Source organism: Cupriavidus sp. 21MJTG02-4, assembly GCF_057798975.1.
The window spans coordinates 1-212,620 of the sequence record NZ_JBYOJP010000014.1 but is presented as its reverse complement, the minus strand read 5'-3'; the positions used below and the strand labels follow the sequence as shown (position 1 = coordinate 212,620).

At 64.8% G+C, this 212,620-nt stretch carries 209 protein-coding genes, 2 tRNA genes, 1 rRNA gene and 1 pseudogene; 154 read left to right on the top strand and 59 right to left on the bottom strand.

Going from position 1 to position 212,620, the window contains the following annotated elements:
- From tuf (AC3FKH_RS25365) to dsbD, 45 genes are all read left to right on the top strand, one after another.
- The coding region (gene tuf, locus AC3FKH_RS25365; protein ID WP_488678481.1) for an elongation factor Tu at positions 1-1,095 on the top strand (1,095 nt) is incomplete at its 5' end.
- A gap of 86 nt (positions 1,096-1,181) precedes the next feature.
- Positions 1,182-1,257, top strand: a tRNA-Trp gene (locus AC3FKH_RS25360).
- A 59-nt stretch (positions 1,258-1,316) separates the two neighbouring features.
- Positions 1,317-1,697, top strand: a complete 381-nt coding sequence (gene secE / locus AC3FKH_RS25355; RefSeq protein WP_483709659.1) for a preprotein translocase subunit SecE — start codon at positions 1,317-1,319, stop codon at positions 1,695-1,697.
- A 10-nt stretch (positions 1,698-1,707) separates the two neighbouring features.
- Complete coding sequence (gene nusG, locus AC3FKH_RS25350) at positions 1,708-2,289, top strand: transcription termination/antitermination protein NusG (protein WP_039011257.1); 582 nt, start codon at positions 1,708-1,710, stop codon at positions 2,287-2,289.
- 160 nt (positions 2,290-2,449) lie between these two features.
- Positions 2,450-2,881, top strand: coding sequence for a 50S ribosomal protein L11 (gene rplK / locus AC3FKH_RS25345; RefSeq protein WP_010810467.1), 432 nt, complete (start codon positions 2,450-2,452; stop codon positions 2,879-2,881).
- The gene (gene rplA, locus AC3FKH_RS25340; RefSeq protein ID WP_483709657.1) at positions 2,882-3,577 is read left to right on the top strand and encodes a 50S ribosomal protein L1; all 696 of its coding nucleotides are present in this window, start codon (positions 2,882-2,884) and stop codon (positions 3,575-3,577) included.
- Positions 3,578-3,967: 390 nt separating this feature from the next.
- Positions 3,968-4,489: a 50S ribosomal protein L10 gene (gene rplJ / locus AC3FKH_RS25335; RefSeq protein ID WP_483709656.1), complete on the top strand. Its 522-nt coding sequence runs from the start codon at positions 3,968-3,970 to the stop codon at positions 4,487-4,489.
- 66 nt (positions 4,490-4,555) lie between these two features.
- A complete protein-coding gene (gene rplL / locus AC3FKH_RS25330) occupies positions 4,556-4,930 on the top strand; it encodes a 50S ribosomal protein L7/L12 (protein ID WP_011299320.1) in 375 nt (124 codons plus the stop codon).
- A 418-nt stretch (positions 4,931-5,348) separates the two neighbouring features.
- Positions 5,349-9,455 carry a DNA-directed RNA polymerase subunit beta gene (rpoB, locus tag AC3FKH_RS25325; protein ID WP_483730596.1) on the top strand — a complete coding sequence of 1,369 codons (4,107 nt, stop codon included), beginning with the start codon at positions 5,349-5,351 and terminating at the stop codon, positions 9,453-9,455.
- A gap of 114 nt (positions 9,456-9,569) precedes the next feature.
- Entirely contained in the window at positions 9,570-13,814 is a 4,245-nt protein-coding gene (rpoC, locus tag AC3FKH_RS25320) for a DNA-directed RNA polymerase subunit beta' (protein WP_488678480.1), read from the top strand.
- Positions 13,815-14,102: 288 nt separating this feature from the next.
- Entirely contained in the window at positions 14,103-15,950 is a 1,848-nt protein-coding gene (recQ, locus tag AC3FKH_RS25315; RefSeq protein WP_488678479.1) for a DNA helicase RecQ, read from the top strand.
- A 330-nt stretch (positions 15,951-16,280) separates the two neighbouring features.
- Positions 16,281-16,658 carry a 30S ribosomal protein S12 gene (gene rpsL / locus AC3FKH_RS25310; protein ID WP_006576501.1) on the top strand — a complete coding sequence of 126 codons (378 nt, stop codon included), beginning with the start codon at positions 16,281-16,283 and terminating at the stop codon, positions 16,656-16,658.
- Between the two features lie 204 nt (positions 16,659-16,862).
- The gene (rpsG, locus tag AC3FKH_RS25305) at positions 16,863-17,333 is read left to right on the top strand and encodes a 30S ribosomal protein S7 (RefSeq protein WP_010810459.1); all 471 of its coding nucleotides are present in this window, start codon (positions 16,863-16,865) and stop codon (positions 17,331-17,333) included.
- A 117-nt stretch (positions 17,334-17,450) separates the two neighbouring features.
- Entirely contained in the window at positions 17,451-19,559 is a 2,109-nt protein-coding gene (gene fusA / locus AC3FKH_RS25300) for an elongation factor G (RefSeq protein WP_483709650.1), read from the top strand.
- A gap of 78 nt (positions 19,560-19,637) precedes the next feature.
- Positions 19,638-20,828: an elongation factor Tu gene (gene tuf / locus AC3FKH_RS25295; RefSeq protein WP_464221500.1), complete on the top strand. Its 1,191-nt coding sequence runs from the start codon at positions 19,638-19,640 to the stop codon at positions 20,826-20,828.
- A 78-nt stretch (positions 20,829-20,906) separates the two neighbouring features.
- Positions 20,907-21,215, top strand: coding sequence for a 30S ribosomal protein S10 (gene rpsJ, locus AC3FKH_RS25290; protein ID WP_006160488.1), 309 nt, complete (start codon positions 20,907-20,909; stop codon positions 21,213-21,215).
- 548 nt (positions 21,216-21,763) lie between these two features.
- Complete coding sequence (rplC, locus tag AC3FKH_RS25285) at positions 21,764-22,414, top strand: 50S ribosomal protein L3 (protein ID WP_483711562.1); 651 nt, start codon at positions 21,764-21,766, stop codon at positions 22,412-22,414.
- Between the two features lie 12 nt (positions 22,415-22,426).
- Positions 22,427-23,047, top strand: coding sequence for a 50S ribosomal protein L4 (rplD, locus tag AC3FKH_RS25280; RefSeq protein WP_483730593.1), 621 nt, complete (start codon positions 22,427-22,429; stop codon positions 23,045-23,047).
- Positions 23,044-23,358, top strand: coding sequence for a 50S ribosomal protein L23 (gene rplW, locus AC3FKH_RS25275; RefSeq protein ID WP_006576245.1), 315 nt, complete (start codon positions 23,044-23,046; stop codon positions 23,356-23,358). Before rplD ends, rplW begins: the two co-directional genes overlap by 4 nt.
- 2 nt (positions 23,359-23,360) lie before the next feature.
- Positions 23,361-24,191: a 50S ribosomal protein L2 gene (gene rplB, locus AC3FKH_RS25270; protein WP_483709648.1), complete on the top strand. Its 831-nt coding sequence runs from the start codon at positions 23,361-23,363 to the stop codon at positions 24,189-24,191.
- A 22-nt stretch (positions 24,192-24,213) separates the two neighbouring features.
- Entirely contained in the window at positions 24,214-24,489 is a 276-nt protein-coding gene (gene rpsS, locus AC3FKH_RS25265; RefSeq protein WP_483709647.1) for a 30S ribosomal protein S19, read from the top strand.
- A 9-nt stretch (positions 24,490-24,498) separates the two neighbouring features.
- The gene (gene rplV / locus AC3FKH_RS25260; protein ID WP_224081396.1) at positions 24,499-24,828 is read left to right on the top strand and encodes a 50S ribosomal protein L22; all 330 of its coding nucleotides are present in this window, start codon (positions 24,499-24,501) and stop codon (positions 24,826-24,828) included.
- A 9-nt stretch (positions 24,829-24,837) separates the two neighbouring features.
- Complete coding sequence (gene rpsC / locus AC3FKH_RS25255) at positions 24,838-25,635, top strand: 30S ribosomal protein S3 (protein ID WP_483709646.1); 798 nt, start codon at positions 24,838-24,840, stop codon at positions 25,633-25,635.
- Positions 25,636-25,637: 2 nt separating this feature from the next.
- A complete protein-coding gene (gene rplP / locus AC3FKH_RS25250; protein WP_010812391.1) occupies positions 25,638-26,054 on the top strand; it encodes a 50S ribosomal protein L16 in 417 nt (138 codons plus the stop codon).
- Between the two features lie 11 nt (positions 26,055-26,065).
- Positions 26,066-26,260, top strand: a complete 195-nt coding sequence (gene rpmC / locus AC3FKH_RS25245) for a 50S ribosomal protein L29 (protein ID WP_483709644.1) — start codon at positions 26,066-26,068, stop codon at positions 26,258-26,260.
- A complete protein-coding gene (gene rpsQ, locus AC3FKH_RS25240; RefSeq protein ID WP_011299307.1) occupies positions 26,257-26,535 on the top strand; it encodes a 30S ribosomal protein S17 in 279 nt (92 codons plus the stop codon). Before rpmC ends, rpsQ begins: the two co-directional genes overlap by 4 nt.
- 275 nt (positions 26,536-26,810) lie before the next feature.
- Positions 26,811-27,179 carry a 50S ribosomal protein L14 gene (gene rplN / locus AC3FKH_RS25235; protein WP_019451025.1) on the top strand — a complete coding sequence of 123 codons (369 nt, stop codon included), beginning with the start codon at positions 26,811-26,813 and terminating at the stop codon, positions 27,177-27,179.
- 9 nt (positions 27,180-27,188) lie between these two features.
- Entirely contained in the window at positions 27,189-27,497 is a 309-nt protein-coding gene (gene rplX / locus AC3FKH_RS25230) for a 50S ribosomal protein L24 (protein WP_011299306.1), read from the top strand.
- A gap of 25 nt (positions 27,498-27,522) precedes the next feature.
- Positions 27,523-28,065, top strand: a complete 543-nt coding sequence (gene rplE / locus AC3FKH_RS25225) for a 50S ribosomal protein L5 (RefSeq protein ID WP_211949839.1) — start codon at positions 27,523-27,525, stop codon at positions 28,063-28,065.
- A 9-nt stretch (positions 28,066-28,074) separates the two neighbouring features.
- Positions 28,075-28,380, top strand: coding sequence for a 30S ribosomal protein S14 (gene rpsN, locus AC3FKH_RS25220; protein ID WP_483709643.1), 306 nt, complete (start codon positions 28,075-28,077; stop codon positions 28,378-28,380).
- 27 nt (positions 28,381-28,407) lie between these two features.
- Positions 28,408-28,803 (top strand): 30S ribosomal protein S8, encoded by a 396-nt coding sequence (gene rpsH / locus AC3FKH_RS25215; RefSeq protein WP_010812384.1) that lies wholly within the window; start codon positions 28,408-28,410, stop codon positions 28,801-28,803.
- A gap of 9 nt (positions 28,804-28,812) precedes the next feature.
- Positions 28,813-29,346, top strand: a complete 534-nt coding sequence (rplF, locus tag AC3FKH_RS25210; RefSeq protein ID WP_171516800.1) for a 50S ribosomal protein L6 — start codon at positions 28,813-28,815, stop codon at positions 29,344-29,346.
- 11 nt (positions 29,347-29,357) lie between these two features.
- Positions 29,358-29,714, top strand: coding sequence for a 50S ribosomal protein L18 (rplR, locus tag AC3FKH_RS25205; protein WP_211949841.1), 357 nt, complete (start codon positions 29,358-29,360; stop codon positions 29,712-29,714).
- Positions 29,715-29,735: 21 nt separating this feature from the next.
- Positions 29,736-30,254, top strand: coding sequence for a 30S ribosomal protein S5 (rpsE, locus tag AC3FKH_RS25200; RefSeq protein WP_006160449.1), 519 nt, complete (start codon positions 29,736-29,738; stop codon positions 30,252-30,254).
- 10 nt (positions 30,255-30,264) lie between these two features.
- A complete protein-coding gene (rpmD, locus tag AC3FKH_RS25195) occupies positions 30,265-30,447 on the top strand; it encodes a 50S ribosomal protein L30 (protein ID WP_010812381.1) in 183 nt (60 codons plus the stop codon).
- A 22-nt stretch (positions 30,448-30,469) separates the two neighbouring features.
- Positions 30,470-30,904 (top strand): 50S ribosomal protein L15, encoded by a 435-nt coding sequence (rplO, locus tag AC3FKH_RS25190; RefSeq protein ID WP_483709640.1) that lies wholly within the window; start codon positions 30,470-30,472, stop codon positions 30,902-30,904.
- Between the two features lie 43 nt (positions 30,905-30,947).
- On the top strand, positions 30,948-32,291 hold the full coding sequence (gene secY, locus AC3FKH_RS25185; RefSeq protein ID WP_488678478.1) for a preprotein translocase subunit SecY: 1,344 nt from the start codon (positions 30,948-30,950) through the stop codon (positions 32,289-32,291).
- An 87-nt stretch (positions 32,292-32,378) separates the two neighbouring features.
- A complete protein-coding gene (gene rpmJ, locus AC3FKH_RS25180) occupies positions 32,379-32,495 on the top strand; it encodes a 50S ribosomal protein L36 (protein WP_008642959.1) in 117 nt (38 codons plus the stop codon).
- 19 nt (positions 32,496-32,514) lie between these two features.
- Entirely contained in the window at positions 32,515-32,880 is a 366-nt protein-coding gene (rpsM, locus tag AC3FKH_RS25175; RefSeq protein ID WP_010812377.1) for a 30S ribosomal protein S13, read from the top strand.
- A gap of 24 nt (positions 32,881-32,904) precedes the next feature.
- On the top strand, positions 32,905-33,303 hold the full coding sequence (gene rpsK, locus AC3FKH_RS25170; protein WP_010812376.1) for a 30S ribosomal protein S11: 399 nt from the start codon (positions 32,905-32,907) through the stop codon (positions 33,301-33,303).
- Between the two features lie 292 nt (positions 33,304-33,595).
- Entirely contained in the window at positions 33,596-34,219 is a 624-nt protein-coding gene (rpsD, locus tag AC3FKH_RS25165) for a 30S ribosomal protein S4 (protein WP_483709637.1), read from the top strand.
- A gap of 176 nt (positions 34,220-34,395) precedes the next feature.
- Positions 34,396-35,376 carry a DNA-directed RNA polymerase subunit alpha gene (locus AC3FKH_RS25160; protein WP_011299297.1) on the top strand — a complete coding sequence of 327 codons (981 nt, stop codon included), beginning with the start codon at positions 34,396-34,398 and terminating at the stop codon, positions 35,374-35,376.
- Positions 35,377-35,519: 143 nt separating this feature from the next.
- Complete coding sequence (gene rplQ / locus AC3FKH_RS25155; RefSeq protein WP_130393142.1) at positions 35,520-35,915, top strand: 50S ribosomal protein L17; 396 nt, start codon at positions 35,520-35,522, stop codon at positions 35,913-35,915.
- Positions 35,916-36,023: 108 nt separating this feature from the next.
- Entirely contained in the window at positions 36,024-36,404 is a 381-nt protein-coding gene (gene cutA, locus AC3FKH_RS25150) for a divalent-cation tolerance protein CutA (RefSeq protein WP_488678477.1), read from the top strand.
- Between the two features lie 49 nt (positions 36,405-36,453).
- Positions 36,454-38,370 (top strand): protein-disulfide reductase DsbD, encoded by a 1,917-nt coding sequence (gene dsbD / locus AC3FKH_RS25145; RefSeq protein WP_488678476.1) that lies wholly within the window; start codon positions 36,454-36,456, stop codon positions 38,368-38,370.
- Between the two features lie 3 nt (positions 38,371-38,373).
- Here dsbD and AC3FKH_RS25140 read toward each other — a convergent pair whose 3' ends face one another.
- The 3 genes from AC3FKH_RS25140 to yihA all read right to left on the bottom strand — a co-directional run bounded on the left by AC3FKH_RS25140 (position 38,374) and on the right by yihA (position 41,528).
- On the bottom strand, positions 38,374-39,567 hold the full coding sequence (locus tag AC3FKH_RS25140) for a magnesium transporter CorA family protein (protein ID WP_488678475.1): 1,194 nt from the start codon (positions 39,565-39,567) through the stop codon (positions 38,374-38,376).
- A gap of 15 nt (positions 39,568-39,582) precedes the next feature.
- Positions 39,583-40,575, bottom strand: coding sequence for a porphobilinogen synthase (hemB, locus tag AC3FKH_RS25135; protein WP_488678474.1), 993 nt, complete (start codon positions 40,573-40,575; stop codon positions 39,583-39,585).
- A 266-nt stretch (positions 40,576-40,841) separates the two neighbouring features.
- Positions 40,842-41,528: a ribosome biogenesis GTP-binding protein YihA/YsxC gene (yihA, locus tag AC3FKH_RS25130; RefSeq protein WP_488678473.1), complete on the bottom strand. Its 687-nt coding sequence runs from the start codon at positions 41,526-41,528 to the stop codon at positions 40,842-40,844.
- Positions 41,529-41,977: 449 nt separating this feature from the next.
- Here yihA and AC3FKH_RS25125 point away from each other — a divergent pair, with 449 nt between their 5' ends.
- The 8 genes from AC3FKH_RS25125 to msrQ all read left to right on the top strand — a co-directional run bounded on the left by AC3FKH_RS25125 (position 41,978) and on the right by msrQ (position 50,078).
- Positions 41,978-42,637 carry a c-type cytochrome gene (locus AC3FKH_RS25125; RefSeq protein ID WP_483730586.1) on the top strand — a complete coding sequence of 220 codons (660 nt, stop codon included), beginning with the start codon at positions 41,978-41,980 and terminating at the stop codon, positions 42,635-42,637.
- A 156-nt stretch (positions 42,638-42,793) separates the two neighbouring features.
- The gene (locus AC3FKH_RS25120; protein WP_488678472.1) at positions 42,794-45,013 is read left to right on the top strand and encodes a cytochrome c biogenesis protein ResB; all 2,220 of its coding nucleotides are present in this window, start codon (positions 42,794-42,796) and stop codon (positions 45,011-45,013) included.
- 91 nt (positions 45,014-45,104) lie between these two features.
- Positions 45,105-46,310, top strand: coding sequence for a c-type cytochrome biogenesis protein CcsB (gene ccsB, locus AC3FKH_RS25115; RefSeq protein ID WP_488678471.1), 1,206 nt, complete (start codon positions 45,105-45,107; stop codon positions 46,308-46,310).
- 142 nt (positions 46,311-46,452) lie between these two features.
- Positions 46,453-46,887, top strand: a complete 435-nt coding sequence (locus AC3FKH_RS25110) for a COG4315 family predicted lipoprotein (RefSeq protein WP_488678470.1) — start codon at positions 46,453-46,455, stop codon at positions 46,885-46,887.
- 30 nt (positions 46,888-46,917) lie between these two features.
- Complete coding sequence (locus AC3FKH_RS25105) at positions 46,918-47,460, top strand: RNA polymerase sigma factor (RefSeq protein WP_488678469.1); 543 nt, start codon at positions 46,918-46,920, stop codon at positions 47,458-47,460.
- Entirely contained in the window at positions 47,457-48,290 is an 834-nt protein-coding gene (locus AC3FKH_RS25100) for an anti-sigma factor family protein (protein WP_488678468.1), read from the top strand. Before AC3FKH_RS25105 ends, AC3FKH_RS25100 begins: the two co-directional genes overlap by 4 nt.
- 106 nt (positions 48,291-48,396) lie before the next feature.
- Positions 48,397-49,404, top strand: coding sequence for a protein-methionine-sulfoxide reductase catalytic subunit MsrP (gene msrP / locus AC3FKH_RS25095; protein WP_488678467.1), 1,008 nt, complete (start codon positions 48,397-48,399; stop codon positions 49,402-49,404).
- Between the two features lie 14 nt (positions 49,405-49,418).
- Complete coding sequence (msrQ, locus tag AC3FKH_RS25090; protein WP_488678492.1) at positions 49,419-50,078, top strand: protein-methionine-sulfoxide reductase heme-binding subunit MsrQ; 660 nt, start codon at positions 49,419-49,421, stop codon at positions 50,076-50,078.
- 27 nt (positions 50,079-50,105) lie between these two features.
- On the opposite strand, the gene lysA is transcribed toward msrQ, so the two are convergent.
- Positions 50,106-51,365: a diaminopimelate decarboxylase gene (gene lysA, locus AC3FKH_RS25085; protein WP_488678466.1), complete on the bottom strand. Its 1,260-nt coding sequence runs from the start codon at positions 51,363-51,365 to the stop codon at positions 50,106-50,108.
- 2 nt (positions 51,366-51,367) lie between these two features.
- Positions 51,368-51,598, bottom strand: coding sequence for a hypothetical protein (locus tag AC3FKH_RS25080; protein ID WP_483709619.1), 231 nt, complete (start codon positions 51,596-51,598; stop codon positions 51,368-51,370).
- Between the two features lie 200 nt (positions 51,599-51,798).
- On the opposite strand from AC3FKH_RS25080, the gene cyaY reads away from it, so the two are divergent.
- Positions 51,799-52,134, top strand: a complete 336-nt coding sequence (gene cyaY / locus AC3FKH_RS25075; protein ID WP_488678465.1) for an iron donor protein CyaY — start codon at positions 51,799-51,801, stop codon at positions 52,132-52,134.
- 75 nt (positions 52,135-52,209) lie between these two features.
- Here cyaY and AC3FKH_RS25070 read toward each other — a convergent pair whose 3' ends face one another.
- Positions 52,210-54,585 carry a penicillin-binding protein 1A gene (locus AC3FKH_RS25070; RefSeq protein WP_488678464.1) on the bottom strand — a complete coding sequence of 792 codons (2,376 nt, stop codon included), beginning with the start codon at positions 54,583-54,585 and terminating at the stop codon, positions 52,210-52,212.
- Positions 54,586-54,965: 380 nt separating this feature from the next.
- Here AC3FKH_RS25070 and pilM point away from each other — a divergent pair, with 380 nt between their 5' ends.
- The 11 genes from pilM (at position 54,966) to AC3FKH_RS25015 (ending at position 70,691) form a co-directional block, all read left to right on the top strand.
- A complete protein-coding gene (pilM, locus tag AC3FKH_RS25065) occupies positions 54,966-56,036 on the top strand; it encodes a type IV pilus assembly protein PilM (protein ID WP_488678491.1) in 1,071 nt (356 codons plus the stop codon).
- A 20-nt stretch (positions 56,037-56,056) separates the two neighbouring features.
- The gene (locus tag AC3FKH_RS25060; RefSeq protein ID WP_488678463.1) at positions 56,057-56,698 is read left to right on the top strand and encodes a PilN domain-containing protein; all 642 of its coding nucleotides are present in this window, start codon (positions 56,057-56,059) and stop codon (positions 56,696-56,698) included.
- A 2-nt stretch (positions 56,699-56,700) separates the two neighbouring features.
- On the top strand, positions 56,701-57,369 hold the full coding sequence (locus tag AC3FKH_RS25055) for a type IV pilus inner membrane component PilO (RefSeq protein ID WP_488678462.1): 669 nt from the start codon (positions 56,701-56,703) through the stop codon (positions 57,367-57,369).
- Complete coding sequence (locus AC3FKH_RS25050) at positions 57,366-57,905, top strand: pilus assembly protein PilP (RefSeq protein WP_488678461.1); 540 nt, start codon at positions 57,366-57,368, stop codon at positions 57,903-57,905. Before AC3FKH_RS25055 ends, AC3FKH_RS25050 begins: the two co-directional genes overlap by 4 nt.
- Positions 57,902-60,022 carry a type IV pilus secretin PilQ gene (locus tag AC3FKH_RS25045; protein WP_488678460.1) on the top strand — a complete coding sequence of 707 codons (2,121 nt, stop codon included), beginning with the start codon at positions 57,902-57,904 and terminating at the stop codon, positions 60,020-60,022. The genes AC3FKH_RS25050 and AC3FKH_RS25045 overlap by 4 nt, the downstream gene beginning before the upstream one ends.
- A 280-nt stretch (positions 60,023-60,302) precedes the next feature.
- The gene (locus AC3FKH_RS25040) at positions 60,303-60,845 is read left to right on the top strand and encodes a shikimate kinase (protein WP_488678490.1); all 543 of its coding nucleotides are present in this window, start codon (positions 60,303-60,305) and stop codon (positions 60,843-60,845) included.
- Complete coding sequence (gene aroB, locus AC3FKH_RS25035) at positions 60,842-61,948, top strand: 3-dehydroquinate synthase (RefSeq protein WP_488678459.1); 1,107 nt, start codon at positions 60,842-60,844, stop codon at positions 61,946-61,948. The genes AC3FKH_RS25040 and aroB overlap by 4 nt, the downstream gene beginning before the upstream one ends.
- Before the next feature lie 47 nt (positions 61,949-61,995).
- Positions 61,996-63,132, top strand: coding sequence for a deoxyguanosinetriphosphate triphosphohydrolase (locus AC3FKH_RS25030; protein ID WP_483709605.1), 1,137 nt, complete (start codon positions 61,996-61,998; stop codon positions 63,130-63,132).
- A 105-nt stretch (positions 63,133-63,237) separates the two neighbouring features.
- Positions 63,238-63,963 carry a transposase gene (locus tag AC3FKH_RS25025; RefSeq protein WP_488678458.1) on the top strand — a complete coding sequence of 242 codons (726 nt, stop codon included), beginning with the start codon at positions 63,238-63,240 and terminating at the stop codon, positions 63,961-63,963.
- A 341-nt stretch (positions 63,964-64,304) separates the two neighbouring features.
- A complete protein-coding gene (locus AC3FKH_RS25020) occupies positions 64,305-69,107 on the top strand; it encodes a glutamate synthase-related protein (protein WP_488678457.1) in 4,803 nt (1,600 codons plus the stop codon).
- Positions 69,108-69,227: 120 nt separating this feature from the next.
- Positions 69,228-70,691, top strand: coding sequence for a glutamate synthase subunit beta (locus tag AC3FKH_RS25015; protein ID WP_488678456.1), 1,464 nt, complete (start codon positions 69,228-69,230; stop codon positions 70,689-70,691).
- Between the two features lie 74 nt (positions 70,692-70,765).
- Here AC3FKH_RS25015 and AC3FKH_RS25010 read toward each other — a convergent pair whose 3' ends face one another.
- Entirely contained in the window at positions 70,766-71,299 is a 534-nt protein-coding gene (locus tag AC3FKH_RS25010; RefSeq protein ID WP_488678455.1) for a GNAT family N-acetyltransferase, read from the bottom strand.
- A 274-nt stretch (positions 71,300-71,573) separates the two neighbouring features.
- On the opposite strand from AC3FKH_RS25010, the gene AC3FKH_RS25005 reads away from it, so the two are divergent.
- The 27 genes from AC3FKH_RS25005 (at position 71,574) to AC3FKH_RS24875 (ending at position 92,401) form a co-directional block, all read left to right on the top strand.
- Positions 71,574-72,608, top strand: a complete 1,035-nt coding sequence (locus AC3FKH_RS25005) for a Bug family tripartite tricarboxylate transporter substrate binding protein (RefSeq protein WP_488678454.1) — start codon at positions 71,574-71,576, stop codon at positions 72,606-72,608.
- A 96-nt stretch (positions 72,609-72,704) separates the two neighbouring features.
- Positions 72,705-73,526, top strand: coding sequence for an ABC transporter ATP-binding protein (locus AC3FKH_RS25000; RefSeq protein WP_488678453.1), 822 nt, complete (start codon positions 72,705-72,707; stop codon positions 73,524-73,526).
- A complete protein-coding gene (mlaE, locus tag AC3FKH_RS24995; RefSeq protein ID WP_488678452.1) occupies positions 73,523-74,299 on the top strand; it encodes a lipid asymmetry maintenance ABC transporter permease subunit MlaE in 777 nt (258 codons plus the stop codon). The genes AC3FKH_RS25000 and mlaE overlap by 4 nt, the downstream gene beginning before the upstream one ends.
- Before the next feature lie 52 nt (positions 74,300-74,351).
- Positions 74,352-74,873 carry an outer membrane lipid asymmetry maintenance protein MlaD gene (mlaD, locus tag AC3FKH_RS24990; protein WP_488678451.1) on the top strand — a complete coding sequence of 174 codons (522 nt, stop codon included), beginning with the start codon at positions 74,352-74,354 and terminating at the stop codon, positions 74,871-74,873.
- Positions 74,870-75,781, top strand: coding sequence for an MlaA family lipoprotein (locus AC3FKH_RS24985; protein ID WP_488678450.1), 912 nt, complete (start codon positions 74,870-74,872; stop codon positions 75,779-75,781). The genes mlaD and AC3FKH_RS24985 overlap by 4 nt, the downstream gene beginning before the upstream one ends.
- Before the next feature lie 201 nt (positions 75,782-75,982).
- Positions 75,983-76,612, top strand: a complete 630-nt coding sequence (locus tag AC3FKH_RS24980) for an MlaC/ttg2D family ABC transporter substrate-binding protein (protein WP_488678449.1) — start codon at positions 75,983-75,985, stop codon at positions 76,610-76,612.
- Between the two features lie 135 nt (positions 76,613-76,747).
- Positions 76,748-77,032, top strand: a complete 285-nt coding sequence (locus tag AC3FKH_RS24975) for an STAS domain-containing protein (protein ID WP_488678448.1) — start codon at positions 76,748-76,750, stop codon at positions 77,030-77,032.
- A gap of 245 nt (positions 77,033-77,277) precedes the next feature.
- Positions 77,278-78,228, top strand: a complete 951-nt coding sequence (locus AC3FKH_RS24970; protein WP_211949882.1) for an ABC transporter ATP-binding protein — start codon at positions 77,278-77,280, stop codon at positions 78,226-78,228.
- Positions 78,225-79,046, top strand: coding sequence for an ABC transporter permease (locus AC3FKH_RS24965; protein WP_483709591.1), 822 nt, complete (start codon positions 78,225-78,227; stop codon positions 79,044-79,046). Before AC3FKH_RS24970 ends, AC3FKH_RS24965 begins: the two co-directional genes overlap by 4 nt.
- A gap of 33 nt (positions 79,047-79,079) precedes the next feature.
- A complete protein-coding gene (locus AC3FKH_RS24960; RefSeq protein WP_211949884.1) occupies positions 79,080-79,328 on the top strand; it encodes a BolA family protein in 249 nt (82 codons plus the stop codon).
- 104 nt (positions 79,329-79,432) lie between these two features.
- A complete protein-coding gene (gene murA, locus AC3FKH_RS24955; RefSeq protein WP_488678447.1) occupies positions 79,433-80,683 on the top strand; it encodes a UDP-N-acetylglucosamine 1-carboxyvinyltransferase in 1,251 nt (416 codons plus the stop codon).
- An 8-nt stretch (positions 80,684-80,691) separates the two neighbouring features.
- A complete protein-coding gene (gene hisG / locus AC3FKH_RS24950; RefSeq protein ID WP_483709588.1) occupies positions 80,692-81,366 on the top strand; it encodes an ATP phosphoribosyltransferase in 675 nt (224 codons plus the stop codon).
- Between the two features lie 28 nt (positions 81,367-81,394).
- A complete protein-coding gene (gene hisD, locus AC3FKH_RS24945; RefSeq protein WP_488678446.1) occupies positions 81,395-82,732 on the top strand; it encodes a histidinol dehydrogenase in 1,338 nt (445 codons plus the stop codon).
- 45 nt (positions 82,733-82,777) lie between these two features.
- Complete coding sequence (gene hisC, locus AC3FKH_RS24940) at positions 82,778-83,878, top strand: histidinol-phosphate transaminase (protein ID WP_488678445.1); 1,101 nt, start codon at positions 82,778-82,780, stop codon at positions 83,876-83,878.
- 4 nt (positions 83,879-83,882) lie between these two features.
- Positions 83,883-84,470, top strand: a complete 588-nt coding sequence (gene hisB, locus AC3FKH_RS24935) for an imidazoleglycerol-phosphate dehydratase HisB (protein ID WP_483730556.1) — start codon at positions 83,883-83,885, stop codon at positions 84,468-84,470.
- Between the two features lie 93 nt (positions 84,471-84,563).
- The gene (locus tag AC3FKH_RS24930; RefSeq protein WP_211949890.1) at positions 84,564-85,187 is read left to right on the top strand and encodes a YchE family NAAT transporter; all 624 of its coding nucleotides are present in this window, start codon (positions 84,564-84,566) and stop codon (positions 85,185-85,187) included.
- Positions 85,184-85,837: an imidazole glycerol phosphate synthase subunit HisH gene (gene hisH, locus AC3FKH_RS24925; RefSeq protein WP_488678444.1), complete on the top strand. Its 654-nt coding sequence runs from the start codon at positions 85,184-85,186 to the stop codon at positions 85,835-85,837. Before AC3FKH_RS24930 ends, hisH begins: the two co-directional genes overlap by 4 nt.
- A 115-nt stretch (positions 85,838-85,952) precedes the next feature.
- A complete protein-coding gene (hisA, locus tag AC3FKH_RS24920) occupies positions 85,953-86,699 on the top strand; it encodes a 1-(5-phosphoribosyl)-5-[(5-phosphoribosylamino)methylideneamino]imidazole-4-carboxamide isomerase (RefSeq protein WP_488678443.1) in 747 nt (248 codons plus the stop codon).
- Between the two features lie 67 nt (positions 86,700-86,766).
- Positions 86,767-87,537, top strand: a complete 771-nt coding sequence (gene hisF / locus AC3FKH_RS24915; RefSeq protein WP_211949893.1) for an imidazole glycerol phosphate synthase subunit HisF — start codon at positions 86,767-86,769, stop codon at positions 87,535-87,537.
- A 2-nt stretch (positions 87,538-87,539) separates the two neighbouring features.
- Positions 87,540-87,947 carry a phosphoribosyl-AMP cyclohydrolase gene (gene hisI, locus AC3FKH_RS24910; RefSeq protein WP_483709579.1) on the top strand — a complete coding sequence of 136 codons (408 nt, stop codon included), beginning with the start codon at positions 87,540-87,542 and terminating at the stop codon, positions 87,945-87,947.
- Entirely contained in the window at positions 87,944-88,321 is a 378-nt protein-coding gene (locus tag AC3FKH_RS24905; RefSeq protein ID WP_483730553.1) for a phosphoribosyl-ATP diphosphatase, read from the top strand. Before hisI ends, AC3FKH_RS24905 begins: the two co-directional genes overlap by 4 nt.
- A gap of 34 nt (positions 88,322-88,355) precedes the next feature.
- Complete coding sequence (locus tag AC3FKH_RS24900; RefSeq protein ID WP_488678442.1) at positions 88,356-88,745, top strand: DUF4870 family protein; 390 nt, start codon at positions 88,356-88,358, stop codon at positions 88,743-88,745.
- Between the two features lie 54 nt (positions 88,746-88,799).
- Positions 88,800-89,156: a histidine triad nucleotide-binding protein gene (locus AC3FKH_RS24895; protein ID WP_483709575.1), complete on the top strand. Its 357-nt coding sequence runs from the start codon at positions 88,800-88,802 to the stop codon at positions 89,154-89,156.
- A gap of 144 nt (positions 89,157-89,300) precedes the next feature.
- A complete protein-coding gene (gene tatA, locus AC3FKH_RS24890) occupies positions 89,301-89,525 on the top strand; it encodes a Sec-independent protein translocase subunit TatA (protein ID WP_483709574.1) in 225 nt (74 codons plus the stop codon).
- 99 nt (positions 89,526-89,624) lie between these two features.
- Entirely contained in the window at positions 89,625-90,131 is a 507-nt protein-coding gene (gene tatB, locus AC3FKH_RS24885; protein ID WP_488678441.1) for a Sec-independent protein translocase protein TatB, read from the top strand.
- Positions 90,132-90,238: 107 nt separating this feature from the next.
- Positions 90,239-91,027 carry a twin-arginine translocase subunit TatC gene (tatC, locus tag AC3FKH_RS24880; RefSeq protein ID WP_483709571.1) on the top strand — a complete coding sequence of 263 codons (789 nt, stop codon included), beginning with the start codon at positions 90,239-90,241 and terminating at the stop codon, positions 91,025-91,027.
- Between the two features lie 228 nt (positions 91,028-91,255).
- On the top strand, positions 91,256-92,401 hold the full coding sequence (locus AC3FKH_RS24875; RefSeq protein ID WP_488678440.1) for a porin: 1,146 nt from the start codon (positions 91,256-91,258) through the stop codon (positions 92,399-92,401).
- 453 nt (positions 92,402-92,854) lie between these two features.
- Here the strand turns inward: AC3FKH_RS24875 and AC3FKH_RS24870 are convergent, their stop codons facing one another.
- Positions 92,855-94,048, bottom strand: coding sequence for a Do family serine endopeptidase (locus AC3FKH_RS24870; RefSeq protein ID WP_488678439.1), 1,194 nt, complete (start codon positions 94,046-94,048; stop codon positions 92,855-92,857).
- A 19-nt stretch (positions 94,049-94,067) separates the two neighbouring features.
- On the opposite strand from AC3FKH_RS24870, the gene AC3FKH_RS24865 reads away from it, so the two are divergent.
- Complete coding sequence (locus AC3FKH_RS24865; RefSeq protein ID WP_483711555.1) at positions 94,068-94,814, top strand: Nif3-like dinuclear metal center hexameric protein; 747 nt, start codon at positions 94,068-94,070, stop codon at positions 94,812-94,814.
- 64 nt (positions 94,815-94,878) lie between these two features.
- Here AC3FKH_RS24865 and mscL read toward each other — a convergent pair whose 3' ends face one another.
- The gene (gene mscL / locus AC3FKH_RS24860) at positions 94,879-95,316 is read right to left on the bottom strand and encodes a large conductance mechanosensitive channel protein MscL (protein WP_488678489.1); all 438 of its coding nucleotides are present in this window, start codon (positions 95,314-95,316) and stop codon (positions 94,879-94,881) included.
- Positions 95,317-95,530: 214 nt separating this feature from the next.
- Between mscL and petA the strand changes: the two genes are divergently transcribed.
- The 6 genes from petA to AC3FKH_RS24830 all read left to right on the top strand — a co-directional run bounded on the left by petA (position 95,531) and on the right by AC3FKH_RS24830 (position 99,837).
- Positions 95,531-96,148 (top strand): ubiquinol-cytochrome c reductase iron-sulfur subunit, encoded by a 618-nt coding sequence (gene petA, locus AC3FKH_RS24855; protein WP_483709566.1) that lies wholly within the window; start codon positions 95,531-95,533, stop codon positions 96,146-96,148.
- Positions 96,149-96,150: 2 nt separating this feature from the next.
- Positions 96,151-97,554: a cytochrome b gene (locus tag AC3FKH_RS24850; RefSeq protein ID WP_483709565.1), complete on the top strand. Its 1,404-nt coding sequence runs from the start codon at positions 96,151-96,153 to the stop codon at positions 97,552-97,554.
- A gap of 38 nt (positions 97,555-97,592) precedes the next feature.
- Positions 97,593-98,336 carry a cytochrome c1 gene (locus tag AC3FKH_RS24845; RefSeq protein WP_488678438.1) on the top strand — a complete coding sequence of 248 codons (744 nt, stop codon included), beginning with the start codon at positions 97,593-97,595 and terminating at the stop codon, positions 98,334-98,336.
- 205 nt (positions 98,337-98,541) lie between these two features.
- On the top strand, positions 98,542-99,153 hold the full coding sequence (locus AC3FKH_RS24840; protein WP_008643086.1) for a glutathione S-transferase N-terminal domain-containing protein: 612 nt from the start codon (positions 98,542-98,544) through the stop codon (positions 99,151-99,153).
- 58 nt (positions 99,154-99,211) lie between these two features.
- Positions 99,212-99,700: a ClpXP protease specificity-enhancing factor gene (locus tag AC3FKH_RS24835; RefSeq protein WP_488678437.1), complete on the top strand. Its 489-nt coding sequence runs from the start codon at positions 99,212-99,214 to the stop codon at positions 99,698-99,700.
- A gap of 61 nt (positions 99,701-99,761) precedes the next feature.
- Positions 99,762-99,837 (top strand) — tRNA-Thr (locus tag AC3FKH_RS24830).
- Between the two features lie 80 nt (positions 99,838-99,917).
- Here the strand turns inward: AC3FKH_RS24830 and AC3FKH_RS24825 are convergent.
- From AC3FKH_RS24825 to AC3FKH_RS24815, 3 genes are read right to left on the bottom strand one after another with little or no spacing between them, the layout of a single operon-like run.
- Positions 99,918-100,688: an enoyl-CoA hydratase/isomerase family protein gene (locus tag AC3FKH_RS24825; protein WP_488678436.1), complete on the bottom strand. Its 771-nt coding sequence runs from the start codon at positions 100,686-100,688 to the stop codon at positions 99,918-99,920.
- Between the two features lie 14 nt (positions 100,689-100,702).
- Positions 100,703-101,941, bottom strand: coding sequence for a CaiB/BaiF CoA transferase family protein (locus AC3FKH_RS24820; RefSeq protein WP_488678435.1), 1,239 nt, complete (start codon positions 101,939-101,941; stop codon positions 100,703-100,705).
- A gap of 60 nt (positions 101,942-102,001) precedes the next feature.
- Positions 102,002-102,976 (bottom strand): Bug family tripartite tricarboxylate transporter substrate binding protein, encoded by a 975-nt coding sequence (locus AC3FKH_RS24815; RefSeq protein ID WP_488678434.1) that lies wholly within the window; start codon positions 102,974-102,976, stop codon positions 102,002-102,004.
- 164 nt (positions 102,977-103,140) lie between these two features.
- Here AC3FKH_RS24815 and AC3FKH_RS24810 point away from each other — a divergent pair, with 164 nt between their 5' ends.
- A complete protein-coding gene (locus AC3FKH_RS24810) occupies positions 103,141-104,109 on the top strand; it encodes a LysR family transcriptional regulator (RefSeq protein WP_488678433.1) in 969 nt (322 codons plus the stop codon).
- Between the two features lie 18 nt (positions 104,110-104,127).
- On the opposite strand, the gene AC3FKH_RS24805 is transcribed toward AC3FKH_RS24810, so the two are convergent.
- Together AC3FKH_RS24805 and AC3FKH_RS24800 are read right to left on the bottom strand one after the other, a co-directional pair.
- Positions 104,128-105,180, bottom strand: a complete 1,053-nt coding sequence (locus AC3FKH_RS24805) for a phytoene/squalene synthase family protein (RefSeq protein WP_488678432.1) — start codon at positions 105,178-105,180, stop codon at positions 104,128-104,130.
- Between the two features lie 71 nt (positions 105,181-105,251).
- A complete protein-coding gene (locus AC3FKH_RS24800) occupies positions 105,252-107,081 on the bottom strand; it encodes a DEAD/DEAH box helicase (protein WP_488678431.1) in 1,830 nt (609 codons plus the stop codon).
- A gap of 308 nt (positions 107,082-107,389) precedes the next feature.
- Here AC3FKH_RS24800 and sorA point away from each other — a divergent pair, with 308 nt between their 5' ends.
- Positions 107,390-108,646 (top strand): SorA family sulfite dehydrogenase catalytic subunit, encoded by a 1,257-nt coding sequence (sorA, locus tag AC3FKH_RS24795; RefSeq protein WP_488678430.1) that lies wholly within the window; start codon positions 107,390-107,392, stop codon positions 108,644-108,646.
- A 19-nt stretch (positions 108,647-108,665) separates the two neighbouring features.
- Positions 108,666-109,283, top strand: a complete 618-nt coding sequence (gene sorB, locus AC3FKH_RS24790) for a SorB family sulfite dehydrogenase c-type cytochrome subunit (protein WP_488678429.1) — start codon at positions 108,666-108,668, stop codon at positions 109,281-109,283.
- 73 nt (positions 109,284-109,356) lie between these two features.
- Here the strand turns inward: sorB and AC3FKH_RS24785 are convergent, their stop codons facing one another.
- The 5 genes from AC3FKH_RS24785 to manD form a co-directional block, all read right to left on the bottom strand.
- Positions 109,357-109,827, bottom strand: coding sequence for a hypothetical protein (locus AC3FKH_RS24785; protein ID WP_488678428.1), 471 nt, complete (start codon positions 109,825-109,827; stop codon positions 109,357-109,359).
- Positions 109,828-109,832: 5 nt separating this feature from the next.
- A complete protein-coding gene (locus AC3FKH_RS24780; RefSeq protein WP_488678427.1) occupies positions 109,833-110,141 on the bottom strand; it encodes a DUF4258 domain-containing protein in 309 nt (102 codons plus the stop codon).
- Between the two features lie 185 nt (positions 110,142-110,326).
- Positions 110,327-110,515 (bottom strand): hypothetical protein, encoded by a 189-nt coding sequence (locus tag AC3FKH_RS24775; RefSeq protein WP_483709550.1) that lies wholly within the window; start codon positions 110,513-110,515, stop codon positions 110,327-110,329.
- Between the two features lie 370 nt (positions 110,516-110,885).
- Complete coding sequence (locus tag AC3FKH_RS24770; RefSeq protein ID WP_488678426.1) at positions 110,886-111,920, bottom strand: Zn-dependent oxidoreductase; 1,035 nt, start codon at positions 111,918-111,920, stop codon at positions 110,886-110,888.
- A gap of 18 nt (positions 111,921-111,938) precedes the next feature.
- A complete protein-coding gene (gene manD / locus AC3FKH_RS24765; RefSeq protein ID WP_488678425.1) occupies positions 111,939-113,147 on the bottom strand; it encodes a D-mannonate dehydratase ManD in 1,209 nt (402 codons plus the stop codon).
- A gap of 227 nt (positions 113,148-113,374) precedes the next feature.
- On the opposite strand from manD, the gene AC3FKH_RS24760 reads away from it, so the two are divergent.
- The 3 genes from AC3FKH_RS24760 to AC3FKH_RS24750 are packed head-to-tail and all read left to right on the top strand — an operon-like array spanning position 113,375 to position 117,807.
- Complete coding sequence (locus AC3FKH_RS24760) at positions 113,375-114,835, top strand: mannitol dehydrogenase family protein (RefSeq protein WP_488678488.1); 1,461 nt, start codon at positions 113,375-113,377, stop codon at positions 114,833-114,835.
- A gap of 45 nt (positions 114,836-114,880) precedes the next feature.
- Positions 114,881-115,900, top strand: coding sequence for a TRAP transporter substrate-binding protein (locus AC3FKH_RS24755; protein WP_488678424.1), 1,020 nt, complete (start codon positions 114,881-114,883; stop codon positions 115,898-115,900).
- A gap of 38 nt (positions 115,901-115,938) precedes the next feature.
- Positions 115,939-117,807, top strand: coding sequence for a TRAP transporter large permease (locus AC3FKH_RS24750; protein WP_488678423.1), 1,869 nt, complete (start codon positions 115,939-115,941; stop codon positions 117,805-117,807).
- 14 nt (positions 117,808-117,821) lie between these two features.
- On the opposite strand, the gene AC3FKH_RS24745 is transcribed toward AC3FKH_RS24750, so the two are convergent.
- Positions 117,822-118,301: a M48 metallopeptidase family protein gene (locus AC3FKH_RS24745; RefSeq protein ID WP_488678487.1), complete on the bottom strand. Its 480-nt coding sequence runs from the start codon at positions 118,299-118,301 to the stop codon at positions 117,822-117,824.
- A 49-nt stretch (positions 118,302-118,350) separates the two neighbouring features.
- Positions 118,351-118,572 (bottom strand): hypothetical protein, encoded by a 222-nt coding sequence (locus AC3FKH_RS24740; protein ID WP_483730526.1) that lies wholly within the window; start codon positions 118,570-118,572, stop codon positions 118,351-118,353.
- A gap of 141 nt (positions 118,573-118,713) precedes the next feature.
- On the opposite strand from AC3FKH_RS24740, the gene ettA reads away from it, so the two are divergent.
- A complete protein-coding gene (gene ettA, locus AC3FKH_RS24735) occupies positions 118,714-120,381 on the top strand; it encodes an energy-dependent translational throttle protein EttA (protein ID WP_483709541.1) in 1,668 nt (555 codons plus the stop codon).
- 75 nt (positions 120,382-120,456) lie between these two features.
- On the opposite strand, the gene AC3FKH_RS24730 is transcribed toward ettA, so the two are convergent.
- From AC3FKH_RS24730 to AC3FKH_RS24720, 3 genes are all read right to left on the bottom strand, one after another.
- Positions 120,457-120,870 carry a type II toxin-antitoxin system VapC family toxin gene (locus AC3FKH_RS24730; RefSeq protein WP_488678422.1) on the bottom strand — a complete coding sequence of 138 codons (414 nt, stop codon included), beginning with the start codon at positions 120,868-120,870 and terminating at the stop codon, positions 120,457-120,459.
- Complete coding sequence (locus tag AC3FKH_RS24725; protein ID WP_488678421.1) at positions 120,870-121,109, bottom strand: antitoxin; 240 nt, start codon at positions 121,107-121,109, stop codon at positions 120,870-120,872. Before AC3FKH_RS24725 ends, AC3FKH_RS24730 begins: the two co-directional genes overlap by 1 nt.
- Before the next feature lie 71 nt (positions 121,110-121,180).
- Positions 121,181-122,317: a metallophosphoesterase gene (locus AC3FKH_RS24720; RefSeq protein ID WP_488678420.1), complete on the bottom strand. Its 1,137-nt coding sequence runs from the start codon at positions 122,315-122,317 to the stop codon at positions 121,181-121,183.
- 350 nt (positions 122,318-122,667) lie between these two features.
- On the opposite strand from AC3FKH_RS24720, the gene AC3FKH_RS24715 reads away from it, so the two are divergent.
- The 4 genes from AC3FKH_RS24715 to AC3FKH_RS24700 all read left to right on the top strand — a co-directional run bounded on the left by AC3FKH_RS24715 (position 122,668) and on the right by AC3FKH_RS24700 (position 131,096).
- Positions 122,668-125,052 (top strand): carbohydrate-binding family V/XII, encoded by a 2,385-nt coding sequence (locus AC3FKH_RS24715; protein WP_488678419.1) that lies wholly within the window; start codon positions 122,668-122,670, stop codon positions 125,050-125,052.
- Between the two features lie 208 nt (positions 125,053-125,260).
- Complete coding sequence (locus tag AC3FKH_RS24710) at positions 125,261-126,481, top strand: efflux RND transporter periplasmic adaptor subunit (protein ID WP_488678486.1); 1,221 nt, start codon at positions 125,261-125,263, stop codon at positions 126,479-126,481.
- Positions 126,478-129,651 carry an efflux RND transporter permease subunit gene (locus AC3FKH_RS24705; RefSeq protein WP_488678418.1) on the top strand — a complete coding sequence of 1,058 codons (3,174 nt, stop codon included), beginning with the start codon at positions 126,478-126,480 and terminating at the stop codon, positions 129,649-129,651. Before AC3FKH_RS24710 ends, AC3FKH_RS24705 begins: the two co-directional genes overlap by 4 nt.
- Entirely contained in the window at positions 129,648-131,096 is a 1,449-nt protein-coding gene (locus AC3FKH_RS24700; protein WP_488678417.1) for an efflux transporter outer membrane subunit, read from the top strand. Before AC3FKH_RS24705 ends, AC3FKH_RS24700 begins: the two co-directional genes overlap by 4 nt.
- Here AC3FKH_RS24700 and AC3FKH_RS24695 read toward each other — a convergent pair.
- From AC3FKH_RS24695 to AC3FKH_RS24685, 3 genes are all read right to left on the bottom strand, one after another.
- The gene (locus tag AC3FKH_RS24695) at positions 131,085-132,440 is read right to left on the bottom strand and encodes an MATE family efflux transporter (RefSeq protein WP_488678416.1); all 1,356 of its coding nucleotides are present in this window, start codon (positions 132,438-132,440) and stop codon (positions 131,085-131,087) included. The two genes, AC3FKH_RS24700 and AC3FKH_RS24695, sit on opposite strands and share 12 nt — an antisense overlap.
- A gap of 10 nt (positions 132,441-132,450) precedes the next feature.
- A complete protein-coding gene (locus AC3FKH_RS24690) occupies positions 132,451-132,960 on the bottom strand; it encodes a winged helix-turn-helix transcriptional regulator (RefSeq protein WP_488678415.1) in 510 nt (169 codons plus the stop codon).
- A 126-nt stretch (positions 132,961-133,086) separates the two neighbouring features.
- Positions 133,087-133,989: a LysR family transcriptional regulator gene (locus AC3FKH_RS24685; RefSeq protein WP_488678414.1), complete on the bottom strand. Its 903-nt coding sequence runs from the start codon at positions 133,987-133,989 to the stop codon at positions 133,087-133,089.
- A gap of 54 nt (positions 133,990-134,043) precedes the next feature.
- Here AC3FKH_RS24685 and AC3FKH_RS24680 point away from each other — a divergent pair, with 54 nt between their 5' ends.
- The 4 genes from AC3FKH_RS24680 to AC3FKH_RS24665 all read left to right on the top strand — a co-directional run bounded on the left by AC3FKH_RS24680 (position 134,044) and on the right by AC3FKH_RS24665 (position 139,204).
- Positions 134,044-135,618, top strand: coding sequence for an acyl-CoA synthetase (locus AC3FKH_RS24680; protein ID WP_488678413.1), 1,575 nt, complete (start codon positions 134,044-134,046; stop codon positions 135,616-135,618).
- 76 nt (positions 135,619-135,694) lie between these two features.
- The gene (locus tag AC3FKH_RS24675; RefSeq protein ID WP_488678412.1) at positions 135,695-136,690 is read left to right on the top strand and encodes a Bug family tripartite tricarboxylate transporter substrate binding protein; all 996 of its coding nucleotides are present in this window, start codon (positions 135,695-135,697) and stop codon (positions 136,688-136,690) included.
- Between the two features lie 160 nt (positions 136,691-136,850).
- Entirely contained in the window at positions 136,851-138,347 is a 1,497-nt protein-coding gene (locus tag AC3FKH_RS24670) for a chloride channel protein (RefSeq protein WP_488678411.1), read from the top strand.
- A gap of 137 nt (positions 138,348-138,484) precedes the next feature.
- Complete coding sequence (locus tag AC3FKH_RS24665) at positions 138,485-139,204, top strand: hypothetical protein (RefSeq protein ID WP_488678410.1); 720 nt, start codon at positions 138,485-138,487, stop codon at positions 139,202-139,204.
- A gap of 39 nt (positions 139,205-139,243) precedes the next feature.
- On the opposite strand, the gene dapB is transcribed toward AC3FKH_RS24665, so the two are convergent.
- Together dapB and AC3FKH_RS24655 are read right to left on the bottom strand one after the other, a co-directional pair.
- A complete protein-coding gene (gene dapB / locus AC3FKH_RS24660) occupies positions 139,244-140,053 on the bottom strand; it encodes a 4-hydroxy-tetrahydrodipicolinate reductase (RefSeq protein ID WP_483730514.1) in 810 nt (269 codons plus the stop codon).
- A gap of 56 nt (positions 140,054-140,109) precedes the next feature.
- Complete coding sequence (locus AC3FKH_RS24655; protein ID WP_488678409.1) at positions 140,110-140,568, bottom strand: Lrp/AsnC family transcriptional regulator; 459 nt, start codon at positions 140,566-140,568, stop codon at positions 140,110-140,112.
- 138 nt (positions 140,569-140,706) lie between these two features.
- Between AC3FKH_RS24655 and AC3FKH_RS24650 the strand changes: the two genes are divergently transcribed.
- The 3 genes from AC3FKH_RS24650 (at position 140,707) to AC3FKH_RS24640 (ending at position 143,759) form a co-directional block, all read left to right on the top strand.
- Complete coding sequence (locus AC3FKH_RS24650) at positions 140,707-141,888, top strand: saccharopine dehydrogenase family protein (RefSeq protein ID WP_488678408.1); 1,182 nt, start codon at positions 140,707-140,709, stop codon at positions 141,886-141,888.
- Positions 141,885-143,402, top strand: coding sequence for an L-piperidine-6-carboxylate dehydrogenase (gene amaB, locus AC3FKH_RS24645; RefSeq protein ID WP_488678407.1), 1,518 nt, complete (start codon positions 141,885-141,887; stop codon positions 143,400-143,402). Before AC3FKH_RS24650 ends, amaB begins: the two co-directional genes overlap by 4 nt.
- Before the next feature lie 144 nt (positions 143,403-143,546).
- Positions 143,547-143,759: a hypothetical protein gene (locus AC3FKH_RS24640; protein WP_488678406.1), complete on the top strand. Its 213-nt coding sequence runs from the start codon at positions 143,547-143,549 to the stop codon at positions 143,757-143,759.
- A 21-nt stretch (positions 143,760-143,780) separates the two neighbouring features.
- Here AC3FKH_RS24640 and AC3FKH_RS24635 read toward each other — a convergent pair whose 3' ends face one another.
- The 6 genes from AC3FKH_RS24635 to hemA form a co-directional block, all read right to left on the bottom strand.
- On the bottom strand, positions 143,781-144,413 hold the full coding sequence (locus AC3FKH_RS24635; RefSeq protein ID WP_488678405.1) for a UbiX family flavin prenyltransferase: 633 nt from the start codon (positions 144,411-144,413) through the stop codon (positions 143,781-143,783).
- Positions 144,414-144,421: 8 nt separating this feature from the next.
- Complete coding sequence (gene grxD / locus AC3FKH_RS24630) at positions 144,422-144,733, bottom strand: Grx4 family monothiol glutaredoxin (protein WP_483709514.1); 312 nt, start codon at positions 144,731-144,733, stop codon at positions 144,422-144,424.
- A 132-nt stretch (positions 144,734-144,865) separates the two neighbouring features.
- Complete coding sequence (gene prmC / locus AC3FKH_RS24625; RefSeq protein WP_488678404.1) at positions 144,866-145,735, bottom strand: peptide chain release factor N(5)-glutamine methyltransferase; 870 nt, start codon at positions 145,733-145,735, stop codon at positions 144,866-144,868.
- Between the two features lie 157 nt (positions 145,736-145,892).
- Positions 145,893-146,219 carry a hypothetical protein gene (locus AC3FKH_RS24620; RefSeq protein ID WP_488678403.1) on the bottom strand — a complete coding sequence of 109 codons (327 nt, stop codon included), beginning with the start codon at positions 146,217-146,219 and terminating at the stop codon, positions 145,893-145,895.
- 195 nt (positions 146,220-146,414) lie between these two features.
- Entirely contained in the window at positions 146,415-147,497 is a 1,083-nt protein-coding gene (gene prfA, locus AC3FKH_RS24615; protein ID WP_488678402.1) for a peptide chain release factor 1, read from the bottom strand.
- Positions 147,498-147,600: 103 nt separating this feature from the next.
- Positions 147,601-148,905, bottom strand: coding sequence for a glutamyl-tRNA reductase (hemA, locus tag AC3FKH_RS24610; protein WP_488678401.1), 1,305 nt, complete (start codon positions 148,903-148,905; stop codon positions 147,601-147,603).
- Between the two features lie 157 nt (positions 148,906-149,062).
- Between hemA and AC3FKH_RS24605 the strand changes: the two genes are divergently transcribed.
- Positions 149,063-149,308, top strand: a complete 246-nt coding sequence (locus AC3FKH_RS24605) for a GlsB/YeaQ/YmgE family stress response membrane protein (RefSeq protein WP_488678400.1) — start codon at positions 149,063-149,065, stop codon at positions 149,306-149,308.
- A gap of 48 nt (positions 149,309-149,356) precedes the next feature.
- On the opposite strand, the gene AC3FKH_RS24600 is transcribed toward AC3FKH_RS24605, so the two are convergent.
- Positions 149,357-150,124 carry a 5'-methylthioadenosine/adenosylhomocysteine nucleosidase gene (locus AC3FKH_RS24600; protein WP_488678399.1) on the bottom strand — a complete coding sequence of 256 codons (768 nt, stop codon included), beginning with the start codon at positions 150,122-150,124 and terminating at the stop codon, positions 149,357-149,359.
- A gap of 133 nt (positions 150,125-150,257) precedes the next feature.
- On the opposite strand from AC3FKH_RS24600, the gene AC3FKH_RS24595 reads away from it, so the two are divergent.
- The 3 genes from AC3FKH_RS24595 to AC3FKH_RS24585 are packed head-to-tail and all read left to right on the top strand — an operon-like array spanning position 150,258 to position 152,898.
- A complete protein-coding gene (locus tag AC3FKH_RS24595; RefSeq protein ID WP_488678398.1) occupies positions 150,258-151,286 on the top strand; it encodes a DUF2157 domain-containing protein in 1,029 nt (342 codons plus the stop codon).
- The gene (locus AC3FKH_RS24590; protein ID WP_488678397.1) at positions 151,283-152,407 is read left to right on the top strand and encodes a DUF4401 domain-containing protein; all 1,125 of its coding nucleotides are present in this window, start codon (positions 151,283-151,285) and stop codon (positions 152,405-152,407) included. The genes AC3FKH_RS24595 and AC3FKH_RS24590 overlap by 4 nt, the downstream gene beginning before the upstream one ends.
- Positions 152,404-152,898 (top strand): GDYXXLXY domain-containing protein, encoded by a 495-nt coding sequence (locus AC3FKH_RS24585; RefSeq protein ID WP_488678396.1) that lies wholly within the window; start codon positions 152,404-152,406, stop codon positions 152,896-152,898. Before AC3FKH_RS24590 ends, AC3FKH_RS24585 begins: the two co-directional genes overlap by 4 nt.
- 36 nt (positions 152,899-152,934) lie before the next feature.
- On the opposite strand, the gene AC3FKH_RS24580 is transcribed toward AC3FKH_RS24585, so the two are convergent.
- Both AC3FKH_RS24580 and ychF read right to left on the bottom strand, forming a co-directional pair.
- Positions 152,935-153,576: a LysE family translocator gene (locus AC3FKH_RS24580; protein WP_488678395.1), complete on the bottom strand. Its 642-nt coding sequence runs from the start codon at positions 153,574-153,576 to the stop codon at positions 152,935-152,937.
- A 268-nt stretch (positions 153,577-153,844) separates the two neighbouring features.
- Positions 153,845-154,936, bottom strand: a complete 1,092-nt coding sequence (gene ychF, locus AC3FKH_RS24575; RefSeq protein ID WP_488678394.1) for a redox-regulated ATPase YchF — start codon at positions 154,934-154,936, stop codon at positions 153,845-153,847.
- A 116-nt stretch (positions 154,937-155,052) separates the two neighbouring features.
- Here ychF and AC3FKH_RS24570 point away from each other — a divergent pair, with 116 nt between their 5' ends.
- The 5 genes from AC3FKH_RS24570 to AC3FKH_RS24550 all read left to right on the top strand — a co-directional run bounded on the left by AC3FKH_RS24570 (position 155,053) and on the right by AC3FKH_RS24550 (position 162,513).
- Positions 155,053-156,324 carry a UbiH/UbiF family hydroxylase gene (locus tag AC3FKH_RS24570; RefSeq protein WP_488678393.1) on the top strand — a complete coding sequence of 424 codons (1,272 nt, stop codon included), beginning with the start codon at positions 155,053-155,055 and terminating at the stop codon, positions 156,322-156,324.
- 39 nt (positions 156,325-156,363) lie between these two features.
- Positions 156,364-157,113, top strand: a complete 750-nt coding sequence (locus tag AC3FKH_RS24565) for a DsbC family protein (protein ID WP_483709491.1) — start codon at positions 156,364-156,366, stop codon at positions 157,111-157,113.
- Positions 157,114-157,238: 125 nt separating this feature from the next.
- Positions 157,239-158,243, top strand: a complete 1,005-nt coding sequence (gene acuI / locus AC3FKH_RS24560; protein WP_488678392.1) for an acrylyl-CoA reductase (NADPH) — start codon at positions 157,239-157,241, stop codon at positions 158,241-158,243.
- 77 nt (positions 158,244-158,320) lie between these two features.
- Positions 158,321-160,135, top strand: coding sequence for a M61 family metallopeptidase (locus AC3FKH_RS24555; protein WP_488678485.1), 1,815 nt, complete (start codon positions 158,321-158,323; stop codon positions 160,133-160,135).
- A 50-nt stretch (positions 160,136-160,185) separates the two neighbouring features.
- Positions 160,186-162,513: an FUSC family protein gene (locus AC3FKH_RS24550; RefSeq protein ID WP_488678391.1), complete on the top strand. Its 2,328-nt coding sequence runs from the start codon at positions 160,186-160,188 to the stop codon at positions 162,511-162,513.
- A gap of 141 nt (positions 162,514-162,654) precedes the next feature.
- Here the strand turns inward: AC3FKH_RS24550 and AC3FKH_RS24545 are convergent, their stop codons facing one another.
- Positions 162,655-164,007, bottom strand: coding sequence for an ABC transporter ATP-binding protein (locus AC3FKH_RS24545; protein WP_488678390.1), 1,353 nt, complete (start codon positions 164,005-164,007; stop codon positions 162,655-162,657).
- A gap of 7 nt (positions 164,008-164,014) precedes the next feature.
- A complete protein-coding gene (locus AC3FKH_RS24540; protein WP_488678484.1) occupies positions 164,015-165,766 on the bottom strand; it encodes an ABC transporter permease in 1,752 nt (583 codons plus the stop codon).
- 216 nt (positions 165,767-165,982) lie between these two features.
- Between AC3FKH_RS24540 and AC3FKH_RS24535 the strand changes: the two genes are divergently transcribed.
- Entirely contained in the window at positions 165,983-166,255 is a 273-nt protein-coding gene (locus AC3FKH_RS24535) for an acylphosphatase (protein WP_488678389.1), read from the top strand.
- A 49-nt stretch (positions 166,256-166,304) separates the two neighbouring features.
- Here the strand turns inward: AC3FKH_RS24535 and AC3FKH_RS24530 are convergent.
- The 14 genes and pseudogenes from AC3FKH_RS24530 to rpe all read right to left on the bottom strand — a co-directional run.
- Positions 166,305-168,125 (bottom strand): annotated as a pseudogene (locus tag AC3FKH_RS24530) (ImcF-related family protein); the annotation flags it as partial.
- 99 nt (positions 168,126-168,224) lie between these two features.
- A complete protein-coding gene (locus tag AC3FKH_RS24525) occupies positions 168,225-169,454 on the bottom strand; it encodes a hypothetical protein (protein ID WP_488678388.1) in 1,230 nt (409 codons plus the stop codon).
- Complete coding sequence (locus AC3FKH_RS24520) at positions 169,455-169,712, bottom strand: PAAR domain-containing protein (RefSeq protein WP_488678387.1); 258 nt, start codon at positions 169,710-169,712, stop codon at positions 169,455-169,457.
- Between the two features lie 145 nt (positions 169,713-169,857).
- Positions 169,858-170,256, bottom strand: coding sequence for a hypothetical protein (locus AC3FKH_RS24515; RefSeq protein ID WP_488678386.1), 399 nt, complete (start codon positions 170,254-170,256; stop codon positions 169,858-169,860).
- Positions 170,257-170,260: 4 nt separating this feature from the next.
- Positions 170,261-172,627: a glycosyl hydrolase 108 family protein gene (locus AC3FKH_RS24510; protein ID WP_488678385.1), complete on the bottom strand. Its 2,367-nt coding sequence runs from the start codon at positions 172,625-172,627 to the stop codon at positions 170,261-170,263.
- An 8-nt stretch (positions 172,628-172,635) separates the two neighbouring features.
- On the bottom strand, positions 172,636-174,954 hold the full coding sequence (locus AC3FKH_RS24505) for a type VI secretion system Vgr family protein (RefSeq protein ID WP_488678384.1): 2,319 nt from the start codon (positions 174,952-174,954) through the stop codon (positions 172,636-172,638).
- Positions 174,955-175,197: 243 nt separating this feature from the next.
- Positions 175,198-175,968 carry a uracil-DNA glycosylase gene (locus AC3FKH_RS24500; RefSeq protein WP_488678383.1) on the bottom strand — a complete coding sequence of 257 codons (771 nt, stop codon included), beginning with the start codon at positions 175,966-175,968 and terminating at the stop codon, positions 175,198-175,200.
- 41 nt (positions 175,969-176,009) lie between these two features.
- Positions 176,010-176,630 (bottom strand): CYTH domain-containing protein, encoded by a 621-nt coding sequence (locus tag AC3FKH_RS24495; RefSeq protein WP_488678382.1) that lies wholly within the window; start codon positions 176,628-176,630, stop codon positions 176,010-176,012.
- Between the two features lie 16 nt (positions 176,631-176,646).
- Complete coding sequence (gene trpC, locus AC3FKH_RS24490) at positions 176,647-177,450, bottom strand: indole-3-glycerol phosphate synthase TrpC (RefSeq protein WP_483730488.1); 804 nt, start codon at positions 177,448-177,450, stop codon at positions 176,647-176,649.
- A gap of 26 nt (positions 177,451-177,476) precedes the next feature.
- Positions 177,477-178,508 carry an anthranilate phosphoribosyltransferase gene (gene trpD, locus AC3FKH_RS24485; protein WP_488678381.1) on the bottom strand — a complete coding sequence of 344 codons (1,032 nt, stop codon included), beginning with the start codon at positions 178,506-178,508 and terminating at the stop codon, positions 177,477-177,479.
- A gap of 68 nt (positions 178,509-178,576) precedes the next feature.
- A complete protein-coding gene (locus AC3FKH_RS24480) occupies positions 178,577-179,146 on the bottom strand; it encodes an aminodeoxychorismate/anthranilate synthase component II (protein ID WP_488678380.1) in 570 nt (189 codons plus the stop codon).
- 17 nt (positions 179,147-179,163) lie between these two features.
- The gene (gene trpE, locus AC3FKH_RS24475) at positions 179,164-180,681 is read right to left on the bottom strand and encodes an anthranilate synthase component I (RefSeq protein WP_488678379.1); all 1,518 of its coding nucleotides are present in this window, start codon (positions 180,679-180,681) and stop codon (positions 179,164-179,166) included.
- 435 nt (positions 180,682-181,116) lie between these two features.
- The gene (gene gph / locus AC3FKH_RS24470) at positions 181,117-181,851 is read right to left on the bottom strand and encodes a phosphoglycolate phosphatase (protein WP_488678378.1); all 735 of its coding nucleotides are present in this window, start codon (positions 181,849-181,851) and stop codon (positions 181,117-181,119) included.
- Positions 181,848-182,549, bottom strand: coding sequence for a ribulose-phosphate 3-epimerase (rpe, locus tag AC3FKH_RS24465; protein ID WP_488678377.1), 702 nt, complete (start codon positions 182,547-182,549; stop codon positions 181,848-181,850). The genes gph and rpe overlap by 4 nt, the downstream gene beginning before the upstream one ends.
- Before the next feature lie 246 nt (positions 182,550-182,795).
- Between rpe and apaG the strand changes: the two genes are divergently transcribed.
- Entirely contained in the window at positions 182,796-183,170 is a 375-nt protein-coding gene (gene apaG / locus AC3FKH_RS24460; protein ID WP_483730482.1) for a Co2+/Mg2+ efflux protein ApaG, read from the top strand.
- Between the two features lie 38 nt (positions 183,171-183,208).
- Here apaG and AC3FKH_RS24455 read toward each other — a convergent pair whose 3' ends face one another.
- On the bottom strand, positions 183,209-183,421 hold the full coding sequence (locus AC3FKH_RS24455) for a hypothetical protein (RefSeq protein WP_483730481.1): 213 nt from the start codon (positions 183,419-183,421) through the stop codon (positions 183,209-183,211).
- 116 nt (positions 183,422-183,537) lie between these two features.
- Between AC3FKH_RS24455 and mltA the strand changes: the two genes are divergently transcribed.
- Positions 183,538-184,686 (top strand): murein transglycosylase A, encoded by a 1,149-nt coding sequence (mltA, locus tag AC3FKH_RS24450; RefSeq protein WP_488678376.1) that lies wholly within the window; start codon positions 183,538-183,540, stop codon positions 184,684-184,686.
- Positions 184,687-184,704: 18 nt separating this feature from the next.
- Here the strand turns inward: mltA and paaK are convergent, their stop codons facing one another.
- From paaK to AC3FKH_RS24430, 4 genes are all read right to left on the bottom strand, one after another.
- A complete protein-coding gene (gene paaK / locus AC3FKH_RS24445) occupies positions 184,705-186,009 on the bottom strand; it encodes a phenylacetate--CoA ligase PaaK (protein WP_488678375.1) in 1,305 nt (434 codons plus the stop codon).
- Positions 186,010-186,085: 76 nt separating this feature from the next.
- On the bottom strand, positions 186,086-186,529 hold the full coding sequence (paaI, locus tag AC3FKH_RS24440; protein WP_488678374.1) for a hydroxyphenylacetyl-CoA thioesterase PaaI: 444 nt from the start codon (positions 186,527-186,529) through the stop codon (positions 186,086-186,088).
- Positions 186,530-186,584: 55 nt separating this feature from the next.
- Entirely contained in the window at positions 186,585-187,409 is an 825-nt protein-coding gene (gene paaG, locus AC3FKH_RS24435) for a 2-(1,2-epoxy-1,2-dihydrophenyl)acetyl-CoA isomerase PaaG (RefSeq protein WP_488678373.1), read from the bottom strand.
- A 136-nt stretch (positions 187,410-187,545) separates the two neighbouring features.
- Positions 187,546-188,055 (bottom strand): MarR family winged helix-turn-helix transcriptional regulator, encoded by a 510-nt coding sequence (locus AC3FKH_RS24430; RefSeq protein WP_488678372.1) that lies wholly within the window; start codon positions 188,053-188,055, stop codon positions 187,546-187,548.
- 141 nt (positions 188,056-188,196) lie between these two features.
- Here AC3FKH_RS24430 and AC3FKH_RS24425 point away from each other — a divergent pair, with 141 nt between their 5' ends.
- The 25 genes from AC3FKH_RS24425 to AC3FKH_RS24305 all read left to right on the top strand — a co-directional run.
- Positions 188,197-189,873 carry an AMP-binding protein gene (locus AC3FKH_RS24425; RefSeq protein ID WP_488678371.1) on the top strand — a complete coding sequence of 559 codons (1,677 nt, stop codon included), beginning with the start codon at positions 188,197-188,199 and terminating at the stop codon, positions 189,871-189,873.
- Positions 189,874-189,893: 20 nt separating this feature from the next.
- On the top strand, positions 189,894-191,066 hold the full coding sequence (locus AC3FKH_RS24420) for a thiolase family protein (RefSeq protein ID WP_488678370.1): 1,173 nt from the start codon (positions 189,894-189,896) through the stop codon (positions 191,064-191,066).
- A complete protein-coding gene (locus tag AC3FKH_RS24415) occupies positions 191,063-191,488 on the top strand; it encodes a Zn-ribbon domain-containing OB-fold protein (protein WP_488678369.1) in 426 nt (141 codons plus the stop codon). Before AC3FKH_RS24420 ends, AC3FKH_RS24415 begins: the two co-directional genes overlap by 4 nt.
- Positions 191,485-192,243 (top strand): SDR family NAD(P)-dependent oxidoreductase, encoded by a 759-nt coding sequence (locus AC3FKH_RS24410; protein ID WP_488678368.1) that lies wholly within the window; start codon positions 191,485-191,487, stop codon positions 192,241-192,243. Before AC3FKH_RS24415 ends, AC3FKH_RS24410 begins: the two co-directional genes overlap by 4 nt.
- Positions 192,177-192,710, top strand: a complete 534-nt coding sequence (locus tag AC3FKH_RS24405) for a cupin domain-containing protein (RefSeq protein ID WP_488678483.1) — start codon at positions 192,177-192,179, stop codon at positions 192,708-192,710. Before AC3FKH_RS24410 ends, AC3FKH_RS24405 begins: the two co-directional genes overlap by 67 nt.
- Positions 192,700-193,824 carry an Ldh family oxidoreductase gene (locus tag AC3FKH_RS24400; protein ID WP_488678367.1) on the top strand — a complete coding sequence of 375 codons (1,125 nt, stop codon included), beginning with the start codon at positions 192,700-192,702 and terminating at the stop codon, positions 193,822-193,824. Before AC3FKH_RS24405 ends, AC3FKH_RS24400 begins: the two co-directional genes overlap by 11 nt.
- A complete protein-coding gene (locus AC3FKH_RS24395) occupies positions 193,821-194,219 on the top strand; it encodes a RidA family protein (protein WP_488678366.1) in 399 nt (132 codons plus the stop codon). Before AC3FKH_RS24400 ends, AC3FKH_RS24395 begins: the two co-directional genes overlap by 4 nt.
- Positions 194,220-194,243: 24 nt before the next feature.
- Complete coding sequence (locus AC3FKH_RS24390) at positions 194,244-195,161, top strand: fumarylacetoacetate hydrolase family protein (RefSeq protein WP_488678365.1); 918 nt, start codon at positions 194,244-194,246, stop codon at positions 195,159-195,161.
- Entirely contained in the window at positions 195,158-195,913 is a 756-nt protein-coding gene (locus tag AC3FKH_RS24385) for an SDR family NAD(P)-dependent oxidoreductase (protein WP_488678364.1), read from the top strand. The genes AC3FKH_RS24390 and AC3FKH_RS24385 overlap by 4 nt, the downstream gene beginning before the upstream one ends.
- A gap of 20 nt (positions 195,914-195,933) precedes the next feature.
- A complete protein-coding gene (locus tag AC3FKH_RS24380) occupies positions 195,934-197,514 on the top strand; it encodes an FAD-dependent monooxygenase (protein ID WP_488678363.1) in 1,581 nt (526 codons plus the stop codon).
- Entirely contained in the window at positions 197,514-198,446 is a 933-nt protein-coding gene (locus tag AC3FKH_RS24375; RefSeq protein WP_488678362.1) for a VOC family protein, read from the top strand. The genes AC3FKH_RS24380 and AC3FKH_RS24375 overlap by 1 nt, the downstream gene beginning before the upstream one ends.
- An 8-nt stretch (positions 198,447-198,454) precedes the next feature.
- Positions 198,455-199,411, top strand: coding sequence for an amidohydrolase family protein (locus AC3FKH_RS24370; RefSeq protein WP_488678361.1), 957 nt, complete (start codon positions 198,455-198,457; stop codon positions 199,409-199,411).
- 48 nt (positions 199,412-199,459) lie between these two features.
- On the top strand, positions 199,460-200,797 hold the full coding sequence (locus AC3FKH_RS24365; RefSeq protein WP_488678360.1) for an MFS transporter: 1,338 nt from the start codon (positions 199,460-199,462) through the stop codon (positions 200,795-200,797).
- A 4-nt stretch (positions 200,798-200,801) separates the two neighbouring features.
- Positions 200,802-201,410: a V4R domain-containing protein gene (locus AC3FKH_RS24360; protein ID WP_488678359.1), complete on the top strand. Its 609-nt coding sequence runs from the start codon at positions 200,802-200,804 to the stop codon at positions 201,408-201,410.
- A complete protein-coding gene (locus AC3FKH_RS24355) occupies positions 201,407-202,771 on the top strand; it encodes an aromatic ring-hydroxylating dioxygenase subunit alpha (protein WP_488678358.1) in 1,365 nt (454 codons plus the stop codon). The genes AC3FKH_RS24360 and AC3FKH_RS24355 overlap by 4 nt, the downstream gene beginning before the upstream one ends.
- Positions 202,768-203,757, top strand: a complete 990-nt coding sequence (locus tag AC3FKH_RS24350) for a PDR/VanB family oxidoreductase (protein ID WP_488678357.1) — start codon at positions 202,768-202,770, stop codon at positions 203,755-203,757. The genes AC3FKH_RS24355 and AC3FKH_RS24350 overlap by 4 nt, the downstream gene beginning before the upstream one ends.
- 19 nt (positions 203,758-203,776) lie before the next feature.
- Positions 203,777-205,111 (top strand): aromatic ring-hydroxylating dioxygenase subunit alpha, encoded by a 1,335-nt coding sequence (locus AC3FKH_RS24345; protein ID WP_488678356.1) that lies wholly within the window; start codon positions 203,777-203,779, stop codon positions 205,109-205,111.
- Complete coding sequence (locus tag AC3FKH_RS24340; RefSeq protein ID WP_488678355.1) at positions 205,108-205,608, top strand: aromatic-ring-hydroxylating dioxygenase subunit beta; 501 nt, start codon at positions 205,108-205,110, stop codon at positions 205,606-205,608. Before AC3FKH_RS24345 ends, AC3FKH_RS24340 begins: the two co-directional genes overlap by 4 nt.
- A 185-nt stretch (positions 205,609-205,793) precedes the next feature.
- Positions 205,794-206,933, top strand: coding sequence for a porin (locus AC3FKH_RS24335; protein ID WP_488678354.1), 1,140 nt, complete (start codon positions 205,794-205,796; stop codon positions 206,931-206,933).
- A 339-nt stretch (positions 206,934-207,272) separates the two neighbouring features.
- Positions 207,273-208,070 (top strand): amino acid ABC transporter substrate-binding protein, encoded by a 798-nt coding sequence (locus AC3FKH_RS24330; protein ID WP_488678353.1) that lies wholly within the window; start codon positions 207,273-207,275, stop codon positions 208,068-208,070.
- A 122-nt stretch (positions 208,071-208,192) separates the two neighbouring features.
- On the top strand, positions 208,193-208,846 hold the full coding sequence (locus AC3FKH_RS24325) for an amino acid ABC transporter permease (RefSeq protein ID WP_488678352.1): 654 nt from the start codon (positions 208,193-208,195) through the stop codon (positions 208,844-208,846).
- 37 nt (positions 208,847-208,883) lie between these two features.
- Positions 208,884-209,636 (top strand): amino acid ABC transporter ATP-binding protein, encoded by a 753-nt coding sequence (locus tag AC3FKH_RS24320; RefSeq protein WP_488678482.1) that lies wholly within the window; start codon positions 208,884-208,886, stop codon positions 209,634-209,636.
- Between the two features lie 409 nt (positions 209,637-210,045).
- A complete protein-coding gene (locus tag AC3FKH_RS24315; RefSeq protein ID WP_488678351.1) occupies positions 210,046-211,233 on the top strand; it encodes a glycosyltransferase family 9 protein in 1,188 nt (395 codons plus the stop codon).
- Entirely contained in the window at positions 211,158-211,934 is a 777-nt protein-coding gene (locus AC3FKH_RS24310; RefSeq protein WP_488678350.1) for an enoyl-CoA hydratase, read from the top strand. The genes AC3FKH_RS24315 and AC3FKH_RS24310 overlap by 76 nt, the downstream gene beginning before the upstream one ends.
- 572 nt (positions 211,935-212,506) lie before the next feature.
- Positions 212,507-212,620 (top strand): 16S ribosomal RNA (locus AC3FKH_RS24305); the annotation flags it as partial.

Sequence of the window (212,620 nt, the reverse complement as noted above, 5' to 3'; positions counted from 1 at the left end):
GCCACGGTGCTGGCAGCGAAGTTTGGCGGTGCCGCCAAGAAGTACGACGAAATCGACGCAGCGCCGGAAGAAAAGGCACGCGGTATTACCATCAATACCGCCCACGTCGAGTACGAAACGGCCAACCGCCACTACGCGCACGTTGACTGCCCGGGCCACGCCGACTACGTGAAGAACATGATCACGGGTGCTGCCCAGATGGACGGCGCGATCCTGGTTTGCTCGGCCGCTGACGGCCCGATGCCGCAAACGCGCGAGCACATCCTGCTGGCCCGCCAGGTTGGCGTGCCGTACATCATCGTGTTCCTGAACAAGTGCGACATGGTGGACGACGCTGAACTGCTCGAGCTGGTCGAGATGGAAGTTCGCGAGCTGCTGTCGAAGTACGAGTTCCCCGGCGACGACACCCCGATCATCAAGGGTTCGGCCAAGCTGGCGCTGGAAGGCGACAAGGGCGAGCTGGGCGAAGTGGCCATCATGAACCTGGCCGACGCGCTGGACACCTACATCCCGACGCCGGAGCGCGCCGTGGACGGTACGTTCCTGATGCCGGTGGAAGACGTGTTCTCGATCTCGGGTCGCGGCACCGTGGTGACCGGCCGTATCGAGCGTGGCGTGATCAAGGTCGGCGAAGAAATCGAAATCGTTGGTATCAAGCCGACGGTCAAGACCACCTGCACCGGCGTGGAAATGTTCCGCAAGCTGCTGGACCAGGGCCAGGCTGGCGACAACGTCGGTCTGCTGCTGCGCGGCACCAAGCGTGAAGACGTCGAGCGCGGCCAGGTGCTGTGCAAGCCGGGTTCGATCAAGCCGCACACCCACTTCACCGGCGAGGTGTACATTCTGTCGAAGGACGAAGGTGGCCGTCACACCCCGTTCTTCAACAACTACCGCCCGCAGTTCTACTTCCGTACCACCGACGTGACCGGCTCGATCGAGCTGCCGGCGGACAAGGAAATGGTGATGCCGGGTGACAACGTGTCGATCACCGTCAAGCTGATCGCCCCGATCGCCATGGAAGAAGGCCTGCGCTTCGCAATCCGCGAAGGTGGCCGTACCGTCGGCGCCGGCGTCGTGGCAAAGATCCTCGACTAAGCACGCAGTATCAGGCGAGCGCGACACCAACCGGTCGTGCTCGTTGCCAGAGGGGTTGGCTTCGCCGCTGACCCCACAGAAGTTTTAGGGGTATAGCTCAACTGGCAGAGCGTCGGTCTCCAAAACCGAAGGTTGGGGGTTCGATTCCCTCTGCCCCTGCCAAATCAATCAGCCGCGTCGCGAAAATCATTCGTGACGCGGCTTAGTCTCGTTTGCGAAACATGGCCAATCCCAATGTCGAAACCGTAAACGCCAATAGCGGCAAGTGGTTGCTTGGCGTCGCGGTCCTGCTTGTGGTTGCCGGCGTCATCGGTTTCTATGCACTGGCACAGCAACCGTCTTATGTGCGTGGCGCCGCGCTGTTCGCGGGCATCGCGCTGGGCGTTGTCGTGGCGCTGGTGTCGGTGCCGGGTAAGGATTTCATCGGCTTCGCCAAGGAATCGTACCGGGAAGTTCGCAAGGTCGTCTGGCCGACGCGCAAGGAAGCAGGGCAAATGACAGGCCTGGTGTTTGCCTTCGTCGTTGTCATGGCCTTGTTCCTGTGGTCGGCAGACAAGCTCATCGAGTGGGTCATCTTTTCGCTCGTACTGGGCTGGAAATAAGAGGTAGCGCATGACGGATAACGTCCAGCAGGAAACCACCGCCGCGGAATCGCCTTCGTCGAAGAAGCGCTGGTATGTCGTGCACGCATACTCCGGTATGGAGAAGAGCGTGCAGCGCGCGCTGCAGGAACGCATCGAGCGCGCCGAGATGCAGGACAAGTTTGGCCGCATCCTGGTGCCTTCGGAAGAAGTCGTGGAAATCAAGGGTGGCCATAAGTCGGTCACCGAGCGTCGTTTCTTCCCGGGCTACGTCCTGGTCGAGATGGAAATGACCGACGAAACCTGGCACCTGGTGAAGAACACCAGCAAGGTGACCGGTTTTGTGGGCGGTGCCCGCAACCGCCCGAGCCCGATCTCGCAGCGCGAAGTCGACAAGATCATGACCCAGATGCAGGAAGGGGTCGAGAAGCCGCGTCCCAAGACGCTGTTCGAAGTGGGCGAAATGGTGCGCGTCAAGGACGGCCCGTTCACCGACTTCAACGGCAACGTGGAAGAAGTGAACTACGAGAAATCGCGCCTGCGCGTCTCGGTCACGATCTTCGGGCGTGCCACGCCGGTCGAGCTGGAGTTCGGCCAGGTCGAGAAGGTGTAAGGAATTTGCCGGTTGCCCGCCGCAAGGCGAGCAACTGGCAAAGGCGCAGCCAAACGGCTGAGCCAAGAGGAGCGTGAGGCCGCGCGATAGTGCGGCGACAGCGCGTTACGACTCAACAGGATCATCTCCGTGAAACGGAGTGATCTGGATTGGAGTAGAAATGGCCAAGAAGATTATTGGCTTTATCAAGCTGCAAATTCCGGCTGGTAAGGCAAATCCCTCCCCGCCCGTTGGTCCCGCACTGGGTCAGCGTGGTCTGAACATCATGGAGTTCTGCAAGGCGTTCAACGCCCAGACCCAGGGTATGGAACCCGGTCTGCCGGTGCCGGTGGTGATTACCGCCTTCGCCGACAAGAGCTTCACCTTCGTGATGAAGTCGCCGCCCGCGACCGTGCTGATCAAGAAGGCCGCCGGCATCACCAAGGGTTCGCCGAAGCCGCACACCGACAAGGTTGGCAAGATCACCCGCGCCCAGGCTGAAGAAATCGCCAAGGCCAAGAACGCTGACCTGACCGCTGCCGATCTGGACGCCGCCGTGCGTACCATCGCCGGTTCGGCTCGCTCGATGGGCATCACCGTGGAGGGTCTGTAAATGGCTAAGGTTTCCAAGCGCGTCGCTGCCAACAAGGCAAAGATCGAGCGTACCAAGTTCTACCCGATCGACGAGGCCCTGGGCCTGGTAAAGGGCTGCGCCTCGGCGAAGTTCGACGAATCGATCGATGTGGCCGTGCAACTCGGCATCGACGCCAAGAAGTCGGACCAGGTTGTTCGTGGCTCCGTGGTGCTGCCTGCCGGTACCGGCAAGTCGGTGCGCGTGGCTGTGTTCGCCCAGGGCGACAAGGCCGAGGCCGCCAAGGCTGCTGGTGCTGACATCGTTGGCATGGAAGACCTGGCTGAGCAAGTCAAGGCCGGCAACCTGAACTTCGACGTCGTGATCGCTTCGCCGGACACGATGCGTATCGTCGGTACGCTGGGCCAGATCCTGGGCCCGCGCGGCCTGATGCCGAACCCGAAGGTTGGCACCGTGACCCCGGACGTCGCCCAGGCAGTGAAGAACGCCAAGGCTGGTCAGGTTCAGTTCCGCGTCGACAAGGCCGGTATCATCCACGCCACCATCGGTCGTCGTTCGTTTGAAGACACCGCCCTGAAGAGCAACCTGGCAGCACTGCTGGAAGCTCTGGTCAAGGCCAAGCCGGCTACGAGCAAGGGCGTGTACCTGCGCAAGATCGCCGTGTCGTCGACCATGGGCGTTGGCGTGCGTGTCGAGCAGGCTTCGCTGTCGGCCTGAGCTGACAGCACTCTGTTGATCGGAACCCGATAACGCCGGTCAGCAAAAGAATTGAAGGTTCCTGCCGACGGCAGGGACTGTCTCCGGACCGCAAGGAATGGAGCAAGGCTTTGGGCAGTGGTGCCCGTCGCAGGCGCAAGCCGCGGCAGGCATCGCTGGTTATCAAAGACCGCTGGTGTCCGCGTTGCTGCTGTCAGGGAGCGTAGGCTTAATCGGGCGGACCGTGCGCAATGGGGCAACCCGCTGCGACGACTTCCGTCCCGCCAGCGCAGATGGCGCACCCGAAGGGATTGATGAAGCCGGGCCAGACCCGGGTGATTCGGGCCAATCGGTCGCCGTTCGTATGGACTGATGCGCGTCGCAAGACAAGCATCGTTTTGGAGCTAAACCGTGCCACTCAATATTGAAGATAAGAAGGCCGTCGTTGCTGAGGTTTCGGCGCAAGTCGCCAAAGCCCAGACCATCGTCGTCGCCGAATATCGCGGCATCGCGGTTGGCGATCTGACCAAGCTGCGTGCGACCGCCCGCCAGCAAGGCGTCTACCTGCGCGTTCTGAAGAACACGCTGGCCCGCCGCGCTGTGGAAGGTACGCCGTTTGCTGGCCTCGCAGAGCAAATGACCGGTCCGCTGATCTACGGTATTTCCGAAGATGCAGTGGCTTCGGCCAAGGTTCTCAACGACTTTGCCAAGACCAACGACAAGCTGGTCCTGCGCGCTGGGTCGTATGACGGCCGTGTGCTCGATGCTGCCGCCGTCAAGGCGCTGGCCTCGATCCCGAGCCGCGACGAACTGATTGCTCAGTTGCTTGGCGTGATGCAGGCACCGGTGTCGGGCTTTGCCCGTCTGCTGGCCGCCCTGGCCGCCAAGAATAGCGAAGGCGCTCCCGCGGAAGCGGAAGCCCCGGCTGCTTAAGGCTGCGTACAGATCGGGCATACCGATCGCAATACCGATACCGAATCAAATTTAGGAGTAATCCAAATGGCAATCACTAAAGACGACATCCTGGAAGCCGTTGGCGCGATGTCCGTGATGGAACTGAACGACCTGGTCAAGGCGTTCGAAGAAAAGTTTGGCGTGTCCGCCGCTGCGATGGCCGTGGCTGCTGCCCCGGGCGCTGGCGGTGCTGCCGCTGCCGAAGAGCAGACCGAGTTCAACGTGATCCTGGCCGAAGTCGGCGCTAACAAGGTTGGCGTGATTAAGGCTGTTCGCGAAATCACCGGCCTGGGCCTGAAGGAAGCCAAGGACCTGGTCGATGGCGCACCGAAGGCCGTCAAGGAAGGCGTGGACAAGGCTGCTGCTGCCGAAGCCAAGAAGAAGCTGGAAGACGCTGGCGCGAAGGTCGACGTCAAGTAATGCATCGCTCGCGTGCCTTTTTGGCACGCGAATGGGGCTGGCAAAGGGAAACTCCCGGCGCCAGCCTTTTTGCGCTTGTGCGAGTGTGTTTGATTAGCCACTCGTGGCGGCGAAATGTGATGTGAAAGGTGCGTGAGGCGGGTTAAAACCCCGATGTCTCAGCAGACGCCAAACATCAGTGGCAAACTACCGTGTTGCTGCTGATGTTTGTCTTCTGAACCGACTGCAGAAGACAAGTTTGGTCGGGTGTCCCCCGGGCGAGTGCAGGCTTTGCGCTAATGGCATTGACCACACCGCCCGCAGCGTGCGGACACCGTCAGCCAGAGGTTGGTAGCGGCCAACCGCCAAATCCCCTCCCAGTCGCTGAACACCTCAGGCGCGGCCAGGTCCAGCTGCCCTGCGATGATTCGGAGATCCCATGGCGTACAGCTTCACCGAAAAGAAGCGCATTCGCAAATCCTTTGCGAAGCGCGCGACGGTTCATCAGGTTCCATTCCTGCTTGCAACCCAGATTGAATCCTACACCCAGTTCTTGCAAGCGGAAACGCCGACCGCGCGTCGCAAGACCGAAGGCCTGCAGGCCGCTTTCAACGCGATTTTCCCGATTGCCTCCCATAACGGGCTTGCCCGTATGGAGTTTGTCTCGTATCACCTGTCCAACCCGCCGTTCGACGTCAAGGAATGCCAGCAGCGTGGCCTGACGTTCCACTCGGCCCTGCGCGCCAAGGTTCGCCTGATCATCAACGATCGCGAGAACCCCGGCAAGGTGAAGGAAGTGAAGGAGCAGGAAGTCTACATGGGCGAAATTCCGCTCATGACTTCCACCGGTTCGTTTGTGATCAACGGCACCGAGCGTGTCATCGTGTCGCAGCTGCACCGCTCGCCGGGCGTGTTCTTCGAGCACGACAAGGGCAAGACCCACAGCTCGGGCAAGCTGCTGTTCTCGGCCCGTATCATTCCCTACCGCGGTTCGTGGCTGGACTTCGAGTTTGACCCGAAGGACATCCTGTACTTCCGCGTCGACCGCCGCCGCAAGATGCCGGTGACGATCCTGCTGAAGTCGATCGGCCTGACGCCGGAGCAGATCCTCGCGCACTTCTTCGTGTTCGACAACTTCACGCTGCAGTCGGAAGGCGCGCAGCTGGAGTTCGTGCCCGAGCGCCTGCGCGGTGAAGTCGCGCGCTTTGACATCGCCGACAAGAACGGCCGTGTCGTGGTCGAGAAGGACAAGCGGATCAACGCCAAGCATATCCGTGACCTGGATTCGGCTGGCACCAAGCTGATCAGCGTGCCCGAAGACTACCTGGTGGGCCGCGTGCTGGCGAAGAACATCATCGACCCGGATACCGGCGAGGTGATCGCCAACGCTAATGACGAGCTGACCGAGACGGTCCTCGAAAACCTGCGTGAAGCCGGCGTCAAGCAGATCCAGACGCTGTACACCAACGACCTGGACCAGGGCCCGTACATGTCGCAGACCCTGCGCGTGGACGAGACCGCCGACCAGACCGCTGCGCGTATCGCGATCTACCGCATGATGCGCCCGGGCGAGCCGCCGACCGAAGACGCCGTGGAAGCGCTGTTCCAGCGCCTGTTCTACAGCGAAGAGTCGTATGACCTGTCGCGCGTTGGCCGCATGAAGGTCAACAGCCGTCTGTCGCGCCCGACCGGCGAAGGTAGCATGGTGCTGCAGGACGAGGACATCCTCGAAACCATCAAGATCCTGGTCAATCTGCGCAACGGCAAGGGTGAGGTCGATGACATCGACCACCTGGGCAACCGCCGCGTGCGTTGCGTCGGCGAACTGGCGGAGAACCAGTTCCGTGCCGGCCTGTCGCGCGTGGAGCGCGCCGTCAAGGAACGTCTGGGCCAGGCCGAGACCGAGAACCTGATGCCGCACGACCTGATCAACTCGAAGCCGATTTCGTCGGCGATTCGCGAGTTCTTCGGTTCGTCGCAGCTGTCGCAGTTCATGGACCAGACCAATCCGCTGTCGGAAATCACCCACAAGCGCCGTGTTTCGGCTCTTGGTCCGGGCGGTCTGACGCGCGAGCGCGCCGGCTTTGAAGTCCGCGACGTGCACCCGACCCACTATGGCCGCGTGTGCCCGATCGAAACGCCGGAAGGTCCGAACATTGGCCTGATCAACTCGCTGGCACTGTACGCCCGCCTGAACGAGTACGGTTTCCTGGAAACCCCGTACCGCAAGGTCGAGAACAGCAAGCTGACCGACCAGGTCGACTACCTGTCGGCGATCGAGGAAGGCAAGTACGTGGTGGCCCAGGCCAACGCGACCGTGGACGGCGAAGGCAACCTGACCGACGAACTGGTGTCGGCGCGTGAAGGCTCCGAGCGTGAAACCCGTATGGTGACGCCGGACCGCGTGCAGTACATCGACGTGGCGCCGTCGCAGATCGTGTCGGCCGCGGCCTCGCTGGTGCCGTTCCTGGAACACGATGACGCGAACCGTGCACTGATGGGCGCGAACATGCAGCGTCAGGCCGTGCCTTGCCTGCGTCCGGACAAGCCCCTGGTCGGTACCGGCATCGAGCGCACCGTTGCGGTCGACTCGGGCACCGCCGTGCAGGCCATGCGCGGTGGCGTGGTCGACTACGTCGACGCGATGCGTATCGTGATCCGCGTGAACGACGACGAAGCCGTGGCCGGTGAAGTCGGCGTGGACATCTACAACCTGATCAAGTACACGCGTTCGAACCAGAACACGAACATCAACCAGCGTCCGATGGTCAAGGTGGGCGACCACGTGGCCCGCGGCGACGTCGTGGCCGATGGCGCCTCGACCGACCTGGGCGAGCTTGCGCTCGGCCAGAACATGCTGGTCGCGTTCATGCCCTGGAACGGCTACAACTTCGAGGATTCGATCCTGATCTCGGAGCGCGTGGTGGCCGAAGACCGCTACACCTCGATCCACATCGAGGAACTGTCGGTCGTTGCCCGCGACACCAAGCTCGGACCTGAAGAAATCACGCGCGACATCTCGAACCTGGCCGAAGCCCAGCTGGCTCGTCTGGACGAGTCGGGTATCACCTACATCGGCGCCGAAGTCGAAGCCGGCGACGTGCTGGTGGGCAAGGTCACGCCGAAGGGCGAGACCCAGCTGACGCCGGAAGAGAAGCTGCTGCGCGCGATCTTCGGCGAGAAGGCTTCGGACGTGAAGGACACCTCGCTGCGCGTGCCGTCGGGCATGAGCGGCATCGTGATCGACGTCCAGGTCTTCACCCGCGAAGGCGTGACCCGCGACAAGCGTGCCCAGTCGATCATCGACGATGAACTGAAGCGCTACCGCCTGGACCTGAACGACCAGCTGCGTATCGTGGAAGGCGACGCGTTCCAGCGTCTGGAGCGCCTGCTCGTCGACAAGACCGTCAATGGCGGTCCGAAGAAGCTGGCCAAGGGTGCGAAGCTGACCAAGGAATACCTGGCGGAAATCGACAAGTACCACTGGTTCGACATCCGTCCGGCCGACGAGGAAGTTGCTGCCCAGCTGGAAGCCGTCAAGGAAGCCATCGAGCAGAAGCGTCACGAGTTCGACCTGGCCTTCGAAGAGAAGCGCAAGAAGCTCACGCAGGGCGACGAACTGCCGCCGGGCGTGATCAAGATGGTCAAGGTGTACCTGGCCGTCAAGCGCCGCCTGCAGCCTGGCGACAAGATGGCAGGCCGTCACGGTAACAAGGGTGTCGTGTCCAAGATCACGCCGATCGAAGACATGCCTTACATGGCCGACGGTACGCCGGCCGACATCGTGCTGAACCCGCTGGGCGTGCCTTCGCGGATGAACGTGGGCCAGATTCTCGAGACCCACCTGGGCTGGGCCGCGCGCGGTCTGGGCGAGCGCATCGGCAACATGCTGAAGGCGCAAGCCAAGGCAGCCGAACTGCGCAAGCTGCTCACGCAGATCTACAACGAGAGCGGCAAGGTCGAAGACCTCGACAGCCTGTCGGATTCGGAAGTGCTGGAACTCGCCGAGAACCTGAAGAAGGGCGTGCCGTTCGCGACGCCGGTGTTCGACGGTGCGCATGAGGACGAAATCCGCCGCATGCTGGACCTCGCCTATCCGGAAGAGATCGCGAAGGAGAAGGGCCTGACCGCTTCCAAGCAGCAGGTCACGCTGTTCGACGGCCGCACCGGTGAAGCGTTCGAGCGTCCGGTCACGCTGGGTGTGATGCACATGCTGAAGCTGCACCACCTGGTCGACGACAAGATGCACGCGCGTTCGACCGGCCCGTACTCGCTCGTCACGCAGCAGCCGCTGGGTGGTAAGGCGCAGTTCGGTGGCCAGCGTTTCGGTGAGATGGAAGTGTGGGCGCTGGAAGCCTACGGCGCATCGTACGTGCTGCAGGAAATGCTGACGGTCAAGTCCGATGACGTGAACGGCCGTACCAAGGTGTACGAAAACATCGTCAAGGGCGAGCACTCGATCGATGCCGGCATGCCGGAATCGTTCAACGTGCTGGTGAAGGAAATCCGCTCGCTGGGTATCGACATCGACCTCGATCGCTATTGATCGAGACGATCGGGCGCCGGCCACGGCGGGCGCCCACCAGCGCAGGATTTCCCACAGGATTGAATGCCGCTACACCGGACAGACTCCGGTGCAGCGGCGAAACAAGGAGTTGCAATGAAAGCATTGCTCGATCTCTTTAAGCAGGTACAGCAGGAAGAGCAGTTCGACGCGATCAAGATCGGCCTGGCATCGCCCGACAAGATCCGTTCGTGGTCGTACGGCGAAGTGAAGAAGCCGGAAACGATCAACTACCGTACGTTCAAGCCGGAACGCGACGGCCTGTTCTGCGCCAAGATCTTTGGCCCGATCAAGGACTACGAGTGCCTGTGCGGCAAGTACAAGCGCCTGAAGCACCGCGGCGTGATCTGCGAGAAGTGCGGCGTTGAAGTGACGCTGGCCAAGGTGCGCCGCGAGCGCATGGGCCACATCGAACTGGCCGCGCCGACCGCGCACATCTGGTTCCTGAAGTCGCTGCCGTCGCGTCTGGGCATGGTCCTGGACATGACGCTGCGCGACATCGAGCGCGTGCTGTACTTCGAGGCTTTCGTGGTGCTCGAACCCGGCATGACCCCGCTCAAGAAGAGCCAGATCATGTCGGAAGACGACTACCTGGCGAAGTGCGACGAGTACGGCGAGGGCGAGTTCGTCGCCATGATGGGTGCCGAGGGCATCCGTGAACTGCTGCGCGGCATCGACATCGAGAAGCAGATCGAACAGATCCGCGCCGAGCTGCAGGCCACCGGCTCCGAAGCCAAGATCAAGAAGTTCGCCAAGCGCCTGAAGGTGCTCGAGGCCTTCCAGCGTTCGGGCATCAAGCCCGAGTGGATGATCCTCGAAGTGCTGCCGGTGCTGCCGCCCGAGCTGCGCCCGCTGGTGCCGCTGGACGGCGGCCGCTTCGCGACCTCGGACCTGAACGATCTGTATCGCCGCGTCATCAACCGTAACAACCGCCTGAAGCGCCTGCTGGAGCTGAAGGCCCCTGAAATCATCGTGCGCAACGAAAAGCGCATGCTGCAGGAAGCGGTTGACTCGCTGCTGGACAACGGCCGTCGCGGCAAGGCGATGACCGGTGCCAACAAGCGTCCGCTGAAGTCCCTGGCCGAAATGATCAAGGGCAAGGGCGGCCGTTTCCGTCAGAACCTGCTGGGCAAGCGCGTCGACTACTCGGGCCGTTCGGTCATCGTGGTGGGCCCGACGCTCAAGCTGCATCAGTGCGGCCTGCCCAAGCTGATGGCGCTCGAGCTGTTCAAGCCGTTCATCTTCCACAAGCTGGAAACGATGGGCATCGCCACCACCATCAAGGCGGCGAAGAAGGAAGTGGAAAGCCAGACGCCGGTGGTGTGGGACATCCTCGAAGAGGTGATCCGCGAGCACCCGGTGATGCTGAACCGCGCGCCGACGCTGCACCGCCTGGGCATTCAGGCGTTCGAGCCGGTGCTGATCGAAGGCAAGGCCATCCAGCTGCATCCGCTGGTCTGCGCAGCGTTCAACGCTGACTTCGACGGTGACCAGATGGCTGTTCACGTCCCGCTGTCGCTGGAAGCGCAAATGGAAGCCCGCACGCTGATGCTGGCCTCCAACAACGTGCTGTTCCCGGCCAACGGCGATCCGTCGATCGTGCCGTCGCAAGACGTGGTGCTGGGCCTGTACTACACGACCCGCGACAAGATCAACGGCAAGGGCGAGGGCATGACCTTCGCCGACATCAGCGAAGTGATCCGCGCCTACGAGAACAAGGAAGTCGAACTGGCTTCCCGCGTGAACGTGCGTATCACCGAGTATGAGCTGGTCGACAAGGACGCCGAGGGCGACGCGCGTTTCGCACCGAAGATCACGCTGCAGGCCACCACGGTCGGCCGCTCGATCCTGTCGGAGATCCTGCCGAAGGGCCTGCCGTTCTCGGTGCTGAACAAGCCGCTGAAGAAGAAGGAAATCTCGCGCCTGATCAACACCGCGTTCCGCAAGTGCGGCCTGCGCGAGACCGTGATCTTCGCCGACAAGCTGCTGCAGTCGGGCTTCCGCCTGGCTACGCGCGCCGGTATCTCGATCGCGATCGACGACATGCTGGTGCCGCCGCTGAAGGAGAAGATCATCTCCGAGGCTTCGGCCAAGGTGAAGGAATACGACAAGCAGTACATGTCGGGTCTGGTGACGGACCAGGAGCGTTACAACAACGTCGTGGACATCTGGGGCGCCGCCGGCGACCAGGTGGGCAAGGCGATGATGGAACAGCTCCAGCACGAAGACGTGGTCGACCGCAACGGCAACACCGTCAAGCAAGAGTCGTTCAACTCCATCTACATGATGGCCGACTCGGGCGCACGGGGTTCCGCCGCGCAGATCCGCCAGCTGGCCGGTATGCGTGGCCTGATGGCCAAGCCGGATGGCTCGATCATTGAAACGCCGATTACGGCGAACTTCCGTGAAGGCCTGAACGTTCTGCAGTACTTCATCTCGACCCACGGCGCTCGTAAGGGCTTGGCCGATACGGCACTGAAGACCGCGAACTCGGGTTACCTGACCCGTCGTCTGGTCGACGTGACGCAGGATCTGGTCGTGGTGGAAGATGATTGCGGCACCTCCAACGGCGTGGCCATGAAGGCCCTGGTCGAAGGCGGTGAAGTGATCGAAGCCCTGCGCGACCGTATTCTGGGCCGTGTGACCGTGGCCGACGTGGTGAATCCTGAAACCCAGGAAACCGCGATCGAGACCGGCACGCTGCTGGACGAAGACCTGGTCGACCTGATCGACGCGCTCGGCGTGGACGAAGTCAAGGTGCGCACGCCGCTGTCGTGCGATACGCGCTACGGCCTGTGCGGCAAGTGCTATGGCCGTGACCTGGGCCGCGGCGTACTGGTGAACTCCGGCGAAGCGGTTGGCGTGATTGCCGCCCAGTCGATCGGTGAGCCGGGCACGCAGCTGACCATGCGTACGTTCCACATCGGTGGTGCGGCATCGCGTGCGGCAGTGGCATCGAGCGTGGAAGCGAAGGCAACCGGTACCGTGCGTTTCACGGCGACCATGCGCTATGTGACCAATGCGAAGGGCGAGCTGATCGTCATCTCGCGTTCGGGCGAAGCGCTGATCACCGACGACCACGGCCGCGAGCGCGAGCGCCACAAGATCCCGTACGGCGCCACGCTGCTGGTGCAGGATGGCCAGGCCATCAAGGCTGGCACGCAGCTGGCCACGTGGGACGCACTGACTCGCCCGATCGTTTCGGAATACACCGGCACGACCAAGTTCGAGAACGTGGAAGAAGGCGTGACCGTCGCCAAGCAGATGGACGAAGTCACCGGCCTGTCGACCCTCGTGGTGATCGACGCCAAGCGCCGCACGGCTGCCACCAAGGGCATTCGCCCGCAGGTCAAGCTGCTCGACGCGAACGGCCAGGAAGTGAAGATCCCGGGCACGGACCACTCCGTGACCATCGGCTTCCAGGTTGGCGCGCTGATTACCGTGAAGGACGGCCAGCAGGTTCACGTCGGTGAAGTGCTCGCACGTATCCCGACCGAATCGCAGAAGACCCGTGACATTACCGGTGGTCTGCCGCGTGTGGCCGAGCTGTTCGAAGCGCGTTCGCCGAAGGACGCCGCCGTGCTGGCGGAAGTCACCGGCACGACCTCGTTCGGCAAGGACACCAAGGGCAAGCAGCGCCTGGTCATCACCGACCTGGACGGCAATGCCCACGAGTTCCTGATCGCGAAGGAAAAGCAGGTGCTGGTGCACGACGGCCAGGTGGTGAACAAGGGCGAAATGATCGTGGAAGGTCCGGCGGATCCGCACGACATCCTGCGCCTGAAGGGCATCGAAGAGCTGGCGCACTACATCGTGGACGAAGTCCAGGACGTGTACCGTCTGCAGGGCGTGAAGATCAACGACAAGCACATCGAAGTGATTGTTCGTCAGATGCTGCGCCGTGTGCAGGTGGCCGACGTGGGCGACACCAAGTTCATCCCGGGTGAACAGGTGGAGCGCTCGGAGCTGCTCGACGAGAACGATCGCGTGATCGCCGAAGGCAAGCGTCCGGCGACCTACGAGAACCTGCTGCTGGGTATTACCAAGGCGTCGCTGTCGACCGACAGCTTCATCTCGGCGGCATCGTTCCAGGAAACCACGCGCGTGCTGACCGAAGCCGCGATCATGGGCAAGACCGACGACCTGCGTGGTCTGAAGGAAAACGTGATCGTTGGCCGTCTGATCCCGGCCGGTACCGGCCTGGCTTACCACCGTGCCCGCAAGGCACGCGAGTCTGCCGAACGCGAACGCGCCCAGGCGATCTCCGAAGAAGAGCAGTCGCTCTTCATCGAGCCGCCGCCGGTGGTGCAGGCGACCGAGGGTGAAGGCGACAACGCCTGATCCATGCAGTAGCGCTCCGCCGCAAGGCGGAACAGAAGCCCGGCTGATCCAGCCGGGCTTTTTTTCGTCTGGATCCGGCGTGCCCCCCCTGGTAACAGGATCACGGAACGCTCCCCGCTACCGTGCGCATTGCGTTACGGCGTAAGGAAGCGGGCCTGGAGGAGGCGGCCTTCCATCGCAGTGTCGCGACAGACGTAAGAAACGTCCGACAGTTGGTCACGCCAGGGCGGTCCGCTGCGTTCTTAGTGTATGGTTACGGCTTTTCCGGCTACCGCTATTCCGTTGTCCATGTCGCAAGCACTGGCGATCCTCAAGGATGTCTTCGGCTACCACGCCTTCCGCGGACGCCAGGGCGAAATCATCGATCATGTTGCGTCGGGTGGCGATTGCCTCGTCCTGATGCCGACCGGCGGCGGCAAGTCGCTTTGCTACCAGATCCCGGCGCTGCTAAGGCAGCGCGCCGGCCAGGGCGTCGGTATCGTGGTATCGCCGCTGATCGCGCTGATGCAGGACCAGGTTGCCGCGCTGACCGAAGCCGGCGTGCGTGCCTCCGCACTCAATTCCACGCTGACCGGGTCAGAGGCTTCCGCGCTCGAGCGCGACCTGCTGGCGGGCCGCCTCGAAGTTCTCTACGTCGCGCCGGAACGCCTGATGACGCCGCGCTTTCTCGATCTGCTTGAACGTACGCGTGTCGGACTGTTCGCGATCGACGAGGCGCACTGCGTGTCGCAGTGGGGCCATGATTTCCGGCCCGAATATATCCAGCTGTCGGTGCTGCATGAGCGTTTCCCGCACGTGCCGCGCATCGCTCTGACCGCCACGGCCGACGCGGTTACACGCGACGAGATCATCGAACGCCTGGCGCTGGACGATGCGCGGGTCTTCGTCTCAAGCTTCGACCGCCCGAATATCCGCTACCGGATCGTCGAGAAGGACAATGCCCGGCAGCAGTTGCTGGGCTTCATCAAGGCCGAGCACACAGCAGGGGACGGCACGCACGACAGCGGCATCGTCTATTGCCTGTCGCGCAAGAAAGTCGAGGACACCGCCGAGTGGCTGAAGGGCCATGGCGTCAATGCGCTGCCGTATCACGCCGGCATGGACCCGGCCACGCGACAGCGTCACCAGTCGCGCTTTCGCGAAGAGGAAGGCGTGGTGATGGTCGCTACGATTGCCTTTGGCATGGGCATTGACAAGCCGGACGTACGCTTCGTCGCTCACCTGGACCTGCCCAAGAGCATGGAAGGCTACTACCAGGAAACCGGCCGCGCCGGTCGTGACGGGCTGCCGGCCAATGCCTGGATGGCCTACGGTCTCGGCGACGTGGTGCAGCAGAAGCGCATGATCGACGAATCCGAAGCCGACGACGCCTTCAAACGCGTGTCATCGGCGAAGCTCGATGCGCTACTGGGATTGTGCGAGACGGCGGGCTGCCGGCGCGTGCGCATCCTGGCCTACTTCGACGAGGCCAGCGAACCTTGCGGCAACTGCGATACCTGCCTGGAGCCGCCCGCTACCTGGGACGGCACGCGGGAGGCGCAGATGGCGCTGTCATGCGTCTACCGTACGGCGCAGGCCAGCCGGCTGCATTTCGGCGCTACCCACCTGATCGATGTGCTGCGCGGCAATGCCTCGGAAAAGATCAGGCAGTGGGGCCATGACAAGGTCTCGACCTTCGGCATCGGCAAGGACCGCTCGGTCCATGAATGGCACACCGTCTTCCGCCAGCTGATCGCCCAGGGTTTGCTGGTGATCGACCATGGCGGCCACGGCGCGCTGCTGCTGGGGGAGGGCGCGCGCGAAGTGCTCAAGGGCGGGCGGCAGATCATCCTGCGCCGGCAGGCTACGAAGCCTGGCAAATCCGGCGAGCGCGCCGCGCGTGGCACCCGCCCCGACCACACCGCGGACATGGACGCCGATACGCTGGCCAACTGGGAGGCGCTGCGTCGCTGGCGTACCGAGGCGGCGCGCGAGCATGGTGTGCCGGCCTACGTCATCTTCCATGACGCCACGCTGGCCGAGCTGGCCCGAACGGCGCCGGATTCCCTGTCGGCCATGGAGGGCATTCCGGGGATTGGTGCCTCCAAGCTCGAGCGCTACGGCCAGGCCATCGTCGATACGCTGAACCGGGTTTAGAGCAGCGGACAGCATCGGGTATACGGCTTGACCGTATACGATTCCGCTGGTACCATGCCAGATTCGAGTTTTTGGCTTTGGATTTCGCTCGCCCGTCGGCTATGTGGATATTGATCCGCTGCCCGGCAAGCCTTCCGGATGGCTCCATGCAGTCCGGCGGCGGTAGATGCGGGATCCGGGTGCAGGCTCGCGCTCTTTGGAATGCTGTTACCGCACAGTCCCCTCCCTTGAGCGCCCGCTCACCTCTCCCGCCCAAAACCCGTAGTTGCCTCTTTCCCCGGTCCTGCCGGCGTGAGAGGTGTTTTTCGTAAAACCAAGCTGGATTGAACAATGCCAACTATCAACCAACTGGTTCGCAAGCCGCGCGTCTCTGAAGTCATCAAGAGCAAGAGCCCGGCACTTGAGAACTGCCCGCAGCGTCGCGGCGTGTGCACCCGCGTGTACACCACGACGCCGAAGAAGCCGAACTCGGCACTGCGTAAGGTCGCAAAGGTGCGCCTGACCAACGGTTTCGAAGTCATTTCGTACATCGGCGGTGAAGGCCACAACCTGCAGGAACACTCGGTCGTGCTGATCCGCGGCGGCCGTGTGAAGGACTTGCCGGGTGTGCGTTACCACATCGTCCGTGGCTCGCTGGACTTGCAAGGCGTGAAGGACCGCAAGCAGGCCCGTTCGAAGTACGGTGCGAAGCGTCCGAAGGCTGCCTAAGCTTTTATCGCAAGCAACAAGCGACAGTCGGTGGCAAGTGTCACGGAACTGTCAAAAGGCGGCGGTACAACGGAGCGTTTTTGTGCGCCGTGCCGTCGAGTAAGTGGTCACCCGGCGAATTTGCTGTTCATGCATGCAAGCTAGTTGGTGGCCGGAGAGCGGAGACAACAAACCGCGCTCTCAACTGAATCTAAAGGAAAGAAGATGCCACGTCGTCGTGAAGTCCCCAAGCGGGACGTTCTGCCTGATCCGAAGTTCGGTAACGTTGAAGTTGCCAAGTTCATGAACGTGCTGATGCTGGACGGCAAGAAGTCGGTTGCCGAACGTATCGTGTACGGCGCGTTCGACCAGATCGAAAAGAAGGCAGGCAAGGCCCCCATCGAAGTGTTCTCCGTTGCGATCAACAACGTGAAGCCGGTGGTGGAAGTGAAGAGCCGTCGCGTGGGCGGCGCCAACTATCAGGTTCCGGTCGAAGTCCGTCCGTCGCGTCGTTTGGCATTGGCGATGCGTTGGCTGCGCGAGGCCGCGAAGAAACGCAGCGAGAAGTCGATGGCGCTGCGCCTGGCAGGTGAGCTGCTGGAAGCATCGGAAGGCCGTGGCGGCGCGATGAAGAAGCGCGACGAAGTGCACCGCATGGCCGAAGCCAACAAGGCGTTCTCGCACTTCCGCTTCTAAAGCGCGCGAAAACACTGTTGGTTGCCGGGCGGGCTGTGTTTTTACACATCTCGCCCGTTTGTGTTAAGGGCGCGCGGCATGAGATGCCGGCGCCTCACGAACGAATAGAGGATTAAAGTGGCTCGTAAGACTCCTATTGAGCGCTACCGCAATATCGGTATTTCCGCTCACATTGACGCGGGTAAAACCACCACGACCGAACGTATCCTGTTCTACACCGGTGTGAACCACAAGATCGGTGAAGTGCACGACGGCGCGGCCACCATGGACTGGATGGAGCAGGAGCAGGAGCGTGGCATCACGATCACCTCCGCTGCGACGACTGCCTTCTGGAAGGGCATGGCGGGTAACTACCCCGAACACCGCTTCAACATCATCGACACCCCGGGACACGTGGACTTCACCATCGAGGTGGAGCGTTCCATGCGCGTGCTGGACGGCGCTTGCATGGTGTACTGCGCAGTGGGTGGCGTGCAGCCGCAGTCGGAAACCGTGTGGCGTCAGGCCAACAAGTACAAGGTTCCGCGTCTGGCGTTCGTCAACAAGATGGACCGTACCGGCGCGAACTTCTTCAAGGTCTACGACCAGCTGAAGACCCGCCTGAAGGCCAACCCGGTGCCCGTCGTGGTGCCGATCGGCGCTGAAGACGGCTTCCAGGGCGTTGTCGATCTGCTGGAAATGAAGGCGATCGTCTGGGACGAAGCCAGCCAGGGCGTGAAGTTCGAATACCAGGACATCCCGGCCGAGCTGCAGGACACCGCTGCCGAATGGCGCGAGAAGATGGTCGAGTCCGCCGCCGAAGCCAGCGAAGAGCTGATGGAAAAGTACCTGGGCGGCGAAGAGCTGACCCGCGCCGAGATCGTCAAGGCGCTGCGTGACCGTACCATCGCCTGCGAAATCCAGCCGATGCTGTGCGGCACCGCGTTCAAGAACAAGGGCGTGCAGCGTATGCTCGACGCCGTCATCGACTTCCTGCCGTCGCCGGTCGACATTCCGCCGGTTACGGGCACGGACGAAGACGACAGCGAGAAGAAGCTCGAGCGCAAGGCTGACGACACCGAAAAGTTCTCGGCACTGGCGTTCAAGATCATGACCGACCCGTTCGTGGGTCAGCTGATCTTCTTCCGCGTCTATTCGGGCAAGATCAACTCGGGCGACACCGTCTACAACCCGGTCAAGGGCAAGAAGGAACGCCTGGGTCGTATTCTGCAGATGCACGCCAACCAGCGCGAAGAAATCAAGGAAGTGCTGGCCGGCGACATCGCCGCTGCAGTGGGTCTGAAGGACGCCACCACGGGCGACACGCTGTGCGATCCGGCTGCACCGATCGTGCTCGAGCGCATGGTGTTCCCGGAGCCGGTGATCTCGCAGGCTGTCGAGCCGAAGACCAAGGCTGACCAGGAAAAGATGGGCATCGCCCTGAACCGCCTGGCCGCTGAAGATCCGTCGTTCCGCGTGCGTACCGATGAAGAATCGGGCCAGACCATCATTTCGGGCATGGGCGAGCTCCACCTCGAAATTCTGGTCGACCGCATGAAGCGCGAATTCGGCGTGGAAGCCAACATCGGCGCGCCGCAAGTGGCCTACCGCGAAACCATTCGCAAGACGGCCGAAGGCGTCGAAGGCAAGTTCGTCAAGCAGTCGGGCGGCCGCGGCCAGTACGGTCACGCTGTCATCACGCTGGAACCGCAAGAGCCGGGCAAGGGCTTCGAGTTCATCGACGCCATCAAGGGCGGTGTGATTCCTCGCGAGTACATCCCGGCAGTCGAAAAGGGTATCGTCGACACGCTGCCGAACGGCATCCTGGCCGGCTTCCCGGTGGTGGACGTGAAGGTCACGCTGACGTTCGGTTCGTACCACGACGTGGACTCGAACGAAAACGCGTTCCGCATGGCCGGCTCGATGGCTTTCAAGGAAGCCATGCGCAAGGCCAGCCCGGTTCTGCTCGAGCCGATGATGGCCGTGGAAGTGGAAACGCCGGAAGACTACACCGGTACCGTGATGGGCGACCTGTCGTCCCGCCGCGGCATCGTGCAGGGCATGGACGACATGGTGGGCGGCGGCAAGATCATCAAGGCCGAAGTCCCGCTGTCGGAAATGTTCGGTTATTCCACGTCGCTGCGCTCGGCCACGCAAGGCCGCGCCACGTACACGATGGAATTCAAGCACTACGCTGAAGCACCGAAGAACATCGCCGAAGCCGTGATGACGGCCAAGGGCAAGTAATTGGAAGTTCGCCGCCGCGCCAGCCGGTGCGGCGGCGCGATGAAACAACAAGATTGCATTCCTATCAGGAGCTGAAAAATGGCAAAGGAAAAGTTCGAGCGGACCAAGCCGCACGTGAACGTTGGTACGATTGGTCACGTTGACCATGGCAAGACCACGCTGACCGCAGCGATTGCCACGGTGCTGGCAGCGAAGTTTGGCGGTGCCGCCAAGAAGTACGACGAAATCGACGCAGCGCCGGAAGAAAAGGCACGCGGTATTACCATCAATACCGCCCACGTCGAGTACGAAACGGCCAACCGCCACTACGCGCACGTTGACTGCCCGGGCCACGCCGACTACGTGAAGAACATGATCACGGGTGCTGCCCAGATGGACGGCGCGATCCTGGTTTGCTCGGCCGCTGACGGCCCGATGCCGCAAACGCGCGAGCACATCCTGCTGGCCCGCCAGGTTGGCGTGCCGTACATCATCGTGTTCCTGAACAAGTGCGACATGGTGGACGACGCTGAACTGCTCGAGCTGGTCGAGATGGAAGTTCGCGAGCTGCTGTCGAAGTACGAGTTCCCCGGCGACGACACCCCGATCATCAAGGGTTCGGCCAAGCTGGCGCTGGAAGGCGACAAGGGCGAGCTGGGCGAAGTGGCCATCATGAACCTGGCCGACGCGCTGGACACCTACATCCCGACGCCGGAGCGCGCCGTGGACGGTACGTTCCTGATGCCGGTGGAAGACGTGTTCTCGATCTCGGGTCGCGGCACCGTGGTGACCGGCCGTATCGAGCGTGGCGTGATCAAGGTCGGCGAAGAAATCGAAATCGTTGGTATCAAGCCGACGGTCAAGACCACCTGCACCGGCGTGGAAATGTTCCGCAAGCTGCTGGACCAGGGCCAGGCTGGCGACAACGTCGGTCTGCTGCTGCGCGGCACCAAGCGTGAAGACGTCGAGCGCGGCCAGGTGCTGTGCAAGCCGGGTTCGATCAAGCCGCACACCCACTTCACCGGCGAGGTGTACATTCTGTCGAAGGACGAAGGTGGCCGTCACACCCCGTTCTTCAACAACTACCGCCCGCAGTTCTACTTCCGTACCACCGACGTGACCGGCTCGATCGAGCTGCCGGCGGACAAGGAAATGGTGATGCCGGGTGACAACGTGTCGATCACCGTCAAGCTGATCGCCCCGATCGCCATGGAAGAAGGCCTGCGCTTCGCAATCCGCGAAGGTGGCCGTACCGTCGGCGCCGGCGTCGTGGCAAAGATCCTCGACTAAGCAACTTCCTGGGACATGCCCGCGGGCATGTCCCCTTTGATCCGGGCACATTGCCCATCGCTCTTTTAAGGAAATATCATGCAGAACCAGAAGATTCGTATCCGCCTGAAGGCTTTCGACTATCGCCTGATCGACCAGTCGGCAGCCGAAATCGTGGATACCGCCAAGCGTACCGGCGCGATCGTCAAGGGCCCGGTGCCCCTGCCGACCCGCATCCAGCGCTTTGACATCCTGCGTTCGCCGCACGTCAACAAGACCAGCCGTGATCAGTTCGAGATCCGCACTCACCAGCGCCTGATGGACATCGTCGACCCGACCGACAAGACCGTCGACGCGCTGATGAAGCTCGACCTGCCGGCAGGTGTGGACGTCGAGATCAAGGTGTAATGGCTTCGGGCCGCCCGCGGCCCGGTGCAGAAAGAAACGGCGAACTTCGGTTCGCCGTTTTTGTTTCTCGGGACGGCAGCGCCCCTTGCCTGAGAGCCGCCGGTGGACATCTGTCATCATGAAGGGCAGGGGTAGCCGCGCACGGCGACGCTGATGGCACGTTGGACCGAAAGCGAAGGCAAGTAAAGGCCCGCGCTTGCCCTGGTATCACTTGTTCCAGGGCGGAGATTTCGGCGCCCTCGCCGCCTGAACGGAGCGCTTCGGCGGCTATCGCGCCTTAGAAAGTCTGCTTCGCGACGCAATTTCCCCGGATACTGTGGTTGAAGCCGCAATTCCCGGCGGAATTCGGCAATTCATGTTGCCCTTTCCAAGGCAGTGGGATATAGTGTAAGGCTACCCGTTTATCCGGGTGGTGGGTTGGCCGTGTTGGCCTCGCGCAGTCTTCTTTAGCGCAGCCCTTTTTAAGCGCAAATGCAGCGCAACTGCGCAAACACAGTTTTCGTGTATCAATCAGCCCCGGCCAATCGCAGCTGGGAATGGAGCAAACCATGAGCCTAGGCCTTGTAGGTCGCAAGGTTGGCATGACCCGTATTTTCACGGACGACGGTGATTCGATTCCCGTTACCGTGGTCGAGGTCGGCGACAACCGCGTGACGCAAATCAAGACGGACGAGACCGACGGTTATACCGCCGTTCAAGTCACCTTCGGCGCCCGACGCGCAAGCCGCGTTACCAAGCCGCTGGCGGGTCACCTCGCCAAAGCCGGTGTGGAAGCTGGCGAAATCATCCGCGAATTCCGTATCGATGCAGCCAAGGCTGCCGAACTGCAAGCTGGCGGTTCGCTGTCGGTCGACCTGTTCGAAGTCGGTCAGAAGATCGACGTGCAGGGTGTGACGATCGGTAAGGGCTACGCCGGTACCATCAAGCGTCACCACTTCGCATCCGGCCGTGCCACCCACGGTAACTCGCGCTCGCACAACGTGCCGGGCTCGATCGGTATGGCGCAGGATCCGGGCCGCGTGTTCCCGGGTAAGCGCATGACCGGTCACCTGGGCGATGCCACCCGCACCGTGCAGAACCTGGAGATCGCCAAGATCGACGCAGAGCGCAAGCTGCTGCTGGTCAAGGGCGCGATCCCTGGCTCCAAGGGCGGCAAGGTCATCGTTACCCCGGCCGTCAAGGCCAAAGCCAAAGCTTAAGGAGCGGAAGCAATGGAACTCAAGCTCCTCCAGGACAATGGCCAGATCGGCGCGGGCGTAGACGCCTCTGCCGAAGTGTTCGGCCGTGACTACAACGAGGCCCTCGTTCACCAGATCGTCGTCGCTTACCAGGCCAACGCTCGCAGCGGTAACCGTAAGCAGAAGGATCGTGAAGAGGTCAAGCACACGACCAAGAAGCCGTGGCGCCAGAAGGGTACGGGCCGTGCTCGTGCCGGTATGTCGTCCTCGCCGCTGTGGCGTGGGGGTGGTCGTATCTTCCCGAATTCGCCGGAAGAGAACTTCACCCAGAAGGTCAACAAGAAGATGTTCCGTGCCGGTATGCGCTCGATTTACTCGCAGCTCGCACGTGAAGGCCGTATCAATGTGGTGGACGGTTTCACCGTCGACGCGCCCAAGACCAAGCTCTTGGCCGACAAGTTCAAGGCCATGGGCCTGGACTCGGTGCTGATCATCACCGACAGCCTCGACGAAAACCTCTACCTGGCTTCGCGCAACCTGCCGCACGTGGCAGTTGTCGAGCCGCGCCAGGCTGACCCGCTGTCGCTCGTGCACTACAAGAAAGTGCTGGTGACCAAGGCGGCCGTCGCGCAGATCGAGGAGTTGCTGAAATGACGCAAGTAGCCAAGAACGATCATCGTTTGATGCAGGTGCTGCTCGCGCCGGTGGTTTCCGAAAAGGCAACCCTGGTCGCCGACAAGAACGAACAAGTCGTGTTCGAAGTGGCTCGCGATGCCAACAAGGCAGAAGTGAAGGCCGCCGTCGAACTGCTGTTCAAGGTCGAGGTGCAGTCCGTTCAGATCCTGAACCAGAAGGGCAAGCAAAAGCGCTTTGGCCGTTTCATGGGGCGTCGCAACCACGTGAAGAAGGCCTACGTTTCGCTGAAGCCGGGTCAGGAAATCAATTTTGAAGCGGAGGCCAAGTAATCATGGCACTCGTCAAGACCAAGCCGACTTCCCCGGGTCGTCGCTCGATGGTGAAGGTGGTCAACAAAGACCTTCACAAGGGCGCACCCCACGCTCCGCTGCTGGAAAAGCAATTCCAGAAGTCGGGCCGTAACAACAACGGTCATATCACCACCCGCCACAAGGGCGGTGGTCATAAGCACCACTACCGCGTGGTCGACTTCAAGCGCAACGACAAGGACGGCATCGCCGCCAAGGTCGAGCGCCTGGAATACGATCCGAACCGCAGCGCGAACATTGCGCTGGTGCTGTTCGCCGACGGCGAGCGCCGCTACATCATCGCGACCAAGGGCATGATTGCCGGTCAGGCGCTGATGAACGGTGCAGAAGCCCCGATCAAGGCTGGCAACAACCTGCCGATCCGCAACATTCCGGTTGGTACCACGATCAACAACGTGGAAATCATGCCGGGCAAGGGCGCTCAGGTTGCCCGTGCCGCTGGCGGCTCCGCCGTGCTGCTGGCTCGTGAAGGTCTGTACGCCCAGGTGCGTCTGCGCTCCGGTGAAGTGCGTCGCGTGCATATCGAATGCCGCGCCACCATCGGTGAAGTGGGCAACGAAGAGCACAGCCTGCGCGTCATCGGCAAGGCCGGTGCGACCCGTTGGCGCGGTATCCGCCCGACGGTCCGCGGCGTTGTGATGAACCCGGTCGACCACCCGCACGGTGGTGGTGAGGGCAAGACCGCTGCTGGTCGCGATCCTGTGTCGCCGTGGGGTACCCCGGCCAAGGGCTACCGCACCCGCAGCAACAAGCGCACGGACAGCATGATCGTCCAGAAGCGCCACAAGCGCTAATCGGTAGGTAGGAGCTAAAGATATGACTCGTTCCGCTAAAAAGGGTCCGTTCTGCGACGCCCACCTGCTGAAGAAGGTGGAAGCGGCTGTAGGCGGCAAGGACAAGAAGCCCATTAAGACATGGTCGCGCCGCTCGACCATCATGCCGGATTTCATTGGCCTGACGATCGCCGTGCACAACGGCCGTCAACACGTGCCGGTGTATGTCACGGAAAACATGGTTGGCCACAAGCTCGGCGAATTTGCGCTCACCCGCACGTTCAAGGGCCACGCGGCTGACAAGAAAGCGAAGAGGTAAGGTGCCATCATGGAAGTGAAAGCGATTCATCGCGGTGCCCGCATCTCCGCCCAGAAGACGCGCCTGGTCGCTGACCAGATCCGTGGTCTGCCGATCGAGCGCGCGCTCAACGTCCTGGCCTTCAGCCCGAAAAAGGCTGCCGGGATCGTGAAGAAGGTGGTCGAATCGGCCATCGCCAACGCCGAGCACAACGAAGGCGCCGACATCGACGAACTCAAGGTCAAATCGATCTACGTCGACAAGGCAACCTCGCTCAAGCGCTTCACGGCACGGGCTAAGGGCCGCGGCAACCGCATCGAGAAACAAACTTGTCACATCACTGTGACGCTCGGCAACTAAGGAGTCACGATGGGACAGAAGATTCATCCGACTGGCTTCCGTCTGGCCGTCAGCCGTAACTGGGCTTCGCGTTGGTACGCCAACAACACGAAGTTCGCCGGCATGCTGAAGGAAGACATCGAAGTTCGGGACTTCCTGAAGAAGAAGCTGAAGAACGCATCGGTTGGCCGCGTGGTCATCGAGCGTCCGGCCCGCAATGCACGCATCACCATTTACAGCTCGCGTCCGGGCGTGGTGATCGGCAAGAAGGGCGAGGACATCGAACTGCTGAAGGCTGAACTGCAGCGTCGCATGGGCGTGCCCGTGCACGTGAACATCGAGGAAATCCGCAAGCCGGAAACCGATGCTCAGCTGATCGCTGACTCGATCACCCAGCAGCTCGAACGCCGCATCATGTTCCGCCGCGCCATGAAGCGCGCCATGCAGAACGCCATGCGTCTGGGCGCCCAGGGCATCAAGATCATGAGCGCCGGCCGTCTGAACGGTATCGAAATCGCACGTACCGAGTGGTACCGCGAAGGCCGTGTGCCCCTGCACACCCTGCGCGCCGACATCGACTACGGCTTCTCCGAAGCAGAAACCACCTACGGCATCATCGGTGTCAAGGTGTGGGTCTACAAGGGTGATCACCTCGGCCGCAATGACGCGCCGGTGGTGGAAGAGCCGCAAGACGACCGTCGTCGTCGTCCGGGTCGTCCGGAAGGCCGCCGCCGTGAAGGCGAAGGCCGCCCGGGTGGCAACCGTCGCGGTGGCGCCGGTGCCGGTCGCCGCGCTGCGCCTGGCGCAGATGCGAAGAGTGGAGAATAACGATGCTGCAACCTAAGCGCAGAAAGTACCGCAAGGAGCAGAAAGGCCGCAACACGGGTAAGGCTACCCGTGGCAACGCCGTGTCTTTCGGCGAATTCGGCCTGAAGGCCATGGGCCGTGGCCGCCTGACCGCTCGTCAGATCGAGTCGGCACGTCGTGCGATGACCCGTCACATCAAGCGTGGCGGCCGCATCTGGATCCGTATCTTCCCGGACAAGCCGATCTCGAAGAAGCCCGCCGAAGTCCGTATGGGTAACGGCAAGGGCAATCCGGAGTACTACGTGGCTGAAATCCAGCCGGGCAAGATGCTCTACGAGATGGATGGTGTGAGCGAAGATCTGGCACGTGAGGCGTTCCGCCTCGCCGCTGCCAAGCTGCCGATCGCCACCAATTTCGTGGTGCGCCAGGTCGGGACGTAAGGAGAGCAGGGATGAAAGCATCCGAACTTCGCGGCAAGGACGCCGCAGGCCTGAACCAGGAGCTCTCCGAGCTGCTGAAGGCCCAATTTAGCCTGCGCATGCAAAAGGCAACCCAACAGCTGCAGAATTCCAGCCAGCTGAAGAAGGTTCGCAAGGACATCGCGCGAGTGCAAACCGTGCTGACTGAAAAGGCGAACGCGAAATGACTGAAGCTGCAAAAACGGAAACGTCGCTTCGCCGCACCCTCGTCGGTCGTGTGGTAAGCGACAAGATGGACAAGACCGTCACGGTCTTGGTTGAAAACCGCGTCAAGCACCCCCTGTACGGCAAGTACGTGCTGCGTTCCAAGAAGTACCACGCACACGACGAAGCCAACCAGTACAAGGAAGGCGACAAGGTCGAAATCCAGGAAGGCCGTCCGCTGTCGCGGACCAAGTCCTGGGTGGTTTCCCGGCTGGTAGAGGCTGCACGCGTCATCTAAGAACCACACGTTCTTAGCTTGACTTGCAAGTCCAGGATTATGTAGCTATAATCCTGGACTTCCGCTTTATTGCGTTCGCCTTAGTTGTACCACCCGGGCGGACCTGTTGAGCGAGCCAGGGCCAGGTGGCCCGACGTCAGTCGGGAGTGCCAGGTTCCTACCGACTCAAAGTTGATCAACCCATACGGAGCTGGCGCAAAGCCGGAGCCTACGGGACCAAGACTGACCGGCAGGCGCTTTTGCACCTGGCGGATTAAGTTGGGAAGACAAACACCATGATTCAGACAGAAAGCCGGCTCGAAGTGGCCGATAACACTGGTGCGCGCGAAGTGCTGTGCATCAAAGTGCTGGGTGGGTCCAAGCGCCGCTACGCGAGCGTGGGCGACATCATCAAGGTGACCGTCAAGGACGCAGCGCCTCGCGGTCGCGTGAAGAAGGGCGACATCTACAACGCCGTTGTCGTGCGTACTGCCAAGGGCGTCCGCCGTGCAGACGGTTCGCTCGTCAAGTTCGACAGCAATGCCGCCGTCCTGCTGAACAACAAGCTCGAGCCGATCGGCACCCGTATCTTCGGGCCGGTGACTCGTGAACTCCGTACCGAGCGCTTCATGAAGATCGTGTCGCTCGCTCCGGAAGTGCTGTAAGGAGCCGACATGAACAAGATTCGCAAGGGCGACGAAGTCATCGTCCTGACCGGCAAAGACAAGGGCAAGCGCGGTACCGTGCAAGCCGTGCTCGGCGACAAGGTTGCAGTGGAAGGCGTGAACGTTGCGAAGAAGCACGCCCGCCCGAACCCGATGCTGGGCACCACCGGTGGCGTGGTCGACAAGGTCATGCCGCTGCATATTTCCAACGTTGCGCTCGTGGATGCCAATGGCAAGCCGTCGCGCGTCGGCATCAAGGTGGAAGACGGCAAGCGCGTGCGCGTGCTGAAGACCACCGGCGCCGTCGTGGCAGCTTGATTCTGGGCACGTTTAGGAGTTGAGCATGGCAGCACGTCTGCAAGAGTTCTACAAAGATAAGGTTGTGCCGAAGCTGATCGAGCAGTTCGGTTACAAGTCGGTCATGGAAGTGCCGCGCATCACCAAGATCACCCTGAACATGGGTCTTGGCGAAGCCATCAATGACAAGAAGATCATTGAAAACGCCGTTGGCGACCTGACCAAGATCGCTGGTCAGAAGCCCGTGGTGACGAAGGCCAAGAAGGCCATCGCCGGCTTCAAGATCCGCCAGGGCTACCCCATCGGTGCGATGGTGACCCTGCGTGGCGAGCGCATGTTCGAATTCCTCGATCGTTTCGTCACCGTGGCCCTGCCGCGCGTGCGTGACTTCCGTGGTGTGTCGGGCCGTTCGTTCGACGGTCGTGGCAACTACAACATCGGTGTGAAAGAGCAGATCATTTTCCCCGAAATCGAGTACGACAAGATCGACGCACTGCGTGGTCTGAACATCAGCATCACGACGACGGCAAAGAACGACGAGGAAGCCAAGGCACTCCTCGGTGCGTTCAAGTTCCCGTTCCGCAATTAAGGGGTAACCGTGGCTAAACTGGCTCTGATTGAACGTGAGAAGAAGCGCGCCAAGCTGGTGGCGAAGTATGCCGCCAAGCGCGCCAACCTCAAGGCCATTATTGACGACCAAGAAAAGTCGGAAGAAGAGCGTTATATGGCGCGCCTGGAGCTGCAACAGCTCCCGCGCAACGCGAACCCGACCCGCCAGCGTAACCGCTGCGCGATCACCGGTCGTCCCCGCGGTACCTTCCGCAAGTTTGGCCTGGCGCGTAACAAGATCCGCGAAATCGCCTTCAAGGGCGAAATCCCGGGTCTGACGAAAGCCAGCTGGTAATTACGCACAGGCTACAGGAGAAACAGTATGAGCATGAGCGATCCTATCGCCGATATGCTGACGCGCATCCGCAACGCCCAGGGCGTGCAGAAAGCGTCGGTTGTCATGCCGTCGTCGAAGCTGAAAGTGGCAATCGCCAAGGTCCTGAAGGACGAAGGCTACATCGACGACTACGCCGTCCAGGAAGATGGCGGCAAGGCACAACTGAGCATCGGCCTCAAGTACTACGCCGGCCGTCCGGTGATCGAGCGCATCGAACGCGTCTCGAAGCCCGGCCTGCGCGTGTACAAGGGCCGCAGCGACATCCCGCAAGTGATGAACGGCCTCGGTGTGGCGATCATCTCGACCCCGCAGGGTCTGATGACCGACCGCAAGGCTCGCGCCACTGGCGTGGGTGGCGAAGTTCTCTGCTACGTCGCTTAAGGAGAGAACATGTCCCGTGTAGGTAAGGCTCCCATCGCGCTGCCCAAAGGCGCGGAAGTGAATGTGGCAGCTGGCGTGCTCTCCGTGAAGGGTCCGCTGGGTACGCTGTCGCAACCGATTCACAGCCTGGTCAAGGTCAATGTCGAGAACGACACGCTGACCTTCGCACCGGCTGACGAGTCGCGTGAAGCAAACGCCCTGCAAGGCACCATGCGCGCCCTGGCGGCAAACATGGTCAAGGGTGTGACCACCGGTTTCGAGCGCAAGCTGAACCTCGTTGGCGTGGGCTACCGTGCCCAGCTGCAAGGCGCTGCGCTGAAGCTCCAGCTTGGTTTCTCGCACGACGTGATCCATGAGATGCCGGAAGGCGTAACGGCTACGACGCCGACGCAGACCGAGATCATCATCAAGGGTGCGGACAAGCAGAAAGTCGGTCAGGTTGCCGCGGAAGTTCGCGCGTACCGTCCGCCTGAGCCCTACAAGGGCAAGGGTGTTCGCTACAGCGACGAGCGCGTCATCCTGAAGGAAACCAAGAAGAAGTAAGGGGTGCAATGATGAACAAGAAAGACGCTCGTTTGCGCCGTGCACGTCAGACCCGCGCCAAGATCGCGGAGATGAAAGTCAATCGTCTGACCGTGTTCCGTACGAATTCGCATATTTACGCCCAGGTCTTCTCGGAGTGCGGCACCAAGGTGCTGGCTTCGGCTTCGACCGCAGAGGTGGAAGTGCGCAAGGAACTGGATGGCAAGGGCGCTACCGCCGCTGCCGCTACCGCAGTGGGCAAGCGCATCGCCGAGAAGGCGAAGGCTGCCGGCGTGGAAACCGTCGCGTTCGATCGCGCCGGCTTCCGTTTCCATGGCCGCGTGAAGGCCCTGGCAGACGCCGCCCGCGAAGCCGGCCTGAAGTTCTAAGCGCATAAAGAGAGATACGTCATGGCAAAGATGCAAGCAAAAGTCCAACAGGACGAACGCGACGACGGCCTCCGCGAGAAGATGATCTCGGTCAACCGTGTCACCAAGGTGGTGAAGGGTGGCCGGATTCTCGGTTTCGCAGCGCTGACCGTGGTTGGTGACGGCGATGGCCGCATCGGCATGGGCAAGGGCAAGGCCAAGGAAGTGCCGGTGGCAGTTCAGAAGGCAATGGACGAAGCCCGTCGCAAGATGGTCAAGGTCTCGCTGAAGAACGGCACGCTGCAACACGAAGTCGTTGGCAAGCATGGCGCCGCCAAGGTGCTGATGATGCCCGCGAAGGAAGGTACCGGCGTGATCGCCGGTGGCCCGATGCGCGCGATCTTCGAAGTGATGGGCGTCACCAACGTGGTGACCAAGTCGCACGGCTCCACCAACCCGTACAACATGGTTCGCGCCACGCTGGACGGCCTTCAGAAGATGAGCACGCCGGGCGAAATCGCCGCCAAGCGTGGCAAGTCGGTCGAAGACATCCTGGGTTAAGGTGAACGCAATGTCGCAGAAAACCGTAAAAGTGCAACTCGTGCGCAGCCTCATCGGCACGCGCGAGGATCATCGCGCCACCGTGCGTGGTCTGGGCCTGCGCCGCATCAACTCGGTGTCGGAGCTGCAGGACACGCCCGCCGTGCGCGGCATGATCAACAAGGTCTCGTACCTGGTCAAGGTTCTGGCCTGATACCGGGACTTCGGAGAGCAAGATGCAACTGAACAACCTGAAACCGGCCGCCGGTTCGAAGCACGCCAAGCGTCGCGTCGGCCGCGGTATCGGCTCCGGCCTGGGCAAGACTGCCGGTCGCGGTCACAAGGGTCAGAAGTCGCGTTCGGGCGGCTTCCACAAGGTGGGCTTCGAAGGCGGTCAAATGCCGCTGTATCGTCGTCTGCCGAAGCGCGGCTTCACGTCGCTGACCAAGGCCTTCACGGCCGAAGTCTCGCTGCGTGACATCGAGCGCCTGGAAGCGACCGAAGTCGACCTGCTGGTCCTGAAGCAAGCTGGCCTGGTAGGCGAGCTGGTCAAGAGCGCCAAGGTCATCAAGGCCGGTGAACTGACCCGCAAGGTGTCGATCAAGGGTCTGGGCGCCACCGCTGGCGCCAAGGCAGCGATCGAAGCCGCCGGCGGCCAGATCGCAGCCTGACAGGCATTTATCGCAGCATAGGCAGTCATAGTCGGAGCATCGTTTGGCCACGGCGAAACCCAATGCAAGCGCGCAAGCCCGGAACACGGCGAAGTACGGCGACCTCAAGCGCCGGCTGATGTTCCTGGTGATGGCCCTGATCGTTTACCGCATCGGTGCACATATTCCGGTGCCGGGAATCGATCCGGATCAGCTCGCGAGGCTTTTCCAGAGTCAGTCGGGTGGCATCCTCGGGATGTTCAACCTGTTCTCGGGCGGGGCGCTGTCGCGCTTTACCGTCTTCGCGCTCGGCATCATGCCGTACATCTCGGCGTCGATCATCATGCAATTGCTGACGATCGTGCTGCCGCAGCTGGAGTCGTTGAAGAAGGAAGGGCAGGCAGGGCAGCGCAAGATCACGCAATACACGCGTTACGGCACTGTGGTTCTGGCCACGTTCCAGGCGCTGTCGATTGCGGTCGCACTGGAGTCGCAGCCAGGGTTGGTGATCGATCCGGGCCTGATGTTCCGGGCTACGGCGGTGATCACGCTGGTGACCGGCACGATGTTCCTGATGTGGCTGGGCGAGCAGATCACTGAACGTGGTCTGGGCAACGGCATCTCGATCATCATTTTCGGCGGTATCGCGGCGGGCTTGCCCAATGCGATCGGCGGGCTGTTTGAACTGGTCCGCACAGGTTCCATGAGCATCATCGCGGCGATCTTCATCGTGGCGATCGTGATCGCTGTGACCTTCGCCGTGGTGTTTGTCGAGCGTGGCCAGCGCAAGATCCTGGTGAACTATGCCAAGCGTCAGGTCGGCAACAAGGTGTACGGCGGTCAGTCGTCGCACCTGCCGCTGAAGCTGAACATGGCAGGGGTGATTCCGCCGATCTTCGCATCGTCGATCATTCTGTTCCCGGCGACGATTGCGGGCTGGTTCACGTCCCAGTCGACCGGTGCGGTTGGCAGGTTCATCAAGGACCTGGCTGCCACGCTGTCGCCGGGCCAGCCGGTCTACATCCTGCTGTACGCTGCTGCGATTATATTTTTCTGCTTCTTCTATACGGCTCTGGTGTACAACAGTCGTGAAGTGGCGGACAACCTGAAGAAAAGCGGTGCCTTCATTCCGGGCATTCGTCCGGGCGAGCAGACGACGCGCTACATCGACAAGATTCTGGTGCGTCTGACGCTGGCTGGTGCGATCTACATCACACTGGTCTGCCTGTTGCCGGAATTCCTGGTGCTGCGCTGGAACGTTCCGTTCTATTTTGGCGGGACTTCGCTGCTGATCATCGTGGTCGTCACGATGGACTTCATGGCCCAGGTTCAGTCCTACGTCATGTCGCAGCAGTATGAATCGTTGCTGAAGAAAGCGAACTTTAAGGGCAACCTGACCCTGCGCTGATTCAGATCGGGACAGACAAGGTATGGCGCGCACGGATCGTCTTCCGGACGAAGTGAGCGAACAGGAATTGAAGGAAGAGGAAATATTATGAAAGTGCTGGCTTCTGTTAAGCGCATTTGCCGCAACTGCAAAATCATCAAGCGCAACGGTGTCGTGCGCGTGATCTGCTCGTCGGATCCCCGCCACAAGCAACGCCAAGGCTAATCGGAAAGAGGATTGACGAATGGCACGTATCGCAGGGGTTAACATCCCGAACCACAAGCACACCGAAATCGGCCTGACGGCTATTTATGGTGTCGGCCGCTCGCGCGCTCGCAAGATTTGCGAGGCCACCGGTGTACCGTTTGACAAGAAGGTCAAGGATCTGACCGACGCCGACCTGGAAAAGCTTCGTGACGAAGTGGGCAAGGTCACGGTCGAGGGTGACCTGCGTCGTGAAACCACGATGAACATCAAGCGTCTCATGGACCTTGGTTGCTATCGTGGCATGCGTCACCGCAAGGGCCTGCCCATGCGCGGTCAGCGTACCCGTACCAACGCACGTACCCGCAAGGGTCCGCGCAAGGCCGGCGTGGCTCTGAAGAAGTAAAGCCGAAGGCAGAGGAAGAAACTAATGGCAAAAGGTCCGAATAACGCCGCTCGCGCGCGTAAAAAGGTCAAGAAGAACGTTGCCGACGGCATTGCGCACGTCCACGCTTCGTTCAACAACACCATCATCACGATCACCGACCGCCAGGGCAACGCCCTGTCGTGGGCGACCGCCGGTGGCCAGGGCTTCAAGGGTTCGCGCAAGTCGACCCCGTTCGCTGCCCAGGTCGCTGCCGAAAACGCCGGCCGCGTGGCGCAAGACCAGGGTATCAAGAACCTGGAAGTGCGCATCAAGGGCCCCGGCCCGGGTCGTGAATCGGCTGTCCGCGCGCTGAACGCGCTGGGCATCAAGATCGCTATCATCGAAGACGTCACGCCGATTCCGCACAACGGCTGCCGTCCGCCGAAGCGCCGCCGCATCTAAGCGTTGGCGTGTCCGGGCCGGCGGGTTTACCTTCCGGTTTCGGATATGGTAGTATCGCGCGTTGACCTGCTGCATCTGATGCGGCAGGTTTTCGTTTTGCGCGGCTAGAATGTTGCATTCAGCGCATTCAGAATGCCTGCGCATTGGAAAATGCTTTTTGCGTCGTACCCGGCAACGGGGCGCGCGTCATAAGCCCACCGTCCGTCACGGTCTCCGGGATTCCCGGTAGCACAGCGTTGGCGGACTCGCGGCGCGTCAAGACAGGCGCCGTGATCGAACAAAGGAAGACAACGTGGCACGTTATACCGGCCCGAAGGCCAAACTTTCCCGCCGTGAAGGCACCGACCTGTTCCTGAAGAGCTCGCGCCGTTCGCTGGCCGACAAGTGCAAGCTGGACAGCAAGCCGGGCCAGCATGGCCGCACCTCGGGTGCCCGCACCTCCGACTACGGCAACCAGCTGCGCGAAAAGCAGAAGGTCAAGCGCATCTACGGTGTGCTCGAGCGCCAGTTCCGCCGCTACTTCGCTGAAGCCGACCGCCGCAAGGGCAACACCGGCGAAAAGCTGCTGCAACTGCTGGAATCGCGTCTGGACAACGTGGTGTACCGCATGGGCTTCGGCTCGACCCGCGCTGAAGCGCGTCAGCTGGTGTCGCACAAGGCGATCCTGGTGAACGGCCAGGCCCTGAACGTGCCGTCGGCCCAGGTCAAGTCGGGCGACGTGATCTCCATCCGCGAGCAGTCGAAGAAGCAAGTGCGTATCGCTGAAGCGCTGTCGCTGGCCGAGCAGTCGGGCTTCCCGACCTGGGTTGCCGTGGACGCCAAGAAGTTCGAAGGTACCTTCAAGCAGGCTCCGGATCGCGCCGACATCGCCGGCGACATCAACGAAAGCCTGATCGTCGAACTGTACTCGCGTTAATCCGCCGGACCGCCGAACAGAACGGTTCGAGCTTGCGATTCCCGCAAGGCCTCTCTTACAGCCCGCCGCGCTATACGCGCGGTCGGGCTTATTGCCCATCGCGCGATGGGTCTTTCAGGTTCCAAACGTCAGCCTTATCGGTGTAACGAGCCGAGGGTATTGAAAAGGACAACCTAATGCAAACAGCACTCCTCAAGCCAAAAATCATCGCCGTCGAGCCGTTGGGCGATCATCACGCCAAAGTCGTGATGGAGCCGTTCGAGCGCGGCTACGGCCATACGCTCGGTAACGCCCTGCGTCGCGTGCTGCTGTCATCGATGGTCGGCTATGCCCCGACCGAAGTGACGATCGCTGGGGTGGTCCATGAATATTCCACCATCGATGGTGTGCAGGAAGACGTCGTCAACCTGCTGCTCAACCTGAAGGGTGTCGTGTTCAAGCTGCACAACCGCGATGAAGTCACGGTTTCGCTGCGCAAGGACGGTGAAGGCATCGTAACGGCGGCCGATATCGAGCTGCCGCACGATGTCGAGATCATCAACCCGAACCACGTCATCGCCCACCTGTCTGCCGGCGGCAAGCTGGACATGCAGATCAAGGTCGAGCAAGGCCGCGGCTACGTGCCGGGCAACGTGCGCAAGTTCGGCGACGAGTCGAGCAAGGTGATCGGCCGTATCGTGCTGGACGCCTCGTTCTCGCCGGTGCGCCGCGTGTCGTACGCCGTCGAGTCCGCTCGCGTGGAGCAGCGTACCGACCTGGACAAGCTGGTGATGAACATCGAAACCGACGGCGTGATCTCGCCCGAGGAAGCGATTCGCCAGTCGGCCCGTATCCTGGTTGACCAGCTGTCGGTGTTCGCCGCGCTGGAAGGCACCGAGTCCGCCGCCGAGGCCGCTTCGAGCCGCGCACCGCAGATCGATCCGATCCTGCTGCGCCCGGTCGACGACCTGGAGCTGACGGTGCGTTCGGCCAACTGCCTGAAGGCCGAAAACATCTACTACATCGGCGACCTGATCCAGCGTACCGAAAACGAGCTGCTCAAGACCCCGAACCTGGGTCGCAAGTCGCTCAACGAGATCAAGGAAGTCCTCGCCTCGCGTGGCCTGACTCTGGGCATGAAGCTCGAGAACTGGCCGCCTGCAGGGCTGGACAAGTAATTGCGGCGCGAGGCCCTGGCCTCGCGTAGCGGTAACCGCTCCGGTTTCGGCCGGGGCATGTATGACTACCGGCCCGCGTCCCGAGGTTTGCGCCAGGGGGCGATAGAAGAGCTGGTCAAACACTTCATCTGAAAGGAATCATCATGCGTCACCGTCATGGTTTGCGGAAACTGAACCGCACCTCGTCGCACCGTCTCGCGATGCTGCGCAACATGTCCAACTCGCTGTTCCAGCACGAGCTGATCAAGACCACCCTGCCCAAGGCCAAGGAACTGCGCAAGGTTGTCGAGCCGCTCATCACGCTGGCCAAGAAGGACACCGTTGCCAATCGCCGTCTGGCTTTCGCCCGTCTGCGCGACCGCGACATGGTCACGAAGCTGTTCAACGAACTGGGCCCGCGCTACAACGCTCGTCCGGGCGGCTACACGCGTATCCTGAAGTTCGGCTTCCGTCAGGGCGACAACGCGCCGATGGCGCTGGTCGAACTGGTGGATCGTCCGGAAATCACCGAAGCTCCGGCCGAAGAAGCCGCTGAGTAAGGTTGAGTTCCAGCCCGTCTTCCGACGGGTTCGGACACACCGCTTACAATCGAGCCAGGCAATTTGCCTGGCTCTTTTGTTTTGTGCGCCAGGATTCGGAGGGGCCGCATGCAAGCCAGTGCCAGTTCACAACACGCCGCCGAGAGCGACGATGCGGCGGTCATCGCCGTGCTGACCAACCTGCCCGATGCGGACACCGCGACGCGGCTTTCACGGGCCTTGCTCGAGGCGCGTGCGTGCGCGTGCGTGAACCGTCTTGCGCCGGTGCAATCCGAGTACTGGTGGCAGGGCAAGCTGGAGCAGACGACGGAATGGCCGCTGCTGGCCAAGACGACGCGGGCGCGCTATGCGGCGCTTGAGGCGGTCATCCGGGCGAACCATCCCTATGATGTGCCCGAGATCATTGCGTGGCCCATCAGCCAGGGTTTCGGCCCTTATCTGGCGTGGGTGCGTGACGAAGTCGCCAGCGCCGTGGATGGTGCGGAATGAAAGCAGCGCCCCGCGTTACGGAAGCGACTGAAAGGATTCGGGACGGTCTATGAATATGGGTTTTGCTCTCTCCGAGCGATCAAACCGGTTGAGCTGGGCGCGGCATATTGCCGCAGTGCTGGCGATGATGGTGGCCTGGCTGTGCCTGGCTGCCGGTGCCAACGCGGCCACGGAAGAGGATTTCCTGCCGCCCGAGCAGGCCTTCCGCTTCGCCGCCCGGCAAGTGGACGCACGGACCATCGAAGTCCGCTTCGACGTGGCCAGCGGTTACTACCTGTACCGCGAGCGCTTCGCCTTTGCCGTCCAGCCCGAAGCCGTACGCCTGGGCCAGCCCGAATTTCCACCCGGCAAGGTCAAGTTCGATGAGACCTTCGGCAAGGAGATGGAAACCTATCGCGACACTGTCGTCATCCGCGTGCCGGTGCAGTCTGCGCCCGCCGATGGCAAGTGGTCGCTGGTCGTGACGTCTCAGGGCTGCGCCGACAAGGGGCTGTGCTATCCGCCGATGGAGAGCGTCTACAAAGTGGGCGCCGTGTCGCTGGGCAGCCTGTTCGGCGGCAGCCCGCGCAGCGAAGCGACGACCCCGCCGTCGTCGGTTGGTCCGGGTACCGCCGGTGCCGCGCCCGCCGCACGCCTTGACGAGAGCGACCGCATTGCCGGCGTGCTTGCCAGCCGCAACCTCGGCATCGTCGCAGCGCTCTTCTTCGGCCTGGGCCTGCTACTGACCTTCACGCCCTGCGTCCTGCCGATGGTACCGATCCTGTCGTCCATCGTTGTCGGCGAGCACGCCACGCGCAGCCGGGCACTGGTGGTATCGCTGGCTTATGTCCTCGGCATGGCCGTGGTCTACACGGCGATCGGCGTGGCCGCTGGCCTGCTGGGCGAAGGCCTGGCCGCCGCCCTGCAGACGCCCGCGGTGCTTGTCGCGTTTGCCGGGCTGATGGTGGCACTCTCGCTGTCGATGTTTGGCCTCTACGAACTCCAGCTGCCGCAGCGGTGGCAGAACCGCCTGACGGCTACGTCGAATCGCCGGCGCGGCGGCCAGGTGGTCGGAGCCGCGGCCATGGGCGCGATCTCCGCGCTGATCGTGGGCCCTTGCGTGACGGCGCCACTGGCTGGTGCGCTGGCCTATATCGCCCAGACGCGCGACGCGCTGACCGGCGGCAGCGCGCTGCTGGCCATGGCGCTGGGCATGGGGGTTCCGCTGGTACTGGTCGGGGTCGGCGCGGGCAACCTGCTGCCGCGCGCGGGGCGCTGGATGGAAGCCACCAAGCGCTTCTTCGGATTCCTGCTGCTGGGTGTGGCGATCTGGATGGTGACGCCCGTGCTGCCAGCATGGCTGATCATGGCGTTGTGGGCGGCGCTGTTGCTCGTGGCGGCGGTATTCCTTGGCGCGTTTGATGCACTGGGTGCCGAAGCGCGCGGCGTCGCACGGCTCGGAAAGGGGCTTGGCGTGTTGGCGGCGCTCGCTGGCGCCATCTTGCTACTGGGACTGGCCTCTGGCGGACGCGATCCGCTGCAGCCGCTGGCGCATCTGAACCTGGCGCGCGTGACCGGCGCCGCGGCCGAAGCGACGGCTGGTACTCAGGCGGTGCGTTTCGAGCGCGTCCGAAGCGTGGCGGAACTCGATGCGCGCGTGGCGCAGGCGGCGGCTGCCGGCAAGCCGGTGCTGCTCGATTTCTACGCGGACTGGTGTGTGAGCTGCAAGGAGATGGAGCGCATGACGTTCACCGATACCCGGGTGCGTTCGCGCATGTCGGAGATCGTGCTGCTGCAGGCCGATGTCACGGCCAACAACGCCGACGACAAGGCTCTGCTCAAGCGCTTCGGCCTGTTCGGGCCGCCTGGCATCATCCTGTTCGGTGCCGACGGCCGTGAACGACCGGTGCGCGTGATCGGCTACCAGTCCGCCGGCCGTTTCCTCGAAAGCCTGGAGCGCGCGCTTGGCACGCGCCCCAGCACCTGAGCACTAGCGCTCCAACTGCCGTCCGAGCGCCCACACGGCGCCCAGTACCACCACGACCGCGCCCATCAACCCAAGCGACCACCAGAAGCCGTCGGGCTCGCGCAGCCACGGCATGCGTTCGAAGTTCATGCCGAAGATGCCGGTGATAAGCGTCAGGGGCATGAACAGCGCCGTAATCAGCGTCAGCGTGCGCATGGTGCGGTTGGTCCGGTGGGCCACCGCCGAGAAATGGATCTGGACCGCGGACTCGATCGAATCCTCCAGCCGCCGCGCGTGCGCCAGCACGCGCTGGATGTGCTCCATCAGGTCGTTGATGCGTACCAGCAGCATCTCGTCGCGGCCTGGCGCCTTGTCGGCGGGATCGATCGGATCGCCGCTGTAGCGGTTGTCCAGCACGCTGTCGCGGAATTCCTGCAGGGCATCGCGCTGCTCTTCGCTGAGGTGCTCCAGCCTGCGCAGCTGGATGCGGGCATCGAGCAACCCTTCCCAGCTTGAAAAACTGCGGCGCGAGTTGAGCAGCGCGCGCTGCCAGCGGTCCAGTTGCCGAGTGAGCGGCGCGCGCAACTCCAGGTAACGGTCGACCATGGCGTTGAGCAGGCGAAGCATCAGGTCTTCGGGCCGGCTTGGCGGGCGCACGCCATGCAATAGCGGCGCCTGTCCGTTTGCCCTTGGCGCGGCTTGTGGCCTTGGCGCCTGGCAAAGCTCCAGCAAGCGCTGGCGTACCTGGTCGATCGTGCGCGACGGACCGGGCCGGACGGTGACCAGCACATTGTCGAACACGAAGAACGTGACCGGCTGCGTGTCGATCCGGGCCAGTGCCGGCAGGAAGCCGGGCGGATGGCGGCGCGGCTTTGGCGCAGCCCCGGCGGGAGTCGGTGCCGAGCCTTCCGCCTCGGCAATGGCGCGGCTGGTCTCGAAAGTCAGCTTGCGGAAGATCACCATGTCGTACGCATGCGTCGTGTCGAAGTACGACGGGTGCGCGGTGTTGGTGGCGTCCACCAGATGCAGGTCCAGGATGGGCGCGCCGGTGAGCTGCCGCACGCTGTCGCGCCAGCTTTCCGGGGCCGCCGCGACCTCTTCGATCGGGAAATCGGCCCAGACGAAGCGGGCCGACGCGCTACCGGCGAGGAACGTGCCCGCCTCGGCCAGCGAGGCGAGCGGGTGAACCTGGCTGGCCGAGAAGCCTAGCAGCTCCATGCGGGCGGCGTGGCCTCAGCCGGCAAGCAGGCGCGCGGCATCGCGCGCGAAATAGGTCAGGATGCCGTCGGCGCCGGCGCGGCGGAAGGCCAGCAGCGATTCCATCATGACCTTGTCGTGGTCCAGCCAGCCGTTCTGCGCGGCGGCCTTGAGCATCGCGTACTCGCCGCTGACCTGGTAGACGTAGGTCGGGAAGCGGAACTCGTCTTTCACCCGGCGCACGATATCCAGATAGGGCATGCCGGGCTTGACCATCACCATGTCGGCGCCTTCCATGATGTCCTGGGCGACTTCGCGCAGGGCCTCGTCGGTGTTGGCCGGGTCCATCTGGTAGGTCATCTTGTTGCCCTTGCCCAGGTTGGCGGCCGAGCCCACGGCGTCGCGGAACGGGCCGTAGAACGCCGACGCGTACTTGGCCGAGTAGGCCATGATGCGCGTGTGGATGTGGCCCGCGTCTTCCAGTGCCAGGCGCACGGCGCCGATGCGGCCGTCCATCATGTCGGACGGGGCGACGATATCCACGCCGGCTTCGGCCTGGACCAGCGCCTGGCGGACCAGGATCTCGACGGTCTGCTCGTTGATCACGTAGCCGTTCTCGTCAAGCACGCCGTCCTGGCCGTGGCTAGTGTACGGATCGAGCGCCACGTCGGTGAGCACGCCAAGTTCGGGGAAGCGGTCCTTCAGGGCGCGTACCGCGCGCGGAACGAGCCCTTCGGCGTTAGTCGCTTCAATGCCGTCGGGAGTCTTCAGCGAGGGATCGATGACCGGGAACAGCGCGATGACCGGAATGCCCAGCTTTACGCAGTCTTCCGCCACCGGCAGCAGCAGATCGATGGAAACACGCTCCACGCCCGGCATGGACGCCACGGACTGGCGCTGGTTCTGCCCGTCCAGGATGAAGACTGGGTAGATCAGGTTGTCCGGCGACAGGCGGTGCTCGCGCATCAGGCGCCGCGAGAAGTCATCGCGACGCATGCGGCGGGGACGGTACTCTGGAAAGGCAGACATGGCAGCTTGAAGGGGGAGTTCAGGGAGGAATTATGCGCAAAGCGGCTCGTCGCCGGCTGGCGGCGGACGCGACGGAGCGCGGAATGCAGAAAAACTAAACTTTTGAGTGTGCCCGCTATCATACTCGCGGACACCTTGCGTTGCGCCTCGCGCGGCGCGGTGTCCCCCGCTACTCCTCCCTGAGCGGGTACCCGCCCTGACCGGCGGGAAAGTTCGTCCCCGTTGCTTGCAACGGGGCTTTTTTTTGTCCGCGCGAAACGCTTGGGCTACTCGGAGGCGCCCGGCCCCGCAGAAGGCTGAGCCGGCGTCGGGGGTTGCGCTTCGGGCAGCGACAGCCAGCCTGCGATGACGCGCTGCGCTTCTTCGATGCCGCGGCGCTTCAGGCTGGAGAACAGCTGCGCGGTGAGCGGCACCGGCGTGCTCAATTGCTCCGTGTACCCGGCCAGGATCTGCCGTGTCTCGCGCAGGGCATTGGCGTTTTCGCTGTTGGTCAGCTTGTCGGCCTTGGTCAGCAGCACGTGAATCGGCTTTCCGGTGGGCAGGAACCACTCGACCATCTGGCAATCGAGATCGGTGAAGGGGCGGCGCGCATCCATCATCAGGATCAGGCCGGACAACTGGGTGCGGCTCTGCACGTAGTCGCTGAGCAGTCCTTGCCAGTGGTACTTGGCCGAGCCCGAGACTTCTGCGTAGCCATAACCCGGCAGGTCGACCAGGAAGGCCAGCGGATCCGGCGCCTTGACCGGGGCCACCGTGAAGTAGTTGATATGCTGCGTGCGGCCCGGTGTGCGCGACGAAAAGGCCAGGCGCTTCTGGTTGCACAGGATATTGATGGCCGTCGACTTGCCGGCGTTGGAGCGTCCGGCGAACGCGACCTCCGGCACCGCGGTGGCGGGCAGGTCGCGCAGGTGGTTGACGGTCGTGAAGAAACGGGCCTGGTGAAGGAGGGACATGCGTCGAAGCGGGTGGGGCGGGTAGTTGCGGCCGGCGCGAATCACGCGGGAGTGCAACGACGGTCACGCCGAGGTGGTAAGGCTGGCGGCACGGAATCGGCCAGGCCACCGGAGGTTGATCTTGCACAGGCACAGGGCGGCCATGGCATCAATCCGGCACATTATTTATTGTACAATACGCCGGTTTACGGTCTCCTGAACGGGTGACGAAGGGCATCCATGGCCGCGTTGCCGGTGACCCGATCCATCCGGACGGGAGCCGTGTTTGCCGTTTCATCGCGAGCGGCGCCAGGAAAGGCGGGGTCTGCTGCCTGGCGCACCGGTCAACCCGGGATTTCCGGTTGCCACGACCACGATGCCAGGCCTTGCAAGGGTGCGTCCTCACCGCCCGCAAAGCGCCTGCCGGCATGCACTACGGTATTCAAAAACAATTCAGACAAGGTGTGCGAATGAACCGCATTGCGAAGCTTCTGGGTGTCCTGGTGCTGGCCCTGCCTGCAACCGCCATGACCGGTCTGGCTTTTGCCTCCGAGCAAGCCGCCGCGAAGGCGGATCCGGCAAAGGGCGAAACGCTTTATACGCAGGGTGCGCCCGATCGCAATGTTCCCGCCTGCCTGAGCTGCCACGGCGCCAACGGCAACAGCGGCGCCGCCGCCAACCCGAAGCTGGCCGCGCAGCATCCTGAATACGTCCACAAGCAACTCGCCAACTTCAAGGACAAGTCGCGCAACAACGCGATCATGTCGCCGCTGGCAGGTTCGCTGAACGACCAGGAAATGAAGGACATCGGCGCCTATCTCGCCAAGCAGCCGATCAAGCCGGCCACGGCCAAGAACAAGGACACCATCGAGGCCGGCCAGAAGATTTATCGCGCTGGTATTGCCGCCAAGGGCGTGCCGGCCTGTGCCGCCTGCCATGGCCCGACCGGCGCCGGCATTCCGGCACAATACCCGCGCATTGGCGGCCAGTGGTCCGATTACACCGAAGCCCAGCTCGTGGCATTCCGCCAGGGCACCCGCAAGAACAATCCGGTGATGACGACGATCGCCGCCAAGATGTCGGACGCCGAGATCAAGGCCGTGGCGGACTACGTCGCCGGCGTTCGCTAAGTCGTTCCGCGCCGGACCAACGGTTGGCCTGCTGCTTCGCTAACGCGGGGCACGACGCAGGATGAAACCGATGGCCTTGGCAACAATCGAAGAGGGTGGCCTGCTTGCAAAGCATGTCCACCCTTTTTTATTTCAAAGCTTATTGCTGCACATCACATGTCGACCGCTTCCACTTCAGGCCTGCACCTGAAGACCCCACACCGCGTGTTGCGCGACGCGGTCGAATTGTTGTCCTCGATGCGCTTTGCGATCACCCTGCTGACGGTGATCGCCATTGCCAGCGTGGTCGGTACCGTACTCAAGCAGAACGAGCCGTACCCGAACTACGTGAACCAGTTCGGGCCGTTCTGGGCGGATGTCTTCCACGCATTGTCGCTGCAGAAGGTCTATGGATCGTGGTGGTTCCTGCTGATCCTCGCCTTCCTGGTGGTGTCGACGTCGCTGTGCCTGGTGCGCAACGCGCCCAAGATGATCGTCGACATGCGCTCCTGGAAGGATCATGTGCGCGAGCGCAGCCTGCGCGCCTTCCACCACCGTGGCGAATTCGAGGCGGCACGTCCGCGCACCGAAGCCGTCGCCCGGGTGAATGCGCTGCTGCAAAACCGCGGCTACCGCACCCGACAGGTCCAGCATGAGGGCGCGACGCTGCTGGCCGCCAAGGCCGGAGCGGCCAACAAGCTGGGCTATATCCTGGCGCACACCGCGATCGTGGTGATCTGCATCGGTGGCCTGCTCGACGGCGACATGCTGATCCGCGCCCAGATGTGGTTCGGCGGCAAGACGCCGATCCGCGGCAACGCAGTCATCAGCGAGATTCCGCCGGAGCATCGCCTGTCGGCGGCCAACCCTGGCTTCCGGGGCAATGCCTTCGTGCCCGAAGGCTCGACCGTATCCACGGCCATCCTGAACATCGCCGATGGTGCGCTGGTACAGGACCTGCCGTTCAACATCACGCTCAAGAAGTTCACGGTCGATTTCTATCCCACCGGCATGCCCAAGCTGTTCGCGTCGGATGTGATCGTGACCGACCGCGCCACCGGCAAGCAGACGCATGCGACGGTGAAGGTCAACGAGCCGCTGATCGTCGATGGCGTGGCGATCTACCAGTCGAGCTTCGAGGACGGCGGTTCGCAGTTGAAGTTCGTCGGCTATCCGATGCAAGGCAACAGCCACGGGACGTTCCCGTTCGCCGGTACCGTCGGTGGCAACACGCCGCTGAGCGTCACGGGCACGGCCGCCGACAAGGACGGCCTGACGGTGGAGTTCAGCGACTTCCGCCTGATGAATATCGAGAACGTCACCGATGCCTCGGGCAAGCCCGATGCACGCGGCGTGGCGCGCAAGTCGTTCAACGAGACGCTCGAGTCGCACCTGGGCGCCGCGGCGAACACGCAGAAGGAAAAGACGCTGCACAACGTCGGCCCGTCGGTGCAATACAAGCTGCGCGACCGCAATGGCCAGGCGCGCGAGTACAACAACTACATGGTGCCGGTGCAGCTCGACGGCCAGTCGGTGTTCCTCGCCGGCATGCGCGAGTCGCCGAACGAGCCGTTCCGTTACCTGCGCATCCCCGCTGACGACCAGGGCAGCGTGGCCGACTGGATGCGCCTGCGCGCCGCGCTGCAGGACCGCGGCCTGCGTGGCGAAGCCGCGCGGCGCTTCGCGCTGGCGTCGATGCCCGGCGCGGACAAGGCCGACCTTCGCGGCCAATTGGCGGAAAGCGCCCTGCGCGCGCTGGATCTCTTTGCCGGCGTCACCCGCCCCAGCCCGGACTCTCCGCCGGGCGGCTTCACGGCGATCGCCGCGTTCCTCGAGAAATCGGTCCCGGCGGCAGAGCAGCAAAAGGCTGCCGATGTCCTGCTGAAGATTCTCAACGGCTCGATGTGGGAACTGTGGCAACTCGCGCGTGCGCAGGACAAGCAGCCGGTGGTGCCCAACAGCGCCCAGAGCGGGGCGTTCCTGCAGCAGTCGATCAACGCCCTGTCGGACAGCTTCTTCTATGGCGCGCCGGTTTTCCTGCAGCTCGACGACTTCAAGGAAATCAAGGCCAGCGTGTTCCAGATGACCCGTGCGCCGGGCAAGAACATCGTGTATCTTGGCTGTCTGCTGCTGGTGCTGGGCGTGTTCTCGATGTTCTATATCCGCGAGCGCCGAGTGTGGGTCTGGATCAAGGATCCTGGACATCATGCGGATGCCACTGCACCGGCCGCGCCAACCGTGCCAACCGATGCGGCAGCGCCTGGCAGCCATGTGCTGATGGCCATGTCGACCCAGCGCCGCACCCTGGACTTCGAGAAGGAATTCGTCGCCTTGCGCGACGACATCGGCCTCGCGGCCGGGGCCGACCAGGACGCCTCGGCGCAGGCGCAGCATTGAACCCGTCGGGCCGGGCAGTGGCGATCCTCGCCAGCCGCCGCCCGGCCTTCGTTGCGCAGCCAAGGGCTGTGCGCAGATCGCAGGTAACGCTATGTCTTCAAACGTGAACCAGGCCGCCCGGCCGGCCATGCGGCCGGCAACCCCTGCCGCTTCCGGCGCCGCGGACGAGGCCTATCTTGAACCTTCCTTCCTGCGCCGCCTCACGTGGCTCGACTGGGCCTTTGCGGTGCTGCTTGCGATCGGTGCCGGCGTGGCGCTGTCGCGCTATGGCCAGTGGATGAACGGCTACGACAAGGCCGTGCTGATCGCGTCGGTGCCGACGTTCGCCCTGCTCGGCTGGCACTGGAAGCCGGTGCGAGCCCTGATGCCCGGGCTGGCCATCCTGTCGCTGTTTGCCGTGCAGCTCTATCAGGGCCAGCTTGTGCGGGCCGACCAGGCTTTCTTCCTGAAGTACTTCCTGTCGAGCCAGTCGGCCATCCTGTGGATGAGCGCGCTGGTGTTCCTGTCCACGCTGTTCTACTGGGTGGGCCTGGTGACGCGCTCGGCCACCGGCTACAGCATCGGCAGCAAGCTGTGCTGGGCGGCCGTGGTACTGGGCTTCACCGGTCTGCTCGTGCGCTGGTACGAGTCGTACCTGATCGGCACGGACATCGGGCATATCCCCATCTCGAACCTCTATGAAGTGTTCGTGCTGTTCACGCTGATCACGTCGCTGTTCTACCTCTACTACGAAGGGCGCTACGCCACGCGCGCGCTCGGCCCGTTCGTGATGCTCGTGGTATCGGCCGCGGTCGGTTTCCTGCTGTGGTACACGGTCAGCCGCAATGCGCAGGAGATCCAGCCGCTGGTGCCGGCGCTGCAAAGCTGGTGGATGAAGATCCACGTGCCGGCCAACTTCATCGGCTACGGCACGTTCGCGCTGGCGGCGATGGTCTCGGTGGCCTACTTGCTCAAGCAGCGCGGCATCCTGGCCGAGCGCCTGCCCTCGCTCGAAGTGCTGGACGACGTCATGTACAAGGCGATCGCGGTCGGCTTTGCCTTCTTCACCATCGCGACGATCCTCGGCGCGCTCTGGGCTGCCGAGGCCTGGGGCGGCTACTGGAGCTGGGATCCGAAGGAGACCTGGGCCCTGATCGTCTGGCTGAACTACGCGGCATGGCTGCACATGCGACTGATGAAGGGACTGCGCGGCACCGTGGCGGCATGGTGGGCGCTGACGGGCCTGCTGGTGACCACCTTTGCCTTCCTGGGCGTCAACATGTTCCTGTCGGGCCTGCATAGTTACGGCGAATTGTGATGATTACGCTGCTTCCATAGCAAAAAGAACCTGTCCGATGGGCAGGTTTTTTTTCGCCCCCATGGAATAAAGGCATCACATCCGGTGTTTACTTGAGGAACGGTGCCGGCTGGCGGCACTGGTCCGCATGGAGAAAAACATCATGGCAAGTCTGCGTCGTCCTATCGCTGCATCGCTCGTTCGTCCTGCCGCACTGGCCCTTGGCTGTGCATCCGTCCTGCTGGCCGCCTGTTCGGGCATGGGTGGCATGGGCGGCGCCGGAAGCATGCCTCCCACCGTCAAGGTGACCGACGGCGCGCTGACCGATCCGCAAGGCCTGACGCTGTACACGTTCGACCGCGATATGAAGGACAGCGGCAAGAGCGCCTGCAACGGCCCATGCGCGACCAACTGGCCGCCGCTGATGGCGGCACCCGGCAGCGCTGCTTCGGGCAGCTACACCATCATCACGCGTGACGATGGCGGCAAGCAGTGGGCCTACCGCGGCATGCCCCTGTATCGCTTTTCCAAGGACGCCAAGGCCGGTGACCGCGTGGGCGACAACGTCAACAACGTCTGGCACGTCGCCAAGCCCTGACGGTCAGCGACGAATTGAGTCCGGCACGGCATGGACGGGTTTGAAGGCCAGCTGGTCGCGCTGGCGCCGCGGCTGCGGCGCCACGCGCGTGGCCTGACCAGGGACGCGGCACTGGCTGACGACCTGGTGCAGGACACGCTGGAGCGCGCGTTGCGCTATCGCTGGCGTTTTCGCCTGCGCCCGGGAGCGTGGTGGGGCGATGGCGCCGATGGCCTGCTGCCCTGGCTACTCACGCTGATGCACCGCTTGCGCCTGAACACGGTGCGGCGCAAGGAGCTGGTGGTGAGCACCGAGACCCTGCCGGACGTCAGTGCCCCGGTTACCGACCCCGGCCTGCGGCGCGACTTGCTGCAGGCGCTCGCGGAACTGCCCGAGGCCCAGCGCGCGGTGTTGCTGCTCGTCAGCCTTGAGCAGTTCACCTATGCCGAGGCCGCACAGGTGCTGAACGTTCCGGTCGGCACCGTGATGTCCCGCCTGGCACGGGCGCGCGAACACATGCGCGCCCTGCTGGACGGCACGCGTCAGCCGGCACCGGCCGCGGAGGCTGGTACGACGCTGCAGCGAGTGAAATGATGTCCCCGATCCACGAAGCCGACCTGCATGCCTACGCCGACGGCCAACTGAGTGGCCGCCGCCGCGCGGCCGTGGAGGCGTATCTGGCCGAACGGCCCGAGATCGCGGCACGCGTCGCGGCGTGGCGCCGCCAGGCCGAGGCATTGCATGGCGCGCTCGATGGCGTGCTCAATGAGCCTGTGCCACTCGCGGCCTTGCCCGAACCGCTGCGCGATGGCACACGAAGACGAGATGGCGTAGGCAGTGGCTGGCGCACGGCATGGATCGCCGCGTGCGCCTCGGTTGCGTCGCTGGCCATGGGCGGCGCAGTTGGCTGGCTCGCGCACGACCGCATGGCTGACGGTGTCGCCGTGGCCATGACGCCGGGCGAGCGCTTCGCGCGCGACGCGTTGGTGTCACACGTGGTCTATGCGCCCGAAGTCCGCCATCCGGTGGAGGTGCCGGCCAGCGACGAAGCCCATCTGATCGCATGGCTGTCCAAGCGGCTCGGCGCTCCGCTTCAGGTGCCGGACCTGCGACCTCAGGGCTTTCACCTGATCGGCGGCCGCCTAGGCGTGGCCGAAGGCGGCCCATCCGCCATCCTGATGTACGAATCCGATGACGGTACGCGCCTGTCGCTGCAGCTGCGCCGCATGGCGCAAGGCACGCCAGATACCGGCTTCCGACTTGAGCGGATGCCCCAGGCTGCTCCCGCCAAGGGAGCCGGTGCCATGGCGTTCTACTGGATTGACCGCAGCCTGGGCTTCGCGCTGGCCGGTCAGGTCGATCGCGCGCGGCTCCTGACCGTGGCGCAGTCCGTGTACCAGCAATACCAGGGCCAGGGCCGATAGGCGTACCGGCCTCGAACCGACAGCAAAAAGACTGTCAGGAATGGCCTGCACTATCCGACCAAGGGAAAGTCCAATTCCCGGGCCGTTCGAAGCACAAGGAACAACCATGCTGATTCCCTCCCCGAAGTGGTTGCGCGGTGACGATATCGCCGCCTCTGATATCACGCCGCGCCACGTGTTCGCCGCACGCCGTCGGCTGCTGGCGCTCGCCGCTGCCGGTACCGCCGGTACGGCGCTGGGCCCGTGGTTTGCGCGTGAAGCGCGCGCCCAGCAGGGGCAGCACGGGGCGAAGCTGGCTGCCACCGTCAACAAGGCCTACGTGGTGACGGAGAAGCGCACGCCCTACGAGGACGTGACGACCTACAACAATTTCTACGAATTCGGCACCGACAAGTCAGACCCGTCGCGCAACGCCGGCACGCTGCGGCCGCGCCCCTGGCAGGTGGCGGTGGAAGGGCTGGTGAAGAAGCCCAAGGTCTACGACCTCGATGAGCTGCTGAAACTCGCGCCGATGGAAGAGCGCGTCTACCGCCTGCGCTGCGTAGAGGGCTGGTCGATGGTGATCCCGTGGATCGGCTATCCGCTGGCCGAGTTGATCCGGCGCGTGGAGCCGCAGCCGGGTGCGAAGTACGTGCAGTTCATCACGCTGGCCGACAAGAAGCAGATGCCCGGCGTCAGCAGCTCGGTGCTGGACTGGCCCTACAGCGAAGGTCTTCGTATGGACGAGGCCATGCACCCGCTCGCGCTGCTGACGTTCGGTCTCTATGGCGAAGTCCTGCCGAACCAGAACGGCGCACCGGTGCGCATGGTGCTGCCGTGGAAGTATGGGTTCAAGAGCGCCAAGTCGATCGTGAAGATCCGCTTTGTCGACAAGCAGCCGCCCACGAGCTGGAACCTGGCGGCGCCGCAGGAGTACGGCTTCTACTCGAACGTGAACCCGGAAGTGGATCATCCACGCTGGAGCCAGGCCACCGAAAGGCGCATTGGCGAGGACAGTGGCGGGGGCGGCTTTGCCGCGTTGTTCGCGCCCAAGCGCAAGACGTTGCCGTTCAACGGCTACGGCCAGCAGGTGGCGTCGCTGTATCAGGGCATGGATCTGAGGAAGTTTTTCTGATGGGCCGCGCTGACATGACGGTCTCGCAATCGGCCGCGGCACCGGGCCGCAAATCCGGCGGCCTGGCTGCGCTGCCGCAGTCACAGGTGCGCATCGTCAAGATTGCCATCTGGCTGCTGGCGATGCTGCCTTTTGTGCGTCTGCTTTACCTCGGCGCGACCAGCCAGTTCGGCGCGAACCCGCTGGAGTTCGTCACGCGATCCACTGGCACCTGGACGCTGGTAATGCTGTGCGTGACGCTGGCGATCACGCCGCTGCGCCGCCTGACAGGCTGGAACTGGCTCGTGCGGATGCGGCGCATGCTGGGCTTGTTTGCTTTTTTCTATGGCCTGCAGCACTTCCTGCTGTGGATCGGCGTCGACCGTGGGTTTGACCTTGCCTACATGCTGAAAGACGTGGCCAAGCGGCCGTTCATCACGGTGGGCTTCACGGCCTTTGTGCTGATGATCCCGCTGGCGCTGACGTCGACCAACGGCATGGTGCGGCGCCTGGGCGGCAAGCGCTGGCAGGCGCTGCACAAGTCGGTCTATGCGATCGCGGTGCTGGCCATCCTGCACTACTGGTGGCACAAGGCCGGCAAGAACGACTTTGGCGAGGTGTCGATCTATGCCGCGGTGGTCTTCGTGCTGCTGGGGCTGCGCCTGTGGTGGCGCTGGAGGCCGGCCGCCCGCTGATGGGGCGGGCCGGGACCGCGGGCGGAATCAGTCCTGCAGCAGGCGTTCGTCGCGGAACAGGTCTTCCACCAGTTCGCGCTCGCGCACCACGCGGACCTTGTTGCCGTCGACCATGACTTCGGCCGCGCGCGGACGGGTGTTGTAGTTGGAGCTCATCGTGAAGCCGTAGGCACCCGCCGACATCACCGCCAGCAGATCGCCGGGCTGCACGGCCAGCGCGCGGTCGCGGCCAAGCCAGTCGCCCGATTCGCACACGGGGCCCACGATGTCGTAGGTCACCGCCGGCGCGCTGCTTGCCAGCACCGGCTCGATGCGATGGAAGGCCTCGTACATGGCCGGGCGCGCCAGGTCGTTCATGGCGGCATCCACGATGCAGAAGTTCTTGGCCTCGCCGGGCTTGAGGAATTCCACCTGGGTCAGCAGCACGCCGGCGTTGCCGACGAGCGAGCGGCCCGGCTCGAACAGCACTTCACGATGACCATGGCCGCGTGCCGCCACGCGATCGAGCAGCGTGGTGGCAAAGCTCGTGATGTCCGGCGGGGTCTCGTCGTCGTAGGTGATGCCAAGGCCGCCGCCGACGTCGATGTGCTCCAGGACGATGCCCTCGCGCTCCAGCGCTTCCACCACGTCGAGCACCTTGTCGAGGGCTTCCAGGTACGGCGCGACTTCGGTGATCTGCGAACCGATGTGGCAGTCGATGCCGGTGACTTCGATATGCGGCAGCGCCGCGGCCGCGCGGTACGTGGGCAGGACCTGCTCGAACGCGATGCCGAACTTGTTGCCCTTCAGGCCCGTGGAGATGTACGGGTGCGTCCTGGCATCGACGTCCGGGTTGATGCGCAGCGACACGCGCGCGCGCTTGCCAACCTGTCCGGCCACTGCATTGAGGCGGTCCAGCTCGGGGATCGATTCGACGTTGAAGCAGCGCACGTCATGCGCCAGCGCCAGTTCCATTTCCGCTGCGCTCTTGCCTACGCCCGAGAACACGACCTTGCGCGGATTGCCGCCGGCGGCCAGCACGCGCTTGAGTTCGCCGCCCGAGACGATGTCGAAGCCCGCGCCGAGCTTGGCGAAGACCTGCAGCACCGCCAGGTTCGAGTTGGCCTTCATGGCGTACTGCACCTGCGCCTTGCGGCCCTGGCAGGCGGCGGCGTAGGCCTGGTAGGCGGCCGTCAGCGCCGCGCGCGAGTACACGTAGGTCGGCGTGCCGAACTCTGCGGCGATCTGTGCCAGCGGCACCTGTTCGGCAACAAGGGCGCCGTCCTGGCGATGGAAAAATGCGGTCATGGTTACCTGGTGGTGGGGGCGTCGGACTCGGACTTGCCCGGGGGCGTGGCCGGGGCTGCCGGGACCGGCAGCGTCGCGTCGGCATGGCCGAGGCCCGGATCGGGCACGGCCGGAGCGGTCGGCTCAGGCGGCCGCTTGGGCATGGTCAGCGGCCCGCGAATGCCGCATCCGCCCAGCAGGGGCATCGCAAGGCCGGCGGCAAACGCCGATACAATCGCAACACGACGGAGCATCGGGTCGTCCTTGAAAGCGGTTGGGAAAGCTGTCGGACCGGCAGCCGGCGTGTCGTCCGCGGCCGCCGCCAGAGTTCCAGGGCATGGCCGGAATCCGGAAATCCTCAACAAAAAAGCCGGTCACTGCAAGTGCTTCATGCCATGCCCCATGTGGCATGGCAAGGCGGACAGCGCTGGCGCCGGCGGTCTTGGAGTTTAGCATGCCCCCCTTGAGCGAAAGCGAGTTCCTGGCCCTGGCGGTCAGGGAGCTGGACCGCATCGAAGCCACGGTGGAAGCCGCGGCGGACGCGGCCGACGCCGACATCGAAATCAGCCGGACCGGCAACGTGATGGAACTGGAATTCGAGAACGGCTCCAAGATCATCATCAACAGCCAGGCGCCGATGCAGGAGCTGTGGGTCGCGGCGCGTTCGGGCGGCTTCCATTTCCGCCGCGATGGCGAGCGCTGGGTCGATACGCGCAGCGGTAACGAGCTGTACGCCGCGCTGTCCAGCTACGTGAGCCAGCAGGCGGAAGCCACGCTCACGCTCGGCTGACACGCAGCGAAGCAAGTTGCCCAATGAAAAAGCCGGCCCAGTGTGGCCGGCTATTTCTTGCCTGGTTGGCCGCGCTCAGGCGCCGCCGAACATCTCCAGGATCTTCTTCTTCTCCGCCTCGACATCGGCCGGCGAGCGCGTGCTTTCCTCCGGCTTGCCCGGCCACGGATCGCCCAGGCCGACCGAAGCCACGCCAGCGCCGCTGGCGTTCTCCTCGAAGGTCCAGTCGCCGCCAGCCATCACGACGCCTTCCGGCGCCGGCCGTTCGGGACTTTCCGGCACGCCCTTGAGCATCTTGCCCATGTAGCCAACCCAGATCGGCAGGGCCAGGCCGCCACCGGTCTCGCGCACGCCCAGGCTCTTGGGCTGGTCGTAGCCCATCCAGGCGATCGCGACCAGGTTCGGCGTGTAGCCCGCGAACCAGGCATCCACGGCATCGTTCGTCGTACCGGTCTTGCCTGCCAGGTCGTTGCGGCCCAGGCGCTGCTTGGCGGCGTTGGCCGTGCCCATGCGCACCACGTCGCGCAGCATGGTGTCGGCGATAAAGGCGGTGCGTGCGTCGAGCACGCGCACCGCATCGCTGCCGGCGCGCTGCGGCTGCGTTTCGGAGAGCACCTTGCCACGCGCATCGACTACCTTCTGGATCAGGTACGGGTTGACGCGGTAGCCGCCGTTGGCGAATACCGAGTAGGCGCCCGCCATCTGCAGCGGCGTGACGCTGCCCGCGCCAAGCGCCATCGGCAGGTAGGCCGGGTGCTTGTCGGCCTCGAAGCCGAAGCGCGTAATGAAGTCCTGCGCGTATTGCGTGCCGATCGCACGCAGGATGCGCACCGACACCAGGTTCTTCGACTTGGCCAGCGCGCGGCGCATGGTCATGGGGCCTTCGAACTTGCCGTCATAGTTCTTCGGCTCCCACACCTGGCCGCCCGTGTCCGGGCCGATCGTCAGCGGTGCGTCATTGATGACGGTGGCCGGAGAGAAGCCCTTTTCCAGCGCGGCCGAATAGATGAACGGCTTGAAGCTGGAACCAGGCTGGCGCCAGGCTTGCGTCACATGGTTGAACTTGTTGCGGTTGAAGTCGAAGCCGCCGACCATCGAGCGGATCTCGCCATCCTGCGGATTGATCGAGACAAAGGCCGCCGACACTTCCGGCAGCTGCGTCACTGTCCACTGGCCTTTTTCGTCCTGCGTCACGCGGATGATGGCGCCGGGGCGGATCTTCGTCTTCGGCTGCGCGTTGGCCGACAGCGACGGCGCGATAAAGCGCAGCGCCGAGCCTTCGATGGTGGCCACCTCGCCCGACAGCAGCGTGGCTTGCACCTGGCGCGACGACACGCTCGTCACCACGGCGGAGCGCAGGTCGTCGCTGCCCGGATGCTCGACCAGCGCGTCGTCGATGGCCTGTTCGCGGTCAGCCTGGTCCGAGGGCAGGTCGATAAAGGCTTCCGGGCCGCGGTAACCGTGCTTGCGCTCGTAGTTCATGATGCCCGCGCGCACCGACTCGTACGCGGCGTCCTGGTCGGGCTTGGTCAGCGTGGTGTAGACCGTGAGTCCGCGCGTGTAGGTTTCCTCGCGGTATTGCGCGTACATCAGCTGGCGCACGATCTCGGCTACGTACTCGGCGTGCGTCGAGAACTCGTTGCCTTCCGTGCGGACCTTCGGCGCTTGGCGCAGGGCCTGGTCATACTGCTCGGGCGTGATGTAGCGCAGGTCGCGCATGCGCTGCAGGATGTACTCCTGGCGTACCTTTGCGCGCTTCGGGTTCACCACGGGGTTGTAGGCGGACGGCGCCTTCGGCAGGCCGGCCAGCATGGCCGCCTCGGCCGGCGTGACGTCGCGTACCGACTTGCCGAAATAGACGCGCGCGGCGCTGTCGAAACCGTAGGCACGCTGTCCCAGGTAGATCTGGTTCATGTACAACTCGAGGATCTGGTCCTTGGACAGGTTGGCCTCGATCTTGTACGCGAGCAGCATCTCGTAGATCTTGCGCGTGTAGGTCTTCTCGCTCGACAGGAAGAAGTTGCGCGCCACCTGCATGGTGATCGTCGAAGCGCCTTGCGACAGCCCGCCGCGCAGGTTGGCCAGGCCTGCCCGCATCACGCCAACGAAGTCCACGCCGCCGTGCTCGTAGAAGCGGTCGTCCTCGATCGCCAGCACGGCCTTCTTCATCACGTCGGGGATCTCGGCGATGGGCACGAAGTTGCGGCGCTCTTCGCCGAACTCGCCGATCAGGACGTTGTCCGCGGTGAAGATGCGCAGCGGAATCTTGGGCCGGTAGTCCGTGATGGTATCGAGCGACGGCAGGTTGGGCGCGGCCACCAGCAGCGCATAGCCCAGCAGCAGCGCGACCGCCACGATGCCGGCGACGATCAGACCGACCACCCAGAACGTGAGCCGCGCCCAGAGCGGGCGGCGGGCAGGGAGGGACGGCTTCTGTTGTGCTGTGGCCATAAGGGAAAAACCTAGTCAGGAGTGCGGGGGATTATATCTTCCGGGATAGCGGCGACTTCCCATGCAGTGGCGCCAGCGACGCTACTGCGCTGTTACAAGATGTAATGTCCTGGATAGCGGCAGTTTGCGCCGAACTACGAGCAGAAAAAAGGCTGGGATGGGAACCCGACGACCGTGGGGTTTTGGCAACGCTTTGTAGGAGCCGTCGCAAAAATAAAAGCGTGGCCAGACCGGCACATTGCCAGCACTGCCGCTTTTTGTGAGAATCGCCCAACATAAAAGAGCAAAAACGTTTCATCGAGAAACATGGCTCGCCCGATTAGAGCAGTCAAGCCAGGGGTGAGTTCAAAAGTCAGGGGGTCACCTTGCGACGGGGCATTTTGTCGGGGCTTCTGCGCCGGACTACGGTCGGCGTAGATATCGGGTCGTCCAGTGTCAAGGTAGTCGAGCTGTCCGTGGGGGGCAGCAAACAGGACTACCGCCTGGAGAAATGTGCCAGCGAACTGCTGGACCGCAATGCCGTTGCCGATGGCAACGTGGTCAATATCGAGGCAGTCGGCATTGCCCTCAAGCGTGCGCTTGGCAAGGCCGGCATTCGCACCAAGGACGTGGTGCTGGGCGTGCCTTCGATGCTGACCGAATCCCAGACGGTCAGTCTGCCGGACAACCTGTCCGAGGACGAACTCTATTCCCAGGTCGAATCCGAGGCGCACCGGCTTTATCCGCCGTCGCAGACGGTGAATTTCGACTTCGCCGTGATCGGCCCGAGCGAAACCGAGGGCGGTATCGGCGTGCGCGTGACCGCGGCCAACAGCGATCGCGTGCAGGAGCGCGTCACCGCCGCCGAGATGGCAGGCCTGCGCCCGCAGGTCATGGACGTCGAGGAATACGCGGTGCAGCGGACCATCGTGCAGATGCTCGGCGTGCCGAGCGACATGTCCGAAGCCGATGCACGCGCGCTGCCCGTGGTGGCCGTCGTCCACCTGGGCGGCAGCCGTTCCAAGGCCATCTTCTACCAGGGCTGGAAAGAGCTGTACGAGCAACCCCTGAACAGCTACGGCGACCAGCTCACGCAGAGCGCCGCGCGCATGTTCACGCTCGACGCGCTCAAGGCCGAGATCAAGAAGCGCAAGAACACGCTGCCGGAAGCCTGGCGTGCCCAGCTGCTCAAGCCGTCGCTCGATGCGCTGGCCATGGAAGTGCAGGCCGCGGTGGGCAACTTCATCGCGAGTTCGAGCCTCGGCCGGGTCGACGAGATCCTGCTGTCCGGCGGCCATGCGTCGCTGGTCGGCGTGCAGGCCGCCATCCAGCAGCAGACCCAGATCACCACCACGCTGGCGAACCCGTTCGCCAACATGGTCACCAACGGCAAGGTCAACGAGCGCTACCTGCAGCGTGACCTGCCGGCGTATATCGTCAGCGCCGGACTGGCATTGCGCGGCCTGCAATAACGCACCCCGGGGGAATCCGAATGTCAACGAACACGCTCCCATCGGTCAACCTGCTGCCTTACCACGAAGCCCGCAAGGCTGCCCGACGCAAGCGCGTCTACGGGATCCTTGGCGGCGCGGCCGCGGGTGGGGCGCTGGTGGTGTTGCTGGGCGGGCTGTATATCGACCGCCAGACCGAATCGGTGGTCGCGCTGAACCAGGTCCTGGCCACGGAAAACGCCCGGCTGGACGGCCAGATCCGCGAAGTCAACACACTCAAGAAAGACATCGAGGCGCTACTGCAACGCCAGCAGGCCGTGGAAAGCCTCCAGACCGAACGCAACCGCCCGGTGCAACTGCTTGAAGAACTGGTGCGCCAGGTGCCGGAAGGCGTTTACCTGACGAGCCTGAAGCAGACCGGCGAGACCTTCACGATTGCCGGCGTGGCGCAGTCCAACGAGCGCATTTCCGAGCTCTTGCGCAATGTTGGCGCGGTGCCCTGGCTCGACAAGGCCGAGCTGGTCGAGTCCAAGGCGGTGACGATGACCAACAACCTGCGCGAGCAGCGCCGCCTGTTCGATTTCTCCATGCGCTTCGCCTACCGCGCTCCCGAAACGCCGGCCGACAAGAAGAGTGGTCCGGCCCAACCGGCTAAGGCGCCGGCAGCCAACGGAAAGGCCTGACCATGGCGCTCAACTCCGAAATCAACCTGTCGGACCTGGCCGGCCAGTTCCGCGGGCTCAATATGAACGAGCCCGAGACCTGGCCGATGGCGCCGCGCGTGGTTTTCGCCATCGCGGCGGCGGCGGTGGTGCTGCTGCTCGGGTGGCAGTTTTACTGGAGCGGGAAGTCCGATGAGCTGGACCGCCAGCGCGCCGAACAGGAGACCCTCAAGCAGGCCTACCAGTCCAAGGTCGCGCAAGTGGCCAACCTCGAGGCGCTGCGTGCGCAGAAAAAGCAGGTCGAGCAGCGTGTCGCGCAGCTTGAACGCCAGCTTCCGAACAAGACCGAAATGGATGCCCTGCTGGCCGACGTCAACCACGCCGGCGTGGCGCGCGGCCTGCAGTTCGAACTGTTCAAGCCGCAAGCCGCCGTGCTCAAGCCTTACTTCGCCGAGATCCCGGTGAACCTGAAGGTGACGGGCCGCTACCACGATGTCGCACAGTTCAACGCCGATGTCGCCGCCCTGTCGCGGATCGTGTCGATGCAAAACCTGCAGCTCGCCAATACCAAGGATGGCGCGCTGACCATGGAGGCGGTCGCGATGGCCTACCGCACGCTGGACCCGGACGAGCAGGCCGCGCAACGCAAGGCTGCCGCCAACGCCGCCAAGCCGGCCGGAGGTGCCAAATGAGCCGCCGCGCGAGCCTTTCCCTGCATCGCGCCGGCGTGCTTGCCATGGCCGCGCTGGCTGCCGGCCTGCTGGGCGCATGTGGCTCCAGCGACGAACAGGCGCTGCACCAGTGGATGGACGCCACGCGCAATGCCAAGGCCCAGCCGCCCGCACCGCTGCCCGAGCCCAAGCCCTACGTGCCGCGCGAATACGCCGGACGCAGCGCGCCCGAGCCGTTCGCGCAGACCAAGATCGGCGAACTCAACAAGATGATGGCGGAGTCGCCCGAAGCCGGACGGCGTCGCGAGCCGCTGGAGGACTATCCGCTCGAAAACTTCAAGATGCTCGGCATGATGAAGAAGAACGGCGAGACCTTCGGCATCGTTCGAGTTGATAACAAGATCCACCACGTAAAGGTGGGTCAGTATCTCGGCCAGAGCTACGGCCGGGTGGTCCGCATCACCGATCAGGAGATCGTGTTGCGCGAATTGGTCCGGGAAGGGGTATCCGAGTGGAAAGAGAAAATGACCAGCCTGAAGCTGGAGGTGTCGGCATGACCCTGGGTCGCTGGTACCGGGCGCTTGCGGGCGCGGCAACAATGGCTCTGGTGCTGGCCTCTCCGGCCGCGCTGGCTCAGACAAACCAGGTGAAGGCGGTCGACTCCAGTGTCGTGGGCGAGCAGACCGTGTTCACCATCGACCTGCAGTCGCCACCGGCGCAAAAGCCGGTCGACTTCACGACGCAGAATCCGGCGCGCATCGCGATCGATTTCTTCGACACCGCCTTCGCTGCCGGACGCGCCCAGTATGACTATGGCGGCAAGCTGCTGCGCGGCGCCAACGTCATGCAGATCGGCAACCGTACGCGCGTGGTGCTGGACCTGTCGCGCACGGCGACCTACCGCACCGAAGTCCGCGGCAACCAGTTCGTGGTGCTGGTGGACAACGTCGCACCCGCGGCCAAGGCGGCCGCGCCCACCTTCGCGGCGCCTTCCGCACCGGCCGCGGCTGCGGTGGGGCGTGCCTCCGTGCGCAATATCGACTTCCGTCGCGGCGCGGACGGCGCAGGACGCGTGGTGGTTGACCTGTCCTCGCGCGAATCCGGCATCAATATCGCGCAGCAGGGCCAGAACGTGGTGGTCGACTTCCTCGGCACCTCGCTGCCCGATAACCTGCGCCGCCGCTTCGACGTCAGCGACTTCGGCACGCCGGTGCAGGGCATGCGCGCCACGGACACCAGCGGCAATACCCGCCTCACCATCGAGCCGCGCGGCAACTGGGAGTACAGCTCCTACCAGACCGACACCCAGTTCGTGGTTGAAGTGCGCCCCGTCAAGGAAGATCCGACCAAGCTGATCAGTGGTCCGGGCTACCGTGGCGAGCGCCTGTCGCTCAACTTCCAGAACATCGACATCCGCTCGCTGCTGCAGGTGTTTGCCGATTTCACCAACCTGAACATCATCACCAGCGACACCGTGCAGGGCAATATCACGCTGCGTCTCAAGGACGTGCCGTGGGACCAGGCCTTGCAGATCGTGATGGATGCCAAGGGGCTGGCGTCGCGCCGCAATGGCAATGTGCTGTGGGTGGCGCCGAAGGCAGAGCTGGCGACCAAGGAAAAGCTCGAGCTGGAGGCGCAGCAGCAGATCAATGACCTGGAGCCCATCCGCAGCCAGGTGTATCAGCTGAACTACCAGCGTGCCGAAGACGTGCGCAAGATGCTGCTGGGCCTGTCCACGGGGGCGCCCGGCGCGGCGGCGGCCCCGGCCATTGGCGTTGGCGGCGCTGCCGGCCTGGCGACGCGCATGCTGTCCAAGCGCGGTTCGCTGACGGCGGATGCCCGTACCAACCAGCTGTTCGTGTCGGATATTGCGAGCAAGCTCGAGGAGGTGCAGAACTTCCTCGGCAAGATCGACATTCCGGTACGCCAGGTCATCATCGAGGCGCGCATCGTCGAGGCGACCGATACGTTCAGCCGCAACCTTGGTGTCAAGCTCGGCTTCGCCGGCCAGTACAATAACGCCAAGGTTGGGAACACCTACGGCAACGTGCTGCCCGGCGCTACGTCTGACAACGGCCCGTTCCTGAGCCTGCCGGCGGCCGCCATCAACGGCGCGAATCCGGCGAACATCGCGGTCAGCATCTTCAACAGCGCGGCCACCAAGTTCCTGGCGCTCGAGCTTTCGGCGCTGGAAGCGGACGGCAAGGGCAAGATCATCTCCAGCCCGCGCGTGGTGACGGCCAATAACATCAAGGCCTTGATCGAGCAGGGCACGGAACTGCCTTACCAGGCGGCGACGTCCAGCGGCGCCACGTCGGTCCAGTTCCGCAAGGCCAACCTGAAGCTCGAGGTGACGCCGCAGATCACGCCGGAAGGCAATGTGCTGCTTGACGTGGACGTGAACAAGGACAGCGTCGGCATCCAGACGACATCGGGCTTTGCCATCGATACCAAGCACGTGCAGACCCAGGTGCTGGTGGACAACGGCGGCACGGTGGTGATCGGCGGTATCTACACGCAGACCGAGTCCAACGACACCGACAAGGTGCCGTTCCTGGGGGATATCCCGGTGCTCGGCTACCTGTTCAAGAGCAACGCCAAAGTGCGCAATCGTACCGAACTGCTGGTATTCCTGACGCCGCGCGTCCTGAATGACAGCGTCACGCTGAAATGACGCTCGCCCTGGCGCGAATGCGGCGTAATTGGCGCCTGGGACGCTGGATGCAGTAGACTGCAAGGCCGCATCGACCGATGCGGCCTTTTTTTGTCCGTGACGACCCATCGCACGGCCATGCCGCATTCGACACTTGCCGCATGCGGCCCAACATAAGAAGATGATGCAGTTTCCAACGGGGGAGGACGGACCGGAATCCGTATTCCCAAGCGACAATCCAGTGACAGCCTTGCCGACGGCCGCGGAGACCGGCCGTCCCAATCTCTTCTTCGTCGGCCTGATGGGCGCCGGCAAGACTACCGTGGGCCGGACGGTCGCGCGGCGCCTGCACTATCCGTTCTTCGATTCCGACCATGAACTGGAAGCGCACTGCGGCGTACGCATCCCGGTGATCTTCGAGGTCGAGGGCGAGGAAGGTTTCCGCGACCGCGAGGCGGCGATGATCAGCGAGCTGACCGCGCGCAGCGGCATCGTGCTGGCCACCGGCGGCGGCGCGGTGCTGCGGGCGGAAAACCGCGAACTGCTCAAAGCCCGCGGCACCGTGGTCTACCTGCGCGCCAGCCCGCATGACCTGTGGCTGCGCACCCGGCACGACCGCAACCGCCCGCTGCTGCAGACCGAGGATCCGAAGGGCAAGCTGGAAGCGCTCTACGCCGCGCGCGACCCGCTGTACCGCGAGGTGGCCGATTTCATCATCGAGACCGGCAAGCCCTCGGTGGCGCAGCTTGCTAATATGGTCTTGATGCAACTGGAAATGGCCGGTTTCCGCATCGATCCGGCCCCCGACGCGCCGGAACAGCCGGCTAACGATACGCATCCATGATCACGCTACAAGTCGACCTGGGAGAGCGCAGCTACCCCATCCATATCGGTACCGGCCTGCTCGGCAACGCCGAACTGCTGCGCCCGCACGTGCGCGGCCAGCATGCCGTCATTGTTACGAACGAAACCGTTGGCCCCCTCTACGCGGCGCCCGTGGAAGCCAGCCTGAAGGCGCTCGGCAAGACCGTGCGCGTGGTGACGCTGCCCGATGGCGAGGCCTTCAAGCAGTGGGAAACGCTCAACCTGATCTTCGACGCGCTGCTGTCGGCCGGCGCCGACCGCAAAACCACGCTGATCGCGCTGGGCGGCGGGGTGGTCGGCGACATGACCGGGTTTGCCGCAGCCTGCTATATGCGCGGCGTGCCGTTCGTGCAGGTGCCGACCACGCTGCTGTCGCAGGTGGATTCGTCGGTGGGCGGCAAGACCGGCATCAACCATCCGCTTGGCAAGAACATGATCGGCGCGTTTCACCAGCCGAATGCGGTGATCGCCGATATCGACACGCTGCGCACGCTGCCCCCGCGCGAACTGGCGGCGGGGATGGCGGAAGTCATCAAACACGGCGCGATTGCCGATGCGGAATACTTTGCCTGGATCGAGCGCAATATCGCCGCACTGAACCAATGCGACGCGGACCTGATGGCCCTGGCCGTGCAACGCTCCTGCGAAATCAAGTCGGGCGTGGTGGCCCAGGACGAGCGCGAAGGTGGCCTGCGCGCCATCCTGAATTTCGGCCACACCTTCGGTCACGCGATTGAAGCCGGCATGGGCTATGGCGAATGGCTCCATGGCGAGGCGGTCGGCTGCGGCATGGTGATGGCGGCAGACCTGTCGCACCGCCTGGGTTTCATCGACACCGAAACGCGCGCGCGCATCCGCGAACTGACGCAGAAGGCCATGCTGCCCATCGTCGCGCCGGAACTGGGCACCGATCGCTATATCGAACTGATGAAGGTGGACAAGAAGGCCGAAGCCGGCAGCATCAAGTTCATCCTGCTGAAGAAGCTTGGCGACGCGTTCATCACCACGGTTCCCGATGCCGACCTGCGCGCGACGCTGGCGCAGGCCGTGCTTAAACCTCCCACCGAGGCCTCGGTCGCGTGAGCGATCGGTTATGCCTCGCAACCCCGACCCCGCCTACGGATTGCCGCATGACCGACCTTGAAAGCCATCTCGCTCCCTACGCCGCCCGCTCCGCGCAGACGCGCGGACGGGTCCATGCCGAGCCCGCATCATCGTCGCGCAGCGAATTCCAGCGCGATCGGGACCGCGTCATCCACAGTACGGCGTTCCGCAGGCTCGAGTACAAGACCCAGGTCTTCGTCAACCATGAAGGTGACCTGTTCCGCACGCGGCTGACGCACAGCCTGGAAGTGGCGCAGATTGCCCGCTCGATCGCGCGCAACCTGCGCTTGAACGAGGATCTCGTCGAGGCGATCTCGCTGGCGCACGACCTCGGTCACACGCCATTTGGCCACGCCGGCCAGGACGCCCTCAATGCCTGCATGAAGAACCACGGCGGCTTCGAGCACAACCTGCAGAGCCTGCTGGTGGTGGACGAGCTGGAAGAGCGCTATGGCGGCTTCAATGGCCTGAACCTGACGTTCGAGACGCGAGAGGGCATCCTCAAGCATTGTTCGCGCGTCAACGCGGCCGCGCTTGGCGAGCTTGGCCGGCGCTTCCTGGAGGGCGCGCAGCCGTCGCTGGAGGCGCAGCTGGCCAATCTGGCCGACGAGATCGCCTACAACAACCACGATATCGACGATGGCCTGCGCTCGGGGCTCCTGACGCTTGAGCAGCTCGACGAAGTGCCGATGTGGGGACGCCACCGTGCCGAAGTGGCCGCGGCCTTCCCGGGAATCAACGGTCGCCGCGCCATCAACGAAACCGTGCGCCGCATGATCAACACGCTGATCGTGGACCTGATCGAGACCACCAGCCGGAATATCGCCGCAGCGAACCCGCGCTCGATCGAGGCCGTTCGCTCGGCGGGGCCGCTGATCGGGTTCAGCGCGCAGATCCACGAAGAGGCGGCGGCACTCAAGCGCTTCCTGTTCCGGCACCTGTACCGGCATTACCTGGTCATGCGCATGTCGTCCAAGGCGCAGCGCATCGTCTCCGACCTGTTCGGGGCCTTCATGTCCGATTCGCGCCTGCTGCCGCCGCAATACCAGGCGCCGCATGGCGGCGACCAGTCGCGGCTGATCGCGAACTACATCGCCGGTATGACCGACCGCTACGCCATCCGCGAGCATCGCCGGATCTTTGCGGTCAGCGAAGGCGACTAACCCATCCTTTGTGGGTCGCGGCGGGCACAAAATCGTGCCCGAAAAAATTGGGGACGGATCAGGCTATCATTCAGGGCAACCGGTCCTGATCTCTGCAGCTTCCCGATGGCACGACTTCCCCGTTTTTCCCCGGCCGGCTTGCCGGCGCTTGTGTTGCAACGCGGCAACAACCGGCAACCGGTCTTCCTGGGGCCGGACGATTACTTTCACTACCTGGACAGCCTGCGCATGGCCGCGCGGGAATACGACCTGGCGATCCACGCCTATGGTTTGCGGCCTAATCACATCCACCTTGTGGCGACGCCGCGCGGCCCCGACTCCCTGAGCCTGACCATGCAGGCGGTGGGGCGACGCTACGCGCGCTACTTCAATCGCACCGCGGGACGGACGGGCACGCTGTGGGAAGGCCGCTTCCGTTCCGCGGTGTTCGATCCAGCCGACTGGATGCTGCCGGCGCTGCTATACACCGAGGGCAACGCCATGCGTGCTGGCGAAGTCATGACGCCGGAAGCCGACCGGTGGAGCAGCCACCGCCATCATGTCGGCATCGAGGCCAGCGCACTCGTGAGCGATCACTCCGCGTACTGGGGGCTGGGCAATACGCCGTTCGAGCGGCAGTCGAACTACCGGTCGCTGAGCAATGAAGGTCTCTCCGGCCGAACCCTTGCCACGTTGCGCAAGCACGCTCACAGCGGCTGGCCTCTGGGAGGCGAGGCATTTCTTGCCCAACTGGAACGCCAGGGCGCGCGACGCGTACAGCCCTTGCCCAAAGGCCGTCCGAAACGCGAACAGTTGGGGGAACCCAATCAGGAGGACGCATCGGTGGCTTAGGGAACCGTGGAGTCGATGAGGCACCACATCGAGACGGCTGCACGTGGGTTTAATGTGTCCCCATTTAATCTGATTATCAAAACGATCAGTTTTTAAATGTGTTCTGACCCCATTTAAAAATTTTGCGGCGTCAGCGGTATTCCCATATAGTTGCCCCACCCACAGTAATTGTGCGGCGCGTCACGCTCGTGTACGCCGCTGCGGTTCCCGTAGTCCCCTGATAGCAGATGAGCCGGTCCAAACCGGCCCACCCGGCCGATGTTGTGTCCGGCGCGCAGGCAGAATGCGGTACCCCTTCGGTCTACCCGGCATTCCGCGCAGCCTTCACCGGAATTCAGCCCGTGGACCAATCGCAAAACCATCCGGCCCAGGAACTGGCCCAGGCGCAGACCAGCGCTACTTCCACTGACATCGCCCTGCGGCCGCAAGCGCAAGGCCTGTATGACCCGACCAATGAGCACGATGCCTGCGGCGTCGGCATGGTTGCGCATATCAAGGGCAAGAAGACCCACGAGATCGTCAGCCAGGGCCTGAAGATCCTCGAGAACCTGGACCACCGGGGTGCGGTCGGCGCGGATGCGCTGATGGGCGACGGCGCCGGCATCCTGATTCAGATCCCGGACCAGTTCTATCGCGAAGAGATGGCCGCGCAAGGCGTGAGCCTGCCGCCGGCCGGCGAATACGGCGTGGGCATGATCTTCCTGCCGAAGGAACACGCCTCGCGCCTGGCCTGCGAACAGGAACTGGAGCGTACGGTTCGCCTGGAAGGCCAGGTCGTGCTGGGCTGGCGCGACGTGCCGGTCGACGCCAACATGCCGATGTCGCCGACGGTCCGCAAGACCGAGCCGGTCATCCGCCAGATCTTCATCGGTCGCGGCCGCGACATCATGACGACGGACGCGCTGGAACGTAAGCTCTACGTGATCCGCAAGACCGCCAGCCACGCCATCCAGGCGCTCAAGCTCAAGCACGGCAAGGAATACTTCGTGCCGTCGATGTCGGCGCGCACGGTGGTGTACAAGGGCCTGCTGCTGGCCAACCAGGTCGGCGAGTACTACCTGGACCTGCAGGACCAGCGCGCCGTGTCGGCCCTGGCCCTGGTGCACCAGCGCTTCTCGACCAACACCTTCCCGGCCTGGGAACTGGCCCACCCGTACCGCATGGTCGCCCACAACGGTGAAATCAACACCGTGAAGGGCAATGTGAACTGGATCAACGCCCGTACCGGTGCGATCTCGTCGCCGGTGCTCGGCGACGACCTGCCCAAGCTGTGGCCGCTGATCTACCCGGGCCAGTCCGACACCGCATCGTTCGACAACTGCCTCGAACTGCTGACGATGGCCGGCTACCCGCTCGTCCACGCGATGATGATGATGATCCCGGAAGCCTGGGAACAGCACACGCTGATGGACGACAACCGTCGCGCCTTCTACGAGTACCACGCCGCCATGATGGAGCCGTGGGACGGCCCGGCCGCGATCTGCTTCACCGACGGCCGCCAGATCGGCGCCACGCTGGACCGTAACGGCCTGCGTCCGGCCCGCTTCTACGTGACCGAGGACGACATCGTCGTGCTGGCCTCGGAAGCCGGCGTGCTGCCGTTCCCCGAGTCGCGCATCGTCGAAAAGTGGCGCCTGCAGCCGGGCAAGATGTTCCTGATCGACATGGAGCAGGGCCGCATCATCGACGACAAGGAACTCAAGGACAACCTGGCCAACGCCAAGCCGTACAAGAGCTGGATCGACGCCGTCCGCATCAAGCTGGACGAGATCGACGCCAAGCCCGAAGACGTCGCGGCCGAGAAGAAGCCCGTGGCCAAGCTGCTGGACCGCCAGCAGTCGTTCGGCTACACCCAGGAGGACGTCAAGTTCCTGATGGCGCCGATGGCGCTGTCGGGCGAGGAAGCCACCGGCTCGATGGGCAATGACTCGCCGCTGGCCGTGCTGTCGTCGAAGAACAAGACGCTGTACCACTACTTCCGCCAGCTGTTCGCCCAGGTGACCAACCCGCCGATCGATCCGATCCGCGAGAACATGGTGATGTCGCTGGTGTCGTTCATCGGCCCGAAGCCGAACCTGCTCGAGCTGAACAACATCAACCCGCCGATGCGCCTCGAAGTGTCCCAGCCCGTGCTGGACTTCAAGGACATCGCCAAGATCCGCAACATCGAGCACTACACCGGCGGCAAGTTCCGTTCATACGAACTGAACATCTGTTACCCGACCGCATGGGGCAAGGAAGGCATTGAAGCGCGCCTGGCCTCGCTGTGCGCCGAAGCCGTGGATGCCGTGCGTTCGGGCTACAACATCCTGATCGTCACCGACCGCCGCGTCGACGGCGACCAGGTTGCGATCCCTGCGCTGCTGGCCACGTCCGCGATCCATCATCACCTGGTGGAGAAGGGCCTGCGCACGTCCACCGGTCTGGTGGTCGAGACCGGCACGGCGCGTGAAGTGCACCACTTCGCGCTGCTGGCCGGCTACGGCGCCGAAGCCGTGCACCCGTACCTGGCCATGGAAACGCTGGCCGACATGGCCGCCGATCTGTCGGGCGACCTGTCCGCCGAGAAGGCGATCAAGAACTTCGTCAAGGCGATCGGCAAGGGCCTGTTCAAGGTGATGTCCAAGATGGGCATCTCCACGTACATGTCGTACACCGGCGCGCAGATCTTCGAAGCCATCGGCCTGTCGCGCGAGCTGGTGCAGAAGTACTTCCACGGCACGCCGTCGAATGTCGAAGGCATCGGCATCTTCGAGGTCGCCGAGGAAGCGCTGCGCCTGCACAAGGACGCGTTCGGCAACAGCCCGGTGCTGGACAACATGCTCGATACCGGCGGCGAATACGCGTTCCGTATCCGCGGCGAAGAGCATATGTGGACCCCGGACTCGATCGCCAAGCTGCAGCACTCGGTGCGCGCCGACGACGGCAAGGGCGCCTACCAGACGTACAAGGAATACGCCAATATCATCAACGACCAGAGCAAGCGCCACATGACGCTGCGTGGTCTGTTCGAGTTCAAGGTCGATCCGGCCAAGGCGATTCCGCTGGAAGAAGTCGAGCCCGCCAAGGAAATCGTGCGGCGCTTCGCCACCGGCGCGATGTCGCTGGGTTCGATCTCGACCGAAGCCCATGCCACGCTGGCCGTGGCGATGAACCGCATCGGCGGCAAGTCGAATACCGGTGAAGGCGGCGAGGACGAGAAGCGCTACCGCAATGAACTGCGCGGCATCCCCATCAAGCAGGGCGACAGCCTGAAGAGCCTGCTGGGCGACGTGATCGAGGCCGACCTGCCGCTGCAGGACGGCGACTCGCTGCGCTCGAAGATCAAGCAGGTGGCGTCGGGCCGTTTCGGCGTGACCGCCGAGTACCTGGCCTCCGCGGACCAGATCCAGATCAAGATGGCGCAGGGCGCCAAGCCGGGCGAAGGCGGCCAGCTGCCGGGCCACAAGGTCTCGGACTACATCGGCAAGCTGCGTTACTCGGTGCCGGGCGTGGGCCTGATCTCGCCGCCGCCGCACCACGACATCTACTCGATCGAGGATCTGGCACAGCTGATCCACGACCTGAAGAACGTCAACCCGTCGTCGGATATCTCGGTCAAGCTGGTGTCCGAAGTGGGCGTCGGCACCGTGGCGGCTGGTGTGTCCAAGGCCAAGGCCGATCACGTCGTGATCGCCGGCCATGACGGCGGCACCGGTGCTTCGCCGTGGTCGTCGATCAAGCACGCCGGCTCGCCGTGGGAACTGGGCCTGGCCGAAACGCAGCAGACGCTGCTGCTCAACGGCCTGCGCAACCGCATCCGCGTGCAGGCCGACGGCCAGATGAAGACCGGCCGCGACGTCGTCATCGGCGCGCTGCTGGGCGCCGACGAGTTCGGCTTCGCCACGGCGCCGCTGGTTGCCGAGGGCTGCATCATGATGCGCAAGTGCCACCTGAACACCTGCCCGGTGGGCGTGGCCACGCAGGATCCGCAGCTGCGCAAGAAGTTCCAGGGCAAGCCGGAACACGTGGTCAACTTCTTCTTCTTTGTCGCCGAGGAAGCCCGCGAGATCATGGCCCAGCTGGGCATCCGCACCTTCGACGAACTGATCGGCCGCGCCGACCTGCTCGATACGAAGGCTGGCATCGAACACTGGAAGGCGCGCGGCCTGGACTTCGGCCGCATCTTCCACCAGGTGGCACTGCCGGCCGACACGCCGTTGTTCCACACCGACGTGCAGGACCACGGCCTGTCGCCGGAAGCCGGCAAGGCGCTGGACCACGTGCTGATCGCCAAGGCACGTCCGGCGATCGAGAAGGGCGAACGCGTGTCGTTCATCCAGCCGGTCAAGAACGTGAACCGCACCGTCGGCGCGATGCTGTCGGGCGTGGTGGCCAAGCAGTACGGCCACGAAGGCCTGCCGGACGACACCATCCACATCCAGCTGCAAGGCACCGCCGGCCAGTCGTTCGGCGCGTTCCTGGCGCACGGCATCACGCTGGACCTGGTCGGCGACGGCAACGACTACGTCGGCAAGGGCCTGTCGGGCGGCCGCGTGATCGTGCGGGCTCCGCACGAGTTCCGCGGCGACCCGACCCGCAACATCATCGTCGGCAACACCGTGCTGTACGGCGCGATTGCCGGTGAAGCGTTCTTCAACGGCGTGGCCGGCGAGCGCTTCGCGGTGCGCAACTCGGGCGCTTCGGCGGTCGTGGAAGGCACCGGCGACCACGGTTGCGAGTACATGACCGGCGGTACCGTGGTGGTGCTGGGCGGCACCGGCCGCAACTTCGCGGCGGGCATGTCGGGCGGCATGGCCTACGTCTATGACGAGGACGGCCTGTTCGACAAGCGCTGCAACACCTCGATGGTCGCACTGGAAGCGGTGCTGGCGTCGGCCGATCAGGAGAAGGGCCAGAGCCCGTCTTCGTGGCATAAGGTCAACGGCACGCGCCAGCTTGACGAAGTCATCCTGCGCAACCTGATCGAGCAGCACTTCCGCTACACCGGTTCGGAGCGCGCCAAGGCGCTGCTGGCGGACTGGACCACGGCGCGCCGCAAGTTCGTCAAGGTCTTCCCGACCGAGTACAAGCGCGCGCTGGGCGAGATGTACGCCAAGGAACAGGCTGCCCGCGACAGCGACCGCGAAGCCATCGCCGCCTGATCCGCGGCACCACGAGACAGGGGCTGCAGCCAGGGCAACACCGGCGGCGGTCCCGACAAGATACTGACCTCACAGCAAGGCCGGCCACGCCGGCCTTGCCAGCAAGACCAAGGACGCAACATGGGTAAGGCGACTGGCTTTCTCGAATTTCCGCGCCAGAACGAAGGCTACGAAGCGGTAGTCAAGCGCGTGAAGCACTACAAGGAATTCGTGTTCGCGCTGTCCGACAGCGAAGCGAAGCTCCAGGGTGCGCGCTGCATGGACTGCGGCATCCCGTTCTGCAACAACGGCTGCCCGGTCAACAACATCATCCCCGACTTCAACGACCTGGTGTATCGCCAGGACTGGAAGTCGGCGATCGAGGTGCTGCACCAGACCAACAACTTCCCCGAGTTCACGGGCCGCATCTGCCCGGCACCGTGCGAGGCCGCCTGCACGCTGGGCATCAACGAGCTGCCGGTCGGCATCAAGTCGATCGAGCACGCCATCATCGACAAGGCCTGGGAAGAGGGCTGGGTCGCGCCGCAGGCGCCCAAGCACAAGACCGGCAAGACCGTGGCCGTGGTCGGCTCGGGGCCCGCCGGCATGGCGGCCGCGCAGCAACTGGCACGCGCCGGCCATGACGTGACTGTGTTCGAGAAGAACGACCGCATCGGCGGCCTGCTGCGCTACGGCATCCCCGACTTCAAGATGGAGAAGACGCTGATCGACCGCCGCATCGAGCAGATGCAGGCCGAAGGCGTGACCTTCCGCGCCGGCGTGATGGTGACCGACGGCGCGCTGCCGGCCGGCATCAAGAACTACGCCCGCGAAACCATCTCGGCCAAGGACCTGATGGACCAGTTCGACGCCGTCGTGCTGGCCGGCGGTTCGGAAGTGCCGCGCGACCTGCCGGTGCCGGGCCGCGACCTGGACGGCATCCACTTCGCGCTGGAATTCCTGATTCCGCAGAACAAGGAAGTGGCGGGCGATGGCGAGAACAATATCCGCGCCGAAGGCAAGAACGTGATCGTGATCGGCGGTGGCGATACGGGTTCCGACTGCGTCGGCACCTCGAACCGCCATGGCGCGACGTCGGTGAACCAGTTCGAACTGCTGCCCCAGCCGCCGGAGGAAGAAGACAAGCCGCTGGTGTGGCCGTACTGGCCGATCAAGCTGCGCACCTCGTCGTCGCACGAAGAAGGCTGCGACCGCGACTGGTCGGTCGCCACCAAGGAATTCATCGGCGAGAACGGCAAGGTCACCGCGCTGAAGGCCTGCCGCGTCGAGTGGAAGGACGGCAGGATGCAGGAAGTGCCGGGCAGCGAGTTCATCCTGCCGGCGGACCTGGTGCTGCTGGCCATGGGCTTCACCAACCCGGTGGGTTCGATGCTGGACGCGTTCGGTGTCGATACCGATGCGCGCAAGAACGCCAAGGCTGCCACCGAGGGCGATCGCGCCTACCAGACCAATGTGCCGAAGGTGTTCGCCGCTGGCGACGTGCGCCGCGGCCAGTCGCTGGTGGTGTGGGCAATCCGCGAAGGCCGCCAGGCCGCGCGTTCGGTCGACGCATTCCTGATGGGCCATTCAGAACTGCCGCGCTGATCGCGCTGCAGGGACGGATCGAAAAAACCCGCCTGGTGCGAGCCAGGCGGGTTTTTTCTTTTTCCGTCGAGGTGCTACGCGCCCATTGCGCGTTCCATGATCAGCGCGCCCGGCCCATAACAGGCGAGCTTGCGGGCATGCACGGGGGCGTGTTGGGATGCCACCGGCGCGTACCCAAGCCTGCGCCACCAGTCTGCCGCAGCCTGCACCGCGATCAGCCGCGAATGCCGCAAGCCGGCTTCCAACGCAGCCTGCAAGGCCGCCTCATAGAGCCTTGGCGCGAGGCCGCTCCCTCGTCCTGCCGGTGCTACCGCCATGTCATGGACGAACCAGGTCATGACCGTGGCCGACTCCTGGTCAGCCGATGGCTCCAGGATGCCGTCAAGCGGAGGCAGGCTGGCCCGTGGCCAAGGGTGGGTGAAAAGGTAGCCAGCCAGGGCTTGATCACCGCTGGAAACCGCCACCATGCAGGTCGATGGAGAGAGCATTAGCCGACTGGCGAAGGCCTCAATGCCTTCGAGCAGGTTGGCGGGATAGCACTGCGCCTGGATCTCGAGTACGCCAGGCAGGTCTGCGGCGGTCATGCGCCGCACAAGAAAATCTGACATCGCGTCATTGTAGGCGCCATTGCATGTGGTTGCGTAAAGATGCCGGACGTTCCGCTGGGCTCCCAGTCAATTTCAGGGTTCTCCCGCGCTATGGTTTACGTGCCTGTGTCCTCCCGGAGGTTGTTCGTACAATTTACAAAAACAATAATCGGAAACCGCCTCGGATCCTTTTTCAGCCGACCCATATGCGGTCCTGCTAAGCGGGACGCGCCGGAGAAAATTGATGTCCGAAGTACGCACTTTGTCGCGGCTTTGGCGAGGTAAAGCGAAGTTGATGCTTTCCGCTGCCATCCGGACTGCTGCGGTGGCGTGGTCTGGGGTGTTGGCCGCCTTGCTGGCGGCTGGGACGCCTTTTGCCGCGCAAGCCATATCGACGGCCACCGCCTCGACGCCGACCGCCATGGCGCGGACGATGTCGTTTCCGGCGCGGCCGGTGCGACTGATCGTCCCGTTTCCCGCGGGCGGCGTGGCCGATGCCATTGCGCGCCTGCTTGCCGAACGGCTGTCGGCCCGGCTCGGTGTGCCTGTGGACGTGGACAACCGGCCCGGCGCGGCCGGTACCACGGCCGGCGATGTCGTGGCCAAGTCGAGCTCGGACGGGCACACCTTGCTGTTTCACCAGGCCAACATGCTGATCCAGCCCGGACTGGAGCCGGTGCCGTATGACGTGGTGCGCGATTTCACGCCGGTCGCCCGCGTGGCCACCACGCCGCTCTTCCTGGTCATCGACGGCCGCTTGCCGATGCGCACGCCGGAACAATGGGCGGTCGCGGTCAGGTCGAATCCCGGCTCGTACAGCTATGGATACGGCCAGCCGGGCAGTCCGTCCCACCTGTATGCGGAATACGCCGTGCGCGGCATCCGCAACGGTGTGCCGCTCGTGACGGCCAAGGGCGAGGGGGCGGTCGTGCAGGAGATGTTGGCCGGCCGGATCAGTGCGTGCTTCTGTTCCTATGCGGCCGTGCAGAGCCATATCCGCAGCGGCGCGCTGCGCATGATCGGCGTGACCGGCGTGTCGCGCTCGCCGCTGGCGCCGCTGGTGCCGACGCTGCAGGAATCCGGCCTGGAGGGCTATGCCGCCGCTGCCTGGTTCGGCGTGCTGGCACCGGCCAAGACGCCGCGCGCGATCGTCGCGCGCCTGGCGGTTGAGCTGGACGAGGTGATGGCTGAGCGGGAAGTCCGCGCGCGCCTGATTGCTGCGGGCCTGACGCCGCAGCGCGATTCGCCCGAGGCGTTCGCCACCGCGATCCGCTCGGAGTCGATCCAGTGGCAGGTCATCCTGCGCGATGCCGCCCAGGGGGAGCCATAGCGCTCCGGCAGCGTTCGATGTGGCGGCGGCCCCACGGCTGCCTGCATGCCTAGGTAGTAGCCCTTATAATGGCCGACTGCCCGGAACGCTGCCAACGTGACTGATTCAGCCCACAATCTCGTCGAACTCAACGCGGTAGATTTTGCCTACTCGCCTGATGCCAAGCCGATCCTGACCGGCCTGACCATGCAATTCCCGCGTGGCAAGGTGATCGCGGTGATGGGCGGATCCGGCTGCGGCAAGACCACCGTCCTGCGCCTGATTGGCGGCCAGGTACGACCGCAATCCGGTGCGGTGAAGTTCGACGGCGCCGATATCCATGCACTGGATGTGAAGGGGCTGTACGCCGTGCGGCGCCAGATGGGGATGCTGTTCCAGTTCGGTGCGCTGTTTACCGACCTGTCGGTGTTCGATAATGTGGCTTTCCCGCTGCGCGAGCACACGGACCTGCCCGAATCGATGATCCGCGACCTGGTGCTGATGAAGCTCAATGCGGTGGGCCTGCGCGGCGCGCGCGACCTGATGCCGTCGCAGATCTCCGGCGGCATGGCGCGTCGGGTGGCCCTGGCCCGGGCCATCGCGCTGGATCCGATGCTGCTGATGTACGACGAGCCCTTTGCCGGGCTCGATCCGATTTCCCTGGGACTGACAGCGCGGCTGATTCGCAGCCTCAACGACGCGCTGGGCGCGACCACGATCATCGTCTCGCACGACGTGCACGAGACCTTCCAGATCGCCGACTACGTGTACTTCATTGCCAACGGCCGCATTGCCGCGCATGGCGAGCCGGAGACCCTGCGCGCCTCGACGGATCCGTTCGTGCGCCAGTTCGTCCACGCCGAAGCGGACGGCCCGGTGCCGTTCCACTATCCCGGCCCCACGCTGGCCGAAGATTTTGCCGGCGGAGGTGTGCGGTGACGGACTTCCTGACGTCAATCGGCGCCGCGGTTCGGCTCGGCGTCACCGGTCTCGGCCGCGCCACGCGGATGTTCTTCGCGGTGCTGGGCCTGTCGCCCGCGCTGCTGCGACGGTTCCGGCTGGTGTCCGACCAGATCTTCTTCGTCGGCAACCTGTCGCTGGTGATCATTGCCGTATCCGGCCTGTTCGTGGGTTTCGTGCTGGGCCTGCAGGGCTACTACACGCTGAACCGCTACGGGTCGGAGCAGGCGCTTGGGCTGCTGGTGGCGCTGTCGCTCGTGCGCGAACTGGGCCCGGTAGTCACTGCGCTGCTATTTGCAGGCCGCGCGGGTACCTCGCTGACCGCCGAGATTGGCCTGATGAAGGCCGGCGAGCAGCTCACGGCCATGGAGATGATGGCCGTCAACCCGTTGCAGCGGGTGATTGCCCCGCGCTTCTGGGCGGGCGTGGTGGCCATGCCGGTGCTGGCTGCGATCTTCAGCGCGGTCGGGATTCTCGGCGGCTACCTCGTCGGCGTGCAGCTGATCGGCGTGGACGCCGGCGCCTTCTGGTCGCAGATGCAGGGTGGCGTGGATGTGCGCGCCGATGTGCTCAACGGCGTGATCAAGAGCTTTATTTTCGGCATTGCCGTGACGTTTATTGCCCTGTACCAGGGGTTCGAGGCCAAGCCTACGCCGGAAGGCGTATCGCGCGCCACGACCCGTACCGTGGTGATGGCGTCGCTGGCCGTGCTGGGGCTGGATTTCCTGCTGACCGCGCTGATGTTCAGCTGATGAGCGACGGCAACGGGGCAACTGACAGGACAACGGGTAGAAAGAGATCCCAATGAAAAAAAGTGCACTCGATTTCTGGGTGGGGTTGTTTGTGGTGGCGGGCTTCGTTGCCCTGCTGTTCCTCGCCCTGAAGGCCGGCAACATGAGCGCCTTCACGTTCCAGGAAACCTACGCGGTCGAAGCGCGCTTCGACAACATCGGCGGGCTCAAGCCGCGCGCGCCGGTCAAGAGCGCCGGCGTGGTGGTGGGGCGCGTGGCCGCGATCCGGTTCGACGACAAGACCTACCAGGCGACCGTGGTCATGAACCTGGAGAAGCCGTACCAGTTTCCCAAGGACACCTCGGCCAAGATCCTGACCTCGGGGTTGCTGGGCGAGCAATACATCGGCCTGGAGGCGGGCGGCGATACCGCCATGCTGGCGCAGGGTTCGCGCATCACCATGACGCAATCGGCGGTGGTGCTGGAGAACCTGATCGGCCAGTTCCTCTACAACAAGGCGGCCGATGCCGGCGCCGGCGGGGGCAGCAGTGGCGGCGCGGCGAGCGCACCGGCCCTTGGCGGAGCCGCCAAATGACCGTCTCGGCCAGTACACCAGCACCCAGGCGCGCCGCGCTGGCTTTCGCGGCCAGCGCGCTGATGCTGCTGGCCGGTTGCGCCACGGGCCCGACCGCCAACCCGAAGGATCCGATCGAACCGTTCAACCGCGAGGTCTCGCGCATCAACGAGGACTTCGACAAGGGCGTGCTCAAGCCCATTGCCCAGCTCTACTCCGACTACATCCCGTCGCCGGTCCAGACTGCGGTCGACAATTTCTTTTCGAACGTCAGCGACGTCTACTCGGCGGTGAACAACCTGCTGCAGGGCAAGCCCACTCGCGCCGCTGAAGACACCATGCGGGTCGCGATCAACACCGTGCTGGGTATCGGCGGGCTGATCGATATCGCGACCCCGGGCGGCCTGCCGAAGTACAAGGAAGATTTCGGCCAGACATTGGGCGTGTGGGGCGTGCCCGCGGGACCGTACCTGGTGCTGCCGCTGTTCGGGCCGAGCACCGTGCGCGACACCGCTGGCATGCTGGTAGACCGGCAGATCGACCCTTCGGCCTATTTCTACCCGGTCTCGTTGCGTAATTCGCTGGTCGGGGTTCGTATCGTGGCGGGCCGCGCACAGTTGCTGGGCGCGACCAACCTGCTCGAGCAGGCCGCGCTGGATAAATACGCGTTCATGCGCGATGCGTACCTGCAGCGGCGCGAGTACCTGATCTACGACGGCAATCCGCCGAGCCGCGAGGATGACGAATCCGAGCGCGACGGCGCGGCAGCCCCTCAGCCGCCGGTACCCCAGCCGTCGGCGCAGGAACCGTCCCAGCCACCCGCCACACCCGCCGAGGGAACAACGCAGCCCGAGGGCCAGAACCTGCCCGTGCCGCCGGCGTCGCCGATACAGCGCTTTGTCCCGGGCGGCGGCTTGCGCATTCGCTGACCTCATGGACGCTCACCGACGCTGTGAATGCGCTGTGAGCACTGAAACAAATTGTTTTGAAGTGGCGCCGGATGCCCTGGCGCCAAAAACTCGCTGCGCCGGACTATGTTCCAATGTGCGCAAGGTCCTGGGTTGCGGATTGTCAGAAATGGCAGTCGATTCCCGGGCGGCGAACGAATCTGACTGAGAAGGAAAATTTTCATGATCAAGCGACTGTTGCTCCCCTTCCTCGCTGTAGCCGCCTTTGCCGGCGCCGCCCACGCGCAGGTTCCGGCGCAGGATGCCGCCAGCCCCGAAACGCTGGTCAAGGCCGTCGTCAACGACGTGATGGCCAGCGTCAAGAGCGACAAGGACATGCAGGCCGGGAATATTGCGAAGATCTCCGCGCTGGTCGAGCAGAAGATCCTGCCGAACGCGAACTTCCAGAAGACCACGCAGATCGCCATGGGCCGCAACTGGTCGAAGGCCACGCCCGAGCAGCAGAAGGTGATCACCGACGAGTTCAAGACGCTGCTGATCCGCACCTACGCCGGCGCCATTGCGCAGATCCGCGACCAGACCGTGCAGTACAAGCCGTATCGCGGTTCGCCGGAGGACACCGATGCGACCATCCGCACCCAGGTGATCAACAAGGGCGAGCCGATCCAGCTCGATTACCGCCTGGAGAAGACCGCGCAGGGCTGGAAGGTCTATGACATCAACGTGCTGGGCGCGTGGCTGACCGAAGCCTACAAGGGCAGCTTCAACACCATTGTCGGCCAGCAGGGCGTGGATGGCGTGATCAAGACGCTGCAGGACCGCAACCGCCAGTTGGCCAACGCCAAGAGCTGACCCTCGGGCGTCGCTGCGTCGCAGCACGCGTCCCCGAAACTGCTCTACAATAGCCAGCACGCACATAGGCTCCCGCTTGAAGCGGGAGCTTATGTTTTCCGGAACCCCGCTGGCTTCGCCGAACCATCCATCACCATGCTCTCGCTTGGCACCTCGCTGACCAACCAGAACGCCGCCGCCGTGCTGCGTGATGGCCTGTCGCGCGTGGCGCAGGGCGAAACGCAGGTAGACTGCGCCGCGCTGGCGCAGGTGGATTCGTCCGCCGTGGCCGTGCTGCTGGCCTGGCAACGCGCCGCCGCTGCCCGCCAGGGCATGCTGTCGCTGCAGGGCGTTCCGCCGCAACTTGCCGAGCTGGCTTCGCTGTACGGTGTCGACGGTCTGCTGGGCCTCGTGCCGCAAGCGGCTTCGCATCGACATTGAACCGGCATCCCTGACCACGCGCCTCGGCAGTGGTCATCCGGATGCCCCGGCCGCCGCCTCAAGCGGTGGCCGTGCCCCAAGCGGGAGTCTCCCCGCATCCCCTATAATTCCGGGTTGTTCGCCCATTCCCCCGCAGCCCCGCAGCACGTCGGGGCCGGTTTAGGGTAGCCCGGGCACCAGTGCCCCAAGTTGGTCCCCATTTCCAGACGGCCGGTCCCAGGCGGGCCAGCTCCAGACATTCGGCCATGAAAGCCATCGAACTCACCGACGTTCGCAAGCGCTACAGCAATCTGCAGGCGCTCAAGGGCGTCAGCTTCACCGTCGAGCGCGGCGAATTCTTCGGGCTGCTCGGTCCCAACGGCGCCGGCAAGACCACGCTGATTTCCATCCTGGCGGGACTGAACCGCGCGGATTCGGGCCGCGTCAGTGTGCTCGGGCACGATGTCGTGTCCGATTACCGCATGGCGCGGCGTATGCTCGGCGTGGTGCCGCAGGAACTGGTGTTCGATCCCTTCTTCACCGTGCGCGAGACGCTGCGGCTGCAGTCCGGCTACTTTGGCCTGACGCGCAATGACGACTGGATCGACGAGATCATGGCCAACCTCGATCTCACCAACAAGGCCGATGCCAATATGCGCCAGTTGTCTGGCGGCATGAAGCGGCGCGTGCTGGTGGCGCAGGCGCTGGTGCATCGTCCGCCCGTAATCGTGCTGGACGAACCTACCGCCGGCGTGGACGTGGAGTTGCGCCAGACCCTGTGGAAGTTCATTTCGCGGCTGAACCGCGAAGGGCACACCATCATCCTGACCACGCACTACCTGGAAGAGGCGGAGGCGCTGTGCGACCGCATCGCCATGCTGAAATTCGGCGAGGTCGTGGCGCTGGACCGCACCAGCAACCTGCTGACGCAGTTCGCGGGGCTGCAGCTGGTGCTGACCTTCGCGCGCGGCACGCTGCCGGTCGCCTTGGAGCCCTTGCGCATGCCGGCCAACCCGGGCGAGCGCGCGGTGCGCCTGCGCCTGTCGGGCTATCCGGCCGTGGAACCCATCCTGGCCGCCTGCCGCGAGGCGGGCTGTGAAATCGAAGACATGGAAATCAACAAGGCCGATCTCGAAGACGTGTTCGTCCAGATCATGCGGCGCGAGGGCCACATGCCCGGCGCCTTGCCCGACCAGGCCATGGAGGCCGCGGCATGAAACAGCCTGGCGAACTCGAAGTGCTCGACAACGCGCGGCTCGCGCCGATGTCCGTCGGCGGGCTGGTCGGTTTCCGGACCCTGCTCTACAAGGAAGTACTGCGTTTCTGGAAGGTCAGCTTCCAGACCGTGGCGGCGCCCGTGCTCACGGCGGTGCTGTACCTGCTGATCTTCGGCCACGTGCTTGAAAACCGCGTCAAGGTCTATGACCAGATCAGCTACACCGCCTTCCTGGTGCCGGGCCTGGTGATGATGAGCGTGCTGCAGAACGCCTTCGCCAACAGTTCGTCGTCGCTGATCCAGTCCAAGATCACCGGCAACCTGGTGTTCGTGCTGCTGCCGCCGCTGTCGCACTGGGATATGTTCGGCGCCTATGTGGTGGCATCGGTCATCCGCGGGCTGACGGTGGGCCTGGGCGTGCTGCTGGTGACCGCGTGGTTCGCCAACCTGCATTTCGCCAATGTCGGCTGGATCCTTGTGTTCGCGCTGCTTGGCGCGGGCATCCTCGGCACGCTGGGGTTGATTGCCGGTATCTGGGCCGAGAAATTCGACCAACTGGCCGCTTTTCAGAATTTCCTGATCATGCCCGCGACGTTCCTGTCGGGCGTGTTCTATTCCATCCATTCGCTGCCCGCCTTCTGGCAGGCGGTGTCCCATGCCAACCCGTTCTTCTACATGATCGACGGCTTCCGCTATGGCTTCTTCGGCGTCTCGGACGTGTCGCCGCTGTTCAGCCTGGCGGTGGTCGGCGCGGCCTTCGTGCTGCTCGCGACGCTGGCGTTGCGCCTGCTGAAGTCGGGTTTCAAGCTGCGCCACTGAAAACGCGGCCCTCCACACAGAAGAGAAGACATCATGCTGCCTACTCCGGAACAAGTCAGGGATTACATTGCCCAAGGTTTGCCCTGCGAACATCTGGAAGTCGAAGGTGACGGCCAGCATTTCTTTGCCACCATCGTCAGCACCGAATTCGATGGCAAGCGTTTGATCCAGCGTCACCAGCGCGTGTACGCCGCGCTTGGCGACCGCATGCGTGCCGAGATCCACGCGTTGTCGATGAAGACGCTGACGCCGGCCGAATGGCAGGCCGGAGCCGGCAAATAAGCGGCCGGGGCCGGTTTCACCGATTCGGGCCGCGTGCTATGCGTGCGGCCCCCGCGATAACGACGCCGGGCGTGCTCGCTCCGTCCGGCTGCAACTGACAGAACATGGACAAATTCCAGATCCAGGGCAATGGCCCGCTCAAAGGCGAGATCCGTGTTTCCGGCGCCAAGAACGCCGCACTGCCGATCCTCTGCGCCGGCCTGCTGACGGCCGACACCGTCACGATCGACAACGTGCCGAACCTGCAGGACACGCGCACCATGCTCAAGCTGCTGCGGCAGATGGGCATGCATGCCGAGATGACCGGCGCCACTGCCACGCTCAAGGGCACCGACATCAATTCGCCCGAAGCGCCGTATGAGCTGGTTAAGACCATGCGCGCGTCGATCCTGGTGCTCGGCCCTCTGGTCGCGCGCTTTGGCGAGGCACGCGTCTCGCTGCCGGGCGGCTGCGGCATCGGCGCGCGTCCGGTGGACCAGCACATCAAGGGCCTGCAGGCCATGGGCGCCGAGATCACGATCGAGCACGGCTTTATCCACGCCCGCGCCAGCCGCCTGAAGGGCGCGCGCGTGGTGACGGACATGATCACCGTGACCGGCACGGAAAACCTGCTGATGGCCGCGACCCTCGCCGACGGCGAGACGGTGCTGGAAAACGCCGCGCGCGAACCCGAGGTGACCGACCTCGCCGAGCTGCTCGTCAAGATGGGCGCGAAGATCGACGGCATCGGCACCGACCGGCTGGTCGTGCAGGGCGTCGACAAGCTGCATGGCGCGAAGCACGCGGTGGTCGCCGACCGCATCGAGGCCGGCACCTTCTTGTGCGCGGCCGCGGCCACGCTGGGCGACCTGGTGCTGCGCGACATTCCTCCGCAGATCCTCGACGCCGTGCTGATCAAGCTGCGCGAAGCCGGCGCCAACGTGGAAACCGGCGATGACTGGATCCGCCTGTCAATGCCGCGCCGTGCGCAGGCCGTGAGTTTCCGCACCTCGGAATATCCGGCGTTCCCGACCGACATGCAGGCGCAGTTCATGGCGCTGAACGCCGTGGCCGAAGGCACCGCTCGCATTACCGAGACGATCTTCGAAAACCGCTTCATGCACGTGCAGGAGCTGAACCGCCTGGGTGCCAACATTACGGCGGAAGGCAACACGGCCGTGGTGACGGGCGTGCCGCGCCTGTCGGGCGCCACCGTGATGGCTACCGACCTGCGCGCCTCGGCGAGCCTGGTCATTGCTGGCCTGGTGGCCGACGGCGACACCGTGATCGACCGTATCTACCACCTGGACCGCGGCTACGACCGCATGGAAGACAAGCTGTCGGCGGTTGGCGCCAAGATTCGCCGCATCGCCTGAGGAAACCGATGAGCCCCGCTTTCAACGCCTCGCCCAGCCAGCTTACCCTGGCGCTTTCCAAGGGCCGTATCTTCAAGGAAACGCTGCCGCTGCTCGAAGCCGCCGGCATTCGCGTGACCGAGGATCCGGAGACTTCGCGCAAGCTGATCCTGCCGACCACCGATCCGGCCGTGCGCGTGATCATCGTGCGCGCGTCCGATGTGCCGACCTACGTCCAATACGGCGCCGCCGATTTCGGCGTGGCCGGCAAGGACGTGCTGATGGAGCACGGCATGACCGGCCTGTACGCGCCGATCGACCTGAACATCGCGCGCTGCCGCATGTCGGTGGCGGTGCCCGCCGGGTTTGACTACGCCAAGGCCGTGCGCCAGGGCGCGCGCCTGGCGGTCGCGACCAAGTACGTGCAGACCGCCCGCGAGCACTTTGCCAAGAAGGGCGTGCACGTCGACCTGATCAAGCTGTACGGCTCGATGGAACTGGGCCCGCTGGTGGGCCTGTCGGATGCCATCGTCGACCTGGTCAGCACCGGCAACACGCTGCGCGCCAACAACCTGGTGGAAGTCGAAGAGATCGTGCAGATTTCGTCGCGCCTGGTGGTGAACCAGGCTGCGCTGAAGCTCAAGCGCGAACGGCTGACGCCGATTCTCGACGCGTTCGAGAAGGCATCGGCGGCGCTGGCCTGAGGCCAGTGCCCCAGAGAGGAATGGAGTCATGAACGCAACCGAAATGGACAACGTGTCGATCCGCCGGCTCGACTCCGCGGAGCCTGGCTTTGCCAAGGCGCTGCGCGAGGTGCTAGCCTTCGAGGCGGGCGAGGACGAGGCCATCGACCGCGCCGCGGCGCAGATCCTGGCTGACGTGAAGGATCGCGGCGACGCGGCGGTCCTTGAATATACGCAGCGGTTCGACCGGGTCGAGGCCGCGTCAATGGGCGCGCTGGAAATCGCACAAAGCGAACTCGAAGCTGCGCTCGAGGACCTGGAGCCCAAGCGCCGCGCCGCGCTGGAAGCCGCCGCCGCGCGTGTGCGCGCCTACCACGAGAAGCAGAAGATCGAGTGCGGCAGCCACAGCTGGGAGTACACCGAGGCCGACGGCACCATGCTGGGCCAGAAGGTGACGCCGCTGGACCGCGTCGGCATCTACGTGCCGGGCGGCAAGGCCGCGTATCCGTCGTCGGTGCTGATGAACGCGATTCCGGCGCGCGTGGCCGGCGTCAAGGAAATCATCATGGTCGTGCCCACGCCGGGCGGCGTGCGCAATGAACTGGTGCTGGCCGCGGCGCAGATCGCGGGCGTGGACCGGGTGTTCACCATTGGCGGCGCACAGGCGGTTGGTGCGCTGGCCTTCGGCACGGCGACGCTGCCGCAGGTCGACAAGATCGTCGGCCCGGGCAATGCCTACGTGGCCGCCGCCAAGCGCCGCGTGTTCGGCACGGTCGGCATCGACATGATCGCGGGCCCGTCGGAAATCCTGGTGATCTGCGACGGCACGACCGATCCGGACTGGGTCGCGATGGACCTGTTCTCGCAGGCCGAGCACGACGAGCTCGCGCAATCGATCCTGCTGTGCCCGGACGCCGGCTATATCGCCGAAGTCGAGGCGAGCATCCAGCGCCAGCTCGACAGCATGCCGCGCCGCGAGGTGATCGCGGCCTCGATCTCGGGCCGTGGCGCGCTGGTCAAGGTGCGCGACATGGAAGAGGCCTGCGAGATCGCCAACGCGATCGCGCCGGAGCACCTGGAAATCTCCACCGAGAATCCGCGCCAGTGGAGCGAGAAGATCCGCCACGCCGGCGCCATCTTCCTGGGCCGCTATACCAGCGAATCGCTCGGCGATTACTGCGCCGGCCCCAACCACGTGCTGCCGACCTCGCGCACCGCGCGCTTCTCGTCGCCGCTGGGCGTCTACGACTTCCAGAAGCGTTCGAGCCTGATCGAAGTGAGCGAGGGCGGGGCGCAGATGCTGGGCCAGATTGCAGCCGAACTGGCGTACGGCGAAGGCCTGCAGGCCCACGCCCGCAGCGCCGAATATCGTTTCAAGCGTAGTTGAACCCATTGCTGCCGCATCGGTGCGGCAGCGCAAACAGGAGCATCCATGTCAGTCGTAGACCCTTCCCTGATCGAGCGAATCATCCGTGATGACGTGCGCGCCATGGGCGCCTACCACGTGCCGGATTCGCATGGTCTGGTGAAGCTCGATGCCATGGAGAACCCGTACCGCCTGCCGCCCGACCTGCGCGACCAGCTGGCCGTGCGGCTGGGCGAGGTGGCGCTGAACCGCTACCCGGTGCCCAGCAGCGAGGCGCTGCGCGCGAAGCTGAAGGACGTCATGCAGGTGCCCGCCGGCATGGACGTGCTGCTCGGCAACGGTTCGGATGAAATCATCAGCATGCTGGCGCTGGCCGCGGCCCGGCCCGGGGCGAAGGTGATGGCACCTGTGCCCGGCTTCGTGATGTACGCGATGTCGGCCCAGTTCGCCGGCCTGCAGTTCGTGGGCGTGCCGCTGCGCGCCGACTTCACGCTGGACCGCGAAGCGATGCTGGCCGCCATGGCGGAGCACCAGCCGGCCATCGTCTACCTGGCCTATCCGAACAACCCGACCGGCAACCTGTTCGATGCCGCCGACATGGAGGCCATCGTCCGTGCCGCGCAGGGCCCGGTGTGCCGCAGCCTGGTGGTGGTGGACGAGGCCTACCAGCCGTTCGCGCAGGAAAGCTGGATGCCGCGCCTGACGGAATTCGGCAACCTGCTGGTCATGCGCACGGTCTCAAAGCTGGGCCTGGCCGGTATCCGGCTGGGCTATGTGGCAGGCGCACCACAGTGGCTGGAGCAGCTCGACAAGGTGCGGCCGCCGTACAACGTCAACGTGCTGACCGAAGCAGCGGCGCTGTTCGCGCTCGAACACGTCGCGGTACTGGACGAACAGGCCGCGCAATTGCGCGCCGAACGTGCGCGCGTGGCGCAAGGCATGGCTGTCCAGGCGGGCGTGACCGTGTTTCCGAGCGCCGCTAATTTCCTGCTTGTGCGCGTGCCGGATGCGGCACAGACGTTCGACCGGCTCCTTGCCCGCAAGGTGCTGATCAAGAACGTGAGTAAAATGCACCCATTGCTGGCCAACTGTTTGCGCGTCACGGTCAGCACTCCCGAAGAAAACGCGCAGTTCCTTGAGGCATTTGCAGCTTCGCTGCAGGATTAACACCATGCGTGTTGCAGAGGTCACCCGCAATACTTCGGAAACGCAAATCCGCGTTTCCCTGAATCTCGATGGCACCGGCCGCCAGCATCTGGCGTCCGGCGTGCCGTTCCTCGACCATATGCTCGACCAGATTGCCCGCCATGGCATGTTCGACCTGGAAGTCGAGGCTACCGGCGATACGCATATCGACGACCACCACACCGTGGAGGACGTCGGCATCACTCTAGGCCAGGCTGTTGCCAAGGCCATCGGCGACAAGAAGGGCATTACGCGCTATGGCCACAGCTATGTGCCGCTGGACGAATGCCTGTCGCGCGTCGTGATCGACTTTTCCGGCCGCCCCGGCCTGGAATTCCACGTGCCGTTCACCCGTGCGCGCGTAGGCAGCTTCGACGTCGACCTGCTCATCGAGTTCTTCCGTGGATTCGTCAACCATGCGGGCGTGACCTTGCATATCGACAACTTGCGGGGCATCAATGCCCACCATCAGTGCGAGACCGTGTTCAAGGCCTTTGGCCGGGCCCTGCGCATGGCGGTGGAGCTGGACCCGCGTTCGGCAAACACCATTCCATCGACCAAGGGCACGCTCTGACCGGCTGCTGAACCGAAGGCGTGCCGGCTGGTTGCGGCGCCCGCTGACCGAACTTCGCGAAACTGGGCCGGGGCACCGGCGAATCCGCAACCGATGGATACGCTCAAGTCGTTCATCTCGCTGCTGGCGCTGATCAACCCGATCGGCGCCATTCCGTTCTTCATCAGCCTGACCGGGCAGCAGTCGGAAGCGGAGAAACTGCGTACCATCAAGATCGCATCGGTCTCGGTGGCCATCGTGGTGGCGGTATCGGCGCTGCTGGGCCAGCAGATCATCGAGTTCTTCAATATCTCGGTGGCGTCGCTGCAGGTCGGCGGCGGGCTCATCATGATCATGATGGCCATGAACATGCTGAACGCCCAGACCAGCCGGACCAAGGCCACGCCGGAAGAAGAGGACGAGGCCGAGGCCCGGTCCAGTATCGCGGTGGTGCCGCTGGCGCTGCCGCTGCTGACCGGGCCCGGTTCGATCAGCACGGTGATCGTCTATGCCGGCAAGACGCAGCACTGGTACCAGCTGCTGATTTTGGTCGGTATTGGCGTGGTGCTGGGCGCGGTGGTGTATGCGGTGTTTCGCGCGGCGGATCCGATTGCCCGGGTGGTCGGGCGTACCGGCATCAATATCGGCACGCGGCTGATGGGACTGATCCTGTCGGCGCTGGCCGTTGAATTCATTGTGGACGGGCTGAAGACATTATTGCCTGTTTTGAAATCATGACTACCATAGCAATTGTGGATTACGGCATGGGCAACCTGCGCTCGGTGGCGCAGGCCCTGCGTGCCGCGGCGCCTGAGGCCGATGTGCGTGTAGTGGATGTCCCGGAAGGCATTCGCAGCGCGGATCGCGTGGTGTTGCCGGGGCAGGGCGCCATGCCGGACTGCATGTCGGCGCTGGGCGCTTCGGGGCTGCAGGAGGCGGTGCTCGAGGCGGCGGCCAGCAAGCCGATGTTCGGTGTGTGCGTTGGCGAACAGATGCTGTTCGAACACAGCCGCGAAGCCAGGTCGGGCACGGACAAGACGCCTTGCCTCGGGCTGATGCCTGGTGAAGTCATCCGCTTCGAGCTGGAAGGGATGACCCAGCCGGACGGGTCCCGCTTCAAGGTGCCGCAGATGGGCTGGAACCGCGTCAGGCAGTGCCGGACCCATCCGCTGTGGGATGGCATTCCGGACGAAAGCTGGTTTTACTTCGTGCATAGCTACTTCGTGCGCGCGCAGGACCCGGCCCATATTGCCGGCGAAACGGAGTATGGGAGTGTGTTTACCAGCGCGGTAGCACGCGATAATATTTTTGCCACGCAGTTCCACCCCGAAAAAAGCGCAGCCATGGGGTTGCAGCTTTACCGGAACTTCGTGCATTGGAATCCCTGAAGATCCGATCCGAGCCAGTCAACGCCATGCAGGAATGCTTGCCTATTGATCCGGACCTGCCGGCCGTTGGCCGCACTGGCTCTATCTCACTCACTTAACCACGCTCGTCACGATTATGTTGCTCATTCCGGCCATCGACCTGAAGGACGGTCAGTGTGTACGCCTCAAACAAGGCGACATGGACCAGGCCACCGTCTTTTCCGAAGATCCCGCCGCCATGGCACGTCACTGGGTCAATCAGGGTGCGCGCCGCCTGCACCTGGTCGATCTCAACGGCGCATTTGTCGGCAAGCCCCGCAACGAAGCAGCCATCAAGGCCATCATCGCCGAAGTCGGTGACGAGATCCCGGTGCAGCTTGGCGGCGGCATCCGCGACCTGAATACCATCGAGCGCTGGCTGGATGGCGGCCTGTCGTACGTCATCATCGGCACCGCTGCCGTGAAGAACCCTGGCTTCCTGAAGGATGCATGCTCGGCCTTCGGCGGCCACATTATCGTTGGCCTGGACGCCAAGGACGGCAAGGTCGCGACCGACGGCTGGAGCAAGCTGACGGGCCACGAAGTGGCTGACCTGGCCCGCAAGTACGAAGACTATGGCGTGGAAGCCATTATCTACACCGACATCGGCCGCGACGGCATGCTGCAGGGGATCAATATCGACGCCACCGTGAAGCTGGCGCAATCGATGTCGATCCCGGTGATCGCCAGCGGCGGGCTGTCCAATCTGGCCGATATCGACAACTTGTGCGCCGTGGAGAACGACGGCGTGGAAGGCGTCATCTGCGGCCGTGCCATCTACTCTGGCGATCTCAACTTTGTCGACGCGCAGGCGCGCGCGGACAAGCTGAGCGCCGGGGAATAAGCCAACGCGCCCGGACGGGCGCCGCCGCTGCGGGCCGCCACCGGGCCCGCGGCGGACAAGGAATCTCATGCTAGCCAAACGTATCATCCCCTGCCTCGATGTGACGAACGGGCGGGTGGTCAAGGGCGTCAATTTCGTCGAGCTGCGCGATGCGGGCGATCCCGTGGAAATCGCGCGCCGCTATGATGAACAGGGCGCCGATGAAATCACTTTCCTCGACATCACCGCGACCAGCGACGGACGCGACCTGATTCTCCATATCATCGAAGCGGTGGCTTCGCAGGTCTTTATCCCGCTGACCGTGGGCGGCGGCGTGCGCGCCGTGGAAGACGTGCGGCGCCTGCTCAATGCCGGCGCGGACAAGATCAGCGTCAATTCGTCGGCCATCGCCAATCCGCAACTGGTGTCGGACGCGACCGGCAAGTATGGTTCGCAGTGCATCGTGGTGGCCATCGACGCCAAGCGCAGTTCGGCGCCGGGCGAGCCGCCGCGCTGGGAAGTCTTCACGCATGGCGGACGCAAGGCCACGGGGCTGGACGCGGTGGCGTGGGCGAAGGAAATGGCCGCGCGTGGCGCGGGTGAAATCCTGCTGACCAGCATGGATCGCGACGGTACCAAGAGCGGCTTCGACCTGGAACTGACGCGCGCCGTCAGCGATGCGGTGCCGGTGCCGGTGATCGCCTCGGGCGGCGTGGGCGGCCTGCAGGACCTGGCCGACGGCATCCGTCTGGGCCACGCCGACGCAGTCCTGGCCGCCAGCATCTTCCATTACGGCCAGCATACGGTTGGCGAGGCAAAAGCATTCATGGCCCGCGAGGGCATTCCCGTGCGGATCTGATCATGGCAAAGAAGTGGCTCAACAAGGTCAAGTGGGACGATAACGGCCTGGTGCCAGTGATCGTCCAGGAAGTCGGCACCAACGACGTGCTGATGTTCGCGTTCATGAACCGCGATGCGCTGCAGAAGACGGCCGAACTCGGCGAGGCCGTGTTCTGGTCGCGTTCGCGCAAGCGCCTGTGGCACAAGGGCGAGGAATCCGGCCACGTGCAGAAGGTGCACGAGATGCGCCTCGATTGCGATGAAGACGTGGTGCTGCTCAAGGTCACGCAGATCGACAGCATCGCGTGCCACACCGGCCGGCATTCCTGCTTCTTCCAGAAGTTCGAGGGCGATGCCGAGACCGGCGACTGGCAGACCGTCGAGCCGGTGCTCAAGGATCCTTCGCAAATCTACAACGCCAAGCCATGACCGAATCCCACTCCGCCGGCGCCGATGTGCTGGCGCGCCTGGCCGCGGTGCTGGAATCGCGCAAGCCTGAAAACGGCGGCGACCCCGAGAAATCGTACGTCGCGCGCCTGTTCCGCAAGGGCGACGATGCCATCCTCAAGAAGATCGGCGAGGAAGCTACCGAGACCGTGATGGCTGCCAAGGACGCGCGCGCGGCCGGAAAGACCGGCGCGGACGCGGACAAGGTGGTCTACGAGGTGGCGGACCTGTGGTTCCATACCATGGTGCTGCTGGCCAACTTCGGCCTGAAGCCGGCGGACGTCGTCAACGAACTTGCGCGTCGCGAAGGGTTGTCCGGCCTCGAGGAAAAGGCCAGCCGCCCGGAGCAGGGCTGACGGCCGGGGCAGCGGCTGAATCGAAAGGGCGGGCATGGCGAACGATTACACCGGGCAGGTCACGACCAGCGATAGCGAACGGCTCGCCAGCCTGCGCAAGCTGATGCATATCCTTTATGCGCTGTATGCCATCTTCTGGCTGACGGGCGGCGTGACGGCGCTGATCGCCATCATCGTCGACTACGTCAAGCGCGACGATGCGCGCGGCACGCTGTATGCGTCGCACTTCGCCTGGCAGATCCGCTCGTTCTGGTCGTCGGTGGCCTGGGCCGTGCTCGGCGGCGCGTTTTTCGTCAGCGTGGTGCTGATTCCGCTGGCCTTCGCGGTGTGGGCGATCCTGTCCCTCTGGATGCTGTATCGTATCGTGAAAGGTTGGCTCTATCTCTATGACAGCAAGCCAATGTACGTGGGACAGGGCTTCTAGTGATGAGGTATGTCGCGATGACCGGTGTGCCTTCGACATCGCAACGAAAATTTCATGAATTCGCAGGATAATTGCATCTTCTGCAAGATTGTGGCCGGCCAGATCCCGTCGCGTAAGGTGTACGAAGACGACGACATGATGGCCTTCCACGATATCCACCCCAAGGCCCCGGTACACTTCCTGCTGATCCCCAAGTCACACGTCGACTCGCTGGCGGAGTGTGGTCCAGCCGAAGGGGAGGTGCTTGCTAGAATGATGCTGAAGGTGCCCGAACTGGCGCGCGCGGCGGGCTGTGGCAATGGCTTCCGGACGGTGATCAATACCGGCCCGGATGGCGGCCAGGAGGTCTACCACCTGCACCTGCATGTGCTCGGTGGTCCGCGCAACGAATGGAAGGTGCCGCTGCCCTGACCGGGCAGACAAGCATAAGGAGCCGGACCACGTGCGTGGGCCGGACGCTGCGCCGGCAACCGTCGCCCGGCGCGGCCAGATTTGGACGGAACAACGGGTCCGGGCGGCAACAGGTAACGCCCGCGGCTTCATCAGGAGCAAGAAATGGGTTCGTTTAGCATTTGGCATTGGCTGATCGTTCTGGTGATCGTCATGCTCGTTTTCGGTACCAAGAAGCTGCGCAATATCGGCCAGGACCTGGGCGGCGCGGTCAAGGGCTTCAAGGACGGCATGAAAGAAGGCGGTGACGACAAGCCTGCAGAGGCCAAGGAACTGCGTGATTCCACCACCATCGATGTGGAAGCCAAGGAAAAGAGCCGCCAGCAATAAGCCTGGCATTGCCGCTTTTTCCCTTTTCGCCCTGTCTCCGCACCGAGTGGTTGCACGACCGATGATTCTCGCCCCGGCAGTAATCCGCCTGACGCCCGCATGATCGACCTTGGCATTTCGAAGCTGGCGCTGATCGGCGCCGTGGCGCTGATCGTGATCGGCCCCGAGCGCCTGCCCCGCGTGGCGCGGACGGTGGGTGCGCTGGTCGGGCGTGCGCAGCGCTATATCAATGACGTCAAGGCTGAAGTCAGCCGCGAGGTGGAGCTCGAGGAACTGCGCAAGATGCGCACGGAATTCGAAGACGCCGCGCGCGATGTCGAGCGGACCATCCACAAGGAAGTCAGCGAGCAGACGCAGGCGCTGAATGAAGCGCTGGGCGGCGCCGAGGGCTCTGCCGCGCCTGGCGTCGATGCCTCGAGCTTCTCACCCAGCTGGGACTCGGCGCACAAATCGCACAACGGGCGCAAGAGCTGGCGGGTCAAGCAGGGCGCGCGTCCGCTCTGGTTCAAGCGCCAGAACAATGTCCGCGTCTGGGTCCAGTCCGGCGCCGCGCGCGTCAAGCGACACCGCCCGGCCGCCGGCCGGGCCCGATCCTTCTTCGAATGAGCATGGCCGGGCAGCAGCACGCTTGCCGCCCGCCATCGCGATGCCTGCCGCGCAAGCGGTCTCACCGAAATACAAATGCCAGCCGCCACGGCTGAGCGGTCCACGCCATGAGCGACAACCGGTCGAACGATCCCCAAGACGAATCGCAGCAGGAAACCTTCATTTCCCACCTGGTCGAGCTGCGCGAACGCCTGGTCAAGGCGGTGGCCGGCGTCCTCCTGGTCTTCGTGGGACTGGTGTACTGGGCACCCGTCATCTTCAACCTGTTCGCGCGCCCGCTGATGGATGCGCTGCCCAAGGGCGGCAGGATGATCGTGACCGATGTGACCGGCTCATTTTTCGTGCCGATGAAGGTCACATTGCTGGTCGCTTTCCTGATCGCGCTGCCCTGGGTGCTGTACCAGATCTGGCAATTTGTCGCGCCGGGCCTGTACCAGCATGAGAAGCGGCTGATTGTGCCGCTCGTGAGCAGCAGCTACGTGCTGTTCCTGTGCGGCGTGGCGTTCGCGTACTTCCTGGTCTTTCCGACCGTCTTCCATTTCATGGCGCACTACAACGCGCCACTCGGCGCGGACATGTCGACGGACATCGACAAGTACCTGAGCTTCGCCATGACCACGTTCCTTGCCTTCGGCATCACCTTCGAGGTGCCGGTGGTGGTGATCGTCCTGGTTCGGTTTGGCGTGGTGGAGCTGGATAAGCTCAAGCAGATCCGTCCCTATGTAATCGTCGGTGCATTCATCATTGCTGCCGTGGTCACGCCGCCGGACGTCCTGTCCCAGCTCCTCCTCGCCGTGCCATTGATTGCACTGTATGAGCTCGGGTTGCTGATGGCGCGCTTTGTGGGCCGTCCGGAAGCCCGCACCGATGCCGCCGCCGAGACGCAGGCTGATTGATTCGATGGGACAAGAAAGCGGTGGGTTTGCACCAATTTGGTGAAATCCTGCCTTGTTTCTGTTGTTCAGTCACAACAAAAGGCGGCCGTATACGCGGTTTACGCCGAAAAAGCCTTCTGACGGCCGGGGACGCTGGCCCATAATACGCAGCAGACGTGAAAGTTAATGCGTCGCCCAAACACTTGGGCAACCAAGATTTCCCAATCAGTTGACAAGGAAAGTGTCGATATGAAGATGAAACTGTTTGCTGCTGCCGTCGCCGCTCTGGCCGCTGGCGGCGCGTATGCCCAATCGAGCGTGACCCTGTACGGTGTGGTTGATGCTGGTATCGAATACCAGAACAACCAGCCTGCCAACGTGGCTCAAGGCGTAGGCTCCGGCCACAGCGTGACCCGCATGATCTCGGGCGGCCAGTCGGGCAGCCGTTGGGGCCTGCGCGGTGTGGAAGATCTGGGCGGCGGCCTGAAGGGTCTGTTCGTCCTGGAAAGCGGTTTCACCGTTGACGATGGCAAGATGGGCAACGACGGTCGCCTGTTCGGTCGTCAAGCCTACGTCGGTGTTGGCAGCCAATACGGTCAGCTGACCCTGGGCCGTCATCAGACCCCGTTCTATGACTTCGGTCTGCAGTTCGACCCGATGGCCATTGCATCGAACTACTCGATCACCTCTCAAGACGGCGCCTTCTCGAGCCGTGCTGACAACTCGATCAAGTACATCGGTACGTTCGGTGGCCTGACCGCCAACGCTCTGTACAGCTTCGGCTCGAACACCGGCGGCGCCACCTCGGCCTTCCAAGGTAACGCAGGCGAAGTTCCGGGTACCTGGAAGATCGGCCGCGAGTACAGCCTGGGTCTGAGCTACGCTGCTGGCCCGTTCGCTGTTGGTGCCGTGTATGACGAAACCAACCTGGGCTTCACCGCCAACCCCGATTCGACGGTTCGCCGCGCTTCGCTGGCTGGTACGTACGCTTTCGGTCCGGCTAAGCTGTTTGCCGGCTATCGTTGGGCCAAGGGCGTTGACCTGGGCACGATCGCGTTCCTGGGCAACACCAGCCTGCAATCCATCAGCGGCGCGAAGGCTTCGTCGAACCTGTACTGGCTGGGTGCTGGCTACCAAGTGACGCCGGCATTCTCGCTGACCGGCGCAGCTTACTACCAGGACTTCCGTGGCGCCAAGGCTGATCCGTGGCTGTTCGTTGCTACGGCTGACTACGCTCTGTCGAAGCGCACCGACGCTTACCTGAGCCTGGCCTACGCCTACAACCGCGACAACTCGAACCTGGGTGTTAGCGGCTTCGGCAAGACCAACGTTGACTCGACCGGCAAGGGCGACAGCCAGTTCGGCGCTACCGTTGGTATCCGCCACAAGTTCTAATCTGATGCGGGCGTGAGCCCGCTGTAGATTGGCTTAAAAAACGCCGGCACTCGAAAGAGTGCCGGCGTTTTATTTTGTCGGCTGTATGTCAAGCAGTGCCGAAAGGCGGTGCTGCAGCAAAGGCACTGAGCGAAGTTCTGTGTGCAAAGTCGATCGACGACCTGATGATGGCTCGGTTTGCACGAAGGGGACGGCGAAAGCCTGCGCCTCGCACGGGTATCGCATGACGAGCAACACGAGAAGATTGTGCCCTCGATCATGGCTGACTCTCCAGCTGGGCCCGTTGGGATCCCTGTTGCCTGTAACCGCTGGCGATTCCGTCGGCACCACGCTGCGCAGTCTGCGGCTTGTGTGATAGGGCCGGATTGTCTCGCGGCGACATGACAAAAAAAACCCGCCATCTGCGGCGGGGTTTTTGCTTTGCGTACTTGGGCTAGAGATCAGGCGGACGCGCTATTCCTCGTCGTCGAACGGCACGGCGCGCCGTGGAGGCGGGGGCCGCTTGCCAATAGTCACGGTCAGCTCGGCCGGCTTGCCGCGGCGGATCACTTTCATCTTGCTGTCCACGCCCGGCTTGAGCTGGGCGATCGCGTTCAGCAACGCGGTGGTGTCGGTGATGGGCTGACCATCCACGGAAGCCAGTACGTCGCCCGGCTTCACGCCGGCCTTGTCGGCCGGGCCGCCTTGCACCACGGCGGCGATCAGCGCGCCTTCCTTGGCCTCGAGCCCGAACGATTCAGCGATTTCAGGCGTCATGTCCTGTGGTTCCACGCCAATCCAGCCGCGCGTCACGCTGCCGGTCGAGATGATCGATTCCATCACCTGCTTGGCCGTCGAGACCGGGATGGCGAAACCAATGCCGAGCGACCCGCCCGAGCGTGAATAGATGGCCGTGTTGATGCCCAGCAGGTTGCCCTGCGCGTCCACCAGCGCACCGCCGGAATTGCCCGGGTTGATTGCCGCATCCGTCTGGATGAAGTTCTCGAACGTATTGATCCCGAGATGGCTGCGGCCCAGCGCGGAGACGATGCCCATGGTTACGGTCTGGCCGACACCGAACGGATTGCCGATAGCCAGCACCACATCGCCGACCTTCACGTTCTCCAGGCGGCCGAGCGTGATGGCAGGCAGGTCCTTCAGCGAGATCTTGAGTACGGCCAGGTCGGTTTCAGGATCCGAGCCCACGACCTTGGCGTTCGCCTTGCGGCCGTCGGTCAGCGCCACCTCGATTTCATCGGCGCCATCGACCACGTGGTGGTTGGTTAGAATGTAACCCTCGGCACTGACAATGACGCCCGATCCCAGGCTGGACACCGGCTCCTGGCGTTCCGGCAGGCGGTCGCCGAAGAAGAAGCGGAACCAGGGATCCTCGGACTGCGGATGGGGCGAGCGCCGTGTACCGTTCTTGCTGGTAAAAATATTCACGACGGCAGGCATCGCCACCCGGGCAGCTTCGCTGTAAGACCCTTCCGCGGCGGCGCCGGCCACGTTGGGCACGACCTCCTTCAGCGCCACGATAGGCGACCCCGACTGCACCGCGACGCGCCCCCTCTGAAGCCACTCGGGCTTGAGCGTGGCGACGACGAACCAGACTGCCAGCACGACGGTGACAGCCTGGGCAAAGAACAGCCAAAAGCGCCGCAACATATTGGAGTTTGATCAAAAAATGAAGACGAAAGAGCTGGAATTGTACTTGAACGACCTGTTGGCGGTTTCCCGCTACAAGGACTATTGTCCTAACGGCCTGCAAGTGCAAGGCAACGCCGAAGTCACACACATCGTGACGGGCGTGACGGCCAGCCTGGCGCTGGTCGAAGCGGCCATCGAGGCCGGCGCGCAGGCCATCCTCGTGCATCATGGCTACTTCTGGAAAAACGAGGATGCGCGCGTGGTCGGGCAGAAGCACGCTCGCCTCAAACGGTTGCTGGGTTCGGACGTCAACCTGTTCGCGTATCACCTGCCGCTCGACAACCACCCCGAGTTCGGCAACAACGCCCAGCTCGCGCAGCAACTCGGCTTCACCCCGACGGGGCGCTTCAGCGGCGATGAACTCGGCTGGACCGGCACGCTGCCTTCGCCGATGCCGCTGCAGGCACTCGCCGCGCATATCGGCGGTGTACTCGGGCGCGAACCACTGGCCATTGGCGATCCGGACCAGATGATCCGCACGGTAGGGTGGTGCACCGGCGGTGCGCAAGGTTATTTCGATGCCGCCGTGGCAGCGGGTGTCGATGCCTATCTGAGTGGCGAAGTCTCCGAGCAGAACACGCACCTCGCGCGGGAAAGCGGCGTGGCGTATCTCGCGGCCGGGCATCATGCCACGGAGCGCTACGGCATTCGCTCGCTCGGCGAGCATGTGGCGCAGCGCTTTGGCCTGCAGCACACCTTCGTCGATATTCCCAATCCTGTTTGACACGCATCAATAAAAACGGCCCCCACAGGGGCCGTTGTCTTGTCAGAATCCTGCTCTTGCCCGATCAGGGCTGGCGGGTCTGCAGGCTGTCGCGAATTTGACGCAGCAGGACAATATCTTCAGGCGTCGGCGGCGGTTCCGCCGGAGCTGCCGGCTCCTCGGCGCGCATCTTATTGAATGCCCGCACCATCAGGAAAATGATGAAGGCCAGAATCAGAAAGTTGACAACGATAGTCAGGAAATTACCGTAAGCAAACACTGGCACGCCGGCTTTTTTCAATGCGTCCAGCGTCATTGGCGTACCCGGCGGCGGCTCCGCCAGCGTGACGAACATATTGGAAAAATCCAGCTTGCCAACGATACGCCCGATCACGGGCATGATCAGGTCATTGACGACCGAATCGACGATTTTCCCGAATGCCGCGCCAATGATCACGCCGACCGCAAGGTCGATCACGTTGCCGCGCATTGCGAAGGTCTTGAACTCCGACACCATGCTCATGGGGCTTTCTCCTTCTTGTTGCAAGCAATGAACGCCTTCAAGCCCAGAAGCCTGCCGCATCAATGCGCGGAAAGCAAGCTTGCACGCGGCAATCCGCGCGTCCGGCCGATAATCGTACATTCCCATTGGGTTTTTCGCCTATCTTGCGCGGAGGTGCCTCATGTACAATTTATGGTTGACGCAAAATCTAAATTGACTTCCCCTGGGGTTTGGAATGAGTGACCAGCAAGACGTGAAGAGCGTGGATAAAGGTCGCCGCAATTGGTTGATCGCGACATCCGTCGCTGGCGGCGTCGGAGGCGTAGCAGTAGCGGTTCCTTTCGTCAGTACCTTTGCACCATCCGAGAAGGCCAAGGCGGCCGGCGCGCCAGTGGAAGCCGATATCGGCGCCCTCAAGCCCGGCGAGATGATGACGGTCGAATGGCGCGGCAAGCCGGTCTGGATCCTGCGCCGCACCGACGAGATGCTGGCCTCGCTCAAGAAGACCGACGGCGAAGTCGCTGATCCCAATTCCGACGTTCCGTTCACCATGAAGACGCCGGAGTACTGCAAGAACGAAACCCGTTCCCGCGCGGAACACAAGGACCTCCTGGTCGTCGTGGGCATCTGCTCCCACCTGGGTTGCTCCCCTTCGGGCCCTTTCCCTGCCGGCTCCAATCCTCAGCTCGGCACCGATCCCGGTTTTCTCTGCCCCTGCCACGGCTCGACCTTCGACCTGGCCGGCCGCGTCTTCAAGAACAAACCGGCTCCGCAGAATCTCGATGTTCCCCCATACCAGTTCCTGACCGACACCAAGCTCGTGATCGGCAAGGATGAAAAAGGAGAAGCTTGATCATGGCGGCCGATAAGCAAGTCAAGACGACCGGTCTGCTGGGCTGGGTCGACGCCCGCTTCCCCGCCACGCAACTGTGGGAAGACCATCTCTCCAAGTACTACGCGCCAAAGAACTTCAACTTCTGGTATTTCTTCGGTTCGCTGGCGCTGCTGGTGCTGGTGATCCAGATCGTCACCGGCATCTTCCTGGTGATGAACTACAAGCCCGACGGCACGCTCAACGCCGCCGGCATTCCCGTGGCGTTCGCCAGCGTGGAATACATCATGCGCGAAGTCCCATGGGGCTGGCTGATTCGCTACATGCACTCGACCGGCGCCTCGGCTTTCTTCGTGGTCGTGTACCTGCACATGTTCCGCGGCCTGCTGTACGGCTCGTACCGCAAGCCGCGCGAGCTGGTCTGGATCTTCGGCTGCCTGATCTTCCTGTGCCTGATGGCCGAAGCCTTCATGGGCTACCTGCTGCCATGGGGCCAGATGTCGTACTGGGGCGCGCAGGTGATCGTGAACCTGTTCTCGGCCATCCCGGTGATCGGCCAGGACCTGTCGCTGTTCATCCGCGGCGACTACGTGGTGAGCGATGCCACGCTGAACCGCTTCTTCTCGTTCCACGTCATTGCGGTGCCGCTGGTGCTGCTGGGGCTGGTGGTCGCGCACATCATCGCGCTGCACGAAGTGGGCTCCAACAACCCGGACGGCGTCGAGATCAAGGCCAAGAAGGACGCAAACGGCGTGCCGCTCGATGGCATCCCGTTCCACCCGTACTACTCGGTGCACGACCTGCTGGGCGTGGGTGGCTTCCTGATGATCTTCTCGGCCGTGATCTTCTTCTTCCCGGAAGTCGGCGGTTATTTCCTGGAATCCAACAACTTCTTCCCGGCTGATCCGCTCAAGACGCCGCCGCACATTGCGCCGGTGTGGTACTTCACGCCGTTCTACTCGATGCTGCGCGCCACCACGTCGAACTTCCTGCCGATCCTGTGGGTGTTCTTCGCGCTGGTGCTGGGCATGCTGTTCGTGCGCAGCAAGGACGCCCGCATCAAGGCGGCGTCCGTCGCCATCGCCGTGATCCTGGCAGTCGGCTTCTATTTCATCGACGCCAAGTTCTGGGGCGTGCTGGTGATGGGCGGCTCGGTCGTGATCCTGTTCTTCCTGCCGTGGCTCGACTGCTCGCCGGTGAAGTCCATCCGCTATCGTCCCGCCTTCCACAAGACCATCCTGACCGTCTTCGTGGTGGTGTTCATCGTCCTCGGCTACCTCGGCGTGCAACCGCCGTCGCCGGTTGGCGAGAAGGTGTCGCAGCTCGGCACGCTGCTGTACTTCGCCTTCTTCCTGACCATGCCGCTGTGGAGCCGTGCCGGCCAGTTCAAGCCGGTGCCGGAGCGCGTCACGTTCCATCCGCACTGAGCGACGCGCGAACCCCGACAAGAGGACAAGGACACACGATGAAAAAGCTGCTTTCCATCATTGCGCTGGCAGGCGCCTGCTTTGCCGCCGCGCCCGTCATGGCCAACGAAGGGGGGTATCCCCTGGAGCCGGCACCGGTGAACACTGCGGACCTGTCGTCGCTGCAGCGTGGCGCCAAGCTGTTCGTCAACTACTGCCTGAACTGCCACAGCGCTTCGCTGATGCGCTACAACCGGCTCAAGGACATTGGCCTGACGGATGACCAGATCCGCGACAACCTGCTGTTCTCCGCGGACAAGATTGGCGAGACCATGACCATCGCCATGCAGCCGAAGGAAGCCAAGGCCTTCTTCGGCGCACAGCCGCCCGACCTGTCCGTCATTTCCCGCGCCCGCGGCGATGACTGGCTGTACACCTACCTGCGTACCTTCTACCGCGACGACAGCCGCGCCACCGGCTGGAACAACCTGGTCTTCCCGAGCGTCGGCATGCCGCACGTGCTGTGGGAACTGCAGGGCCAGCGCGCCGCCAAGTTCGCCGAAACGGAAGAGCATGGCGAAAAGGTCCACAAGTTCGCCGGCTTCGAACAACTGAGCCCCGGCAAGCTGAGCAAGGTCGAGTATGACCAGGCGACGGCTGACCTGGTTGGCTTCCTGGACTGGATGGCCGAGCCCGCGCAAAACCACCGCAAGCGCCTTGGCGTCTGGGTGCTGCTGTTCCTGGGCATGTTCACCATCTTTGCGTGGCGCCTGAATACGGCCTTCTGGAAAGACATCAAGTAACGTCCCAGCCGGCCCGGCATGAAAGAGGGCCAGAGCGGAAGTTGCTGTGGCAGCACCGCTCTGGCCCTTTTCCTATTGGGATTGCCCCAATAGTCGCCCCATAAGTGACGTATTTATATCTTATTTGCTTTTCGATGCCCGAGTTTGGCAGAATGTCTGACCTTACCGTCCGACCCCGCATCGGCTAAGCCCAAGGAATCCAACCATGATGGTGTTGTATTCGGGTACGACTTGCCCGTTTTCCCAGCGTTGCCGCCTCGTCCTGTTCGAAAAGGGCATGGACTTCGAGATCCGCGACGTTGACCTGTTCAACAAGCCCGAAGATATTTCGGTGATGAATCCCTACGGCCAGGTGCCTATCCTGGTCGAGCGCGACCTCATCCTGTATGAGTCGAACATCATCAACGAGTACATCGACGAGCGCTTCCCGCACCCGCAGCTGATGCCGGCCGACCCGGTGCAGCGCGCGCGCGCCCGCCTGTTCCTGTTCAACTTCGAAAAGGAACTGTTTACCCACGTCTACGTGCTGGAGAACGAAAAGGGCAAGGCTGCGGAAAAGAACCACGAGCGCGCCCGCGCCGCGATCCGCGATCGCCTGACCCAGCTTGCGCCGATCTTCGTTAAGAACAAGTACATGCTTGGCGAAGAATTTTCGATGCTCGACGTTGCCATTGCCCCGCTGCTCTGGCGCCTGGACCACTATGGCATCGAGCTGTCGAAGAACGCCGCGCCGCTGCTCAAGTACGCCGAGCGCATCTTCAGCCGTCCGGCCTATATCGAAGCGCTCACCCCGTCGGAAAAGGTGATGCGCCGCTAAGCGTGGCGGGCCCGATGCTTGCGCATCGGGTCAACCACCGGCGCTTTGAAGAAGCACCATGCCTGAAACCTCCACCAAGCCCTACCTGATCCGCGCCATCTACGAATGGTGCACGGACAACGGCTTCACGCCGTACGTTGCCGTTTTTGTCGACGCCAACACGAGCGTTCCGCGCGAGTTCGTCAAGAACAACGAGATCGTGCTCAACGTCAGCTTCGACGCCACGAGCGGCCTGGACATGGGCAATGAGTGGATCACGTTCAGCGCGCGCTTTGGCGGTATCTCGCGCAAGATCGACGTGCCCGTGGAAAACGTGCTCGCCATCTACGCGCGTGAAAACGGCCAGGGCATGGCGTTCCCGGTCGAGCGCAGCGTGCCCGATACCCTGGCCGCGACCGAACGTGAAAACAATCCGCCGCCCAAGCTGGCCCCGGTGGAATCCGAGACGCCGGCCGGCGCCGAGCAGGGCGCTCCGGACGACGACGAGACCCCGCCGCCCGTGCCGCGCATCGGTGGCAAGAAGCCGTCGCTGAAGGTGGTGAAGTAAGTCACCCGCAACGCACCAAAGCGGACCGCAATGCAGTAGAATCGCGGTCTGCATCAGATATGCCGGCTTAGCTCATCAGGTAGAGCAGTTGATTTGTAATCATCAGGTGGCGGGTTCGAGTCCTGCAGCCGGCACCAGATAGAAAAAGGGGTTACGTGATTTTTGCGTAACCCCTTTTTGCTTTGCGTTTTCTCCGGCCCAGGCGAATCAAACGTTTTCAGCCCTGCCAGTACGGCTTTCGCTTCTCCACGAACGCCGATATGCCTTCCTTGGCATCCTCTGTCGCAAACACATTGCCAAATGATTCCACCGCCGTCGCGATGCCGCGCCGGTAGTCGCCATCATTGGCGCGCAGGAACGCCGTGCGTCCCATCCGCATCACAACCGGGGATTTGTCGCACAGCGTCTGCGCCAGCGCTCTCGCTTCACCCATGACGTCTTGCTCCGGGACGACGCGGCTGACCAGTCCGAGCGACATCGCTTCGGCCGCGTCGAATGAGCGGCCCGTGAACAGCAGGTCGAACGCGCGATGGCGGCCGATGATGCGCGGCAGGTGCGTAAAGTGGATGGCCGGCGTCACGCCGACGTCGATCTCCGGATAGCCGAAGGTCGCGGAATCGGCGGCCACGATCATGTCGCAGTGGATGGCCAGCGTCATGCCGCCGCCACGCGCGGTGCCGCCTACGGCGGCAATTGAGGGCTTGCCAAGCTTGAACTGCGCTTCGTTCAGCCCGCTGTAGAGCTTGTCGACAAGCTGGTACGCGCGCGACGGCGTCGCGCCGTGCAGCGCATCGAGCCGAAGGCCCGCGCAGAAGCGCCGCGGCACGGCGCTGCCGAGGATGACGGCACGCACGGTATCGTCGTGCGCCGCACGGTGCAAAGCCTCGAGCAGCGCATCGATCATGTCTTCGTTCAAGGCATTGACCGGAGGGCTATCCAGCAGGATCTCCGCGACGCGGTCGCGGACTTCATAGGTAACGGCGGACATGTTGGTTCCTGGTGTCATGCTGTGGCGCGCTGATGCGTCGACGCGGAGTTGGATTCATCGCAACCGGCCATTGCGACCACGCCGCTCGCCTTGAGGACAGCGATGGCTTCGTCGTCGTAGCCGGCCTGGCGCAGGACTTCCTCGGTGTGCTCGCCGAGCAGCGGCGGAGCGCGGTGCGCGGCGCGGTTCTCGCCACGGAAGCGGACGGGCAGGCCCATGTTGCGGACCGTCCCCAGCACCGGGTGCTCGGACTCGACGACGAGCCCGCGTGCCGCGAGTTGCGGATGCGCAAGGGCCTGATCCAGCGTGTGGATCGGTGCGCAGGCGACGCCGGCGTTGCGCAGCGCCTCCAGCCAGAACGCCACGGGCTCGGTGGCAATGCGCCTGCGGACCAGCGCGACGGTCTCGTCGAAGTTTGCGACGCGATCGGCATTCGTCGCGAAGCGCGGATCGTCGACATAGGCTTGCAGCCCGGCAACGGGGCAGAAGCGCCGCCACTGCGCATCATTGCCGATGCCGATCATGACCGGGCCGTCGGCGGCCTCGAACACCTGGTACGGCGCCATGGCCGGATGCGCGGTGCCCATCGGACGCGGCGGCTTGCCGCTGCACCAGTAGTTCTGCGCGAGATAGCCCATGAAACCCATCGCGGTGTCCAGCAGCGAGACCTCCAGCTGCATGCCGCGTCCGGTCTTCTGCCGCTCGATGAGCGCGGCCAGGATGCCGCTGAACGCGTGCATGCCGGTGCCGAGATCGACCGGAGAGAAGCTCGCGCGGGCGTGCCGGCCGCCGGGTTCGCCCATCGTGCTGATCATGCCGCTGAAGGCTTGCAGCATGACGTCGTAGCCTGGCTCCTGTCCGAGCGGCCCGGTCCGGCCGTAGCCGGAAATCTCGCAGTAGATCAGTGCGGGGTTCAGGGCCGACAGGGTTTCATAGTCCACGCCAAGTCGTGCGGCGGCACCGCTGCCAAATCCTTGCAGCACGATGTCTGATCTGGCCGCTAGCGACTGCACGATCTTCCGGCCCTCGGCCGTCTTCAGGTCCACCGCGAGACTGCGCTTGTTGTGGTTGACCGCCAGGAAGGTGGCCGACTGGCCACGATCCTGCGGCAGCCACGCACGCGTGTCGTCGCCGTGCCCGACGGGCTCGACCTTGATGACCTCGGCGCCCAGTTCGCCCAGGTACTGGCCGCACAACGGGCCAGCCAGCACCTTGCTCAGGTCGAGCACCCGAATTCCTTGCAATGCAATCATGTGTTTGTCCGTTGTAAATCCATCTGCAGCAGGCTGCGGTCCTGCTCGCTGATCCGCGGCCTATTCCGGCCGGATGTCGATCGACCGCGCCAGGGCCGTCCAGCGCGCCGCATCGCGGTTGACGAAGTCCTGCACCTCGCCAGGCGCCAGATGGAAAGGCTCGGCGCCGCGTGCGACCAGCGCATTGCCGTAGGCCGCACTGCGCGCGGATTCGGCCACCGCTTCGCGCAGCAAGTTGACAATCGCGGGCGGCGTGCGGGCCGGGATTTGCAGCGCGAGCCAGAACTTCAGGCTTACCGCCGGATAGCCCGCCTCGGCCAGCGTCGGCACGTCAGGCAGCAGCGGCGAGCGCGCGGCCGAGGTAATGGCCAGCGCTTTGAGCTTGCCGCCCTGTATCTGGCCAAGACAGGTGGTCATGCTGTCGAACAGGAAATCGACATTGCCGGCCATCACATCGCTGCTGGCGGGCGCGCTGCCCTTGTACGGGACGGTGACCGCAGTGAATTTCGCGGCCTTGAGCAGCAATGCGCCGTAGATATGCGGCGAGCTGCCGGCGCCATAGGTCGCGTAGCTGAGGTTGTCCGGCTTCTGCCTGCCCAGCCGGACCAGGTCGGCCAGGCTGCCGACGCCGAGCTTGGTCGGATGTATCACCAGCACGTTCGGCACGGTCGCGACCACGCCCAGCGCCAGCAGGTCGCGTTGCGGCTGGAAGCGCAGGTCCGGGAACATCAGCGGGTTGACGGCATGCATGCCGACCGTGTTCAGCAGGATGGTGTAGCCATCGGGACTGGCGTCGAGCACGCTCTGCGTGCCGAGGTTGCCGCCGGCGCCCGGTTTGTTCTCCACCACGACGGGCTGGCCCAGCTTCTGCGACAACGGCATGGCGATCTGCCGCGCGACGAAGTCGCCGGGGCCGCCCGCGGCGAACGGCACGACCAGCTTTACCGGCCGCGCAGGCCATGAATTCGCCAGCAGCGGCCGCGCGAACAGCGCAGCGCCTGCGCCGGCAAGAAAGTTGCGGCGATCGATTCCCATGTTGTCTCCAGTGACGGCCTGCGCCAGGTTCCGCGTTCATTGCGCGGGAGTGGTGTCACTATCGACGTCACGGACATATATGTCCAAGACATCTTCTGGATGCCGGGTATCATGGTTCGTTATAGCCCGTGAAGGCCAGCCTTCGTGCAGCAGGAGACACAGCAATGGGGATACCGGTAGATGTGCGCGGGTTGCGCAGCTTTCTTGCCGTGGGGGCGGCGGGGTCGATCTCGCGCGCGGCCGAAACCTTGCACATCGCCCAACCCGCCCTCAGTCTGCAGATCCGGCAGCTCGAAGAGACGCTGGGCGTAACCTTGTTCCTGCGCAGCCACAAGGGCGTATCGATTACGGCGGCGGGCCAGCGCTTCGAGCAGCACGCCAGGGACATCCTGAAGCGGGTCGACCTGGCTTGTGAGGACGTGCGCGATCTCGTTACGGACCCGGAAGGGCGGGTCGCCATCGGACTGCCGCAATCCATGGCCAAGATCCTGACCGTGCCGCTGGTGCGCGAGACCATCCGGCGCTGGCCCAAGGTGCGGCTGCAGGTGATCGAGCTGAGCACGGGGTACATCCCGAACCATCTGCTGACGGGCCATATCGACATCGGGCTGACCTTCCAGTCGAACGCCGATCCTGGCCTCTTGTTCGATCATCTGGTCGACGAAGACCTCGTGCTCGTGGCCGAGCCCGGAAAATTCGGTGGCGCGAGACGGCGCGATGCATTGCCCGCAAAGTCCGTCCGCCTCGGCGACTTGAGCCACTACCCGATGATCCTCCCCGCCGGCGAGCATGGCCTGCGTGCACTGATCGACAGCCACTTGCGCGCGCACGAGATCGAACTGAGCGTGCTGGCGGAGGTGAATGCGATCCCCGAACTGATCGCACTCGCGGCCGCCGGGGTGGGCTATACGGTCCTTTCCTATGCGTCGGTCTCTACGGAATTGCGCAAGGGGCTGCTGTCCGCCGCGCGCATTGCCGAGCCCGCGATGTCGCGGCCGGTGTTCCTGTGCCGTTCGGCGACCATGCCGCTATCCGTGGCGGCGTCGGCGGTGCATGAGTTGCTGGGCGAGATTGTCAGCGCGCAGATTGCCGACGGGAGCTGGCCGGCGCGTGTCGGTACGGCGCGGCGGTGAATGGCCGTCCGGCCGAACCTATCGCGACAGCACTGCCTCGATGCGTGCGATTTCGCCTTCCATCCAGCGCCGCAGTAAACCATCCGACATGACCAGCGCCGTGCTGCCGCCGAGGATGCGATAGACCTTCTTGCGATCGATCCTCGAGACCTTGCCCGGGTCGAGCCAGTCCTCGTTCTCCACGAGCAGCCGCAACGTATCGAGCCCGATCAAAATCGGCCACAGGCAGGCGAGCCGCAAACGCACGGCGGTACGCGGAATCGCCAGCGTGTACGCCATGGCTTCCCGGACGTGGTCTAGCGCCAGCCGTGCGAGTTCGAACAGAACCGGCCGCATGCGCCGCGAATTTGCCGGCTCCAGCAGATCGCGCGGCGCGCATCCGTGGCGATCGAGGAGCGCCTTGGGCAGATAGCAGCGCCCGATACGCAGGTCGCTGCCACAGTCGCGCAGCACGTTGACCATCTGCAAGGCCTTGCCGAAGCGGATGCCCCGGCGCTGCATGATGGCTGGCTCGTCCCTGAGTACGCCGGGCTGGTGCGCGTAGGTCATCGTCGTCCAGAACTCTCCCACGCAGCCGGCGACGAGGTAGGTGTAGCGGTCCAGGTCGGACGGGTCCTGCAGCGCGCCAAGTTCGCCCGAGCGCTCGTCCGGGAACGTGCGCAAGTCGAACTCCATGCCTTCGGTCAGTGTGGTGACGATGCCGCGAACCGCGGCGCGGTCGGCCTCCTCGAACTGCGCCAGCACGTCGAACGCGGGCTGGATCGATTCCAGCAGCGCCTTTTCTTTTGATTCCGTCTGATGGCCGGCGACTTCGCGCGACAAGCGCTCGGAGAAGGTTGCGGGGTCGCCGCGGCCGTTGACACACTCGCGCAGCGCCAGCAGCAGATCCAGGCGCTCCGCAGGGGGAATCAGCGCGGTGTCCGCAATCGTGTCGGCCGCGCGCGCCAGCAGGTAGGCCAGCCCGACCGGGTCGCGCATGCCCGCCGGCAGGATGCGCAGCGTCAGGTAGAACGAACGGGAAACTCCCTTCAGCAGCGGGCCGAGCAGGTAGGCCCGGGTAGGGTTTGGCATGGGTGCGATGGTGGCGCGAGGGTAGGGCGCATTGTAGCGGGCGGGGGCAGCATTGCCCCCGCTTGGCACCGTCAGGCGAGCCGCGCGATCGCCTCTTTCAGTTTCCCGGCAAATCTCGACGTTTCGCCGCACGTCATCACCAGTTGCCGCGTCGCCCTTGTCATGGCGACGTAGAGAAGGCGCGCCTCTTCTTCCTCCGATTCTTCGTATCTGTGCGGCATGCCCGTTGCAGGGATGCAGACCAGCGGAAACTCCAGCCCCTTGCTGCTATGCATGGTCACAACCTTGACGGTATCCGCGCCGGACATGAAACGCCTGCTCTTCTGCGGCAGTTCAAAGGGGATGCCCCGGCGTTCCATGATGCCGAGCAGCGGCTCAACCATATCGAGATGCCGATAGACCACGGACATGTCTTTCCACGGTGTACCCGTCCGGTTTTCCTCGAGCAAGATTTCCGCGATGCGATGGGCTTCGTCCTTCAGTGTCGGCAGTTCCAGCAACAGTGGCCTGGGCCCCTGGCGCCCGGCCGCGACGGGCTGCACGGTGGGCGCTTCGTCTTCCTGGGCGTCGTTCGGCGCCAGCAATTCATCAGCAAACTTCCGTGCGACGCGCAGGATCTCCCGCGTGTTCCGATAGTTCAGCTTCAGGATGGTGGTCCGGCCGGATGCCTTGATGCCAACGCTCGCGAAGGTGAATTTCCGTTTCTTCGGTCCCCCGTAGATCGACTGGGCGTCGTCATACAGCACCAGCAGCGAATTACTCTCGGGGTTCACCATCTGCACGATGAGCTTGAACCACTCCGGACGGAAATCGTGTCCCTCGTCGATCAGCACGGCATCGTATTGCCCGGAAGGAATCGCCTTCCTGTCGACGCCGTGAACGACGCGATCGACCATCGCATCGTAGAACGCTTCGTTTCTTGGGCCTTGCGGCTCGCCGACATGGAATGCCTTCAACTGGCGCGAGCACCATGAGTGGAAGTTGTGGACGTGGACTTTGTCCTTGATGCCTTTCTCTTCCATGCTCGCAGCCAGCTTGGCCGCCAGGGTGCGATTGAAACAGAGGACGAGAATCGGGCGGCTGACCACTTTTGCGAGGTGCTCCGCTCGATAGCCGAGGATGATCGTCTTGCCGGATCCCGCCACCCCATGGATGACCCGGTGACCGTCGCCGAGACTTCTGGCCAGTTGTTCCTGTTGCAGGTCCATCACGCGCAGTATGTCAGGCATTTCCTGCGCGTCCGCCGTGTCGTCCTGAAACAGGCGGCGCTGCTCCGGCATGCGGATCTGCGGAAAGAGGTGCCAGCGAATCCGGTCGATCTGCGGCAGGGACAGCTTCATGGTGAACTTGACCGGAAACATCTCCCAGAAACGCTTCTGAAAAGCTTCCGCATCGACGCTGTCGTACATCTCGTCCTGGCAGATCACAAGGTGCGGCGGCAGGACTTCGCCGAGGTTGGTCTTGTCGAACTGCGCGCGGCTGATGTTGGCGAGCACCACGCCGTGCCCATAGGGGAAGTAGGGCTTGCCTTTCAGGGACCCCGAGGGCCACACCAGTTGCGGATCGCGTTGCAGCAAATCTGTCACGAAGTACATGAACTGCCGCGCCTGCTCCAGCGGGTTCAACTCATGCACGAGCCCGCGGGCCGTCAATAGCGTGACGTTGCGCTGGTCGATCTCGTGGATCGTGTCCACCCGCCAGTCCTTGACTTCGAGAATCAGCAACCCGCGGCTGGGGTGGAAGACGATGAAGTCCGGATGTCGCGTCTTCTCGCCGATCGCAACGTCGTACCAGCAGAGGTAGTCGTCCTCCAGCTTCGCTTCGAGACGCTCGGCGAAGCGGCGTTCGCCGCCGGTCATGCGCGATGTGACCGAACCCAGCGCGGGAATCAGCGTGGCCATACCTTGTGTCGTTTTTTTGGCTAGTTTGCGGCTGCAAGAACAGCGTACAAGCAGTCGCGGACCCGGTGCGACAACCGTTCTGGCAGGGTATTCCTCCGCGCAATTGTAAGCAAGAAGCCGTAAATGTGGCGATTTCGTTTCCTTCTTGGTAGTCGCGGCCGGATGCGGATGTCTCGCTTCTGGCTCTGCCATCCGTTTCGCCGATAACGCTTACCGAAATATCGAGTTATGCGCCGCCCCGCCTGCTAGCGACAATTCGCCAAAGTCCTCATCGTGGACACTATATTCAGAACAAAAGGGAGAAGACCATGACTGCCCCCGATCATCCCCATCATCGCGGCACGCGCGAGCGGCGTCGTTTCCTGCAGGGAGCCGGCGCCCTGATGGCCCAGGCCGCTCTTGGCGCCACGGCATTTGACGCATTGGCTGCCGGCACGCCGGGCAAGGTCGTCTTGCCCTTCGCCAATGGCGAGCGCGAAATGGCAACCTTCCCGCAAAAGCGCCCGCTGATCCTGCTGACCAGCCGCCCGCCGCAACTGGAGACTCCGTTCAGCGTCTTCAACGAAGGCATCATCACGCCCAATGACGCGTTCTTCGTGCGCTATCACTGGAGCGGTATTCCGACTTCGATCGATCCCCAGGCATATCGCCTGCGCATCGGTGGCCATGTGAAGGCGCCGCTGGAACTGTCGCTGGCGGACCTGAAGTCCTTGGCCGATCCGGTCGAGATCGTCGCCGTGAACCAGTGTTCCGGCAACAGCCGTGGCTTCTCTGAGCCGCGCGTCAACGGCGGCCAACTGGCCAATGGTGCGATGGGCAATGCGCGCTGGACTGGCGTGTCCCTGAAGAAGGTGCTGGAAAAGGCCGGCGTGCAACCGGGTGCAGTGCAGGTGACCTTCAATGGCCTCGACAAGCCGCCACTCGAAAACGGCCCGGACTTCGTCAAGGCATTGAACATCGATCACGCGCTCGATGGCGAGGTGATGCTGGCCTGGGCGATGAACGGTGCCGACTTGCCGATGCTCAACGGCTACCCGCTACGCCTCGTGGTCCCTGGCCACTACGGCACGTACTGGGTCAAGCACCTGTCGGATATCCAGGTCGTGGACAAGGTGTTCGATGGCTTCTGGATGGCGTCGGCCTACCGTATCCCGGCGAACCCCTGCGCCTGCGTGCCACCCGGTACGGCGCCGTCGGCCACCACGCCGATCGGCCGCTTCACCGTGCGTTCGTTCATCACCAGCCTGGAAAACGGTGCAAAGGTGCCGACGGGCCGCGAAACGGTGGTGCGTGGCATTGCCTTCGACGGCGGCTACGGTATCGGCGAAGTCGGCTTCTCGCCCGATGGCGGCAGGACCTGGCAGGCGGCAAAACTCGGACAGGACCTGGGGCGCTACTCGTTCCGCGAATGGACGGCAGTGCTGCGCCCGCCGCGTCGCGGCAACCTTGATCTGCGTGTGCGCGCCGTGAACCGCATCGGCCAGAGCCAGCCGCTGGAGGCGCTCTGGAACCCGCCCGGCTATATGCGCAACGTGGTGGAAACCACACGCGTCACCGCGGTTTGAGGGAGGGGACATCATGAACATGAAAACCCTGATTGCCGCCGCGTTCGCCGCCTTCGCTTTGCCAGCCATGGCGCTGGAGATCACCCTGCCGGCGGAAACTGCCGCCTGGCGTCCGAGCGATCTGCCCGGCTACCGGCTCGTGCAGCAGAACTGCATGACCTGCCATTCGGCGCAGTACGCGGAGACACAGCCGCAGACGTCCCCGCGCGCCTATTGGGACGCGACCGTCAAGAAGATGAAGAAGCCGTACGGCGCACCGGTGCGGGATGAAGACATGCCGGCAATCGTCGACTATCTCGTCAAGACTTATGGTGCTGAGCGCGGCAGTGCGACCCCTGTAGCTGCCGCTGCTGTGCCTGCCGCGCCGGCCGCCGCTGGTGGCGCGCCGCGCACAGCGGATGCGCTGCTCGGCGCCAACCAGTGCAGCGCCTGCCATGCGGTCGACAAGAAGATCGTCGGCCCGGCGTTTCATGACGTGGCAGCCAAGTACGCTGGCAATGCCGACGCTACCGGCAAGCTGATGCAGAGCATCCGCAACGGCGGCAGCGGCAAGTGGGGACAGGTGCCGATGCCGGCGTTCCCGCAGCTGGATGAGGCGGATCTGAAGACGTTGGCGACTTACGTTCTGTCGCGGTAACGAGGCTGCTCGCATAGTGCTGTCCGGCAGTTGCAACTGTCGGACAGCAGATCCATATGGCGTCTGCCGGCCCTTATGCGACGGCACCCTCTTCGGTGTTTTGGGATTCCAGCTTGGATGCCCAGCCAGATTTCGCAGCACGCAGCACAATTCGCTGCTTTTCTGCCCGCTCTACGGCGTTGATCCGCTCAATGACAGAGGCAATCGGGGCATTGCCTTCGGCGCGTGCCAGGTAGAGAAGGCGCACCAGCTTATCCGCCCAACGCGGCACCTTGCCCGTTTTTTCCCAACGGGCAACGGCCTGCTCGTTATTGCCGAGAAGATTGGCAAGTCCGGCTTGCGATTGCATGAGCCCGGCACTGCGCAGATAGCGGAGTTCCACGCCCGTGAGCGGCGTGAGCTTCTTCGCGAGCGCGAGGCAGATGGCCACACACAGGCCATCCAGATCCTTGATGGTTACGCCTTCGCCGTAAGGCGTCTTTTGCATTTCATAGCCATTGACCAGCCACACGTTCTTGAGGCCGCCATCTGTGTAGTGGTACATGCGCTTCATCCTTTGGTGACATCCATCACCGTGATGATGGTCAAATCAGGGGCTGGATGTTCGACCAGCACAACGACGCCCACGTTGATGCCGGAAACATAGCGCTCCATCATGCAGCGCAGCCCAATCGCCCGCATGTCTGGCTCCGGTTCGCGCACGATCACACCTTTGCGCAAAGTTTCCAGCACCATTGGATCGTTGATTCTCCTTCGCAGCATGCGCTCACGGGCGTGGTTCACGAACACAATGTTCGACGTGTCCTGCGCGCATGCACGGATGTGCTTTTCGAGCTGGTGTTTCGAAGGTTGCCCCACCGAGTCACCTATTATTATGATAGGTTGAAGTGTACCGAAGGGTTCAGCCGGCGTCTATCAAAAGGAAGGCTCGCGACTTACCAATCGGCAGCTGAATTTACTGACTGTGGCGCCGCCTGCATCGCCACACGGATAGGACGTCCCGGCGCAGCCCAAGGCTTTGCCACGCCAGGAGCCATCTCCCGTTAGTGCACCTGCAATTCCCCCGCCATGACCAACCCCAGTCGCGCCCGTACCAGCTCAAGCAGGCAGAACGCACTGAAGCATTCCTCCGACCGCTCACACTGCGGCTCCAGCAGGCGAAGCACACCCTCGATTCCTGCGCTGACTTTTTCAAGGCTGGAATCCGCTGCTGCTACATCGATGATCGACATATGACCTCCATCGTTTATGGAAAGCCTGCCGCAAGAAGTTAGGGAGGCGGCGGGCCTGACGACGAGGGTGGAAGACCGGTGCAGTGATCGGTAAGCCTTGCGGCTGCCTCGTGTCCGCCCGCCATAGAAGCGGATGATTCGCGAACTCGAATCGAACGGCCCCTTCAGCGCCGTTCGATCACTGCTCTCGGGCTTCCACACCCGGTCACCGCTGCGCGATGACAGCCTCAAGTATTCCGCGATGCCGATGGCGATTCGATAGGACAGTTCGCATTTCCGTGCGAACCCGCGCATCCTGCATCAGCAGTGCTGGCCATAAAATGGCGTTGCGCCTAGACCAATCACGGAAATTTCCGATTCCCTGTACCGGTTAACTTGCCTCGCCAAAATCGAGCAATACCTTGCAACTCTCGCGCGGGTTGCGTTCGGCCAGGTCGAATGCGCTGGTGACTTCCCGGAAGTCGACCGTATGCGTGACGATATGTCCGGGGTCCACCAATCCGCGCGAGATCCACTCGATCACGGTTGGGAACATTGCGCAGTTGAGGCGCGACGCATACAGGGTCAATTCCTTCCGCGTCAGCTCCTGCTGCGGGATGGCCGACGGTGTCGCGGAAAAGCCCAGAACACCGATCCGGCCCGCTGGCGCTGCAATGCGCACCGCTTCCTCCAGAATCGAAGGGTGGCAAACGGCGTCATAGATCAGTGTCGGCCCGTCTTCCACGCCGCGCAGAGCAAGGGCTTGCTCCAGCGGCGCGTGCAAGGTGTTGATGATCTCGTCCTCTTCGGCCCCGCAGCCGCGCGCCAGCGCAAGGCGCTCATCGACGTGATCGGTAATGAAGGTCCGCACGCCATGCACGCGCTTGAGCACCTGCAGCAGGTTGAGGCCGACCGGCCCCGCGCCATAGATCAGCGCGATGTCTTCACGCAGCACTCCGGTGCGGCAGGTCACGTTGGCCGCGACGGCAAACGGTTCGATTACCGCGGCGCTGGTGGCGGGCAGGCCATCCGGCACCACGTAGGCATTGCGCGCCGGCACGCACGCGTATTCGCTAAAGCCGCCGTCGCGGTGCACGCCGATCACTTGCAGGCGGCTGCAAACATTGTGCCGACCGATCCGGCACGCGTGGCACTGACCACAGCTGATCACCGGATCCACCACCACCCGCTCGCCGATGCGCGCTGCTCTGACGCCATCGCCCACCGCATCGACGTGACCGACGAACTCATGGCCGATGATGCGCGGATAGGCAGCGAAGGGGTTCTTGCCATGGAAGATATGCAAGTCCGAGCCGCAGATGCCGGCGTAGCGCACGCGCACGCGGACTTCACCCGCGGCGGGATCGGGGGTCGGCCGTTCGCACACGGCCATGCTGTTCGGTTTGTCGACGACCACGCTCAACATGCTGGATCCTTGTTCGGCTTACCAGTTCCACATCGCACCGTCGCGCAAGCGCGCTACGGGCAGGTAGGCGCGCTCGTACGGATATTTCGCGGCCAGGGCCTCATCGATTTCGACACCAAGGCCCGGCACTTGATCCATGACGAGGCAGCCCTCTTCAAAGCGGTAGTTGTGCGGAAACACTTCGTTGGTCAGGGCGCTATGAGGCATCAGTTCCTGAATGCCGAAGTTCGGCGCCCATAGCCCGAAGTTGACCGCGGCGGCCATGCATACCGGAGAGAGGTCGGTGGCGCCATGGAAGCCGGTGCGCACCTGGTACATGGCCGCGAAGTCCGCGATGCGCCGCACGTGCGTGATGCCGCCGGCGTGGACGATGGTGGCACGGATGTAGTCGATCAACTGGTTGCTGATCAGATCCTTGCAGTCCCAGATGGAATTGAATATTTCGCCCACGGCCAGCGGCGTGGTGGTGTGCTGGCGGATGAGGCGGAAGGCATCCTGGTTCTCGGCCGGCGTGGCGTCTTCAAGCCAGAACAGGCTGAACGGTTCGAGTTCCTTGCCGAGGCGGGCCGCTTCGATGGGTGTCAGCCGGTGGTGCGCATCGTGCAGCAAGTGGGGCTCGAAGCCCACGGCCTCGCGTACCTTGCGGAACAGCTCCGGCGTGTGGCGCAGGTAGAGCGACGTATCCCACGGTTCTTCCGGGGGCAGGCCTTTTTCCGCCGGTTCGTAGTGCCCTTGTTGCTTGCCCACGCCGTACACCTTCGACAGGCCGGGCACGCCGGATTGCACGCGGATGGCCTTGTAGCCTTCCTCGATATGCTTGTGCACGGCATCGATGGCTTCGCTGTGGTCGCGGCCATTGGCATGGCCGTACACCATCAGGCCATGGCGGCTCTTGCCGCCCAGCAACTGGTACACGGGCATGCCCGCCAGCTTGCCCATGATGTCCCACAGCGCCATGTCGATGGCCGCGATGGCGGTCATCGTGACTGGCCCGCGCCGCCAATAGGCGCCGCGGTAGAGGTACTGCCAGATGTCCTCGATGTTGCGCGGGTCGCGCCCCACCAGGCAGGGAATCACATGCTCGTCGAGGTAAGCCACGACAGCCAGTTCCCTGCCGTTGAGCGTGGCGTCGCCCAGTCCGTACACGCCTTCGTCAGTCGTCACCCTGACCGTCACAAAGTTGCGATCCGGACAGGTGACGATGGTTTGTATGTGTTCGATCTTCAAGGCGCGCGCTCCGGTCGGATCAGTCAGTGAGGTAGCTTTCCGTACAAGGATGCTACGTCGTGGAGCGCCAGGAAAAATGGGGCGACGTCTGCAGAAAATGCGGCATTTTCCGCTTACACCGGCGGAATTGGAGAACATTGGAGCGCCCATCCGCGATGTACGCTCGCAGTCATGTGCAAATTTCAGGCGGCGAATATGCAAAGGCGGACGACCGAGGTACCGAGATGATGGAACTGGGGCAGCACACGCTTTCCAGCATCGACACGGGAAGGACCAGTATCCAACTGCCTGGCTACCATCCCGGCTGCCTGGCCCGCGGCATCATCCACCTGGGCCTGGGCGCGTTTCACCGGGCGCACCAGGCGCTCTATACGGAGGCGGCCATCCGGCAAGGCGATAAGCGATGGGGCATCGTCGGCGTCAGCCTGCGGGACCCGCGCACGGTGCAGGCGCTGGCGAGCCAGGACCACCTCTACTCCGTCACCGAACGCGAGGGCGATGCGGCCACGACGCGCGTCGTAGGCGCCGTGGTGCAGGCCCTGTATGCGCCGCAGGCCTTGCAGCAGGTCATCGCGGCGCTGGCTGACCCGGCCGTCACGGTCGTCACCTGCACCGTGACAGAGAAGGGCTACAGCCAGAACCCGTCCACGTCGGACCTCGATATCGATGATGCGGACATCCGGCACGATCTCTGCCATCCAGCCGCGCCAGCCACCACGCTCGGTGTCCTGGCCGCCGGCCTCCGCCGGCGGCCTGCAGGAGCGCCGCTCAGCATCGTGTGTTGCGACAACATGTCTGACAACGGCGATACGCTGCGCAAACTGCTGACGCAATACGCCGGGCTGATCGATCCGGCGCTGGCGCGGCGCATCCGGGACGAGATCGCGCTGCCCAATTCCGTGGTGGACCGGATCGTGCCAGCCGCCACGCCAGCATCGCTGGACTGGGTTCAGGAACGCCTCGGCGTGCGCGACGAGGCGGCCATTGTTTGCGAGCGGTTTTCGCAGTGGGTCATCGAAGATTGCTTCGCAGGGCCCCGGCCAGCCTGGGAAGCGGGCGGCGCCGTGCTGACGCGCGATGTGCGCCCCTACCAGGCAATGAAGCTGCGCCTGCTTAATGGCACGCATTCGGCTATCGCCTATGCCGGGCAACTGTGTGGCTTCGACAGCGTAGCAGCGGCCATGGCGGACCCCGTGGTGGGTGCCTTTGCCCATGGCGTGATGCAGGACTTGCGCGACACCGTCGATGCCCCGGCCGCCTGCGACGTTGGCCGCTACTGCGGCGAGCTGTTGCGGCGCTTTGCCAATCCCGCTCTCGCGCACCGCACCGCACAGATCGCGAGGGACGGTACGCAGAAGGTACCGGTGCGCTGGCTTCCGGCCTTGCGCGAAAGTGCAAGCGCCGGCATCGAGCGGCCATGCCTCGAACGCGCGCTCGCCGCCTGGCTGCACTACCTGCGCAGCGACGCCTGTGACAGCGGCGAGCCGCTGGCCGTCCGTGACCCCGGCGCGCCCGCGCTCGCGGTCCGCCTGCGCGTAGCGGCCAGCGACCTCGAAGCCGCAAGGCTGGCGCTCGGCCATGCCGCCGTGTTCGGCGACGCACCGTGGCCGCCATCGTTCGCGGCACGGCTCGCCCGTTATCTGGCGGTGCTGCGGGAACGCGGCGCGGCCGTGCTGCTGTCGTCCTGAGCCAGCCGCCATCCAAGCTCAACGCAAGAGGAGACATCCCAAGTCATGGCTACTGCATTAACCAGGCGCCGGTTCGGCGCGCTCGCCGCCGGCGGCCTCACCCTGACGCTGCCCACCTGCCGGGCGTTTGCCCAGGCCGGCACCATCAGGCTGAAGTACGGCACGGCTTTTCCGGCGGATCATCCGGGCACGCTGCGCATCCAGGAGGCCGCGCAAGCCATCCGCAAGGACACCGGCGACAAGGTGGACCTGCAGGTTTATCCGACCAGCCAACTCGGCAGCGAGCCCGACATGATTTCGCAAGTCCGTGCCGGCGCCATCGATTTCATGTCCACGGCCGGCACCAACCTGCAGACGCTGGTGCCGACCGCCGGCATCAACGGCGTGGCCTTTGCCTTCAAGGACTACGCCACGGTGTGGGCGGCCATGGACGGCGAGTTGGGCGCCTACGTGCGGGCCGCGCTTGGCAAGGCCAACCTGCATGGGTTCGAGCGGTGCCTGGACAACGGCTACCGCAACATCACCACGGCGAGCCGGGCGGTCAACACGCCTGACGACCTCAAGGGGCTCAAGCTCCGCGTGCCCGGCATTCCGCTCTGGATTTCGATGTTCAAGGCACTGGGCGCGTCGCCAACGGCCGTCCCGTTCGGCGAACTCTATTCAGCGCTGCAGACCCGCGTGGTCGATGGCCAGGAGAACCCGCTGGCCCTGATCCGCAGCGCCAAGCTCTATGAAGTTCAGAAGTTCTGCTCGCTGACCGGCCACACGTGGGACGGCCACTTCATCTTCGGCAACGCCAAAAAATTCCAGGCGCTGCCGCGTGAAGTGCAGGCTTCGATCACCGCCAACTTCACCGCTGCGGCGCTGAAGCAGCGCGAGGACATCGCGCGCCTGAATGTCGATGCGCAGGCCGAACTGACACGGCTGGGCATCACGTTCAACCGGCCCGATCCGGCGCCTTTCCGCAAGCTGCTGCAAAGCGCGGGCTTCTACAAGGAGTGGAGGAGAAAGTATGGCGACGAAGCCTGGGCGAAGCTGGAGAAATACTCCGGCCCGCTCGCATGAGCGGGCGCAATCGACAAAACAACAACGAGGAGACTGTGATGGAGCGCGCCGCCGATACTTTTGTCCACCCGTCACATGGGCCGTCGGCGGCCATGGTGCTTTGGGGCCGGGTCATGGCCTGCCTGGTGGAAGTGCCCGCCGCGTTGATCGTGCTTGCCGAAATCCTGATCCTTGGTGGCGGCGCCTTTGCGCGGTACGTGCTGCATGATCCCATCCCATGGACGGATGAACTGGCCAGCATCCTCTTTCTCTGGCTGGCGATGCTTGGCGCCATCATTGCGCTGCATCGCGGCGCGCACATGCAGCTGACCACGTTCATCAAAAACGTGTCGCCGGCCAGGCGCGTTTGGCTCGATTCCTTCGGCATGTGGCTGGTGGTGGCGTTCCTGCTGCTGCTGGTCTGGCCCGCCTGGGAACACCTGACCGAACACCTGGAAGTCACGACACCGACGCTGGAGGTCAGCGAAGGCTATCGCGCCGCAGCCGTATTCGTCGGCACGGTGCTGATGCTCATGACCGCCGCCATGCGCTTGCTGGACCGCGCAAGCTGGAAGCCGGTCATCCTGAGCGGCCTGCTGGTCGCCGCCGGTTGCGGCGCGCTCTGGCTGTTGTCGCCCACGCTGATGGAACTGGGCAATGCCAACCTGGTGATTTTTTTCCTGCTGATGCTCGTGACCTGCGTGGTCATCGGCGTCCCCATCGCCTTTGCTTTCGGCCTTGCGACACTGTCCTATCTGGCGCTGTCCACGGCGACGCCGTTGTCCATCATCCCGAACCGCATGCAGGAAGGCATGTCCCACCTGATCCTGCTGGCGGTGCCGCTGTTCGTCTTCCTGGGGGGACTGATCGAGATGACCGGGCTGGCGCGGGCGATGATCAACTTTCTGGTCAGCCTGATCGGTCATCTGCGTGGCGGCCTGCAATATGTGTTGCTGGGCGCGATGTACATCGTCTCGGGCATCTCGGGCGCCAAGGCCGCCGACATGGCCGCGGTGGCGCCGGCGCTGTTTCCGGAGATGAAGAAGCGCGGTGCCAGGGATGGTGACCTGATTGGGCTGCTGTCGGCGTCGGGGGCCATGTCGGAAACCATTCCGCCTAGCATCGTGCTGATTACGGTCGGGTCGGTTACCGGTGTGTCGATCACCGCGCTGTTCGTCGGTGGCCTGATGCCCGCAGTCGTCGGCCTGGTAATGATGTCCCTCGTGGTCTGGTTCCAGACGCGCAAGGAAGACATGAGCGGCGCCGCGCGGCCCTCGCGCAAGGCAATCCTCAGGTCGCTGCTGATTGCGTTGCCTGCGTTGGCCCTGCCGGTGATCATCCGCACCGCGGTGGTGGAGGGCGTGGCCACTGCTACCGAGGTATCGACCATCGGCATCTTCTACACGGTGCTGGCAGGCGTCCTGATCTACCGCCAGTTCGACTGGCGGCGTATCTATCCGATGCTGCTGGACACGGCGGCGCTGTCGGGCGCGATCCTGCTGATCGTTGGCTGCGCCACCACGATGGCGTGGGCGCTGACACAGTCAGGCTTTGCGCAGGACCTGGTGAAGATCATGTCGGCCGTGCCCGGCGGCAAGATTGGCTTCCTGCTCGTCTCGGCGCTGGCCTTCGTCGTCCTGGGCAGCCTGCTGGAGGGCATTCCCGCCATCGTGCTGTTTGGCCCGCTGCTGTTCCCGATCGCGAAGCTGATCGGGGTGCACGAGGTGCATTACGCCATGGTGGTGATCTTCGCGATGGGCTTGGGCCTGTTTGCGCCGCCCTTCGGCGTGGGCTTCTATGCGGCCTGCGCCATTGGGCGCGTCTCGCCCGATGTGGCGATGCCGCGGGTCTGGCCCCACATTGCCGCGTTGTTCATTGCCCTGTTGCTGCTGACGCTGGTGCCGTGGTTCTCAATCGGCTTTTTGTAAGCCCGCCACGTGGGCTAGAGTTCGCGCCACGCCAGCCATAGCCGCGTGTCGAACTCAAGCTGGTGGTAGTGCGGCTCCATGTGCTCGCACAGGCGATAGAACGCCTTGTTGTGGTCGCTCTCCTTGAGGTGGGAGAGTTCGTGCACGACGATCATCCGCAGGAATTCGGGCGGCGCTTCCTTGAACAGCGAGGCCACGCGGATTTCCTTCTTGGCCTTGAGTTTGCCGCCCTGCACGCGGGAAATCGCGGTATGCAGGCCGAGCGCCTTGTGGGCCGTGTCGAGGCGGGCGTCGTAGCCGACCTTGTGCAGCGGCGGGGCGCTGCCCAGGAATTCCTGCTTCAGTTCGGACACGTAGTCGTACAGCGCACGGTCGGACTGCACGCCGTGCTGGCCCGGGTAGCGGCGCGAGATGTGCTCGCCGAGCTTGCCGGCCGCGGCCAACTGGCGCACCTGGTCGAGTACGCCGGGCGGGTAGCCGCCCAGAAAGCGCATCGGGTCCTTTGCGGACGGCTGCCAGGTGTTTGCGTTCACGGCGCGCGGATCAGTGGTGGTGATGGTGGTGCATCCAGCTGTTGTCCATCGAATTGACGAAGGACTCCACGGCGTCCTTGTCGCCAGTGGCATGGCGCATGAGCTCGCCGCACTTGCAGAAGCCCTGGTAAGGCGTGATATGCGAGCAGGCCGAGGTCTTCTGCAGGTACAGCGTGACGGGCTTCGTGCACTTCTTGCACTTGAACTTCAGGGTCAGGGCGGGTTTGCTCATGGGCGAATGAAATCAATGGGTTAGCGCTACGGCGAACCCTGGATTGTACCGGGCGCGCCGGCATTTCGCCGACCGGCGGGCACGTGCTTTGTTAAACTCCGCCCATTCCCAAATTCCCCGCACAGCACGGACACCGACTCCATGGCTCAGTACGTTTTCACCATGAACCGCGTGGGCAAGATCGTTCCGCCCAAGCGTCACATCCTGAAGGACATCTCGCTGTCCTTTTTCCCCGGCGCCAAGATCGGCGTGCTGGGCCTGAACGGCTCAGGCAAGTCCACGGTGCTGAAGATCATGGCTGGCCTGGACAAGGAGATCGAAGGCGAAGCCACGCCGATGCCGAACCTGAACATCGGCTACCTGCCGCAGGAACCGCAGCTGGATCCCGAGCAGACCGTGCGGGAATCGGTGGAAGAAGCGCTCGGTGGCGTATTCGAGGCGCGCAAGAAGCTCGACGAGATCTACGCCGCCTATGCCGAGCCGGATGCGGACTTTGACGCACTCGCCGCCGACCAGGCCAAGTACGAGGCCATCCTTGCCGCCAGCGATGGCAACAACGCCGAGCTGCAGCTCGAAATCGCCGCCGATGCGCTGCGCCTGCCGCCGTGGGACGCCAAGGTCGGCCACCTGTCCGGTGGCGAGAAGCGCCGCGTGGCGTTGTGCCGCCTGCTGCTGTCGCGCCCCGACATGCTGCTGCTCGACGAACCGACCAACCACCTGGACGCCGAGTCGGTGGACTGGCTGGAGCAGTTCCTGACGCGCTTCCCGGGCACCGTGGTGGCCGTGACCCACGACCGCTACTTCCTGGATAACGCCGCCGAATGGATCCTGGAGCTGGATCGCGGCCAGGGCATTCCCTGGAAGGGCAACTACAGCTCGTGGCTGGACCAGAAGGAAAACCGCCTCAAGCAGGAAGAAGCCAGCGAATCGGCCCGCCAGAAGGCGCTGCACAAGGAACTGGAGTGGGTACGCCAGAACCCGAAGGGCCGCCAGGCCAAGTCCAAGGCGCGTCTGGCCCGTTTCGACGAGCTGAACAGCCAGGAATACCAGAAGCGCAACGAAACCCAGGAAATCTTCATCCCCGTGGGTGAGCGCCTGGGCAACGAGGTGATCGAGTTCGACAACGTCAGCAAGGGGTTTGGCGACCGCATGCTGATCGAAAACCTGAGCTTCAAGGTGCCGCCCGGCGCCATTGTCGGCATCATCGGCCCGAACGGCGCCGGCAAGTCGACCTTCTTCAAGATGCTCACGGGCCAGGAACAGCCGGACAGCGGCGAGATCAAGATCGGGCCGACCGTGAAGATGGCCTTCGTCGACCAGAGCCGCGACGCGCTGGATGGCAGCAAGACCGTGTTCGAGGAGATTTCTGGCGGCGCCGACATCCTGACCGTGGGCCGGTACGAAACCCCGTCACGCGCCTACATCGGCCGCTTCAACTTCAAGGGCGGCGACCAGCAGAAGCAGGTCGGCACGCTGTCGGGCGGTGAACGCGGCCGCCTGCACATGGCCAAGACGCTGATCGCTGGCGGCAACGTCCTGCTGCTGGACGAACCGTCGAACGACCTCGACGTGGAAACGCTGCGTGCGCTGGAAGATGCGCTGCTGGAGTTCGCCGGCTCCGTGATGGTGATCTCGCACGATCGCTGGTTCCTGGACCGGATCGCCACGCACATCCTGGCCTTCGAAGGCGATTCGCACGTGGAATTCTTCCCGGGCAACTACCAGGAATACGAGGCGGACAAGAAGCGCCGCCTGGGTGAAGAAGGCGCCAAGCCGAAGCGGATCCGCTACAAGCCGATTTCGCGCTGATTGGTGAGGCCGTAAAGCAAACGCCCCTTCAAAAATTGAAGGGGCGTTTGCTTTTCTGTTCGCGACGACCTGGGTTCAGCGCGGATTGCGTTCCAGCCAGTTCTCTACCGTAAGCCCGTGGACGCGGGAGAACTCGGCTACGTTATCGGTTACAAGGACGGCGTCCATAACGAGGGCGTGCGCGGCGATCAGCATGTCATTGGCGTCAATCAGCTGCCCGCGGCGCTCGAGATCCGCGCGCAGCTTTCCATAGCAATGGTCAGCGTCGGCGCCGAGCGTTTTGACCGACAAGCCAGACAGTGCCCGTTCGATGCGTTCCGTCAATTCCCTTGAGCCCTTTTTCTCGGCACCGAAGCGCAGTTCCGCTGCAACGATAATCGACGTACAGAGATCTTCCGGCGCTGCCTGGCCGATCCGCGTTGCGCAAGCCCCTTGCGTATTTCGAATAGCGTCGGAAATGATGTTGGTGTCGAGCAGGTAGAGTGGCATCAGAGATCGACGGGCTCAGCGGGAAGGTTGTCAATGGAAGGGAAATCCTCTTCCAGGGGCGCCCATTGTGACAGCAGATCTTTTAGTGACGTGGCCTTTACCGGCTCGATGATCAGGCAATCGCCTTCTTTGCGAATAATCGCCTCATCGCCAGGCAACTCCAGCTCCCGCGGAATGCGAATGGCCTGATTGCGGCCGTTACGAAATATCCGGACATGCCGGACTTCAACTGCAGTCATGATGCTCTCCTTGGCATATGTTTCAGCATCTGCTGAGATGCTTGCGTCCGCAAGAGAGGTGTTGCGGCCGTTCAGCCTTCCGCCCGCACCAGCCTCACCCGCGTAATCTCCGACGGCGCCCCAAACCGCTTGGGCGGCCCCCAATATCCCGTCCCCCGGCTGACATAGACCCACATCGACCCATGCCGCGCCAAGCCCGCCGTGTACGGCTGCTGCATCGGCACGAACAGGTTCCACGGCCAGAACTGGCCGCCATGGGTGTGGCCTGACAACTGGAGGTCGAAGCCGGCCTCGACCGCGGCAGGCGCCGAGCGCGGCTGGTGGGCCAGCAGCACGCGTGCGCCGGCGTGCGGTGCGCCTTGCAGCGCGCGCGTCGGGTCGCTGCGGTGGTGCTCATGGAAGCGGCCGGCCGAGTAGTCGGTTACGCCGGCCAGTACCAGGACGTCGCCGCCATGATCGAGTGCCACGTGCTCGTTCATCAGCACGCGCAGGCCAAGCCGCCTTAGTTCGGCGATCCACGGTTCGGCGCCGGAGTAATACTCATGGTTGCCAGTGACGAAGTACACGCCGTGGCGGGCCTGCAGCCGCGCCAGCGGCGCGGTGTGGGCGGACAGCTCGCGCACGGTGCCGTCGACCAGGTCGCCGGTGATGGCGACCGCATCGGCCTGCAGGCTGTTGACGCGGTCGACGATGCGGTCCAGGTAAGGCCGCTTGATCGTCGGGCCGACGTGGATGTCGCTGATCTGGGCGATCGTGAAGCCATGCAGCGCCTCGGGCAGGCCGCTGACCGGCACGTCGACTTCGACCACCCGGGCGAGCCGCCGAGCATTCACGTAGCCGGCCAGCGTCACCAGCAGCGCCAGCGCCGGCACTGCGGCGGCGCTATAGGCGTACAGCCAGGCGGGCTGCCAGCCCGCCAGCCAGGCCACGACCAGCACGATGTCGCGCGCAACCGTCAGCACCAGCAGCGTGGAGAAGAAGCCCATCGCCAGCATGCCGATCCAGGACACCGCGTCCGACCATGGCTGGCTCACGCGGCGCGCCAGCAGGCCAGCCGGCAGCAGCGCGCATGACAGCGCCAGCCAGGCGCCGCCCAGCACCTTGACCAGCAGGGGCACCGGCAGGTCAGGCAGCAGGCGCAAGCCGATATAGGCGTGCAGCAGTGCCGTGATGGTACCGGCGGTCAGGATGGTGATCCTTGGGGTCATGGGGGCGGATTTGGGCGAGGGTCCGGAAAAGGTGGGGCCAGCGCGGCGCAGGTTCAAGGGCGTACACGCTGCCGGCGTGGCTGCAATGTGTCATTGACGGTGGTGGCAGGGATTTACCGGCGGTCTCCCGGGATCCAACCGAAAGCGGCATGTGACGCAGCCGACGCGCTTCGCGCGCCGCGGTCAGTGATCTGAGCCCTTTGCGGTCTCGTGCTGAATGTTTTTGAAACGGATTGTCCGCCCTTGCAGGCTCATCTAGATTCGCACACAGACGCGTCTGTTGTGCCGCATCGTGCCCAGCGTTCGTCTGTTATGCCTGCACGGCGGTCATCCCAAGCCGGAGATATGCCATGTCGTTTCGCCTGAAGCACGCCAGCGCGCTGGCGGTTGCCGTCTGCATCGCGCTGTCGCCGGTCGCGCCACAGGCGGCGACGCCGCCCAAGACGGTTGCCCCGCTTACCTGGCCACGGAATTTCGACGCGGCTAGCGAGCATGTCGAGCTGTACCAGCCGGAGATCGAGAAGTGGGAAGGCAACCGCATGTCAGGCCGTGCCGCGGTGGCAGTCGGCGCGAAGGACGGGGCGCCGACTTATGGCGTGGTCCATTTCTCGGCCATCGCCGATATCGACAAGCCGTCCGCGCTGGTTCAGCTGACCCAGATCACCATTGAAAGCGTCGAGGTGCCAACGCGCCCCGACGCCGCCGACCAGGTGCGCAATGCGCTGCTGGCCCGGCTTCCGCCCGCCGGCCTGACCGTGCCGCTCGACGAACTCCAGGCCAGCTATGCCGTCTCGCGCCAGCTGGCCACCGCCGCACGGGTGACGGTGAAGAACGACGCACCGCAAATCATCTTTGCCACCACGCCGACCCTGCTGGTGCTGGTGGACGGCGACCCCGCCTGGCGCGCCGTGCCGGGGACCGGCTATGAACGCGCGCTGAACAGCCGGGCCATGCTGCTGCGCGAGGCCGGCGGCGAGTTGTACCTTCAGGCGGCAGGGTATTGGTATCGGTCCGAGTCCGCAGGCGGCTCCTGGGAAGTGATGGCGACCGTGCCAAAGAGCCTGCAGTCCGCCGCCACCAAGGCCGCCGCATCCTTGAAGCCCGACGCGATGCTGCCGGCGGACGGCAAGCGCCCCGCGCGCGGGCCCGACATCGTGCTGGCGACGCGGCCGACCGAGCTCGTGGTCACCAGCGGCGCGCCGCAGATGAAGCCGGTGGGCGGCGGCGGGCTGCTGGCCATGTCCAATGCGGACCACGCAGTGTTCGTCGATCCGGCCTCCAACAACTACTACGTACTGGTGTCGGGCCGCTGGTTCCGCGCATCGATGCTGCCAGGCCCCTGGGAGTACGTGCCCGGCGCCGAGCTTCCGGCCGATTTCGCGAAGATCTCACCGAACGATCCCAAGGCCAACGTGCTGGTGTCGGTGCCGGGCACGCCGCAGGCCAAGGAGGCCGCGATCGCCGCCACCATTCCGCAGACGGCCACCGTGTCGCGAGCGAAGGCGGAACTGACCGTTGCCTATGATGGCGCGCCGCGCTTCGTGCCGATCACGGGCACCTCGCTCAGCTACGCGGTCAACACCGGCACGCCGGTGATCGAGGTGGACAACAGCCATTACTACGCCGTGGCCAATGGCGTCTGGTTCACGGCGCCTTCGCCGGCGGGCACCTGGCGCGTGGCGACCGAGGTGCCATCGGCCATCTACACCATTCCGCCGAGCTCCCCGGTCTACTACGTGACCTACGTGCGCATCTATTCGGTCACGCCGGAGACCGTCGTGGTCGGCTACACCCCGGGCTACATGGGCGTGGTGGTCAGTGCCGATGGCACCGTGGTGTACGGCACCGGCTACGTCTATCCGGCGTACGTGGGCGCGGTCTATTACGGATATCCGGTTACCTACGGCTATGGCGCGGGCTTCGGCATCGGCCTGGCCGAGGGGTTTGCGTTCGGCTTTGCCGCCGGCGCCTTCTGGGGCGCGGCGTCGCCGTACTGGGGACCGTACTGGTGGGGCGGCGGCCCCTACAACTGGAATTACGTGAATGTGAACCAGGCCAATTTCTACGGCCGCTGGGGACAGGGCACCGTCACGCACGCCCAGGGCTGGAATGCCTGGACAGGCACCGAGTGGCGCGGCACGGCGGCCTCGGGATTCAACCCCGCCACCGGCGCGCATTTTCAGGGCAGCCGTGGCGCTGCGTTCAATCCGTATTCCGGCAATTTCGCGGCGGGACGGCAGGGGTCGTTCGCCAATCCGTCCACCGGCCGTGAAGGCGCGGGGCGTGGTGGTGTCGTCGGCAACGAATACACCGGCAATTACGCCGCCGGTCGCCAGGCCGCGGGCTACAACGCCCAGACTGGGCGCGTGGGCGCGGCCGAGGTCGGCATCGCCGGCAATGCCCAGACCGGCCAGCACGCGGCCGGCAGCCGTGGCTTCGTTGCCAACCCGGACAAGGGCAATGCCGTGGTCTGGAACAACGGCAATGTCTATGCCGGGCACGACGGGTCTGTGTACCAGCACACTGACAACGGCTGGCAAAAGCACACGCCGGGCGGCTGGGAACCGGTGCAACCGAACAACGAAGTCACCGGACGGCTGGATCAGCAACGCCAGGCGCGAGAGGTCGGCCAGCAGCGCTTCCAGGGCGCGGCGCAGCGATGGCAGGGCGGCGGCCGTTTCGGCGGCGGCGGCTTCCGTGGCGGCGGCGGATTCCACGGCGGCTTCCGGCGCTGAGGCGCCGGCGGCAGAGCGAAGCGGCACCCGCGCATGACCGCCGATTTGCGCGACGAAATGAGTAAACACGGCCACAAAAAGTTTGAATAGGCGCGCCCTTTGGCGCGCCGTAACCTGCCTGAACAGGCACCAGCACGGCCGGCTTTGGCTAGTCGTGCCGGAACAAGAGGCTGCCATGTTTGCTGGCACAGGAGGTCACGTGAGGACAATGCTCAACTGGCGCAGGGCAGCGGGGCTGCTTGCGGTCTTGCTGGTGGCGGGGTGCAGCAAGGAAAAGCCGGTGGCAGCTGCGCCTCCTGCGGTGGAGGTCGGGGTCATGACGGTAGCGCTGCGGGACGTGCCGCTGGTCTACGACTTCGTCGGCCAGACCGAGAGCTCGCAGCAAGTGGAGATCCGGGCGCGCGTCAATGGCTTCCTGGACAAGCGGGTCTATACCGAGGGCGCGGTGGTCAAGGCCGGCCAGACCCTGTTCCTGATGGACCGCAAGCCGTTCGAGGCCACCTTGCAGGCGGCCGAGGCCGAACTGGGGCAGCAGCAGGCCCGTCTGTCCACGGCCCGCGCCGACCTGAAGCGCGTGCGGCCGCTGGCCGAGCGCAACGCCCTGAGCCAGCGCGATCTCGACGATGCCGTGGGCAAGGAGCAGGCCGCCGCCGCGGCCGTCGAAGGCGCGAAGGCCAATGTCATCAGCGCCCGGCTCAACCTCGGCTATACGACCATCACTTCGCCGGTGGCCGGCCTGTCGAGTTTCGCCAAGCGCCAGCCGGGCTCCTATATCGACGCGGCCAACAGCCTGCTGACCTACGTCGCCAGGCTCGACCCGATGTGGGTGAATTTCAGCCTGTCCGAGAATGAAGTGCTGCGCATGCGCACGGAGCGCGAATCGGGCGCGATCAAGTATCCCGGGCAGGACAACTTCGACGTCGTCATCGTGCTGGCCGACGGAACCGAATTCCCGAACCATGGGCGCATTGCCTTCGCCGATGCGTCGTTCAACGCGCAAACCGGCACCTACCTGGTCCGTGCCGAGCTGGCCAACCCCGAAGGCGTGCTGCGCCCCGGCCAGTTCGTGCGCGTCAAGGTGCATGGCGCCACGCGCACGAGTGCGATTGCCGTGCCGCAGGACGCCATCATCCAGAGCCAGCGCGGCCAGACCGTGTGGGTGATCGGGCCTGACAACAAGGCCCAGCAACGCGTGGTCGATGTCGGCGAGTGGACCGGCAATAACTGGGTGGTGCGTTCCGGACTGAAGGCCGGGGAGCGCGTCGCGGTGAGCGGCACGCTGCGCCTGGCGCCTGGCGTACCCGTCAAGCCGGTCGAGGCCACGCCTGGCGCAGCCCCCGCTGCGGCCAGCGGCGCCGCGGCGCCACCCGCGGCTCCCGCTCCGGCATCGAGCGCGGCAGCCGCAGCACCAGCCGGGGGCAAGTCATGAAACTTGCCCACTTTTTCATCGACCGCCCCATCTTTGCGGCGGTCGTTTCCATCGTCATCACGGTGGGCGGCCTGGTCGCGCTGACCAAGCTGCCGATCGCCCAGTTCCCGGACATCACGCCGCCCACGATCACCGTCACCACGCGCTACCCGGGCGCCAGCGCCGAAGTGGTGGCGCAGAACGTGGCCGCGCCGATCGAGCAGCAGGTCAACGGCGCGGACCGCATGATGTACATGAGCTCGACGAGCTCTTCCACGGGTGACCTGACGCTGACTTCCTATTTCGAGATCGGCACGGACCCGGAACTCGCGCAGGTGGACGTGCAGAACCGGGTCAACCTGGCGTTGCCCACGCTGCCGAGCGAGGTGACGTCGCAGGGCGTGTCGGTGCAGAAGCGTTCGTCCGCGTTCATGATGGTGATTGCCATCTACTCGCCGGACAACAGCTACAACCAGACCTTTGTCGGCAACTACGCCAACATCTATGTGCTGGACGCGATCAAGCGAATACCCGGCGCGAACCAGTCGTCGATCTTCGGCAGTCCGGACTACGCCATGCGCATCTGGCTGCGGCCGGATCGCATGGCCTCGCTCGGCATCACGACCGAAGACGTGAAAAACGCGGTCGCGGCCCAGAACCAGCAGTTTTCCGCCGGTCGTATCGGCCAGTCTCCGACCAACGGTCCGGTGCAGCTGACGTTCCCGATCTCGACCAAGGGCCGCATGACTGAGCCGGCCGAGTTCGACAATATGATCCTGCGTGCGCAGTCCGGCGAAACGGCGCTGGTGCGGCTCAAGGACATCGGCCACGCCGAACTGGGCTCCAAGGACTATTCGCTGCGCAGCCGCTACAAGGGCAAGACCGCCACGCTGATGGCGGTGTACCAGCAGCCGGGCGCCAACGCGCTGGACGTGGCCAAGCAGGTGCGCGCCACGCTCACCGAGCTGAAGAAGAGCTTCCCGCCCGGGCTGGAGTACGAGGTCGCGCTGGACACGACCGAGTTCGTGCATGAGTCGATCAACGAGGTGGTGCATACGCTGCGCGACGCCGTGATCCTGGTGATCCTGGTGGTGTACCTGTTCCTGCAGAGCTTCCGCGCCACGCTGGTGCCGCTGCTGGCCGTGCCGGTGTCGATCATCGGCGCCTTTGTCGGCATGAGCGCGTTCGGCTTCTCGGTCAACATGCTGACCTTATTCGGCATGGTCTTAGCGATCGGCATCGTCGTGGACGATGCCATCGTGGTGATCGAGAACGTCGAGCGCAACATGACCGAGTTCAAGCTGCCACCGAAGGAAGCCGCCAAGCGGGCGATGGACGAGGTGAGCGGGCCGGTGGTGGCGATCGTGCTGGTGCTGCTCGCGGTGTTCATCCCGGTGGCGTTCCTGTCCGGCATTACCGGCCAGCTCTACAAGCAGTTCGCGGTCACCATTGCCGTGTCGGTGGTGCTGTCCGGGGTCGTGGCGCTGACGCTGTCGCCAGCCCTGGCGGCCATCCTGCTCAAGCCGGGCGAACACAAGAAGAACCGCTTCTTCACCTGGTTCAACAACAAGTTCGACCAGCTCATCGCCGGTTACGACAAGTCGCTGCAGTTGGTGATACGGCGCTCAGTGGTGTCGATTGCGATCATCGTGGTGATGGTGGCCGTGAGCGTGCTGATGTTCATCCGCATTCCGGGCTCGTTCCTGCCGGTCGAGGACCAGGGCTATCTGTTCGGCGCCGCGGTCATGCCGGATGCCGCCAGCCTGGACCGCACCGGCGACATGACCAAGCGCGCGGAAACCTGGCTGGCCAAGCAACCTGGCGTGGCCTCGGTGGCGACCGTCGACGGCTACAGCCTGATCGACTCCCAGAACAAGGCCAATGCCGGCACGCTGTTCATCACGCTCAAGGGCTTCCATGATCGCGGCAAGGGCGAAAGCGCGAACGACCTGATCGTCAAGGGCAAGAAGGAGTTCTCGGCCTACCAGGACGGCGTGGTCATCCCGATCAATCCGCCGTCGATTCCTGGCCTGGGTACGACCGGCGGCTTCGAGTTCTGGCTGCAGAGCACCGGCGACAACACGTACCAGCAGCTGGAAGAGCGGGTGCGCGCGTTCATTGCCAAGGCGCACCAGCGGCCGGAACTGACGGGCGTGAATTCGACCATCAACTCGCGCTCGCGCCAATACCTGGTGGAGGTGGATCGCGAACGTTCCGAAACGCAGGGGGTGCCGGTCGAGAACGTGTATTCGGCGTTGCAGACCATGTTCGGGTCGCTGTACGTGAGCCAGTTCCCGAAGAACAGCCGCCTGTTCCAGGTGATCCTGCAAGCCGAGCCGGATTTCCGCTCGCGGCCTGAAGACCTCGACAAGGTCTACGTGCGCAACAGCAAGGGCGAGATGGTGCCGATCAAGGCGGTGACCACGACCAAGTACATGCCTGGCGCCGACATCGTCACGCGCTTCAATAACTTCCCCGCCGCCAAGATTGTCGGCGATGCCGCGCCGGGCTACAGCTCGGGGCAGGCACTGTCGGCCATGGAGGAAATCGCGCAGGAGGTGCTGGGCGAGGGCTACGCGTATGCATGGAGCGGGCAGGCCTACGAAGAGAAGACTGCCGGCTCCACCGCCGTCTACGTGTTCGCCTTCGCGCTGCTGATGGTGTTCCTGATCCTGGCGGCCCAGTACGAAAAATGGTCGCTGCCGCTTGGTGTGCTGCTGGCGGTGCCGTTCGCGCTGTTCGGCGCCTTGCTGGGCATCCTGATGCGGGGCATGGAGAACGACGTCTACTTCCAGATCGGCCTGACCGTGCTGATTGCGCTGGCCGCGAAGAACGCCATCCTGATCTTCGAGTTCGCCGTGGAAATGCGCGAAAAGGAAGGACTCAGCGCGTATGACGCCGCCATCCATGCGTCCAAGATGCGGCTGCGCCCGATCATCATGACCTCGCTCGCGTTCATCCTGGGCTGCGTGCCGCTGGCCATTGCCAGTGGCGCCTCGGCGGCCAGCCGGCAGTCGCTCGGGACGGGCGTGATCGGCGGCATGCTGGGCGCCACGGTGATCGCGCTGTTCTTCATCCCGATGTTCTTCTGGGGGCTGGAGCGCATGTCCGAAGGCAAGGCCAAGGGCGAAGCCAAGGCCGGGGGCGCATCGCAGCCGCCAGCCGTGCCACCGGCGGGAGAACCATCATGATTGCGCGTGCCTGGATGCTGGGCGTCGGTGCCGCGGCGGCGCTGAGCGGATGTGCAATCGGTCCCAATTACCAGCGGCCGGAAACGCCGGATGTCGCGCAATATCGCATGGATACCGGCCAGCTGGCCATTGCGGCGGACGGCGACTGGTGGAACCAGTTCAACGATCCGCAGCTCAACGCGCTGGTCGACGAGGCGTTGGCCAACAACTACGACGTGCGCATTGCCGCCGCGCGCATCGACGAATTCCGCGGCCAGCTGATGGTTGCGCGCTCCGGCTTGTTCCCGCAGCTGAACCTGAACGCGGCCGCGACGCGCCAGCGCGCGGGCACGTTCAACGGCACGCAGTTCGCGTCGTTCGACGGGCCGCGCAACTCGTACCAGCTGCTGGCCAATGCGAGCTGGGAACTCGACCTGTGGGGCCGCATCCGGCGCCAGGCCGAGGCCGCCGAGGCCAGCCTGTGGAATGCCGAGTACGCGCGGCGCGGCGTGGTGCTGTCGCTCGCGGCGTCGGTGGTGCAGGGCTATGCCACGCTGCGCGGGCTCGACGCGCAGCTTGAAGTCGCGAAGCAGACGCTGGAATCGCGTGCGAGCGGGCTCGACATCTTCAAGCAGCGCTACGAAGGCGGTGTGATTTCCGAGATGGAACTGGCCCAGGCCCAGAACGATTTCTATGTCGCGGAGGCGTCCATACCGCAGATCCGCACCAGCATCGCGCAGACCGAGAATGCGCTGTCGGTGCTGCTCGGGCGCCAGCCGGGGCCGGTCGAGCGGGGCAAGGGCATCTATGAGCTGCAGGCGCCGCCTGTCGGGGCCGACCTGCCGGCGGTGCTGCTGTCGCGCCGGCCCGATGTGCTGCAGGCCGAGCAGGTCGCGGTGGCGGCCAACGCGCAACTGGGCGCGGCCCAGGCGCTTTACCTGCCTTCCGTCAACTTGAGCGGGTTGTTCGGCGCGATCGCATCGTCTCCGGCGGGGTTGTGGGACAGCGCATCGCGGGTGTGGGGGTTTGGTGCGGGACTGACCCAGCCGATCTTCCAGGGCGGCGCCATCCGTGGCCAGGTGCAGTCGGCGTCAGCGCAGCGCACCGAGGCCATGCTGGCCTACCAGGGCACCGTGCTGGCGGCGCTGGCCGATGTGAACACCGCTCTCGCCAACGGGGTCGAAACGCGTAACCGGCTGGGCAGCCTGCGCAACCAGGAGAAAAGCCTGACCATCTATGCCGACCAGGCCTATGCGCGCTATGAGGGCGGTTATTCGAGCTACCTGGAAGTCACCAACGCGCGCGAGAAGCTGTTCGACGCGCAGCTGGCCGCGATCCAGGGGCAGGTCGATGTGCTGAATGGCACTGCGGCGCTGTACAAGTCGCTGGGCGGCGGCTGGCCGGCGGTGCCCGATGTGGTCCGGGGCGCAGGCATGCAGGGCGACGCGCCCGTGCTAGCGCGCTGACCATTCCGCCTGGCGCACGCCCAGCGCCGTCACCAGGCCGTAGGCGGTGATCCCCATCGCCACGCCCAGGAAATGCCCATCCAGCCCCATGCCGGCGACATTGGCGAGAAGCCAGCCGCCGCCGGCAGCCAGGCCGATCCGGCACAGGCCGGCCGCGATCGGCCAGCGCATGCGGCCCGCGCCCATCGAGGCAAAGTACAGCGCCATGCCCAGCCCGAAGCCGCCAAAGGCCGGCCCGACCCAGGACAGCGCGCGCGCGGCAATGGCGGCGACCTGCTCGTCCTGCGTGAACAGCCCGGCGAACCGGTGCGGCATCATGCCGACCAGTGCGCCGGCCACGCCGGCGATCAGCAGCGCCAGCAGCGCGCCGACCCACGCGGTGCGGCGCGCGGTATGCCAGTCGCCCGCGCCGACCGCGCGGCCGACCAGCGCGGTCAGCGCCGAGCCGACGCCAAAGGCCAGCGGAATCATCAGGAATTCAAGTCGCGCCGAGATGCCGTAGGCGGCCACGGCCGCCGTGCCATGGTGGCGCAACTGCGCGGTGACGAGGATGGTGGTCAGGTTGGCCACCGACGCCAGCGCGCACGCCACCAGCCCGACCGACAGGATGCGCGCGAACAGCGCGCGTGACGGCCGCATGCGCAGCACCGGCACGAAGCCCGCGCCGCCACGCGCCACCACCACGGCCATCGCCAGGGCCGCGGCCCACGACACCGCCGCCAGCGCCGCGCCGATGCCGGCGAGACCCATGCCCATCGGTTCGGCCAGCAGCCACGACAGCAGCGGAAAGGCCACCCACATCAGCGCCAGCACGCGCGCGGCCAGCGCGTGGCGCCCGCCGCCGCGCAGCACCGAGGCCAGCGTGTTGGCGAGCCAGGCCGGCACCGCGCCCACCCCAAACAGCCAGATCGCGTAGGTGGCCGCGGCCTCGGCTGCGGTGACCCCGGCCACCGCGCCCAGCACGCCCCGCGGGAAGCCCGCCAGCACGACGGCGAATGCCAGGCCGGCCGTCACCGCGATGATGAGCGCATGCAAGACCAGCGACGAGGCCTCCTCACGCTTGTTGGCCCCCAGCGCGCGGGCGATGGCGGACACCACGCCGCCGCCCATGGCGCCCGTGGACATCTGCTGCAGCAGCAGCGCAAACGGCAGCACCACGGCCCAGCCGGCCAGAGCCGCGGTGCCCTGGCGGGCGGCGAGCCAGGTTTCCACCAGCTGCGCGCAGGATTGCAGAATCGCGATCACGGCGGTTGGCCCGGCCAGGCTGCCGATGCGGCGCGCCAGTTCGGTCGCCGGTACGGGGTCCGCGCTGGCGGCCGAGGCTACGGTATTGGGGGCGGTCATGGCGGGCGTTTCAGGAGGCATGGTTGTCCTCAGGCTCGGCGTCGGTTTCGCCGAAGCGGCGGCGCAGGAAGCGTCCCGCGCCAGGGCCAGGCAGGACGCGGACATCGTCCAGCGTGATCGCGCTGCCATCGGCGCGCGTGAGCGAGGGCGTGGGGATTTCGGTGCCGCTGCGCTTGTCCTGCAGGACCGTCAGTGGACCCTTTTCATCGGTCATCCAGCGGTCCGCCCAGGCCTTGAGTGCGACATAGGCGGGGAAGAAGTCCCGGCCTTTTTCCGTGAGCTGGTAGACATGGCGCCCGCCGCCCTCAGGCGTGACCCGATCCAGCAGCCCGTGCGCCACGAGCGTCTTCAGCCGCGCGCTAAGGATGTTGGGAGCAATGCCCAGGTTCTTCTCGAATTCGTCGAAGCGCGTGCTGCCGTAGAACGCTTCGCGCATCACCAGGATGGCCCAGCGCTCGCCCAGCACCGCCATCGAGCGGGCCACCGGGCAAGGCATGGTTGTGAAATCGGTTGGGGGCATAGGTCTTTCGCGCCTGATGGTGTTTTACTTGCGATTTGCAAGTTTTCGGAATAATAGCTTGCGAATTGAAAGTTTGCACGGCGCGTTTTTGGCGTGCCGTACAGGTCTCAATTTGTCGTTGCGGTGCTATCCGTTGAATACCGGCAGCTTGCCAATCTCTTCCTTCAGAAACGCGATCAGCGCGCGCGTCGCCATGGTCGGATGCCGGCTCGGCGTGGTGATGACGTAGAGGCTGCTGCCGAGCCCTTCCGGTTTCCAGTCGGGCAACACCGGCACCAGTTGGCCCTGCCGCACTTCCTCCCAGCTCATATAGCGCGGCAGCAGGCTGATGCCATGGCCTTCGCGCACGGCCTGGTGCAGGAAGCGGAAGTGCTCCGATTGCAGATGGGGCGTGAGTTCGACTTCCTCACGCAGGCCGTCGCGATTGAGGGCCAGCACGAAACGCGTGCCGTACGGCGGGCACAGGAAGTGGCAGCGCTTCAGGTCGGCTGGCACGCCGGGCGGCGCCACCCGTTCCAGGTAGGCGGGCGACGCGCACAATTGCCAGTCGATCGGGCAGATCTCGCGCGCCACGTGGTCCAGCGGCGGCGACGACGTCACGCGCAGCGCCACGTCGATTTCCGAGGCGATCAGGTCCACCACGCGGTTCGCGAAGAACACGCGCAGCGTGATGCCTGGGTAGCGCTGCGCGAACTGCAGCAGCAGCGGCGCGACGAACGCATCGCCCAGGCCCGTGGGCATGCTCACGCGCACATGGCCGCGCAGCGTCTTGCCCAGGCTGTCGATCTCGGCCTGCGCCGATGCCACCTCCTGCAAGATCCGAAGCCCATGCTGGTAGAGCGCCTGGCCGGGCTCGGTCATCTCCAGCCGGCGCGTGGTGCGGCGCAAAAGCTGGGCGCCGGCCTGCTGTTCCAGCTCGCGCAACTGTCGGCTCACCTGCGAGCGCGTCACGCCGCGGCGCCTGCCGGCTTCGGCCAGATTGCCGGCATCGACGATGTCTACAAAAGCCTCGATCAGGTTCAGGTCCATCGGGGATTGCCTGCAGGATTGTCACGTCTGGCGCAACATTGTGATTCCGGTGCGGTGAATTGTCGATGCCACGCAGCGCGGCTACAGTGGAACGCTGCCAAACAGGACAAAGCACAGGAGACACCGATGGCGACAGACCTCTGGTTCGAAGACATGCACCGCGACGGCGCCGAACTGCTCGATCGTGGCGCCCGCCTGGCTGGCGGCCTGCGCGCCGCGGGGCTGCAGGAGGGCGACGTGGTGGCGGTGCTGCTGCGCAACGATCCGGTCTACGTCGATGTCGTCCAGGCCTGCCGCATCGGCGGCACCTATTACTGCCCGATCAACTGGCACTTCACCGCCGAGGAGGTGCGCTTCCTGCTGGCCGACAGCGGCGCCCGCGCGCTCATCGTGCATGCAGGCCTGCTGGCTGCCGTGCGCGAGGCCATACCGGCGGGCATGGCTGTGCTGGCCGTTGCCGACGACGCGCAGGCGCCTGACGACGGTATCGACTACGAAGCGTGGCTCGCACAGCAAGCGCCGTATGACGGCCCGCGCGTGTCTCCGCGCGGCCACATGGCCTACACCTCGGGCACCACCGGCCGTCCCAAGGGTGTGCTGCGCGAACCCGTGCCGCTGGACCAGCTCGAAGACCAGCTCGCGCGCTCGCGCTCGCTGGTGCGGCAGGTCTACGGCATCGTCCCCGGCTGCCGCGCGCTGATGACGGCGCCGCTGTACCACAGCGCGCCCGGTTCGTTCATCCAGAACGCGCTGCAGATGGCCGAGCGGCTGGTGCTCACGCCGCGCTTCGATGCCGAGCAGGTGCTGGCGCTGGTGGAGAAGCATCGCATCGACGTGCTTTACCTTGTGCCGATCATGTACGTGCGCCTGCTCAAGCTGGCGCCCGAGGTGCGCGCGCGCTACGACCTGTCGTCGATCCGCTTCGTCGCCTCGACCGGCTCGCCGTGCGCGCCAGAGGTCAAGCGCGCGATGCTGGAATGGCTCGGCCCGGTCATCCACGAAACCTATGCGTCGAGCGAGGCCGGCATGATCACGGTCGCCACGCCCGCCGATGCCGCCGCCCGCCCCGGCACCGCCGGCAAGCCGGTGGACGACGCGCAGCTGCGCATTCTCGATACCGACGGCAAGCCGTGCGCGCCGGGCGAGATCGGCATGGTCTACGTGCGCCAGCCCGCCTACCCGGACTTCACTTACCGCAACAATGAGGTTGCGCGCCGCGCCATCGACCGCGATGGCCTGGTGACGCTTGGCGACATGGGCTATGTCGATGCGGATGGCTACCTGTTCATCTGCGACCGTGCATCCGACATGGTGATCTCGGGGGGCGTGAACATCTATCCGGCCGAGATCGAGCACGAACTGGTGCGCTACCCCGGCGTGGCCGATTGCGTGGTGTTCGGCGTGCCCGACGACGAATACGGCGAACGGCTGCTGGCCATGGTGCAGCCGATGCCGGACGCGACGATCCGCGAGGAAGACGTGATCGACTGGCTGCGCGCGCGCCTGTCGGGCTTCAAAGTGCCGCGCAGCATCGTGATCGAGCCGCAGTTGCCGCGCGACGAAACCGGCAAGCTGGCCAAGCGCCGGCTACGCGACCGGTACTGGGAAGGGCGCCAGCGGCGCGTCTGAACCGGGCGCGGCAAGGTCGCATCCATTAAAACCACAAGCATGGCGCCCACGATGGCGCCGCCAGACAGGAGACCCTATGCAAGGCAGTAAATTCGGCCGCCGGGCCTGGCTTGCCTCAACGGCAGCCGCAGTTTGTGTACTGGCAGGCGGCGCCGCGCCGGCGCAGGCCGCATATCCGGACCATCCGATCAAGCTCGTGGTGCCTTACACCCCGGGCGGCTCGACCGACCAGTTCGGCCGCGCGATGGCCGACGGCATGTCGCGCCAGCTGGGCCAGACCGTGGTGGTGGAAAACCGCCCGGGCGCGGCCACCATGGTCGGCACCACCAGCGTGGCGCGCGCGCCGGCTGATGGCTACACCATGGTGCTGGCCACCAACGGCAGCATGGTGCTCAACCCCATGTTGTACAAGAAGATCTCCTACGATCCGCCGCGCGATTTCAGGATCTTCAGCGTCGGCGCCGAGGTGCCGCTGGTGGTGGTGACCAACACCAAGGTGCCGGCCAGCAACGTGCGCGAGTTCGCCAGCTATGCCAAGGCCAGCGGCGGCAAGCTCAATTATTCGTCGGTGGGGCTGGGCAACGCGCTGCAGCTGGCCACCGAGATGCTGAAGACCGAACTGGGCATCGAGGTCACGCATGTGCCCTACAACGGCAGCGCGCCGGCGCTGTCGGCGCTGCTCGCCAATGACACGCAGCTGATGGTGGACGTGGTCAGCACCTCGCTGCCGCACATCAAGGCCGGCAAGCTCAAGGCGCTGGCCGTCACCGGCCGCCAGCGGCTGGACGTCCTGCCCAATGTGCCGACCGTCGCCGAAGGCGGCTACCCCAACTTCCAGGCCGCCACGTGGTTCGGCCTGGCCGTGCCGGCGCAGACCCCGCCCGAGGCCGTGGCCAGGCTGCGCGCCGCGGCCGACAGCGTGCTGAAGGACCCTAAATTCCGCGCCACCTTCAACGACCTGGGCCTGGTGGTGCAGCCGCCGCGCACGCAGGCCGAGATCGACCGCTATGTCGAAGCGGACCGCGAGCACTGGGGCAAGGTGATCAAGACCAACAACATCACGCTGGATTGACGAATCACCGCGTGGCGGAGCGCACGTTTGGGCGCCGGCGGCATTCGGCCGATTACCGGCGACGTGCGGTGCGCTCCGCGCTGACGGGCGTATAGTGCGACATCCAGGCACAGGCGCCCGCAACGCCGGGCGCGCAGGATGCCGCAATGCCCCGCACGTCATGACAGACCCCGCCCCACCCGAACCAACCAGCGCTTCCTCCGCCGCCGAGAACGCAGAAGCCATCCGCCCGGAGGCTTCGGATGCCGTCGCTGACGGCGCCCCGGGCCGCGCCAATGACCGACTGACCGACGCGATCAGCCGCCGCGCCCGCCTGGCAGCCTGGCGCAAGTCGCGCCAGGCCGGGCGCATCTCCCGGACCACGCTGCGCTATGCCGTTTTCATGTGCGGCGCCGGCTGCGTCGCGCTGTTCTCGCTGGTCTTCGCGTGGATCGCCGAACTGGCGCTGCGCTGGAACCACCATGTGACGCAGGCCACGCCATGGATCGCGTTCGTGATGCTGCCGTTCGGGCTGGCCGCGCTGCGCTGGCTGACCATCCGGCTTGCGCCGCAGGCGCGCGGCAGCGGCATTCCGCAGGTGATCGCGGCCGTCACGCTGCCGCCTTCGGGGCCGGCGCAGACGCTGCTGGTGTCGTTCCGCCAGTCGATGTGGAAGGTGCTGCTGACCGCGGCCGGCCTGCTCGTCGGCGCTTCGGTCGGGCGCGAGGGGCCGTCGGTGCAGGTCGGCGCCGCGGCCATGCTGGCCTGGGGCCACTGGTGCCACGAGAAGATGCGCTTTCGCATAGGCTTTCATCCTAACGCGCTGATCGCGGCCGGCGCCGCGGGCGGTCTTGCCGCCGCGTTCAACACGCCGCTGGCCGGCGTGGTATTTGCCATCGAGGAACTTGGCCGCGGCACGGCCGTGCGCTGGGACCGGCTGGTGCTGTCCGGTGTGCTGACGGCAGGCTTTCTGTCGCTGGCCTTGCTGGGCAACAACCCGTACTTCGTCGTCAAGGTGCCCATGCTGGTGCTGCATGCCGCGTGGGGGCCGGTGATCCTGTGCGCGCTGGTGTGCGGCGTGCTCGGCGGGCTGTTTGCCAAGGCGCTGATCGGCGGCGTGCCGGGACTGTTGCCGGCGCGCTGGCGTCACTGGCCGCCCAGGCATCCGGTACAGGTGGCCTTTGCCTGCGGCCTGGTGGTGGCGCTGCTTGGCTGGGCGACGGGCGGAGCGACCTTCGGCACCGGCTATGAGCAGGCCTCGGGGCTGATCAATGGCGAATCGCATGCCACGCTGTGGTTCGGACTGGCCAAGTTGGCGGCCACGGTGGTGTCGTACTTCGCTGGCATTCCCGGCGGCATTTTCACGCCGGCACTGGCCATCGGCGCCGGCATCGGCGAGAACGTCGCGCACTTTATCCCCGGCATGCATGAGCCGCGCTTGCTGGCGCTGGTCGCCATGGCCGCGTTCCTGGCCGGCGCCACGCAGGCGCCCATCACGGCCAGCGTGATCGTCATGGAAATGACGCGCACGCAGGACCTGACCCTTTTCCTGCTGGCGGCCTCTCTGCTGGCGTCGTTTATCTCGCGGCAGTTCTCGCCGCACCCGTTCTACCATCACGTCGGGCACGTCTTCCGCCGCGAGGCCCAGGCACTGGTGCGCAAGGCCCCGGCAGGCTGACCGCCAAGGTCAGGATGCGCGCACTTTGCAATGGGCGAGGTGCCCCATGCGCCATGCCTGTGGGGTGTTATGCAGGCGGCCGGAACATCCGGCCCGCCACAGGCTCCAACAGGGGCATTTTTTGAGGAGTCCGGATTTTGAAATTTCCCGTTGCCAGGCTGGCTGCCGCCGGCCTGATCGGCGCCGCCACGAGCGCCTTTGCCGCCCCGGCCGCCCCGGCCGCCCCAGCCGCCGCGGCACCGAAGCCTGCCCAGAAGGCTGCACCCGCCGGCGACAGCGCGCTGGCTCCAATGCTGAAACTGCTGGAAATCGGCAATCCGCTGCCCGCGCTGCCTGACTGTGCCGACAAGCGCACGCCCGATGGCCGCGACGTGACCGCCTTCTGCGTGGAGGTGAAGGGCGACGGCATCATGCGCCAGGTCGGCATTCCGCGCGACAAGCGTCCAGCCTTCATGGACGGCGTGCATGTCCTGGCTTTTGCGGACGGCAACGCGCTGGTCGGCGTGGTCGTGCCGACCGGCGGCCCCAATTCGCAGCAGGCCGCCCTCGATAGCGTGAACGCCCTCTACGGCAAGCCGTTCCGCCAGGAGCAGGAGGAGATGCGCGACAAGTCCGGCAACACGGTCAAAACCATCCACGCAGGCTGGATGCAGAAGCCGCTGACGGTCGAGCTCTACGCCATGCCGGAAGACCCGAGCACCGGCACCATCGAAATGCTGCTGCCGCGCGCCCGCGCGCTAATGGCGGACAAGGACGCGCAGGTCGCTCAGCAGCTGGCGCCGGCATCGGCACCAGCCGCCGCGCCGAGCAAGGAAAAGAAGCCGGCGCCCAAGCCTGTCAAGCCAGGCAGCTGGTAACGCCCGGTTGATCGCCCCGATGCCTGCCTGCCTGCCGGCTCAGATGCCTTCCATCACCTTGTCCAGCCCGCGCACCACGCCGCGCACGGTGTGGACCTTGCGGATCGCCAGCAGCGCGCCCGACACGTAGGGCTTGGAGCCGTCGCCGGCTTCATGCTTGAGGTGCAGGCGCTGGCCGTCGGCGCCGAAGATCACTTCCACGCCGAGCTGGTAGCCGGGCAGCCGCACGGCATGCACCTGCGTGCCGGACATGGTCGCGCCGCGCGTTTCGCGCGGGCCGTTGACCTGGTCCACCGGTACGGCCTGCTGCGCGGCTTTGACCTCGCCGAGACGGAAGGCCAGCTCGCGCACGGTGCCCGATGGCACGTCGACCTTGCCGGCCTTGGCGTAGTCGATGATCTCCCAGTGATCGAGATGGCGCGCCGCCATTTCCGCGAACTTCTGCAGCAGCACCACGGTGATGGCGAAGTTGCCGCACGCCAGCACGCCGCGCTCGGCCTTGCGCGCGGCGGCGTCGATCTCGGCATAGTCATCGTCGGTCAGGCCCGACGTGCCGACCACCACGTGCGCGCCGTGCGCCAGCGCCTGCAGGATGTTGTGCTTGGCAATGGCCGGCTTGGTGTATTCCACGTAGACGTCATAGGGCGTGCTGCCCAGCGCCTCGATGCTGGCCGCCGCCACGCCCGGCGTATCGGCATGGCCCGTCAGCTGCGCCAGCGGCTGCCCTGCGGCGCCGCGCGACAGGCCGGCCACCAGCGTCATGTCGGCCGCGTGCGCCACGCCGCGTGCCAGTTCGCCGCCGGCCCAGCCGGTTACGCCGCCTACGGCGACACGGATCGGATTGCTCATCGTCTTTTCTCTCCCGTTTCCTGAGTTCCTGAGGGTGGTCGCAGGAGCATACCGCGCTAGCCGGTTGCGCGTCGGCGGTCGATTTTCCTGGCCAGCACGATCGACGTGGTGGTGTGGTTCACGCCGTCGAGCATGCCGATCTCGTCAAGCAGCTGGTCGAGCCGCGCGTGGGTGTCGCAGCGGATCACCGCCATGTAGTCCACCGGGCCGCTGACCGAACTCAGTTCCTCGATTTCCGGCAGGCGCTGCAAGGCCCGCACGATGGTCGGGCCGGCCTTGGGCTGCACCGACAGCCCGCAGAACGCCTGGATGGCGTTGTCGCCCATCTCGCGCCCCAGCCGCACGCCGTAGCCTGCAATCACGCCCAGACGTTCCAGCCGCGCAATCCGCGCGACCACGGTCGTGCGGGCGATGCCCAGACCGCGGGCCAGGTTGGCCGCACTTTCGCGCGCATTGGCCTGCAGTAGCGCCAGCAGGTGCCGGTCGGTCTGGTCGAGCTTGTCGGGATCAGCCATATCGTCGAAATCCGTCGTCGTTTCGTTCGATTATGGAGGACATTCGTCGAACTCATGTCTTCTTTCTGTTGTGCGTGCTGACCATACTTCAATCAGGCATCGACAACGCACGAACAGGCTTGGACAGAGGAGGACACCATGCAGCCATCTACCCTCGGCCGCGGCTCGCCGCGCGACCTGACCCGGGCCAAGGGCCCCTTGCAAGTCGTGGTGCTGGGCGCCGGCAAGATCGGCCGCACCATTGCCACGATGCTTCACGACAGCGGCGACTACCGCGTGAGCCTGGTCGACAACGATGCGCGCCGGCTCGACGGCTTGCCGCGTGCCATCGCCGTGCGCGCCGGGGATCCGACCGAGCCTGGCACCTGCGCCGCGCTGCTGGCGGGGGCCGATGCCGTGCTCAACGCGCTGCCCTTCCACGCCGCCGTAAGCGTGGCCACCGTGGCGGCACGGCTGGGCGTCCACTACTTCGACCTGACGGAGGACGTGGCCGCGACGCAGGCGATCCGCCAACTCGCGCAGAACGCACGCGCCGTGCTGATGCCGCAGTGCGGCCTGGCGCCGGGCTTTATCGGCGTGGTCGGCAATGACCTGGCGCAGCGCTTCGTGCGCGGCGGCGGCGAGCTGCTGGACCTGCAGATGCGCGTCGGCGCGCTGCCGCGCTATCCGAGCAATGCGCTCAAGTACAACCTGACCTGGAGCACCGAAGGGCTGATCAACGAGTACTGCAATCCGTGCGAGGCGATTGTCGATGGCCGCCGCGTGGAGCTGCCGGCGCTCGAAGGGCTGGAAACCTTTGCGCTGGACGGCATCGAGTACGAGGCCTTTAATACCTCAGGCGGGCTCGGCACGCTGCCGGAGACCCTGGCGGGCCGCGCACGCAATGTCGACTACAAATCCATCCGCTACCCGGGCCACTGCGCGCTGATGAAGCTGCTCCTCAACGACCTGCGCCTGCGCGAGCGGCGCGGCTGGCTGCGCGAGATCTTCGACCGCGCGATTCCGGTCACGGAGCAGGACGTGGTCATCATCTTCGCCACCGCGACCGGCTATCCGGCCGGCGGCGAGCGCGGACGCGGCCCGCTCACGCAGGCTTCGTTCTCGGCGCGAATCGGCGGCGTGGATGGCCCGGCCGGGCATGTCAATGCGATCCAGCTCACGACGGCCGCGGCCATCTGCACGGCGCTGGACCTGGTGGCCAGCGGTGGGCTGCCGCAAGCGGGCTTCGTGCGGCAGGAAGCCGTGCCGCTCGCGGCCTTCCTGGCCAACCGTTTTGGCCGCCACTACACGCAGCATCCACTGCAGGAGATGACCGTATGAAAGCGCAAGAGATCGCGGCGTGCTGGCAGTCGATGGGTTTGCCCCGGCCATGGAGCGACGGCACGCCGGCCGGCACGGTCATCGTTCGTTCGCCGGTCGATGGCGAAGCCTTCGGCCACGTTCCGGCCTGCACGCCAGCCCAGGCCGACGCTCTGATTGCACGCGCGCATGAGGCGCAGACCGGCTGGGCGCTGGTGCCGGCCCCGGTGCGCGGGGAAATCGTGCGCCGCTTCGGCGAGGTGCTGCGCGAACACAAGATGGCCCTGGGCCGGCTGGTGTCGCTGGAGTCGGGCAAGATCCTGCAGGAAGGGCTGGGCGAAGTGCAGGAGATGATCGATATCTGCGACTTCGCGGTCGGGCTGTCGCGGCAACTGCATGGGCTGACGATCGCGTCGGAACGCCCGCAGCATGCAATGCGCGAGACCTGGCATCCGTATGGCCTGTGTGGCGTGATCTCGGCCTTCAATTTCCCGGTGGCGGTGTGGGCGTGGAACGCGGCGCTCGCGCTGGTGTGCGGCAACGCAGTGCTATGGAAGCCGTCGGAAAAGACCACGCTGTGCGCGCTCGCCGCGCATGGCTTGTTCGAGCGCGTGCTGGCTGCCACCGCGCCGCAGCATGCGGGCATATCGGCCGTGCTGCCGGGCGGGCGCATGATCGGTACGCACCTCGTCGGACATCCCGCGGTACGCCTGGTCAGCGCGACGGGCTCCACGCGCATGGGCCGCGAGGTCGGCGTAGCATGTGCCCAGCATTTCAAGCGCAGCATCCTGGAACTGGGCGGCAACAACGCGGCCATCGTGACGCGGTCGGCGGATATCGAACTGGCCGTGCGCGCCATCACGTTCGCGGCGGCCGGCACGGCCGGGCAGCGTTGCACTACGCTGCGCCGCTGCTTTGTGCATGCCGACCTGATGGACACCATGGCGAGCCGCCTCGTCACGGTGTTCGACCGCCTGCCGGTCGGCGACCCGCTCGAAGACAGCACGCTGCTCGGCCCCCTGATCGATACCGCGGCGGCCGATGCCATGGCCAACGCCTTGGCCAGTTGCCGCGCGCAGGGCAGTATCGTCACGGGCGGCGAACGGCTGCTGGCGGACCGCTTCCCGCATGCCAGCTACGTGCGCCCGGCCCTGGTGATGACGGAAACGCAGCACGACACCATGCTGACCGAGACCTTCGCGCCGATCCTGTACCTGATGCCCTACACCTCGCTCGACGAGGCCATCGCGCTGAACAATGCGGCGGCGCACGGACTGTCGTCGTGCATCTTCACGGAGTCGCTGCGCGAGGCGGAACGCTTCCTGTCATCGGCGGGCAGCGACTGCGGCATCGCCAACGTGAACATCGGCACCAGCGGGGCCGAGATCGGTGGCGCGTTCGGCGGCGAGAAGGCGACCGGCGGCGGCCGCGAGTCGGGGTCGGATGCGTGGAAGGGCTATATGCGGCGGGCCACCAACACCATCAACTACGGCGATACCTTGCCGCTGGCGCAGGGCATCCGGTTCGAGATCTGAGGCACAACGGAGCGGCTTTACGTTCATCCAATCGTTGCGAATCGTAACAAGGGTTACAGCGCCTTGACGCTGTATTACGGGAGTGCCCCGTATAACGTTTCCAGGGCAGGCACATGCCCGGAAGCGACCCCAAGGAATAAAACGATGAGAACAGTGACGATTGGACTGGCCGCAGCGGCCGCTGCCACAGCCTTGCTGGGCGGATGTGCGGTGTATCCGTATCCGGCCGGCCCCGGCCCCGCAGTCGCGGTGGCACCGGCGCCGGTCTATGTCGGCCCGCCGGCAGTGGTGGTGTCGCCGCGGCCGTACTACGGCTATGGCGGTTATGGCTACTACGGCCGGCGCCGCTACTGGTAAGCCGGCGCCGTAGAGGGCGGCTCAGTTGCCGCCGTCTCCGGCCTTGCCGTAGCCGCCGTTCAGACCCGGCCAGCTCGGGGCCAGGGTCTGGGCGATATCGGGCAGGTCGACCAGGTCGAGCACGCGGCCCACGGTGTGGTCGACCAGCTCGGCAATGCTTTGCGGCTTCTGGTAGAAGCCGGGCACGGGCGGGAAGACGATGCCGCCCATCTCCGTCACGGCCGTCATATTGCGCAGGTGCGCCAGGTTCAGCGGCGTCTCCCGCACCATCAGCACCAGCCGGCGGCGTTCCTTGAGCGTGACGTCGGCGGCGCGCGTGATGAGGTTGTCGGACAGGCCATGGGCCACGGCGGCCAGCGTGCGCATCGAGCACGGGGCCACCACCATCGCATGCGCACGGAACGAGCCGCTGGCAATGGTCGCGCCGATATCGCGCACGTTGTGCACGACATCGGCCATGGCTTCCACGTCGGCGCGGCTGATCTCCAGTTCGTGCTGGAGATTCATCACGCCCGCCGGGGAAATCAGCAGGTGGGTTTCCACCGTCGGCACCTCGCGCAGCACCTGCAAGAGGCGCACGCCATAGATGGCGCCGGTGGCGCCCGTGATGGCGACGATCAGCCGTTGCGGCACGGCGCCGCCGGTCACGGGCATGGCAAGCCTCAGCCCTTGAGCAGGGTCTGGAGTTCGCCGTTCTGGTACATCTCCATCATGATGTCCGAGCCGCCGATGAACTCGCCATTCACATAGAGCTGCGGGATGGTCGGCCAGCTGGCGTATTCCTTGATGCCCTGGCGGATGCCTTCGTCTTCCAGCACGTTGACCGTGGCCGGCGCATCCACGCCGCAGGCCTTCAGGATCTGGATGGCGCGGCCGGAGAAGCCGCACATCGGGAACTGCGCGGTGCCCTTCATGAACAGGACCACCGGGTTGCCCTTGACGATCTGGTCGATCTTTTGTTGCACGTCACTCATGATTGCTTTGTCGGTTGAGGTGGCGCCTGCATTTCAGGAGCCACCGGGTGTCGAAGGCCGCACGGGATGCCGCGCGACGGTGATCTGACGCAAATTTTACCGGATTCGCCGCCAGCCTTCAGGCGGCCCCCACTACGCGGCTCCCGGACGGCGTCCGCCGGTGCAGCGTTCCTGACCGGCCAGGTCGCGCGCGGTGAAAACTTCGGTGAAACCGGCGCGCTCCAGCAGCGCCTGTGTGGCCTTAGCCTGGTCGTAGCCATGCTCCATCAGAAGCCATCCGCCCGGCAGCAGCCGCCCGTGCGCGCCGGCGATGATCGCGGCCAGGTCCGACATGCCATCCTTGTGGTCGGTCAGTGCGTCGATCGGCTCGAAGCGCAGGTCGCCTTCCACCAGATGCGGGTCGCCTTCGGCAATATACGGCGGGTTGCTGACAATCAGGTGGAAACGCAGCTCGGGCGGGAGGGCGGCGTACCAGTCCGAAACCAGGAACTGGATGCCGTCTGCACCGAGTGCGCACGCGTTGTCCTGCGCCACCATCAGCGCGCCCGGTGAAATGTCGGTCGCCCACACCTCGGCATCGGTGCGCTCGCGCGCAATGGTCACGGCCAGGATGCCCGAACCCGTGCCCAGGTCCAGCACGCGCGGGTGTTGCACGCCGGCCAGCCGCGCCAGTGACGATTCCGCGGCGATTTCCGTGTCAGGGCGCGGGATCAGCACATCGGGCGTCACGCGGAACTTGCGGCCGAAGAATTCGCGCTCGCCGATCAGGTAGGCCATCGGCTCGCCGGCCAAGCGGCGCGCCAGCAGCGTGGCAAAGGCATCACGCTGGGGCAGGGTCAGCGTGTCGCCGTCACGGGTGATCAGTTGGGTGCGGGTCAGTCCGGTGACGTGCGTCAGCAGCATCCGCGCTTCCAGCGTGGGCAAGCCAGCCATGGCGGCGAGCGTCTGCGCTTCGCGCACGGTGGGAGTAGCCGGCAAGGCGCCGGACAGGGCAGGGGACATCGGCAATGCGGGAACGGAAGCGCCGGCGGCGACACGCCGGCCGGAAACAAAAAACCCCGCCGGGCGTTGGCCTGGCGGGGCTTTCGGCGGGTCTACCAGCTAGGGAAGCAGTGTAGCGCCGAACCCTGGCGGCTGGTGCGAATCCCCGTAGCGGTCATTACTTATTGACGGCGTCCTTGGCCTTGTCGGCGCCCTCGTTGACGGCGTCCTTGGCGGCTTCCTTGGCATGTTGCATGGCGTTGCCAGCGTCGGTCTTGGCCTTGTCAGCGGCGGCCGAGACATCGGCGGCGGCGTTGCTGGCCGCGGCCTTGGCGGCATCGGCGGCGTTGCTGGCGGCTGCGGCGGCATCGCTGGCGGCGGCCTTGGCCGACTCCGCGGCGCTTTGCATGGCGCTATCGGCGCTCGGCGTGGCCGGCGCTTCTTCCTTCTTGCTGCAGGCGGCCATGGCCGCGGTGATCATCAACAGCGCGAGCAGTTTCTTCATGATTTCGTCCTTTATGTCCGTGCGTCAGAGAGACAGTTGCCGGCAGCTTCTTCTGTCGCCGGTCGAAAACGATTATAGACAGCGCCCTTTCGCCCGCCAGTGCTGTTTCAAGCATTTACAACAGATACAAAGCTTTGAGCGCAGTTGAGCGGGGATCCTGCCAAGTCGCCTTTGGCGCGCCCGGACAAGGAACGCTCAGGCGTCATCGCCGAGCGCTGCCAGCTGGTCGGCCTGGTGTTCCGCCGCGAGCGCCGAGACCAGTTCCTCCAGGTCGCCGTCCATGATCATGTCGATCTTGTAGAGCGTGAGGTTGATGCGGTGGTCGGTCACGCGCCCCTGCGGGAAGTTGTACGTGCGGATGCGGTCGCTGCGGTCGCCCGTGCCGATCAGGTTGCGGCGCGTGCTGGCTTCCTTGGCCTGCGCGGCGCGCGTCTGCTGGTCCTTGATGCGCGCCGCCAGGACCTTCATGGCCTTGTCCTTGTTGCGGTGCTGGCTGCGGTCGTCCTGGCACTCGACCACGATGCCGGTCGGGATATGCGTGAGGCGCACCGCCGAGTCGGTCTTGTTGACGTGCTGGCCGCCGGCGCCCGACGCGCGGAAGGTATCGATGCGCAGGTCGGACGGGTTGATTTCCACTTCGCCCACTTCGTCGGCCTCGGGCATCACCGCCACCGTGCAGGCCGAGGTATGGATGCGGCCCTGCGCCTCGGTGGCCGGCACGCGCTGCACGCGGTGGCCGCCGGATTCGAACTTCAGGCGCGAGAACGCGGCATCGCCGGCAATGCGCACGATCACTTCCTTGTAGCCGCCCAGGTCCGATTCGGACTCGCTCATGATCTCCACCTGCCAGCGCTGGCGTTCGGCAAAGCGCGTGTACATGCGCAGCAGGTCGCCCGCGAACAGCGCGCTTTCCTCGCCGCCGGCGCCGGCGCGGATTTCCAGCAGCAGGTTGCGGTCATCGTTGGGGTCCCGCGGCAGCAGCAGCTTCTGCAGGCTGGCTTCCAGCGTCTCCAGGCGCTCGCGCGCGCTGGCGATCTCGTCGGCCGCGAAGTCCTTCATCTCGGGATCGTCGAGCAGCGCCTGCGCGGTGGCCAGGTCGTCCTGCGCCTGGCGATACAGGCCATATTGCTCGGCCACGGGCGACAGTTCGGCATGCTCGCGGCTGAGCTTGCGGTACTGGTCGATCCTGGCGGTCGCGTCTTCGCGGGCAAGCAGGGCGTTGACTTCATCAAGTCGCTCGGCCAGTTGGTCGAGCTTGGCAAGCATGCTGGCTTTCATGGGAATCCGGGTGGGGAAGGCGGGAGAGCCGGGGCGCGATCATTACAGCGCGGGCGGCGAATTGCCGGCGCGCAGGGCGCGCGGGCGCAGCGGTTGGGCGCGGCTAGCGCTCGGAGTGGCTGCTGTGGCGGAACAGGCCGGGCACCAGGCGTACCAGCGCCTCGCGGTCTTCGCCCTGCATGTGGTTCAGCGCATGGGTCGGGCCATGCAGGAACTTGCGCGTCAGCGCGCCCGACAGGGCTTCGAGCACGGCTTGCGGGTCGTCGCCGCGCGCGAGCATGCGGCGGGCACGGTCCAGTTCGGCCTGGCGGATCGATTCGCCGGCGGTCTGCAGTTCGCGGATGACCGGCACCACGCTGCGCGTTTCCAGCCAGTGCATGAAATTCTGCACGCGGCTTTCGATAATGGCTTCGGCCTGCGCCACGGCGGCCTGGCGCAGCGCATTGCCTTCGCGCACGACGGCGCCGAGGTCGTCCACGGTATAGAGAAAGACGTCGTCCAGACGCGCGACTTCGGGCTCCACGTCACGCGGCACGGCCAGGTCGACCATCATGATCGGGCGGTGCTTGCGGCGCTTGACCGCGCGTTCCACCGCGCCCAGGCCGATGATCGGCAGCGAGCTGGCGGTGCAGGACACCACGATATCGAACTCATGGAGCCGGTCGCCCAGTTCCTGCAGGCGGATCGCCTGTGTGGTCAGGCCCTGTTCGGCGAGTTGTTCGGCGAGTTTTTCGCCGCGCTCGACCGTGCGGTTGGCCACGACAATCTGGCGCGGCTGCTGCGCGGCGAAGTGCGTGGCGCACAGCTCGATCATCTCGCCGGCGCCGATGAACAGCACGCGCTGCGTCGAGATGCTTTCAAAAATCCGTTGCGCCAGGCGGACGGCCGCGGCGGCCATCGACACCGAATGCGCGCCGATCTCGGTCTGGCCGCGCACTTCCTTGGCTACGGCGAAGGTGCGCTGGAACAGCTGGTTCAGGTAGGTGCCCAGCGAGCCGGCTTCGCCGGCGGTGCGCACCGCGTCCTTGAGCTGGCCCAGGATCTGGGTTTCGCCCAGCACCATCGAATCGAGCCCGCTGGCGACGCGGAACGCGTGGCGCACGGCCTCGGACTGCGGCAGCGAATACAGGTGCGGCGCCAGGTCGGATGCCGGCACGTTGTGGTGCTGGGACAGCCACCGCAGCGTATGTTCGAATCCTTCGGCGCCCGGCTTGAGGACGTCGGTGGCGCAGTAGATTTCGGTGCGGTTGCAGGTGGAGAGGATGGCGGCTTCGGTACCGTTGCGGCCTGCCAGGTGGCTTTGCAGTGCCCCAAGTGCCGGTTTGATCTGCTCAAGCGGAAACGCCACCCGTTCGCGCAGCGAAACTGGTGCCGTCGTATGGTTGATGCCGATCGCGAGCAGTTGCATTTGTAGGGACTGGTACCGGGTCCGCAGCAAGTGCGGCCCGATTGCCATTATAACGTCGGGATCGGAACTTGCAGGCCGCACAGGATCAAAGCCGCCGGTGCGGTATCGTTACGCCGGAATCGCCGGACTGTGGTTCCGGAGACACACGGGAGTCAGGATGCTGGGCACGTTGATGGTCGGATTGCTGGTGGGACTGGCCGCGCGCCAGATGCATCCCTCGGGCAAGGTCGTTTCCCTGCCGGCCGCGCTGGTACTGGGCATGGCGGGAGCGGTGGCGGCTTTCTATGGCGGGCGCGCGCTGCATCTGTTCATCGACGGGCAGATGAGCGGATGGCTGGCGGCGATCGTGGGCGCCTCGCTGCTGGTCGGGCTCTGGGGCACGTTGCGGCCTCGCCACGGGTAAGGTCAGAACTGACGATTTGGCGCGCAATCCGCGCCGATGGAGGGCGGATCAGGCGCGCGCTGCCAGGAAGCGGCGCAGGATGCCGTCCGAATAGTGGCTGGCCACGTCCTTCAGGAATGCCGGAAAATCCACATGCGCGCTATCGTCGGCGCGGTCAGAGATCGTCCGCATGACCGCGTACCGCACGCCGTATTCATGGCAGACCTGGGCCACGGCGGCGCCTTCCATCTCCACGGCCAGCAGGTCGGGCAGGCATTCGCGCAGCCCGGCGACAGCCGTGGCCGCGTTGATGAACTGGTCGCCGCTGGCAATCAATCCCAACTGCAGTGACGGCGTGCCGATGCCGAAACGCTCGCGCACGGCGGGCGGTACCTCGGTGGGCAGGTTCTCGCGCAGGAAGCTGTCCGCTGCGGCGCGCAGGGCTTCGGTCAGGTCCGGATCGGCGGGAAAGCGCGAGCGGTCCAGCAGCGGCACTTCATGGCGCGGGAACAGCGGACGGGCATCCAGGTCGTGCTGCATGGTCTCGCTGGCAATGACGATGTCGCCGACCCGCACGCCGTCGCCCACGCCGCCGGCCAGGCCGGTGAAGACGATCTCGTCCACGCCAAATTCGCGCACAAGCGTCGCCGTGGTGGCGGCCGCCGCGACCTTGCCGATGCGTGCCAATACCAGCACACAGGCCTGTCCGTGCAGGTGGCCAACGTGGTAGTCACGCATGCCGATACGGTGGATGGTCGCGCGCGCGTCTTCATGGCGCATGGCCGCGACCAGGCTGTCGACTTCATCATGCAGCGCGGCGAGGATGCCGAGGGTCATGGGGGCGTGTCCGGAACGAAAGGCCAAAGGATACCGGCAGCCACTGCCCTGGCATAGGCCGCCTTGACGAGTCCACGTGCGGCGGCAGCGGCGCTTTGCTAGAGTCATTCCATTCCGACTCCGGGACACGCGCATGACCCTCTCATCGACACCGGCAACCGGCCAACGCCGCGCCATCCGCCAGGCGCTAGCCGACTGGCGCGCAGAGGGCCGGCTGGCAGCCGGCAGCGTGGCGCGGCCCTGGGCGCGCACCGAGCCTGGGGCAGCCGACTGGCGCCGCTGGCTGGATCACGGCCTGCTGGCGCTGGGCACGGTGCTGCTGTGCGCCGGCGTCATCGTTTTCTTCGCCTTCAACTGGCAGGACCTGCACAAGTTCGCGAAATTCGCGGTGCTGGCCACGGCCATCAGCCTGCTCGCCGTGTTCGCGCTGTGCCGGCCGGCCGCCGACATGGCCGGACGTGCGGCGCTGGGGGGCGCGCAGGTACTGGCCGGCGTGCTGCTGGCGGTGATAGGGCAGACCTACCAGACCGGGGCCGACGCCTGGCAACTGTTCGCGCTGTGGACGCTGCTGGCCGTGCCATGGGCGCTTGCCGCGCGCGCGGCGCCGCACTGGTGGCTGGTGATCGTGATCGGCAACGTCGCGCTGCTGCGCTATTTCAGCGTGCGGCTCGGCGTCGGCGGCATGTTCGAACTGCTGTTCGATGCGCGACATGCACGCGTCACGACCTTGCTGTTGCTGGGTGCGGTCTTGCTGCAGCTGGCGCTGTGGGCGTGGCTCTGCGGGAATGCCGCCTCGCTGGGCTTCCGGGGCCAGGCCGGGGCGCGCATCCTGGCTGCATTGGCCTGCTTTCATGCGGGCTTCGCGGGCCTTTCCTCGCTGTTCGACAACCATCCCGACCTGTCGACCTTCGGGCTTGCGGCCATCGCGCTGCTGGCGCTGGGCTGGTGGTTCCGGCAGCGCGCCTTCGACATCGTGGTGTTGAGCCTGGCGAGCCTGACCGGCATCGTCCTGATCGTTGCCGCGGTCGGCCGGCTGCTGCTTGAGGGCAAGGCCGATTTCGGGGCCTTCCTGCTGCTCGGCCTGATTACCGTAGGCATGGCCGCCGGTGCGGCTGCCTGGCTGATGCGGGCGTACCGCGCGCAAGCCGTGGAGCTGACATGACCCATTCCATCCAGACCGAACAGGCCTTGTGGCGCGAGCTGGCCGCGCGTGGTGAGGTGCAGGGCGACCCTGTCGCCCGCGTGCGCACCCCCTGGGCCGTTCGTGCCCTGATGGGCGCGGCCGGGTGGCTGGGCGCGCTGTTCTTCCAGATGTTCTTCCTCGGCGCGGTCTTCGTCGCCGTGCGCGAGAACGCGGGCGCGATTGCGTTGACGGGCTTCGCCATGATCGTCCTCGCGGCCGTGCTTTACCGGCGCGGCGGCGCGGGCATCGCGCTCGGGCAGTTCGCGCTGGCCGTGAGCCTGAGTGGCCAGGGCATGGTGATCTACGGCGTCGCGGAATTGCTCGGCGGCGCGCGACGGATCGAGACCGCCGCCTTCTGGGTCTGCCTGGCCGTGTTCGAGGCGGCGCTGTACGCGCTGGTGCAGAACCGGCTGCACCGCTTCCTGGCCGCGCTGGGCGTGTGGATCGGGCTGGCGGTCGCCGTGCACATCGCGCTGACGGTTTCGGAGCGCCACGCATGGCTGGCCATACCGTGGTCGCTGGGCTGGCTGGCGCCGGCCGCATGCGCGCTGGCGGTGTGGTTCATGACCGCCGAGGAGCGCCTGTGCGCCGCAGGCCGGCACGGCGCGTTCGAGCCCGCGATCGACGCCACGCTCCTGTTCGCACTGGGCGCGGCGCTGGTAGTGACAGGCGCCACCCATCCGCTGGCGTGGCTCCAACTCCAGGAATCCGTGCCGCTGTTTGCCAGGGCGCGCTGGCTGCCGGGCCTGCTGGTCGGCGTGGTGCTGGTCGGCTTTGCGTTGCTGGAGTGCCGGCGTCTGGCACTTTCCTTTCCGGCTGTCGTCGCCGTGCTCGCCGGGACTGCGGCATTCAGTGTCCTGATGGCCGCCGCGCCCGCCGTGGCGGCCGGTGCGCTGGCGCTCGGACTGGCACTGCGGCGAGACTCGCTGCCATGGCTGGGCCTTGGCATCGCCGCCATCGCCATCGGCTTCATCTGGTACTACAGCTCGCTGCACTGGACGCTGCTGGCCAAGTCCATCACGCTGGCCGCGGCCGGCGTCACCCTGATCGCGTTGCGTCACTGGCTGCTGCATGCCATGCCCGCAAAGGAGATCGCATGAAACGCTGGATCACGATTGCCTGGGCGTTGACGCTGGCCTTGGCCGCGGTGGGTATCGCGGCCAAGGAGAAGCTGCTGGCGCGAGGGGACACCGTCTATCTCCGCCTGGCACCGGTCGACCCGCGCTCGCTGATGCAGGGCGACTACATGGCCCTGAACTTCGCCATCGGCGCTCCCATCCGTGAGGCGCAGCAGCCCCAGCGGCAGCGGCGCGACGGCGTCGCCGTCATCCGGCTCGATGCAAACGGCGTGGCTTCCTTCGTCCGCTTGCACGGGGATGAGCCGCTGGCATCCGGCGAACGGCTGCTTCGCTTCCAGACGGTCGAGTCGCGGTGGGGCGGTCTTCAGGTGCAGGTTTCGACCGATGCTTATTTCTTCCAGGAAGGTCAGGGCGGGCGCTTCGAGAAGGCGCGCTATGGGGAGTTCCGGGTGGATGGGAGCGGGCAGGCGTTGCTGGTGGGGTTGAGCGGGGAGGGGATGGAGAGGTTGTGAAGCTCCCGGTCCGCCACATCAAATGGAATGCACTCGTCAATGCAGGGCCTCGGCTGCTAACAGAATGGCCATCGAAATCATCAATCCGCCACCAATGATATTGAAGAACCTTAGCTTCCCCCCGCTGAATATTGTGCTCGAACTTGCAGCATGAGCGGCGGCGACCCACGCCGCGTCTATGACTAGTCCCAGGCCAATCGGTATCAGTGAAAAGCCCAGCAAGTTGAGAATGGGGCTGTCTGCGCCGTCGCTCATGAAGCTCGGGACGATCGAGCCAAACATGATCAGCGCTTTCGGATTGGTCGAGCCAACGATGATTCCGGCAACCAACGATTGCCGGCTCTTTTTTGGGTTATTTCCCCCTTCTGGCAGCGTTGGCCTGGAAAGGAATAAATATTGAAAGCCGATGCCCAGTAAAACCACGGCGCCCAGCAGCCGAATGAAAATCAAAGCATGGTCGGAGCGCACAAGCAGCGAGCCGATGCCAATCGCTACGATCACGGCAACACAATAGGTTCCGATCGCATTGCCGATCACACCCCGCAACGCATTCCTTCGTCCCACTGCTATGGTTTGCCCGACTAGAAACATGATGCTCGGGCCTGGAACTGCGATCAGCACAGCCGAGGTCAGTACGAGCCCTAAGACGCCGCTAAATGCATTCAGTTCTACAGGCATGGATAGTCCTTTATTGACCCCTGATTCGGGATCAGCGTCGCACCGTTGTAACAGGTTTCGGATTCTTGGAGGTATTCCAACATCCGTCAGAGGTTCAAACCTATGGAACAACGACTGTTGTTTGTTCCCGATCACCTGCCAGGCACGACGACCCATCATTAGCCTTCCCCTGCGATCCGGCGAAGAACTGAAAAAAAGCCCAGCAGTTGCTGGGCTTTCAGGTTGGTCTCGAAATGTCGTGAGACATCCCGAAATAACAGCTTTGGCGTCAAACGTTGAACAAGAAGTTCATCACATCCCCATCCTTCACCACATACTCCTTGCCTTCCGCCCGCATCTTGCCCGCTTCCTTGGCGCCGGTCTCGCCCTTGAGCGCGACGTAGTCCTCATAGGCGATGGTCTGCGCGCGGATGAAGCCGCGTTCGAAGTCGGTGTGGATCACGCCGGCGGCCTGCGGAGCGGTGTCGCCAATGTGGATGGTCCAGGCGCGGACTTCCTTCACGCCGGCGGTGAAGTAGGTCTGCAGCCCCAGAAGCTTGTAACCGGCGCGGATCACGCGGTCCAGGCCGGGTTCTTCCATGCCAAGGTCGGCCAGGAATTCGGCCTTGTCGGCGTCATCCAGGTCGGCGATCTCGGCCTCGATGGCGGCGCAGACGGCCACGACCGGGGAGCCGGTGGTCTTGGCGTACTCGCGTACCGTGTCCAGGTGCGGGTTGTTCTCGAAGCCGTCTTCACGGACGTTGGCCACATACATGGTCGGCTTGGCGGTGATCAGGCAGAACGGGCGGATGGCCTCCCACTCTTCCGGGGCCAGGTCGAGCGTGCGCACGGCCTTGGCCTGGTCGAGCACGGTCTGTGCCTTTTCCAGCACGGCGACCAGGCGTTGGGCTTCCTTGTCGCCGGCGCGTGCCGGCTTCACATAGCGCGCCAGAGCCTTCTCGACGGTGGCCAGGTCGGCCAGCGCCAGTTCGGTGTTGATCACCTCGATGTCCGACAGCGGATCGACCTTGCCGGCCACGTGGATCACATTATCGTCTTCGAAGCAACGCACAACGTGCGTGATAGCGTCGGTTTCGCGGATGTTGGCCAGGAACTGGTTGCCCAGGCCTTCGCCCTTGGAGGCGCCCGCCACCAGGCCGGCGATGTCGACGAATTCCACCACGGCGGGCAGGATGCGCTCGGGTTTGACGATCTCAGCCAGCTTGGCAAGCCTCGGGTCCGGCACTTCCACCACGCCAACATTGGGCTCGATGGTGCAGAACGGATAGTTCTCGGCGGCGATGCCGGCCTTGGTCAGGGCGTTGAACAGCGTGGACTTGCCGACGTTGGGCAGGCCGACGATGCCGCATTGGAGGCTCATGGTGTCTGGCGGGAAATTGCAAAACCCATATTCTAGCGGATGGGGCCCCCGGCCTAGCCCTGCCGGCCCTGCCCAGCCGGGGCTGCGGGGGGGGGGGACGTGGCTATAATCCAGCCATGACCCGATCCAATGCGTCCGTGCGTAATTCGTCAGCTTTCCAGATCGCCGTTGTCGGCGGCGGCATCGTGGGCAAGTCCTGCGCGCTGCTGCTGGCGCAGCAGGGCATGAACGTGGCCCTGGTCGCGCCGCGTTCCGCGCGCGCGCCGGCCGGTCCCGATGACTGGGACAGTCGCATCTATGCGTTTTCCGCGAGTTCCCAGGCGCTTCTGGAGCGCATGCGGGTCTGGGAGGCGCTCGACCCGGCCCGTATCCAGCCCGTGCGCGACATGCGCGTGTGCGGCGATGCCAGCGCCGCCGAAACCTCCCCGAGCCTCGACGGCGACCTGCATTTCTCGGCCTATGCCGCCGCGGTGCCGCAATTGGCGTGGATCGTCGAATCCGGCCTGGTGGAGCGGGCGCTCGATACCGCGCTGGGTTTCCAGCACCAGGTCCATTGGCATGACGATACCGCCGCCGGCTTCGAGCGCGATGCCGACGGCGCCACCCTCACGCTGTCCGGCGGCGCGAAGATCCGCGCGGCCTGTGTGGTCGGCGCCGACGGCGCGCGGTCCTGGGTGCGCCAGCAGTGCCATATCGGCGTGACCACGCGGCGTTATCGCCAGCTTGGCGTGGTGGCGAACTTCGAGTGCGAACGGCCGCATCACGACACGGCCTGGCAATGGTTCACGGGCGCGCCCGAAAAGCTCATGGCGGACGAAGAGGCAGCCAACGGCGAGATCCTGGCCATCCTGCCGCTGCCGGGCTCGCGCGTCTCGATGGTCTGGTCGGCCGACGAGGCCCACGCGCACGAATTGGTCGCACTGTCGCCCGAGGCGCTTGCCGCCACGGTGATGCAGGCGGCCGCCGGCGCGGTCGGCAGCCGCTTCGGCAAGCTGCGCTGCGTAACGCCGGCGCAGGGGTTCCCGCTGGTGCTGCAACGCGCGGAACAGTTCGTGCAGCCGCATCTGGCGCTGGTGGGCGATGCCGCGCACGTGGTGCATCCGCTGGCCGGGCAGGGCATGAACCTCGGGTTGCGCGATGTTGCGGAACTCGGCAAGGTCATGGCCGCCAAAGAACCTTTCCGCAGCGAGGGCGACCTGCGCCTGCTGCGCCGCTACGAACGGGCACGCGCCACCGACCTGCTGTCGCTGACCGCCGCGACCGACGGCCTGCACCGGCTGTTCTCGCTGCCCGGCAGCGTGGCGCGCGTGGTGCGCAATACCGGCATCCGCACCGTGGGCCGGCAGTCGCTGCTCAAGCGCTTCCTGATTGAACGGGCGCTCGGCTGACGCCGGGTGCCCGGACCCTGACCGAATACTGGAGTCGATATGTTCCAACTCATGCGCCGCCACCCCGCCTGGACCACTGCCATTGCCGGCGGTCTCGCGGCAGCAGGCTTTGCCATGCACGCCATGGCGGCAGGCGAACCCGGCACCGATCGCATCAAGGAATCCCTGCAGAAAATGCTGGGCGGCCGCGCCGAGGTGAAGAGCGTGACCAAGAGCCCGGTGCCCGGGCTGTTTGAGGTCAACGTCGGCGGACAGGTGGTCTACACCGACGCCACCGGCCGCTACGTCATCAATGGCGAGTTGATCGATACCAAGACCGGCACCAACCTGACCGAAGAGCGCATGGCGGACATCAACCGCATCAAGTGGTCCGACCTGCCGCTGGCGCGCGCCATCAAGTGGACCAAGGGCGACGGCAGCCGCCAGGTCGCCGTGTTCTCGGACCCGAACTGCGGCTACTGCAAGCGCATCGAGCAGACCTTCCAGCAGATGGACAACATCACGGTCTACACCTTCCTGTATCCCGTGCTGTCGCCGGATTCCTCGACCAAGGCGAAGCAGGTCTGGTGCTCCGCCGACCGCACCAAGGCCTGGCGCGACTGGATGCTCAACAAGGTCGCGCTGACCGGCAACGGCAGCTGCAAGACGCCGGTCGATGACAACCTCGCGCTCGGCCAGAGCCTGAACATCACCGGCACGCCTGCAGTGTTCTTCATGGACGGCACGCGCATTCCGGGCGCGGCCGATGCCGGCACGCTCGAACGCAAGCTCGCCAGCGTCAAGAAGTAAGGCGCGGCCGGTGTCCCGGCCCGAGCAACGGCCGGACCGAGTCCGGCCGTTTTGCATTCCGTATCTTCCCCGGATCATCCCATCGAGACAGACCGCCGCCCGGCAGGGCGGCACAGGAGACTTCCATGACGTTCCAGGCATTGCTGCTGACCCAGGCCGACGGTGCGACCCAGGCCAATATCGCCACGCTGGATGAAGCACAGTTGCCCGCAGACGGCGACGTGCTGGTCGCGGTCGACTATTCCACGATCAACTTCAAGGACGGGCTGGCCATCACCGGAAAAGTGCCGGTGGTGCGCCAGTGGCCGATGGTGGCCGGCATCGACGGCGCCGGCACGGTGCTGGAGTCCTCGCATCCGCGCTGGAAGGCCGGTGACAAGGTCATCCTGAACGGCTATGGCGTCGGCGAGACGCACTGGGGCTGCCTGGCGCAGCGCGCGCGCCTGAAGGGCGACTGGCTGGTGCGCCTGCCCGATGCCTTCACCACGCGGCAGGCGATGGCGATCGGCACGGCAGGCTACACCGCGATGCTGTCGGTGCTCGGGCTGGAGCGTGGCGGTGTCAATGGACCGGTGCGTGCGGGGGATGGCGAGGTGCTGGTCACCGGCGCTTCCGGTGGCGTGGGCACGGTGGCGATCGCGATCCTCGGCAAGCTCGGCTATCGCGTGGTGGCTTCCACCGGCAAGCGCGACGAGGCCGATTTCCTCAAGGCGCTCGGCGCCGCGGAGGTCATCGATCGCGCGGAGCTGTCCGCACCGGGCAAGCCGCTGCAGAAGGAACGCTGGGCGGCGGTAGTGGATGCGGTCGGCTCGCACACGCTGGTCAATGCCTGCGCGCAGGTGCGCTACGGCGGAGTGGTCACGGCATGCGGGCTGGCGCAAGGCATGGATTTCCCCGCGTCCGTGGCGCCCTTCATCCTGCGCGGCGTGACGCTGGCCGGCATCGACAGCGTGATGGCGGCGATGGCCTTGCGCGAGCAGGCCTGGGCGCGGCTGGCGACGGACCTGGAGCCGGACCGCCTCAACGCGATCACGCGCGAGATCGGACTGGGCGAGGCCGTCGAGGCCGGCCGCAGCATCGTCGAAGGCGGCCTGCGCGGACGCACGGTGGTCAACGTCAACCGCACCTGAGCGCGAACTGATCGCACGCGCCTGCGTGCGACAGCCTCGGCGGATCGCGCCGAATGACGAACGCTACAATCATGCCCATGACGCCGATCCGCTATGCCATCGCCCCGCTTCACCCTGAAGCGCATCTCTTCGCCGTCACCGTCACGGTGACTTCGCCCGATCCCGCCGGCCAGCGCTTCTTCCTGCCGGCCTGGATTCCAGGCAGCTACATGGTCCGCGACTTCGCCCGCCATATCGTGCGCATCCGCGCCGATGCGGGTGGCAAGCCGGTGGCGCTGAACAAGCTCGACAAGCAGAGCTGGCAGGCCGCGCCGGTCGATGCAGCCGCCGGTGCGCTCACGCTGAGCTATGAAGTCTATGCCTGGGACCTTTCCGTGCGCGCCGCGCATCTCGACACCACCCACGGCTTCTTCAATGGCAGTTCGGTGTTCCTGTGCGTGGACGGGCAACAGGACCAGCCCTGCACCGTGGATATCCACGTGCCTGCCGGCGACGCCTACCGCAACTGGCGCGTGGCCACCGCGATGCGCGAGGCCTCGGGCCGCGAGGGCGCGAAGCGCTATGGCTTCGGCCGCTACCAGGTCGCGGACTACGACGAACTGGTCGACCATCCAGTCGAAATGGGCGATTTCCTGCTGGCCAGCTTCCGCGCATGCGGTGCCCAGCATGACGTGGTGTTCACGGGCCGCGTGCCGCAGCTCGACATCGAGCGCGTCTGCCGCGACCTCAAGCGCATCTGCGAAGCGCAGATCCGCCTGTTCGAACCGCGCAGCGCGCGGGCGCCGTTCCTCGACAGCAATCGCCGCTACGTCTTCATGACGATGGTGACCACGGACGGCTACGGTGGCCTCGAGCATCGCGCCAGCACCGCGCTGATGTGCGCGCGCTCGGACCTGCCGGTGCGCGGCGACAGCGAGACCAGCGAGGGCTACCGCACCTTCCTGGGCCTGTGCAGCCACGAGTATTTCCACACCTGGAACGTCAAGCGCATCAAGCCCGCCGCGTTCGTGCCGTACCGGCTGCAGGAGGAAACCTACACGCCGCTGCTGTGGCTGTTCGAGGGCTTCACCAGCTACTACGACGACCTGGTGCTGGTGCGCTCGGGCTGCGTGACAGATGCGCAGTACGTCGAGATGCTGGCCAAGACGTGGAACGGCGTGCTGCGCGGCAACGGCCGCACCAAGCAGAGCGTGGCGGAAAGCTCGTTCGATGCATGGACCAAGTATTACCGGCAGGACGAAAACGCGCCGAATGCCATCGTCAGCTACTACACCAAGGGCTCGCTGGTAGCGCTGACGCTGGACCTGACCATCCGCGACAAGACCGGCGGCCGGCGCTCGCTCGATGACGTGATGCGCGCGCTGTGGCAGCGCTACGGGCGCGATTTCTACGCGCCGGATGCGGTGCAGCGTGGTGTCACCGAAGCAGAGGTCCATGCGCTGTTCGACGAGGTCACGGGCCTGCGCCTGGGGGCGCTGCTGCGCTCGCTGACCGAAGGCACCGGCGAACTGCCGCTGGCGCCGCTGTTCAGGCGCTTCGGCGTCAAGGCCGAGACGCAGAAGGCGAGCCGCACCGCGGCGCTCGGCATCAAGACCAAGACCGACGATGGCTGGGTGCGCGTGACGCAGGTGCTCGACGGCGGCGCGGCGCAGGCCGGCGGCGTATCCGCGGGCGACCTGCTGGCCGCGGTTGACGGCCTGCGCGTCGCGCCCGGCCAGCTCGACAAGCTGCTGGCGCGCTACCGTGCCACCGACCCGGTCACGCTGCATGTATTCCGGCGCGACGAGCTGCTGGTGCTGCCGTTGACGCTCGCGCGCGAACCCGCGACGCAGCACAAGCTGAGCCTGGAAGGCGGGCGCCACGCCGCGCGCACGCGCTGGCTGGGCCGCTGAAGTCCGCGTTCCCGATCGCCTCTCCGTCAGCCTGACCCAGCCACGCGTCCATGCAATACGCGCACGACCCCCGCACCTTCGTCTATTCGCACTATGTCTACCGTGGCCTGCGTTCGGCCACGGGCGTGATCGGCGCCACGCTGATCGCCCTGCAGTTCGCCGACCTGCCGACCGCGATGGTGGTGTCGATGGGCGCCCTGTGCACCAGCCTGATGGACCTGCCCAGCCCGCTGAACCACAAGTTCAACGAGATGCTGGCCAGCGTGCTGCTGTGCGGCGCCGTCACGCTGCTGGTGGCGCTGACCACGCCGTTTCCGCGCGTGATGCCGTTCGTGCTGGTGCTGGTCACCTTCATGGCCGGCATGATGACGGTGTACGGCAACAAGACGCTGCCGCTGCAGTTCTCCACGCTGTTCGTGATGACGCTGACCATCAACGAGGACTTCGTGGTGCGCCGCGCGCTGGAGCATACGGCGCTGTTCGTCGTCGGCGCGGTGGCCTACCTGGCGTACGCCATGCTCGTGAGCTGGGTGAACGAGCGCCGGACCAAGCAGCAGATCCTGGCCGAGTCGCTGTACGAGATGGCCAGCTATCTGGAGGTCAAGGCCCGCTTCTACGACGCCGGCAATGACTACGAGGCCCAGTTCAACCAGCTGGTGCGCCAGCAGATCGTCGTGGCCGAGCGCCAGCAGGCCGCGCGCGACCTGGTGCTGCGCGGCAACCGCACGCCGCACGACGGGCTGCTGGTGCAGGTGCACCTGCGCATGCTGGACCTGTACGAGTACATCCTGTCGACCAACACCGACTATCCGCTGCTGCGCCGGACCTTCGGCAGCACGCCGGTGCTGGACCACCTGCGCAAGCTGGTGATGCTGATGTGCGAGGACGTGGAGGAAATCGCCTACGAGGTTACGCGCGGGCGCCCGTCCTATGCCGCGGTGGATTATCGCGAAGGGCTGCACGCAGTGGAGGCCGAGATTGCCCAGCTGCGCCACCACCACATCCCTCCCGCAGCCATGACGGCGCTGGTGGATACCCTGGACATGATCCGCGGCGCCATCACGCTGGTCGGGCAGCTGCACGAGGCGTCGCGCACGCCCGTGGAGCCGGCCAAGGTGCTGCCTGGGGCCGACATGACGCCGTTCCTCACGCGCCAGAAATACGAACTCGGCGTGCTGCGCGACAACCTCAGGTGGCGCGCACCCGCGTTCCGCTTCGCGCTGCGGATCTCGATGGCGGTGGCGCTCGGCCTGTGGATCGCGGACCACGTGCCGTACGCCTCGCACGGCTACTGGATCCTGCTGACCATCATCGTCATCCTGAAGCCCAACTTCAGCATGACCAAGCAGCGCTACAACGACCGCGTGATCGGCACGCTGATCGGCTGCATCATCTCCGTGGGCATCCTGAAGGTGTTCCACGAGCCGCTGATCCTGCTCGGTTTCCTGTTCCTGGCGCTGGTGGCCAGCGCGGCGTTCGTCACCATCAAGTACCGCTATACGGCGATCGCGGCCTGCGTGCAGGTGCTTATCCAGATCAACCTGCTGATGCCGAGCACGCAGAATGCCGCGGGCGAGCGGCTGGTGGATACGGTGATCGGCGGCATCATTGCCTCGCTGTTCAGCTTTGTGCTGCCAAGCTGGGAATATCGCGCCATTCCCAAGCTGGTGGAGAACGTGCTGCAGGCCAACCGCCGCTACATCGTAGCCACACGGGACCTGCTGCTGCGTCGAGCCAAGGACGACTTTGCCTACCGCGTGCAGCGCAAGCAGTTCATGGATGCGCTGTCGGCACTGATCGGCTCGTTCCAGCGCATGCTCGACGAGCCCAAGAGCCGGCACCGTGCCGTGGACAACCTGAACCGCTTCATCGTGCAGAACTACCTGGTGGCGGCGCATGTGGCGGCGGCGCGCATCCAGGTGCGGCAGCACTACGAAGAACTCGATATTCCCGCGGCGGAAGCCGCGATCGAACAGGCCACGGAGGCGGCCAGCCACAGCCTGCAGCTGGCCGTCGAACGGCTGGCGGCGGACGACCGCACGGGTAGCCGCGGCGCCGGCTTTATCCGCGCCGCCGAGCCGGTGGCCAGTGCCGCCGGCCCGTCGCTGGAAGACTCGCTGCCGGAAGGGCCGCCGCCCGAACACGCCGATGACCGGCGTGCGCGGCTGGCCGATTCCGCCGACCGGCGCCGTGCCGATGAGCTCGCGCATGCCGCGGCGGCAAGGGAGTCCGTCCACGAAGCCGGCCCGACGGCCAGCTCCACGGGGCGCCCGGCCAATGCGGTGCTGGAGCGCCGGCTACGCGCGCTGCGCGAGGATGCGGCCAAGATCGCGCTGCGCACCGGCGCGATCGGGCGGGCAATGCGGATGCGGGACTGAGGAACGGCGCAGGAGCCGACTACACCCCCGGCCCCTCTACGAAGTCCAGCCCATCGCATCGCATCGAGACACGCCAACCCTCACCCCCGACCCCTCTCCCATGCATGGGAGAGGGGAGTCACGCGTCAGAAGGTTGTCAGGTTATCGTTCTACGCCAGCTTCCCCTTCCTCCTGTTCCTCCCTCGGCAACGTCAGCATCCCGCTGTTATAGCTGTACTCATACACCTCGCCATGGCGCCCCCAGTCGATCGCCACGGACAGCACGCGCTCAGCTTCCTCCGGCTTGAGGAACGCTTCCAGCTCGCGCAGCACCTGCTCTTCGCCGACTTCGCCGTCTTCCGACGCTTCCAGTTCGCGCCGGATATGCGTGGCCAGTGCGACATGCCCCAGCAATTGCCGGCCGAACATGGCCTTGCGCTCGTTCGGCTCGGCCGCATAATATTCGCGGCCGGTCCCGGTGGTGGTGATGTCGCCGCGCTCGATATGCGCGAGCTGCAACAGTTGCAAGGCTTCGCAGGCCGGCAGCAGGTCGTCGTCGGTCAGCCCGGCCTCGTCGGCCAGGTGCGGCAGGTCCGCGCGGCCATTGAACGGGGGTTCCGACAGCAGGTCCAGGATGGCGTCCATCTGGCTGATGTCCACGTCCGGCAGCCGGTAGCCGATCTGGCGCGACGGTGCCAGTGCCGGCACGCGCGGCTCGGGCGCCGCGGGCGAGGTCATCAGCATGTAGACCTCGTCGATCAGCGCGCGCACCTGGGCGGCATCGCGGTTGCGCGGGCGCGGGAACGGCACGCGCACTTCGGCGCGGATGCGGCCCGGATCGCTCGACAGGATGACGATGCGGTCGGCCATCATCACCGCTTCCTCGATATTGTGCGAAACGATCAGGATGCTGCGGATATTGGCGCGGCCGCTCTCCCACAGGTCCAGCATTTCGTCGCGCAGGGTTTCGCCGGTGAGCACGTCGAGCGCGGAAAACGCTTCGTCCATCAGCAGCAGGTCGGGCTGCGTCACGAGCGCGCGTGCGATGCCTACGCGCTGGCGCATGCCGCCGGACAGCTCGCGCGGCAGCGCGCCATTGAAGCCCGACAGCCCGATCATGTCGATGGCCGCCTCGGCGCGGCGCGCGCGTTCGGCCTTGGGCACACCCTGGGCTTCCAGCCCGAGTTCCACGTTCTGCTGCACCGTGAGCCACGGGAACAGCGCGAACGACTGGAACACCATGGCGATGCCTTCGGCCGTGCCGTTCAGGCGGCTGCCGCGGAACTGCACATCGCCGCGGTCGGCGCCGACCAGCCCGGCCATGATGCGCAACAGCGTCGACTTGCCCGAGCCCGATTTGCCGAGCATGGCCACGATTTCGCCTTCGCGCAGCGTCAGGTCGACGCCTTCCAGCACGGCGCGGTCGCTGCGGCTGGCGGTGCGGAACATCTTGGAGACGCCGCGCAGTTCGATCACGGCCGGTGCCGTGACGGCGGGGTTCTGGTTTTCTGCCATCGTTGCCTTACAAGCGGGTGCGCTCCTGCGCGAGTTGATACAGGCGGTTCCACAGCAGCCGGTTGAAGCCGACCACGAACAGCGCCATCACGCCGATGCCCAGCGCGATGCGCGGGAAATCGCCGCGCGCGGTGGTTTCGGCGATATAGCTGCCCAGCCCCGTGGCGACCAGCGTGCGGTCGCCCCAGGTCACATATTCCGCCACGATGCTGGCATTCCACGAACCGCCGGCCGCCGTCACCAGCCCGGTCAGCAGGCTCGGGAACACCGCGGGGATCAGGAAGCGCTTCCACAGCAGCCAGCCGCGCAGGCCGAAATTGCGCGCCGCCAGCTTCAGTTCGGTCGGGATGCCCGAGGCGCCGGCCACCACATTGAACAGGATGTACCACTGCGTGCCGAAGATCAGCAGCGGGCTGAGCCAGATTTCCGGATTCAGGCCAAAGCGCACGATCAGCATGACCACCAGCGGGAACATCAGGTTGGCCGGGAAGGCCGCCAGGAACTGCGCCACCGGCTGCGCAATGCGGGCCACCGACGGGTTCAGGCCGATACGGATGCCGATCGGCACCCAGATCACCGCCGCCAGCGCGATCAGCAGGATCACCCGCACCATGGTCAGCGTGCCCAGCCACACCACATGGGCGACCTCGGCCAGGCCCACTTCGCTGTGCACGAAGTACATCACGCGGCCCAGCGCGGCCAGCGCCACCAGCAGGATCACGGCATTGCCGGCGCGCTCGCGCCATTGCGCGCGGCGCGGATCGGGTTCGGCGGGCACGCGGCCTTGCCGACGCGCGCCCCATGCCAGCGTGCGCTCGGCCAGCGCCGCCGTGCGCACCAGCAAGGCCCGCACCCATTCCGAGCGGCGCAGCAGGTCGAGCAGCCACGACTCGGGCTCCTTGTCCTGGGACAGCGTCTCGAAGCGGAAGCGGTCGGCCCATGCCACCAGCGGGCGGAACAGCAGCTGGTCATACACCAGGATGCCGACCAGCATGGCGACGATGGCCCAGCCGATGGCGGCCAGGTCCTGCTGCTGGATGGCCAGCGCGATATAGGAGCCGATCCCGGGCAGCCGGATATCGTGGCCGGACACCGAAATGGCTTCCGACGCCACTACGAAGAACCAGCCGCCGGACATCGACATCATCATGTTCCACAGCAGGCCGGGCATGGCGAACGGCACTTCCAGCCGCCAGAAGCGCTGCCACGGCGACAGGCGGAACATGGCCGCCGCCTCGAGCAAGTCGCCGGGGATGGTGCGAAACGACTGATACAGGCTGAAGGCCATGTTCCAGGCCTGCGAGGTGAAGATTGCAAAGATCGCCGCGCACTCCACGCCGATCAGGTTGCCCGGGAACAGCGCGATGAAGCCGGTCACCGTGATCGAGAGGAAGCCCAGCACCGGGATCGATTGCAGGATATCCAGCGCGGGCACCAGCACCTTCTCGGCCGTGCGATTCTTCGACGCCAGCGCCGCGAAGCCAAGCGAGAACACCAGCGACGCCGCCAGGGCGGCCAGCATGCGGATGCTGGTGCGCATCAGGTAGTAGGGCAGGTAGGCGATGTCGAGGTGCACCGTCATCGGCTCGCCAGGCACGAACGGCACGTTCATCTGCTGTGCGGCGAACGCCACCATGACGATGATCGCCAGGAGGATCGGCAGCAGCGCGAAGTCGAAGCGGTTGGGCGGCGCGGTCAGCAGCTGGCTGTCATAGCCGGGTGCGGGCGTGGCCGGGTTGTCGTTGGCGGGTTGCTGCATCATGGCGCTTGGTGGGCTGGCGCAGCCGGCATGGCGGTGACCGGCGCGGAAGGGGCGGCCCATGGAAGGGACCTGGCTGATGGCTGGGTGCCGGCGGCATCACGTCTTGTGGCGTGCATTCTCTGGTAACGCCTGGGACAGCCGTCTAGTTTACGTCTTGTGGATGACATGCCGGTGTAGCGGGTCCGCCGGCACGCGGTCAAGGAGGAAGATGCCATGGAAACCTGGCACATGACGGCGCATGGGCGCGTGCAGGGCGTGGGCTACCGTGCGGGCTGCGCGCAGGCGGCCATTTCGCTGGGGCTCAAGGGCTGGGTGCGCAACCGGACCGACGGCACGGTCGAAGTCATGGCTGCCGGCACGGTGTTGCAGCTGGAGGCGCTACGCGACTGGATGCAGTCCGGTCCGCCGGCCTCGCAGGTCACGCATGTGGACGTGGAGCCGGGGCAGGGAAGGTTCGAGGATTTTGATCTACGGCCGACGGTTTAAGCGTGGCTTGCCGCGGCCGGCGCAGGTCTATCGCTGTTGCGTGCGTCCTTCATTGGGCTCGTCGGGACAGGGAACGCCTGGCCGACGGCGCGGCATCGGCCACTGTCCCCGCGCGCGCGTCCAGGAACACGCGTGGCGATATCCTGAGGCCGAGCAAGGAAAGCAGTTCCAGCATCCCGGCACCGGACTCGCTGCGCATCTGGAACTGGATTTCGGGCACCTTGTCCGTGTCCGCCCCGATTGCCACGGTCCCGGTGTCGGTGTCGGTGTCGGGTACGGCGGGCCAGCCAATCTGATACGTCGCGCCATCGACCTGCCGGATGTGTCCGCGCGCGAGCATGCGCAGCAGCCCGAAGCGTCCGGCAAACTCGTAGCTCTTGTTCGTCCCCGCGTTTTCGGTCTGCCACTGCAGCCGGGTGCCGAGGTCCGGCAGATGGTTCGACGGCCACGCCATACGCTGCCAGCTTTCGCGTTGGTTGTAGTAGTGCAGCTTCTGGCCGTCGATGATCAGCACGGTATCTGTCAGCCCCGGCGTCGGCACGGGCTTGAGTTCGAAGCGGTACTGCGGCTCCCCCTGCACCAGCAGGCGGGCACCGATGCGCTGCATCAGGTTGATGAACTTCAGAAACTCCGGGTCAAAGGCGATGCCCCGCGCCCCGACGGCCGGGACCCATTGATTGCCCTGGAGTTCCAGGACGCCGGCCAGCTGGGTGGTCAGGAACGCCTGGACGCGGCCCCCTTGCGGGCGCACGAACTGGGCAAACTCCGGCAACGAGGCATCGTTGACCGTGTCGGCAAACGGATAACGTCCGGCAAAGGACTGGTTCCAGTCGCCGACCACGGCGCGATTCCACAGGTCGTTCAGGCTCGCCTGCGCGGGCAGCACGATGGTCTGTGTCGCCTGGGTGATGGGGCGCACGAACAGGGTTTCGCCCATGCCGGCCCATTCGGTGCCGAGGCTGGCTGCCATCAGTTCGGCATAGGCGCGCGTGTCTGCCAGCTCCGAGCCCTTCCCCTGGAACAGCGCCTGCGCCAACTGGCGCGCCTGCTCGTCAGCGTCGGGGCTGCCATTGACCTGTTGCAGCCGCAGACGCAGGGCGGTGGCCCGGTCGAGGAAGCGCTGCAAGCTCAGGTCGCTGTTGGCAGTGCCTTGCCCGGATTGGCCCACAAGGCGCAGCACCGGCCCGAAGGCCGCATCCAGCGGTCCGACCGGCTCGGCCTTGGCAGCGTGCGAGGTGTCGCTCTTGCTGGTGAGCATGTCCTTCGCCTTGTTCACCAGCGCGTCCGACAGGGACGGCTTCTGCATACCGGCGCCACCCTGGTATTCCAGTGCCTTCATCAGCGCGATCACCGGCGACTGGCGCGCATCGGCTAACAACTTGAGCTGCCCGATTGCCGCTGGCAGCTTAGGAGCAGGCTCCCACTGCAGCGCGTTCATGAAGTCCTGCCATCGCTCGGCATAGTCGGCAAAGTACTGTTGCGTCAGCGCCGCGCGCAGTTCGTCGGCGGACTGGTTCGGCTGGTTACTACCCGCTTGGGCACCGGCCAGCACCCAGTCGGTGCTTACGTCGCGGCGCTTAACGGCCTCTTCGATGGCATCCGCGATGTAGCCCTCGTAAGCCTGGCGGGTGAAAACCCCGGGCACGATGGCCGAGGCACGCAACAGTCCACGCGTGTCGGTGCCCAGGGTCAGCGACGCGAGGGTCTGGTCCGGATACTTGCTGCCGATGCCGTCCAGAATCTGCTGGTAGACCGTGTCCTGCGCGTTGCGCGCGCCGATCACCGCCAGCAGCGTCTGGCGTGCGCCAGCGACGAGTTCAGGGCGTGACGCGATCTTCCAGTCGGGGTTCGCCTTCAGGTGTCGCGCATGCCGGTCGCAGCGCCCATGCGCTGACGGCCAGCGCAACGTAGATGATAAACATGGCAATCCCGAGAAAGATACCTGCCGGCGATACGGGTTTGTGGTCGCTCATATCTGCTTCCTGCACACGAGGGCAATCATGTTGTGACCGTCCTGGGACAGCACGAGTTGGGGAGATGATGTGCGGAATGTGTGCGCGATGGCGAGTACGGTAGCCAGCCACGCACCGGCGCCAGCGCAGTTTCCGACGGATTCGCAGATATCAATCCACTGGGTCTGCTGGTAGTCGGGCAAGGACTTGAGCTCCTGCACCAATTCTTCGGTGGGCAAATGGCACCAGACTGCCCCGATTTGGGCTGCCTCGGCCTTTGCCCAACGCGTGGCGAGATTTAGAGCCTTGGCCGCAGCGCCAGTGGCGGGCCGATGAAGTCTCAGTGCGGGCGCCGGCACGGATGGGCAGGCGACGCCTGGGGGCCCAAGCAGCAGGGCGACACCGGCTTCCGCCTCGCCGTCGACCAGGCGTCGGCTGATGGCACGGCGAAGTTGAATAGCGATGAGCAGTTGCGCATCGTTGGTCCTCATACCGTCGTGCCATTTGTCCACCTCTGAAAGCGGTAGATCCTCGGCGCTCGACGTTGCAGTGACTCGCAATGCAGGGGCCTTGGCCAGCAGAAGCTTTTTCAAATCGGCGCCGACATCTTGGGGGTCCAACAAGGACTGAAGACTTAAATGAACCTGCAGGGCACAGCCCGCCGGCAATGCTTCCAGCCTAGGCGCGATTTCCCCCATCAATTCGGCGAGCAGCCATTCGCTCACAACGCGATGACGCTGGTGCTCCCCTAACACGTTGCCCGGATAGAACGGCTTTCCGGGGATCTCCAGCCAGCGGGCGTGAACATCGCTGTCCGGATCGGCCCCGCTTGGCCGAACACTCAGTCGAGTGGTGCCACTGACGACGCATTCGAGGTCGTTGGCGTCCCTGTCGCCAGCAAAGCGCCATGCATGCCCGAGCACGGATAGCGGCCTGCTCGCCTCCTCGTGACATTGCGCTTCGATCTTGTCTCTAGCCAGGTTGTCGGCTCGTGCGGTATCGCGTCGCATGTGGCCATAGCCCAGCGACAGCGCAAGGCAGAACGACCAGAGGGCACATGGATAAACGAGGCAACAGAGCCAGAACAGCGGCACGTTGGTGGACTTGTCAGGCGGCCACAGGACAATTGTGAGTGCGATCGCCGCACCGAGGACAACGAGGAGTAGCGCTGACCAGAACAGTACCGATGGACGTGGCGGTGCCGGCACCAACACCTGCAGCGGCACTCGGTGGAAATCAACCGGCATCTATCGCACCGTCGCGCCGCGTGAGCGGGCAATTAGCACGCTTCCGCATTGGGTGGCGTCTCCATCGCGCGCCAGCCGGACGCCTGCATCCGTCATCCCGGCGCTGCCGGATGTGACGGGATTGTCGCCGTGAATCGGGCAGGACATGAGATCGCCGACGCGGGCCGTGCGGCGGCCATTTACCTTGATGCGGTCGGAGCCATTGAGGACTTTACCGCCGTGGGTGGTGAAGTCGCCTTCGTATGGGAGGGTTTTCATTTGTGAAGTACATCTAAAGGTTCATTACACAGCTTCGCTGTGACTGTTTTACCAACCCGGCCTCCGCGTCGGTGGCATACCAGTCACCCGTCATCCTCGCTCACCGAAATGATCAGTTCGTTACGGAGGTCCACCGCAGACTTAATCAATTTCTTTGCAAAATGGCATCATGTGGCGCATAAAAGTCACCACCAGGTGGGCTGATTATAATTTTCCAGATCAGGCGGCCTTTGTGAAGTCGCATTGTGGCTCTACCTTGTCTGGCGTTAAAGAATGAAGAAAATTCAACTGTGGCTGATTTTCCCGATGAATCGATTTCACCATGAACGTTGGGATTTGTTTCATCATCACAATCAACTCTGTCGCCATTTAAGGCGACTGCGCAGTATTGGCCGACAATCATCTTGCCATCTTGCTTTAAATCGATGGAGAAAGTCCTGGACTGCGGGGCTGCCGACCAGTTCCATGTTCCGGAGAAGGATGCCGGCAAAGCTGCCGTCGAAGTCAGCAGCACAATTGCGGAAATAAGTAGAAGTTTATTCATGGAATTATTGTTTATAGCCCACGCACCTATCAACTCTGGCTAACCAACCCTTCAAGAATTTGTGATTCTTGGTTTCCTTCCCGCTGGAGTCATAGGCCAGAGATGTGTAGTATTTCTTTCTTGCTGCTCCTATATTGATTGTTAGATCATCCTGGTCTTCTATTGAATTGATTTCATCAATAAAGTCGGATGACATGCTGTTGTTTATTTCTATTTCTTTTTTGTATTTATCGATAAGAACTTCTTTAATCTTTTTTATGGCTTTTCCTGACGTTATAGTCCAATCATATATGATCAATGCGGTTTTCTCATTTTTTATCCCACAAAATCCTCGTGGTTCCCAGTAGTTGTTGAAGTAAATCACTTCCGCCTGCTCATCGGTAAGGATCTTTAGATTATCTAGCGTTGGGTCCACCCCGATGTCGGATTTGGCGTATGCTGTCCACGTATCCCACGCGATACCCTTGTTGGTTGCCCCGCCAGAATCATGTGGATCGTTAACGTAGCCGCCTTCGTTGAGCAAAACTATCTTTGAGATTTTTAGAAACCGAGATCTACAGTCACACCCCCCAGTGAAGTTTCCGACCAGACCAATCGGGTGGATATGAAACACGTCCGATTCCGGAAGATCAGAGACACCTGGCTTCACCTCATCCCACCAGGCCAGCTTCTCGATCCGCTTCTTCTCCGCCTCGTGCTGGGTTTTCACCCCCGTCTGCCTTTCAATTTCCTGTATAAACTGCTGCCACTTGGCCGGATTGGCCCATTCGCTCTCGTGCTTGATAATGAGGCGCGACATCTGCCATGCCCGCCACGGGTCTTTGGCGGCGTCGCACAGTTCATCAGCAGCGCGGCTGCCATCTCCGGTTGAACAAATGGCGCGATAGACCTTGGCCATCAGAGGGCTCAGCTTGCCGAGCGCAGCAGGCTCCGGCACGTTCGCCCCCATCACGTAGGCCACGTAGGCCTTGGCAGTAGCAAACATCGTATGCGTAGGGTCGTGCGAGTCTTCAAACGTCTCGAAGTCGGTCCAGGATTGTGCAAACTCGCGCGTAACCCGACCGCCTGCGAAGTTCTTCTCCCGTACCCAGCCGCTGATGTCGTTGCGCAGCATGTTCGCTCCGTCCACCTTCCACCAGTTCAGCTTGAGTTGATCGCTACCCGCTGTGGTTTCCATGCGCGGGTTGTTCGGACGCCTGGCTAGTTCGGCAAAGTTGTGAACCAGAACGACATCCGTGCGGGGCGCGTCGTTTCCCTCGTTAAATGCCTTGTGATACAGCTTCGTGCCCTTGGCAACTCGCAGGATCGTGGGATCGCTGGGCAGCCCCAGTTCCTTCCAGTCCTCGGTCTTGAATGCGTGCTCGTCAATCCATGCGCGCCCTTGCTGAAGAAAGATCTTGATGTTCTCCCCACAGAACACCTCGATATGAACCATGCGGTTCGAGCTGCGCTGGTTGAGGGAGTCGTAGCGTCCCAGATGGCCGATCAGATCCCCCGCCTTGACCTTAATGGGCGTCGGCGGGATGACGACCCGATCAAAGGCGAAGTCCGGCATGATCTCGCTGACCACCTCTCCACCGTGCTCCCTGCCCAGGAACGCCCATCCGCCGATGGCTGCGGCGGCCGCCACGAAGCCGTCTCCCTTGGGCGGGTATGGCTGCGCGCCTTGCGTGTCTTTGATCTTTCCCCAGTTGCCCGACCGTTCGCTGATGCTGAACTGCGCCCCCTGAGGCAGGATGCAAACGGGTGTTCCGTGCGGATGGGTCGTGCGGACTCGTAGCCCTTTCTGTTCGACAGGTGCGGTCCTGCCATGCGGGCTTGGGAATGGCTTGTCCCGGGCAAATTCGGTGACCTTGAATTCCGGAGCCCAGTACGGGGGTTTTGGCAGGGTCTTTTCGCTCTCGTAACCCGCGAAATCCTGCAGGTGCATGTACAGGCTAAAGAAGGTCAGGCTGGTGCCACGAGGAAACTCCATCGCGTGGCGCACGAGGGCAAAGCCGGTGCTATACGGGGCGCTGATGGCAGGCTGACCGCCCTGCGCGGGCAGTTCGCTGACCGGGTATGTCCGATTCATGCGCCATGCCACGACCTCGCCATCGGCGAGGCAACGCACGCCACCCTTGAGATCCAGGGACTGGCCGGCTCCAGCCTCGGTGATATGGATACCGCCGTGCCACATGCCTCTGCTGCTGATGGAATAGGACCCCAATGGCTCCTTCTTCAGCAGTTTATGGAATTCATGTTCGTCCGTAATCTCGGCTGGATTTTTGCCTTGGCCCTCTGCCTTCTTGCGGAACGGAAAGGCAAACCGCAGCGACTTCAGTGGCGGATTGGGCCGATCGGGCGGGTTGGTCGGTGTGGTATTCGCCATGGAGTCGCCTACTCAGAGAATCCGAAGTTCATATCGCCCTTGATGTCTTTGACGGGCGCGTTTGTCCAGTTGGGGAACGTGAAATTTCCCCCGGCAGGACCGTCGACATTGAGGTTACCCCTGGCTTCAATCTCGCCACTCGGGCTGGCAAGGATGATCTTGCCGTGTTCGATCTTGATGTACGCGCCGGAGCCATCGCCCAGCGTGATGCCCTTGGACGCCGTGATCATGACCTTGCCCTCGGACGAACTTAGCGTGGCGTCCTTCAGTGCGAATAGTTCCAGCGCATCACCTTGCGCCTGCACCTGGACCTTGCCTTTTGCTGCAAAAATGCGGATACCGAGCTTCGCTGCGAACAAGGAAATCAGCTCTCCGGCTGCTGCGGTGATGCGCTTGAACACCCCGATGTCGAGGCCATTCCCGGCAGTCATGAACATCTGTTTGCGCGTTGCAAGCTGCATGTTCTGACCGCTTGCAATACCGACCCCATCTGGAGCGGTGGCGAGGAGGACCGGCTTCTGCAACTTTGAAAGCCGCAGTTCAATCAGGTCGCGCTGCTGGTCGATCTCGGCCAGCCACGCTTTTGCCGCATTGGCGGAGTCATTCAGGTTACGCAGGAGATCCATGGCCTGACGTAGCGTGTCATCGGCATTCTGCATGTCGAGTTGCGGACCGCCAGCGTTAGGCTGGTCATCTGCCGAGAGAAAGAGCCCCTTACCACCGCGTACGGCGCCATGCCCACTCGTCCGCAACTCGAACCCATCCCCCCGCTTCTTCCTCTTGCCATCAACCAGATACCCCAGGTTGAGCTGCGTCTTCCCCCCGTATTCCGTGGACAGCTTGATGCCCTCCTGGCCTTCCCAGTCCTCCATGCGCAGCTTGTTGTTGCTCTGCGTGCGAATGACATTGCGTGACAGCCACTGGTGCTGGTTGGTGACGAGATCGCCGTGCTCGCTGTTGTGCATTGCGTGCGCGATGTACGGCCGGTTCGGATTGCCGTCATGAAAGGCGATCGCCACTTCCGTTCCATCGATCAACGGGAAGTGGGAGCCCGTCTGCAGGGCGCCCGCGAAGGGCTTGGCCAGGCGCAGCGGCACGCTCTCGTCACCCTTGGGCCACTCGTCGAAGTCCAGGTCGAAGCGGACGACGTAGTGGCCGTCCTTGGTGAGGTACGCGTATTTGTACTTGCCTGGCGAGGTGACACGGCCACTGAGCGTGCCTGACATGCGCGGCCACTTCGCATCGTTGATTGGCAGGCGGAAACGCCGGTCCGAGGGAATGGCCTTGTATGTGTTGCGGTACGCCTCATCGCGAGCGCCGGTGTGGATGACCTCGGTGATGACCTGCCCGTTAGGCGCATCGGGCAACGCGATGTCCATGCGCAAGATGCGCGCCGGGCGCAGTTCCAGCACATTGCTCTCGCCCTCGTAAATGACCTGTTGGGCCAGCGCGGCTTCGTGGCGCAGTTGCGCTTCCCATTTGGCGCTGTCCTGATCGAGGTGGTGGGTGCCGTAGATGTAAGGCTGCCCATAGGTTGTGTGGTCCTTGGGCGCGATGTTGGCCTCGGCGCTGAATCGCTCGTAGGCCTTGGCCGGGTTGTAGTCGGCCGCGAGGAACGACTCCGGCACCGTTTTCGCATGGGTCTGGAGGGCAAACACCGCTTCGATGCCGGCCTCCAGACCCGCTGTCTCGCGGTAAGGCACTCTCAATTCAGGCTGATAGATGTAATGGTCGATGTCATCGCCAAATACAATCATCTCGCCGAACTTGCCGGGTACGAAGTAAGAGTACAACCCCTCCTGTTCCATCAACAGCCGGATGTACTCCCAATCGGACATCTGGTGTTGCAATCTGAAGTTGTGCACCGGGTACTGGCGCCGCGTCTTGAAGTCAAACTGGTGTCCCAGCAGGTCGTGGCTTCGCAGGATGGCTTCGATGATCTGCGGTGCACTCTTGTGCTGGTAGACACGGCTTCGGGATGTCAGTCCAAGCAGCGCCACCTCTGGCTGCACCACCATCTCGTAGGCACAGAAGTCTTGCGTCTGGCGGGTCTTGGCAAAGCTGGTGATGCGTCCGGCGAAGCGTCGCGGCTCGCTGCCATCCGCTGGCTGGATGACAAAGGTGGCCGGCTTGGTAAGGTAGTCGGCCCGGTCCAGTTCCAGTGGATGGGTCAGTTGGACGGTCAGCTCGTACGGTTCGCCCAGACGCTCCACGGCCCTGAACGACGCCACCGAAAGCCCGCTTGCGCTGGATGCGCTGCGGATTTCCAGAAAGTACGCTTGCCTGCCAGTCACCAGCGCTGCTGGATCACTCCATCGCTCGCCCATTGTCGATTTCCTTTTTCGGCACGCCCGTCGGGGCGTGCGGGTATCAGGCAATCTTGGGCGCGAGGATCACGAATCTGCTACGCCCAAGCTCGCCAAAAAATAAGGCAATCGACTTAGGGCGGAAATGGGCGCGGTCGGAATTCTAGTCTGGGATTTCCACTTTCTGATCAGCTCATGATGCATCGCAAAGAATTCGGGTGACGTGCATACGAGCCGACTTGAGCCTGCAGGAAGAGGCGGCGCTCAGGCCGCCAGCCAGTCGATCGGCGCACGCCCGTGCGCTTCCAGCCAACGATTGGCTTCGCGGAAATGTCCGCAGCCGAGGAAGCCGCGGTGCGCCGACAGCGGCGATGGGTGCGGGGCTTCGAGCACGCAGTGGCTGGCCGTCAGCAGCGGCTTCTTGGCCTGCGCGTGGCTGCCCCACAGCAGGAACACAAGGTTTGGATGGCTTTCGGCCAGCGCATGGATCAGGCAGTCGGTCACCGCCTCCCAGCCGCGCCGCGCATGGCTGGCGGCCTGGCCCTGTTCCACCGTCAGCACGGTGTTGAGCAGCAGCACACCCTGGCGTGCCCAGCCTTCGAGATTGCCGGACGCGCGCGGCGCCGGGCTGTCGCCATACTCGGCCGCGATTTCCTTGAAGATATTGCGCAGGCTCGGCGGCACCTTCACGCCGTCCGGTACCGAGAAGGCCAGGCCATGTGCCTGCGGCAACTCCACGCCGCCGACCACGCCGGTGCCGTGGTACGGATCCTGCCCCAGGATGACGACCTTGACCGCATCGGGCGGCGTCAGGTGCAGCGCATGGAAGACCTCGTGCGGAAAGACCGGCTTGCCGGCCGAGCGTTCGCCGTCGACGAAGCTGGCCAGCTCCTGCCAGGCCGGCGCTGTCAGGCAGGGTGCAAGCAAATCGCGCCAGGCGGCGGGCAGGGCATCGGCCTGGGCGTTCAGCCCGGCGGTCGCGGTTGCACGCGGCCTTGCGGTGTCGGTCTCAGGGGCGAACAGGTCAGCTTGCATGCGTACGAATGGAGGCGGAATCGCAGTGAGTAGGAAAGCTATCAGGCGTTGGCGACACCGGCCAGCCGGTAGCCGCGCGCGGCCTTGCTGAGATCGGACGGTGTCAGCGCGGCAATGGCTTGCAGGCGTGCGCCCAATGCGCGCAGCGCGTCGGCGGCCCGGCTTTCATCGCCTGACAGCCATTCCAGTTCCAGTTCCTGGATGCGTTCCTGCGCGTGCGTGGCCGGTGCAGTGATGGCGCCGCTGTCGAGCGCAGCCTCGATCTGTGCGCCGTCCTGTTCCACGATCCAGGTGCGGCGGACAAAGTCGGTGCGAAAGACCGGTGCAAGGCGCTCGGCCAGAGGATCCAGCAACGCCCGCGCTTCGTCCGGCAGCCGCTGCAGCTCGATGGCTTCGCCCGCGACTTCGGTTTCCCACTCGTGCCGGCTGGCCAGGCCCGCCTGGCTTTGCCCGGCGGTCTTCAGCGTTTGCAGCCACTGAGTGCCCTTGCAGCGCAAGCGCAGCGCGGCGCGCGCGCGGGCCAGGTCGCGTTCGGGCGTGTCGAGGTAGACGTTGAGCAGAGTGAGCTCGCCCTTCGCCTCGCCGTTGGCGTCAAGCCACGCCGCGACAGGCGCGAGACTGGCGTCAGGTACGGCAAGCTTGAGTTCGATTTCCTGTGCCATTGCCATTGCCGTTGGCTTACGCGAACAGCCGGGCCAGTTCGACGCCAGGGTCCGGCGCGCGCATGAACGCTTCGCCGACCAGGAAGGCGTGGACATCGGCATCGCGCATGCGCTTCACGTCGTCCGGGCCCAGGATGCCGGATTCCGTCACCACGAGGCGGTCGGCCGGCATGCGCGGCAGCAGCTCCAGCGTGTTGTCGAGCGAGACTTCGAAGGTGCGCAGGTTGCGGTTGTTCACGCCGAGCAGCGGCGTCTTCAGGCGCAGCGCGCGGTCGAGTTCATCGCCGCCGTGGACTTCCACCAGCACGTCCATGCCAAGCTCGTGCGCGCACGCTTCCAGGTCGGCCATCAGGCCCGGGTCCAGCGCCGAGACGATCAGCAGAATGCAGTCCGCGCCCCAGGTGCGCGCTTCATAGACCTGGTAAAGGTCGAGCATGAAGTCCTTGCGCAGCGCGGGCAGCGGGCAGGCGCCGCGCGCGCGCTTCAGGTAGTCGGCGTGGCCCTGGAAGAAATTCACGTCGGTCAGCACCGACAGGCACGCGGCGCCGTGGCTGGCGTAGCTCTCGGCAATCGCCTCGGGCACGAAGTTCTCGCGCAGCACGCCCTTGGACGGCGAGGCCTTCTTGACCTCGGCGATCACGCCGGCGTGGCCGGCGGCGATCTTCTCGCGCAGCGCGCGTTCGAAGCCGCGCGGGGCGAAGCCGGCCTCGTTGCGCAGGCTTTCGGCCTCGGCGCGCAGGCTGGGCAGGTCGCGCTTCTTGCGGGCGGCGGCGACTTCGTCGGCCTTGACGGCCATGATCTTTTGCAGGATGTCGGACATGCGGCGTTTCCGGCGATAAGTTGGTTTCAGGCCTTGAACTGCTGCGTGGCCCGCACGAAGTGGTCGAGCTTCTCGCGCGCGGCACCGCTGGCAATAGCTTCACGTGCGCGACGGATACCGTCTTCGATCGAGTCGGCCACGTTGGCGGCATACAGCGCGGTGCCCGCGTTGAGCGAGACGATCTCGCGCGGCGTGCCGGGAACGTTGCCGAGCGCTTCGAGAAGCATTTCCTTGGACTCGATCGCATCGGCCACCTTCAGGCCGCGGTTCGAGATCATCGACAGGCCGAAGTCCTCGGGGTGGATCTCGTACTCCCGGACTTCGCCGTCCTTCAGTTCGCCGACCAGCGTGGCGGCACCTAGCGAGACCTCGTCCATGCCGTCCTTGCCGTAGACCACCAGCGCGTGCTTCGCGCCCAGGCGCTGCATCACGCGCACCTGGATGCCGACGAGATCCGGGTGGAACACGCCCATCAGGATGTTCGGCGCGTCGGCCGGATTGGTCAGCGGGCCGAGGATATTGAAGATGGTGCGCACGCCCATTTCCTTGCGGATCGGCGCCACGTTCTTCATGGCCGGGTGATGGGTCGGGGCAAACATGAAACCGATGCCGGTCTGCGCGATGCACTCGCCGACCTGTTCCGACGTCAGCATGATGTTCACGCCGAGCGCTTCCAGCACGTCGGCGCTGCCCGACTTGGAACTCACGCCGCGGTTGCCGTGCTTGGCGATCTTCGCGCCGGCAGCGGCCGCGACGAACATCGAGGCCGTCGAGATATTGAACGTATGCGAGCCGTCGCCGCCGGTGCCGACGATATCGACGAAATTCTCGCGGTCCGCCACGTCGACCTTGTTGGCGAATTCGCGCATCACCTGCGCCGCGGCCGAGATCTCGCCGATGGTTTCCTTCTTCACGCGCAGGCCGGTCAGGATCGCGGCGGCCATCACCGGCGAGATCTGCGCCTGCATGATCTGGCGCATCAGGTGCAGCATCTCGTCGTGAAAGATCTCGCGGTGTTCGATGCAGCGGGTCAGCGCTTCCTGGGCGGTGATGGTCATGGCGGTCTCGGTCGTTTGGGTGGCAGGCGGCGCGATGGAAACGGACGGGGTGGGGGTGTCGAGCAGCCTCATCGCGTCGTCTTCACGAAGTTGGCCAGGAGCGCATGGCCATGCTCGGAAAGAATCGACTCGGGATGGAACTGCACGCCCTCGACGGCCAGCGTCTTGTGGCGCACGCCCATGATCTCGCCGTCAGGCGTCCAGGCGGTCACTTCCAGGCAATCGGGCAGGGTTTCGCGCTCGATCGCCAGCGAATGATAGCGCGTCACGTCGAAGTGCTTCGGCAGACCGGAGAACACGCCTTGCTGCGTGGTCTCGATGGTGCTGACCTTGCCGTGCATGACCTGCTTGGCGCGGATCACCTTGCCGCCGAAGGCTTCGCCGATGGCCTGGTGGCCCAGGCACACGCCGAGCAGCGGCACCTTGCCGGCGAAGTGCTGCAGCACGGCCACCGAGATGCCGGCTTCCTTCGGGCTGCACGGGCCGGGCGACACGCAGATGTGGTCGGGCCTGAGCGCCTCGATTTCCTCCAGCGAGATTTCGTCGTTGCGATAGGTGCGCACGTCCTCGCCGAGTTCACCGAAGTACTGGACAAGGTTGTAGGTAAAGGAATCGTAGTTGTCGATCATCAGCAGCATGGCCTTGTCTCCCTTGTTCAGATGTCGGAGTCCAGGCCATCCTGGACCTGCTCGGCGGCGCGGATCACGGCGCGCGCCTTGGCTTCGGTTTCCCTCCATTCGGCTTCGGGGTCCGAATCGGCGACGATGCCAGCCGCGGCCTGCACATAGAGGTTGCCGTCCTTGACGATGCCGGTGCGGATGGCGATTGCCAGGTCCATCTCGCCGCCGAACGACAGGTAGCCCACGGCGCCGCCGTAGACGCCGCGCTTGCGCGTCTCCAGTTCATCGATGATCTCCATCGCGCGCACCTTGGGCGCGCCCGACAGCGTGCCGGCCGGGAAGGTCGCGCGCAGCACGTCCAGGTTGCTCATGCCGGGACGCAGCGTGCCTTCGACCGAGCTGACGATGTGCTGCACGTGCGAGTATTTCTCGATCACCATCTTGTCGGTGACCTTGACCGTGCCGGTCTCGGCAATGCGGCCGATATCGTTGCGCGCCAGGTCGATCAGCATCACGTGCTCGGCGATCTCCTTCGGGTCGTTGAGCAGTTCGGTGGCGAGCTGGGCGTCTTTCTCCGGCGTATTGCCGCGCGGGCGCGTGCCGGCCAGCGGGCGGATGGTGATGATGTGTTCGTTGCGGGTATCGCCGTTGGTGCCGACCTTGCGCGATTCCTGGCGCACCAGGATCTCCGGCGAGGCGCCCACGATCTGGAAATCGCCGAAGTTGTAGAAGTACATATACGGCGACGGGTTCAGCGAACGCAGCGCGCGGTACAGCGACAGCGGCGCGTCGCGGTACGGCTTGGTCAGGCGCTGGCCGATCTGCACCTGCATCATGTCGCCGGCCATGATGTATTCCTTGGCCTTGTGCACGGCGGCGAGGTAATCGGCCTTGTCGAATTCGCGGTAGACATCGGTCTGCACGGACGGGCTGGTCACAGGCACGTCGACCGGCTGGCGCAGCTTCATGCGCAGCTCGCGCAGGCGCTGGCGCGCGCGCGGATAGGCTTCGGGCGTGGTCGGGTCGGCGTAGACGATCAGGTAGAGCTTGCCCGACAGGTTGTCGATCACGGCAAGCTCTTCGCACAGGAGCAGTTGGATGTCGGGCAGGCCGAGGTCATCGTCCTTCTTCGTGTCGGCCAGCTTCTTCTCGATATAGCGCACCGCGTCGTAGCCGAAGTAGCCCGCCAGGCCGCCGCAGAAGCGCGGCAGCCCGGGGCGCAGCGCCACCTTGAAGCGGCTTTCGAACTCGGCGATGAAATCCAGCGGGTTGCCTTCGTGGGTCTCCACCACCTTGCCGTCGGTCACGACTTCGGCGCGATTGCCGTAGGAGCGCAGCAGCGTGCGGGCATGCAGGCCGATGAAGGAGTAGCGTCCGAAGCGTTCGCCCCCAACCACCGATTCGAGCAGGAAGGTATTGACGCCGCGCGTCTGCGACTGGGCCAGCTTCAGGTACAGCGACAGCGGCGTTTCCAGGTCGGCAAAGGCCTCGGCGATCAGCGGGATGCGGTTGTAGCCCTGGTCGGCCAGCGATTTGAATTCGAGTTCTGTCATGTCGATCCTCGTTTGCGGCGCGCGGCGTTATCAGGTGGCGCGGCGCCGCGGTGTCGGCAATTCGGGCGGGAGACGGCACAAGGCCAGCTCCGGATTGGGAACCGTGGTGCGGGAAGACTGCGGACAAGACCGCACACGGCCTGGGCGGCGTGTGGCGCGTTCTGAGCTAAACGTAGCACATGGGGCTACGCTTGCTGGCGGGGAGTGAAGAGGGATCCTGGTAAGGATGCCGGCACCCTGGCCGGTTGCTAAAGGCCTTCGGTACGAAGGCCCTTCAGCGGACTCGCGAACGCACTTTACGCCTGTTGGGAGGCGCGCCAGCGACGCCAGGGCCAAGCCTGCCGATCACTGCCAGAAGAGATGCGTTTGCGGTTGAAGAACATTGAGGTGTTCAGGGGCTGTAGAGATCTGATTGCCTGCGCTTTTACCGTGCTTCTAGCGCGCTTCGTGTGCAGCAAGAAGCTCTGCCACGCGGGCAATGGAATCGACTATACCATCGGCGTCGACGCCTTGTACAGGGTTGCCATGGTTGTAGCCATAGGGCATCAGCAGCACGCCCATGCCTGCCGCGCGGGCCGCCTGCGCGTCGTTTTCGGAGTCGCCGATGGCCAGCATGGCGGACGGATCGAGGTGGAAAACCTCGGCCACCTTGAGCAGCGGGTACGGGTCCGGCTTGCGCAGCGGGAACGCGTCGCCGCCGTAGACCAGCTCGAAATACTGCGCGAGCCCGGTCTTGGCCAGCAGCGGTTCGGTGAAGTTGTAGGGCTTGTTGGTCACGCAGGCCATGCGCAGGCCGGCCGCCTTCAGCGCCGCCAGGCCTTCGCGCACGCCGGGGTAGATCTGCGAGAACTGGCCGTTGATGCGGAGGTACTCGCGGTCGTAGAGCGCATAGGCCTCGGCGAACAGGCCGTTGGCGTGCAGCGGCGGGAAGCGCGCATCCAGCACGCGCCGGATCAGGTTTTCCGAGCCCTTGCCGACGAAGCTGACGATGTCCTGTTCGGACATCGGCGCCACCGGCCCGAGGTTGGGGTACCGGTGCGCGAGTGCCAGCAGCATGGCGTTGATCGAGGCGTGGAAATCGCCAGCGGTGTCGATCATGGTGCCGTCCAGGTCGACGATCACGCCTTCGATGCCGCTCCAGTCAGTGCGGCGCAGCGTCATGCCGCTCATTGGCCGGCCTTGGCCAGCTCGGCGCGCAGGGCGGAAATGATGCCGCGGTAGCCGCCATCTGCATCGGGCTTGCCGAACACGGCCGAACCAGCCACGAAGGTGTCTGCGCCAGCTGCGGCGATCTCCGCGATGTTGTCGACCTTCACGCCGCCATCCACCTCCAGCAGGATCTTGCGGCCGGTGCGCGCGGTGTAGGCGTCGATGCGCTGGCGCACCGCGCGCAGCTTGTTCAGTGTCTCGGGAATGAACGACTGGCCACCAAAGCCCGGGTTGACCGACATCAGCAGGACCACGTCCAGGCGGTCCATCACGTGGTCCAGGTGGTGCAGCGGCGTGGCCGGGTTGAATACCAGGCCGGCCTGGCAGCCGTTGTCGCGGATCAGCGCGAGCGAGCGGTCCACGTGTTCGCTGGCTTCCGGGTGGAAGGTGATGATATTGGCACCGGCCTTGGCGAAGTCCGGGATGATGCGGTCCACCGGGCGCACCATCAGGTGCACGTCGATCGGGGCGGTCACGTGCGGGCGGATGGCCTCGCATACCAGCGGGCCCACCGTCAGGTTCGGGACGTAGTGGTTGTCCATCACGTCGAAGTGGATCCAGTCGGCGCCAGCCTCGGTCACGCGGCGGACTTCCTCGCCCAGGCGGGCAAAGTCGGCGGACAGGATGGACGGGGCGATGCGGAAGGTGGGCGTGCTCATGGCGGCGGGTGAAAAAATGGGGACAGTAGGGTGGCGGCGCGGCGGAATCGGGCGGAGTAGGCTCAAATTCGGGCTCAAAATCAGGCTCAAATCGGGTTCCCGCGGGGCGATCCGGGGACTGCCGGCCGGCGAATGGCGCGTATTTTACGCCTGTCGGCGCCACGGGGCCGAGCCTGGCTTCGCACTTGCCGCTACCGGAGCCTTGCCGCACAATGCGCCTACCCTTGAGCCGGATTCCGCAGACAAATGAGCGAGTACGCTTTTTCCGTGGCGGTACGTACCCAGTACCTGCCCGACCAGTCCGACCCCGAACGTGGGCGCCATGCCTTCGCCTACACCATCACGATCCACAATACCGGCGAAGTCGCCGCGCAGCTGATCTCGCGCCACTGGATCATCACCGACAGCGACAATGCCTCGCAGGAAGTCGCGGGCCTGGGTGTGGTTGGCCACCAGCCGCTGCTCAAGCCGGGCGAGCATTTCGAGTACACGAGCTGGGCCACCATCTCGACGCCAGTCGGGTCGATGAAGGGCGAGTACTTCTGCGTGGCCGAGGACGGCCACCGCTTCGAGGTGCCGATTCCCGAATTCGCTCTGGTGCTGCCGCGCATGCTGCACTGAACTGAATCGCATCACCCCGTCATGCGTGCGCCGGGAACCTACTGGCGCGGCTGGCTGTCCTGATCCTGCGCCGGCTTTTGGTTTTGATCCTGGCCCTGGCGCGACGGGTGGTCGGCGGGGGCACGGGACGGGCGCGGGTTCTTCTTCGCCGTGCCCATGGTCCAGACCACGATGAAGATCAGCAGCAACAGCGCCACGCCGGCTTCGGCCGCGAACAACAGCATCGGGTGGGCTTCAAGGAACTCGGACATGATCGGGACGGCGGGCGGCCTTTACGGGCGCCGCAACGGTGACGATTGACGCCGGGCATTGTAGGGCATCGGCCCCGATGCATGCGCGGCGGCGCTGGACAATACGAACTGACAAGATGGCAATTCCGCATTTCTATTCCGCGTACCCGCGACCGAAGGACAGGCCCCAAGCCAGCGTGCCATGGCGCGGCTGGGTCGCGCTGGCTGCTGGCGCCGCGCTGCTGGCCGGCTGCATGAGCGGGCCGCCGCCGCGCATCGAGACCGGCGGCACGCCCGGCACGACCGCCCCGACCCCGGGCACGCAGAAGGGCCGTTTGCAGGCCGCGAACTGGAACGAAATCAACGGCTGGAGCCAGGATGACATGCGCGCCGCCTGGCCCGCGCTGCAAGCCAGCTGCCAGGCGCTGAAGAAGCGCGCCGAATGGGGCCGCGCCTGCGCCGCGGGCCTGATGGTCGACGCCGGCGACCTCGTCGCCATGCGCGCCTACTTCGAAACCAATTTCCAGCCGTTCCGCGTCATCAACGGCGACGGCTCCGACAGCGGCCTGATCACCGGCTACTACGAACCCATCCTGCATGGTTCGCGCACGCGCCAGGGCCAGTTCCAGATTCCGCTGTACCGCAAGCCGGCGCAGATGGCCGGCCGGGCGCTGCCCGCGCGGGCCGAGCTGCTGCAGAACCCGTCCATGCGCGGCAACGAACTGGTGTGGGTGGACGACGCAGTGGAGGCCGCTTTCCTGCAGATCCAGGGTTCTGGCCGTATCCGGCTGCCCAACGGTACCCTGATGCGGGTGGGCTTTGGCGGCACCAATGACCAGCCGTTCCGCTCGTTCGGCAAATGGCTGCTCGACCGCGGCGAGATCACGCCGGCGCAGGCCACCATGCAAGGCATCAAGGCGTGGGCGCGTGCCAACCCGTCGCGCGTCGAAGAGATGCTCAATGTGAATCCGCGTTTCGTGTTCTTCCGCGAACTGCCGCCGACCAATGACGGCCCGGTCGGCGCGCTGGGCGTGCCGCTGACGGCGGAGCGCTCGATCGCGGTTGATCCGGCCACCATCCCGCTGGGCGTTCCGGTGTTCCTGTCGACCACGCGTCCACTGTCGACCGAACCGATCGAGCGGCTGATGTTCGCGCAGGATACCGGCAGCGCCATCAAGGGCGGCGTGCGCGCGGATTTCTTCTGGGGTGCCGGCGATGCGGCGGGCGAGACCGCCGGCCGCATGAAGCAGGGCGGCCGGATGTGGGTGCTGATGCCGCGCAGCTGACGCGCGCGGACATAGTGCCTAGCGCGGGCGCTGGTCGACGATTCGCCTTGCCTTGCCGACCGAGCGCTCGATGCCGCCGGTCGGCAGCACCTCGATGCCGGCGCTGACGCCGATATACGCCTTGATATCGTGGGCCAGCGCGTCGCGCGCGGCTTGTGCGGTCGCCGGGTCGCCGCCGTGGGCGCATTCCACGCGCACCGTCAGGTTGTCCATCGGACCTTCGCGTGTCAGCACGCACTGGTAGTGCGGCGCCAGTTCCGCGCGCTTCAGGATCAGCTCCTCGATCTGCGACGGGAACACGTTCACGCCGCGAACGATCATCATGTCGTCGGTGCGGCCGGTGACCTTTTCCATGCGCCGGAACGCCGCGCGCGCCGTGCCCGGCAGCAGCCGGGTCAGGTCGCGGGTGCGGTAGCGGACCACCGGCATCGCCTCCTTGGTCAGCGAGGTGAACACCAGCTCGCCGAATTCGCCATCGGGCAGCACCGCGCCGGTGTCAGGGTCGATGATCTCGGGGTAGAAGTGGTCTTCCCAGATGGTCGGGCCGTCCTTGGTCTCGGCACATTCATTGGCAACGCCCGGGCCCATCACCTCGGACAGGCCGTAGATGTCCACCGCCGAGATGTTCATGCGCTTTTCGATCGCTAGCCGCATTTCCGGCGTCCACGGCTCGGCGCCGAAGATCCCTACGCGCAGCGAGGTCGTGGCCGGGTCGATGCCCTGGCGCTCGAATTCATCGGCGATCGCCAGCATGTAGCTCGGCGTGACCATGATGATCTCAGGCTTGAAATCCAGGATCAGCTGCACCTGCCGCTCGGTCTGCCCGCCACCGAACGGGATTGCCGTGAGGCCAGCCTTTTCCACGCCGTAGTGCGCTCCGAGGCCGCCGGTGAACAAGCCATAGCCGTAGCTGATGTGGACCTTGTCGCCGCGCCGGGCGCCGGCCGCGCGGATCGATCGCGCCATCACGGTGGCCCAGGTGTCGATGTCCTTGAGCGTATAGCCGACCACCGTCGGCTTGCCCGTGGTGCCCGACGAGGCATGCACGCGCGCCACGCGGTCCTGGGGCACGGCGAACATGCCGAACGGGTAGTTGTCGCGCAGGTCCTGCTTGCTCGTGAACGGGAAGCGCGCCAGGTCCGCCAGCGTCTGGACCTGGTCCGGATGCACGCCGGCCTCGTCGAACTTGCGGCGGTAGACCGGGGAATGCTCGTAGGCATGATGCAGCGACCACTTCAGGCGTTCGAGCTGCAGCGCCTGCAGTTCGGCGCGGCTGGCGGTCTCGATGGGCTCGAGCGGAAGATCGGTCAGGCGCGTACTCATCTCGTCTCCTGCAAGGGGGGCGTTCTTGTCGATGACATCGTCTTGCGCGGGGGCCGGTCGCATGCCCGGCGCGGCTTCAGGCGACGCTGTCCGGCGATACCACGTGTCCTTTGATCTGCGCCGACTTGCCGCGGAACATCGCCACGGCTTCGCCGGCGGCATTGGTCACGCGGATATCGTAGATGCCGTGCCGGCCGGACAGGGTTTGCTCTGCGGCCTCGGCCGTCAGCACATCGCCGCCGTGCACGGGCTTCAGGAACTCGATGCTGCAACCCGCTGCCACCGTGTTGATATTGTGGCTATTGCACGCGAAAGCGAAGCTGGAGTCTGCCAGTGTAAACATCAGGCCGCCGTGGCAGATGCCATGACCATTGAGGAATTCCGGACGCACCGGCATGGTCAGGCGGGCGTAGCCGGGCCGCACTTCCTGCACCACGATGCCCAGCCAGCGGCTGCAGGTATCGGCTTCGTACATGGCGGCGGCGGCCGCCTCGGCAAGTGCCTGCGGATTCTTGGTCAAGCGGATCTCCTGTCTTTCGGTAGGGCGGCGCCGGATGGCGACTGGCGCCTGCCGGTCAGCGGCCGGTGAACTTGGGTGCGCGCTTTTCCAGGAAGGCATTGACGCCTTCCGCATAGTCGGCGGATTGTCCCAGCTCGCGCTGCAGGTCACGCTCCAGGTCGAGCTGCGCATCCAGCGTCGAGTTGCCGCTGGCATACATGGCGCGCTTGATCGCCGCGAGCGCGCGCGTGGGCTGGGCCGCCAGATGCGTGGCGAGTGCCAGCGCCTGCCCGTGCAGCAGCGCATCGTCCATGGTCTCCCAGACCAGGCCCCATTTCTCGGCCTCTTCGGCCGTGAGCTTGTCGCCGGTCATGGCCAGGCCCATGGCGCGCGCCATGCCGATTCGCTTGGGCAGCAGCCAGGTGCCGCCGGAATCGGGCACTAGCCCGATCTTGACGAAGGCCTGGATGAAGCTGGCCGAGCGCGCTGCCAGCACCATGTCGCAGGCCAGCGCCAGGTTGGCGCCGGCGCCCGCCGCAGTGCCGTTCACGGCGGCTATCACCGGCAGCGGCAGGGCCTGCAGACGGCGGACGAGCGGATTGAAATAGCTGTCGATCAGTGTGCCCAGGTCTGTCATCTTGCCGGGCGTGAAGTCCAGGTCGGCCAGGTCCTGTCCGGCGCAGAAACCGCGGCCGGCGCCAGTCAGCAGCAGCGCGCGGGCGCCGCCTGCCTCCACGTGGTTCAGCGCCTGCTGGAGCGCGCCGTGCATCTCGCGGGTAAAGCTGTTGAGCTTGTCGGGGCGGTTCAGGGTGACGACGGCTACATTGCCTTGCCATGTCAGCAAGACGGGGCCGGAATCCAGGCTGACCGGCTGGCCAGCGGGCGCGGACATCGGGGGCATTGATTGTCTCCTGCCTTGGTGTTCTCGTCGGGCGGCTTTAATTACCCGACCGGTCGGTCGGTGAATGGTAGCACTGAATCCCGCGCGAGGGTGGTCCACCCGTGACAAAGGCAACGCCGCCGCTGCAGCCGGCGTGTCAGTTCCCGCTTGCGGCGGAATCGTCGATTGCCGCCAGAAGCTGGCGCAGCGCGTGCGCCGCCGCGCCGGAATCCTCCGGATTCATCATCGCCGTCAGTTCGTTGAGCCGCGCGACCCGTTCGTCGAGAGCGCGATCGATGAGAGTCTTGCCCTGGTCCGTCAATTCCACCTCGAGGCGCCGACGATCGTTTGGATCCGGCAGGCGGCGCACCAGTCCCTTGTCCTCCAGGCGGTCGAGCAGCACGGTCATGGTTCCCGTGGTGAGGATGGCGATCCGGCTAAGGTCCGACGGTGACGCCCGCTGGGGAAAGCGCCGCCGCAAGGCCGCCAGGACCTGGAACTGGCCCGAGGAAATCCCATGGGCTTGAGAGAGCCGGCCCAGTTCGCGCTCCAGTATGCCGCCGAGGCGAATCACCCGGATGAGCATGTCCGCGTGCTGCAAATCCAGATCCGGCCTGGCCGCCCGCCATTCCTCTAGGAATCGGTCCACATAGTCAGTCGTAGTCATGGGACAAAGAATACTTGATCTCAAGTTTTTCTTCTACTGATAGCTTGACTTCAAGTTATTTGGATTCTAGCATTCAGCCAAGATCAGTCGGGCGACATGCCGACTGGCGTCAAACCGCAACGACAACGGGGCGCAGCAAGAATGGCTATTGGCTCGACAAAGGGGTCGCCGACGCAGGCAGGCGATACATCCGCAACCGACCTCAGGTCGGTGCGCGCGGCGTTCGACGCAGCGTGCTGCCGTTACCCGGGGCGCCCGTTCCTGCATATTCCGGCGCAGGCCACGGCGGACTATGGCGGCCAGGCCGTCGACTGGACCTATGGCTGCGCTGGCAACCGCGTGAGAGAACTTGAAGCAGAGTTCCGCGATGCCGGCCTGTGCCGTGGGCACCGGGTGGCGCTGATGCTGGAAAACCGCGCCGAGTTCTTCCTGTGCTGGCTGGCTCTCAATGGCCTGGGCGTGTCGGTGGTACCGCTCAATGCGGAAAGCAGCGCGGCGGAGATCGCGCATGTGCTGCGCGACAGCGCGGCAGCCATGGTCGTGGCGCTGGATTGCCGCTGGCAGCCGCTGGAGCCAGCGCTGGCGGCAACTGGCGTACCGATGCCGCCGGTCTGCCGCCTTGGCGCCGACAGTATGTCGGTGCCGACGCCGCAGGGCAGGCCGGCGGCAGGCAACGACGAGTGCGCGCTGGTCTATACGTCGGGCAGCACCGGCCTGCCCAAGGGCTGCATGCTCTCGAACGAATACATGCTGCAGTTCGGCCGCTGGTACCTGTCGCTGGGCGGGCTGTGCCGGATCGAAGCCGGGGCGGAGCGCCTGATCACGCCGCTGCCGCTGGTGCATATGAACGCACTGGCCTGCTCGTCGATGGCGATGATCCTGAGTGGCGGCTGCATCGTGCAGCTGGACCGTTTCCACCCTGGCAGTTGGTGGCAGACGGTTGCGCAAAGCGGCGCGACGATCGTGCACTACCTCGGCGTCATGCCCGCGATGCTGCTGCAGTTCCCGCCGCAGACCGGCGAGCGCGCGCATGCAGTCAAGTTCGGCTTCGGTGCGGGCGTGCATCCGAAACATCATGCGGCGTTCGAGGAGCGCTTCGGCTTTCCGCTGGTCGAGTCGTGGTCGATGACCGAAGTGGGGGCGGGCAGCGCCGTCGCAGCCAATATGGAGCCGCGCCATCCCGGCACCCGCTGCTTTGGCCGGCCCGCCCCCCACGTGGAATACCGCATCGTCGACGAACAGGGCGAAGACGTGCCGCCCGGCGCCGCCGGCGAACTGCGCGTGCGCGCCGCCGGCGCCGATCCGTGCGCCGGCTTCTTCTCCGGCTACGCCAACCAGCCCGAGCTGACCGAGGCCGCCTGGGCCGGCGGCTACTTCCATACCGGCGACATCGTGCAGGCCGGCAGCGACGGCTCGCTGCATTTCGTCGATCGCAAGAAAAGCATCATCCGCCGCAGCGGCGAGAACATCGCCTCGCTGGAGATCGAGGCCGTGCTCAACCAGCTGCCCATGGTGCGCAACGTTGGCGTGGGCCCGGTCGACGACGAGACACGGGGCGAGGAAGTGATGGCATGCCTTGAGCTCGTGCCCGGCCACGCACCCACGCGTGAGCTGGCGCTGGAGATTTTCGCGGCTGCGGCAGAGCGGCTCGCGTACTACAAGCTGCCGGGATACATCGCCTTCGTGCCGGCGTTGCCGCTGACCGCATCCAACAAGCTGCAGCGCGGCGTGCTCAAGGAATCCATGCGCCGCCTGGTCGGCGAGCGCGCGGCGTACGACCTGCGCGCGCTGAAGAAGCGCCCGGCGGCGCGTACCTGATGCGGCATCAGGAGCCTCTCATGGATACCAGACAGGAACACACCGAGGCCGTGCTGGCGGTGCCGGTCACCACGGGCTACGCACGCTACAGCACGGAGCCGGCGGACTGGTACGTCGCGCAATGCCTGCGTGAGCTGCTGACGCGTGCCGGCCTGGCAAAAGACAGCCTCGACGGCCTGGCGGTGTCCAGCTTCACGCTGCCGCCCGACCCGGTGGCCAGCCTCTCGCGCGCTCTCGGCCTGTCGCTGCGCTGGCTGGAAGCGGTGCCATTCGGCGGTGCCAGCGGTGTGATTGCCTTGCGGCGCGCGGCGCGTGCGGTGCAGGCGGGCGATGCCGAAGTGGTGGCCTGCATCGGCGCCGACGCCAACCCGCGCGGCGGCTTCACCGGCATCGCCAGCCGCTTCTCGTGGGCGGCCATCGACGCCGTGTATCCGTACGGCGCGGCGGGCCCGAGCATGCCGTTCGCGTACCTGACCCAGCGCTACATGGACGCCACCGGCGCCACGCGGGAAGACTTCGGCCGCCTGTGCATGGGGCAGCGCCGCAATGCCAGCGCCGTGCCGCATGCGTTGCTCGGTACGCCCATCACAATGGAGGACTACCTGTCCTCCAGGCCGATCGCCGAGCCGCTGCACAAGCTTGACCTGGTGATGCCATGCGCGGGCGCCGAGGGCTTTCTGGTGATGTCGCGCGAACGCGCGCGCCATCTCGGCCTGCCGTACGCCCGCATCCGTTCAGTGGTGGAGCGCCACAACGCTTACGCCGACGACGATGACATCCTGCGCAGCGGCTGGGGCCAGGAACGCGACCGCCTGTATCGGCAGGCCGGCATTGGCCCGCAAGACATCGATGTGCTGGCCACTTACGACGATTACCCCGCAGTGGTGTTTCTGCAATGGGAAGGGCTCGGCTTTTGCCAGCCGGGTACCGCGGCGGCCTTTCTACAAACGCATGACCTCGGCTTCGACGGCGATTTCCCGCACAACACCAGCGGCGGCCAGCTTGGCTGCGGACAGGCCGGCGCCGCTGGCGGCTATCTCGGCCTGGTCGAGGTGCTGCGGCAAGTCACCGGCCAGGCCGGCGCCAACAAGGTTCGTGGCGCCAGGTTCGGGCTTGCCAGCGGCTATGGCATGGCCGTGTACGACCGGTGCCTCGCGACCAGCGCCGCGATCATCGAAGGGAGCGCGTCATGAGCCACGGCAGTCATCATCCGCAAAGCCGTTCGCTCGCCTGGCAAAGCATGGCCGAAGCGACGCCGTCCGGCGGCCTGGCACTGCCGTACTGCCCGGCGTGCGGACACCGTTTCTACCCGCCGCAGCGGTACTGCCCCCAATGCCTGCATAGCCGCATCGACTACCGGCCCGACAGCGGTGTGGCCGAGGTGCTTGCCGTGACGCGCTTGCACAGCACGCTCGAGCCCGCTTTTCAGGACCTGCTGCCGGTGCATGTGGCCACCGTGCGAACGGATTCCGGCGTAACGCTCTTCGCTCTTGCCGAAGACATGCTGCCGCCGGGCACGCGCGTGACGGTATGCCTGGACCGGAAAGCAGACAACGCTGCCGGAGTCCTGCGCGTGCGCAGCCTGCAGACAGACCAGAACGGAGACGCAGCATGACCTCAGCCATTGATCGTGCATTGCCATTCGCAGGCCGCACCGCGCTCGTGACCGGCGGCAGCGCCGGCATCGGGCTGGCCATATCGGAAGCGCTGCTGGCACAGGGCGCACGCGTGATTGCCGCGGGCCTGAAGCCGATGGCAAACATCCATCCGCGCCTGAGCAGCTGTGTGACGGATCTTTCCACGCCCGATGGCATCGCGGCGTTGGTGGCCGCGATCGCGCAGGAGGACAAGATCGACATCCTCGTCAACAACGCCGGCGTGGTGCGCAACACCCTGCTGGAGGCCGTCGACGACGAGGAGTTCGACCTGATGATGAACCTGCACGCGCGCTGCGCCATGCGGCTGGCGCAGGCGTGCCTGCCGCGCATGCGGGCCCGCCACTTCGGCCGCATCGTCAACGTGGCCTCGCGTGCCATCGTCGGCCTGGCGGGCCGTACCGCGTATGGCGCAAGCAAGGCGGCGCTGGTCGCGATGACGCGCACCTGGGCGCTGGAACTGGGCCCGTCCGGCATTACGGTCAATACCGTGTCGCCGGGTCCCACCGTCACCGGCATGCTGACCCGCGATATCCCCGAGCACGGCGAACGTGCGCGCGCGCTCGCCGCATCGCTGCCGGCGCGGCGCCTCGGGCTGCCGGAGGACGTGGCGCGCGCGGTGCTGTTCTTTGCCGATCCCGCGAGCGGCTGGATCACCGGCCAGAACCTCTTTGTCTGTGGCGGCGGCAGCCTGGCCGCATCGCTGGCGCTCTGAGCCGCGGCACCCAAACACCAACGACCCATAAAAGCACCGGAGGATACATCGTGAACCCGTCCAGTCCAGCATCGCCCATGGCCGGCATACCGCCACTCGACGAAGTGTTGCTGCGTAGTGAAGACATGCCGTGGCGCGCCAAGTCGCTGCCCGGCCTGTTCGAGAAGATGCTGTGGCGCGACGACGCCACCGGCGCATCCATCGCGCTGAACCGCTTCGAGAAGGGCGTATCGATTCCGGTGCCGCATTCGCATGCGTCGAACCAGTTCATGTACTGCCTGCAGGGCCGCTACGAGTACACCGCCACGCAGGTCGTGCTGACGCCGGGATCCTTCTACTGGAACCCGAAAGGGAACGTGCACGGTCCCACGCTGGCCCATGAGGAAACCATCGTGGTCGAGATCTACGACGGTCCGCACTATCCACAGAAGCCGAGCTGGTACACGGATGAGCGCGATGCCCACTGACCTGACCGGGGCCGCCGTGTCCACGCATCCCGCCCCTTCGACGCATGTCACGGCCGACGCGCACGCACTGAGCGCGGCCGTGAGCGCGATCTTCGAGCGGCTCGGCGTTGCCCAGGCCGATGCGGTGCGCGTGGCCGACGCGCTCGTCGATGCCGACATGGAAGGCATTGCGTCGCACGGCGTCATGCTGGTGTCCATGTATGCAGAGCGCCTGCGCAGCGGTTCCGTGACGACGGCGTCGCAGGCCACGGTGATCAGCGACAACGGCGCCTGCGTGGTGCTGGATGCGGCCAATATGCTGGGGCAGTTGTCGGCGTTCCAGGCGCTGGCGCTGGCCCGCGAGCGGGCGGGCACGCACGGCATCGGCGCCGTGGCGGTTCGCAATGCCTTTCACTTCGGCGCGGCCGGCCTGTATGCGCAGGCGCTGGCCAGCGACGGCTGCATCGGCATCGTGATGTCCAACACCCGGCCACTGATGCCGGCCCCGGGCGGTGCGCAGAGCGTGGTCGGCAATAACCCGCTCGCCATCGCCTTGCCGGGCGCCGACGAGATCCCGGTGGTGCTGGACATGGCCATGAGCGCGAGCGCGATGGGCAAGGTCCGGCTCGCCGCGGCGGCTGGCCGCGAGATACCCGCGGGCTGGGCCACCGATGCGCACGGAGTGCCCACCACCGACGCGGTGGCCGCGCTCGCCGGCATGCTGCTGCCGGCCGCCGGCCCGAAGGGATTCGGCCTTGCCTTCATGGTCGACATGTTGTGCGGCGGACTGTCCGGCGGCGGCACCGGCGCGGCGGTCCGCCCGCTCTACGGCGATAGCGCCGTGCCCTACAACTGCGCGCATTTCTTCCTGGCGCTCGACGTCACGCATTTTGGCGATGCCGGCACCTTCGCAAGCACCGTCAGCCAGGCCGCCGCCAGCGTGCGCAACTCACGCCCGGCGCCAGGAACCGACCGCATCTACAGCCCCGGCGAAATCGGCTGGGCCATCCGCCGCGAGCGCGGCAGCACATGCCGTGTCGATCGCGTGGTGCTGACGGAGATCGTCGGCGTGGCGCGCGCGCTCTCGGCGGCCATTCCGCCATCCATTGCCAACCTCACGGAGCCACAACCATGAAGACTCAGATCCATTCCGACGCACTGCGCCAGCCCAACGGCCATTTCTCCCAGGCGACCGCCATCGAGGCGCGCGGCAAGCTGGTGTTCATCTCCGGCATGACCGCGCGCCGCCCCGACGGCACCATCGCCGGCATCGGCGACGTGGAAGAGCAGACGCGGCAGGTGTGCGAAAACCTCAAGGCCGCGGTGCAGGCCGCCGGCGGCACGCTGGAGGACATCTGCCGTGTCGATGTCTACGTGCGCAACATCGAGAACTTCGAGCGCATCCATAAAGTCCGCCGCGAGTATTTCCACGTGCCGCTGCCGGCCTCGACCATGGTCGAGGTCAGCAAGCTGGTCTCGCCGGACTACCTGCTCGAGATCAGCGCCATCGCGGTCCTGCCTGACGCCTGAGCCACCTGTACAGGAATCTCAACCATGCGATTCGCAAGTTTCCTCTGCGACGGCCAGGCGCGCATTGGCGTGCTCGAAGGCGAGAACGTGGCGCTGCTGCCCATCCCAATGGGTGACCTGCGCGACGTGATCGAGGGCGGTGCCGTCGCGCTGCAGGCCATTGCGGCCGCGCTGCGCGGCGGCAAGTTGCCACGGCGCGCGCTCAATGCACTGCGCCTGCTGCCGCCACTGCAACGGCTGCGCCGCGACGTGCTCTGCGTCGGCTGGAACTACTGGGACCATTTCGCGGAAGGCGAGGGCAAGCGCGAGGGGCAGGATGTGCCGCGCCCGGAGGCGCCGACATTCTTCACCAAGAGCCCGCACACCGTCATCGGCCCGCGTGACGACATCGCCTTCGATGCCCGCATCTCGGCGAAATGGGACTACGAGGCAGAACTGGCGCTGGTCATCGGCAAGGATGGCCGCAGCATCCCGGCGGCGAAGGCCATGCAGCATGTGTGGGGCTATTGTCTGGCCAACGATATCTCGCAACGTGACCTGCAGCGGCGCCACGGCGGCCAGTGGCTCAAGGGCAAGAGCATCGACGGCACCATGCCGCTGGGCCCCTTCCTGGTGACGGCCGACGAGATCGATCCGAACGAGGTGCGGCTGCAATGCCTGGTCAATGGCCGTCTGATGCAGGACGCGTCGGTGTCGCAGATGGCCTTTCCGATCCCGGAGCTGATTGCCGAGCTTTCGTTCGGCATGACGCTGCAGGCAGGCGACCTCGTCATTACCGGCACACCGGCAGGCGTCGGCAATGCGCGCGACCCGCAGGTGTTCCTGCGGCCCGGCGACGAGGTGATCGTGCGCGGGACCGGTCTGGGCGAACTGGTGAACCGGCTGGCCGATGCCGACCTGTATCAACGGTCGAGCGTGATGGACATGAGGAGCCGGCCATGAAAGCGACCTTTGACGCGAGCGGCGACGTGGTCGTGATCACGGGCGGCGCCAACGGCATCGGCGCGGGACTGGCACGGTCCTGCTCGCAGGCTGGTGCGACGGTGATTGTCTGCGATGTGGATGAACGCGCCGCGGCCGCGCTGCTGGCCGACACGCCGGGCGTGCGCTTCCGCCGGCTCGATGTGAGCGACCGCGACGCGGTGATGCAAGCCATGCAAGCCATCGAGGCCGAACACGGCCGCATCGACAGCCTGGTCTGCGGCGCGGCGGTGCAGCCGCGCCGGGCCGTGCACGAAACCGAACCGCAGGACTGGCACCGGACCATGGGGATCAACCTGGACGGCGTGGTGTGGTGCTACCAGGCGGTAGTGCCGGGCATGATCCGCCGCCGGCGCGGCAGCATCGTGGCGTTTTCGTCGGGACTTGCGCATAGCGGCTGGCCGCAATCGACTTCCTATGCCGCCAGCAAGGCGGCGCTGATTGCCTTCGTCAAGAGCGTGGCCAAGGAAGTCGCGCAGCACCGGGTACGCGTGAACCTGATCGCGCCGGGCGTGATCGACACGCCCCAGTATCGCCAGGCCAACGCCGGCAACGACGACTCGCACTGGGCCTCCACGCTGGGCGTGGGCAGGCCGGAAGACGTGGCCGGGCCGCTGATGTTCCTGTTGTCGGATGCCGCCACCATGACCGCGTCGATGTTGAGCCGGGACTACGCCTATCCGGCCACCGAACAGGCTGGGGCCGCGTCATGACCTCCACCGGAGAGCAACCCATGCAACCTGTACTGATCGTGGGCGCCGGTCCCGTCGGCCTGACCACGGCTCTCGGCCTTGCGCACTACGGCATCCCGTTCGTGATCTTCGAGGAAGACGCCAGCCTGTCCCTGGACACCAAGGCCGGAACCATCCTGACCCGTACGCTGGAGGCGTTTCGCCGCTACGGCGTGGCCGATGCCGTGCTGGAGCGCGCACTGCGCGTGGACGAGATCGGGGAAATCGAGCGCGAATCCAACGTCGCGCACGCATCGGTGCGCACGGCCGTGCTGCGCGACGAAACCCGCTACCCGTTCGTCGTCAACCTGCCGCAGCATCACCTGGAGCCAATCCTGCGCGATGCCGTGCAGCAGGCGCCGCAGGGCCGCCTGCTGATGCAGCACCGGCTGGTCTCGTTCCGGTCCGAGACCGACGGCGTGGTGGCGGAGTTCGAAACCCCACAAGGCATGCGGCGCTTCGAAGGCAGCTACCTGCTGGCCTGCGACGGCGGCCGCAGTACCGTGCGCGCGCAATGCGGCGTGCCGGTGGACGGCGTGTCGCTCGATGTGCGCTACATGCTGGTGGACCTCAAGGTCGATCTCGACGTAGCCAACCCGCGCGACTACCCATACCTTGCCTACTTCTCGGATGCGCAGGAGTGGATGATCCTGGTGCGGCAGCCGCACTGCTGGCGCTTCCTGTATCCGCTTGCCAAGGATGTCGACGAGCCCACCGATGAAGAACTGCGCAGCAAGGTCCTGCGCTTCATCGGCAACGTCGACAACGTGGAATTGCTCGGACGGGTGACGTACCGCGTGCATCACCGCATCGCGCGCCAGTGGCGGCGCGACCGCGCCTTCCTGATGGGCGATGCGGCACACCTGATCACGCCGATGTGGGCGCTTGGCCTGAACACCGGCGTGCTCGATGCCATCAACCTGCCGTGGCGGCTGGCATGGGTGCTGCGCGGCTGGGCCGACAGCAGCCTGCTCGACGGCTACGAACGCGAACAGCGCCCGGTGGCGTCCGAAGGCGCCGGAGAAATGGCAGAGGCTGCACGCCACCACATGGCCATGCAGGGTGATGCGAATCCTGGCGCGGCGCTGCAGGACTGGGGCAACGCCTATACGCGCACCTTGCTGGGCGTGCGTCTGGATATCGGCGGCACAGGCGACTGGTCGATGATCCGCACCGAAGCCGAGCCGCCGCCGCTGCGGGTAGGCGAGCGTATTCCGGATTTCATCCTGCATGGCCCGGCCGGCCGTCCCGTCAGGGTCCACGACCTGGTCGACGGCAATTTCCTGGCGCTGTACTTCGCCGACGTGCGCCGCCAGCCGGAGATCCCGCACAACACGTCGCCGGCACTGCGGCACTACGTGGTGTCGCGCTGGGACGCCCCGCACGACTCCGGACTGCGTGACCGCGCGCTGCTCGACGTGGGCAACCAGTTGCGCGAGCGCCTGGGCGTGCCGGACGGCACGCTGGTGCTGATCCGCCCCGATGACCACGTTGCCGCGATCGTGCCGATCGCGCCGGGGCGTGCCGAAGACCTTTATGCATCCATCGTCGGCGCGCGCGCGCCGCAAGGGAGTTCCAAGTGATGAGCGGACCCAGAGTGCTCGGCCTGAACGGCTTCGGGCTGGAAGTGCCAGACCTTGCCGCCGCGCAGGCGTTCTACGAGACCTTCGGCCTCGAAGTGGCGCAGGTGCTGCCCGATGCGGTGCTGATGTCTTCGCCTGGCCGCACTAACGACGAGCTGGTGTTGTCGGCGGCGACGGGCAAGCGCCTGCATCACCTCTCGTTCTATTTCGATGCGCTGGAGCGCGGCGCCTTCATCGACAGGCTGACGCGCGCCGGGCTCGCGGTCCACGAACAGGCGCCGCCGGGCGGCCACCGCGACGGGCTCTGGTTTCAGGACCCGTGGGGCACGTGGATCAACCTGAGCCCGCATGTCCCCGGGGCGAGCCGGCAGCAACCGGCGGGGCCGGACGATGCGGGCTGGCGAGAGCGCGTGGATATCGCGGCATGGCAGGAGCTGGGCCGCGGACGTCCGCCGCTGAAGCTCGGCCACGTGCTGATCTTCACGCCGGAACTGGCCAGCGCGGAGCGTTTCCTGTGCGAGACGCTCGGCATGCGCGTGGCCGACCGCGCCATCGGCAAGGTGAGCTTTCTCGCCGCCGGGACGGGCGTGATCGACCACCACTGCTTCGGCCTGATCGAAAGCACGCATCGCGGCTTCCAGCACGCGAGCTTCCAGGTCGGCGGCATCGACGACATCGGCTTTGGCGCGTGGCGCATGCAGCAGGCCGGCTACAAGGACAGCTTCGGTCCGGGCCGCCACGCGCTGGCGTCGAACCTGTTCCAGTACGTGCGCGATCCGTGGGGAAGCTGGGTCGAGTACTACGCCGACATGGACAAGATCAGCGACCAGTGGACCAGCCGCGATTGGTCGGTGCTGCCTTACGTCTGGGGGCCGGAATGGTCGCCGGAGTTCTGGGGCGGCGAGATGAACGCCAACCTCGAGGCTCGGTGAGGGCACGCATGAACTGCCACGAAACCAGGGAGGAAGCCATGTCCGCCATTGCATTGGATGTGCATGCGCATCTCGTGCCGGTCGACGCAGCGGCACTGCAGCGGCTCAAAGGCGTTGCGTGGCGGCACGACGACGCCGTGATGGAAGTCGACGGCCATCTGCTGAAGGTGCCTGACCTGTATCACCCCGAACGGCTGCTCGCCTGGATGGCGGCCAACGGCGTGCAGCGTGCGCTGGTCTCGGTGCCGCCGCCGCTGTACCGGCAGCACCTTGACGCGGCGGCTGCGGCGGCCTGGGCGCACTACCTGAACGACGGGTTGATGGCCATTGCCGCGCGCCACCCGGCGCAGCTTGGCGCACTGCTGCATCTGCCGATGGAGCATGCCGCGCTGGCGCGCGATCTTGCCGGCGGCTACGCAGCCGCGGGCTGCGCCGGCTTTGCGCTGGCCGCCGGCGGCACGGACGCGATCGATTACGGCGACCCGGCGCACCGGCCGCTATGGAAGCTGCTGGACCGGCGCGAGGCTTTCGTCTTCATCCACCCGGGCCATTGTGGCGACGGCAGGCTGGCGCGGTGCTACCTCGACAACCTGCTCGGCAATCCATACGAGACCGCCGTGGCGGCGTCCCAGCTCGTCATGGCCGATATCCCGCGCCAGTACCCGCATATCCGCTTCTGCCTGGCACATGCCGGCGGCTTGTTCCCGGCTGCGTGCGGACGCCTGCAGCGCGGGCTGGAGAGCGGCCGCCCGGGCGTGCCGGCGCAGATCGAGCCGCCGCTGCAGGCGGCAAAGCGGTTCTATGCCGATTGCATCGCGCACCAGCCAGCGGGGCTTCGGCTGGCCAGTGAAGTGTTTGGCGCTTCGCACGTGTTGTTCGGGTCGGATTGGCCTTTCCCGATGGGAATTCCGGCTCCCGCCATCGACGACACCGTGCAGGCGTGGCGGGATACCGCCGAACCGTAGCTCAACGCATACACGACAGCATTTCATGAACAGACAAGGGGAGACAAAATGAGTATCGAAGAAGGGCTGACCGCTACCGGCATGCCGCGCGCTGCCGACCAGCAACGCGTCACGTTACGCAGGACCATCATCACGTCGATTGTCGGACAGGCACTCGAATGGTATGACTTCTTTTTATACGGCACCGCCGCCGCGCTGATCTTCGGCAAGCTGTTCTTTCCGATCGGCACGGATCCGCTGGTAGGCACCCTGGCGGCGTTTGGCGGCTTTGCGGTCGGCTTCGTGGCCCGCCCGCTCGGCGGCGTGATCTGCGGCCACCTGGGCGACCGCTATGGCCGCAAGCTGGTGCTGGTCCTGACGCTGGTCGTGATGGGACTGGCCACGGCGCTGATGGGCCTCCTGCCCACTTATCAGCAGATCGGCATCTGGGCGCCGGTGCTGCTGGTAGCGCTGCGCTTCCTGCAAGGACTGGCGGCCGGTGGTGAATGGAGCGGCAGCATCCTGATCATCAGCGAGAACGCGCCCCCCGCGCGGCGCGGCTTCCTGTCCGCGTGGAGCCCGAGCGGCGCGACCGTCGGCTTCGTGCTGTCGGCGGGCGCATTCTGGCTCGCGCAGAAGCTGCCGGCCGATGACTTCATGGCGTGGGGATGGCGCGTTCCGTTCCTGGCCAGCGTCGTGCTGGTCGTGGTGGGCTACTACATCCGCAGCCGGATTCCCGAGAGCGCGGAGTTCGTCGCGGCGAAGCGCAGCGGACATGGCGCGCGCTTGCCGGTGGTCGAAGTGCTGCGCAAGCAGCCGAAGCAGATCCTGATGGTGGTGGGGCTGCGCATGGCTGAAGGCGGCGCGTCGTACATCTTCTTCGCTTTCTCGCTCGCGTACGGCGCCTATCGCGGCATTCCGAACCAAGTCATGCTCGAAGGGCTGACCATTTCGATGATGCTCGTCACCGTCACGGCGCTGGCGTATGGCCGCCTTTCGGACCGGCTCGGAAGGCGCACCGTGTACATGGCGGGTGCCATTGGCCTGATCCTGGTGGCGTTCCCGTTCTTCTGGCTGATCGATACCCGCGAGCCGTTGCTGGTGCTGCTGGCCTACGTGCTGGCCGACACCGTGGTACTGGCCGCCATGGTGGGCGTGCAGCCGAGCTATATGGCCGAGCTGTTCAGGACCGAGGTGCGCTACTCGGGCATGGGGATCGGCCGCGAGCTGTCGTCGGTGATCGGCGGCGGGGTGGCGCCGATGATCGCGACCGCATTGCTGGCGAAGTACCACTCGGCAACACCGGTCGCGATCTACCTGATCTTGCTGGGACTGATTACGGTGATCTCGCTGCTGTTCACGCCAGAGACACTGCCGCGCGAAGCGCGGCGTGCGGACCCTGTCTGAGCCGATGGGACCGAACCCGATGACTACCGTTGCTACTCCGCTTGCCGTGCCTCTGGCACAGCGCCTGCAGTTCGATCCGGTTCGCGGCGAGGTGCGCGACCAGGATCGCCGCTACCTGATGATGCGCCCCGATGTGCTGATGGGAATGCTGCGGCGGCTCGATGACGACACGCGCCATCTCGCGCTGGCGGCCTTCGCCGAGTCCACCGCGGAGCATGGCAAGCGCAGCATACTGGCCTATCTGGAAGGCCTCCCGCGCAGTACGGGCGATATGGGTGATCCGGGCGATGGGGCGGACACCGGCGACGCGCTGCTGGATCTGATCTACCAGACCTCGCCTGCACTCGGGTGGGGGCGCTGGGATTTCGAGCGGATCGAGGACGGCCTTGCGCTCAACGTCTTCAACAGTCCGTTCGCCGCCGGCTTTGGGACCGCAGGGCGACCCGTGTGTGCGCCGATCTCCGGCATGTTCCGCACGATTGCCGGGATCGTGCTGGGGCGGCCGGTACAAGTTGAGGAAGTCGCGTGTGCCGCCATGCACGGGCACGCCACATGCCGCTTCGTTGCCCGGACAGCAGGTTCCGGGGCCGAAGCGCAAGGAGCATCGACATGACATCCTACCGGGACGATGCCGGCGCCATTCGCGCGCTGGTGCAGGAGGACCGGGTCCACCGGGACGTGTACCTGAACGAAGAACTGTTCCAGCTCGAACGCGAGCGGCTGTTCCTGCGCAGCTGGAACTACGTCGGCCATGAAAGCCAGGTACCCAACCGGGGCGACTACTACACGACCGAGATCGCCGGACAGCCGCTGATCATGGTGCGCCACGACGATGGCAGCGTGCGGGTGCTGATGAACCGCTGCGCCCACAAGGGCGCGCGGCTGGTGTGCCAGGTTCACGGCAACACCGGCAAGTTCTTCCGCTGCCCCTACCATGCCTGGTCGTATCGGACGGACGGGGCGCTGCTGGCCGTGCCGCTGAAGAACGGCTACGAGAACACCCGCATGCATGCGTGCGAGTCGGGGGCAGGACTCGTCACGCCGCAGGTTGCCGTATACCGCGGCTTCGTCTTTGTGCGCCTGTCCGACACCGGCCCCGGCCTGGCTGAGTACTTCGGTGCGGTCTTGCCGGTGCTCGACAACCTGGCGGACCGCTCGCCAGACGGCGAACTGCAGATCACCGGCGGCTGCCTGCGCAGCGTCATGCGGTGCAACTGGAAGATGTACCTGGAGAACGTCAATGACTCCGTGCATCCCGTGTCGACGCACGAGTCGGTGTCGGCGACAGCGAAGTCGGTGCATGACGCACAGCCCGACGACGCACCGGAATCGATGGCGCTGGCGCAGTTGATGCCGTTCGGGTCCGGCTACGAGTTCTTCGCGAAAACCGGTGCACGCGTCTATCCGAACGGGCACAGCGTACTTGGCACCCATGCCAGCATTCATTCGGGATATGGCATTCCGGAGGACTACCAGCGGGCCATGGAACAGGCTCACGGCGCGCAACGCACGCAGGACATCCTGGGCTTCTCGCCGCAGAACGTGGTCTTCTTCCCGTCGCTGGCGCTCAAGGGCTCGCCGCAGACGCTGCGCGTGATCAAGCCACTCGCGGTCGACCGGACCCTGGTGGAAATCTGGGCCCTGGCACCGAAGGGAGCACCGCAGGAACTCGTGCAACGCACGCTGACGTACAACCGGTTGACCTTTTCGCCGATGTCGGTGGTGGCACACGATGACCTGCACATCTTCGAAGGCATCCAGACGTCGCTGGCCGCGCAGGGCAACCCCTGGATCAGCTTGCATCGCGAGTATCGCGACGATGAGCGGCTGGCGCCGGTCCAGGAGGTGAGCGGCACCAACGAGCTGCTGATGCGCAACCAGTATCGCGCATGGGCCGCGCAGATGACGGCGGACATCACGCCAGCCGCGTGCACCGCTGCCGGTGCAAAGGACCCGTGCGGGAGCAGCACATGACAATCTCCGAATCGACGCTGGAACTGGTGGTTGAGGACGTAGTCGCGCTGACCGACACGATCAGCGAGTTTCGCCTGCGGCATCCGGCTGGCAAGGCCCTGCCCGCCTTCGGGGCCGGCGCGCACCTGCGGGTGCAGGTAGCACCCGGCGGAACCCAGGACTGGCGGCACTACTCGCTGGTCAATGGCGATGCCACGCCGGGCGCTACCGCGGCGCCGCTCGCCTATCGCATCGCGGTGCGGCGCGACGACGCCGGCAAGGGCGGTTCGCAGTGGATGCACGCGCAGGTCAAGCGCGGCAGCCGGCTGGTCACGAGCTTTCCTATCAACGCGTTTGCACTCGACGTCGATGCCGAAGATGCGGTGTTGATCGCTGGCGGCATCGGCGTGACGCCCATCGTCTCGATGGCGGCCGCCTTGTCGGCCGCTGGCCGTCGCTATCGCGTGCACTACAGCGCGCGAGACCCCGACCAGTTGGCATTCGTCGCCGAACTGGCCGTGCTCGCGCAGGGCAACCTGAAGCTTTACGCCGACCGGGGCTCGCTGCCGGCGCTGGATCTTGCGGCGCTGTTCGCAGGCCTGAAGCCGGGGCAGCCGATCTACGCATGCGGCCCGGGCGGCATGATCGACGCGGTACTGGCCATTGCGTCGCAAGGGGGCTGGGCGCGCGAGGACATCCACTTCGAGCTGTTCTCGGCGCCGCCCGCGAGCGCCTCGGACAGCAGCTTCGAGGTGGAGCTGCGCCAGTCCGGCCGCGTGCTGACGGTCCAGACCGGGCAGACGATCCTGGACGTCATGCTGGCTGCCGGTCTTGATCCGCTCTACGACTGCAAGCGCGGCGAGTGCGGCGTGTGCGCGACCCCTGTCATGGCGGGGCAGGTCGACCACCGCGACTACTGTCTTTCCGAGGCCGAAAGGCAGGGCGGCCATGTCATGCAGATCTGCGTGTCGCGTGCCAGCTGCCAGCGCCTGGTGCTCGATGCATGAACAAGGTAGGAGGAGAAAAATGGGCAAATACCGGGAGAATTCCGAAGCATTGCGACAGCTGGTGCAGGACCAGCAGGTGCATCGCGACGTCTATATCGACGAGGAAGTGTTCGCGCTCGAGATGGAGCGGCTTTGGTCGCGGGCGTGGGTGTATGTGGGGCATGACAGCCAGGTGCCGGAGGCCGGCGATTTCATCACCGCGGAAATTGCCGCGCAGCCCGTCGTCATGGTGCGGCAGCCAGACGGCACGGTGAAGGTATTGCACAACCGGTGTGCGCACAAGGGCGTGAAGCTGGTGTCCGAGGCGAGCGGCAATACCGGCCGCTTTTTCCGCTGCCCTTATCACGCGTGGACGTACAAGACCGATGGTTCGCTGCTGTCGATTCCGCTCAGGCAGGGCTACCAGGGCACCAGCCTGGATGCCTGCCCGGCAAGCCGGGGCATGGGCGCGCTGCGGCACGTGGAAAACTACCGCGGCTTCATCTTTGCCCGGCTGTCCGACGAAGGACCTGGTTTCGAAGCGTACTTTGGCGCGGCGCTGTCCTCCATCGACAACATGGCCGACCGCTCGCCCGAAGGACAGCTGGAGATCGCGGGCGGCGTGCTGCGCTACACCCACGACTGCAACTGGAAGATGTTCGTCGAGAACCTGAATGACACCATGCATCCCATGGTGGCGCATGAGTCGTCGGCGGGTACGGCCAGGCAGCTCTGGGCGGACAAGCCGGAAGACGAGCCCAGGCCAATGGTGATCGAGCAGCTCGTGCCATTCACGTCCGGCTATGCGTTTTCCGACGAGATGGGGGTCAGGGTGTTTGCCAATGGCCATAGCTACACCGGCGTGGGAGCGGTGTCGCTGCACGCCGATTATGTCGGCCTGCCCGAGTATGAGGCGAGCATGGCGCAAGCCTACGGGGCGGAGCGGGCAGCCGGGATCCTGTCCACGGTGCGCCACAACACGATCTTCTATCCGAGCGTGACCATCAAGGGCGCGATCCAGGCGATTCGCGTGGTCCGGCCCGTCGCGGCAAACAAGACTGTCATCGAGTCATGGACGTTCCGGCCAAAAGGCGCGCCCGCGGACCTACTGCGGCGCACGTTGGTGTACACGCGGCTGATCAACTCGCCGATGTCGGTGGTTGGCCATGACGACCTGCACGCTTATCGCGCGATGCAGGAAGGGTTGCGCGCCACCGGCAACGAATGGGTGAGCCTGCACCGCAACTTCGATGCAGGCGAACTCGGCCAGACCGACATCACCGCCAACGGCACCAGCGAGATATCCATGCGCAACCAGTTCCGTGCGTGGGCCCGATACATGGCGCCGGAATACAAGACAGGAGAGACAAAATGAGCCAGCTCCCGCAGACCACGCCGCCGGGCAGGGACGATCTGATCGCATTCGTCTACGAGGAGGCGCGGCTGATCGACGAAAGGCGCTTCGAGGAGTGGCTCGACCTGTTTGCGGAAGACGGCCACTACTGGATTCCGCTCGTGCCGGACCAGCAGGACGGCATCGACCACGCGTCGCTGATGTATGAAGACCGCCTGCTGCTGCAGTTGCGCATCGAACGCATGCGCAATCCGCGCGCATTCTCGCTCCAGCCGCAAAGCCGTTGCCTGCATGTCCTGCAGTGTCCGGAGATCCTGGCTAGTCGCGGCGACGAGAACGTCTACCTGACGCGCACGCGCTACATCTACGTGGAGACCCGCGGCGATGAACAGCAGATGTACGCCTGTACCGCGGAACACAGGCTGGTGCTGCAGGGCGGCATCCTCAAGATCCGTCAGAAGCGCGTGAACCTGCTGAACTGCGACGCCGCGTTGCCTTCGATCCAGTTGTTCATGTAAGGCCGCCGGGGGCGCTGGCCGGCGTGGCCTGATCCACGCACGCCGTCCTTGCCGCCTTCGCGCCAAATCCGGGTTGTCGTGAAAAAAATGCTCGCGCGCCGGGCACGGGGCGCGCTCGCGCCTGCGCTGTCCATGGGGACGGGCAGGCTGGCTTCCGTGCGGAAAACAATATGGGGAGACATGGCATGAGAAACGAGTTGAAAAAGGGGCTCGCGTTGCTCGGTGCGGGTGGTGCGCTTGGCCTGTGCGGGCCGGCGCACGCGCAGGACGGGGTGACGTTGTACGGGCTGCTTTCCGTCGGCGTTGCCTACGTCAGCAATGAAGGTGGCCACGCGTCCGCGAAGATGGTGCCCGGCACGATGCAGAACAACCGCTGGGGGCTGCGCGGCACCGAGGAGCTGGGTGGCGGCGCCAGGGGCATCTTCGTGCTGGAGAGCGGCTTCGCGCTCGACGACGGCAAGTCGCAGCAGGGCGGCCGCCTGTTCGGCCGGCAGGCGTACGTGGGGCTTGACCACGATGCTTATGGCGCGCTGACGCTCGGGCGTCAGTACGATGCGGTGTTCGACACGCTTGGCGGCATGTCGGCCCCCGTGGCGGCCGGGGGACTGGCCACGCATATCGGCGACAACGACAACGTGTTCGGGACCTTCCGGCACAACAACGCGGTCAAGTACATCTCCCCGGCCTGGGGTGGCTTGCGGATGGAAGCGAGCTACGCCATGTCGGACGCCAGCAAGGCGGCCAACAACCGTTCCTTCAGCCTTGGTGCTACGTACGCGAGCGGCGCGTTGAAGCTGGCCGGCGCCTACATGCAGCTGGACAATCCGGGCCTGGTCGCCAGCAGCAACCCGGGTGGCGCGGTGACCGACGACTATGCCGGCGCGCCGTTCGTCCTGTTCCACTCCAGTCCGTTGTCGCCGGCGGCCGGTGTCGAGCGGCAGCGCGTGGGCGGCGTCGGGGCCGGATACAGTTTCGGTGCTGCCAGGGTCAATGCCCTGGTCACCACGTCCCGGTACCGCTATCAGGACGGCACCGGCCTGCGGCTGAACAACTATGACGTCAACGTTAGCTATAGCCTGACGCCCGCGCTCACGCTTGGTGCCGCCTACGTCTTTACCGACGGCAGCTACAGCGGGGTGGACAGCCGTCCGAAATGGCATATGGGCCAGCTGAGCCTGGACTACGCCTTCTCGAAGCGGACGGATCTCTATGTCTATGGGGTCTACCAGCGCGCCCATTCGGCCAGGGCGGACATCTACCTGTTCGCTCCCTCTGGCAACGACCGGCAGGCGGTGCTTGTCACGGGCATTCGCCACAAGTTCTAAGGGGGACGGTGGTAACAGGGTTGCCGTCGGCAGGAACGACGGCGGCTCTTCCTGCAAACAAGGATCGTTCGAAAGGTGCATTCGAGCAAGGCTTGAATCACAACAGTTCCAGCCTTTAGACAGGCTGCGGCGTCTGCCAGGGAGGGCGAGCCCGCACGAACGTGAGCGGTCCCGGGTGCCTTATCGGTGGCAGGCCTGGATGGTTTGGGCGATTGCCGGCGCCCCCCGCAATGCCGGGGCCGGGCAACGCTCTATAATCGCGCTGCTGACAATAACCTGAAACCTGCCGGTCTCCGTACCCGGACGCCGGCGGCCTGTCTATTTGCAATGGATACCCCCATGAAGAAGTTCGCTGCACTCCTCCTGATTTCGACCGTTGCGCTGCTTGGGGCATGCGGCAAGAAGGAAGCGGCCCCGGCCGCCGGCACGGAAACCGCGCCCGTGGCCGCCAGCAAGATCGTTGTTGGCCTCGACGACAATTTCCCGCCGATGGGCTTTCGCGACAGCAACAACGAACTCGTCGGCTTCGATATCGACATGGCCAAGGAAGCGAGCCACCGCCTCGGCATGACGGTCGAATTCAAGCCGATCGACTGGAGCGCGAAGGAAGCCGAGCTCAACGGCAAGCGCGTGGATGTCCTGTGGAACGGCCTGACCATCACGGAAGAGCGCAAGCAGAACATCAGCTTCACCGCCCCCTATATGACGAACCACCAGATCGTCATCGTCGGCGCCAAGTCGCCGGTGAAGACCAAGGCCGACCTGGCCGGCCGCATCGTTGGTGCGCAGGACGGAAGCAGCGCGGTCGATGCGATCAAGAAGGAAGCCCAGGTCGCAGCCAGCCTGAAGGAACTCAAGACCTTCGGCGATAACGTGACTGCCCTGATGGACCTGTCGACCGGCCGCCTCGATGCGATCGTGGTGGATGAAGTGGTGGGCCGCTATCTCATCAGCAAGCGCGCCGGCGAATACCGAGTGCTGGACGAGAACTTCGGCACGGAAGACTACGGCGTCGGCGTGCGCAAGGACGACGCCGAACTGCTCGGCAAGCTCGACAAGACCCTGGGTTCGATGAAGGAAGACGGCACGGCCGCCCGCATCGCCACGAAGTGGTTCGGCGCCGACATCACCAAGTAATTCTGAACTCTCGCGACGTCCCGCGCCGATTTCGCGCGGCGTCGCGCCTTATCGCGGTCCGGGCGCCGGCAAGATAGCAATGGCCCCGCGACTGGACCCGAGCCCATTCCATCCGCGCAAGCATGGATTACGTCTTATCCCTTCTGTCGCCTTTGGCGCAGGGTGCGAAAGTCACCCTCACACTGTTCGCCATCACGCTCGCCCTGTCGGTACCGCTGGGGCTGGCGCTCGCACTGGCACGGATCTCGAAATGGCCGTTGCTGAGCGGCCTCGTCAACGGCTATATCTGGCTGATGCGCGGCACGCCGCTGATGCTGCAGATGCTGTTCATCTATTTCGCGCTGCCGTTCGTGCCGGTTGTCGGCGTGCGCCTGCCGGACTTTCCCGCGGCAGTGGTCGCGTTCGCGCTGAACTATGCGGCTTATTTCGCCGAGATCTTCCGCGCCGGGATCAAGTCGGTCGACCGCGGCCAGTACGAAGCCAGCAAGGCGCTGGGGATGAACTACTTCCAGACCATGCGGCGCGTCGTGCTGCCGCAGATGGTCAGCCGCGTCCTGCCGCCGGTCAGCAACGAGACCATCACGCTGATCAAGGACACGTCCCTGATCTACGTCCTGGCGCTCAACGATATTCTTCGCACCGCGCGCGGCATCGTCCAGCGCGATTTCACCACCACGCCTTTCCTGGTCGCCGCGCTCTTCTATCTGGTGATGACGCTGATCCTGACCTGGTTCTTCCAGCACCTCGAGACACGCTATGCCAAACATGATGACTGACCCGGTCGCGGCCGGATCCGATCGCGCGCCCGGCGTCATGGTCGCGGCGCGGGACATCGTCAAGGCATTCGGGCCGCTGCAAGTCCTGCACGGGGTCTCCCTGACCTTGCGCAAGGGCGATGTCACGGCGGTGATCGGGCCTTCGGGCTCGGGCAAGAGTACGCTGCTGCGCTGCCTCAACCATCTTGAGGTGATTGACCGCGGCACCATCGAAATCGAGGGCGAGGCCTTGGCGAGCCCGGGGCCGGACGGAGCCGCCAAGTACGTGGCGGACGCGGAAGTACGACGCATCTGCCGCAAGATGGGCATGGTGTTCCAGTCGTTCAACCTGTTCCCGCACATGACGGTGCTGCAGAACATCATCGAGGCGCCGATGACCGTCAAGGGCTTGTCGCGCGATGCCGCAGTGCCCAAGGCGGAGGAGTTGCTACGCAAGGTCGGGCTGCTGGCCAAGCGGGACAACTACCCCGCGCGGCTGTCCGGCGGGCAGAAGCAACGGGTGGCCATCGCGCGGGCCCTGGCGATGGAACCCGACATCATGCTGTTCGACGAGCCGACTTCCGCGCTCGATCCGGAACTGACCGGGGAAGTCTTGCGGACCATGCGGCAACTCGCAGACGAGCATATGACCATGCTCGTCGTCACGCATGAGATGGGCTTCGCCCGCGAAGTGGCCAATCATGTTGTGTTCATGGATGAGGGCCGGATCCTTGAGGAAGGGCCGCCCGAGCGGGTGTTCGGCGCACCGGCCCATGCACGTACGCGGGAATTCCTGGCGCACATGCTTTGATCCAGTGTTCGGCCACCGCATGAGATCGAACATCTTGCGGTGGCGCTTACCCGGGGAAGGAGTTCCTCGGCTATCTATTCATTAAGGGCGCCACTGGCGCCCTTATTGTTGCGCGGCTGACTTGGCCGCTCTGGCTCCGCCGAAGCCGGCCGGTATCCCACCTTCGGGATGCGCACGCTTCCTCATCCCTTCCCGTCGCCTATGTTTGAAGGCAGGCCGCCTGCGTGCGGCCAAAAATATGCTTTATGAACGTCATTTTTTGGGTAGGTGACCCGCGAGACGCCAAAATAAGCTATTTGCAGGCAACCAAAATATGTTTTGCCTGTCTTCATATGCGAACAAGGATCGACGCCCTTTTCCGGGGCGACGGCTGGCGGATATTTCGTCCAACAGGATCGCGGGAGAGTCAATGCTGCAAAAAACGAAATTGGCTAACGGGAAATCAAGGCCGCGGGCACTGGTTCTTTGCATTGGCGGCCTGGGTGATGTCGTGTGGGCCAGTGCATCCATCGATGCCTTGCGCGAAACCTATGGGAACGATATTGAGATCGACCTGCTGCTGAAACACCGGTCTGGCGATCTGTTCGAGCACGACTCCCGCATCTCTCGCGTCCTCATCTTGCGCGGCGGTCCCAGGCTTCCGTTGCTGCTGAACCCATACAAGTGGCAGATACTCTGCCGAGCGCTGCTGCGATATCCATACCACCTGATACTGGACCTGACCATCAACCGAACGGATTTTTTCCCTAGCCTGAGCTGGTTTTTCCCGGCGGCCCACAAGGTCAAGGTCTATAAGGTGCGTCAGGACGTGGATCCGCCGAATACCCACAGAACGATGGTAATTCAGCGGCTGCTGGCCTACTGCACCCCGGACCATATCGCCCGTCGTGCGATGCCCTCCCTGAGAAGGCCGGATATCGACATCCGCGCGCGCATTGGCCTGGAAGCGCCTTTTATCTGCCTGCACACGGGAAACAGTTCCTTCTATCACAACCGGGCGAATGCGCGTCTCTGGCCGGTGGAGCGATGGGTTGGGCTACTGGAAGGTTGGTCGAGCTTCTTTCCCCACCATCAACCCGTGCTGATCGGAACGCCGGCGGAAGCCAGGCATGTCGCGCAGATTGCGGGCAAGTTTCCTGGCGTCGTAAATCTCTGCGGGAAAACCTCCTTGCCCGAAATGATGGCGCTTATCGCCGACTCGGATCTATTGATCGGCACGGATACCGGGCCTACACACGTCGCGGCGGCATACCGCACCCCAGTCATCGCGATCTTCGGGCCGACGCTGTCGCACGTGACCGGCCCGGCAGGCGATAGCGGTGACATGCGTATCGTCAAGCCATTGGCAGGGACGCGGATCGAGGACGTGCAGGTGGACCAGGTCGTCAGCGCTTCGTACCAGCTGATTGCGAGCCGGGAGACTCTTCGCCTGGCAGCGCAATCCGCCCCAACACAAGCGGCTAACGTGGCAGACTTGCCACCGGACCAATATCTGACCCGTTTGCAGACAAAGGAGAAGACATGTCGTACGAGAACATCCTGGTGGAAACGCGCGGCCGTGTCGGGCTTGTCACGCTCAACCGCCCGAAGGCCCTGAACGCGCTCAACGACGCGCTGATGGATGAACTGGGCGCCGCGCTGACGGCGTTCGACAAGGATGAAGGCATCGGTGCCATCGTTATCACCGGAAGCGAGAAGGCTTTCGCCGCCGGCGCGGACATCGGCATGATGTCCAAGTATTCGTTCATGGATGTGTACAAGGGCGACTACATCACCCGTAACTGGGAAACGATCCGCACTATCCGCAAGCCGATCATTGCCGCCGTGGCGGGCTACGCGCTCGGTGGCGGTTCCGAACTCGCCATGATGTGCGACATCATCATTGCGGCTGAAAACGCGCGATTTGGCCAACCGGAAGTCAAGCTCGGCACCATGCCGGGTGCCGGCGGCACGCAGCGCATGCCGCGCGCGGTGTCCAAGGCCAAGGCCATGGACCTGTGCCTGACCGCCCGCATGATGGATGCCGCGGAAGCCGAACGCGCGGGCCTGGTGTCGCGCGTGGTGCCGGCGGACAAGCTCATGGACGAAGCCCTGTCGGCAGCGGAAGCGATTGCCGGTTTCTCGTTGCCGGTGGTCATGATGATCAAGGAGTCGATCAACGCCGCGTACGAAACCACGCTCGCGGAAGGTGTTCGCTTCGAACGTCGGTTGTTCCACTCGACCTTTGCCAGCGAAGACCAGAAGGAAGGGATGGCCGCGTTCGTCGAGAAGCGTAGCCCGAATTTCAAGCACCGCTGATAACTTGATAGGGGAATACCCGAGGAGATTCCTCGGGTATCCGATTTGCCAGTGCTGGGGAAAACCCGGTATTCCCTTATCGATCAATGGCTTGGACACGCAGGGTGAGGTGGGTTGCCATGCCGGTATGACAAAGCTGTTGCAAGCTCCGAAAATCCAGCCTAATATTCGCCCCCTCGCAACACAACGCGGCGCTGCAAAGCAGACGTAGCAAGGGTTGCGGGGTTGATCGGGTGGTTCGGCGGTGCGCAGATGGCACGACGAACCGGAGCAAAAAAGATTGCTGGCCTGGTTGACGAAACGAAGAAAGTGCTACATAATCTCGTTTCTCTGCTGCAGACAACGCAGCGCGCTGAACGGCAAAGCCGGCAGCGAAGTTCTTTAACAACCAAACAACCGATAAGTGTGGGCGCTGGGTAGCGGACGCACGAGGTCTTCGGACTTCGGAGCTTCACAAGTTATACAGTGCTCGCACAGCAAAACGTGACTGGATTTTCGGATCTGGTCAGTCAGTTTTCTGAGAGTGAGCGACCGCTCGAAAGAGCGAGGGTCTTCGGACCCACACAGAGATTGAACTGAAGAGTTTGATCCTGGCTCAGATTGAACGCTGGCGGCATGCCTTACACATGCAAGTCGAACGGCAGCACGGGCTTCGGCCTGGTGGCGAGTGGCGAACGGGTGAGTAA

What these genes read in the sequence shown, in the direction of transcription:
- secE (WP_483709659.1), top strand. Translation starts at nt 1,317, where the DNA reads ATGGCCAATCCCAATGTCGAAACCGTAAACGCCAATAGCGGCAAGTGG.
- nusG (WP_039011257.1), top strand. Translation starts at nt 1,708, where the DNA reads ATGACGGATAACGTCCAGCAGGAAACCACCGCCGCGGAATCGCCTTCG.
- rplK (WP_010810467.1), top strand. Translation starts at nt 2,450, where the DNA reads ATGGCCAAGAAGATTATTGGCTTTATCAAGCTGCAAATTCCGGCTGGT.
- rplA (WP_483709657.1), top strand. Translation starts at nt 2,882, where the DNA reads ATGGCTAAGGTTTCCAAGCGCGTCGCTGCCAACAAGGCAAAGATCGAG.
- rplL (WP_011299320.1), top strand. Translation starts at nt 4,556, where the DNA reads ATGGCAATCACTAAAGACGACATCCTGGAAGCCGTTGGCGCGATGTCC.
- rpoB (WP_483730596.1), top strand. Translation starts at nt 5,349, where the DNA reads ATGGCGTACAGCTTCACCGAAAAGAAGCGCATTCGCAAATCCTTTGCG.
- rpoC (WP_488678480.1), top strand. Translation starts at nt 9,570, where the DNA reads ATGAAAGCATTGCTCGATCTCTTTAAGCAGGTACAGCAGGAAGAGCAG.
- recQ (WP_488678479.1), top strand. Translation starts at nt 14,103, where the DNA reads ATGTCGCAAGCACTGGCGATCCTCAAGGATGTCTTCGGCTACCACGCC.
- rpsL (WP_006576501.1), top strand. Translation starts at nt 16,281, where the DNA reads ATGCCAACTATCAACCAACTGGTTCGCAAGCCGCGCGTCTCTGAAGTC.
- rpsG (WP_010810459.1), top strand. Translation starts at nt 16,863, where the DNA reads ATGCCACGTCGTCGTGAAGTCCCCAAGCGGGACGTTCTGCCTGATCCG.
- tuf (WP_464221500.1), top strand. Translation starts at nt 19,638, where the DNA reads ATGGCAAAGGAAAAGTTCGAGCGGACCAAGCCGCACGTGAACGTTGGT.
- rpsJ (WP_006160488.1), top strand. Translation starts at nt 20,907, where the DNA reads ATGCAGAACCAGAAGATTCGTATCCGCCTGAAGGCTTTCGACTATCGC.
- rplC (WP_483711562.1), top strand. Translation starts at nt 21,764, where the DNA reads ATGAGCCTAGGCCTTGTAGGTCGCAAGGTTGGCATGACCCGTATTTTC.
- rplD (WP_483730593.1), top strand. Translation starts at nt 22,427, where the DNA reads ATGGAACTCAAGCTCCTCCAGGACAATGGCCAGATCGGCGCGGGCGTA.
- rplW (WP_006576245.1), top strand. Translation starts at nt 23,044, where the DNA reads ATGACGCAAGTAGCCAAGAACGATCATCGTTTGATGCAGGTGCTGCTC.
- rplB (WP_483709648.1), top strand. Translation starts at nt 23,361, where the DNA reads ATGGCACTCGTCAAGACCAAGCCGACTTCCCCGGGTCGTCGCTCGATG.
- rpsS (WP_483709647.1), top strand. Translation starts at nt 24,214, where the DNA reads ATGACTCGTTCCGCTAAAAAGGGTCCGTTCTGCGACGCCCACCTGCTG.
- rplV (WP_224081396.1), top strand. Translation starts at nt 24,499, where the DNA reads ATGGAAGTGAAAGCGATTCATCGCGGTGCCCGCATCTCCGCCCAGAAG.
- rpsC (WP_483709646.1), top strand. Translation starts at nt 24,838, where the DNA reads ATGGGACAGAAGATTCATCCGACTGGCTTCCGTCTGGCCGTCAGCCGT.
- rplP (WP_010812391.1), top strand. Translation starts at nt 25,638, where the DNA reads ATGCTGCAACCTAAGCGCAGAAAGTACCGCAAGGAGCAGAAAGGCCGC.
- rpmC (WP_483709644.1), top strand. Translation starts at nt 26,066, where the DNA reads ATGAAAGCATCCGAACTTCGCGGCAAGGACGCCGCAGGCCTGAACCAG.
- rpsQ (WP_011299307.1), top strand. Translation starts at nt 26,257, where the DNA reads ATGACTGAAGCTGCAAAAACGGAAACGTCGCTTCGCCGCACCCTCGTC.
- rplN (WP_019451025.1), top strand. Translation starts at nt 26,811, where the DNA reads ATGATTCAGACAGAAAGCCGGCTCGAAGTGGCCGATAACACTGGTGCG.
- rplX (WP_011299306.1), top strand. Translation starts at nt 27,189, where the DNA reads ATGAACAAGATTCGCAAGGGCGACGAAGTCATCGTCCTGACCGGCAAA.
- rplE (WP_211949839.1), top strand. Translation starts at nt 27,523, where the DNA reads ATGGCAGCACGTCTGCAAGAGTTCTACAAAGATAAGGTTGTGCCGAAG.
- rpsH (WP_010812384.1), top strand. Translation starts at nt 28,408, where the DNA reads ATGAGCATGAGCGATCCTATCGCCGATATGCTGACGCGCATCCGCAAC.
- rplF (WP_171516800.1), top strand. Translation starts at nt 28,813, where the DNA reads ATGTCCCGTGTAGGTAAGGCTCCCATCGCGCTGCCCAAAGGCGCGGAA.
- rplR (WP_211949841.1), top strand. Translation starts at nt 29,358, where the DNA reads ATGAACAAGAAAGACGCTCGTTTGCGCCGTGCACGTCAGACCCGCGCC.
- rpsE (WP_006160449.1), top strand. Translation starts at nt 29,736, where the DNA reads ATGGCAAAGATGCAAGCAAAAGTCCAACAGGACGAACGCGACGACGGC.
- rpmD (WP_010812381.1), top strand. Translation starts at nt 30,265, where the DNA reads ATGTCGCAGAAAACCGTAAAAGTGCAACTCGTGCGCAGCCTCATCGGC.
- rplO (WP_483709640.1), top strand. Translation starts at nt 30,470, where the DNA reads ATGCAACTGAACAACCTGAAACCGGCCGCCGGTTCGAAGCACGCCAAG.
- rpmJ (WP_008642959.1), top strand. Translation starts at nt 32,379, where the DNA reads ATGAAAGTGCTGGCTTCTGTTAAGCGCATTTGCCGCAACTGCAAAATC.
- rpsM (WP_010812377.1), top strand. Translation starts at nt 32,515, where the DNA reads ATGGCACGTATCGCAGGGGTTAACATCCCGAACCACAAGCACACCGAA.
- rpsK (WP_010812376.1), top strand. Translation starts at nt 32,905, where the DNA reads ATGGCAAAAGGTCCGAATAACGCCGCTCGCGCGCGTAAAAAGGTCAAG.
- AC3FKH_RS25160 (WP_011299297.1), top strand. Translation starts at nt 34,396, where the DNA reads ATGCAAACAGCACTCCTCAAGCCAAAAATCATCGCCGTCGAGCCGTTG.
- rplQ (WP_130393142.1), top strand. Translation starts at nt 35,520, where the DNA reads ATGCGTCACCGTCATGGTTTGCGGAAACTGAACCGCACCTCGTCGCAC.
- cutA (WP_488678477.1), top strand. Translation starts at nt 36,024, where the DNA reads ATGCAAGCCAGTGCCAGTTCACAACACGCCGCCGAGAGCGACGATGCG.
- dsbD (WP_488678476.1), top strand. Translation starts at nt 36,454, where the DNA reads ATGAATATGGGTTTTGCTCTCTCCGAGCGATCAAACCGGTTGAGCTGG.
- AC3FKH_RS25140 (WP_488678475.1), bottom strand. Translation starts at nt 39,567, where the DNA reads ATGGAGCTGCTAGGCTTCTCGGCCAGCCAGGTTCACCCGCTCGCCTCG.
- hemB (WP_488678474.1), bottom strand. Translation starts at nt 40,575, where the DNA reads ATGTCTGCCTTTCCAGAGTACCGTCCCCGCCGCATGCGTCGCGATGAC.
- yihA (WP_488678473.1), bottom strand. Translation starts at nt 41,528, where the DNA reads ATGTCCCTCCTTCACCAGGCCCGTTTCTTCACGACCGTCAACCACCTG.
- AC3FKH_RS25125 (WP_483730586.1), top strand. Translation starts at nt 41,978, where the DNA reads ATGAACCGCATTGCGAAGCTTCTGGGTGTCCTGGTGCTGGCCCTGCCT.
- AC3FKH_RS25120 (WP_488678472.1), top strand. Translation starts at nt 42,794, where the DNA reads ATGTCGACCGCTTCCACTTCAGGCCTGCACCTGAAGACCCCACACCGC.
- ccsB (WP_488678471.1), top strand. Translation starts at nt 45,105, where the DNA reads ATGTCTTCAAACGTGAACCAGGCCGCCCGGCCGGCCATGCGGCCGGCA.
- AC3FKH_RS25110 (WP_488678470.1), top strand. Translation starts at nt 46,453, where the DNA reads ATGGCAAGTCTGCGTCGTCCTATCGCTGCATCGCTCGTTCGTCCTGCC.
- AC3FKH_RS25105 (WP_488678469.1), top strand. Translation starts at nt 46,918, where the DNA reads ATGGACGGGTTTGAAGGCCAGCTGGTCGCGCTGGCGCCGCGGCTGCGG.
- AC3FKH_RS25100 (WP_488678468.1), top strand. Translation starts at nt 47,457, where the DNA reads ATGATGTCCCCGATCCACGAAGCCGACCTGCATGCCTACGCCGACGGC.
- msrP (WP_488678467.1), top strand. Translation starts at nt 48,397, where the DNA reads ATGCTGATTCCCTCCCCGAAGTGGTTGCGCGGTGACGATATCGCCGCC.
- msrQ (WP_488678492.1), top strand. Translation starts at nt 49,419, where the DNA reads ATGACGGTCTCGCAATCGGCCGCGGCACCGGGCCGCAAATCCGGCGGC.
- lysA (WP_488678466.1), bottom strand. Translation starts at nt 51,365, where the DNA reads ATGACCGCATTTTTCCATCGCCAGGACGGCGCCCTTGTTGCCGAACAG.
- AC3FKH_RS25080 (WP_483709619.1), bottom strand. Translation starts at nt 51,598, where the DNA reads ATGCTCCGTCGTGTTGCGATTGTATCGGCGTTTGCCGCCGGCCTTGCG.
- cyaY (WP_488678465.1), top strand. Translation starts at nt 51,799, where the DNA reads ATGCCCCCCTTGAGCGAAAGCGAGTTCCTGGCCCTGGCGGTCAGGGAG.
- AC3FKH_RS25070 (WP_488678464.1), bottom strand. Translation starts at nt 54,585, where the DNA reads ATGGCCACAGCACAACAGAAGCCGTCCCTCCCTGCCCGCCGCCCGCTC.
- AC3FKH_RS25060 (WP_488678463.1), top strand. Translation starts at nt 56,057, where the DNA reads ATGTCAACGAACACGCTCCCATCGGTCAACCTGCTGCCTTACCACGAA.
- AC3FKH_RS25055 (WP_488678462.1), top strand. Translation starts at nt 56,701, where the DNA reads ATGGCGCTCAACTCCGAAATCAACCTGTCGGACCTGGCCGGCCAGTTC.
- AC3FKH_RS25050 (WP_488678461.1), top strand. Translation starts at nt 57,366, where the DNA reads ATGAGCCGCCGCGCGAGCCTTTCCCTGCATCGCGCCGGCGTGCTTGCC.
- AC3FKH_RS25045 (WP_488678460.1), top strand. Translation starts at nt 57,902, where the DNA reads ATGACCCTGGGTCGCTGGTACCGGGCGCTTGCGGGCGCGGCAACAATG.
- AC3FKH_RS25040 (WP_488678490.1), top strand. Translation starts at nt 60,303, where the DNA reads ATGGGCGCCGGCAAGACTACCGTGGGCCGGACGGTCGCGCGGCGCCTG.
- aroB (WP_488678459.1), top strand. Translation starts at nt 60,842, where the DNA reads ATGATCACGCTACAAGTCGACCTGGGAGAGCGCAGCTACCCCATCCAT.
- AC3FKH_RS25030 (WP_483709605.1), top strand. Translation starts at nt 61,996, where the DNA reads ATGACCGACCTTGAAAGCCATCTCGCTCCCTACGCCGCCCGCTCCGCG.
- AC3FKH_RS25025 (WP_488678458.1), top strand. Translation starts at nt 63,238, where the DNA reads ATGGCACGACTTCCCCGTTTTTCCCCGGCCGGCTTGCCGGCGCTTGTG.
- AC3FKH_RS25015 (WP_488678456.1), top strand. Translation starts at nt 69,228, where the DNA reads ATGGGTAAGGCGACTGGCTTTCTCGAATTTCCGCGCCAGAACGAAGGC.
- AC3FKH_RS25010 (WP_488678455.1), bottom strand. Translation starts at nt 71,299, where the DNA reads ATGTCAGATTTTCTTGTGCGGCGCATGACCGCCGCAGACCTGCCTGGC.
- AC3FKH_RS25005 (WP_488678454.1), top strand. Translation starts at nt 71,574, where the DNA reads ATGCTTTCCGCTGCCATCCGGACTGCTGCGGTGGCGTGGTCTGGGGTG.
- mlaD (WP_488678451.1), top strand. Translation starts at nt 74,352, where the DNA reads ATGAAAAAAAGTGCACTCGATTTCTGGGTGGGGTTGTTTGTGGTGGCG.
- AC3FKH_RS24985 (WP_488678450.1), top strand. Translation starts at nt 74,870, where the DNA reads ATGACCGTCTCGGCCAGTACACCAGCACCCAGGCGCGCCGCGCTGGCT.
- AC3FKH_RS24980 (WP_488678449.1), top strand. Translation starts at nt 75,983, where the DNA reads ATGATCAAGCGACTGTTGCTCCCCTTCCTCGCTGTAGCCGCCTTTGCC.
- AC3FKH_RS24975 (WP_488678448.1), top strand. Translation starts at nt 76,748, where the DNA reads ATGCTCTCGCTTGGCACCTCGCTGACCAACCAGAACGCCGCCGCCGTG.
- AC3FKH_RS24970 (WP_211949882.1), top strand. Translation starts at nt 77,278, where the DNA reads ATGAAAGCCATCGAACTCACCGACGTTCGCAAGCGCTACAGCAATCTG.
- AC3FKH_RS24965 (WP_483709591.1), top strand. Translation starts at nt 78,225, where the DNA reads ATGAAACAGCCTGGCGAACTCGAAGTGCTCGACAACGCGCGGCTCGCG.
- AC3FKH_RS24960 (WP_211949884.1), top strand. Translation starts at nt 79,080, where the DNA reads ATGCTGCCTACTCCGGAACAAGTCAGGGATTACATTGCCCAAGGTTTG.
- murA (WP_488678447.1), top strand. Translation starts at nt 79,433, where the DNA reads ATGGACAAATTCCAGATCCAGGGCAATGGCCCGCTCAAAGGCGAGATC.
- hisG (WP_483709588.1), top strand. Translation starts at nt 80,692, where the DNA reads ATGAGCCCCGCTTTCAACGCCTCGCCCAGCCAGCTTACCCTGGCGCTT.
- hisD (WP_488678446.1), top strand. Translation starts at nt 81,395, where the DNA reads ATGAACGCAACCGAAATGGACAACGTGTCGATCCGCCGGCTCGACTCC.
- hisC (WP_488678445.1), top strand. Translation starts at nt 82,778, where the DNA reads ATGTCAGTCGTAGACCCTTCCCTGATCGAGCGAATCATCCGTGATGAC.
- hisB (WP_483730556.1), top strand. Translation starts at nt 83,883, where the DNA reads ATGCGTGTTGCAGAGGTCACCCGCAATACTTCGGAAACGCAAATCCGC.
- AC3FKH_RS24930 (WP_211949890.1), top strand. Translation starts at nt 84,564, where the DNA reads ATGGATACGCTCAAGTCGTTCATCTCGCTGCTGGCGCTGATCAACCCG.
- hisH (WP_488678444.1), top strand. Translation starts at nt 85,184, where the DNA reads ATGACTACCATAGCAATTGTGGATTACGGCATGGGCAACCTGCGCTCG.
- hisA (WP_488678443.1), top strand. Translation starts at nt 85,953, where the DNA reads ATGTTGCTCATTCCGGCCATCGACCTGAAGGACGGTCAGTGTGTACGC.
- hisF (WP_211949893.1), top strand. Translation starts at nt 86,767, where the DNA reads ATGCTAGCCAAACGTATCATCCCCTGCCTCGATGTGACGAACGGGCGG.
- hisI (WP_483709579.1), top strand. Translation starts at nt 87,540, where the DNA reads ATGGCAAAGAAGTGGCTCAACAAGGTCAAGTGGGACGATAACGGCCTG.
- AC3FKH_RS24905 (WP_483730553.1), top strand. Translation starts at nt 87,944, where the DNA reads ATGACCGAATCCCACTCCGCCGGCGCCGATGTGCTGGCGCGCCTGGCC.
- AC3FKH_RS24900 (WP_488678442.1), top strand. Translation starts at nt 88,356, where the DNA reads ATGGCGAACGATTACACCGGGCAGGTCACGACCAGCGATAGCGAACGG.
- AC3FKH_RS24895 (WP_483709575.1), top strand. Translation starts at nt 88,800, where the DNA reads ATGAATTCGCAGGATAATTGCATCTTCTGCAAGATTGTGGCCGGCCAG.
- tatA (WP_483709574.1), top strand. Translation starts at nt 89,301, where the DNA reads ATGGGTTCGTTTAGCATTTGGCATTGGCTGATCGTTCTGGTGATCGTC.
- tatB (WP_488678441.1), top strand. Translation starts at nt 89,625, where the DNA reads ATGATCGACCTTGGCATTTCGAAGCTGGCGCTGATCGGCGCCGTGGCG.
- tatC (WP_483709571.1), top strand. Translation starts at nt 90,239, where the DNA reads ATGAGCGACAACCGGTCGAACGATCCCCAAGACGAATCGCAGCAGGAA.
- AC3FKH_RS24875 (WP_488678440.1), top strand. Translation starts at nt 91,256, where the DNA reads ATGAAGATGAAACTGTTTGCTGCTGCCGTCGCCGCTCTGGCCGCTGGC.
- AC3FKH_RS24870 (WP_488678439.1), bottom strand. Translation starts at nt 94,048, where the DNA reads ATGTTGCGGCGCTTTTGGCTGTTCTTTGCCCAGGCTGTCACCGTCGTG.
- AC3FKH_RS24865 (WP_483711555.1), top strand. Translation starts at nt 94,068, where the DNA reads ATGAAGACGAAAGAGCTGGAATTGTACTTGAACGACCTGTTGGCGGTT.
- mscL (WP_488678489.1), bottom strand. Translation starts at nt 95,316, where the DNA reads ATGAGCATGGTGTCGGAGTTCAAGACCTTCGCAATGCGCGGCAACGTG.
- petA (WP_483709566.1), top strand. Translation starts at nt 95,531, where the DNA reads ATGAGTGACCAGCAAGACGTGAAGAGCGTGGATAAAGGTCGCCGCAAT.
- AC3FKH_RS24850 (WP_483709565.1), top strand. Translation starts at nt 96,151, where the DNA reads ATGGCGGCCGATAAGCAAGTCAAGACGACCGGTCTGCTGGGCTGGGTC.
- AC3FKH_RS24845 (WP_488678438.1), top strand. Translation starts at nt 97,593, where the DNA reads ATGAAAAAGCTGCTTTCCATCATTGCGCTGGCAGGCGCCTGCTTTGCC.
- AC3FKH_RS24840 (WP_008643086.1), top strand. Translation starts at nt 98,542, where the DNA reads ATGATGGTGTTGTATTCGGGTACGACTTGCCCGTTTTCCCAGCGTTGC.
- AC3FKH_RS24835 (WP_488678437.1), top strand. Translation starts at nt 99,212, where the DNA reads ATGCCTGAAACCTCCACCAAGCCCTACCTGATCCGCGCCATCTACGAA.
- AC3FKH_RS24825 (WP_488678436.1), bottom strand. Translation starts at nt 100,688, where the DNA reads ATGTCCGCCGTTACCTATGAAGTCCGCGACCGCGTCGCGGAGATCCTG.
- AC3FKH_RS24820 (WP_488678435.1), bottom strand. Translation starts at nt 101,941, where the DNA reads ATGATTGCATTGCAAGGAATTCGGGTGCTCGACCTGAGCAAGGTGCTG.
- AC3FKH_RS24815 (WP_488678434.1), bottom strand. Translation starts at nt 102,976, where the DNA reads ATGGGAATCGATCGCCGCAACTTTCTTGCCGGCGCAGGCGCTGCGCTG.
- AC3FKH_RS24810 (WP_488678433.1), top strand. Translation starts at nt 103,141, where the DNA reads ATGGGGATACCGGTAGATGTGCGCGGGTTGCGCAGCTTTCTTGCCGTG.
- AC3FKH_RS24805 (WP_488678432.1), bottom strand. Translation starts at nt 105,180, where the DNA reads ATGCCAAACCCTACCCGGGCCTACCTGCTCGGCCCGCTGCTGAAGGGA.
- AC3FKH_RS24800 (WP_488678431.1), bottom strand. Translation starts at nt 107,081, where the DNA reads ATGGCCACGCTGATTCCCGCGCTGGGTTCGGTCACATCGCGCATGACC.
- sorA (WP_488678430.1), top strand. Translation starts at nt 107,390, where the DNA reads ATGACTGCCCCCGATCATCCCCATCATCGCGGCACGCGCGAGCGGCGT.
- sorB (WP_488678429.1), top strand. Translation starts at nt 108,666, where the DNA reads ATGAAAACCCTGATTGCCGCCGCGTTCGCCGCCTTCGCTTTGCCAGCC.
- AC3FKH_RS24785 (WP_488678428.1), bottom strand. Translation starts at nt 109,827, where the DNA reads ATGTACCACTACACAGATGGCGGCCTCAAGAACGTGTGGCTGGTCAAT.
- AC3FKH_RS24775 (WP_483709550.1), bottom strand. Translation starts at nt 110,515, where the DNA reads ATGTCGATCATCGATGTAGCAGCAGCGGATTCCAGCCTTGAAAAAGTC.
- AC3FKH_RS24770 (WP_488678426.1), bottom strand. Translation starts at nt 111,920, where the DNA reads ATGTTGAGCGTGGTCGTCGACAAACCGAACAGCATGGCCGTGTGCGAA.
- AC3FKH_RS24760 (WP_488678488.1), top strand. Translation starts at nt 113,375, where the DNA reads ATGGAACTGGGGCAGCACACGCTTTCCAGCATCGACACGGGAAGGACC.
- AC3FKH_RS24755 (WP_488678424.1), top strand. Translation starts at nt 114,881, where the DNA reads ATGGCTACTGCATTAACCAGGCGCCGGTTCGGCGCGCTCGCCGCCGGC.
- AC3FKH_RS24750 (WP_488678423.1), top strand. Translation starts at nt 115,939, where the DNA reads ATGGAGCGCGCCGCCGATACTTTTGTCCACCCGTCACATGGGCCGTCG.
- AC3FKH_RS24745 (WP_488678487.1), bottom strand. Translation starts at nt 118,301, where the DNA reads ATGCGCTTTCTGGGCGGCTACCCGCCCGGCGTACTCGACCAGGTGCGC.
- AC3FKH_RS24740 (WP_483730526.1), bottom strand. Translation starts at nt 118,572, where the DNA reads ATGAGCAAACCCGCCCTGACCCTGAAGTTCAAGTGCAAGAAGTGCACG.
- ettA (WP_483709541.1), top strand. Translation starts at nt 118,714, where the DNA reads ATGGCTCAGTACGTTTTCACCATGAACCGCGTGGGCAAGATCGTTCCG.
- AC3FKH_RS24730 (WP_488678422.1), bottom strand. Translation starts at nt 120,870, where the DNA reads ATGCCACTCTACCTGCTCGACACCAACATCATTTCCGACGCTATTCGA.
- AC3FKH_RS24725 (WP_488678421.1), bottom strand. Translation starts at nt 121,109, where the DNA reads ATGACTGCAGTTGAAGTCCGGCATGTCCGGATATTTCGTAACGGCCGC.
- AC3FKH_RS24720 (WP_488678420.1), bottom strand. Translation starts at nt 122,317, where the DNA reads ATGACCCCAAGGATCACCATCCTGACCGCCGGTACCATCACGGCACTG.
- AC3FKH_RS24715 (WP_488678419.1), top strand. Translation starts at nt 122,668, where the DNA reads ATGTCGTTTCGCCTGAAGCACGCCAGCGCGCTGGCGGTTGCCGTCTGC.
- AC3FKH_RS24710 (WP_488678486.1), top strand. Translation starts at nt 125,261, where the DNA reads ATGCTCAACTGGCGCAGGGCAGCGGGGCTGCTTGCGGTCTTGCTGGTG.
- AC3FKH_RS24705 (WP_488678418.1), top strand. Translation starts at nt 126,478, where the DNA reads ATGAAACTTGCCCACTTTTTCATCGACCGCCCCATCTTTGCGGCGGTC.
- AC3FKH_RS24700 (WP_488678417.1), top strand. Translation starts at nt 129,648, where the DNA reads ATGATTGCGCGTGCCTGGATGCTGGGCGTCGGTGCCGCGGCGGCGCTG.
- AC3FKH_RS24695 (WP_488678416.1), bottom strand. Translation starts at nt 132,440, where the DNA reads ATGACCGCCCCCAATACCGTAGCCTCGGCCGCCAGCGCGGACCCCGTA.
- AC3FKH_RS24690 (WP_488678415.1), bottom strand. Translation starts at nt 132,960, where the DNA reads ATGCCCCCAACCGATTTCACAACCATGCCTTGCCCGGTGGCCCGCTCG.
- AC3FKH_RS24685 (WP_488678414.1), bottom strand. Translation starts at nt 133,989, where the DNA reads ATGGACCTGAACCTGATCGAGGCTTTTGTAGACATCGTCGATGCCGGC.
- AC3FKH_RS24675 (WP_488678412.1), top strand. Translation starts at nt 135,695, where the DNA reads ATGCAAGGCAGTAAATTCGGCCGCCGGGCCTGGCTTGCCTCAACGGCA.
- AC3FKH_RS24670 (WP_488678411.1), top strand. Translation starts at nt 136,851, where the DNA reads ATGACAGACCCCGCCCCACCCGAACCAACCAGCGCTTCCTCCGCCGCC.
- dapB (WP_483730514.1), bottom strand. Translation starts at nt 140,053, where the DNA reads ATGAGCAATCCGATCCGTGTCGCCGTAGGCGGCGTAACCGGCTGGGCC.
- AC3FKH_RS24655 (WP_488678409.1), bottom strand. Translation starts at nt 140,568, where the DNA reads ATGGCTGATCCCGACAAGCTCGACCAGACCGACCGGCACCTGCTGGCG.
- AC3FKH_RS24650 (WP_488678408.1), top strand. Translation starts at nt 140,707, where the DNA reads ATGCAGCCATCTACCCTCGGCCGCGGCTCGCCGCGCGACCTGACCCGG.
- amaB (WP_488678407.1), top strand. Translation starts at nt 141,885, where the DNA reads ATGAAAGCGCAAGAGATCGCGGCGTGCTGGCAGTCGATGGGTTTGCCC.
- AC3FKH_RS24640 (WP_488678406.1), top strand. Translation starts at nt 143,547, where the DNA reads ATGAGAACAGTGACGATTGGACTGGCCGCAGCGGCCGCTGCCACAGCC.
- AC3FKH_RS24635 (WP_488678405.1), bottom strand. Translation starts at nt 144,413, where the DNA reads ATGCCCGTGACCGGCGGCGCCGTGCCGCAACGGCTGATCGTCGCCATC.
- grxD (WP_483709514.1), bottom strand. Translation starts at nt 144,733, where the DNA reads ATGAGTGACGTGCAACAAAAGATCGACCAGATCGTCAAGGGCAACCCG.
- prmC (WP_488678404.1), bottom strand. Translation starts at nt 145,735, where the DNA reads ATGTCCCCTGCCCTGTCCGGCGCCTTGCCGGCTACTCCCACCGTGCGC.
- AC3FKH_RS24620 (WP_488678403.1), bottom strand. Translation starts at nt 146,219, where the DNA reads ATGAAGAAACTGCTCGCGCTGTTGATGATCACCGCGGCCATGGCCGCC.
- prfA (WP_488678402.1), bottom strand. Translation starts at nt 147,497, where the DNA reads ATGAAAGCCAGCATGCTTGCCAAGCTCGACCAACTGGCCGAGCGACTT.
- hemA (WP_488678401.1), bottom strand. Translation starts at nt 148,905, where the DNA reads ATGCAACTGCTCGCGATCGGCATCAACCATACGACGGCACCAGTTTCG.
- AC3FKH_RS24605 (WP_488678400.1), top strand. Translation starts at nt 149,063, where the DNA reads ATGCTGGGCACGTTGATGGTCGGATTGCTGGTGGGACTGGCCGCGCGC.
- AC3FKH_RS24600 (WP_488678399.1), bottom strand. Translation starts at nt 150,124, where the DNA reads ATGACCCTCGGCATCCTCGCCGCGCTGCATGATGAAGTCGACAGCCTG.
- AC3FKH_RS24595 (WP_488678398.1), top strand. Translation starts at nt 150,258, where the DNA reads ATGACCCTCTCATCGACACCGGCAACCGGCCAACGCCGCGCCATCCGC.
- AC3FKH_RS24590 (WP_488678397.1), top strand. Translation starts at nt 151,283, where the DNA reads ATGACCCATTCCATCCAGACCGAACAGGCCTTGTGGCGCGAGCTGGCC.
- AC3FKH_RS24585 (WP_488678396.1), top strand. Translation starts at nt 152,404, where the DNA reads ATGAAACGCTGGATCACGATTGCCTGGGCGTTGACGCTGGCCTTGGCC.
- AC3FKH_RS24580 (WP_488678395.1), bottom strand. Translation starts at nt 153,576, where the DNA reads ATGCCTGTAGAACTGAATGCATTTAGCGGCGTCTTAGGGCTCGTACTG.
- ychF (WP_488678394.1), bottom strand. Translation starts at nt 154,936, where the DNA reads ATGAGCCTCCAATGCGGCATCGTCGGCCTGCCCAACGTCGGCAAGTCC.
- AC3FKH_RS24570 (WP_488678393.1), top strand. Translation starts at nt 155,053, where the DNA reads ATGACCCGATCCAATGCGTCCGTGCGTAATTCGTCAGCTTTCCAGATC.
- AC3FKH_RS24565 (WP_483709491.1), top strand. Translation starts at nt 156,364, where the DNA reads ATGTTCCAACTCATGCGCCGCCACCCCGCCTGGACCACTGCCATTGCC.
- acuI (WP_488678392.1), top strand. Translation starts at nt 157,239, where the DNA reads ATGACGTTCCAGGCATTGCTGCTGACCCAGGCCGACGGTGCGACCCAG.
- AC3FKH_RS24555 (WP_488678485.1), top strand. Translation starts at nt 158,321, where the DNA reads ATGACGCCGATCCGCTATGCCATCGCCCCGCTTCACCCTGAAGCGCAT.
- AC3FKH_RS24550 (WP_488678391.1), top strand. Translation starts at nt 160,186, where the DNA reads ATGCAATACGCGCACGACCCCCGCACCTTCGTCTATTCGCACTATGTC.
- AC3FKH_RS24545 (WP_488678390.1), bottom strand. Translation starts at nt 164,007, where the DNA reads ATGGCAGAAAACCAGAACCCCGCCGTCACGGCACCGGCCGTGATCGAA.
- AC3FKH_RS24540 (WP_488678484.1), bottom strand. Translation starts at nt 165,766, where the DNA reads ATGCAGCAACCCGCCAACGACAACCCGGCCACGCCCGCACCCGGCTAT.
- AC3FKH_RS24535 (WP_488678389.1), top strand. Translation starts at nt 165,983, where the DNA reads ATGGAAACCTGGCACATGACGGCGCATGGGCGCGTGCAGGGCGTGGGC.
- AC3FKH_RS24525 (WP_488678388.1), bottom strand. Translation starts at nt 169,454, where the DNA reads ATGCCGGTTGATTTCCACCGAGTGCCGCTGCAGGTGTTGGTGCCGGCA.
- AC3FKH_RS24520 (WP_488678387.1), bottom strand. Translation starts at nt 169,712, where the DNA reads ATGAAAACCCTCCCATACGAAGGCGACTTCACCACCCACGGCGGTAAA.
- AC3FKH_RS24515 (WP_488678386.1), bottom strand. Translation starts at nt 170,256, where the DNA reads ATGAATAAACTTCTACTTATTTCCGCAATTGTGCTGCTGACTTCGACG.
- AC3FKH_RS24510 (WP_488678385.1), bottom strand. Translation starts at nt 172,627, where the DNA reads ATGGCGAATACCACACCGACCAACCCGCCCGATCGGCCCAATCCGCCA.
- AC3FKH_RS24505 (WP_488678384.1), bottom strand. Translation starts at nt 174,954, where the DNA reads ATGGGCGAGCGATGGAGTGATCCAGCAGCGCTGGTGACTGGCAGGCAA.
- AC3FKH_RS24500 (WP_488678383.1), bottom strand. Translation starts at nt 175,968, where the DNA reads ATGCAAGCTGACCTGTTCGCCCCTGAGACCGACACCGCAAGGCCGCGT.
- AC3FKH_RS24495 (WP_488678382.1), bottom strand. Translation starts at nt 176,630, where the DNA reads ATGGCACAGGAAATCGAACTCAAGCTTGCCGTACCTGACGCCAGTCTC.
- trpC (WP_483730488.1), bottom strand. Translation starts at nt 177,450, where the DNA reads ATGTCCGACATCCTGCAAAAGATCATGGCCGTCAAGGCCGACGAAGTC.
- trpD (WP_488678381.1), bottom strand. Translation starts at nt 178,508, where the DNA reads ATGACCATCACCGCCCAGGAAGCGCTGACCCGCTGCATCGAACACCGC.
- AC3FKH_RS24480 (WP_488678380.1), bottom strand. Translation starts at nt 179,146, where the DNA reads ATGCTGCTGATGATCGACAACTACGATTCCTTTACCTACAACCTTGTC.
- trpE (WP_488678379.1), bottom strand. Translation starts at nt 180,681, where the DNA reads ATGACAGAACTCGAATTCAAATCGCTGGCCGACCAGGGCTACAACCGC.
- gph (WP_488678378.1), bottom strand. Translation starts at nt 181,851, where the DNA reads ATGAGCGGCATGACGCTGCGCCGCACTGACTGGAGCGGCATCGAAGGC.
- rpe (WP_488678377.1), bottom strand. Translation starts at nt 182,549, where the DNA reads ATGAGCACGCCCACCTTCCGCATCGCCCCGTCCATCCTGTCCGCCGAC.
- apaG (WP_483730482.1), top strand. Translation starts at nt 182,796, where the DNA reads ATGAGCGAGTACGCTTTTTCCGTGGCGGTACGTACCCAGTACCTGCCC.
- AC3FKH_RS24455 (WP_483730481.1), bottom strand. Translation starts at nt 183,421, where the DNA reads ATGTCCGAGTTCCTTGAAGCCCACCCGATGCTGTTGTTCGCGGCCGAA.
- mltA (WP_488678376.1), top strand. Translation starts at nt 183,538, where the DNA reads ATGGCAATTCCGCATTTCTATTCCGCGTACCCGCGACCGAAGGACAGG.
- paaK (WP_488678375.1), bottom strand. Translation starts at nt 186,009, where the DNA reads ATGAGTACGCGCCTGACCGATCTTCCGCTCGAGCCCATCGAGACCGCC.
- paaG (WP_488678373.1), bottom strand. Translation starts at nt 187,409, where the DNA reads ATGCCCCCGATGTCCGCGCCCGCTGGCCAGCCGGTCAGCCTGGATTCC.
- AC3FKH_RS24430 (WP_488678372.1), bottom strand. Translation starts at nt 188,055, where the DNA reads ATGACTACGACTGACTATGTGGACCGATTCCTAGAGGAATGGCGGGCG.
- AC3FKH_RS24425 (WP_488678371.1), top strand. Translation starts at nt 188,197, where the DNA reads ATGGCTATTGGCTCGACAAAGGGGTCGCCGACGCAGGCAGGCGATACA.
- AC3FKH_RS24420 (WP_488678370.1), top strand. Translation starts at nt 189,894, where the DNA reads ATGGATACCAGACAGGAACACACCGAGGCCGTGCTGGCGGTGCCGGTC.
- AC3FKH_RS24415 (WP_488678369.1), top strand. Translation starts at nt 191,063, where the DNA reads ATGAGCCACGGCAGTCATCATCCGCAAAGCCGTTCGCTCGCCTGGCAA.
- AC3FKH_RS24410 (WP_488678368.1), top strand. Translation starts at nt 191,485, where the DNA reads ATGACCTCAGCCATTGATCGTGCATTGCCATTCGCAGGCCGCACCGCG.
- AC3FKH_RS24400 (WP_488678367.1), top strand. Translation starts at nt 192,700, where the DNA reads ATGCCCACTGACCTGACCGGGGCCGCCGTGTCCACGCATCCCGCCCCT.
- AC3FKH_RS24395 (WP_488678366.1), top strand. Translation starts at nt 193,821, where the DNA reads ATGAAGACTCAGATCCATTCCGACGCACTGCGCCAGCCCAACGGCCAT.
- AC3FKH_RS24390 (WP_488678365.1), top strand. Translation starts at nt 194,244, where the DNA reads ATGCGATTCGCAAGTTTCCTCTGCGACGGCCAGGCGCGCATTGGCGTG.
- AC3FKH_RS24385 (WP_488678364.1), top strand. Translation starts at nt 195,158, where the DNA reads ATGAAAGCGACCTTTGACGCGAGCGGCGACGTGGTCGTGATCACGGGC.
- AC3FKH_RS24380 (WP_488678363.1), top strand. Translation starts at nt 195,934, where the DNA reads ATGCAACCTGTACTGATCGTGGGCGCCGGTCCCGTCGGCCTGACCACG.
- AC3FKH_RS24375 (WP_488678362.1), top strand. Translation starts at nt 197,514, where the DNA reads ATGAGCGGACCCAGAGTGCTCGGCCTGAACGGCTTCGGGCTGGAAGTG.
- AC3FKH_RS24370 (WP_488678361.1), top strand. Translation starts at nt 198,455, where the DNA reads ATGAACTGCCACGAAACCAGGGAGGAAGCCATGTCCGCCATTGCATTG.
- AC3FKH_RS24365 (WP_488678360.1), top strand. Translation starts at nt 199,460, where the DNA reads ATGAGTATCGAAGAAGGGCTGACCGCTACCGGCATGCCGCGCGCTGCC.
- AC3FKH_RS24360 (WP_488678359.1), top strand. Translation starts at nt 200,802, where the DNA reads ATGGGACCGAACCCGATGACTACCGTTGCTACTCCGCTTGCCGTGCCT.
- AC3FKH_RS24355 (WP_488678358.1), top strand. Translation starts at nt 201,407, where the DNA reads ATGACATCCTACCGGGACGATGCCGGCGCCATTCGCGCGCTGGTGCAG.
- AC3FKH_RS24350 (WP_488678357.1), top strand. Translation starts at nt 202,768, where the DNA reads ATGACAATCTCCGAATCGACGCTGGAACTGGTGGTTGAGGACGTAGTC.
- AC3FKH_RS24345 (WP_488678356.1), top strand. Translation starts at nt 203,777, where the DNA reads ATGGGCAAATACCGGGAGAATTCCGAAGCATTGCGACAGCTGGTGCAG.
- AC3FKH_RS24340 (WP_488678355.1), top strand. Translation starts at nt 205,108, where the DNA reads ATGAGCCAGCTCCCGCAGACCACGCCGCCGGGCAGGGACGATCTGATC.
- AC3FKH_RS24335 (WP_488678354.1), top strand. Translation starts at nt 205,794, where the DNA reads ATGAGAAACGAGTTGAAAAAGGGGCTCGCGTTGCTCGGTGCGGGTGGT.
- AC3FKH_RS24330 (WP_488678353.1), top strand. Translation starts at nt 207,273, where the DNA reads ATGAAGAAGTTCGCTGCACTCCTCCTGATTTCGACCGTTGCGCTGCTT.
- AC3FKH_RS24325 (WP_488678352.1), top strand. Translation starts at nt 208,193, where the DNA reads ATGGATTACGTCTTATCCCTTCTGTCGCCTTTGGCGCAGGGTGCGAAA.
- AC3FKH_RS24320 (WP_488678482.1), top strand. Translation starts at nt 208,884, where the DNA reads ATGGTCGCGGCGCGGGACATCGTCAAGGCATTCGGGCCGCTGCAAGTC.
- AC3FKH_RS24315 (WP_488678351.1), top strand. Translation starts at nt 210,046, where the DNA reads ATGCTGCAAAAAACGAAATTGGCTAACGGGAAATCAAGGCCGCGGGCA.
- AC3FKH_RS24310 (WP_488678350.1), top strand. Translation starts at nt 211,158, where the DNA reads ATGTCGTACGAGAACATCCTGGTGGAAACGCGCGGCCGTGTCGGGCTT.